The 200,435-nt window shown below is 70.8% G+C and carries 170 protein-coding genes, 17 tRNA genes, 1 other RNA gene, 5 pseudogenes and 1 riboswitch; of the genes and pseudogenes, 99 read left to right on the top strand and 94 right to left on the bottom strand.

Annotation, left to right across the window (positions count from 1 at the left end):
* Nucleotides 1-443: 443 nt before the first annotated feature.
* The 4 genes from ACZ6I3_RS18445 to ACZ6I3_RS18460 all read right to left on the bottom strand — a co-directional run bounded on the left by ACZ6I3_RS18445 (nucleotide 444) and on the right by ACZ6I3_RS18460 (nucleotide 4,290).
* Nucleotides 444-1,388, bottom strand: coding sequence for an aldo/keto reductase (locus ACZ6I3_RS18445; RefSeq protein WP_469415737.1), 945 nt, complete (start codon nucleotides 1,386-1,388; stop codon nucleotides 444-446).
* Between the two features lie 147 nt (nucleotides 1,389-1,535).
* Nucleotides 1,536-2,573 (bottom strand): M23 family metallopeptidase, encoded by a 1,038-nt coding sequence (locus tag ACZ6I3_RS18450; protein ID WP_469415738.1) that lies wholly within the window; start codon nucleotides 2,571-2,573, stop codon nucleotides 1,536-1,538.
* 11 nt (nucleotides 2,574-2,584) lie between these two features.
* Nucleotides 2,585-2,741, bottom strand: a riboswitch (cyclic di-AMP (ydaO/yuaA leader).
* 293 nt (nucleotides 2,742-3,034) lie between these two features.
* Nucleotides 3,035-3,108: transfer RNA gene (locus ACZ6I3_RS18455), tRNA-Met, on the bottom strand.
* A 54-nt stretch (nucleotides 3,109-3,162) separates the two neighbouring features.
* Nucleotides 3,163-4,290, bottom strand: coding sequence for a dihydrofolate reductase family protein (locus tag ACZ6I3_RS18460; RefSeq protein WP_469415739.1), 1,128 nt, complete (start codon nucleotides 4,288-4,290; stop codon nucleotides 3,163-3,165).
* A gap of 97 nt (nucleotides 4,291-4,387) precedes the next feature.
* On the opposite strand from ACZ6I3_RS18460, the gene ACZ6I3_RS18465 reads away from it, so the two are divergent.
* The 3 genes from ACZ6I3_RS18465 to ACZ6I3_RS18475 all read left to right on the top strand — a co-directional run bounded on the left by ACZ6I3_RS18465 (nucleotide 4,388) and on the right by ACZ6I3_RS18475 (nucleotide 6,335).
* Nucleotides 4,388-4,903, top strand: a complete 516-nt coding sequence (locus ACZ6I3_RS18465) for a MarR family winged helix-turn-helix transcriptional regulator (protein ID WP_469415740.1) — start codon at nucleotides 4,388-4,390, stop codon at nucleotides 4,901-4,903.
* 167 nt (nucleotides 4,904-5,070) lie between these two features.
* Complete coding sequence (locus tag ACZ6I3_RS18470) at nucleotides 5,071-5,712, top strand: GTP cyclohydrolase II (protein ID WP_469415742.1); 642 nt, start codon at nucleotides 5,071-5,073, stop codon at nucleotides 5,710-5,712.
* 116 nt (nucleotides 5,713-5,828) lie between these two features.
* Entirely contained in the window at nucleotides 5,829-6,335 is a 507-nt protein-coding gene (locus ACZ6I3_RS18475; RefSeq protein WP_469415744.1) for a MarR family winged helix-turn-helix transcriptional regulator, read from the top strand.
* 17 nt (nucleotides 6,336-6,352) lie between these two features.
* Here ACZ6I3_RS18475 and ACZ6I3_RS18480 read toward each other — a convergent pair whose 3' ends face one another.
* The 5 genes from ACZ6I3_RS18480 to ACZ6I3_RS18500 all read right to left on the bottom strand — a co-directional run bounded on the left by ACZ6I3_RS18480 (nucleotide 6,353) and on the right by ACZ6I3_RS18500 (nucleotide 10,526).
* Nucleotides 6,353-7,450: a SpoIIE family protein phosphatase gene (locus ACZ6I3_RS18480; RefSeq protein ID WP_469415746.1), complete on the bottom strand. Its 1,098-nt coding sequence runs from the start codon at nucleotides 7,448-7,450 to the stop codon at nucleotides 6,353-6,355.
* A complete protein-coding gene (locus ACZ6I3_RS18485) occupies nucleotides 7,450-7,893 on the bottom strand; it encodes an anti-sigma regulatory factor (protein WP_469415748.1) in 444 nt (147 codons plus the stop codon). Before ACZ6I3_RS18485 ends, ACZ6I3_RS18480 begins: the two co-directional genes overlap by 1 nt.
* Nucleotides 7,893-8,312 (bottom strand): STAS domain-containing protein, encoded by a 420-nt coding sequence (locus tag ACZ6I3_RS18490; RefSeq protein ID WP_469415749.1) that lies wholly within the window; start codon nucleotides 8,310-8,312, stop codon nucleotides 7,893-7,895. The genes ACZ6I3_RS18485 and ACZ6I3_RS18490 overlap by 1 nt, the downstream gene beginning before the upstream one ends.
* Complete coding sequence (locus ACZ6I3_RS18495) at nucleotides 8,309-9,226, bottom strand: STAS domain-containing protein (RefSeq protein ID WP_469415750.1); 918 nt, start codon at nucleotides 9,224-9,226, stop codon at nucleotides 8,309-8,311. The genes ACZ6I3_RS18490 and ACZ6I3_RS18495 overlap by 4 nt, the downstream gene beginning before the upstream one ends.
* A 139-nt stretch (nucleotides 9,227-9,365) precedes the next feature.
* The gene (locus ACZ6I3_RS18500) at nucleotides 9,366-10,526 is read right to left on the bottom strand and encodes a PP2C family protein-serine/threonine phosphatase (protein WP_469416018.1); all 1,161 of its coding nucleotides are present in this window, start codon (nucleotides 10,524-10,526) and stop codon (nucleotides 9,366-9,368) included.
* A 204-nt stretch (nucleotides 10,527-10,730) separates the two neighbouring features.
* On the opposite strand from ACZ6I3_RS18500, the gene ACZ6I3_RS18505 reads away from it, so the two are divergent.
* Together ACZ6I3_RS18505 and ACZ6I3_RS18510 are read left to right on the top strand one after the other, a co-directional pair.
* Nucleotides 10,731-11,183, top strand: a complete 453-nt coding sequence (locus ACZ6I3_RS18505) for a MarR family transcriptional regulator (RefSeq protein ID WP_469415752.1) — start codon at nucleotides 10,731-10,733, stop codon at nucleotides 11,181-11,183.
* A 205-nt stretch (nucleotides 11,184-11,388) separates the two neighbouring features.
* Nucleotides 11,389-12,249, top strand: coding sequence for an RNA polymerase sigma factor SigF (locus tag ACZ6I3_RS18510; RefSeq protein ID WP_469415753.1), 861 nt, complete (start codon nucleotides 11,389-11,391; stop codon nucleotides 12,247-12,249).
* Between the two features lie 59 nt (nucleotides 12,250-12,308).
* Here ACZ6I3_RS18510 and ACZ6I3_RS18515 read toward each other — a convergent pair.
* The 4 genes from ACZ6I3_RS18515 to ACZ6I3_RS18530 all read right to left on the bottom strand — a co-directional run bounded on the left by ACZ6I3_RS18515 (nucleotide 12,309) and on the right by ACZ6I3_RS18530 (nucleotide 15,944).
* Nucleotides 12,309-12,381 (bottom strand) — tRNA-Lys (locus ACZ6I3_RS18515).
* Between the two features lie 154 nt (nucleotides 12,382-12,535).
* Complete coding sequence (locus ACZ6I3_RS18520; protein ID WP_469415755.1) at nucleotides 12,536-14,650, bottom strand: DEAD/DEAH box helicase; 2,115 nt, start codon at nucleotides 14,648-14,650, stop codon at nucleotides 12,536-12,538.
* 325 nt (nucleotides 14,651-14,975) lie between these two features.
* Nucleotides 14,976-15,506: a hypothetical protein gene (locus ACZ6I3_RS18525; RefSeq protein ID WP_469415756.1), complete on the bottom strand. Its 531-nt coding sequence runs from the start codon at nucleotides 15,504-15,506 to the stop codon at nucleotides 14,976-14,978.
* A gap of 87 nt (nucleotides 15,507-15,593) precedes the next feature.
* The gene (locus ACZ6I3_RS18530; RefSeq protein WP_184593542.1) at nucleotides 15,594-15,944 is read right to left on the bottom strand and encodes a metallopeptidase family protein; all 351 of its coding nucleotides are present in this window, start codon (nucleotides 15,942-15,944) and stop codon (nucleotides 15,594-15,596) included.
* A gap of 83 nt (nucleotides 15,945-16,027) precedes the next feature.
* Here ACZ6I3_RS18530 and ACZ6I3_RS18535 point away from each other — a divergent pair, with 83 nt between their 5' ends.
* From ACZ6I3_RS18535 to ACZ6I3_RS18575, 9 genes are all read left to right on the top strand, one after another.
* Nucleotides 16,028-17,611, top strand: coding sequence for a metallophosphoesterase family protein (locus ACZ6I3_RS18535; RefSeq protein WP_469415758.1), 1,584 nt, complete (start codon nucleotides 16,028-16,030; stop codon nucleotides 17,609-17,611).
* Nucleotides 17,612-17,691: 80 nt separating this feature from the next.
* A tRNA-Glu gene (locus ACZ6I3_RS18540) sits at nucleotides 17,692-17,764 on the top strand.
* Nucleotides 17,765-17,807: 43 nt separating this feature from the next.
* A tRNA-Asp gene (locus ACZ6I3_RS18545) sits at nucleotides 17,808-17,882 on the top strand.
* Between the two features lie 27 nt (nucleotides 17,883-17,909).
* Nucleotides 17,910-17,986, top strand: a tRNA-Phe gene (locus ACZ6I3_RS18550).
* A 421-nt stretch (nucleotides 17,987-18,407) separates the two neighbouring features.
* Entirely contained in the window at nucleotides 18,408-19,316 is a 909-nt protein-coding gene (locus ACZ6I3_RS18555) for a DNA-processing protein DprA (RefSeq protein WP_469415759.1), read from the top strand.
* On the top strand, nucleotides 19,313-20,119 hold the full coding sequence (locus tag ACZ6I3_RS18560; RefSeq protein WP_469415760.1) for a hypothetical protein: 807 nt from the start codon (nucleotides 19,313-19,315) through the stop codon (nucleotides 20,117-20,119). Before ACZ6I3_RS18555 ends, ACZ6I3_RS18560 begins: the two co-directional genes overlap by 4 nt.
* A gap of 349 nt (nucleotides 20,120-20,468) precedes the next feature.
* Nucleotides 20,469-21,476 (top strand): hypothetical protein, encoded by a 1,008-nt coding sequence (locus tag ACZ6I3_RS18565; RefSeq protein ID WP_469415762.1) that lies wholly within the window; start codon nucleotides 20,469-20,471, stop codon nucleotides 21,474-21,476.
* A 352-nt stretch (nucleotides 21,477-21,828) separates the two neighbouring features.
* Nucleotides 21,829-21,903: transfer RNA gene (locus tag ACZ6I3_RS18570), tRNA-Asp, on the top strand.
* Nucleotides 21,904-21,927: 24 nt separating this feature from the next.
* Nucleotides 21,928-22,001, top strand: a tRNA-Phe gene (locus ACZ6I3_RS18575).
* A gap of 67 nt (nucleotides 22,002-22,068) precedes the next feature.
* On the opposite strand, the gene ACZ6I3_RS18580 is transcribed toward ACZ6I3_RS18575, so the two are convergent.
* Nucleotides 22,069-23,544 carry an FAD-dependent monooxygenase gene (locus ACZ6I3_RS18580; RefSeq protein WP_469415763.1) on the bottom strand — a complete coding sequence of 492 codons (1,476 nt, stop codon included), beginning with the start codon at nucleotides 23,542-23,544 and terminating at the stop codon, nucleotides 22,069-22,071.
* Nucleotides 23,545-23,714: 170 nt separating this feature from the next.
* Here ACZ6I3_RS18580 and hrpA point away from each other — a divergent pair, with 170 nt between their 5' ends.
* The 3 genes from hrpA to ACZ6I3_RS18595 all read left to right on the top strand — a co-directional run bounded on the left by hrpA (nucleotide 23,715) and on the right by ACZ6I3_RS18595 (nucleotide 28,283).
* The gene (hrpA, locus tag ACZ6I3_RS18585; protein ID WP_469415764.1) at nucleotides 23,715-27,683 is read left to right on the top strand and encodes an ATP-dependent RNA helicase HrpA; all 3,969 of its coding nucleotides are present in this window, start codon (nucleotides 23,715-23,717) and stop codon (nucleotides 27,681-27,683) included.
* 94 nt (nucleotides 27,684-27,777) lie between these two features.
* Nucleotides 27,778-27,852 (top strand) — tRNA-Asp (locus ACZ6I3_RS18590).
* A 221-nt stretch (nucleotides 27,853-28,073) separates the two neighbouring features.
* Nucleotides 28,074-28,283: a DUF6274 family protein gene (locus tag ACZ6I3_RS18595; RefSeq protein ID WP_469415765.1), complete on the top strand. Its 210-nt coding sequence runs from the start codon at nucleotides 28,074-28,076 to the stop codon at nucleotides 28,281-28,283.
* A gap of 380 nt (nucleotides 28,284-28,663) precedes the next feature.
* Here ACZ6I3_RS18595 and bldC read toward each other — a convergent pair whose 3' ends face one another.
* Together bldC and ACZ6I3_RS18605 are read right to left on the bottom strand one after the other, a co-directional pair.
* Nucleotides 28,664-28,870 (bottom strand): developmental transcriptional regulator BldC, encoded by a 207-nt coding sequence (gene bldC, locus ACZ6I3_RS18600; RefSeq protein ID WP_003949541.1) that lies wholly within the window; start codon nucleotides 28,868-28,870, stop codon nucleotides 28,664-28,666.
* A gap of 599 nt (nucleotides 28,871-29,469) precedes the next feature.
* Nucleotides 29,470-30,315, bottom strand: coding sequence for a DUF8083 family protein (locus ACZ6I3_RS18605; protein WP_469415767.1), 846 nt, complete (start codon nucleotides 30,313-30,315; stop codon nucleotides 29,470-29,472).
* A 223-nt stretch (nucleotides 30,316-30,538) separates the two neighbouring features.
* Between ACZ6I3_RS18605 and ACZ6I3_RS18610 the strand changes: the two genes are divergently transcribed.
* Both ACZ6I3_RS18610 and ACZ6I3_RS18615 read left to right on the top strand, forming a co-directional pair.
* Nucleotides 30,539-31,642 (top strand): Leu/Phe/Val dehydrogenase, encoded by a 1,104-nt coding sequence (locus tag ACZ6I3_RS18610; RefSeq protein WP_469415768.1) that lies wholly within the window; start codon nucleotides 30,539-30,541, stop codon nucleotides 31,640-31,642.
* 322 nt (nucleotides 31,643-31,964) lie between these two features.
* The gene (locus ACZ6I3_RS18615; protein WP_184593562.1) at nucleotides 31,965-32,219 is read left to right on the top strand and encodes a DUF3073 domain-containing protein; all 255 of its coding nucleotides are present in this window, start codon (nucleotides 31,965-31,967) and stop codon (nucleotides 32,217-32,219) included.
* 83 nt (nucleotides 32,220-32,302) lie between these two features.
* Here the strand turns inward: ACZ6I3_RS18615 and purM are convergent, their stop codons facing one another.
* From purM to purS, 7 genes are all read right to left on the bottom strand, one after another.
* Nucleotides 32,303-33,397: a phosphoribosylformylglycinamidine cyclo-ligase gene (gene purM, locus ACZ6I3_RS18620; protein WP_469415770.1), complete on the bottom strand. Its 1,095-nt coding sequence runs from the start codon at nucleotides 33,395-33,397 to the stop codon at nucleotides 32,303-32,305.
* A gap of 45 nt (nucleotides 33,398-33,442) precedes the next feature.
* Entirely contained in the window at nucleotides 33,443-34,972 is a 1,530-nt protein-coding gene (purF, locus tag ACZ6I3_RS18625) for an amidophosphoribosyltransferase (RefSeq protein WP_469415772.1), read from the bottom strand.
* Nucleotides 34,973-35,035: 63 nt separating this feature from the next.
* Entirely contained in the window at nucleotides 35,036-35,815 is a 780-nt protein-coding gene (locus tag ACZ6I3_RS18630; protein ID WP_469415773.1) for an META domain-containing protein, read from the bottom strand.
* Nucleotides 35,816-35,852: 37 nt separating this feature from the next.
* Nucleotides 35,853-36,650, bottom strand: a complete 798-nt coding sequence (locus ACZ6I3_RS18635; RefSeq protein WP_469415774.1) for a maleylpyruvate isomerase family mycothiol-dependent enzyme — start codon at nucleotides 36,648-36,650, stop codon at nucleotides 35,853-35,855.
* Between the two features lie 374 nt (nucleotides 36,651-37,024).
* Nucleotides 37,025-39,283: a phosphoribosylformylglycinamidine synthase subunit PurL gene (gene purL / locus ACZ6I3_RS18640; RefSeq protein WP_469415775.1), complete on the bottom strand. Its 2,259-nt coding sequence runs from the start codon at nucleotides 39,281-39,283 to the stop codon at nucleotides 37,025-37,027.
* Complete coding sequence (gene purQ, locus ACZ6I3_RS18645) at nucleotides 39,280-39,960, bottom strand: phosphoribosylformylglycinamidine synthase subunit PurQ (protein WP_184593580.1); 681 nt, start codon at nucleotides 39,958-39,960, stop codon at nucleotides 39,280-39,282. Before purQ ends, purL begins: the two co-directional genes overlap by 4 nt.
* A complete protein-coding gene (purS, locus tag ACZ6I3_RS18650) occupies nucleotides 39,957-40,220 on the bottom strand; it encodes a phosphoribosylformylglycinamidine synthase subunit PurS (protein WP_010045045.1) in 264 nt (87 codons plus the stop codon). Before purS ends, purQ begins: the two co-directional genes overlap by 4 nt.
* Nucleotides 40,221-40,496: 276 nt before the next feature.
* Between purS and ACZ6I3_RS18655 the strand changes: the two genes are divergently transcribed.
* The 8 genes from ACZ6I3_RS18655 to ACZ6I3_RS18690 all read left to right on the top strand — a co-directional run bounded on the left by ACZ6I3_RS18655 (nucleotide 40,497) and on the right by ACZ6I3_RS18690 (nucleotide 45,117).
* Nucleotides 40,497-40,814, top strand: a complete 318-nt coding sequence (locus tag ACZ6I3_RS18655; RefSeq protein WP_469415777.1) for a histone-like nucleoid-structuring protein Lsr2 — start codon at nucleotides 40,497-40,499, stop codon at nucleotides 40,812-40,814.
* A gap of 133 nt (nucleotides 40,815-40,947) precedes the next feature.
* A tRNA-Gly gene (locus ACZ6I3_RS18660) sits at nucleotides 40,948-41,019 on the top strand.
* An 81-nt stretch (nucleotides 41,020-41,100) separates the two neighbouring features.
* Nucleotides 41,101-41,173, top strand: a tRNA-Gly gene (locus ACZ6I3_RS18665).
* A gap of 130 nt (nucleotides 41,174-41,303) precedes the next feature.
* Entirely contained in the window at nucleotides 41,304-42,275 is a 972-nt protein-coding gene (locus ACZ6I3_RS18670; RefSeq protein WP_469415779.1) for an ABC transporter ATP-binding protein, read from the top strand.
* Complete coding sequence (locus ACZ6I3_RS18675) at nucleotides 42,272-43,087, top strand: ABC transporter permease (RefSeq protein ID WP_469415780.1); 816 nt, start codon at nucleotides 42,272-42,274, stop codon at nucleotides 43,085-43,087. The genes ACZ6I3_RS18670 and ACZ6I3_RS18675 overlap by 4 nt, the downstream gene beginning before the upstream one ends.
* A gap of 22 nt (nucleotides 43,088-43,109) precedes the next feature.
* Nucleotides 43,110-44,402 (top strand): sensor histidine kinase, encoded by a 1,293-nt coding sequence (locus tag ACZ6I3_RS18680; RefSeq protein WP_469415781.1) that lies wholly within the window; start codon nucleotides 43,110-43,112, stop codon nucleotides 44,400-44,402.
* Nucleotides 44,399-45,019 (top strand): response regulator, encoded by a 621-nt coding sequence (locus ACZ6I3_RS18685; protein ID WP_469415783.1) that lies wholly within the window; start codon nucleotides 44,399-44,401, stop codon nucleotides 45,017-45,019. Before ACZ6I3_RS18680 ends, ACZ6I3_RS18685 begins: the two co-directional genes overlap by 4 nt.
* 22 nt (nucleotides 45,020-45,041) lie before the next feature.
* Nucleotides 45,042-45,117 (top strand) — tRNA-Gly (locus tag ACZ6I3_RS18690).
* 41 nt (nucleotides 45,118-45,158) lie between these two features.
* On the opposite strand, the gene ACZ6I3_RS18695 is transcribed toward ACZ6I3_RS18690, so the two are convergent.
* The 6 genes from ACZ6I3_RS18695 to ffs all read right to left on the bottom strand — a co-directional run bounded on the left by ACZ6I3_RS18695 (nucleotide 45,159) and on the right by ffs (nucleotide 54,092).
* Entirely contained in the window at nucleotides 45,159-46,058 is a 900-nt protein-coding gene (locus tag ACZ6I3_RS18695; RefSeq protein WP_469415785.1) for a phosphoribosylaminoimidazolesuccinocarboxamide synthase, read from the bottom strand.
* A 68-nt stretch (nucleotides 46,059-46,126) separates the two neighbouring features.
* Nucleotides 46,127-47,602, bottom strand: a complete 1,476-nt coding sequence (locus ACZ6I3_RS18700) for a N,N-dimethylformamidase beta subunit family domain-containing protein (protein ID WP_469415786.1) — start codon at nucleotides 47,600-47,602, stop codon at nucleotides 46,127-46,129.
* Nucleotides 47,603-47,843: 241 nt separating this feature from the next.
* Entirely contained in the window at nucleotides 47,844-49,739 is a 1,896-nt protein-coding gene (locus ACZ6I3_RS18705; RefSeq protein WP_469416019.1) for a hypothetical protein, read from the bottom strand.
* A gap of 296 nt (nucleotides 49,740-50,035) precedes the next feature.
* Nucleotides 50,036-51,286: a phosphoribosylamine--glycine ligase gene (gene purD / locus ACZ6I3_RS18710; RefSeq protein ID WP_469415787.1), complete on the bottom strand. Its 1,251-nt coding sequence runs from the start codon at nucleotides 51,284-51,286 to the stop codon at nucleotides 50,036-50,038.
* Between the two features lie 166 nt (nucleotides 51,287-51,452).
* Nucleotides 51,453-53,948 carry a DNA polymerase III subunit gamma and tau gene (locus ACZ6I3_RS18715; RefSeq protein WP_469415789.1) on the bottom strand — a complete coding sequence of 832 codons (2,496 nt, stop codon included), beginning with the start codon at nucleotides 53,946-53,948 and terminating at the stop codon, nucleotides 51,453-51,455.
* 49 nt (nucleotides 53,949-53,997) lie between these two features.
* Nucleotides 53,998-54,092: signal recognition particle sRNA small type (ffs, locus tag ACZ6I3_RS18720), an RNA gene on the bottom strand.
* Nucleotides 54,093-54,165: 73 nt separating this feature from the next.
* Between ffs and ACZ6I3_RS18725 the strand changes: the two genes are divergently transcribed.
* Together ACZ6I3_RS18725 and ACZ6I3_RS18730 are read left to right on the top strand one after the other, a co-directional pair.
* A tRNA-Ser gene (locus ACZ6I3_RS18725) sits at nucleotides 54,166-54,253 on the top strand.
* Nucleotides 54,254-54,525: 272 nt separating this feature from the next.
* Nucleotides 54,526-55,461, top strand: coding sequence for a hypothetical protein (locus ACZ6I3_RS18730; protein WP_469415791.1), 936 nt, complete (start codon nucleotides 54,526-54,528; stop codon nucleotides 55,459-55,461).
* Nucleotides 55,462-55,502: 41 nt separating this feature from the next.
* Here the strand turns inward: ACZ6I3_RS18730 and ACZ6I3_RS18735 are convergent.
* Nucleotides 55,503-55,895, bottom strand: a pseudogene (locus tag ACZ6I3_RS18735) (NAD(P)/FAD-dependent oxidoreductase); the annotation flags it as partial.
* A 6-nt stretch (nucleotides 55,896-55,901) separates the two neighbouring features.
* Between ACZ6I3_RS18735 and ACZ6I3_RS18740 the strand changes: the two are divergent.
* Nucleotides 55,902-56,662 (top strand): annotated as a pseudogene (locus ACZ6I3_RS18740) (NAD(P)-binding domain-containing protein); the annotation flags it as partial.
* 1,411 nt (nucleotides 56,663-58,073) lie between these two features.
* On the opposite strand, the pseudogene ACZ6I3_RS18745 reads toward ACZ6I3_RS18740, so the two are convergent.
* Nucleotides 58,074-58,163, bottom strand: a pseudogene (locus tag ACZ6I3_RS18745) (transcriptional regulator); the annotation flags it as partial.
* A 443-nt stretch (nucleotides 58,164-58,606) separates the two neighbouring features.
* Here ACZ6I3_RS18745 and ACZ6I3_RS18750 point away from each other — a divergent pair.
* Both ACZ6I3_RS18750 and ACZ6I3_RS18755 read left to right on the top strand, forming a co-directional pair.
* Nucleotides 58,607-59,032, top strand: a complete 426-nt coding sequence (locus tag ACZ6I3_RS18750) for a hypothetical protein (protein ID WP_469415792.1) — start codon at nucleotides 58,607-58,609, stop codon at nucleotides 59,030-59,032.
* A 22-nt stretch (nucleotides 59,033-59,054) separates the two neighbouring features.
* The gene (locus ACZ6I3_RS18755) at nucleotides 59,055-59,549 is read left to right on the top strand and encodes a hypothetical protein (RefSeq protein ID WP_469415793.1); all 495 of its coding nucleotides are present in this window, start codon (nucleotides 59,055-59,057) and stop codon (nucleotides 59,547-59,549) included.
* Between the two features lie 92 nt (nucleotides 59,550-59,641).
* Here ACZ6I3_RS18755 and ACZ6I3_RS18760 read toward each other — a convergent pair whose 3' ends face one another.
* The 9 genes from ACZ6I3_RS18760 to ACZ6I3_RS18800 all read right to left on the bottom strand — a co-directional run bounded on the left by ACZ6I3_RS18760 (nucleotide 59,642) and on the right by ACZ6I3_RS18800 (nucleotide 72,930).
* Nucleotides 59,642-59,983, bottom strand: a complete 342-nt coding sequence (locus ACZ6I3_RS18760; RefSeq protein WP_469416021.1) for a restriction endonuclease — start codon at nucleotides 59,981-59,983, stop codon at nucleotides 59,642-59,644.
* Between the two features lie 297 nt (nucleotides 59,984-60,280).
* Entirely contained in the window at nucleotides 60,281-60,913 is a 633-nt protein-coding gene (locus ACZ6I3_RS18765) for a hypothetical protein (RefSeq protein ID WP_469415795.1), read from the bottom strand.
* 911 nt (nucleotides 60,914-61,824) lie between these two features.
* A complete protein-coding gene (locus ACZ6I3_RS18770; protein ID WP_469415797.1) occupies nucleotides 61,825-62,595 on the bottom strand; it encodes a hypothetical protein in 771 nt (256 codons plus the stop codon).
* Between the two features lie 799 nt (nucleotides 62,596-63,394).
* Nucleotides 63,395-65,017: a type 1 periplasmic-binding domain-containing protein gene (locus tag ACZ6I3_RS18775; protein WP_469415798.1), complete on the bottom strand. Its 1,623-nt coding sequence runs from the start codon at nucleotides 65,015-65,017 to the stop codon at nucleotides 63,395-63,397.
* 5 nt (nucleotides 65,018-65,022) lie between these two features.
* Nucleotides 65,023-67,233, bottom strand: coding sequence for a hypothetical protein (locus tag ACZ6I3_RS18780; protein WP_469415800.1), 2,211 nt, complete (start codon nucleotides 67,231-67,233; stop codon nucleotides 65,023-65,025).
* A gap of 127 nt (nucleotides 67,234-67,360) precedes the next feature.
* Nucleotides 67,361-69,250 (bottom strand): copper resistance CopC/CopD family protein, encoded by a 1,890-nt coding sequence (locus tag ACZ6I3_RS18785; protein ID WP_469415801.1) that lies wholly within the window; start codon nucleotides 69,248-69,250, stop codon nucleotides 67,361-67,363.
* 221 nt (nucleotides 69,251-69,471) lie between these two features.
* A complete protein-coding gene (locus tag ACZ6I3_RS18790) occupies nucleotides 69,472-69,939 on the bottom strand; it encodes a cupin domain-containing protein (RefSeq protein WP_469415803.1) in 468 nt (155 codons plus the stop codon).
* Nucleotides 69,936-70,571, bottom strand: coding sequence for a GNAT family N-acetyltransferase (locus ACZ6I3_RS18795; protein WP_469415805.1), 636 nt, complete (start codon nucleotides 70,569-70,571; stop codon nucleotides 69,936-69,938). The genes ACZ6I3_RS18790 and ACZ6I3_RS18795 overlap by 4 nt, the downstream gene beginning before the upstream one ends.
* Complete coding sequence (locus ACZ6I3_RS18800; RefSeq protein WP_469415806.1) at nucleotides 70,564-72,930, bottom strand: penicillin acylase family protein; 2,367 nt, start codon at nucleotides 72,928-72,930, stop codon at nucleotides 70,564-70,566. The genes ACZ6I3_RS18795 and ACZ6I3_RS18800 overlap by 8 nt, the downstream gene beginning before the upstream one ends.
* 78 nt (nucleotides 72,931-73,008) lie before the next feature.
* On the opposite strand from ACZ6I3_RS18800, the gene ACZ6I3_RS18805 reads away from it, so the two are divergent.
* The 4 genes from ACZ6I3_RS18805 (at nucleotide 73,009) to ACZ6I3_RS18820 (ending at nucleotide 75,554) form a co-directional block, all read left to right on the top strand.
* Nucleotides 73,009-73,731: a siderophore-interacting protein gene (locus ACZ6I3_RS18805; RefSeq protein ID WP_469416023.1), complete on the top strand. Its 723-nt coding sequence runs from the start codon at nucleotides 73,009-73,011 to the stop codon at nucleotides 73,729-73,731.
* Between the two features lie 45 nt (nucleotides 73,732-73,776).
* Nucleotides 73,777-74,370 (top strand): HhH-GPD-type base excision DNA repair protein, encoded by a 594-nt coding sequence (locus tag ACZ6I3_RS18810; RefSeq protein WP_468196765.1) that lies wholly within the window; start codon nucleotides 73,777-73,779, stop codon nucleotides 74,368-74,370.
* A 640-nt stretch (nucleotides 74,371-75,010) separates the two neighbouring features.
* The gene (locus tag ACZ6I3_RS18815; RefSeq protein ID WP_469415808.1) at nucleotides 75,011-75,352 is read left to right on the top strand and encodes a hypothetical protein; all 342 of its coding nucleotides are present in this window, start codon (nucleotides 75,011-75,013) and stop codon (nucleotides 75,350-75,352) included.
* 67 nt (nucleotides 75,353-75,419) lie between these two features.
* Complete coding sequence (locus ACZ6I3_RS18820) at nucleotides 75,420-75,554, top strand: hypothetical protein (protein WP_469415809.1); 135 nt, start codon at nucleotides 75,420-75,422, stop codon at nucleotides 75,552-75,554.
* 59 nt (nucleotides 75,555-75,613) lie between these two features.
* Here the strand turns inward: ACZ6I3_RS18820 and ACZ6I3_RS18825 are convergent, their stop codons facing one another.
* Nucleotides 75,614-77,224 carry a helicase HerA-like domain-containing protein gene (locus ACZ6I3_RS18825; RefSeq protein ID WP_469415810.1) on the bottom strand — a complete coding sequence of 537 codons (1,611 nt, stop codon included), beginning with the start codon at nucleotides 77,222-77,224 and terminating at the stop codon, nucleotides 75,614-75,616.
* Nucleotides 77,225-77,330: 106 nt separating this feature from the next.
* Here ACZ6I3_RS18825 and ACZ6I3_RS18830 point away from each other — a divergent pair, with 106 nt between their 5' ends.
* On the top strand, nucleotides 77,331-77,627 hold the full coding sequence (locus tag ACZ6I3_RS18830; protein ID WP_003999914.1) for a type II toxin-antitoxin system VapB family antitoxin: 297 nt from the start codon (nucleotides 77,331-77,333) through the stop codon (nucleotides 77,625-77,627).
* A gap of 157 nt (nucleotides 77,628-77,784) precedes the next feature.
* Nucleotides 77,785-78,402, top strand: a complete 618-nt coding sequence (locus ACZ6I3_RS18835; protein ID WP_469416025.1) for a LytR C-terminal domain-containing protein — start codon at nucleotides 77,785-77,787, stop codon at nucleotides 78,400-78,402.
* A 15-nt stretch (nucleotides 78,403-78,417) separates the two neighbouring features.
* On the opposite strand, the gene upp is transcribed toward ACZ6I3_RS18835, so the two are convergent.
* On the bottom strand, nucleotides 78,418-79,053 hold the full coding sequence (gene upp, locus ACZ6I3_RS18840; RefSeq protein ID WP_469415812.1) for a uracil phosphoribosyltransferase: 636 nt from the start codon (nucleotides 79,051-79,053) through the stop codon (nucleotides 78,418-78,420).
* A gap of 106 nt (nucleotides 79,054-79,159) precedes the next feature.
* On the opposite strand from upp, the gene ACZ6I3_RS18845 reads away from it, so the two are divergent.
* From ACZ6I3_RS18845 to ACZ6I3_RS18880, 8 genes are all read left to right on the top strand, one after another.
* Nucleotides 79,160-79,393: a hypothetical protein gene (locus ACZ6I3_RS18845; protein WP_469416027.1), complete on the top strand. Its 234-nt coding sequence runs from the start codon at nucleotides 79,160-79,162 to the stop codon at nucleotides 79,391-79,393.
* A gap of 604 nt (nucleotides 79,394-79,997) precedes the next feature.
* Nucleotides 79,998-80,534: a tRNA adenosine deaminase-associated protein gene (locus ACZ6I3_RS18850; protein WP_469415814.1), complete on the top strand. Its 537-nt coding sequence runs from the start codon at nucleotides 79,998-80,000 to the stop codon at nucleotides 80,532-80,534.
* Between the two features lie 56 nt (nucleotides 80,535-80,590).
* Nucleotides 80,591-81,022 carry a tRNA adenosine(34) deaminase TadA gene (tadA, locus tag ACZ6I3_RS18855; RefSeq protein ID WP_469415816.1) on the top strand — a complete coding sequence of 144 codons (432 nt, stop codon included), beginning with the start codon at nucleotides 80,591-80,593 and terminating at the stop codon, nucleotides 81,020-81,022.
* A 45-nt stretch (nucleotides 81,023-81,067) separates the two neighbouring features.
* Nucleotides 81,068-81,152: transfer RNA gene (locus ACZ6I3_RS18860), tRNA-Ser, on the top strand.
* 83 nt (nucleotides 81,153-81,235) lie between these two features.
* Nucleotides 81,236-81,412, top strand: coding sequence for a hypothetical protein (locus ACZ6I3_RS18865; protein WP_382833818.1), 177 nt, complete (start codon nucleotides 81,236-81,238; stop codon nucleotides 81,410-81,412).
* On the top strand, nucleotides 81,412-81,705 hold the full coding sequence (locus ACZ6I3_RS18870; protein ID WP_469415817.1) for a Dabb family protein: 294 nt from the start codon (nucleotides 81,412-81,414) through the stop codon (nucleotides 81,703-81,705). Before ACZ6I3_RS18865 ends, ACZ6I3_RS18870 begins: the two co-directional genes overlap by 1 nt.
* A gap of 154 nt (nucleotides 81,706-81,859) precedes the next feature.
* The gene (locus ACZ6I3_RS18875; protein WP_469415820.1) at nucleotides 81,860-82,750 is read left to right on the top strand and encodes an RNA polymerase sigma factor SigF; all 891 of its coding nucleotides are present in this window, start codon (nucleotides 81,860-81,862) and stop codon (nucleotides 82,748-82,750) included.
* A 268-nt stretch (nucleotides 82,751-83,018) separates the two neighbouring features.
* On the top strand, nucleotides 83,019-83,924 hold the full coding sequence (locus tag ACZ6I3_RS18880) for an RNA polymerase sigma factor SigF (RefSeq protein WP_382492514.1): 906 nt from the start codon (nucleotides 83,019-83,021) through the stop codon (nucleotides 83,922-83,924).
* 773 nt (nucleotides 83,925-84,697) lie between these two features.
* Here the strand turns inward: ACZ6I3_RS18880 and ACZ6I3_RS18885 are convergent.
* Nucleotides 84,698-84,898: a hypothetical protein gene (locus tag ACZ6I3_RS18885; RefSeq protein WP_184593622.1), complete on the bottom strand. Its 201-nt coding sequence runs from the start codon at nucleotides 84,896-84,898 to the stop codon at nucleotides 84,698-84,700.
* A gap of 215 nt (nucleotides 84,899-85,113) precedes the next feature.
* On the opposite strand from ACZ6I3_RS18885, the gene ACZ6I3_RS18890 reads away from it, so the two are divergent.
* From ACZ6I3_RS18890 to ACZ6I3_RS18900, 3 genes are all read left to right on the top strand, one after another.
* Complete coding sequence (locus tag ACZ6I3_RS18890; protein ID WP_382833805.1) at nucleotides 85,114-85,602, top strand: MarR family winged helix-turn-helix transcriptional regulator; 489 nt, start codon at nucleotides 85,114-85,116, stop codon at nucleotides 85,600-85,602.
* A 97-nt stretch (nucleotides 85,603-85,699) separates the two neighbouring features.
* Entirely contained in the window at nucleotides 85,700-88,177 is a 2,478-nt protein-coding gene (locus ACZ6I3_RS18895) for an MFS transporter (protein ID WP_469416028.1), read from the top strand.
* Nucleotides 88,178-88,267: 90 nt separating this feature from the next.
* Complete coding sequence (locus ACZ6I3_RS18900; RefSeq protein WP_469415822.1) at nucleotides 88,268-89,089, top strand: YceI family protein; 822 nt, start codon at nucleotides 88,268-88,270, stop codon at nucleotides 89,087-89,089.
* On the opposite strand, the gene ACZ6I3_RS18905 is transcribed toward ACZ6I3_RS18900, so the two are convergent.
* Nucleotides 89,072-89,782 carry a GAF and ANTAR domain-containing protein gene (locus ACZ6I3_RS18905; RefSeq protein WP_469415824.1) on the bottom strand — a complete coding sequence of 237 codons (711 nt, stop codon included), beginning with the start codon at nucleotides 89,780-89,782 and terminating at the stop codon, nucleotides 89,072-89,074. The two genes, ACZ6I3_RS18900 and ACZ6I3_RS18905, sit on opposite strands and share 18 nt — an antisense overlap.
* Before the next feature lie 57 nt (nucleotides 89,783-89,839).
* Nucleotides 89,840-90,562, bottom strand: a complete 723-nt coding sequence (locus ACZ6I3_RS18910) for an ANTAR domain-containing protein (protein ID WP_469415825.1) — start codon at nucleotides 90,560-90,562, stop codon at nucleotides 89,840-89,842.
* Between the two features lie 216 nt (nucleotides 90,563-90,778).
* On the opposite strand from ACZ6I3_RS18910, the gene ACZ6I3_RS18915 reads away from it, so the two are divergent.
* Together ACZ6I3_RS18915 and ACZ6I3_RS18920 are read left to right on the top strand one after the other, a co-directional pair.
* The gene (locus tag ACZ6I3_RS18915; RefSeq protein ID WP_469416030.1) at nucleotides 90,779-91,132 is read left to right on the top strand and encodes an STAS domain-containing protein; all 354 of its coding nucleotides are present in this window, start codon (nucleotides 90,779-90,781) and stop codon (nucleotides 91,130-91,132) included.
* Nucleotides 91,133-91,142: 10 nt separating this feature from the next.
* Nucleotides 91,143-91,613: a PPOX class F420-dependent oxidoreductase gene (locus tag ACZ6I3_RS18920; RefSeq protein WP_469415827.1), complete on the top strand. Its 471-nt coding sequence runs from the start codon at nucleotides 91,143-91,145 to the stop codon at nucleotides 91,611-91,613.
* Between the two features lie 25 nt (nucleotides 91,614-91,638).
* Here ACZ6I3_RS18920 and ACZ6I3_RS18925 read toward each other — a convergent pair whose 3' ends face one another.
* From ACZ6I3_RS18925 to ACZ6I3_RS18960, 8 genes are all read right to left on the bottom strand, one after another.
* The gene (locus ACZ6I3_RS18925; protein ID WP_469415829.1) at nucleotides 91,639-92,394 is read right to left on the bottom strand and encodes a TetR/AcrR family transcriptional regulator; all 756 of its coding nucleotides are present in this window, start codon (nucleotides 92,392-92,394) and stop codon (nucleotides 91,639-91,641) included.
* Between the two features lie 124 nt (nucleotides 92,395-92,518).
* Nucleotides 92,519-94,015 carry an MFS transporter gene (locus ACZ6I3_RS18930; RefSeq protein WP_469415830.1) on the bottom strand — a complete coding sequence of 499 codons (1,497 nt, stop codon included), beginning with the start codon at nucleotides 94,013-94,015 and terminating at the stop codon, nucleotides 92,519-92,521.
* 118 nt (nucleotides 94,016-94,133) lie between these two features.
* Nucleotides 94,134-96,323: an ArnT family glycosyltransferase gene (locus ACZ6I3_RS18935; RefSeq protein ID WP_469415832.1), complete on the bottom strand. Its 2,190-nt coding sequence runs from the start codon at nucleotides 96,321-96,323 to the stop codon at nucleotides 94,134-94,136.
* Nucleotides 96,320-97,753 carry a bifunctional glycosyltransferase family 2/GtrA family protein gene (locus ACZ6I3_RS18940; protein WP_469415833.1) on the bottom strand — a complete coding sequence of 478 codons (1,434 nt, stop codon included), beginning with the start codon at nucleotides 97,751-97,753 and terminating at the stop codon, nucleotides 96,320-96,322. Before ACZ6I3_RS18940 ends, ACZ6I3_RS18935 begins: the two co-directional genes overlap by 4 nt.
* Before the next feature lie 14 nt (nucleotides 97,754-97,767).
* The gene (locus ACZ6I3_RS18945) at nucleotides 97,768-99,663 is read right to left on the bottom strand and encodes an ATP-binding protein (protein WP_469415834.1); all 1,896 of its coding nucleotides are present in this window, start codon (nucleotides 99,661-99,663) and stop codon (nucleotides 97,768-97,770) included.
* Complete coding sequence (locus tag ACZ6I3_RS18950; RefSeq protein WP_469415836.1) at nucleotides 99,660-100,400, bottom strand: response regulator transcription factor; 741 nt, start codon at nucleotides 100,398-100,400, stop codon at nucleotides 99,660-99,662. Before ACZ6I3_RS18950 ends, ACZ6I3_RS18945 begins: the two co-directional genes overlap by 4 nt.
* A 197-nt stretch (nucleotides 100,401-100,597) precedes the next feature.
* Nucleotides 100,598-101,470: a DUF2797 domain-containing protein gene (locus ACZ6I3_RS18955; RefSeq protein ID WP_469415837.1), complete on the bottom strand. Its 873-nt coding sequence runs from the start codon at nucleotides 101,468-101,470 to the stop codon at nucleotides 100,598-100,600.
* Between the two features lie 93 nt (nucleotides 101,471-101,563).
* On the bottom strand, nucleotides 101,564-101,944 hold the full coding sequence (locus ACZ6I3_RS18960; protein ID WP_469415838.1) for an HGxxPAAW family protein: 381 nt from the start codon (nucleotides 101,942-101,944) through the stop codon (nucleotides 101,564-101,566).
* 98 nt (nucleotides 101,945-102,042) lie between these two features.
* Between ACZ6I3_RS18960 and ACZ6I3_RS18965 the strand changes: the two genes are divergently transcribed.
* The gene (locus ACZ6I3_RS18965; protein ID WP_469415839.1) at nucleotides 102,043-102,543 is read left to right on the top strand and encodes a MarR family winged helix-turn-helix transcriptional regulator; all 501 of its coding nucleotides are present in this window, start codon (nucleotides 102,043-102,045) and stop codon (nucleotides 102,541-102,543) included.
* Nucleotides 102,544-102,603: 60 nt separating this feature from the next.
* Here the strand turns inward: ACZ6I3_RS18965 and ACZ6I3_RS18970 are convergent, their stop codons facing one another.
* A complete protein-coding gene (locus ACZ6I3_RS18970) occupies nucleotides 102,604-102,870 on the bottom strand; it encodes a hypothetical protein (protein WP_469415841.1) in 267 nt (88 codons plus the stop codon).
* A 122-nt stretch (nucleotides 102,871-102,992) separates the two neighbouring features.
* On the opposite strand from ACZ6I3_RS18970, the gene ACZ6I3_RS18975 reads away from it, so the two are divergent.
* Complete coding sequence (locus ACZ6I3_RS18975; RefSeq protein WP_469415842.1) at nucleotides 102,993-103,181, top strand: hypothetical protein; 189 nt, start codon at nucleotides 102,993-102,995, stop codon at nucleotides 103,179-103,181.
* Nucleotides 103,182-103,186: 5 nt separating this feature from the next.
* Here ACZ6I3_RS18975 and ACZ6I3_RS18980 read toward each other — a convergent pair whose 3' ends face one another.
* A complete protein-coding gene (locus ACZ6I3_RS18980; RefSeq protein WP_469415843.1) occupies nucleotides 103,187-103,894 on the bottom strand; it encodes an alpha/beta fold hydrolase in 708 nt (235 codons plus the stop codon).
* Between the two features lie 150 nt (nucleotides 103,895-104,044).
* Between ACZ6I3_RS18980 and ACZ6I3_RS18985 the strand changes: the two genes are divergently transcribed.
* Complete coding sequence (locus tag ACZ6I3_RS18985) at nucleotides 104,045-104,614, top strand: TetR/AcrR family transcriptional regulator (RefSeq protein ID WP_469415844.1); 570 nt, start codon at nucleotides 104,045-104,047, stop codon at nucleotides 104,612-104,614.
* 387 nt (nucleotides 104,615-105,001) lie between these two features.
* Nucleotides 105,002-105,976 carry an SGNH/GDSL hydrolase family protein gene (locus tag ACZ6I3_RS18990; protein WP_469415845.1) on the top strand — a complete coding sequence of 325 codons (975 nt, stop codon included), beginning with the start codon at nucleotides 105,002-105,004 and terminating at the stop codon, nucleotides 105,974-105,976.
* Between the two features lie 349 nt (nucleotides 105,977-106,325).
* On the opposite strand, the gene ACZ6I3_RS18995 is transcribed toward ACZ6I3_RS18990, so the two are convergent.
* Nucleotides 106,326-109,670, bottom strand: coding sequence for a caspase, EACC1-associated type (locus tag ACZ6I3_RS18995; RefSeq protein WP_469415846.1), 3,345 nt, complete (start codon nucleotides 109,668-109,670; stop codon nucleotides 106,326-106,328).
* A complete protein-coding gene (locus tag ACZ6I3_RS19000) occupies nucleotides 109,670-110,023 on the bottom strand; it encodes an effector-associated constant component EACC1 (protein WP_469415847.1) in 354 nt (117 codons plus the stop codon). Before ACZ6I3_RS19000 ends, ACZ6I3_RS18995 begins: the two co-directional genes overlap by 1 nt.
* A 473-nt stretch (nucleotides 110,024-110,496) precedes the next feature.
* Here ACZ6I3_RS19000 and ACZ6I3_RS19005 point away from each other — a divergent pair, with 473 nt between their 5' ends.
* The 3 genes and pseudogenes from ACZ6I3_RS19005 to ACZ6I3_RS19015 all read left to right on the top strand — a co-directional run.
* Complete coding sequence (locus ACZ6I3_RS19005; RefSeq protein ID WP_469415848.1) at nucleotides 110,497-111,081, top strand: NUDIX hydrolase; 585 nt, start codon at nucleotides 110,497-110,499, stop codon at nucleotides 111,079-111,081.
* Nucleotides 111,082-111,526: 445 nt separating this feature from the next.
* Nucleotides 111,527-112,702: a hypothetical protein gene (locus ACZ6I3_RS19010; RefSeq protein ID WP_469415850.1), complete on the top strand. Its 1,176-nt coding sequence runs from the start codon at nucleotides 111,527-111,529 to the stop codon at nucleotides 112,700-112,702.
* Between the two features lie 38 nt (nucleotides 112,703-112,740).
* Nucleotides 112,741-113,141, top strand: a pseudogene (locus ACZ6I3_RS19015) (site-specific integrase); the annotation flags it as partial.
* Between the two features lie 81 nt (nucleotides 113,142-113,222).
* Here ACZ6I3_RS19015 and ACZ6I3_RS19020 read toward each other — a convergent pair.
* Nucleotides 113,223-113,295, bottom strand: a tRNA-Arg gene (locus tag ACZ6I3_RS19020).
* Nucleotides 113,296-113,479: 184 nt separating this feature from the next.
* Nucleotides 113,480-113,570 (bottom strand) — tRNA-Ser (locus ACZ6I3_RS19025).
* A 164-nt stretch (nucleotides 113,571-113,734) separates the two neighbouring features.
* On the opposite strand from ACZ6I3_RS19025, the gene ACZ6I3_RS19030 reads away from it, so the two are divergent.
* Nucleotides 113,735-114,283, top strand: a complete 549-nt coding sequence (locus ACZ6I3_RS19030; RefSeq protein WP_469415852.1) for an SSI family serine proteinase inhibitor — start codon at nucleotides 113,735-113,737, stop codon at nucleotides 114,281-114,283.
* A gap of 356 nt (nucleotides 114,284-114,639) precedes the next feature.
* The gene (locus tag ACZ6I3_RS19035) at nucleotides 114,640-119,280 is read left to right on the top strand and encodes a PAS domain-containing protein (RefSeq protein WP_469415854.1); all 4,641 of its coding nucleotides are present in this window, start codon (nucleotides 114,640-114,642) and stop codon (nucleotides 119,278-119,280) included.
* 46 nt (nucleotides 119,281-119,326) lie between these two features.
* Here ACZ6I3_RS19035 and ACZ6I3_RS19040 read toward each other — a convergent pair whose 3' ends face one another.
* Nucleotides 119,327-119,905: a TetR/AcrR family transcriptional regulator gene (locus tag ACZ6I3_RS19040; RefSeq protein WP_469415856.1), complete on the bottom strand. Its 579-nt coding sequence runs from the start codon at nucleotides 119,903-119,905 to the stop codon at nucleotides 119,327-119,329.
* 129 nt (nucleotides 119,906-120,034) lie between these two features.
* Between ACZ6I3_RS19040 and ACZ6I3_RS19045 the strand changes: the two genes are divergently transcribed.
* Both ACZ6I3_RS19045 and ACZ6I3_RS19050 read left to right on the top strand, forming a co-directional pair.
* Nucleotides 120,035-121,240, top strand: a complete 1,206-nt coding sequence (locus ACZ6I3_RS19045; protein ID WP_469415857.1) for an MFS transporter — start codon at nucleotides 120,035-120,037, stop codon at nucleotides 121,238-121,240.
* 282 nt (nucleotides 121,241-121,522) lie between these two features.
* The gene (locus tag ACZ6I3_RS19050; RefSeq protein ID WP_469415858.1) at nucleotides 121,523-122,527 is read left to right on the top strand and encodes a ketopantoate reductase family protein; all 1,005 of its coding nucleotides are present in this window, start codon (nucleotides 121,523-121,525) and stop codon (nucleotides 122,525-122,527) included.
* A 71-nt stretch (nucleotides 122,528-122,598) separates the two neighbouring features.
* Here ACZ6I3_RS19050 and ACZ6I3_RS19055 read toward each other — a convergent pair whose 3' ends face one another.
* The 6 genes from ACZ6I3_RS19055 to ACZ6I3_RS19080 all read right to left on the bottom strand — a co-directional run bounded on the left by ACZ6I3_RS19055 (nucleotide 122,599) and on the right by ACZ6I3_RS19080 (nucleotide 128,302).
* Nucleotides 122,599-124,257, bottom strand: a complete 1,659-nt coding sequence (locus tag ACZ6I3_RS19055) for a long-chain fatty acid--CoA ligase (RefSeq protein ID WP_469415859.1) — start codon at nucleotides 124,255-124,257, stop codon at nucleotides 122,599-122,601.
* 170 nt (nucleotides 124,258-124,427) lie between these two features.
* Nucleotides 124,428-124,988: a SigE family RNA polymerase sigma factor gene (locus tag ACZ6I3_RS19060; RefSeq protein ID WP_469415860.1), complete on the bottom strand. Its 561-nt coding sequence runs from the start codon at nucleotides 124,986-124,988 to the stop codon at nucleotides 124,428-124,430.
* Between the two features lie 96 nt (nucleotides 124,989-125,084).
* On the bottom strand, nucleotides 125,085-126,293 hold the full coding sequence (locus tag ACZ6I3_RS19065) for a lipid-transfer protein (protein ID WP_469415861.1): 1,209 nt from the start codon (nucleotides 126,291-126,293) through the stop codon (nucleotides 125,085-125,087).
* A gap of 136 nt (nucleotides 126,294-126,429) precedes the next feature.
* Complete coding sequence (locus ACZ6I3_RS19070; RefSeq protein ID WP_469415862.1) at nucleotides 126,430-126,849, bottom strand: MaoC family dehydratase; 420 nt, start codon at nucleotides 126,847-126,849, stop codon at nucleotides 126,430-126,432.
* Nucleotides 126,846-127,718 (bottom strand): bifunctional MaoC family dehydratase N-terminal/OB-fold nucleic acid binding domain-containing protein, encoded by an 873-nt coding sequence (locus tag ACZ6I3_RS19075; protein WP_469416031.1) that lies wholly within the window; start codon nucleotides 127,716-127,718, stop codon nucleotides 126,846-126,848. Before ACZ6I3_RS19075 ends, ACZ6I3_RS19070 begins: the two co-directional genes overlap by 4 nt.
* 257 nt (nucleotides 127,719-127,975) lie before the next feature.
* Nucleotides 127,976-128,302, bottom strand: coding sequence for a hypothetical protein (locus ACZ6I3_RS19080; protein ID WP_215120397.1), 327 nt, complete (start codon nucleotides 128,300-128,302; stop codon nucleotides 127,976-127,978).
* Between the two features lie 367 nt (nucleotides 128,303-128,669).
* Between ACZ6I3_RS19080 and ACZ6I3_RS19085 the strand changes: the two genes are divergently transcribed.
* From ACZ6I3_RS19085 to ACZ6I3_RS19095, 3 genes are read left to right on the top strand one after another with little or no spacing between them, the layout of a single operon-like run.
* Entirely contained in the window at nucleotides 128,670-129,536 is an 867-nt protein-coding gene (locus ACZ6I3_RS19085; protein ID WP_469415863.1) for a bifunctional DNA primase/polymerase, read from the top strand.
* A 34-nt stretch (nucleotides 129,537-129,570) separates the two neighbouring features.
* Nucleotides 129,571-130,077, top strand: a complete 507-nt coding sequence (locus tag ACZ6I3_RS19090) for a hypothetical protein (protein ID WP_469415865.1) — start codon at nucleotides 129,571-129,573, stop codon at nucleotides 130,075-130,077.
* A gap of 9 nt (nucleotides 130,078-130,086) precedes the next feature.
* Nucleotides 130,087-130,638, top strand: a complete 552-nt coding sequence (locus tag ACZ6I3_RS19095) for a DinB family protein (protein ID WP_469415867.1) — start codon at nucleotides 130,087-130,089, stop codon at nucleotides 130,636-130,638.
* Here the strand turns inward: ACZ6I3_RS19095 and ACZ6I3_RS19100 are convergent.
* Nucleotides 130,617-130,898, bottom strand: a pseudogene (locus tag ACZ6I3_RS19100) (GNAT family N-acetyltransferase); the annotation flags it as partial. The gene ACZ6I3_RS19095 and the pseudogene ACZ6I3_RS19100 overlap by 22 nt on opposite strands.
* A gap of 111 nt (nucleotides 130,899-131,009) precedes the next feature.
* Between ACZ6I3_RS19100 and ACZ6I3_RS19105 the strand changes: the two are divergent.
* Entirely contained in the window at nucleotides 131,010-131,582 is a 573-nt protein-coding gene (locus ACZ6I3_RS19105; protein ID WP_469415869.1) for a GNAT family N-acetyltransferase, read from the top strand.
* A 180-nt stretch (nucleotides 131,583-131,762) separates the two neighbouring features.
* On the opposite strand, the gene ACZ6I3_RS19110 is transcribed toward ACZ6I3_RS19105, so the two are convergent.
* Nucleotides 131,763-135,863 (bottom strand): nSTAND1 domain-containing NTPase, encoded by a 4,101-nt coding sequence (locus tag ACZ6I3_RS19110; protein WP_469415870.1) that lies wholly within the window; start codon nucleotides 135,861-135,863, stop codon nucleotides 131,763-131,765.
* Nucleotides 135,864-136,254: 391 nt separating this feature from the next.
* Between ACZ6I3_RS19110 and ACZ6I3_RS19115 the strand changes: the two genes are divergently transcribed.
* Entirely contained in the window at nucleotides 136,255-136,725 is a 471-nt protein-coding gene (locus ACZ6I3_RS19115; protein WP_469415872.1) for a hypothetical protein, read from the top strand.
* A 17-nt stretch (nucleotides 136,726-136,742) separates the two neighbouring features.
* Nucleotides 136,743-137,540, top strand: a complete 798-nt coding sequence (locus tag ACZ6I3_RS19120; RefSeq protein ID WP_469415874.1) for a PIG-L deacetylase family protein — start codon at nucleotides 136,743-136,745, stop codon at nucleotides 137,538-137,540.
* 78 nt (nucleotides 137,541-137,618) lie between these two features.
* Here ACZ6I3_RS19120 and ACZ6I3_RS19125 read toward each other — a convergent pair.
* Nucleotides 137,619-137,705 (bottom strand) — tRNA-Ser (locus ACZ6I3_RS19125).
* Nucleotides 137,706-137,768: 63 nt separating this feature from the next.
* Complete coding sequence (locus ACZ6I3_RS19130) at nucleotides 137,769-139,205, bottom strand: S1C family serine protease (RefSeq protein ID WP_469415876.1); 1,437 nt, start codon at nucleotides 139,203-139,205, stop codon at nucleotides 137,769-137,771.
* A gap of 288 nt (nucleotides 139,206-139,493) precedes the next feature.
* Between ACZ6I3_RS19130 and ACZ6I3_RS19135 the strand changes: the two genes are divergently transcribed.
* From ACZ6I3_RS19135 to ACZ6I3_RS19145, 3 genes are all read left to right on the top strand, one after another.
* The gene (locus ACZ6I3_RS19135; protein WP_469415878.1) at nucleotides 139,494-140,321 is read left to right on the top strand and encodes a glycerophosphodiester phosphodiesterase; all 828 of its coding nucleotides are present in this window, start codon (nucleotides 139,494-139,496) and stop codon (nucleotides 140,319-140,321) included.
* 153 nt (nucleotides 140,322-140,474) lie between these two features.
* Complete coding sequence (locus tag ACZ6I3_RS19140; protein ID WP_469415879.1) at nucleotides 140,475-141,113, top strand: ATP-binding protein; 639 nt, start codon at nucleotides 140,475-140,477, stop codon at nucleotides 141,111-141,113.
* Nucleotides 141,114-141,248: 135 nt separating this feature from the next.
* The gene (locus tag ACZ6I3_RS19145; protein ID WP_469415881.1) at nucleotides 141,249-142,214 is read left to right on the top strand and encodes a DUF5926 family protein; all 966 of its coding nucleotides are present in this window, start codon (nucleotides 141,249-141,251) and stop codon (nucleotides 142,212-142,214) included.
* Nucleotides 142,215-142,470: 256 nt separating this feature from the next.
* On the opposite strand, the gene ACZ6I3_RS19150 is transcribed toward ACZ6I3_RS19145, so the two are convergent.
* Entirely contained in the window at nucleotides 142,471-143,091 is a 621-nt protein-coding gene (locus tag ACZ6I3_RS19150; protein WP_469415883.1) for a hypothetical protein, read from the bottom strand.
* 55 nt (nucleotides 143,092-143,146) lie between these two features.
* The gene (locus ACZ6I3_RS19155; RefSeq protein WP_469415885.1) at nucleotides 143,147-143,812 is read right to left on the bottom strand and encodes a bifunctional DNA primase/polymerase; all 666 of its coding nucleotides are present in this window, start codon (nucleotides 143,810-143,812) and stop codon (nucleotides 143,147-143,149) included.
* 503 nt (nucleotides 143,813-144,315) lie between these two features.
* Here ACZ6I3_RS19155 and ACZ6I3_RS19160 point away from each other — a divergent pair.
* Both ACZ6I3_RS19160 and ACZ6I3_RS19165 read left to right on the top strand, forming a co-directional pair.
* Nucleotides 144,316-145,830, top strand: a complete 1,515-nt coding sequence (locus ACZ6I3_RS19160; RefSeq protein WP_469415886.1) for a PP2C family protein-serine/threonine phosphatase — start codon at nucleotides 144,316-144,318, stop codon at nucleotides 145,828-145,830.
* Nucleotides 145,831-145,906: 76 nt separating this feature from the next.
* Nucleotides 145,907-147,370 carry an aminopeptidase P family protein gene (locus tag ACZ6I3_RS19165; protein WP_469415888.1) on the top strand — a complete coding sequence of 488 codons (1,464 nt, stop codon included), beginning with the start codon at nucleotides 145,907-145,909 and terminating at the stop codon, nucleotides 147,368-147,370.
* On the opposite strand, the gene ACZ6I3_RS19170 is transcribed toward ACZ6I3_RS19165, so the two are convergent.
* Both ACZ6I3_RS19170 and ACZ6I3_RS19175 read right to left on the bottom strand, forming a co-directional pair.
* On the bottom strand, nucleotides 147,360-148,223 hold the full coding sequence (locus tag ACZ6I3_RS19170) for a triphosphoribosyl-dephospho-CoA synthase (protein WP_469415890.1): 864 nt from the start codon (nucleotides 148,221-148,223) through the stop codon (nucleotides 147,360-147,362). The genes ACZ6I3_RS19165 and ACZ6I3_RS19170 overlap by 11 nt on opposite strands.
* 9 nt (nucleotides 148,224-148,232) lie before the next feature.
* The gene (locus ACZ6I3_RS19175) at nucleotides 148,233-149,162 is read right to left on the bottom strand and encodes an intradiol ring-cleavage dioxygenase (RefSeq protein ID WP_469415892.1); all 930 of its coding nucleotides are present in this window, start codon (nucleotides 149,160-149,162) and stop codon (nucleotides 148,233-148,235) included.
* Nucleotides 149,163-149,345: 183 nt separating this feature from the next.
* Between ACZ6I3_RS19175 and ACZ6I3_RS19180 the strand changes: the two genes are divergently transcribed.
* Complete coding sequence (locus ACZ6I3_RS19180) at nucleotides 149,346-152,339, top strand: glycine--tRNA ligase (protein ID WP_469415893.1); 2,994 nt, start codon at nucleotides 149,346-149,348, stop codon at nucleotides 152,337-152,339.
* Nucleotides 152,340-152,420: 81 nt separating this feature from the next.
* Here ACZ6I3_RS19180 and ACZ6I3_RS19185 read toward each other — a convergent pair whose 3' ends face one another.
* Nucleotides 152,421-152,888 (bottom strand): ATP-binding protein, encoded by a 468-nt coding sequence (locus ACZ6I3_RS19185; protein WP_469415895.1) that lies wholly within the window; start codon nucleotides 152,886-152,888, stop codon nucleotides 152,421-152,423.
* A 244-nt stretch (nucleotides 152,889-153,132) separates the two neighbouring features.
* Here ACZ6I3_RS19185 and ACZ6I3_RS19190 point away from each other — a divergent pair, with 244 nt between their 5' ends.
* From ACZ6I3_RS19190 to ACZ6I3_RS19230, 9 genes are all read left to right on the top strand, one after another.
* The gene (locus tag ACZ6I3_RS19190) at nucleotides 153,133-153,948 is read left to right on the top strand and encodes a hypothetical protein (protein WP_469415896.1); all 816 of its coding nucleotides are present in this window, start codon (nucleotides 153,133-153,135) and stop codon (nucleotides 153,946-153,948) included.
* Between the two features lie 137 nt (nucleotides 153,949-154,085).
* Nucleotides 154,086-154,829, top strand: a complete 744-nt coding sequence (locus ACZ6I3_RS19195) for a YcnI family copper-binding membrane protein (RefSeq protein ID WP_469415898.1) — start codon at nucleotides 154,086-154,088, stop codon at nucleotides 154,827-154,829.
* Between the two features lie 94 nt (nucleotides 154,830-154,923).
* Complete coding sequence (locus tag ACZ6I3_RS19200) at nucleotides 154,924-155,577, top strand: SCO family protein (RefSeq protein ID WP_399022280.1); 654 nt, start codon at nucleotides 154,924-154,926, stop codon at nucleotides 155,575-155,577.
* Complete coding sequence (locus ACZ6I3_RS19205) at nucleotides 155,574-156,047, top strand: copper chaperone PCu(A)C (protein WP_469415899.1); 474 nt, start codon at nucleotides 155,574-155,576, stop codon at nucleotides 156,045-156,047. The genes ACZ6I3_RS19200 and ACZ6I3_RS19205 overlap by 4 nt, the downstream gene beginning before the upstream one ends.
* Before the next feature lie 13 nt (nucleotides 156,048-156,060).
* Nucleotides 156,061-158,106, top strand: a complete 2,046-nt coding sequence (locus tag ACZ6I3_RS19210) for a copper resistance CopC/CopD family protein (RefSeq protein WP_469415901.1) — start codon at nucleotides 156,061-156,063, stop codon at nucleotides 158,104-158,106.
* A 6-nt stretch (nucleotides 158,107-158,112) separates the two neighbouring features.
* Nucleotides 158,113-159,399, top strand: a complete 1,287-nt coding sequence (gene efeB, locus ACZ6I3_RS19215) for an iron uptake transporter deferrochelatase/peroxidase subunit (RefSeq protein WP_469415903.1) — start codon at nucleotides 158,113-158,115, stop codon at nucleotides 159,397-159,399.
* Between the two features lie 62 nt (nucleotides 159,400-159,461).
* A complete protein-coding gene (gene pheA, locus ACZ6I3_RS19220) occupies nucleotides 159,462-160,394 on the top strand; it encodes a prephenate dehydratase (RefSeq protein ID WP_469415905.1) in 933 nt (310 codons plus the stop codon).
* A gap of 517 nt (nucleotides 160,395-160,911) precedes the next feature.
* Complete coding sequence (serS, locus tag ACZ6I3_RS19225) at nucleotides 160,912-162,189, top strand: serine--tRNA ligase (RefSeq protein ID WP_469415906.1); 1,278 nt, start codon at nucleotides 160,912-160,914, stop codon at nucleotides 162,187-162,189.
* Nucleotides 162,186-163,004, top strand: a complete 819-nt coding sequence (locus ACZ6I3_RS19230; RefSeq protein WP_469415907.1) for an HAD family hydrolase — start codon at nucleotides 162,186-162,188, stop codon at nucleotides 163,002-163,004. The genes serS and ACZ6I3_RS19230 overlap by 4 nt, the downstream gene beginning before the upstream one ends.
* Before the next feature lie 37 nt (nucleotides 163,005-163,041).
* Here ACZ6I3_RS19230 and ACZ6I3_RS19235 read toward each other — a convergent pair.
* The 6 genes from ACZ6I3_RS19235 to ACZ6I3_RS19260 form a co-directional block, all read right to left on the bottom strand.
* A tRNA-OTHER gene (locus ACZ6I3_RS19235) sits at nucleotides 163,042-163,147 on the bottom strand.
* 268 nt (nucleotides 163,148-163,415) lie between these two features.
* Nucleotides 163,416-163,652 carry an SGM_3592 family protein gene (locus ACZ6I3_RS19240; RefSeq protein WP_469415909.1) on the bottom strand — a complete coding sequence of 79 codons (237 nt, stop codon included), beginning with the start codon at nucleotides 163,650-163,652 and terminating at the stop codon, nucleotides 163,416-163,418.
* Between the two features lie 102 nt (nucleotides 163,653-163,754).
* Nucleotides 163,755-164,474: an ABC transporter permease subunit gene (locus tag ACZ6I3_RS19245; protein ID WP_469415911.1), complete on the bottom strand. Its 720-nt coding sequence runs from the start codon at nucleotides 164,472-164,474 to the stop codon at nucleotides 163,755-163,757.
* Nucleotides 164,475-164,483: 9 nt separating this feature from the next.
* A complete protein-coding gene (locus tag ACZ6I3_RS19250; RefSeq protein WP_399022264.1) occupies nucleotides 164,484-165,395 on the bottom strand; it encodes an ABC transporter ATP-binding protein in 912 nt (303 codons plus the stop codon).
* The gene (locus ACZ6I3_RS19255) at nucleotides 165,392-166,309 is read right to left on the bottom strand and encodes an ABC transporter permease (protein ID WP_469415913.1); all 918 of its coding nucleotides are present in this window, start codon (nucleotides 166,307-166,309) and stop codon (nucleotides 165,392-165,394) included. The genes ACZ6I3_RS19250 and ACZ6I3_RS19255 overlap by 4 nt, the downstream gene beginning before the upstream one ends.
* A complete protein-coding gene (locus ACZ6I3_RS19260) occupies nucleotides 166,299-167,267 on the bottom strand; it encodes an ABC transporter ATP-binding protein (protein WP_469416033.1) in 969 nt (322 codons plus the stop codon). Before ACZ6I3_RS19260 ends, ACZ6I3_RS19255 begins: the two co-directional genes overlap by 11 nt.
* 168 nt (nucleotides 167,268-167,435) lie before the next feature.
* Between ACZ6I3_RS19260 and ACZ6I3_RS19265 the strand changes: the two genes are divergently transcribed.
* The 4 genes from ACZ6I3_RS19265 to ACZ6I3_RS19280 all read left to right on the top strand — a co-directional run bounded on the left by ACZ6I3_RS19265 (nucleotide 167,436) and on the right by ACZ6I3_RS19280 (nucleotide 171,855).
* A complete protein-coding gene (locus ACZ6I3_RS19265; protein ID WP_469415914.1) occupies nucleotides 167,436-169,193 on the top strand; it encodes an SDR family oxidoreductase in 1,758 nt (585 codons plus the stop codon).
* A 152-nt stretch (nucleotides 169,194-169,345) separates the two neighbouring features.
* Nucleotides 169,346-169,894 (top strand): RNA 2'-phosphotransferase, encoded by a 549-nt coding sequence (locus ACZ6I3_RS19270; RefSeq protein WP_469415916.1) that lies wholly within the window; start codon nucleotides 169,346-169,348, stop codon nucleotides 169,892-169,894.
* Between the two features lie 83 nt (nucleotides 169,895-169,977).
* On the top strand, nucleotides 169,978-170,880 hold the full coding sequence (locus tag ACZ6I3_RS19275) for an LLM class flavin-dependent oxidoreductase (RefSeq protein ID WP_469415918.1): 903 nt from the start codon (nucleotides 169,978-169,980) through the stop codon (nucleotides 170,878-170,880).
* 105 nt (nucleotides 170,881-170,985) lie between these two features.
* Entirely contained in the window at nucleotides 170,986-171,855 is an 870-nt protein-coding gene (locus ACZ6I3_RS19280; RefSeq protein ID WP_469415919.1) for an HAD hydrolase family protein, read from the top strand.
* A gap of 38 nt (nucleotides 171,856-171,893) precedes the next feature.
* Here ACZ6I3_RS19280 and ACZ6I3_RS19285 read toward each other — a convergent pair whose 3' ends face one another.
* The 5 genes from ACZ6I3_RS19285 to hisC form a co-directional block, all read right to left on the bottom strand.
* Nucleotides 171,894-172,946 (bottom strand): M23 family metallopeptidase, encoded by a 1,053-nt coding sequence (locus ACZ6I3_RS19285; protein ID WP_469415921.1) that lies wholly within the window; start codon nucleotides 172,944-172,946, stop codon nucleotides 171,894-171,896.
* A 121-nt stretch (nucleotides 172,947-173,067) separates the two neighbouring features.
* On the bottom strand, nucleotides 173,068-176,556 hold the full coding sequence (gene cydD / locus ACZ6I3_RS19290; protein ID WP_469415923.1) for a thiol reductant ABC exporter subunit CydD: 3,489 nt from the start codon (nucleotides 176,554-176,556) through the stop codon (nucleotides 173,068-173,070).
* A 12-nt stretch (nucleotides 176,557-176,568) separates the two neighbouring features.
* On the bottom strand, nucleotides 176,569-177,573 hold the full coding sequence (gene cydB / locus ACZ6I3_RS19295; RefSeq protein ID WP_469415924.1) for a cytochrome d ubiquinol oxidase subunit II: 1,005 nt from the start codon (nucleotides 177,571-177,573) through the stop codon (nucleotides 176,569-176,571).
* Between the two features lie 20 nt (nucleotides 177,574-177,593).
* A complete protein-coding gene (locus ACZ6I3_RS19300) occupies nucleotides 177,594-179,102 on the bottom strand; it encodes a cytochrome ubiquinol oxidase subunit I (protein ID WP_469415926.1) in 1,509 nt (502 codons plus the stop codon).
* Between the two features lie 222 nt (nucleotides 179,103-179,324).
* Nucleotides 179,325-180,404, bottom strand: a complete 1,080-nt coding sequence (gene hisC / locus ACZ6I3_RS19305) for a histidinol-phosphate transaminase (protein ID WP_469415927.1) — start codon at nucleotides 180,402-180,404, stop codon at nucleotides 179,325-179,327.
* Nucleotides 180,405-180,835: 431 nt separating this feature from the next.
* On the opposite strand from hisC, the gene ACZ6I3_RS19310 reads away from it, so the two are divergent.
* From ACZ6I3_RS19310 to ACZ6I3_RS19320, 3 genes are all read left to right on the top strand, one after another.
* Nucleotides 180,836-181,948, top strand: coding sequence for a LacI family DNA-binding transcriptional regulator (locus ACZ6I3_RS19310; RefSeq protein ID WP_193479117.1), 1,113 nt, complete (start codon nucleotides 180,836-180,838; stop codon nucleotides 181,946-181,948).
* Nucleotides 181,949-182,256: 308 nt separating this feature from the next.
* Complete coding sequence (locus ACZ6I3_RS19315) at nucleotides 182,257-183,348, top strand: metallophosphoesterase family protein (RefSeq protein WP_469415929.1); 1,092 nt, start codon at nucleotides 182,257-182,259, stop codon at nucleotides 183,346-183,348.
* Between the two features lie 183 nt (nucleotides 183,349-183,531).
* Complete coding sequence (locus tag ACZ6I3_RS19320; RefSeq protein ID WP_469415931.1) at nucleotides 183,532-184,398, top strand: hypothetical protein; 867 nt, start codon at nucleotides 183,532-183,534, stop codon at nucleotides 184,396-184,398.
* A 74-nt stretch (nucleotides 184,399-184,472) separates the two neighbouring features.
* Here ACZ6I3_RS19320 and thiC read toward each other — a convergent pair whose 3' ends face one another.
* Nucleotides 184,473-186,257 carry a phosphomethylpyrimidine synthase ThiC gene (thiC, locus tag ACZ6I3_RS19325; RefSeq protein ID WP_469415932.1) on the bottom strand — a complete coding sequence of 595 codons (1,785 nt, stop codon included), beginning with the start codon at nucleotides 186,255-186,257 and terminating at the stop codon, nucleotides 184,473-184,475.
* Between the two features lie 254 nt (nucleotides 186,258-186,511).
* On the opposite strand from thiC, the gene ACZ6I3_RS19330 reads away from it, so the two are divergent.
* A complete protein-coding gene (locus ACZ6I3_RS19330; RefSeq protein WP_469415933.1) occupies nucleotides 186,512-188,161 on the top strand; it encodes a YibE/F family protein in 1,650 nt (549 codons plus the stop codon).
* Nucleotides 188,162-188,264: 103 nt separating this feature from the next.
* Here the strand turns inward: ACZ6I3_RS19330 and ACZ6I3_RS19335 are convergent, their stop codons facing one another.
* The 4 genes from ACZ6I3_RS19335 to ACZ6I3_RS19350 form a co-directional block, all read right to left on the bottom strand.
* Nucleotides 188,265-188,699 carry an SsgA family sporulation/cell division regulator gene (locus tag ACZ6I3_RS19335; RefSeq protein ID WP_193479121.1) on the bottom strand — a complete coding sequence of 145 codons (435 nt, stop codon included), beginning with the start codon at nucleotides 188,697-188,699 and terminating at the stop codon, nucleotides 188,265-188,267.
* A 98-nt stretch (nucleotides 188,700-188,797) separates the two neighbouring features.
* Nucleotides 188,798-189,664: an IclR family transcriptional regulator gene (locus ACZ6I3_RS19340; protein ID WP_469415935.1), complete on the bottom strand. Its 867-nt coding sequence runs from the start codon at nucleotides 189,662-189,664 to the stop codon at nucleotides 188,798-188,800.
* A 204-nt stretch (nucleotides 189,665-189,868) separates the two neighbouring features.
* Nucleotides 189,869-190,081, bottom strand: coding sequence for a DUF5326 family protein (locus ACZ6I3_RS19345; protein ID WP_020271174.1), 213 nt, complete (start codon nucleotides 190,079-190,081; stop codon nucleotides 189,869-189,871).
* A 156-nt stretch (nucleotides 190,082-190,237) separates the two neighbouring features.
* On the bottom strand, nucleotides 190,238-190,555 hold the full coding sequence (locus ACZ6I3_RS19350) for a cupin domain-containing protein (RefSeq protein ID WP_184593813.1): 318 nt from the start codon (nucleotides 190,553-190,555) through the stop codon (nucleotides 190,238-190,240).
* A 60-nt stretch (nucleotides 190,556-190,615) separates the two neighbouring features.
* Between ACZ6I3_RS19350 and ACZ6I3_RS19355 the strand changes: the two genes are divergently transcribed.
* The 5 genes from ACZ6I3_RS19355 (at nucleotide 190,616) to ACZ6I3_RS19375 (ending at nucleotide 194,367) form a co-directional block, all read left to right on the top strand.
* Nucleotides 190,616-190,993: a phage holin family protein gene (locus ACZ6I3_RS19355; RefSeq protein WP_184593815.1), complete on the top strand. Its 378-nt coding sequence runs from the start codon at nucleotides 190,616-190,618 to the stop codon at nucleotides 190,991-190,993.
* Nucleotides 190,994-190,999: 6 nt separating this feature from the next.
* Nucleotides 191,000-191,491 carry a low molecular weight protein-tyrosine-phosphatase gene (locus ACZ6I3_RS19360; RefSeq protein WP_469415937.1) on the top strand — a complete coding sequence of 164 codons (492 nt, stop codon included), beginning with the start codon at nucleotides 191,000-191,002 and terminating at the stop codon, nucleotides 191,489-191,491.
* Nucleotides 191,488-192,693, top strand: coding sequence for a cystathionine gamma-lyase (locus ACZ6I3_RS19365; RefSeq protein ID WP_469415939.1), 1,206 nt, complete (start codon nucleotides 191,488-191,490; stop codon nucleotides 192,691-192,693). The genes ACZ6I3_RS19360 and ACZ6I3_RS19365 overlap by 4 nt, the downstream gene beginning before the upstream one ends.
* Nucleotides 192,694-192,891: 198 nt before the next feature.
* Nucleotides 192,892-193,797, top strand: a complete 906-nt coding sequence (locus tag ACZ6I3_RS19370; RefSeq protein ID WP_469415940.1) for a LysR family transcriptional regulator — start codon at nucleotides 192,892-192,894, stop codon at nucleotides 193,795-193,797.
* Nucleotides 193,798-193,884: 87 nt separating this feature from the next.
* Nucleotides 193,885-194,367, top strand: a complete 483-nt coding sequence (locus ACZ6I3_RS19375; RefSeq protein ID WP_189727213.1) for an NUDIX domain-containing protein — start codon at nucleotides 193,885-193,887, stop codon at nucleotides 194,365-194,367.
* A 12-nt stretch (nucleotides 194,368-194,379) separates the two neighbouring features.
* Here ACZ6I3_RS19375 and ACZ6I3_RS19380 read toward each other — a convergent pair whose 3' ends face one another.
* Nucleotides 194,380-195,981 (bottom strand): globin domain-containing protein, encoded by a 1,602-nt coding sequence (locus tag ACZ6I3_RS19380; protein WP_469415941.1) that lies wholly within the window; start codon nucleotides 195,979-195,981, stop codon nucleotides 194,380-194,382.
* A 553-nt stretch (nucleotides 195,982-196,534) separates the two neighbouring features.
* On the opposite strand from ACZ6I3_RS19380, the gene ACZ6I3_RS19385 reads away from it, so the two are divergent.
* On the top strand, nucleotides 196,535-197,401 hold the full coding sequence (locus tag ACZ6I3_RS19385; protein WP_469415942.1) for a GNAT family N-acetyltransferase: 867 nt from the start codon (nucleotides 196,535-196,537) through the stop codon (nucleotides 197,399-197,401).
* Between the two features lie 102 nt (nucleotides 197,402-197,503).
* Here the strand turns inward: ACZ6I3_RS19385 and ACZ6I3_RS19390 are convergent, their stop codons facing one another.
* Complete coding sequence (locus tag ACZ6I3_RS19390) at nucleotides 197,504-197,926, bottom strand: GlcG/HbpS family heme-binding protein (protein ID WP_469415944.1); 423 nt, start codon at nucleotides 197,924-197,926, stop codon at nucleotides 197,504-197,506.
* A gap of 68 nt (nucleotides 197,927-197,994) precedes the next feature.
* Nucleotides 197,995-199,203, bottom strand: coding sequence for an MFS transporter (locus tag ACZ6I3_RS19395; protein ID WP_469415946.1), 1,209 nt, complete (start codon nucleotides 199,201-199,203; stop codon nucleotides 197,995-197,997).
* Nucleotides 199,204-199,345: 142 nt separating this feature from the next.
* On the opposite strand from ACZ6I3_RS19395, the gene ACZ6I3_RS19400 reads away from it, so the two are divergent.
* Both ACZ6I3_RS19400 and ACZ6I3_RS19405 read left to right on the top strand, forming a co-directional pair.
* Complete coding sequence (locus tag ACZ6I3_RS19400) at nucleotides 199,346-199,810, top strand: MarR family winged helix-turn-helix transcriptional regulator (protein WP_469415947.1); 465 nt, start codon at nucleotides 199,346-199,348, stop codon at nucleotides 199,808-199,810.
* 60 nt (nucleotides 199,811-199,870) lie between these two features.
* Entirely contained in the window at nucleotides 199,871-200,323 is a 453-nt protein-coding gene (locus ACZ6I3_RS19405) for a GNAT family N-acetyltransferase (protein WP_469415948.1), read from the top strand.
* Nucleotides 200,324-200,435: the final 112 nt, after the last annotated feature.

The following is a 200,435-nucleotide window of genomic DNA, read 5'->3' on the forward strand; positions in this document are numbered from 1 at the left end:
CCGCCACCAGCCCGGTGTGGCTGTGAGCCGGCCCGGCGCCGGTCGGCCACTGGCCCGGGGCCGGGCGCCCCGGCCGAAGCCCCACAGCACAGACCGGTCTCGGCGGCGCGTGCCGATTGCGGTCCGCCCGCAGCCGTCGGCAACGAATGCCGGGCCGCCACCAGCCCGGTGTGGCTGTGAGCCGGCCCGGCGCCGGTCGGCCACTGGCCCGGGGCCGGGCGCCCCGGCCGAAGCCCCACAGCACAGACCGCTCACGGCAGCGCCTGCCGACTGCCGTCAGGCCCGCAGCCGTCGGCGACGAAAGCCGGGTCGGGCGCCGGTCCCGGGCCGGGCGCCCCGGCCGAGGCCCCACCGCGCAGGCCCTGGCCCGTCGCGGCGGTGCGTGCCGGGGCGCTGCGCACCTGGTGGTGGTTCAGACGGGGAGCGTGCTCACCGGGGACCGCTCATGCCGACGCCTCCGTGAGGCGGGCGGTCTCCGCCTCGGTCAGGGTGAGGTCGCCGACCCCGACCAGTGCCGGCAGCTGCTCCACCGTGCGGGCGGACGCGATCGGCGCCGCCACCGTCGGCTGCGCGGCGAGCCAGGCCAGGGCGACCGTGGCGACGGGGACGTCGTGGGCCGCGGCGATCTCGTCGAGGGCGGCGAGGACCCGGCGGCCCCGCTCGGTCTCCAGGTGCTTGGCGGCGCCGCCGGCCCGTGCGCTGTCGACGGTCGTACCGGGCCGGTACTTGCCCGTGAGGAAGCCGGACGCGAGGGCGTAGTACGGGACGGCCGCCAGGCCGGAGCGCTCGGCGAGGTCCTGGAGCTCGCCCTCGTAGGTGTCGCGGGAGACCAGGTTGTAGTGGGGCTGGAGGGCGACATACCGGGCGAGGCCCTCGCGGTCGGAGAACTCCAGGGAGGCCCGCAGCCGCTCCGCCGAGATGTTGGAGGCGGCTATGTGCCGCACCTTCCCGGCCTTCACCAGCTCGTCGAGCGCCCCGATGATCTCCTCCACCGGCACGTCGGGCTGGTCGAAGTGGGTGTAGTAGAGGTCGATGTAGTCGGTGCGCAGGCGGCGCAGCGAGGCGTCGGCGGCGGCCTTGATGTTGGCGGCGGACAGGCCCTGGAACTCGGGGTGCTGGCTGACCTTCGTGGCGACGACGACATCGGCACGGTTGCCGCGCGCCTCGAGCCACTTGCCGAGGACGGTCTCGGACTCGCCGCCCTGGTTGCCGTCGACCCACGCGGAGTAGACGTCCGCGGTGTCGACGAAGTTGCCGCCGACGGCGGTGTACGCGTCGAGCACGGCGAACGACTGCGCCTCGTCGGCGGTCCAGCCGAAGACGTTGCCACCGAGGGCGAGCGGGAAGATTTCGAGGCCGGAGGAGCCGAGCTTGCGAAGAGAAGTCATGCTCCTCGTCAACAGCCGTGCTGGAACGGCTCATTCCGGAGCGGACGCAAAGGTCCTGTAAACACCCCCGCGCACACCGAAAACCGGCAGCCCTGACGTCGGGGGGTCGTCGTCAGGGCTGCCGGTGCTTCGACTGGCTTGTGCCGCTTACGGGTTCAGTCCCTTGCCCCGCAGCCACGCCGTCGGGTCGATCCCGCTGCTGGAGCCGCCGGAGTGCACCTCGAGGTGCAGGTGGGCGCCGGTGACGTTGCCGGTGGCACCGACACGGCCGATGACATCGCCCGTGCTGACCTTCTGGCCGACGCTGACGCCGATGGAGGACTGGTGCGCGTACCAGATCTCCGTGCCGTCATCGAGGGTGAGGACCGTCTTGTAGCCGTACGAGCCGTTCCAGCCCGCCTCGGTGATGGTGCCGCTGTGCACCGCCTTGATCGGCGTGCCCGTGGGGGCGGCGAAGTCGAGACCCGTGTGGTAGCCGGAGGACCAGTAGGCGCCGGCCTGGCCGAAGGTCGAGGTGAGCGTGTACGAGGAGGTCGGCAGCGTGAACTGCTTGGCCAGGGCGGCGAGCCGCTCGGCCTCGGCCTTCTTCTCGGCCGCCTCCTCCGCCTTCTTCTTGGCCTCGGCGGCCTTGGCCTTGGCTTCTTCCTTCGCCTTGGCCACGGCTTCCGCGGCCGCCTTCTCGGCGGCGTCGGCGGCGTCCTGCGCTGCCTTGGTGTCGATCTGGTCCTGCTGGTACTCGACCTGGGCCATGATCCGGGCGCGCAGCGCCTCGCCGGCGCCGGAGGAGTTCTCCTCGGTGTCCGCGTCCGCCGTGGCGGTGCCGAGACCGCTGAGCGGAGTCGAGGAACCCGCGGAGGTGTCGTCGTCCGAGATGAGGGAACCCACCGAGGGCAGGTCCGGCACGGAGATGGAGACCGGCGGCTTGCCGGTCTGGGCGCTGGCCATGCCGCCCGCGCCGACGGCGGCTATGACGCCGACGCCCAGGACGGTGGAGCTGCGGGCGAGACCTCCGCCGCGCTGCTTGGTGACGCGGTGCCGGCCACGGACGGGACGGATGGATTCCTCGGTGGGGTTCCACTCCTGGAACGGGCCCTCGTCGGTGCGCTGACCGCCGTAGCCGAAAGTCTCGGTGTCGCGCTGGTTCCGCGCGAACGGGGCCGCGGGGGCAGGCCGGTTGGACGCCACGTGGGCGTACTCCTTTCCTTCCTTCTCGCCTACCGGGTTAGCTGACGGGTTCGGAGCAGGAAGGTCTCCTACGCGCGTATACCGACCGTGCTTCCACGGCGGTTTACGCCCGATTCACCCCAAGTGGTGGTTCCCCGGTTCCCTTTCGGGATTCGGCGCGTGCGCACGGAGCCGCCTTCTGTGACGGCTGGGACGACCGCGCTGCGTTATCGAACGTTAATAGACCCGGGGAGTGGATTCCAGCGATTCCACTTGATCATTAACCTTTTTCGTGCGGACTTACCTGCCATGACCGGCTTAAATCGGGCGAGTTGACCGCTCCGTAAGTGACTACGGGGTATTGACGACGTGTCAGTTGCTATGCGGAGCGGCGCGCTTCACTCACTGGCAGTAACGGGGGTGCGCGAACCGGAAAACACCGAGGGCCGGAACCCTTTCGGATTCCGGCCCTCGGCCTTCAGTAGCGGGGACAGGATTTGAACCTGCGACCTCTGGGTTATGAGCCCAGCGAGCTACCGAGCTGCTCCACCCCGCGTCGTTGTGATTCCAGTGTACGCCATCCGCGGGACCACTCGTGACCACCCGCCCGCTACAGCAGATGGCGGTTGGGGGCCTTGGCCCGCCGCTCGTGTTCCGGGAGGACGACGACCTCCGCGCCACCGGCCGCCAGAACCCCGCTGCCGTCGGCGTCCCGGACGAAGGTGTCCGGCTCCCGCCAGGCGGTGACCACGCGGCGGACGCCCGCGTCGAGGACCAGCCGGGCACAGGGTGCGGGGCGGGAGGCACGGCGGGCGCAGGGCTCCAGGCTGCTGTACACCGTTGCGGTGGCGAGGCGCGGGTCGGACGGGTCGAGCTTCGCCAGGGCCGCCTCCTCGGCGTGCGCGAGAGGGTCGCCGCCCTCGCGGGAGTGGCCGCGGGCCAGTTCCGTGCCGTCGGCCGCGACCACCACCGCGCCCACGCTGAACGCCGTGTCCGACGGCGGGCAGAGGTCCGCCAGTTCGCAGGCGAGGGCCAGCCAGTGATGGTCGGCCGCGGTGGCGAGGGGGCCGGTGCCCGGGGCGGTGGGTTCATAGCGCATGAGGACCACGTCCTCGATCCGCCGTGTCTCCAGCAGCCGGAGCCGGCCGCCCTGGTAGCCGCCGGGCCCGAAGAGGCGGGGGGCCTTCGGATCGCCGACGAAGAGCGGGGCGAGGACCAGCTGGAGTTCGTCGGCGAGGCCCTGGGTGAGGAGCTGGGTGTGAATCAGGCCACCTCCCTCGACCATGAGCCGTCGCACACCCCGCACGTCATGCAGGTGGGTGAGGAGCCGCCGCCAGTCGAGGTCGGTGCCGAGGGGGACCACGTCGGTGGCGAGGCCGAGGGCCCGGGCCCGCTCGGCGCCCTGGTCGGTCGTGTAGAGGACCTTCTCGCCGCCGGTGTGCCAGAAGTGGGCCTCCGGGTCGAGTTCGCCGGTACCGCTGACGGTGACCTTGAGGGGGTATTCCGGTCGGCCTGCAGCCGTGCGGGCGGCGCGGCGCTCTTCCGAGTTGACCAGCAGGCGCGGGTTGTCGGCGCGGATGGTGCCGGCGCCGACCAGGATCGCGTCGACGGACGCCCGGACCTCGTCGACCCGGTCGAAGTCGGCCGGGCCGGACAGCAGCAGGCGTTCGGGCCCGGTGTCGTCCAGGTAGCCGTCGAGGGAGACGGCGGCGGACAGCAGGACGTACGGGTGAGGCATCGACGCTCCCCGGTCGGGTGGGACGGCGGACCGGGGAGACCTGAGGCCTGGCCCGCCGGGTCTTGGTTCAAGTTTGAAACAAACCTACACTGGCGGCATGACGACTCGCTGGCTCACCCCCGAGGAGCAACGCGCCTGGCGCGCGTACATCGCCTCCTCGCTGCTCCTGGAGGACGCGATCGACCGGCAGCTCCAGCAGGACGCCGGCATGCCGCACCTTTACTACTCCATCCTGTCCGTCCTGTCGGAGTCCCCCGAACAGCGCCTGCGCATGACCGATCTCGCCGAGCGGCTGAAGATCACGCGCAGCCGCCTGACGTACGCGGTGACGCGGCTGGAGAAGGACGGCATGCTGCGGCGCGAGGCCTGCCGGTACGACAAGCGGGGCAGCATCGCCGCACTGACCGAGGCGGGGTTCGCCGTACTGGAGCGTGCGGCGCCCGGGCATGTCGAGACCGTGCGGAGCTTCGTGTTCGACCGGCTCAGCGAGGAGCAGGTGGCGCAGCTGGAGGAGATCTCCGCGGCGATCGCGCAGGGGCTCCAGGAGGACGGGGCACGTTCGACGTCGGACGACGTGCCGTGGCGGCGGAGGTCCTCAACGGCCTGTTCGTGAGGCGGCTCCCAGTGACCCCGTAGCGCACTTGAGTGAGGCACGTCACAGGAGACCGAACCTCGTTGCTTCAAATTTAAAGCAAGGGTAGTGTTCCGAACCGTGGATCTGCTTCAAATCTGAAGCAGACGGCTGTGCAGCCGAACAGGAACGGAACCCGGAGGCCCCGCATGCCCGACACCCCCGCCGCCCTCGCCACCCCGCGCTCCCGCGTCCGGGTGCCGCTTCGCTTCCACGACGGCTACCAGGTCGACGCCGAACTCGTCACCTTCCACGGGCTGACCGACCAGCAGGAACACGTGGCCGTCGTCCTGGGCGAGCCGGGCCCGGTCCCGCTGGTGCGACTGCACTCCGAGTGCCTGACCGGGGACGTGTTCGGCTCGGCCCGCTGCGACTGCGGTCCGCAGCTGCGCGAGGCGGTCGAGCGCATAGCCGACCGCGGCGGCGTGCTCCTCTACCTCCGCCAGGAGGGCCGGGGCATCGGCCTCTACAACAAGCTCGACGCGTACGCCCTCCAGGACGAGGGCCTCGACACGTACGAGGCGAACGCGGCGCTCGGGCTGCCGGAGGACGCCCGCGACTACACGGCGGCGGCCCAGATGCTGAAGGCCCTGGGCATCGAGGAACTGGACCTGCTCTCCAACAACCCCGACAAGGCGGACCAGTTGCGCACCCTGGGCGTCGACGTCCGCGACCGGGTCCCCACGGGCGTCTTCACCACCGCGCACAACGTCCGCTACCTGCGCGCCAAGGTCCTCCAGACCCAGCACACGCTGCCGCTGGCCGCGCTGACGGAACTCAGCGCCGGCTGAACGAGGTCCGGCCGGGACGGCGCTGAACGGGGCTGCTTGTCCCTCGGCTCATCGGGTACAGCCTTTGAGAGAGGGTGATCTCCGCAGGACCCGGAGCTTATGGAAAGTGACGTTTCGTGACCGATCTCGGTGCCCCCGGCGACCCCCGGGCGAGGGGACCGGGCGACGGCCCGGAGGCCGTCGCGTCACAGGTCGCCGATGCCGTGGACAGTCTGACGGCCCTGTGGTCGGTGGCCGCCCAGGAGGCGTCCCTGCGCCTGTCCCCGCATCAGCTGCGCGCGCTGCGCACCGTGGAGGCGGCAGCCGGCCTGAATGTCACGGCCCTGGCGGACGAGCTGGACATCGGCCTCCCCACGGCCAGCCGGCTCTGCGACCGGCTCGCGGCGGCCGGCCTGCTGGAACGGGCCCCGCACCCGGGCACCCGCCGCGAGGTACAGCTGTGGCTCACCCCGCACGGCAGGCACGTCCTGAAGGATGTCGCAGGCCGCCGGACCGAGGCCCTGGCCACGGCGCTGGCGGCGATGGAACCGGCGGAACGGGCGGCGCTGAGCCGGGGGTTGCTGGGTTTTCTGGCGGCACGGGACGCGGTCGTACCGCACCCTGACGGAACTGACGGCCAGTGAGGGCGGCGGAAGGCGACTCAGACCCCTGAGCCGGACCGGCCACCGGCACCGGCACCCAGCACCGCCACACACGTATCGTCCCGCACCGGCAGCGCCGCGCTCCCGGCGTCCCGCAGCACCGCCACGGCCACCACCGCCGGGTCGCAGTCGAGGAGGACGCGGTCGTCGGGCGGCGTCCAGCGACCGGGCAGACCGTCACTGTGCAGGACGAGCAGGCTGTCCTCCTGCCACGGAACGCGCTGCACGGGCACGGACGCCGGGGCCTGCGCGCCCACGATGCCGGGGTGGGACAGCAGCGGCTTCCAGGTGCCGTCGGTGCGCAGCCGGCCACCGACGTTGCCGACCCCGGCGAAGCTCAACTGCCCGGACGAGAGATCGAGTTGGGCCACGGCGACGGCCGCGCCCCGGGTGGGCCGCAGGGTCCTGCCCAGGTGCCGCAGGATCTCGGCGGGCGGCAGATGGGCCACCCCGCGCAGTTCGGCCACGGCGGCGCCGGACGCCTCGGCGGCCTTGGGCCCGTGGCCGAGCCCGTCGGCGAGCAGCAGGGTCACGCGGTCACCGTCGTACACCCGGCTCCACGCGTCGCCGGAGTGCTCGGCCCGGCCGAGGGGGACGTTGACGCCGCCCACGCGCGGGCCCGGCAGGTGCCGCGACCCCTGCCCCCCCTTGACGGCCCGCTCATGGCCGATGCGGGCCACGGCCACGGTGCCCCGGCCGGGAGCGCTGTGCAGGTCGAAGTCGTTCGCTATGCGCCGGCACGTGCCGAGTCCGGCGCCCAGGGAGGACGCGGTGGAGTAGCCGTCGCGCATCGCCGCCGCGATGTCCGGGATGCCGGGACCGTGATCGAGCGAGACGAGCTGCACGGACGTCTCCGGGGCGCCGTCGCCGCCGCGCTCGCCTCGCTCGCCGCGCTCGCCTCGCTCGACGAGGTTGATGACGACGCGCCCGCCGTCGGCGTGCCGCAGCAGGTTGGTCGCCAGCTCCGTCGCCACCAGCGCGGCGGTCGCGGTACGGGGCGCGGGAAGCCCGGCCCGGGCACTGGCCTCCTCGGCCGCCACCCGGACGTCCCGCACCCGGGTCGAGTCGTCCACCGGCACGTCCCACACCCTGCTCATCAGGGCCCCGGCCGGGACGGCGGTACGGCGGTGGCCCAGGCGGTGACGGTGACGGTGGTCCCCTCGCCGGGCCGGCTGTCCACCTCGAACTCGTGGACCAGCCGCTTGGACCCGCTCATGCCGAGACCGAGGCCGCCGCCGCTGGTGTAGCCGTCGGTCATCGCCTGGTCGAGGTCTCGGATGCCGGGCCCGGTGTCGACGAAGGCCAGCCGCAGTCCGCTCGACGCCGCGACGCCCAGCGGGGTGATCTCCACATGACCGCCCCCGCCGTGGACGAGGGTGTTGCGGGCCAGTTCGCTGGCCGCCGTGACGAGCTTGGTCTGCTGCACCAGCCCGAAACCGAGCTCGGCGGCCGCCTGCCGGACCTGCTGCCGTACCCAGGCCAGATCGGCGTCCGAGCCGATCGGCAGGCTCGTCGGCGCGGCATGGCGGGAGGCCTGCATCAGGGACTCCCCTCACTGTGAGGCTCACCGGCGGCGAGCAGCTCCATCGCGCGTTCGACGTCCAGGGCCGTACGCAGCCCCGGCAGGGTGAGCCCCAGTTCGACCAGGGTGATCGCCACCGCCGGGCGCATCCCGGCCAGCACCGTACGGGCGGCCAGCAGTCCGGCTCCGGCGGCGATCTCGGCGAGGACCCGCCCCAGGAAGGAGTCGACCATGTCGACGCCCGAGATGTCGATGACCACCCCGGTCACCCGCGAGTGCGCGATCCGGCCCGTGATGTCCTGCTGGAGCTGCTCGGCCATCCCGTCGTGCAGCTCTCCCTGGAGGGTGACCAGCAGGGTGTCGCCCAGCTGGAGGACCGGCACCGTGAAGGCGTGTCCCCCCGCCGGTCCGGGCACCGCCGGCCCGAACCCGCTCACCGTACGCCCGTGTCTGCCGCCGGGCCGGCCGACCGGAGCGGCGCGATCTCGACGCCCTGGCGGCTGAGCGCGTAGGCCAGCGCGTCCTCCAGGCTCGAGCGCGTGAGCACCGTGCCGAGGTCGATGCCCAGGTGGACGATGGTCTGCGCGATCGCGGGCCGGATTCCGGAGACGATGCACTCGGCGCCCATCAGCCGGGCCGCCGCCACCGTCTTCATCAGATGCTGGGCGACCAGCGAGTCGACCGTGGGCACGCCGGTGATGTCCAGGATGGCGAACCGGGCGCGCTCGGCGACGATCGCGTCCAGCAGGCTCTCCATGACGACCTGGCTGCGCGCGCTGTCCAGCGTGCCGATCAGCGGCACGGCGACGGTGCTCTCCCAGAGTTTGATCACCGGGGTGGACGCTTCGAGCAGCTGCTCGCGCTGCCGTGCGATCAGTTCCTCGCCCGCGCTGACCAGAGTCTCCATCACGACCAGGCGCAGCGTGCCCATGAGCACCGTCAGGGCCAGCACGGCTTCCTGGGCCTCTGGGGCGTACGGGTCCGGGAACTCGGCGCGCAGCAGTTCGGTCACCGGTTCGCGCAGGGCGGCCACCTCGGTGGCGACTCCGTCCGGGTCGAGCCCCGTACGGGCGCGGGAGGCCGCCATCCGGCCCAACTGGTCGCGCACCGGCTCGAATCCGGGCGCCCGGATGTCCTCCGTCCGCCCGGCGGCCGCCACCGCCGCCAGCGCGGCGGCCACGGACCTGCCCGCCTCCACGGCCTCGTCCCGTGAGACGGTGAAGACCGTGCGGAACAGCGCGGCGTCCGCCCAGCGTTGGGCGACCTGCTCCCGGCGCCGTTCGAGGAAGGCGCTCACCTGGTAATGGACCGGCTCCTGTTCCGCGTTCCGTTCCGACTCCGACACTTGCATCGCTCCCTTGCACGGGCCGGACCGAGGCCGCGCTACGGCGCCTCAGCCTTTACTTGCCGTATGACAAACATTAGTGCCGGCGGTGGGCATCATCAAACAACTGCCCGCCGTCGCCCCCGACCTGCGCCTTCCCCGTCCCTCATCGCCCACGCCAGTCCAGACACACCACCAGGGCGTCGTCGTCGGCAACGGGCCTGCCGCGATGGCCGTTCAGTTCGCGCAGGACGGCCCGGGGCACATCGGCGGCGGGGAGCAGCCGGGTCGACTGGATCGCCCGGGCCAGGGCGATGTCGCCGTACGCCTCTCCGCCCGGGGAGGCGACGTCGTACACCCCGTCGCTGACGAAGACGAGCCGGTCGCCGGGCTCGGCCCGGAACTCCTGGGCCACGTAGTCGGTCTCCTCGAACATGCCGAGCGGCAACTGGGCGTCGAAGTCCACCTTCTCCACCGCACCCCGGCGCAGCCGCAGCAGCCGCGGGGACCCTGCGTCCACCGCCCGGACCCGCCCGGTGGCCAGGTCGAAGTCGAGCATGAGCACGGACAGGTAGCAGCGGCCCCGGTAGTGCGCGTACACCGCCTGGTCGGCCAGGGCGGCCTGGTCGGCGAGGGGGAGACCGGCCCGGCGCGCGTTGCGCAGGGCGTTGATCGCCAGGTTCGTCAGCAGGGAGGCCTCGATGCCCTCGCCCATGCCGTTGGTGACGTAGAGGCTGAGCCGGTCGGCCGTGGCGGACCAGTCGAAGTTGTCGCCGAAGATCGCGTACGCCGGTTCCAGCTGCGCGCCCAGCTCGTACTCGGGGCGGGAGCAGGAGCGGCCCGGCAGCAGCTGCCACTGCATCTCGGCGGCCAGGGTGAGGCGGTCCCGGCGGCGTGCCTGGAGGTACAGGTCGGTGTCCCGCTCGGCCACGACGACCTCGTGCCCCAGCACCTGGGCGATCTCCGCCAGTTCGCCGAGGCAGCCGTCGGCGTGCTCGCCGCCCGGCAGGACGACGGTCAGCACACCGAGCCGGTCGCCGCGCACGGTGACGGGCAGATGCGCGCGTACGACGTCACTCGACGGGGCTTCCACATACGGTTCCTGCGCCCCGAAGGCCCGCCCCGCCGGGCTGTTGTGCACGGACACCGGCTGGAGGGTGTGCGGCAGCACCGACACCGGCTGAAGCACCGTCAGTCCGTAGTCGGCCAGGAAAAGCTCGACGGAGTCCGCCGCGTACTGATCGGTCAGTACGCGACGGACCGCGTCCAGCAGCTGATGGGGTGCCGCCGTGCGCAGGGCGCGCTCGGCGGCCACGAATCTGTTCACGATCGTCGTCACGAGGGTCGACACACCAATCCTTGGTCTGAATGCGGTCTGCATGCGGTCCGAACGCGGTGGGCGGCGGTGACCCCGACCGGGGTCACCCCTGGCTCCCCGCGCGCCTAGTACGCTGACGGCCACCCCGGTGCCTGCGAGAGTGTGACTGTGACTTCCCTCCGACCCCGCCCTGAGCCACCAGAGGTCGCACGTGTGACCTCCACGGCCGCGGAGTTGCTGGAAGTCCTCTGGGGCCGGGCCTCGACGGCACCCGCCTCCGCCTCCCAGTTGCGCGTGCTGCTCATCCTCGAACACCACGAGGGCATCAACCTGCGCACGCTCGCCGACTCCCTGGCCTCCACACCGCCCTCGACGAGCCGGCTGTGCGACCGGCTGCAGGCGACCGGGTTCGTCGAGCGCGTGGTGAGTCCGGTGGACCGGCGCGAGGTACGCCTGCGGCTCAGCGGCCGGGGCCGTACGTTCCTCGCCGATCTGCGCGTACGACGGGAGCAGGCGCTGCGCGAGGTGCTCGACCAGATGCCCGCGGCCAAGCGGGTCGCGCTGCTGCAGGGTCTCGAGGCGTTCTGCGACGTGGCGGCCGCCCGCATACACGACGACTCCGACGCCCTCGCCGACTCCCGCCCGCCCGGCACCCGGACCGCCTGAACACCTCCCCACCACGCCGCCCCACCCTCCTGTCCGTACCGTCACAGCACCTTTACGGCTACCCCGACACCGCTCCGACCTGCGCAGACTGTGGTCTACGTCTCGATCGGGCATATGCGGGGCATGAGCCGGGCGACTGCGGGTAGCGGCGCTGGAGGTGGCCTGTCGGGGGATGGGAGCGGGCCGGGACTACGAGGGAGGGCCTGTGACGGCGACCACGCGCATCGACACGACGACGGATTCCGGCATCGAGACCAGTGAGGTGCTGCCCCGGATCGCCGAGCCGCAGAAGCTCGCCCCACAGGACGCGCGCGGGCTGACCGGACAGTTCCTGGAGCGGCTCGCCGTACTGGAGGAGGGCACTCCCGAATACCAGTACGCGCGCAACACGCTCATCGAGATGAACACGTCGCTGGTGCGGTTCGCGGCCCGCCGGTTCCGCGGCAGCGGCCAGGCGATGGAGGACGTCGTCCAGGTCGGCATCATCGGGCTGATCAAGGCGATCGACCGCTTCGAGGTCTCCCGCGAGGTGCAGTTCACCAGCTTCGCCGTGCCCTACATCGTCGGCGAGATCAAGCGGTTCTTCCGCGACACGTCCTGGGCCGTGCATGTGCCGCGCCGGCTGCAGGAGGCTCGTACGGAACTCGCCAAGGCCACCGAGGAACTGGCCTCCCGCCTCGGCCGCGCGCCCCGGGTCGCCGAACTCGCGGCCCTGATGAACATCACCGAGGAGCAGGTCGTCGAGGCCCAAGTCGCGGCGAACGGCTACCTTTCCTCGTCCCTCGACGCGACGGTCGGCGGCGACGCGGACGAAAGCGACGCGACGCTCTCGGAGTTCATCGGCGAGGAGGACCCGGCCCTCGAACTGGTCGAGGACTTCCACGCCCTCGCTCCCCTGCTCGCCGAACTCGACGAACGCCAGCGCCTCATCCTCCACCTGCGCTTCGTCGAAGAACTCACCCAGGCCGACATCGGCGCCCGCCTCGGCATCTCCCAGATGCACGTCTCCCGCCTCATCTCCCGGACGGTGGCACGGCTGCGGGCGGGCATGCTGACGACGGGCTGAGATGCCCCGAGAACGACTCGAGCCCCAGTTCAGAGACTCTCTGAACTGGGGCTCTTCGGTAGGCCCTGTGGGACTCGAACCCACAACCAATGGATTAAAAGTCCACTGCTCTGCCAATTGAGCTAAGGGCCCGGGTGATGTTGCCCCCACGAGCATAGCCGGACGACGGCGCGTCTCCGATCGGGTATCGGATCGTGCCGGTCACCCACCACCGTAGTGGACCGAAAGCAGAGCGCCGTGGTCCGCCCGTCGGGGCGGGGGCCACGGCGCTCCACACGGCTAGGCGTCAGCCGTTGCGCTTCCAGCGCGGCTTGTCCTCGCGGCGGCCGAAGGAGCCGCCGCCGCGGTGGTCGTCACGACGGCCGTTCGGGCGGTCGTGCCCACCGGAGCGGTAGCCCGGGCTACCGCCCGGACGGTCGTCCCGGCGGTCCCGGTTGAAGGGACGGTCGCTGCCACGGTGCCCACCGCGCTCGTCGCGGCGGAAGCCCGGACGGTCGCCGCCACGGTCACGGTCGCGGTTGAAGCCACCCCGGTCGTCACGACGCTCGAACGAACGGCCACCACGGTCACCACCGCGGTCACGGTCGAACGAACGGCCACCGCGGTCGCCACCACGGTCACGGTCCCGGTTGAAGCCACCCCGGTCGTCACGACGCTCGAACGAACGGCCACCACGGTCACCACCGCGGTCACGGTCAAAGGAACGCCCACCACGGTCGCCACCACGGTCACGATCCCGGTTGAAGCCACCCCGGTCATCACGACGCTCGAACGAACGGCCACCACGGTCACCACCGCGGTCACGGTCGAACGAACGCCCACCACGGTCGCCACCACGGTCACGGTCCCGGTTGAAGCCACCCCGGTCGTCACGACGCTCCCGGCGCTCGTACGACGGGGAGGACTCGGCACGCTCCGTACGCTCGACGTCCTGCGCGGTCGGCTGCTCCGGCACTGACACCTCGGCAACCGCCGGGGCGTCCGCGGACTCGCCGGCGACCACGGCCGCGGGCTCCTCGCCGCGCTCACGAGCGACCCGCGCGAGCAGCCGGTCGGACTCCTCACGCAGCTCGTTCGCACGCCGCTGCGCCCGCTCCAGCTCCTTGGTGAGCTGCGCGACCTCACGCTCGGCCTGCTGCGCGGAGTTGCCCACGGACTCGGCCTGGACCTCGGTCATCGACCGGGCACCGGTGATCTCGGCGACCTCCGTGTCGAAGGCCGCGCCGCCCTGGATGATGTGACGCCCGGCGTCGACGCCCGCGTCCTCCATCAGCCGGAAGATCTGACGCCGCTGGTGCGGCAGGGACAGGGACACGACCGTGCCCGTACGCCCCGCACGCGCCGTACGGCCCGCACGGTGCAGGTAGTCCTTGTGGTCCCCGGCCGGGTCCACGTTCAGCACCAGGTCGATGCCGTCGACGTGGATACCGCGGGCGGCCACGTCGGTCGCGACGAGCGCGTTGACGTAGCCCTTCTTGAAGTCCTCGAGCACGCGGGTACGCGCGCCCTGCGTCATACCGCCGTGCAGCGCGTCGGCCTTCACACCGGAGTCGCAGAGCTGCTCGGCGATACGGTCGGCGCCCAGCTGGGTGCGGACGAAGATGATCGTGCGGCCCTTGCGGGAGGCGATCGCGGCGGTGACCGGTGCCTTGTCCTTGGGCTTCACGATGAGGATGTGGTGCGACATGGTCGTGACGTTGCCCTGGGCGCTGTCGACCTCGTGCGTGACCGGGTCGGTCAGGTAGCGCTTGACCAGCGTGGAGATCTCGTTCTCCATCGTGGCCGAGAAGAGCATGCGCTGGCCGCCCGCCGGAACCTGGTCGAGCAGCTCGGTGACCTCGGGCAGGAAGCCCAGGTCGGACATCTGGTCGGCCTCGTCGAGAACGGCGATCTGCACGTTCTCCAGCGAGCAGGCGCCGCGGTTGATGATGTCGCGCAGCCGGCCCGGGGTGGCGACCAGGATGTCGACGCCCCGCTCCAGGGCGTAGATCTGGTTGCCCATCGACGTACCGCCGCAGACGACCTTCATCTTCAGCCCCATGACGTCGCCGTAGGGCTGGAGCGCGTCGGCGACCTGCATGGCGAGCTCACGCGTCGGCGTGAGGATGACGGCACGCGGCTTGTGCTTCTCGGTGCGGCCGCCGGCGAGCGTCGCCAGGGTCGGCAGACCGAAGGAGAGGGTCTTGCCGGAGCCGGTGCGGCCACGGCCGAGGATGTCCTTGCCGGCCAGGGCGTCCGGAATGGTCGCGGCCTGGATGGGGAAGGGGGTGGTCACGCCGTTCTGTGCGAGCTTGCGCACGACGCCCTCGGGCAGACCGAGGTCGGCGAAGGTCACTTCGGGGGTGGTGTCGGCTGCCTCGTTCTCGGGCACGACGACGTGATCAGTACTGGCGATGGACATGCGAATGCGAAACCTTCCGGAGTCTCGATCGGCACGCGCCCGTCAACTCCGTGATTCGCGATTCGCAATACGACCGCCTCAATGCGGTCCACCACGGCAAGGGAGAGTACGCGCCACACGGCGCGCTCTGTAGTGGCGCCGGGCAAGAATGGGATCAAACGATCTGCCACCATACGCACTCCGGGCCCCGCAAGGCAAACCGGACTCCGTAGGAGACAGCAGGGACGCTCTCTGTAGGCCAGTGGCCCGGAGAACCTCCCGTCGGCTGTCAACCGAACACCCCCAGAGTATGTTCCCGCCGCGACGAGGTTCACAGCGGGGGGGGCTACGCCGGTGCCCCCGCCTCGGGTGCCGGCTCCCGCTGGGCGAGCTGCGGCCCCGGCGGCTCGGGCGTCGGCTCCGGCGAGGTCGTCGGCTCCTGCGAGGCCGGCGGCTCGGGCGGTGTCGGCGTGGGCTCCGGTTCGGCCGTCCGGGTGGGAGTGGCCGGCGCCGGCGGCTTCGGCGTCGGCTTGGCCGGCTGCCCCGGCTTGGCGCCTCCCGGCGCGGGCGCGCTCACCGCGGCGGACGGCGAAGCCTCGGCAGACGCCGACTCCCGGGGCTTGCCGCGCTCGCCCTTCGCGCCCTTCTTCCCCTTGCCGCGCCCGTGCTTGCCGTCGGCCGCCGCCGCGCCGACGCCGGAGCCGCCGCCCGGCCCCGCCGACCCGCCGTCGGGCGCCTCCCCCGCGCGCTGCCCCGCGGAATGCGAGGGCTTGGCGCTCCCGCCCGCGCCGTCTTCGCCGACGCTCATGCAGCCGGCGGCGGCGGCGACGGCCACGACCGTGGCGGCCAGGCGGACGGGTACGTACAAGGGGCGCACGGGGCCACCTCCGGGAAGGGTGATGGAGTCAACACCCTCAACTCCCGCCGCCCGCAAGAGGACACGCGCCCCGCGTTCACATCACGCTCAGCCGTAGCCCAGGGCGTGAAGGCGCTCGTCGTCGATGCCGAAGTGGTGGGCGATCTCGTGCACCACGGTGACCTCCGTCTCCGCGACGACGTCCTCCCGTGACTCGCACATCCGCAGGGTCGGGTTCCGGTAGATCGTGATCCGGTCGGGCAGCACACCGGCGTACCACTCCCCCCGGTCGGTCAGCGGAGTCCCCTCGTAGAGCCCGAGCAGCTCGGGATCGTCCGCGGGCGGTTCGTCCTCGACGAACACCGCGACGTTGTCCATCAGTCGCGTCAGCTCCGGCGGGATCCGGTCGAGCGCCTCGGCGACCAGTTCCTCGAACTCCTCGCGCGTCATCTCCAGCACAGGCCCATTGTCGGCCACGACCCGGCCGTACGAGAGCCATCCGGCGTCGCATATCCGCCCCGGGACTTGGGCATACGGGATCAATGGCCCGCGTCCCCGCCGCAGTCCGGAGTGTCCTGAACCCGATCCGCAAGCCCCCGCGCGCTCTGGCCCGCCGCTATCGCTCCCGCCAGGCGCCCACCACGATCGAGCTCGTAAGGCAGCCGCACCCGTGGGCCCGCGCGGTCGGACTCGTCGCCGTCGTCCTCCTCGGCGCCTGGCTGGGGCTGCTGGTCGTGGGCAACGTCCGGGTCCCGGTCGGCCCGATGAACACCACCATGACTTTGCGCCCCTCCTTCACCGGCGGCACCAAGATCAACGTCTCGCCGCTGGGCGCCCTGGCGCTGGACAGCCACAACGCCCCCGTCCGCCTCGACGTGAACGTCGACCAGCTCGACCCTGATCGCTCCCAGGCCTTGGTCGACCACCCCGAACGGCTCTCCGGCCTCCAGGACGAGGTCGCCGAGGACGTCGGCCGCGGCACCCTCGACCTGGCCGTCCGATCGAGCGTCGCCGTCGTCGCGGGCGCCACCGCCCTCGGCCTCGCGGTCTACCGCCGCCCCCGCCGCGCCCTGGCCGCCGGCGGCCTCGCCCTCACCCTCCTCGCCGCCTCGGGCGGCACGGCCTACGCCACCTGGCGCCCCGACTCGGTCCTGGAACCCAAGTTCTCCGGCCTGCTCACCTCGGCCCCCTCCCTGGTCGGCAACGCGCGCAGCATCGTCACCGAATTCGACGTCTACCAGAAGGAATTGGCCCGCCTGGTCACCAACGTGACCAAGCTCTACGACGCCACCTCGACGCTCCCGGCCTACGCGCCCGACCCCTCCACCATCCGGGTCCTGCACGTCTCCGACATCCACCTCAACCCGGCGAGCTGGAAGATCATCGCCTCGCTCGTGGAGCAGTACAAGGTGGACGTGATCGTCGACTCGGGCGACACCATGGACCACGGAACGGCGGCCGAGAACGGCTTCCTGGACCCCATCGAGGACCTCGGCGCCCCCTACGTCTGGGTCCGCGGCAACCACGACTCGATGCTCACCCAGCAGTATCTGAAGGACCTGAAGAACGTCCATGTCCTGGACAACGGCCGGGCGAAGACGATCAAGGGCCTGCGGTTCGCGGGCATCGGCGATCCGCAGTACACGCCGGACCGCTCGAAGCAGATCGGCGCCGCCCAGTCCCAGGAGCTGGCGGGCGCCCGGCTGGCCACGGCCCTGCGCGACCAGCGCACGGCCGGCACCCCGGTGGACGTCGCCGTCGCCCACGAACCGGCGGCGGCCCGCGAGGTCGACGGTGCGGTCCCCCTCGTCCTGGCCGGTCACCTCCACCACGACGAGACGGAGGTCATGAAGTACGGCACCCGACTGCGCATCGAGGGCTCCACCGGCGGCAGCGGCCTGCGCGCCATCGAGGGCAAGCATCCGGACCCCATCGAGGCGTCGATCCTGTACTTCGACCGGGACTCGCGCCTGCTCCAGGCCTGGGACGAGATCGAACTGGGCGGCCTCGGCCTCACGACGGCCGAGGTCAGCCGCCATCTGCCGGAGGAGAACCAGCCCGGCGCGAACCCGTCACCGAGCCCCTCGAACACCCCCACGGAGGGCACCCCGTCCGCCTCCCCCTAAACCGTTTTGGCGATAGGTCCCGGCATCCCATATGCTTCTCACGTCCCCGACGCGCTGAGAAGCGCGCAGGCGGGCCGATAGCCCTCATCGTCTAGCGGCCTAGGACGCCGCCCTTTCAAGGCGGTAGCACGGGTTCGAATCCCGTTGGGGGCACGCAAAACCTTACGTACACGGATTCGTTCGCATACGTAAATATGGTCCTGTGGAGCAGTTTGGAGTGCTCGCCACCCTGTCAAGGTGGAGGCCGCGGGTTCAAATCCCGTCAGGACCGCTTGCAGATCACCTTGGTGAACTGCGTGGCTGGGTAGCTCAGTTGGTACGAGCGATCGCCTGAAAAGCGATAGGTCGCCGGTTCGATCCCGGCCCCAGCCACCAGAGTGAGATCGTCCCGGGCAGCATTCCGTCCGGGACGTTTTCGTTGTGTGCCTCAGCAAAAAATGACCTGATAGCAATTCGGCCCTAGAGACTTCCGGTGCTGACACGTCAGCGCCGTCTGCCGTGGTTCCGGGCTGCCGAACCACTCCCGCTCCCGCGCAGAACCCGTGCTCCTCCAGAGCGCGACACATGCCGACCCGTCAGGCACACAGCAGGGTGACAGTGCACGCGGTACAAGGATCCCCTAGGCGCCCGGCCAGGCCACATGCCTCCTTGGCCTCACCGGATGAACACTTCGGTTCTGGGGTGATCGGTGGGTGACCGGCTGATCGTCACGTCCCACCGCATCCCGGCTGGGTGTCTCGGGCCGACCGAGCGATAGGCCGTGGCGTTATCACTGGCGGGCAGTATCGTCGTGGGTATGCAGGAGCGCTGGGGGGATGAGCGGGCGGCGATGGTCGTGCTGCTCCGGCGAGCCCGCACGGAGAAGCAGGAGCGGGAGACCGTGGCGCAGGTGATGGACGCCGGCAGCGCCTGGCGGCTTCTGAGCGAGGAACAGCCTTCACTGTTCGGCGGCACCGCTGACGAGGATTTGCCTGCTGCCCGTGCCGAGCTGGAACGCTGGGCGGCGCAAGGCATCGGGGTGCACGTGCTGACCGAGCCGGACTACCCGCACCAGCTGAGCAGCGCCTTTGATGCACCCGGGCTGGTCTTCACCCGCGGTGCAGTACGGCCTGACGATGCAGGGGTGGCGGTGGTCGGCTCGCGCAGCGCCTCGCCGCAGGCCCTCGCTGATGCTGCCGTCATCGCGCGCGGCCTTGTCGCGCGGGGTTTGAGCGTGGTGTCCGGGCTTGCGTCGGGGATCGACACGGCGGCGACGGTGGCTGCGCTGGAGGCAGGCGGTCGGGCGGTCGGTGTGATTGGCACCGGCGTCTACCACGCCTATCCGCCGGAGAATCTCGCCCTGCACCGCCAGGTCGTCTCCTCAGGTCTGGTGCTCTCCCCGTTCTGGCCGGGCACCCCGCCGTCCAAGACGACCTTTCCGCGTCGGAACGGCACGATGTCGGCGTACTGCCTGGCCACGGTGATCGTGGCGGCTGGTCCGCGGAGCGGCACCCGTATTCAGGCTCGCAAGGCCGTCGAGCACGGCCGTCCGGTGATCTTGCTGCGCTCCGTCCTCGACGGGAACGACTGGGCGCGTGAGCTGCTCGACCGCCCGGACGTCCATGTCGCTGACGATGTGGACGGCGTTCTGGGCCTGCTGGACGACATCGTGCGCCGTCCCCTGGACGTCGACCGTCTGCTGCGGGATCTCGTCGATCTGCCGTGACAACCGATCCGAGGGGTGGGCAGGGTGCGCGCGCCACCGAGATCATCTCCCGCACCCGGTTCGTCGATCACTTTCTGGCCCCGGTCCGATCCGGCCGCGGCATCTGCGAGGTGTGCGCCGAACCCCAAGCGGGCGGTGGCCTGCGGTGCGCCACCTGCTCGGCCCACAGCCGACAAGCAGCGGCGCTCAGGACGCAGGCGGCGGACCGCGTCGTCTTCGCCGCGTACTCGGTCGCGGGCCGCCAGTCCGACTGGGACATGCACCGCTACAAGGCCGCTTCGCCCGGTCCGACGAATCCGTCGTGGATGCGGGTGGCAGGGTTGGCCGCGCATTTCGGTCTGATGCACCGTGCTTGCCTGGACGCCGGGCACCTGGGTCCGATCGACGCTTTCGCGGCGGTGCCCTCGCTCAGTGGCCGGCCGTCGCCGCACCCGATTGAAGCCCTCGTGAGCTATTTACTGCCGGGTGTCCCTGCCGTCCCGCTGTCTGCGTCGACTGTGGAGCGGGGAGATCGTGATCAGCGGAGGGCGTTCCGGCCCGACTACTTCGCCGTGAGCCACGGCGGCGTGGTCCGTGGTTGTCATGTCGTGCTCTTCGACGACACCTGGGTGACTGGCAGCCACTTCCAATCCGCCGCAGCGGCTCTGCGACAGGCCGGCGCACTGCACGTGACGGGGCTGGTCCTCGCTCGCCGCCTGCGTCCGGAATGGGGTGCGAACGAAGCCTTCATCACCGAGCATCTCGCCCGTCCGTACGACGTCACGGTTTGCCCGGTAGGTGAGCACGTGGCGCAGGAGGGATGACGCACATCGTCTTCGCGGGGTGCACGTACGCCATCGGCGTTGAGGACCGGCTCAGGTCCGGAAAAGGCTCTTTCGGTCCGAGAGAACGCTGGTTCGAGAGCCTTCTTGCCGCGCACACGTGCACGCAGGATGGACTCTGCGGATTCGGTGAGGTGCTGCCTCAGGGATTGTCGCGGGTGGCGTGGTGTGGATAACCTGCCCGGGAGCAAGGAGTTCGGGATAGGACCTGAACCACCGCTGATCTCTTCGAGGCATGGAGCGTCGGAACGCGCCCTCGCCACCGCCTCTTTCCGTGTTCGCTTCCGTTGCCGCCGGGATGCCAGCGCTCCGGCGGCCGAAAGGCGTCTGCATGACTATCTACTGTCAACACACGAATCGCGGGAAGACGCAGATCCTGGCGGTCTACCAGCGTGAGGACGACGCTGTGTCGTCCACCGTGACGAGCCTGGGCTCTGCAGGGCTTGCGGCACCGATCGTCGACGCGCTCAATCGGATCTCCGCCCTTGCCACAGTCCCCCTGGGCCTCTTTGACGAGCGAGGTAGGCGAGCGGCTCGATATCCCACCGATCATCTGGCGGCGCTCACCGACCGGGCGGCGCGTGCTGAGCTCCTTAGCGGAGCGCACAGTCTCTGGTACGAGTGGGTCTGCTGGGACCTTCACCAGGCACTGGCCGACCTGGACGATGCGATCGCGGCCGTACCCGCACCGATCCGGAACGCGATCGAGGCGGAGCTGGAGACAGAGGAACGTGAGCTGCGGGATGCGCTCGCCGAGTACTCGGAGGCAGTCCCTGTGCCTGAACAGAACCAGCGTTCCTGGGATTCCGGATTCCCGTTCGTTCCGTACAACGGCGGTATGCACCTCCTGACGCGTGAAGCGCGGAAGGAATTGGACCGTCTTGAGGAAGGCGTCACCCCCGAGAAGCGGGAGGCGGCTGTTTCGGACTTGCGACTGCTGGTCACCGCCTTCGACCAGTGGTCGGCCGCGCAGGTGGACGACGGTATGTTCTCGCTTGAGTACCCCGAGATCTTTGCCGAACCGTACGACGCGGATCACCACTTTCTGACGGTCTCCGCACCGGATCTCAGTGATGAGGGCATGGACGCCTGGCACGTCGATGTGTGCCGGTGGGTGCCCGATGATCCTGAGGAGAATGGGGGTGAGGAGTACAGCAGTGCCACCGGTGAACACCTCCTCAGGTGCGTGCTGCCCGCGCCTCCGACTGCCGAAGAGGTAACCGGGTTGCTGTCCAGGGTCTCTGCGGAGCCGGGAGTACTCAAGGAATGGGCTCAGACGGCTGTGGGGAGCCCGCTGGAGGGGACGACCTTGGTCGTCACCTCATGCCCGGCCGAATGAGTCTTGGAGCAGTCCGCGCGGGGGCAGCCTTCGCTGTGTCAGCTGGGCAGTGTCGTTGAGGGCGGCCGACGGGCGGACCTACACCCGGGACCTGTACAAGCTGCCCCGCCCTGAACCGGAGAACAGCCCCGCCTGACCTGCTTGCATTGCGCGTGCAATTGCGCCGATGCCCGTGCTGGCATGTCAGCACGGGCATCGGGGTCGAGCCGGACCAAGCCGGATTCAGAGAGATGGAAACGGGGGTGTTCATCCCGGTTCTGCTGCAGAATCGCAGGTCAGGAGGATAACGACTTCGGGTTCGAATCCCGTTGGGGGCACGCACCACCCTGTGCGACACTGTCGTACGACGCTTGGTCCTGTGGAGCAGTTTGGAGTGCTCGCCACCCTGTCAAGGTGGAGGCCGCGGGTTCAAATCCCGTCAGGACCGCTGAGGTTTCACGTGAAACCTCGTGGCTGGGTAGCTCAGTTGGTACGAGCGTCCGCCTGAAAAGCGGAAGGTCGCCGGTTCGACCCCGGCCCCAGCCACCGCAGCCCGTTCAGGGCATGAGCCCCTCTCCGTAGTGATCGGAGAGGGGCTCAGTCATGTTGTGGTTCACGTCGATGCCGCGTCCTGCCGAGGGCCGAGCCATGTGGTCAGGGCAGTCAGCAGCGCGTCGTGGTCGTGGTCGTCCGCGGCCCAGGCTATGTAGCCGTCCGGGCGGACCAGCAGGACGGCCGGGGCCTTGGAACCGGCGGCCGGGGCGACGGTGATCGTCCGGTCCTCCCAGCCCGTCACCTCGGGGAACCGGCTGACGAGCACGAAACGGCAGGCGCGCAGGGCCTCGTACAGCCGCGTCGCGGAGCCGGTGCCGGTGCTCTGGGCGAGTTCCAGGTCGGGAGCGCGGCGGCCGGTGCTGGGGTGGGTGCCGGAGGGGGCCGGGTAGGAGATGGCGATACCCGTCGCCTTGGCCGCCAGGCGGTCGGCGACCGGAGGGATCGCGGCGGCGGCGCGCGAGAGCAGGTTCATGGCGGTGCTCGGCACGGGCGAATGGATCAGCGCCAGCCGCATCATCCTGCCGCTGTCCCGGATCACTTCCCGGCCGATCGGGTGCCGCTCGGCCTGATACCCGTCGAGCAGTCCCTCCGGCGCCCAGCCACGCACGACCGCCGCCAGCCGCCAGGCGAGATTGGCGGCGTCCTGCAGACCGGTGTTCATGCCCTGCCCGCCCGCCGGAGAGTGCACATGCGCGGCGTCGCCCGCGAGCAGTACCCGCCCGAGCCGGTACCGCGGCACCTGGCGCTCGTCGGTCTGGAACCGGGACAGCCAGCGCGGATCGTGCATGCCGTAGTCGGTCCCGAGGGCCTTGCGGGTGATGGTCCGCACCTCCTCCAGATCGAGAGGAGCCTCGACCGGCTGCTGCCTGTCGCGGTCCCAGGCGACGACCCGGTGCCAGCCGTCGCCCAGCGGGGAGACGAAGGCGATCCCCTCGCGGACCGCGTTCGCCACCGGCATCGCCTGCGGCACGGTCAGCCGGACGTCGGCGAGCATCACCGAGCGCAGGGCGGCCCGGCCGGGGAACGGGAACCCCAGTGCCCGGCGCACGACGCTGTTCATGCCGTCAGCGCCGACCAGGTAAGCGGCACGCCGCGCCCCCGAGGTGCCGTCGGCCCGGCGCACGGTCACGGTCACACCGTCGGCGTCCTGCTCGACGCCGGTGACCTCCGCCCCGGCCACCACCTCGGCACCGAGCGACTCGGCACGTTTCGCCAGCACCGCCTCGGTCGCGTACTGCGGGGTCAGCAGCATGTAGGGGAATCTGCTCGGCAGCCGCCTCAGATCGAGCTGCGCGTCCCCGATCATCTGGAGCTTGCCGATCCGGACACCGCCGGCGACGAGTTCGTCGGCGATGCCCCGGGCGTCCAGCAGTTCGAGCGTCCGGGCGTGGACCGCGAAGGCGCGGGTCAGTCGCGACCTCTCGGTGCGGCGCTCGAGCACGGTGACGGAGACACCCACCGCGGCGAGGTCTCCGGCGAGCATCAGACCGGTGGGACCGGCACCCACGATCAGGACTTCGGTGGCTTCGGGCATGGGACGGGAGGCCCTCCTCGTGAGCGGCTGCCGTACGACCTCACCGCCATGCAATCGCCGCCCGAACGAGAAACGGTCAAACCTCACTCCGTGCCGCGGGGAGCGGACCGCGGGCCGCTGGACAAAACCGTTCGCCACGGATTTCCCGGGGATGAGATCCTGGATCCCGTATGTCTACGCACTCCGCCCCCGCCCTCGGCGCCCTCGCCCCCCGCCTGACCGAGCTGTCCCTGCGCGACGCGCACCGGCTCGGCCGCAGGCTCGAAGGTGCGCGCAAGATCCGTAAGCCGGAGGCCCAGGCCGCCGTGCTCGCCGAGATCGAGGCGGAGGTCGCCAAGGCCGAGGAGCGGATGGCCGGGCGGCGCGCCCGCGTGCCCGAGGTCACGTATCCCGAGCAGCTGCCGGTCAGCCAGAAGAAGGACACGATCGCCGACGCCATCCGCGACCACCAGGTCGTGATCGTCGCCGGTGAGACCGGTTCCGGGAAGACCACGCAGATCCCGAAGATCTGCATGGAGCTCGGGCGGGGCGTACGCGGCATGATCGGGCACACCCAGCCCCGTCGTATCGCCGCCCGCACCGTCGCCGAGCGGGTGGCGGACGAGCTGGACACCCCGCTCGGCGAGGCCGTCGGCTGGAAGGTCCGGTTCACCGACCAGGTCGACCCGGAGGCCACCTTCGTCAAGCTGATGACGGACGGCATCCTGCTCGCCGAGATCCAGACCGACCGCGAGCTGCGCGCCTACGACACGATCATCATCGACGAGGCCCACGAGCGGTCCCTCAACATCGACTTCCTGCTGGGCTATCTCGCCCAGCTGCTGCCGAAGCGCCCCGACCTCAAGGTCGTCATCACCTCGGCCACCATTGACCCCGAGCGCTTCTCCCGGCACTTCGGCGACGCCCCGATCATCGAGGTCAGCGGCCGTACGTACCCCGTGGAGGTGCGCTACCGGCCGCTCCTCGAAGAGGACTCCGACGACGCCGACCGCGACCAGATCACCGCGATCACCGACGCCGTGGAGGAGCTCCAGAAGGAGGGCAAGGGCGACATCCTCGTCTTCCTCTCCGGCGAGCGGGAGATCCGGGACACGGCCGACGCGCTCACGAAGAAGCAGTACAGATTCACCGAGATCCTGCCTCTCTACGCCCGGCTGTCGCACGCGGAGCAGCACCGTGTCTTCCAGCCGCACACCGGACGCAGGATCGTGCTGGCGACCAACGTCGCCGAGACCTCCCTCACCGTCCCGGGCATCAAGTACGTCATCGACCCGGGCTTCGCGCGGATCTCCCGCTACAGCCACCGCACCAAGGTCCAGCGCCTGCCCATCGAGCCGGTCTCCCAGGCCAGCGCCAACCAGCGCAAGGGCCGCTGCGGCCGTACGTCCGACGGCATCTGCATCCGCCTCTACGGCGAGGACGACTTCGAGGCCCGCCCGGAGTTCACGGACGCGGAGATCCTCCGTACGAACCTCGCCTCCGTCATCCTGCAGATGACCGCGGCCGGCCTCGGCGACATCGAGAAGTTCCCCTTCATCGACCCGCCGGACCACCGCAACATCCGCGACGGCGTGCAGCTCCTCCAGGAGCTCGGCGCCTTCGACCCGGCCCAGAAGGACATCCGCAAGCGGCTCACAGAGACCGGCCGCAAGCTCGCCCAGCTGCCGGTCGACCCGCGGCTGGCCCGCATGGTGCTGGAAGCCGACCGGAACGGCTGTGTCCGCGAGGTCATGGTCATAGCCGCCGCACTGTCCATCCAGGATCCGCGCGAGCGGCCCGCCGACAAACAGGCGCAGGCCGACCAGCAGCACGCCCGCTTCAAGGACGAGACCAGCGACTTCCTGGCCTATCTCAACCTCTGGCGCCACATCCGCGAGCAGCAGAAGGAGCGGGGCTCGTCCTCCTTCCGCCGGATGTGCAAGCAGGAGTACCTCAACTTCCTTCGCATCCGCGAATGGCAGGACATCTACAGCCAGTTGCGCACGGTCGCGAAGCAGATGGGCATCCACCTCAACGAGGAGGACGCCCCGGACGACCGCATCCATGTCTCCCTCCTCGCGGGCCTGCTCTCCCACGTCGGCATGAAGGACGTGAAGGAGACCGGCGGCGAGGGCGGGAGAAGCACGGGCAAGAACGAGTACCTGGGCGCCCGCAACGCCAAGTTCGCCGTCTTCCCCGGCTCGGCCCTCTTCAAGAAGCCCCCGCGCTTCGTGATGTCCGCCGAACTCGTCGAGACGTCCCGCCTCTGGGCCCGCGTCAACGCGAAGATCGAGCCCGAGTGGGTCGAACCTCTCGCCGCCCACCTCCTCAAGCGCACCTACAGCGAGCCGCACTGGGAGAAGGACCAGGCCGCGGTGATGGCGTACGAGAAGGTCACGCTGTACGGCGTACCGATCGTGGCGCAGCGGAAGGTCAACTACGGCCGGATCGACCCGGAGGCCAGCCGCGAGCTGTTCATCCGGAACGCGCTCGTCGAGGGCGACTGGCGCACGCACCACAAGTTCTTCTCGGACAACCGCCGGCTCCTCACCGAGGTGGAGGAGCTGGAGCACCGGGCCCGGCGCCGGGACATCCTCGTCGACGACGAGACGCTGTTCGACTTCTACGACCAGAAGATCCCCGAACACGTCGTCTCCGGCGCCCACTTCGACTCCTGGTGGAAGCACAAGCGGCACGAGCAGTCCGACTTCCTCGACTTCGAGCGCGAGATGCTCATCAACGAGAAGGCGAGCGAGGTCAGCAAGGCGGACTACCCGGACTCCTGGCGCCAGGGGAACCTCAAGTTCCGGGTGACCTACCAGTTCGAGCCGGGCGCAGACGCCGACGGCGTGACCGTCCACATCCCGCTCCAGGTCCTCAACCAGGTCACGGACGAGGGCTTCGACTGGCAGATCCCGGGCCTGCGCGAGGAGGTCGTGACGGAGCTGATCCGGTCCCTGCCGAAGCCGATCCGCCGCCACTACGTCCCCGCGCCGAACCACGCGCAGGCGTTCCTGGACACCGCCGTCCCGCTCCAGGAACCCCTCACGACGACGATGGCCCGCGAGCTGCGGCGCAAGGTCGGCGTGCCCTTCGAGGCGGACGACTTCGACTGGGCCAAGGTCCCCGACCACCTCAAGGTCACGTTCCGGATCGTCGACGAGCGGCGTCGCAAGCTGGCGGAGGACAAGGACCTGGAGGCGCTGAAGCTGCAGTTGCGGCCGAAGGCCCGCAAGGCCCTCTCCCAGGCCGCGGCGGCCACCGCGGAACGCCAGGGCGGCGAGTCCCTGGAGCGCAAGGGCCTCACCGACTGGACCATCGGCACGCTCACCCGCGTCTTTGAGACCCGGCGGGCCGGCCAGCCGGTGAAGGCGTATCCCGCGCTGGTCGACGACGGCGACACGGTCTCCGTGCGCCTCTTCGACACGGAGGCGGAGCAGGCGCAGGCCATGTGGAAGGGCACGCGCCGCCTGATCCTGCGCAACATCCCGGTGAACCCGGCGAAGTTCGCCTCCGAGAAGCTGACGAACGCGCAGAAGCTGGCGCTGTCCGCGAACCCGCACGGCTCCATCCAGGGCCTGTTCGACGACTGCGCGATGGCGGCCGCCGACAAGCTGATCGGGGACTTCGGCGGGCCGGCGTGGGACGAGGAGTCGTACCGGAAGCTGTACGACAAGGTCCGCGCGGAGATCGTCGACACCACGGTCCGTACGGTGGGCCAGGTGCAGCAGGTCCTGGCCGCCTGGCAGGCCTGCGAGCGCCGCCTGAAGGGCGTACGCAGCCCCGCGCTGCTGCCGAACCTCCAGGACGTACGGGGGCAACTGGACGCCCTCGTGAAGCCGGGCTTCGTGACGGAGGCGGGGCTGCGGCGCCAGCCGGACCTGATGCGCTATCTGGTGGCGGTGGACCGGCGGCTGCAGCAGATGCCGGCGAACGTCCAGCGGGACACGACGCGGATGCAGAAGGTCCACGAGATGCAGGACGAGTACGCCTGGCTGCTGGAGCAGATGCCGCAGGGCCGGCCGGTGCCGTCGTCGGTCCTGGACATCCGCTGGATGATCGAGGAGCTCCGGGTCAGCTACTTCGCCCATGCGCTGGGCACGGCGTACCCCGTCTCCGACAAGCGGATCGTCAAGGCGATCGACGCGGCTGTCCCGTAATCGCCCGTGCGCGTGGGGTGAGTTCGCGTACGGGCCCACCCCTCCTGTACAGTCTCTTCTCGCAGCGCAACGCACAAATAGCGCCGCGAAACCTGGTCCTGTGGAGCAGTTTGGAGTGCTCGCCACCCTGTCAAGGTGGAGGCCGCGGGTTCAAATCCCGTCAGGACCGCAGTGAAGTGAGCAGGGCTCGCATCCCGCAAGGGACGCGAGCCCTTTCTCATACGCGTCAAGGCCGCGGGGACAAGCCCGGATCTTCGGATCCGGGCTCTTTTGTGTGTCCTGACCTCCGTAGGAGCCTCCAGGGCTCCCCCGCGCCGTCTTGACGGCCCCTCATTCGCTCGGTACCCAGAAACCAGGGCCGTTCCCCGTGCGGCCCTCTGGAGGTGGCGTATGGCGGCATCGGTCAGGCACGAGACGCGGGCCCTGCTCCGCGCGCACCTGTCGGCCGCATCGTCGTACCGGCACCTCACGCGGCACTGCCCGATCTGCCACCGGCTGCTGCGGCTGGCGATGGAGTCCGCTCCGGGCCGGCCTCAACACCCGTCCGAGCGCGGGGCGCTGGAGCCGAAGACTCCACTACCGCACGCGCGTCAGGGCTAACAAGCCGATTGGTATGTGACGGGTGTCACCGCATGAGTTTTGGAAAGTGCGGTACTTACACCCCACCTACAACAGGTCAATTTAATATGTGCAATTGCACCCTGCCCGGGGCGCCGCGCGCAGGAGATCCGACACCCCTCCTCAGACTCCGACAAGGCCGCTCACAGCAGGCCCGGAAGACCGACGGTCGGCGCACAAAAAAGATCGCGCTGGACCCGGCGGAGTCCAACGCGATCTACGACGCACCCTGTTACATGCCTGCGAAGCTCTGACTGGCTTGGGCGTGGAGCCTGTTGGGGCAGGACCCGCGTCGCTTGGAGCTAGGGTTCCGGACGCCGCGGCCAGTGGGGGACCAGCCGGTTTGTCCGGTATTCAATTGTTCAGGCCTCGCTGCGCTGCTGCGGAATGCCCGCGAGCAGAGCGCGGACCTCAGCCTCGCGGTAGCGCCGATGCCCGCCGAGCGTGCGGATCGACGTGAGCTTGCCGGCCTTCGCCCACCGCGTGACCGTCTTCGGGTCCACACGGAACATGGTGGCGACCTCAGCCGGGGTCAGCAGCGGCTCGGCATCAGGGGTGCGAGCGGTCATGAGCGGCCTCCTCGGGAGAACCGAACCTTCTCGGTTCTTTCCTCTAAATTCTGCACCTTGACCCGCGTTGCCCGAAATGGCGGACGCGAGTCGAGTCGGTTATAGGACGAACGGCTTGTCCTCGGCACTACAACTACACCATCCGTCCAGCCTCGTCGGCCAAACCGATGGAATTGCCCCTCCAGGTGTTCATCAGCGACGGAAGCCGATGGACCATGCCATAGCGGACAGTCACGCCGCTGTGACGATCAGTCACAGCGGCGATCAGGAGTCACGAGACCCCCCAAAGCGTGTAATGCTGAGATTCCGCCCATAGTGCAGCACTACGGGACGGAAGGAGCCCCCCGGACTCCTTGTCCTATTTTGGCATGAGGAGGGGCAAGGGGCGCAAGAGCCCCGTACGTGTAGTCCGTCACGCTTGGCCCACTTGAGAGGTACGCCCGGATCGGGTTCTACGTCCCTTGTTGACGAAGCTTCAGGGAACGCACAGTCCGCTTCAGGAACTCGATGCGAGAGGACAAAACCTCAAATCGGGCGGTTCGTCAAACGTCAGTTCGTGATCGACCGCGAGCCGTCCGTAGGGATCACAAGGTCAGAGGTCAGTTGGCCGACCGCAGATCCCGCACGGAACGCCACCGCTCCACCAGCCGCCCGTACGCCGCCCCCGCGGCCGTCCCGTCGCCCCGGCGCAGCGCGGCGATCCCCTCGGCCACGTCCGCCGCCGAGTGGTCGTCCTCCAGCGCCCCGGCCGGCACGGCGTGCACCAGCCCGCCGTAGTCCAGCTCCACGAGCGAGCGCGGGTGGAACTCCTCCAGCCAGCGTCCGACGTCCACCAGTCCGTCGATCAGCGGCCCCTCGTCCATGGCCTCCTTCAGGGCCCGCAGGCCCCGGGCCACGCGCCGCCGGGCCTGGACCATCGGCGTGCGGTAGCGCAGCACGGGCGGGCTGTCGACGCTGTCGCCCTTGTCGTACTCGCGCTCCTCGTCGGAGACCAGCACGAACCAGTTGATCGGCACCTGCCAGGTCGCCGTACGGATCCACGGCCGGGCGTCCGGGTTGATCGCGAGCCAGCGCTCGTAGTCCTGGGTGGCCTGGTTCCGCAGGAAGGGCGGCAGGACCACGTCCAGGACGGGCTGCGGGAGCTCCTCGGAGAGCTCGTCCAGGGCCTGCCAGCCGCGCAGCCGGGTGCGCCAGGGGCAGACGCAGACGACGCCGTCGACATCGAGGACGAAGGCGTCCTCGCTCTCGTGCACCGGCACCGGGACCGGCGGGGTGGGCGCCAAGTCGGCCAGGGCTCGACGGAGTTCGTCCTGGTACGAAGGGCGGTCCGTCCGGCGCGCGTAGCGGGCCCAGTGGCTGCGCTCCGGCTCGGCGAAGGCGGCCAGCGGTTCGTACACGCGCAGATAGGTCGCGTAGGGGACGATCACCGAGGACACCTTGGGCACGCCTGCTCCCTCCCCCGCGCTCCGTCGCGAAAACCTGCCGAACCCACTCACGAACGCACGGGAAGACTATGCAAATCGTCGCACGGGCGTACTCCGCACGGAGGGGATCCTGTGCACGGTGCCGCCGACGGGCGCACCAGGCCCTAATCTCATGCTCAACAGCTTCCGCCACCCACACGGGAGCCCAGCCCCACCCGCCGCAACTTACTCAGGAGTCACCACAGTGACCGACGTAGCCGGCGCGCCTGCTGATGTACTGCACACCCTGTTCCACTCGGACCAGGGGGGTCATGAGCAAGTCGTGCTCTGCCAGGACCGCGCGAGCGGCCTCAAGGCCGTCATCGCCCTCCACTCCACCGCCCTGGGCCCCGCGCTCGGCGGTACGCGCTTCTACCCGTACGCGACCGAGGCGGACGCCGTCGCCGACGCGCTCAACCTCGCGCGCGGGATGTCGTACAAGAACGCCATGGCCGGTCTCGACCACGGCGGCGGCAAGGCCGTGATCATCGGCGACCCGGAGCGGATCAAGAGCGAGGAGCTGCTCCTCGCCTACGGCCGCTTCGTGGCCTCCCTCGGCGGCCGCTACGTCACCGCCTGCGACGTCGGTACGTATGTCGCCGACATGGACGTCGTGGCCCGCGAGTGCCGCTGGACCACCGGCCGCTCCCCCGAGAACGGCGGCGCCGGGGACTCCTCCGTCCTCACCGCCTACGGCGTCTACCAGGGCATGCGCGCCTCCGCCCAGCACCTGTGGGGCGACCCCACGCTGCGCGCGAGGCGGGTCGGCATCGCCGGCGTCGGCAAGGTCGGCCACCACCTGGTGGAGCACCTGGTGAAGGAGGGCGCCGAGGTCTTCGTCACGGACGTGCGCGAGGACGCCGTGCGGCGGATCACCGAGCGGCACCGGGACGTGATCGCCGTCAAGGACACCGCCGAGCTGATCCGGGTCGACGGGCTGGGCATCTACGCCCCCTGCGCGCTGGGCGGCGCCCTGAACGACGACACCGTGCCCGTGCTCACCGCCGAGGTGGTCTGCGGCGCGGCCAACAACCAGCTCGCCCACCCGGGTGTGGAGAAGGACCTCGCCGACCGCGGGATCCTCTACGCGCCGGACTACGTGGTGAACGCCGGCGGTGTCATCCAGGTGGCCGACGAGCTGCACGGCTTCGACTTCGAGCGGTGCAAGGCGCAGGCGGCGAAGATCTACGACACGACGCTGGCCATATTCGCACGTGCGAAGGAGGACGGCATTCCGCCGGCCGCCGCGGCCGACCGGATCGCCGAGCAGCGGATGCACGACGCGGCCATGGCGCGCCGGGCGCGCTGAACCGGAGACGGCTACGGGACTGACCCGGGAGGGTCTCGTACGTTTGGCCGGTACCCGTCGGTGGGCAGTTAGAGAGAACTCTCACTTCTACCGGCGGGTCGACCGCCGATAAGTGGTTAAAATCGCGGTTGACCAGCGAGGACGGGGCGCCTCGAGGGTCCTGGGCGCGGGCACGTCATGCGGGCGACGTACCGTATGGGCGCGGGCTCAGGTACCGTGGAAGCCCTACGGACACGGTCTCTCTGCGGAGAGTCCGTGCCGGACCATGAACGCGTGTCAAGACTCTGGGGCCGTCGAGCCCCGTCGTTGAGGGGGTCGAGCCATGGGGCGCGGCCGGGCCAAGGCCAAGCAGACGAAGGTCGCCCGCCAGCTGAAGTACAACAGCGGTGGGACTGACCTCTCACGCCTGGCCGAGGAGCTGGGTGCATCGCCTTCACATCCGCAGCCGCCTAACGGCGAGCCGGTGGTCGAGGACGATGATCAGGATGAGGACCTGTACGCACGGTACGCCGACCTCTATGAGGACGACGACGAAGATGAGGACGACCAGTCCTCACAACACCGTCGCGGCGCTTGACCCTGCACTGAACACTCACCCGGTCGGTGACTCCGGTCACCGGCCGGGTTCTGTGCTGCCCGCAGGGTCATGACCCCCGTGCCTCAGCTCGCGTAGTCACCGATCAGGGCGGCGCCGGTGGTGTGCTCGCCCCGGTCCGTGATCTCCCCTGCCACCCAGGCGTCCACGCCGCGGTCGGCCAGGGTCGTCAGGGCCACGTCCGTGGACTCCTGCGGCACGATCGCGATCATGCCCACGCCCATGTTCAGGGTCTTCTCCAGCTCCAGGCGCTCGACCTGACCCGTCCGGCCGACGAGGTCGAAGATCGGGGCCGGGGCCCAGGTGGAGCGGTCGACGATCGCGTGCAGGCCGTCCGGGATCACCCGGGCGAGGTTCGCCGCGAGTCCGCCGCCGGTGATGTGGCTGAAGGCGTGCACCTCGGTGGTGCGCATCAGGGCCAGGCAGTCCAGCGAGTAGATCTTCGTCGGCTCCAGCAGCTCCTCTCCGAGGGTGCGGCCGAGCTCGTCGATGTGGGTGTCCAGGGCGAGGCCCGCCTGGTTCAGCAGGACGTGGCGGACGAGGGAGTACCCGTTCGAGTGAAGACCGGAGGACGCCATGGCGATCACCGCGTCACCCGTACGGATACGATCCGCGCCGAGCAGCCGGTCGGCCTCCACGACACCCGTACCGGCGCCGGCGACGTCGAAGTCGTCCTCGCCCAGCAGGCCCGGGTGCTCGGCGGTCTCACCGCCGACCAGGGCGCAGCCGGCCAGCACACAGCCCTCGGCGATGCCCTTGACGATGGCGGCGACGCGCTCGGGGTGGACCTTGCCGACGCAGATGTAGTCGGTCATGAACAGCGGCTCGGCGCCGCAGACCACGATGTCGTCCATGACCATGGCGACCAGGTCGTGGCCGATGCTGTCGTAGACGCCCAGCTGGCGGGCGATGTCGACCTTGGTGCCGACGCCGTCCGTGGCGGAGGCCAGCAGGGGACGCTCGTAGTTCTTCAGGGCGGAGGCGTCGAAGAGGCCGGCGAAGCCGCCGAGGCCGCCGAGGACCTCGGGGCGCTGCGCCTTCTTCACCCACTCCTTCATGAGTTCTACGGCGCGGTCGCCCGCTTCGATGTCGACACCTGCTGTTTTGTAGGAAGCAGTGGCGGAGCTGGCGCCGCCCTCGGCGATGGGTGTCTCAGACATGGCTGATGAGAACCTTCGTGTCGTACGGCAGGTGTGACGAGCCGGCTACGGGCGGCGGATCGCGTCGGCGGCGGCCGTGGCGGCCGGGCCGGCGGCCAGCTCGGTCTCGAGGAGCTGCTTGCCGAGCAGCTCGGGGTCCGGCAGGTCCATCGGGTACTCGCCGTCGAAGCAGGCGCGGCACAGGTTCGGCTTGGCGATGGTGGTCGCCTCGATCATGCCGTCGATGGAGATGTACGCCAGGGAGTCGGCGCCCATCGAGGTGCCGATCTCGTCGACCGTCATGCCGTTGGCGATGAGCTCGGCGCGGGTGGCGAAGTCGATGCCGAAGAAGCAGGGCCACTTCACGGGCGGCGAGGAGATCCGGATGTGGACCTCGGCGGCGCCCGCCTCGCGGAGCATGCGGACCAGGGCCCGCTGGGTGTTGCCGCGCACGATCGAGTCGTCGACGACGACCAGGCGCTTGCCCTTGATGACTTCCTTGAGGGGATTCAGCTTCAGCCGGATGCCGAGTTGGCGGATGGTCTGTGAGGGCTGGATGAAGGTGCGGCCGACGTAGGCGTTCTTCACCAGGCCCGAGCCGAAGGGGATGCCGGACGCCTCCGCGTAGCCGATGGCGGCGGGGGTGCCGGATTCCGGGGTCGCTATGACGAGGTCGGCGTCGGCCGGGGCTTCCTTGGCGAGCTTGCGGCCCATCTCCACCCGGGAGAGGTAGACGTTCCGGCCGGCGATGTCCGTGTCCGGGCGGGCCAGATACACGTACTCGAAGACACAGCCCTTGGGCTTCGCTTCCGCGAATCGGGAGGAACGCAGGCCGTTCTCGTCGATGGCGACGAACTCGCCCGGCTCGATCTCGCGGACGTAGCTGGCGCCGCAGATGTCGAGGGCCGCGGACTCGGAGGCCACGACCCAGCCGCGCTCCAGGCGGCCGAGGACCAGCGGGCGGATGCCCTGCGGGTCGCGGCCCGCGTACAGCGTGTGCTCGTCCATGAAGACGAGGGAAAAGGCGCCCTTGACCTGCGGGAGGACGCGATGGGCCGCGTCCTCGATGGTCAGCGGCTTGCCGTCCTCGTCGACCTGGGCCGCGAGGAGCGCGGTGAGCAGGTCGGTGTCGTTGGTCGCCGCGACGCGCGGGGTGCGGCCGCCCTCCTGCTTGGGCAGGTCGGCGACCATCTCGGCGAGCTGGGCGGTGTTGACCAGGTTGCCGTTGTGGCCGAGCGCGATGGAGCCGTGCCCGGTGGCACGGAACGTCGGCTGGGCGTTCTCCCACACGGAGGCACCGGTGGTCGAGTAGCGGGCGTGTCCGACCGCGATGTGTCCCTGGAGCGAGCCGAGGGAGGTTTCGTCGAAGACCTGGGAGACCAGGCCCATGTCCTTGAAGACAAGGATCTGAGAGCCGTTGCTGACCGCGATTCCCGCGGATTCCTGGCCTCGATGCTGGAGGGCGTAGAGCCCGAAGTACGTGAGCTTGGCGACCTCTTCGCCCGGAGCCCAGACACCGAAGACGCCACAAGCGTCCTGGGGGCCCTTCTCACCGGGGAGCAGGTCGTGGTTGAGTCGTCCGTCACCACGTGGCACGCCACCGAGTGTAGGCGAGGTCGACCACTGGTCCGAATTGGGGATTCCGGACTTTTTGGTGGATCACTGTTCGGCGACGGCCCGCACACTCGTACCGTTTTCGCTGGTCAGCGTAAGAGTCTGGTGATCGACTCCGTACTTCAGCTTCCCGTCGAAAAGACGGAGCAGGGTCTTCTCGCCGGTCATGAGTGAGTCTTCGCACATCATTCGGGTCGTGGCCGGAGGGCCCAGGGTGATATGGCCGTCGCGCACGGTGGCCTTGGCGTTCACCTTGTTGCAGCCGAGGCTTCCGGAGACGGTGCCCTTCTTCTCGTCGAAGGTGAGGTGGGCGCGGCCGTCGGCTGCCTCCGGGGTCGTGACGGTCCACTTGGTGCCGCTCAGCTCGGCGTCCTTGGCCTTGGTGAGACGGACGGTGTCGCCCTTGTCGGTGGTGAGGGTGAGGCGGTCGCCGTCCACCTTCGCCTCGAACTCCTGGTCGGAGAGGGTGCGCGCGAGGGCCGTCTCGAAGGCCATGGGCTTGTTCTCGCAGGCCATCTCCGTGGCCCTGGTCTTGCTGAGCCGGACGCGGTCACCGTCGACGGTGGCGTCGGCGCCGAAGTTGTTGCAGCCGAGGCTGCCCTCGGCCCGGCCCTTGTCGATGGTCATGTGGGCGCCGGTGGGTGCCTTCTGGGTCTTTCCGTCCGCGGTGACGCTGTCCACGCTCCACCGCATGCCGGTCACCGCCGGCTTGTCGGCACCGACCGAACCGCTGCCGCTGTCCACCTTCTCGCTGCCGCAGGCCGCCATGAGCGGGACGAGCATGGCGGCGGCCGTCAGGGTCATGCGCTGCTTCTGCTTGTCCATGCCACTTCGACGGGGCAACCGGGGGGATCGGTTCCCCTCAGCTCATCACGGGCAGGTACGCGTCCAGGTCGGCCCGCTCGCCGCTCGCGCTGACGTGGGCGTCCTGGAGCGCCTGCTTCCAGGTCAGCCGCCCGGTCGCCAGCCGGATCCAGGTCAGCGGGTCCGTCTCGACGACGTTGGGCGGGGTGCCCCGGGTGTGTCTGGGGCCCTCCACGCACTGCACGACCGCATACGGCGGCACCCGCACCTCCGTCGAGCCGCCGGGCGCCTTCGCGGCGAGCGCGTCGGCGAGCAGCCGGGTGCAGGCGGCCAGGGCCTGGCGGTCGTAGGGGATGTCCAGGCCGGGGACGGCGGCGTTGAGGTCGTCGGTGTGGACGACGAGTTCGACGGTGCGCGTGACGACGTAGTCGGCCAGGGGCAGGGCGCCCGCGCTGGTGGGGAGCAGCCGGCCGGCGGGGTGTGCGTCGAGGTGCGTGGTGAAGCGGTGCTCGGCGTCGGCGAGGTGGGTGTCGAGGTCCGGGTGCTCCTCGGCGAGGCGGCGGGCGGTGTCGGCGATGGCGGGGGCGTCGTCGGCTATGGCGAACGGCCAGTCGAGCAGCCGGCCGTCCTGCCGTACGGGCTCGGGCTCCCCGAGCAGCCGGTCCACGGCGTCCAGAGCCATGGCGCAGTGCGCGGCCAGCTCGCGCACGGTCCAGTCGCCGAGGCGGGTGGGCAGGGCCAGTCGGTCGGGTCCGAGGGTGGCCACCGCCCGGCGTATGTTCCCGAACTGGGCGAGCACGGCGGCTCGGGTCTTGGCGGGGTCGTACGCGCGGGGGCGCTTCGTGGCCGGGGGCATGGGGGTCAGCCTAGGCGGGGGCTGTGACAGCCGGGGGTGCGTCGACGGTCTGACCGTTGGCGGGGCCAGGTGCGGGGGGGAGGGACGCCCCGTGCTCCGTCCGGGTCGGGGCCGTCCATCAGCTGGAGGTGGGGGTGCGGCTCGGAGTCCTCGATGCGTCGGGCGAGGGGCCAAAGCCAGCGAAAGGCGGGGCGGGAGCCCGGGCCGGGCTCGGCGAGGAAGTCGATGACGTACGTCGTGACGGTGACGACGTGAGCGAACGAACCGGCATGTCTGACGCCGGCCGCACCGCGCGACGAGCCCCTGCTTCCCCGGCAGACGCCTGTGCCCCGCCGAGCAGGACCTCGGCGGGGCACAGGCACGACTGCCTCGGGTCAGGCCAGCAGGGCCGGGATCGTCGCCTCGTGTGTCTCGCGCAGCTCGGCCAGGGAGAGCGCGAACTCGCCCTGGACGTCCACCGAGTCGCCGTCGACGACACCGATGCGGGTGACCGGGAGGCCCCGCGCCCCGCACATGTCGTTGAAGCGGAGCTCCTCGGAGCGCGGCACGGCCACGACCGCGCGGCCCGCCGACTCGGAGAAGAGGAACGTGAAGGCGTCCAGACCGTCCGGGACGATCAGGCGGGCGCCCTTGCCGCCCAGCAGCGCCGACTCGACGACCGCCAGGATCAGACCGCCGTCGGACAGGTCGTGCGCCGAGTCGATCATGCCGTCGCGGGAGGCGGCGATCAGGATCTCGGCCAGGAGCCGCTCGCGCTCCAGGTCGACCTTCGGGGGCAGACCGCCGAGGTGGTCGTGCACGACCTGGGACCAGGCCGAGCCGCCGAACTCCTCACGCGTGTCGCCGAGGAGGTAGAGCAGCTGCCCCTCCTCCTGGAAGGCGACCGGCGTGCGGCGGGCCACGTCGTCGATCACGCCGAGGACCGCGACCACGGGGGTCGGGTGGATGGCGGCCTCGCCCGTCTGGTTGTAGAGGGAGACGTTGCCGCCGGTCACCGGGGTGCCCAGCTGCTGGCAGGCGTCCGCCAGACCGCGCACGGCCTCCGCGAACTGCCACATCACCGCCGGGTCCTCGGGCGAGCCGAAGTTCAGGCAGTCGGAGACGGCGAGCGGCTTCGCGCCGGTGGTGGCGACGTTGCGGTACGCCTCCGCCAGGGCCAGCTGGGCGCCGTGGTACGGGTCGAGCTTGGCGTACCGGCCGTTGCCGTCCGTGGCGATCGCGACGCCGAGGCCCGACTCCTCGTCGATCCGGATCATGCCGGAGTCCTCGGGCTGGGCGAGGACCGTGTTGCCCTGCACGAAGTGGTCGTACTGCGAGGTGATCCAGGACTTGGAGGCCTGGTTCGGGGAGCCGACCAGCTTCAGGACCTGGTCCTTCAGCTCCTCCGAGGTCTCCGGCCGGGGCAGCTTGTTCGCGTCGTCCGCCTGGAGCGTGTCCTGCCAGGACGGGCGGGCGTACGGGCGCTCGTAGACCGGGCCCTCGTGCGCGACCGTGCGGGGGTCGACGTCGACGATCTTTCCGCCGTGCCAGTAGATCTCCAGGCGGTCGCCGTCGGTCACCTCACCGATGACGGTGGCGATGACGTCCCACTTCTCGCAGATCTCCAGGAAGCGGTCGACCTTCCCGGGCTCGACGACCGCGCACATGCGCTCCTGCGACTCGCTCATGAGGATTTCCTCGGGCGAGAGCGTGGAGTCGCGGAGCGGGACGTCGTCCAGCGTCACACGCATGCCGCCGGAGCCATTGGAGGCCAGCTCGGACGTGGCGCACGACAGGCCCGCCGCGCCCAGGTCCTGGATACCGACGACCAGCTTCTCGGCGAACGCCTCCAGGGTGCACTCGATGAGGAGCTTCTCCTGGAAGGGGTCGCCGACCTGGACGGCCGGGCGCTTCGACGGCTTGGCGTCGTCGAAGGTCTCGGAGGCCAGGATCGAGGCGCCGCCGATGCCGTCACCGCCGGTGCGGGCCCCGTAGAGGATGACCTTGTTGCCCGCGCCGGAGGCCTTCGCGAGGTGGATGTCCTCGTGTCGCATCACACCGATGGCACCGGCGTTGACCAGCGGGTTTCCCTGGTAGCAGGAGTCGAAGACGACCTCGCCGCCGATGTTGGGCAGACCCAGGCAGTTGCCGTAGCCGCCGATGCCGGCGACGACACCCGGCAGCACGCGCTTGGTGTCGGGGTGGTCGGCCGCGCCGAAGCGCAGCGGGTCGACGACGGCGACGGGCCGCGCACCCATGGCGATGATGTCGCGGACGATGCCGCCGACACCCGTGGCCGCGCCCTGGTAGGGCTCCACGTACGACGGGTGGTTGTGCGACTCGACCTTGAAGGTGACCGCGTAGCCCTGGCCGACGTCCACGACACCGGCGTTCTCGCCGATGCCGACGAGGAGGGCGTCCGACTGGGGCGCCTTCTCGCCGAACTGGCGCAGGTGCACCTTCGACGACTTGTACGAGCAGTGCTCGGACCACATGACGGAGTACATGGCGAGCTCGGCACCGGTGGGCCGGCGGCCGAGGATCTCCACGACCCGCTCGTACTCGTCCTTCTTCAGACCGAGTTCGGCCCAGGGCAGCTCGACGTCGGGGGTCTCGGCCGCGTGCTCGACCGTGTCCAGAGGCGTCCGGCTCATGCGTTGACCAGCTTCTTGAGGATCGAGGTGAAGAACGGCAGGCCGTCGGTACGACCGGTACCGATCAGCTGCTCGACGGCGTGCTCGGGGTGCGGCATGAGGCCGACCACGTTTCCGGCCGCGTTGCTGACGCCGGCGATGTCCCGCTGCGAGCCGTTGGGGTTGAAGTCCAGGTAGCGGAAGGCGACGCGGCCCTCGGCCTCCAGCTGGTCGAGCGTGTACGCGTCGGCCACGTACTGCCCGTCGTTGTTCTTCAGCGGGATGTGGATCTCCTGGCCGGCCGTGTAGTCGGTGGTCCAGGAGGTCTCGGCGTTCTCCACGCGCAGCTTCTGGTCACGGCAGATGAAGTGCAGGTGGTCGTTGCGCAGCATCGTGCCCGGCAGCAGATGGGCCTCGGTGAGGATCTGGAAGCCGTTGCAGATGCCCAGCACCGGCAGACCGGCCTTCGCCTGCTCCAGCAGGGGCTCCATCACCGGCGAGAAACGGGCGATGGCCCCGGCGCGCAGATAGTCGCCGTAGGAGAAACCACCGCACAACACCACGGCGTCGACCTGCTTGAGGTCCTTGTCCTTGTGCCACAGGGCGACCGGCTCGGCGCCCGCGACCCGGATCGCGCGCTGCGTGTCCCGGTCGTCCAGACTGCCGGGAAAAGTGACCACGCCAATACGAGCGGTCACTTCACGGCCTCCGCGACTTCCTCGACCCGGACGGTGAAGTCCTCGATCACGGTGTTCGCGAGGAAGGACTCCGCAAGATCGTGAATGCGGGCGAGGGCGGCCTCGTCGACCGGCCCGTCAACTTCCAGTTCGAAACGCTTTCCCTGGCGGACGTCCGAGATCCCCTCGAAACCCAGCCGCGGCAGTGCGCGCTGCACCGCCTGGCCCTGGGGGTCGAGGATCTCCGGCTTGAGCATGACGTCGACTACGACGCGTGCCACGTGCACTCCCGGTGGTGTGGTGCTGAGCAGGTTCCTGCAGTGGTTTCAGACTACCTGCACAAAATTTCTACGCGCGTCGACTTGTAGGAAGCTACGTGACGGTCATCACGATCCGGCATCGTCGGGGCCCCACACGAAAATTTCCGGGAAAGATTCCGGTCGTCACCCGAAACCTATTGCGTTCGGACACGCGGAAGGATTTAGTCGGGCTTCACAATGCATTGCACGGCACTGTACAAATGAATTGGCAAGTGCCGCAGGAAGGGACCGATATTCGTGGCGCAGAAGGTCGTGGTCACTCTCTTTGACGACATCGACGGCTCGGAAGCGGCGGAAACGATCGCTTTCGGACTGGACGGCAAGTCGTACGAGATCGACCTGAACGAAGGCAATGCCGACGAACTGCGGAAGGCGCTCGCGCCTTACGTGGAAGCCGGCCGCAAGCGGTCCCGCTCGGGCAAGGCGTACCGGCAGACGGAGGTCGCCCCCGACCCCTCGGCCGTGCGGGCCTGGGCCCAGTCCAACAAGATGGAGGTCCCCGCGCGCGGGCGCATCCCCAAGAAGGTCTACGAGGCGTTCACCGCCGCGCAGTGACGGCCCGGTGAGCGCCGCCCGACGGCCGGCATCCGCCCCTCGCGCCAACCGACTTGCGCAGCACCCGGGCTGATCAGTTAGAGTCTGGAGCACGCCGAGGGGCGAGGCCGAAAGGCCCAGCTCACGGAAACATGCGGGTGTAGTTCAGTAGTAGAACATCCCCCTTCCAGGGGGAAGGCGCAGTGTGCGATTCCTGTCACCCGCTCTGCATCGTCGTACCGACCACTCCTGTGGATCAGGTAGGCTGGTGCCCGCACCGATCGGTGAGAGCCGGTCGGGGGCAATTGCGGACGTAGCTCAGCTGGTAGAGCGCAACCTTGCCAAGGTTGAGGTCGCGAGTTCGAACCTCGTCGTCCGCTCGGGAATGAGACCCCGGTCCATCAGGACCGGGGTCTTTTCGTGCGCATCGCGGGCCCGTCTGACATTTGTCATGCCGAGTGATGACAGCGCGCACTGCTGCCGGGCCCGCCGGGGCGGAACGCTGAAGGCATGGAAAACAACGGACACGAACACGTGATTGAGGTCACTGACCTGCGGCGTGTGTACGGGGGCGGGTTCGAGGCGGTACGCGGAATCAGCTTTTCCGTACGACGCGGGGAGATCTTCGCGCTGCTGGGCACCAACGGCGCGGGCAAGACGTCGACCGTCGAACTGCTGGAGGGACTCGCGGCGCCGGCGGACGGCCGCGTGCGGGTCCTCGGGCACGATCCGTACACCGACCGGGCCCTCGTCCGGCCCCGCACCGGCGTGATGCTCCAGGAAGGCGGCTTCCCGTCCGAGCTGACCGTCGCGGAGACCGCGCGGATGTGGGCGGGGTGCGTGAGCGGGGCCCGCCCGCCTGCGGAGGTCCTCGCGCTGGTCGGACTGGAGTCGAAGACCGGCGTCCGGGTCAAGCAGTTGTCCGGCGGGCAGCGGCGCCGCCTGGATCTGGCGCTCGCCCTGCTCGGCCACCCCGAGGTGCTCTTCCTGGACGAGCCGACCACCGGACTGGACGTCGAAGGCCGCCGGGAGACGTGGGAGTTGGTGAGCGCACTGCGCGACGGCGGCACGACGGTGCTGCTGACCACGCACTACCTGGAAGAGGCCGAGAACCTCGCCGACCGGCTGGCGATCATGCATGAGGGCCGCGTCGCCATCACCGGGACCCCGGCCGAGGTGACCGCTTCGGAGCCGTCCCGCATCTCCTTCGAGCTGCCCGACGGCTACTTCGTGGGCGATCTGCCGCCGCTCGGGGAGCTGGGCGTCACCGGGCACGAGACCGACGGCCGGATCGTCCGGCTCCGCACCCATGAACTGCAGCGCGCGGCCACCGGGCTGCTGCTGTGGGCCGAGCGGGCCCGGGTGGAACTGCGCCGCCTGGACGTGCGGTCGGCCTCCCTGGAGGAGGCGTTCCTCGGGATCGCAAAGGACGCCTCCGCGAGGCGGGCCCCGGCAACGACGACCAAGGAGTACGCGGCATGAGCGCCACCCGCACGACACCCCGCCCGGCGCTCGACCCCGAGACCGCGGCCACCACGCCGATGAGCCGCATGACGGCGCTCGCCCGCGCCGAGCTGACCCTGCTCGGGCGGAACAGGGGCGCGCTCGTCGCCGCGCTGTTCGTGCCGCTGGTGATGCCGGTCAGCGTGCGGTCGGCGGCCCAGGAGATGGACCTCGCGGGGGCGGGGCTGAACGCCGGCACCCTGGTGCTGCCCGCCGCGGTCGGCTTCTCCCTGCTGTTCGCCGTCTACTCGGTGCTCGTCGGCGTCTTCGTCGTCCGGCGTGAGGAACTCGTCCTCAAGCGACTGCGCACCGGTGAGCTGCGGGACACCGAGATCCTGGCCGGCTCCGCCATGCCCGCCGCCGTCACCGCGCTCGCGCAGTGCCTGCTGCTCGCGGCGGGCTGCACCGTGCTGCTGGACATGTCCGCGCCGTCCGCGCCCCATCTGGCCGTCGTGGGCCTGCTGTTGGGGATCGTGCTGTGCGCCGCCCTCGCCGCGGTCACCGCCGGTTTCACCCGGACCGGCGAGAGCGCCCAGGTCACGCCCATGCCGCTGCTGGTCGTCTCGATGATGGGCTCGGGCATGTTCTTCCCGCTGGAACTGCTGCCGGACCGGCTGGCCTCCCTGTGCGAGCTGCTGCCGCTGACGCCCGTCGTCACCCTGGTGCGCGGCGGCTGGACCGGCGACCTGTCGGCGTACGAGGCGCTGGGCGACGTGGCGACGGCGGTGGCCTGGATCCTCGTGTCGGTGTTTGCTGTACGGCGGTGGTTCCGCTGGGAACCGCGGCGCTGACCGGAGGGGGAGGGACGGGCTGATGCGCGGGCCGGGCAGGTGGTGGCGGCGGAAGACCACGCCGGAGAAGGTCGAGACGTACACGCGGTGGTCCTTCCAGTCCTTCGCGGTGACGGAGTTCGTCATGGTGGGGCTCCTGGCCCTCCCGATGGGAGCGTGGCTCGGGGCCGGGATGCTGCTCATGGCCGGTGCGCATGCCGCGGTCTGCTGCGTCACCGTGGCGCGGGCGCTGGACTGGACGCGCGGCAGGCGGCCGCAGCCCGTCCGGCTGCTGTGGACGCTGGCCGCCGTGACCGCCGCGGTCTGCGCCGTCGTGATCGGCATCGCCGACCACGGGCCGGGCGGCGAGAGCGTGGACACCGCCGCGGGCGGGGCCCTCGGCGTCGTCGGCATCATCGGTGTCGGCACCATCGCCCTCGGCGTCCGCGAGCGGCGGCAGGTGTTCGCGATCGTCGTGGGCTTCGCGACGGTCTCCTCGCTCGTCGCCCTCACCCGGGGCACCTCGCTGGGCGAATCGCTCTTCACGGCGGTGATCGCGCTGTTCGCCGGCGGGATCCTCGCCTTCACCGCCGTCGTCTCCGTGTGGCTGCTCAACATCGTCTACGAACTCGACGAGGCCCGCGAGACCCGCGCCCGGCTCGCCGTCGCCGAGGAGCGGCTCAGGTTCGGGCGTGATCTGCACGACGTCATGGGGCGCAACCTCGCGGTGATCGCGCTCAAGAGCGAACTGGCCGTGCAGCTGGCCCAGCGGGGGCGGCCGGAGGCGGTGGCTCAGATGGTCGAGGTGCAGCGGCTCGCGCACGAGTCGCAGCGGGAGGTGCGGGCGGTCGTCCGTGGCTACCGGGAGGCCGACCTCGGGTCGGAACTCGCCGGGGCGCAGGGGGTGCTGGCCGCGGCCGGAATCGACTGCGCGGTCACCGGACCGGTCCCGGTGGGGCTGCCGTCCGGGGCGCAGTCCGCACTGGGGTGGGTCGTACGGGAGGCGGCGACGAATGTCTTGCGGCACGGGGACGCGCGGCGGTGTGCGGTGCGGCTGCGGGAGGCGGAGGGGTGGATGGTGCTGTCCGTGGAGAACGACGGGGTCGCCGAGGCCGGCAACAGGGATTCCGGATCATCGGGATCGTCCGGTTCCGGGCTCGCCGGATTGCGGGAGCGGCTGGCGGAGATCGGCGGGACGCTGGAGGCCGGGCCCGTGGGGAAGGGATTGTTCCGGCTGACGGCGGAGATTCCGCTGACGCCGGTGCCCGGCCGCGCGTCCGCACCCACCGTGAGCTCGGTGAACTCGGTGAACTCGGTGAGTGAGGTCATGCCATGACGGCCGTGGAGCCCGTGCGGCTGCTGCTCGCCGACGACGAGCACCTCATCCGCGGGGCGCTCGCCGCGCTGCTGTCGTTGGAGGACGACATCATGGTCGTCGCCGAGGCGGCCACCGGGCCGGAGGCGCTGGCGATGGCCCGGGCGCATGAGCCCGACGTCGCGGTGCTGGATCTCCAGATGCCCGGCGCCGACGGTGTGAAGGTCGCCACATCGCTGCGCTCCGAACTGCCCGGCTGCAGGGTGCTCATCGTCACCAGCCACGGGCGGCCCGGGCATCTGAAGCGGGCGCTGGAGGCCGGGGTGCGGGGGTTCGTGCCGAAGACCGTGAGCGCGCAGCGGCTCGCGGAACTCATTCGTACCGTGCACGCCGGCAACCGTTACGTCGACCCGGAGTTGGCCGCCGACGCGATCGCCGCCGGGGACTCGCCGCTGACCGCGCGGGAGGCGGAGGTGCTGGAACTCGCCGCCGACGGGGCGCCCGTGGCGGAGATCGCCGAGCGGGCCGCGCTGTCGCAGGGGACCGTACGGAACTACCTGTCGTCGGCGGTGTCGAAGCTCGGGGCGGAGAACCGGCATGCGGCGGTGCGTCTCGCACGGGAGCGAGGTTGGGTATAGTGGTTCCCGCGCCACGGCGCATGCGAACGTAGCTCAGTTGGTAGAGCGCAACCTTGCCAAGGTTGAGGTCGCGAGTTCGAACCTCGTCGTTCGCTCCAGCGAGAAGCCCCCCGGTTCCGGCCGGGGGGCTTCTGTGTGTTCAGGACCAGGTCAGGCCCGTCAGGCGCTCGTACGCCTCCACGTACTTGGCGCGGGTGGCGTCGACGACCTGCTGCGGCAGCGCCGGCGGGGGCTGCTCGCTCTTGCGGTCCCAGCCGGACTCCGCCGAGGTCAGCCAGTCGCGGACGAACTGCTTGTCGTACGACGGCTGCGCGCGGCCCGGCTGCCACTGGTCGGCCGGCCAGAAACGGGAGGAGTCCGCGGTGAGGACCTCGTCCGCGAGGACCAGGTCGTCGCCGTCGAAGCCGAACTCGAACTTCGTGTCCGCGAGGATGATGCCCCGCTCCCGGGCGATGTCCCGGCCCCGGGCGTAGACGGCGAGGGTCGCCTGGCGCAGTCGGGCCGCGGTTTCCGCGCCGACCTGGCGGGCGACCTCCTCGTAGGAGACGTTCTCGTCGTGCTCGCCGACGGCGGCCTTGGTGGCCGGGGTGAAGATCGGCGCGGGCAGTTCGCTGCCGTCGACCAAGCCCTCGGGGAGGGCGAGGCCGCAGACCGTGCGGGACTCCTTGTACTCGACCAGGCCCGAGCCGGTGAGGTAACCGCGGGCCACGCACTCCACGGGAACCATCTGCAGCGACTTGCAGACCAGCGTGCGGCCCGCCCAGTCGGCGGGGGCGCCGGCGGGCAGTTCGGTGCTCAGGACGTGGTTCGGGACCAGGTCGGCGAGCTGGTCGAACCACCACAGGGAGAGCTGGGTGAGGACCCGGCCCTTGTCGGGGATCTCGGTCGGCAGCACCCAGTCGTAGGCGGAGATGCGGTCGCTGGCGACCATCACGAGGTCGCCCGCCTCGTTCTGGTACAGCTCGCGCACCTTGCCGGTGTGCAGATGTACCAGACCCGGGACCTGGAGCGGCTCGGGCTTTTCTACGAATCCGGACACGGTGCCTCCCCGTGGTTCTGTCCTATGGCTTGATTCTCCCGTATTCACGGGCGATCACGGACAGTGGGTCAGTCGCGTTTGCAGATGCGGTCCAGAAGATTCGCGGTGGCGCGCTGGACGCGGGGGTCGACGTGGTCCGGGCGGTCCAGGGCCGGGGTCCAGGCGAACGTTCCGGATGCGAAGACCCAGGCGCCGGAGGGGGCGCGGTAGAGGGACGTCTCCTGGTGGCGCCGAGCGCCGTCCTTGTCGGTGTACGGGGAGTGCGCGAGCAGGATGCGCTCCTCGTGCTCGGGCAGCGGGGTGCGCGGGAAGTAGCGGTCGGCCTCGCCCGCCACCAGGTCGGCGATCTCGTCGCCCTCGTGCGCGCCGGACGCCTCCCACAGCCAGTGATCGGCGTTGCGCACGATCAAGGGCTGCGGCTCGGGGACGTGCCCCGCGTACTGGATGCCGATGAGCTGCTGCTCCGCCCGGTCGATCTCCCGCCACAGCACCGGCTTGCCCGGGCCCCTGCGTTTGCGGCAGGTCAGCAGGCGGTCGGGGACGCCGGACGGGGAGGGGCCCAGTTCCACCTGCCAGTACATGGAGTTGGCGGAGAGGAAGACGAGCGAGGTGCCGGCGTCGCGGGCGAGCTCCACACTGCCGCGCATGGCGGCCGACCAGTACTCGTCGTGGCCCGGGAAGACCAGGCCGCGGTAGTGGGTGGGGTCGACGCGGCCCGCGTGCAGGTCGCTCGCCGTGGCGTAGGCGATGTCGTAGCCGTAGCGCTCGGCCCAGCGGATGAAGTCGTAGGCGTGGCCGACGTGCAGGGGGAGGCCCGCGCCCGCGTACGGACGGTCGAAGGAGACCGTCGTGGCGGCCTCCGACTCGCCCAGCAGCCGGCCCTCCTCGTCCCAGGCGTGGTAGAGGCTGGCGCCGGTACGGCCGTCCTCCGGGTAGAGGTTGTACGCCTGCCAGGTGATGTCGGGCAGGACGAGGAGCAGGTCGGCGGGCTGGTCGTGGCGGACCGTGAACGGGACGTGGGAGCGGTAGCCGCCGGCGGTGGTGAGGACGGCGACGTAAGCGCCGATGTTCCAGTACGACGGGACCTGGAGCCGCCAGGACAGCCACCAGTGGTGGCACGAGACCGTACGGTCCGCGGTGAGCGGCGCGGGCTGCACGATGCCGGACAGCCGCGGGCTGGTCGTGATCTTGGCGGCGCCGTCACCGCCGTAGTGGCCGATGCGGTAGATGTCGACGCCGAACTCCTGGGGCGGGTCGACGGTGATGTGGAAGTCGATGGCGTCGCCGGGCGCGACCGCGCCGGTGGAGGTGAAGCCCTTGATCTGGCGGTGGACGTCGTCGGCCGCGCGGGGGCCGTTGGAGCGGGTGGACTTCCTCGGGGCGTGGGGTGCGTCCTGGTCCACGTACCAGGGGACGACCTGGCCGGTGTCGTCGAAGTACGTCACGGTGCCGCGCAGCCAGGGAACGGGGCCCTGTCCGAAGGGGTCCGTCACGGCGTGCGCCAGCGCTCCCGACTCCCAGCGGCGGATCTGCTCCGAAGCCATGGCTGCTTCCCCTCCCCATCGCCCCCGTGGTGGTGCGTCCTGGTGTGATGCGTGTGATGCGTGTGGTCTGTGCGGTGAGTGCGGTGAGTTCGTCCCCGTGTGATGTCGTCGCGCTTATGTGCTTGTCGTATGTCGTCAGCCCTTGCCATGTGCGCGAACGGTCCAAGCACATCACATAACGCGCGCACTTCGTCACTGTTCGTTTCGAATTGGCCAGAAGTGGAAGCGGGTGCTCCGGCGGTCAGACGAGCCGGACCGGCTTCTCCGGACGTATCCCCAGCTCGGCCAGCCAGGCGCGCAAGGGGGTGGGGTCGCCCTCCTCGATCAGGGTGAGGATCTTGGGCGCGAGATCGGCGGTGCGCTCGCCGTTGTGGAGGAGCGTGGGGCCGTCCAGCCAGTCCAGGCCGGGCGTCGCGCCGGCGGTGTCCATCGCGGCACAGCAGATCATCGCCGTGAGGTGGTCGGCGAGCAGTTCACGGGCCGTGCGCGGGGGCTGGAGGGGGAAGAGGGGGAGGGCTCGGTCGTCCCAGAGGGCGAGGGGGTCCGGGGTGGCCGGGGAGCCGGGGGCCGGTGAGGCGGCGGTCGACGGGCGGGGCGCCGCGGCGGCCTCTTCGCGGGCCAGTTCGGCGCTGAGGCGGGCGGCGAGGTTCGCGCTGCGGGGGGTGGCGCCGGAGAGGTCTTCTTCGTCGTCGTCGGGCGGAGGGGGTGGTTCCGGGCTTCTGGCGGGGAAGGGCGCTTCGCCGGACGGGTCGGTGCTTCTGTGGGTGGGAGACGCGTCGCCGGACGGGTCCGTGCCCGTGTGGGTGAGCGACGCGTCGCCGAGCGGGCCCGTGCTTCTGTACGGCAGGGCTGCCTCGCCGGTCGGGTCCGTGAGGTGGTCCAGGACGCGGGACAGGGTCGGGCTGCCGGTGGCGGGGGCCGCGGGGCCGGTGGCGGGGCGGACGCCCATCGCGTCCAGGACGCGGTGGAGCCGGGCCGCGTCGATGCGCCACTTGCGGTCCACGACCTCCTCCGGATACTCGCTCCAGTCCACCGGCGACCAGTCGGGCCCGGGTTCGGCGGGGCCACCGTGGAAGAGGCGGGCGGCGAGGAGGGAGGCGGACTCGTCGACCGCGCCCGGCTCCTCGAGAAGATCGCAGGCGGGCCGCTCCCCGAGACGGGACGCGAAGCCCTCGGCCAGGCGGTCGCGCCGGGACAGCTCCGTGAGCGCCGCCACCACGCCGGCGTCCAGCCGGGACGGCCAGCGGCCCATCCGCCAGGCGGGCAGGGCGACGCGGGTCAGCAGCCGGTCCCAGCCCGCGTACGCCAGGCCCACCTGCTCCTGGGCGACGATCCGCAGCCCGTAATCCACAGCCTGTGCACGCTCCGCCGCCGCGGCCGCCACGCCCCGCTCCAGCTCGGCGGCATGGAGGCGGCAGCTGCGCAGCAGCAGCCGGGCCACCCAGCCGACGCCGGCCAGTACGGCTCGCGACACCGGGTCGCGGCGGGGCGCCGAGGTCACCGCCACCGCGGCGTCGAGGCCCCGGACGAAACGCCGGGCCGCGGCTATGTCCGGGTGGGCGGAGGGGCCCGTACCGGCGACGACCGGGGCGAGGACCGCGCGCAGCTCGCCGACCCGCATCCACCACAGGAAGGGAGAGCCGATGACCAGGACCGGCGCGACGGGGTGACGGCGGTGCGCGTGCTTCCCCGCACCCGCTATGTCGTCGTGCTCCTCGGCCGGAGGCGGTCCGTGGGCCGGGTGCGTGCGGTCCTCCAGCCAGCTGTCGCAGTCCGGCGTGAGCGCTATCGCGGAGGGGGCGGGGACCTCGAGGCGGTCGGCCAGGTCGCGCACCATCCGGTACAGGTCGGGAGCCGCCTCCTCGGCGACCGGGACGGTCGGGCTCATGGCCGGACGGGCCCGGGCGACGACCAGGGCGATCCCGGCGGCCGCGAGCAGCACGAGGACGGCGACCGGTGTCACGGCCCAGCGGGCGGCGTCCCAGCCGGGACCGACGAGACGGCCGGAGAGAGCCCCCGCGAGCAGGATCACGGCGACGGCCGCGGGCAGCAGGGCGACGGCCAGCGCACGGCTGCGGATGCGCAGCACGGCGAGTGCCCGTGCCCGCGCGACCTGCGCGCCTGCCTCCACACCCATTCCGGTCACGACCGACCTCACCCCCTCCCCGTTGACCTGACGCTTTCCTTGCTCACTCCCCCACTGTGGCACCCGCCACTGACATCGCAATGCCGGTGGGCCAAGTGCCGGAACGCTTGCGCCGCACCCTAGTTGGGGCTCAGCGCCCCGTCAGCCGGATAGGGCATCGGTCACTCGATGGAATGGCTCAGGGGAGAGGTGGATGACGGAAAGCAAGGGTCAGGCCCTTACCTACCGAAAACTTCAGGCCCCGGATCCTGAGACGGATTCGGGGCCTGTGGGGTTCATCGGCGGTGTTACGCGTCTGCCGCCTTCGCGGCGATGTCCGTGCGGTGCTGGGAGCCGTCGAGGCGGACCCGGCCGACGGCCTTGTAGGCGCGGTCGCGGGCCTCGGCGAGGTCCTTGCCGGTGGCCGTGACGGACAGGACGCGGCCGCCCGCGCTGACGATCGCGTCCCCGTCGCTCTTGGTGCCGGCGTGCAGGACGTACGCGTGCGGAGCGTCCTGGGCGGCGACCTCGTCGAGGCCGGTGATCGGGTCGCCGGTGCGCGGGGTGCCCGGGTAGTTGTGCGAGGCGACGACCACGGTCACGGCCGCGTCGTCGCTCCAGCGCAGCGGCTCCAGGTGGGCGAGGTTGCCGGTGGCGGCGGCCATCAGGAGGCCGGCCAGCGGCGTCTTCAGACGAGCCAGGACGACCTGGGTCTCCGGGTCTCCGAAGCGGGCGTTGAACTCGATCACGCGGACACCGCGGGAGGTGATCGCGAGACCGGCGTAGAGCAGACCGGAGAACGGCGTGCCGCGGCGCTTCATCTCGTCCACGGTCGGCTGCAGGACCGTCTGCAGCACCTCGTCGACCAGCTTCGGGTCGGCCCACGGCAGCGGGGAGTACGCCCCCATGCCGCCCGTGTTCGGCCCCTCGTCGCCGTCCAGCGCGCGCTTGAAGTCCTGGGCGGGCTGCAGCGGCACGACCGTCTCGCCGTCGGTGACGGCGAACAGGGAGACCTCGGGGCCGTCGAGGAACTCCTCGATGACCACGCGCTCGCAGGCCGCGGCGTGGACCCGGGCGGCTTCGAGGTCGTCGGTGACGACGACGCCCTTGCCGGCGGCGAGCCCGTCGTCCTTGACGACGTACGGAGCACCGAAGGCGTCGAGGGCGGTGTCGACCTCGTCCGCCGTGGTGCAGACGTACGAGCGTGCCGTGGGCACCTCGGCCGCCGCCATGACGTCCTTCGCGAAGGCCTTGGAGCCCTCGAGCTGCGCGGCCGGGCCGGACGGGCCGAAGACCGGGATACCCGCCTCGCGCACGGCGTCGGCGACACCGGCGACCAGCGGCGCCTCCGGCCCGACGACCACGAGTTCCGCGCCGAGCCGGGTGGCCAGCGCGGTCACGGCGGCGCCGTCCAGGGCGTCGACCTGGTGCAGCTCGGCGACCTCGGCGATGCCGGCGTTGCCGGGAGCGCAGTGCAGCGCGGTGACGTCGGGGTCGAGGGACAGGGAGTGGCACAGGGCGTGTTCGCGGGCGCCGGTGCCGATGACGAGGACCTTCACGGGGGTCAGCCTAACGGGAAGCGCCGGGTTTCCTTTGTGCGGGCTTCCGAAGGGGGTGGGGGTGTTGGGTTGGAGGTTCCTCCGAAGAGGGGTTGCTGACCGGGCGGCTGGGGCTCGTTCGGCCGGGCTGGAGCTCCTTCGGCCGGGCTGGGGCTCGTTCGGCCGGCTAGTGCTCGTTCGTGAACTCGTCCACCACCGTTGCCCCCAGCTCCCGGACGATCAGGTCCTGCCCGGAGAGGGCCGACTCGTCGAGGTCGGGGTCGTCGTCCTCGGGGATGTCGTCCTCGACGGACACGGAGCGCGGCTTCGGGGCGGAGGGCTGGGGTGCGGGGGCGGACGCCGCGGGGGCGGAGGTGGGGGCTGGAGAGGGCGCGCCCGACTGCTGGGCGGGGGTGGACGGGGCGGTCGACTGGGACGGGGCGGGGCGCTGGGCGGTTGCCGTACCGCCGCTGCCGCCGCTGCCGCCTCCGGCGTTGTAGCCGCCACCGCCGGAGCTGTAGCTGCCGCCGCCGTAGCCACCGGGTGCGCCGCCGGGGCCGGCGTTGCCTCCTCCGAAGCCGGACGGGCCTCCCGGGGCCGGGGGCGCGGAGCCGCCGGAGGGGTCGACGACCGCCTCGATCTTCCACTGGACGTTGAACTGCTCGCCCAGCGCCTGCCGCAGCACGTCCTCGCTGCCGCTGCTCAGGAAGTTGTCCCGAGCACCCGCGTTGACGAAGCCGAGCTGGAGGGTCGTGCCGTCGAAGCCGGCCACCTGGGCGTTCTGGCTGAGCAGGATCCAGGTGAAGCGCCGACGGTTCTTGACGGCCTCCAGGATGTTCGGCCAGAGCATGCGGGGGTCGAGACCGCCGCCTGCCGGGGCAGGGGCGGGGGCGGGGGCGGCCGGAGCGGAGGCCGAGGGCGAGGGCGCCGGCGGGGTGCTGGGGGCGGGGGCGCTCGGCGCGGGCGTGTTCGCCGCCGAGGCACTCCCTGCCGAGGGGCCTGACGCCCCCGGGGCGGACGTGGGCCAGCCGCCGGGGCGACGGCCGCCGCTGCCCGCGGAGGCGGCGGTGGGCCAGGCGCCGGGGGCCGGGGCCGCCGGGGCGGATGCGGGTCCAGGTGCGGGCGTCGTGGGTGCCGGGGGTGCCTGGGATGGCTCGGGAGGCCGGGGCGGCTCGGCGTGCCCGCCGGCGGCGGGGCCGGTGGCCGCTGGGCCGGTGGCGGCCGGGGGCTGCTCGGCGGAGGCACCGGGGGAGCCCGGGGTGCCGGGAGCGTCGGGGGTGTACCCGGCCGCAGCCGCCGTATCACCGCCGCCGCTGCCGCCCGTGTTGCCGCTGCCGCCGCTGCCGCCGCTGTTCCCGTTCCCCGGTGCTCCGGAAGCCCGTACGGCCGCGCGGGCCGCGGCCGGACCGCCACCGGGCGGAACCGGAGGAGCGGCCGCAGCCGCTGGAGCCGCCGCTCCCCCATGCCCCTCGGGCCCGGGCGCGTAGCCCATGGCGGGCATGCCGGCGGGCCCCGCGGAGAAGTTCACGCCGCGCTCGATGCGGTCCAGGCGGGCCATGACGGACCGGTCGTCGCCGTAGGCGGCGGGGAGCAGGACGCGGGCGCAGATCAGTTCGAGCTGGAGACGGGGCGAGTTGGCGCCGCGCATCTCGGTCAGTCCCTCGTTGACGAGGTCGGCGGCCCGGCTCAGCTCGGCGGGGCCGAAGGTGCCGGCCTGGGCCTGCATGCGCTCGACGACATCGGCGGGGGCGTCGATGAGGCCCTTCTCCGCCGCGTCCGGAACGGCGGCGAGGATCACCAGGTCACGCAGCCGCTCCAGCAGGTCGGCGACGAACCGACGGGGGTCGTTCCCGCCCTCGATCACATGGTCGACGACCTCGAAGGCCGCGGCCCCGTCGCCGGTGGCGAAGGACTCGACCACGGAGTCGAGGAGGGAGCCGTCGGTGTACCCGAGCAGGGCGGTCGCCATGGCATACGTCACACCGTCCGCCGTGGCACCGGCGAGGAGCTGGTCCATGACGGACATGGAGTCACGCACGGAACCGGCACCGGCCCGCACGACAAGCGGGAGCACACCGTCGTCGACCGGGATGGTCTCCTTCTGGCACACCTCGTCGAGGTAGTCCCGCAGGGTCCCGGGCGGGACGAGCCGGAAGGGATAGTGATGGGTCCGCGAGCGGATCGTCCCGATGACCTTCTCGGGCTCGGTGGTCGCGAAGATGAACTTGAGGTGCTCCGGCGGCTCCTCGACGACCTTCAGCAGCGCGTTGAAGCCGGCCGACGTGACCATGTGGGCCTCGTCGATGATGTAGATCTTGTACCGGCTGCGCGCGGGTCCGAAGAAGGCCTTTTCGCGCAGGTCACGGGCGTCGTCCACGCCACCGTGCGACGCGGCGTCGATCTCGATGACGTCGATGGAACCGGGGCCGTTGCGCGCGAGGTCCTGACACGACTGGCACTCACCGCACGGGGTGGGCGTCGGCCCCTGCTCGCAGTTCAGACACCGCGCCAGGATCCGCGCGCTGGTCGTCTTGCCACACCCGCGCGGCCCGCTGAACAGGTACGCGTGGTTGACCCGGTTGTTGCGCAGCGCCTGCTGCAACGGGTCGGTGACGTGCTGCTGCCCGATGACCTCGGCGAAGGTCTCCGGGCGATAGCGGCGGTACAGAGCGAGAGACGACACGCATACGAGGTTATAGGCGCCCACTGACATCGGGTCCCGCCCCGGGAACGCAGACGCCCCCCACGCACCCGCCAGAGCCAACCTACCCTTGCTGCCTTCCGGCCCTGGGGGAGTTCAGTCAGATAGCGCCGCGTGAGGGGCTGCGCCAAGGTTACCTGATGTCAGGGGCAGGGAACGAGTTCGCGAGCACTCCTCCCAGTCATGTAATGTCTTCGACGGAGGATTCGCCTAGAGGCCTAGGGCGCACGCTTGGAAAGCGTGTTGGGGGCAACCCCTCACGAGTTCGAATCTCGTATCCTCCGCCAGTGCCTCACCGGGCACGATGTCGAAGGGCCCCACCGTTCGCGGTGGGGCCCTTCGTCGTGCGTGGTCTCAGTTTTGGTCTCAGTTGCAGTGATCGGACTGGGGCGGACCTCGGCGAACTGCCCCGTTGAGCACCGGGACCACGAGCGGCATGACAGCTTCGCGATACGGGACTGGTAATTGCCCGGCATGTGCAGCCAGGCTGGGAACCGTGTGGCTGTCAGTGCCACCGTTTACGCTCACCGGTACTGCCGCCTCGTGCAAGGGAGCACTTGTGGTCATTGACTTCGCTGAGCTGCACGAATCGCTTGTGGAGTGGGTCTCTGACCGCACGGCCGCTGATCCGATGGCAGCAGTGTCGATCATCGAGTTCGGTGCGACGCACGGCCTCGACGATCGGCAGACGTTCCGGCTCCTGCAGTACTGCAAGAGCCTCGGGCTGCTGGACGATCACTTCTCCTCGTTCGGTGATCCTGCCGCCAATCTCACACCGAGTGGCATCCAGTGGGTGAGCGAGCTTAAGCGTCGGCGGGCCGACCCAGCGGCCCGGGTCGCCGCCGCCCGCGAAGGGCTACTGGTCTGGTTGTGGCACCGGAGGCACGAGGGCGCGACCATGCCGACCGTCGCGGACGTGCTGAGTGCCCCACAGTCGCTCTTCGAGGGTGAGCGACTCACCCCTCACGAGGTCGACCGGGCCGCCGGCCACCTCCAGTCCCGAGGGCTGATCAACGGCCACATGCTCGCGAGTGGGGACGGGCCCGTCCAAGCGGAGATCACCGCTGAGGGAGAAGACTGCGTGGAGAACTACCAGGGCGACATCAGTGCCTACGAGCGCCGCAACAGTGGCGGGCACACCACCTTCAACATCGGATCGAACACGGGCAACATTGCGGCCAACAGTCGCGACTTCACGTTGACCGCGACCACGAACAGCGGTGTCAATCTGGCGGACGTCGTCATGCTGGCCCGTGCGCTCCGGCAGGCCGCTCCAATGCTCGACCTTCCAGAAGATGACATCGCCGAGTTCACCCAACTGGCGAACCGCATCGAGGAGGAAGCCAGTAGCGACAATCCGGATCCGGGACGCCTCCGCCGGTGGGGTGCCTCCGTCGTGGCGATCCTGAACTCCCCCGTCGTAAGCGGCGCGCTCGGCAGCGTGCTCGCCGCATACACGGGGACCGTACTTCCAGGGCTGCCTGCTGGCGGTTGAGTTCAAGCTGAGCACCCCGGGCGGCCGACACCGCGCTGGGCCTATGCCGTGACCGACATCGTTTCCGGCGCCGATGCCGCATCGTGGCCAAGGGCCGCGAGGTATCGCTCGGCATCGAGGGCCGCCGCGCACGCACTGGCAGCGGCGGTGATGGCCTGGCGGTAGGTGTGGTCGACGACGCCGCCGACGGCGAAGACGCCGGGGATGTTCGTGCGGGTGAAGGGCGAGGCGACCTTGAGGTAGCCCTCCTCGTCCAGGTCCAGCTGGCCCTTGAACAGCTCGGTACGCGGGTCGTTGCCGATGGCGATGAACAGGCCGGTGACGTCCAGGTCGCGGGTCTTGCCGGTGAAGACCTCACGCAAGACGACGCCGGCGAGCGTCCCGTTGCTTGCCTTGATCTCCGCGATCTCGCTGTCGAACGCGAAGGAGATCTTGGGCCCGTACGAGTGCTCGGCGTGCACCGGACGGCGGGTTCCTGCGTGTGGAGACGGACTCGGGCACCTGGCGGGCTCGCGCCGTGATCAGTGCGACCGGCACCTGGTGGCGCCCCTTCCTCCCAGCCGTGCCCGACCTCACGGACTTCGGCAGCCGGCAACTGCACACCGTCGACTACCGGCGGCCACAGGACTTCGCAGACCGCCGGGTGATCGTGGTCGGCGGCGGCAACTCCGGCGCCCAGATCGCAGCTGACCTCGCCTACGACACCGAGCTGACCTTGGTCACCCAGCGCCCGCCGCGCTTCCTAGCCGACGGCATCGACGGCCGCGCCCTGTTCGACGCGGCCACCGCCCGCCGCCGCGCGCTCGACCAGAGGCGTACGGACACCGGTGGCGTCGCCTCGCTCGGGGACATCGTCGCTGTCCCACCCATCCGTGAGGCACGCGACCGTGGTCTGCTCAAGGCAAGCCCGATGTTCACCCGCCTCGTCCCCGACGGAGTCGAATGGGCTGATGGCACCCGCGCCGAGGCCGACGCGATCATCTGGTGCACCGGCTTCCGCCCCGCCCCCTCCTATCTCGCACCGCTGCAGCTCCGCGGCCGACGCGGCCACATCGCCACCGCTGGCACCCGGGCCATGGACGAACTGCGACTGCACCTGCTCGGCTACGGCGACTGGACCGGACCCGCCTCGGCCACCCTCATCGGCGTCGGCCGGACGGCCCGCGACGCCGCCCAGCGGATCCACGACCTCCTGAGCTGAAGGCCGAAGAACGAAAACCCGGCGCGCTGAGGCCCGGCTGGGGCGTCTAATGAGCGTTTGTGACAGAACAGCCCTCATCTGCCCTGCGGCGCTTCGTGGAAGACGACGACCCCAGCGGTCTCACCCTCATCGTGGACACGCCCCAGGGAACGCATTTGCGCCGCATCCCGCCCGCCCTGCCCCTGCCGTCTCATATCGATCACGGAGCTGGTGCGGAAGCGGCAGTCCACACCGCCGCGGCCACCTGGGGCATGCCCGACTTCGTGTTCAAGCAGACAGCGCACGCGACCAAGGGCTCGGGCCAGCGGGAGCTGGGCGACCGGCTGCTCCTTTCCGGCAGTCGCGGCGCGGTCATCCAGGTCAAGGCACGCACCATCACACCCAAGCCGGCCGCTCAGGAAGCGAGCTGGATCCAAAAGGTGGCTGCCAAGGCGATGAGCCAGGCCAAAGGCACCGTCCGCCAACTGCGCATGGTGCCCGCCGACATGGTCAACGGCCGCGGCCGGACACTGAGCGTCGACGGCGGCTCCTATGAGTGGATCGCGGTATTCCTGCTGGACCACCCGCAGGTTCCGGAGGACACCGAGGCCACCTGGCAGCCGATCGGCATGCCCGCTATCGCGCTGACCCGCCGCGACTGGGACTTCCTCTTCGACCAGCTGCGCTCCACCACAGCCGTCCTCGACTACCTGTTCCGCGCTGCCGCTGAACCTGCGATTCCGCTGGGGCAGGAACCGGTGCGCTACTACGAGTTCGCCGCCGCTGACGCCACCGAACCACCAGCCGACATCAACACCGAGCTGGTAGGACCCGGCGGCACGCTGTTCTCTACGCCGCAACTCCCGCAGGCCCCGGCAGGCACAGACGGCACCAACGCCCACCTGATGCTCCGCATCATGCTCGAGGACATAGCCCTCACCTCGCTGAGTGACAAGCTCACCGAAGCCAACCGGTTCACGATCCTCTCCGACCTCGATCGACTGCCCGTCCCGGCCCGCACCGAATGGGGCCACCTGCTGCTGGACATGCTGCAGGATGTGCCGCAGGTCCCCGACGAGCACTGCAAGTGGCGCTTTCGGCGCATGCTCAACGAAGACGGCACCCGCCAGCTCGTCGTGGGCGCCGCAACCCGCTTCGACCCCGTCATCCGGGCCAGCTTCTCCGCCCACATACAGCTGCGACACCACGAAGTGACCTCGCGCACCGGCCGAACGGAGGAATCGTCCACCCTGGGCGTACTGCTCACCCCGCGCCGCGACGGGAAACGCCCCTGGGACACCAGCACAGTGCGAGTTCACGGCGATCTCGAACTGTCCGAGGAAGAACTGCGGGTCTACAGCACGGCATGGAACCGCGCCCTCGAAGACGGCACGGTCAGCGTCATCGACCCCACGACACCCCCTCCCCGGGATCAGGCCACGACTGGCAAGGTCAGCAGCTTGCCCATCGCAGCCAGCACGGACGGCTCAACCCGGTAGTAGACCCACGTACCGCGCCGCTTAAGGCGATCGACGCCTACATCGGCTGGGCCGTATGGCACCGCAAGCACGCCCTGGACCCATCTCACCGGCCCGACGTCATCATCGACAACAGCTGGCCCGAGATGGCCTGGCACCGCTGGACCAGCTGGAATGCCGGTGATCCCCGATGGCACACACAGGTGCTCGACACCACGGACCGGCCCGTCACCGAATCTGTGGACCAGGTCGAGCAATGGATCATCGAGCAACGCCACGCCCACCATACTGGCCAGCTCCCCCTGAGCCACGGTTGGGCTTCGTGATCCGCCCGAACTGTTCGGTCCAGTGATTCTGTACGCCCCGGAGGCCGGCGTTCCCGCACCCATTCCGTTGACGAGGCGTCACCTTCAACAGCATTAGTCGCACAGTCGGATGGGATTCCGTCTACGTTCGCACCTCTCCCGCCCAGGCGAAGTTACTCCGCGTGAGACAGCCCTTGATCGAAAGGCAGAGGTACGCAGTGACGTTCCAGTCCAAGGTGTCCCCGGAGAAGCGCGCGGAACTGGCGGATCTCGTTATCGCCGGGACCAAGACCGTGCTGGAGCTGAGCATCGATTACGAGGTCCCGCGCAGGACCGTGAACGGTTGGGTGCACAAGCGTAAGCAACAGCTCGGTATCCCCGGATCCACCCATGGAGGAGACCGCACCCTCCCGCCTGCAGCCCTACGCCGCGTCGCAAAGGAGAAAGAGGGGCGGGTCGCGGCGGAAAGTCGCGCGGAGTCCTATCGAAGCGAGCTGGAGGACACCAAGACACAACTCGAGCGGCTGGTAGAGACACTCAACGGGATGCAGATCACCTTGGAGTACTACATGGGACAGAGGCCACTCGCCGGAGCCGCCGCTCAGTAAGTCCTGACAGGTTCTTCCCCTCATGGGCACCCACCGTCACGACGGAAACCACATCGCGACCGAACTGGAGACCCTCTGTAAAGGCATGGGGCTCCTCGTCGCAGAAACAGACGACCGGACTCAAGCCGTCGGCGTGCTGATCTCGTCAGCCGGCACAAGGGCCGCATCACTGGAGTGGTTCGTCTCCACTACTGCACGCTCAGCCGCGGCACGCGAACAGACCGAAGGACTGGCTGACGGACGGGCCGGCCTCCTGCACCGCAGCACACGTGCCTACGTGCACCACGCACTCACCGGCATCCTCCAGGAACTGGGCTATTCCGTCGCCCATACGACCTCCGGCCTGCGTATCGAGGGCCTACCCGGCGCCTCAGCCGGTGCGGAGACCGCCGGCACCCTCGCGGACTTCCACCGTGGAAGCCTCGACAGCCTGGATGGAGCACGCGACCGCAAGACACGCGCCGAAGATGGCGAGGATGGTGACGACGGCCTGGCCGGCGTACCCGCCCGCGTGTAACCGCGCCGCCGTCGACAAGCGATGTCGGCACAACCAGAGGTCACGCTGCAAAATGTCCTGCAAGATCCGGCCTCGCGCACCCGCGAGGCTGGTCATCTCCCGTATGCCCGCTTCCAGCGCGCCCGGTGCTGTGAGTCCCCCTGGCCGCGGCCGTTCACCTCGCTCAGGGACAGCAGGGAGGCTCCGTTGTTCCACAAGCCGAGGTGGTCGCGGTGCACCGCGGGGATGCCGTGCTGCACTGCGAACCGCTCGGAGGGACGGCTGAAGCGCGTGGTCGTCACGAACACCGCCCGGTCGGCCCCGAAGTGCACCTTGGCACCCAGCAGATCGCGTAACTCGCGGCTCAGCTGAACTGTGCACAGGTGAGCGTGTCCACCTGGGGAAACAGGGGGTCGATGACACAGCTCGGTCCACTGTTCGGGTGGGAGAGGGATCGCAGCCGGATGCGGACCGTGTGTGGCGAAGCCTCAGGGGCGACACTCCCCGGCTCGCGCGGCGGCCGCCGCCTCCAGCAGGGTCCAGCCATCGACTTCCAGCAGCCGCCGCTCCCCCGGTTGCCACCCACAGGCCAGCGCCACGTTGAGCAGGGCCCGGACAGTGCCCTGCTCGTGGAGGTTCAGGTCAGCGCCCTGGCAGGGCAGAATTGCGCTACCTTGTGGTACGGACTGCAGCCGTTCGCCCTCAGTGCGAATGAGGGCGAACGGCTGCAGATCTTACTGAGGTCTGATGCCTCAGGTGGCCTTACCGAAGCAGAACCACACCGTGCCAGCGCCGAGTCCCCCGGCAGCGGTGATGCAGGGCACGCACGCCGCCCCGGCTGTTCCCACACACACGCCCGCGCACGCAGTCGCGATCAGCGCGAGAGTCCAGGACGCCACTCCCGCGGCGGAGAGGCAGTTGTTGAACTTTGACCAGCTGAAGCCCATGGTGCTGATCGGAGGCTGGGATCCCACACTCGGGAGGTCGGCAGCCTTGATGATCTTGTCGGCAACCAGAGAGCCGTTGCGCCAGACCTGCGCGTGACCGGTCTTGTCGTCGTGGGTGAGCTGCATCTCCAGCGTGTTGTCCACTTTGCCAGAGGAGTCGAAGACGACGTTCAGGCTGGCACCGACGACTTGGTCGCTGACGGGCACAGCGACCTGAGTCTTTCCGTCCTTGAACGCGTAGACGGTGGCGCGTTCGAACGCCAGGGACGAGCCCGCCTTCAGATGTGCGGATATCTCCTTGCCGTCCAGCGCAGTCTGGACGCGGCTCACCCACGTCTGCGCCCGCTCGCCCTCCAGAAGGGAGGACTGGTCCCTCAGCTTCTGGACATTGTCGACGAGTGCGGAAGCCTCGGGAGACAAACCGTTGTTGGTCGACACGGAAGCAGACGCTGCAGGGGCGTAGGCGTTGCTCTGAGCGGCGGTTGTGCCGATCAGGGCCACGCCAGCGAGAGCCGCGATGGCTAAACGGCATGAAAGTCTCATGGAATCCTTCTTCCTAGGTGACTGCCCGATGCAGCCAGCACGAGTGATGCAGACGCGTCAGGCGTTAGCGACGGCCAAGGACCACGAACAGAACAAGCAGGGAACTCGCGGCCGCCGCCGCCCAGGGGCTAGGGCCGCCATCCCACGTCGCTACGGTTGCCGCCAATGTCAGCACCACATTGAAGGCGGCAACTCCGACAGCAACGTCAGGAGTTCGCTTGTCACTCATTACATGTCCTAACCGGCTATGCGCCACGTGAACGCGATCATGGAGGACCATAGCACCATGTACATGCAAACTGATTAGGTCCATTCAGCATGGCTGAAATTGATTGCTGTCCAACATTCGTGCTCGAGCACTGCACTTGGCTTTTCGCTTGGCCCATGGCTGAAACCGCTTGCTACGCAGCAGTCGTTACTGCCTGCCTGAAGATGGCTTGCCGTTTGCCCTCGGCAGGGCCCGGTACTCGGAGCTGACCGTTTCGGGTCTCCTGGACGGAGGCCGACTCTGCGATGGTCGAGCGTCGGCGGGCAACCGTCCCCCGTCTACGCCCAGCCACGATCGAAACCCTCCCCACAGGTCCGTGTACGGCAATCTGGGCAGCCCGAGGCAGCGCGAGAAGGGCGCAAGTCGGCCATGGCTGGATCGGACTGCCGCGAGAGGTCACGCAATCCCAGCGACGGCGACCCGCGAGCGTGGCCCTCTCACCTTGAGCCGCGACGGTTCCGGTCACTGGATCTCTCGTAAGCAACTGCACGCAGCGGCTTCGGCTCACCTGATCCCCAGTCAGGCACCCCCGCGGCGACTATGCCCCGAAGACGCGAGCAACCTCACGATCGAATTCCGCACACTCGCGCAGATATGGATCAATATCGGCCCGGTACTTAAGAGCGATTCGGTCGAATACCCACTTGTCGAGCTCGCCAGCCTTACGAGCATACGCGTCAACCACATCAACGATGACAACCGCATCACCCTGACCAGCGATCCAGGCGCGCAGTTCACCGCTCCAGCGACTCCACGCGAGCAGGGGTTCAGCAGGCAAAGTAAAGGTGATCTCGAAGGACTCCGGCCCGAAGGTCTGCCCACTCTGCGCTACAGGGAGTTGAGCATGGGTGATGTAATTGCGCAGCCCTTTCAAGAATTTAGCCTCCAGGTCATTCTGAAACATGGAGGCGACCTTGCTGCGGTATTCATTCATCAGCGCCGAGTCATCTTGGAAGTGCTCCTCCATGAAACAGCGCTGCTGATCGACCCGGGTGCTCATCGCCATCAGCACGTTGTGCAGTAGCCGCTCAGCCTCGGAAAGTAGCTGGTCGTGCGCGTCGGGATTGCGCACGTCGAGGATCGGACCAGATACCACCGGGTTCTGCAGTTCGGCGACCAGGGACTTGTACTGCGCGATGTTGCCCTGAAACACGTACCCTATGCGCTTGACTCGGTCTCCGAGCGCGATGGCACGACAGCCTGGCGAGGCATTGAGCCGCTTCTGCCAATCCAGCAGGGAAGGTCGCCCGGCTGCCTTCGGAGCCGTCTGCTCGTCGGCAGGATCGGGCTGAACACCAGTCTCGGTCACGCCGCATGACGTTACCGGGCCCGTAGGCACGACGCAGACGGATTTCAGCCCAGACCGGACCTGCCGCGAACTCGGGCCTGGCCGCCTCCGACGTCAACAACAGCGACTCCTTCCGCTCTTTTCGGTGGTCATCAGGCTGATCAACTCCGTAGGACATTGATGCGCCATGACATTCACCACGTGACCGACACGCCCCCGCACGCGCCAGATGGTCCCGGCCCGTCGCCGAAGCAAGCAACCGGGCCAGCGAGGTCGTCGGCGACAGGCATTGGCCGGGTGCGGTTTCCTCTCATGCGCTGGGTACTCGCGCCTCGGACGACCTGGCAGGCCCGTCGGCTGACGGTCGAGTTTGGGCCAGGCATGGACGCTCGCACTGCCTGGGTGTTGGCGCGGCTGGCACGGCATCCGGAGGAGCACGTATACGCGATGCGGCTCCTGAACGATGAGGAGAACGCCGGCGGATCTCCGTGAGAGGGCTCGTTGCCAACGCGGCCCTCACACTGCAGGGACCGTCATTGAGCAGGGGCAACGTGGCCATCTCTGGTCTCATTTTCGGTCTCATTCACCCCCGTCCGGAGCCGTTCGAACCGCCTCCTATCACCTGCTCCGCCGCAGTTCAGGACGCCCTCGTCTCGCCCCGGACACCCAGACGAACATTTGGAAAGCGTGTTGGGGGCAACCCCTCACGAGTTCGAATCTCGTATCCTCCGCCAGTGCCTCACCGGGCACGAAGTCGAAGGGCCCCACTGTTCGCAGTGGGGCCCTTCGACGTTGTCTGGCCCGGCCGGTCGGCTTTGGATCAAGGTGTCGTGCTCGGGATCACGCAGTTCTTCGGCTGTGGTGTGCCCGTCGGCCAGCCCAGGCCGACGAACTTCAGGGTGCCCTCGCCTTTTCGGCCCGGGTCGAGTTCGACGATGGCGGCCGGTTTGTCGTAGGCGTTGCCGCCGGTGGTGAGGCAGATCAGGCCGCTGGTGGCATGGACCCGGTGGCGGGACTGGAGGAGGGACCATTGGCGGCCCACGTCCTCGCGGGTGGGGGCGGTGGTCTCGGGGGCGCCTCGTTGGGCCTGGTGGAGGGCCTTGCCGATGGTGAGGAGGCCGTCGTGGACGAGCATCGTGCGGGAGTCGTCCAGGTTCGGGGTGGAGCCCAGAGCGATGCCTTCGCGCTGGGTGGCCTTGATCTGGTTTCTCAGGGTGTCCAGGGCCGCCTGGGGTTCGGTGAGGTACTGGGGGAGGTCCTGGGCGGACGGCTTCTTGTGGTGGGTCGCCGTGTAGTTCCTCGTCCATTTCGCCAGTTCCGTGGTCCAGGCGTCGGGGTGTGCGGGGGCCGCGTACTGCACCGTCACCTTCGCCCTGCCGTCGTCGCCGCGCAGCCGGGCCCAGTCCTTCTCCGTCATGGCCTGGCGCAGCGATGCCGCGTCGGAGCCGCTGACGATCGTGTAGTGGCGGTTCTCGCAGCCCACCTGGGCGAGTTTGAGGGCGAAGATGCGCAGGTGGAGCGTGCGGCCCGCGAAGTAGATCGTGTCGGCCTCGGAGTCGCAGATGTTGTTGGCCGTCTGCGTGAACTGGTTGCCGGTCGAGCCCGGATCGTCGATGGACGGGGACTCGAAGGACATCGCGGCGGGGCCGGCCGGTCCCTCCTCCTTGATCCTGCTGAACGCCCTGGCCAGCGACTCGTTGTAGCCGTCGGGGCGTTTGTCGTAGACCAGGACGGTCCTGAGGTTCCGGCGGCCGCGCTCGCCGTTGAAGTTGGCCAGGGCCTGGGCCGCGTCGTTGTTGGTGGGGAGGATGCGGGCCAGGCCGGGGAACTTCAGGGCGGCCATGCCGTCCGGCCGGTCCTCGTTCGCGATTCTGTCGCCGCTGATTCTGGCCGCGAGGACCGGGATCTGGTTCTCCGTCAGGCGCTTCACCGCCGCCTCCGTGGCGGCGAGGCTCAGGTTGAAGCCGGTGACGGCGCGCAGCCGGTCCTCCGGGGAGGCGGCCATCCGCAGCAGGGTGTCGACGACCTTCGACTGATGGCCGTAGGCCTGCCCCGGGTTGGCCAGGACCAGGCGGATCCTGGGAGGTTCGCCCTCGCCCTCGTTGGCCTGCCGCTGGCCCAGGTACGCGCCCTGGAGGTCACTGCGCATCTGCCGGCGCAGGGCCTCGCGGTCCGACTGGAGCGGCAGCATCATCGCCACCGTGACATGCGGCTGGTCCGCGATCCGCTGGTTCTCGCGGGCGATGGCCCGGGCCACGTCCGCGATCTCCGGGGTGCCGAAGTCGTAGCCCTCGCCGTTGACGCCGACGCACTCGCCCTCGATCCGCTCGACGCCGTCGGCGCAGGTGTCCGGCCTGCCGAGGAGGGCGGTGGTGAGGGCCACGCCTGCCACGATCGCCCCTACGAGCAGCACCGAGTAGAGGATCTTCCGCCATCTGGGCATGCCCGTTATCTCCTTCGCCGGAGCTGTTCGGTGCAGGTGCAGCGCAGCAGGGGCTGTTCGTTCTCCGCGAGGCCGCTCCAGTCCGTCGCCGTCCTGCTGAGGCGGCCCGCGCCCTCGAAGTCCATGATCGAGAGCAGGTCCAGCAGCTTGACCAGCGTGCGGGCGGTCTCCTTGCCGGTGGGTCTGGTGCGCTCCTCGCACAGCCACACCGCGTGCAGCAGCTGGTCGACCGTGCGGCGCAGGGGCGGGCCGTCCGCCCCCACCAAGCCCTGGGCTCGCTCGCGTCGGGCGTCCGCCCCGCCCGGGTAGGGGGCCTGGGCGATCTCCAGGAGATCCGCGCACCAGGCGCCGGGGCGGCCGGGGAGGGTGGCGGCGAGGTGGCTGACCACGTCGTCCGCGCCGCCCGACACCAGGTGGTGGTTCATCCGGTGTGCGGTGAGCGACCGGAAGGCCCCACCGCCCCCATCGCCCCCGTCGCCCCCGCCGCCCTCGTCGCCATGGGCGTCCTGCCGCTCCCCCGCCGCGCGTTCCGCGTAGTGGTCGCGCAGCAGATGGTGGTCGGCGTACCAGGCGGCGCCGCCGGGGCGCAGTCCGTAGAGCCGGTGCACCAGCAGCTGGCGGAGGCCGAAGTCGCCGATGAAGTGGCGTTCGCAGGTGGGCCATCCGGTGTCGGTGAGGAGCTGGGACACGTGATGGGCGGTCAGGTGGTGGACGTGGCCCGACTGGTGGTGGCGGAGCAGGACGTCCGCGCACTCCGTGTCGTGGGCCACCGACAGGTGGGAGAGGAGGTCGAGCCACTGGGCGCGGTGCTCGGTGGGGAGCCGTACGGGTAACTGGTCCAGGATCAGTTCGCGGAGCAGGACCTCCGCGACCGGGCGTTCGGGGGTGTCGTCGCCGGGGAGCCGCAGCGGGGCGTCCAGGATGTCGCGGTCGTTGGCGTCCGCCGGCATGCGGAAGGCCGCGGCTGCGGCGGAGAGGCGGATCACCGTGTGCGGGCGGCCGCCGCTCAGCCGGGCCACGGCCGCGTCGATACGGCGGCGGTTCGTGCCGCCCTCCGGCTCGGCGCGCTGCTGTCTTCGTACGGTTTCGCGGCGGAGCTGGTCGCCGGTGAGCAGGGGCATCCGCAGCAGGATCACGCCGTCGGCCAGGGGTGCCCGGTCCGCGGCCCCGTCCGTACGCCGGGACCAGGCGGGCGGGGCGCCGTCGGCCGGACGGTACTCCGCCGGGGGCGCCACCTCCTCGGACGGCAGGCCGCCGTGCAGGAAGGCGCCGCCGTCCGTACGGCGTGCCGTGCCCACGATCACCACGCGGTCGCGCTGCCCGCCCCGGCGGTCGGTGAGTACGGCCCGCAGCAGCCGCTCGCCGAGGGGCGACTCGGCGTGGTCCAGCAGCATCGCCGGGCGGCCGACCCGGCGGAGCCAGCCGGAGGGCGAGGCGTACGCCGCCTCCAGGTCCTCGCGCAGGGCCCGGAACAGGAAGCCCTCAGCGACCTCCCGTGACTCGCCGCCGGCGCGGAAGTCGGCGGCGAGGATGCGCAGCCCGATCCGGGGCTGGCCGGCCGCCCCCGGATAGGCGCCGTAGAGCCGCTCCAGTTCCGCCCTGCCCCGGGGGCCCAGTCGCTGGAAGACGGCGTCCAGCAGGGCGTTGCTCACGGCCGCCGAGTACGGGTCGAGCGCCTGCCCGTACAGGGTCATCAGCAGGTTCCGGATGGCGCCGCGCAGCACGCCCCGCCAGAAGTCGCCGGTGCCCAGGCCCCGCAGGCGCTGCTTCTGGGCCAGGCCCTCGTAGCGTTCCGCCTCCGTGGCGACCGCCTCGGGCGTGCCCTCCGTGACGCCGGTCGCGATCATGGCTAGGCCCGGGAAGAGCCGCGGGAAGGCGAACGAGCCGCCCGTGCCCTGCCAGGTGCAGAGCCTCCGGGCGACCTCGACCAGTGCCTCGGTCGTGGCCGAGCGGGCGCCGGGCTCCGGGTCCGCGCGGTCCGCGTACACCGGTGAGGCGCAGTCCAGGTGGATCACCGGCGCCTTGGCGGCGAAGCGGTCCCGTACGGCGCGCAGCAGGCGGCCCTTGCCCATGCCCGGGCCGCCGGTGAGCAGGACGACGGGGAGGTCGGGGCCGTACAGCAGGTCCCGGCCGGCCCCGGACGGCGTCCGTCCGAGCAGCCGCGCGAAGAAGCCCTCCTCGCCGAGGAGTTTCTCGAAGCCCAGTTCTTCACACACGGACCCCCCATGGAGTGCCTGCCCGCCCGGAGGCGGGTGACCCGTGACCGATGTGCCAGAAAAGATTCAGTGGAACACGGAACCTCTGGCCGGACAACGGGGGCTGCACGGGAAGGAGTTGGTGAGTCTAGGACTTGATCCGCACCTGCTTCGACACGGTCACCTGGTCGACGTCCGACACCCGCACGGTCGTCTTCATCGTCCAGGTCCCGGGGAGGGGCAGGTTGAGGGAGTTGGTGCTCCAGTAGCCGACGTCTTTCAGTTCGGCGTCGATCGGGCCGACCTTCCGGGAGGGCAGGGTGAAGGTGATGCGGACCTCAGGGACGAGGATCAGGCCCTTGTCGGAGCCGTAGACCACGGCCTGCACGCCGTTCTCGCCGACGCGGGCCGGGTCCAGGGTGACCTGCACCGTGCCGCGGCCGGTCACGGAGTCCGTGCCCGTGTCGTAGGGCACCATGACCAGGGTCGTGGGCGGCAGCGAGCCTGCCGGGGCCTGCTGCGCGGCCTCGGCCTGGGCGCGGCCCGGCAGCGTGGTGGTGAGCAGGGTCGTGATCAGCAGCACCACGGCGGCGACGGCGACCTCGATGAGGACGGAGCGGCGCAGGCCGCGCCGGATCCCGTCCCGGTCTCCGGGGTCGGGGGCCGGCGGCTCCGGTGTCTCTGGCGTCTCCGGCTGCTCCGGCTCCTCGGCGTCCGGTGTCCCGGGCTTTCCGGTCGCCTCCGGTGGCGGCGGGGCGCCGACCGGCTGGGCGACCCGTTCGCGTACGGCCACCGCAGGGGCGGTCGCCGTCTCGGTCACCGTCGCGGTCGCCGGGGCCGCGATACGGGCCGTCCAGCGGCGTGAGTACCCGGCCGCCAGCACCAGCGCGGTCACCGCGACCAGTTTCGCGAGCAGCAGCCGGCCGTACGGCGTGCCGCTCAGCGCGGAGACGGAGCCGAGCCCGCGCCAGGACTGGTACACGCCGGTGACGACCAGGACCATCACCGAGGCGAAGGCGATACGGGAGAAGCGGGGCACGACCTCCGTCAGGTCCTCGCCGGACGAGCGGCGCAGGGTCAGGAGCAGTGCCACGAGGCCGCCCAGCCAGACCCCGGTCGCCAGCAGGTGCAGCACGGACGACGTCATCGCCAGCGGCACCTGGATCCCGGCGGAGGCGTGCTCGGCCGCCGCCCAGGTCAGGCCCAGTCCGACGGCCAGGGCCGTGCCCGCAGCCAGCGCCACCGGCTCCCGGTGGTCATGGCGGTCATGGCTGTCATGGCGGTCATGGCTGTCCCGGCCGTCCAGGCGCCTGGAGAGCCACACCAGGAAGACGGCGGTCAGCAGGAGAACGGCCAGCCGGGCGAGCAGGGCCAGGCCCGGGCGGCTCGCCACGGTACGGCCGAGGGCGGAGGCGTCGAACGCCGCCGCCGGGCCCGAGCCCGCCTCGTACGGGGCGCGCAGCAGGAGCAGGACGACCGTCGAGCCCAGCAGCGTCCACCAGGCCGTGACCAGCGGCCCCCGCAGCGGGGACCTGTTCGCGGGACGGCACAGCAGTGCGAACGCCGCCGCTCCGACGAGCAGCGCGGCGGCGAGGTAGGCGAGGTAGCGGGCGGCGTCGTAGAGGCCGCCGGTCAGCGGGTCCTCGTCCGGGCCGGTGTCGATCTGCGTGGACGTGGCGGACCGTTTGCCGACGGAGAAGGTGAAGGCGCCGGAGACCGGGTGGCTGTCGGCGGACACCACCCGCCAGGCCACCGTGTAGGTGCCCTGGGCGAGCTTCCCGGGCAGTCCGACCCGGGCCGTTTTGGAGCGGCCGTCCGCGTGCGTGGCCTCGCCGGTGTGGACGCGGCGCTGGTCGGGGCCGAAGACCCGGAAGGAGTCGTCGAGCAGGCCTACGGATTCGGTGAAGGTCAGGGTGACACTGCGGGGGGCTTGCTTGACGACGGATCCATCGTCAGGGGTGGTGGTGCGGAGGGCCGCGTGGGCCGAGGCGGGGGCTCCGCTGAGGAAGAGCAGGACCAGCACGGTGCCGAGCAGCACCAGGGCTTGGATTCGCCGGGGGCGTCCGACATTGCGATCCTCGTTCCGCCGTGGGTCCACGTGGTTCTCCGGGGTCGGGCTGTACGGCTTCCGGATACGTACGGATGAGAAGGGTGTAACGCTCATCGGGGTGGTTGGCGTGTGTAGTGCGGCGGCCGCGGGCGGGTGGGACTTGTTCGCGCCCACGCGGCGGAGCCGCAAATCGACACAGCCCAGCGCCCCTATGTACGTGACAGTTCCGCGATCCGATCAGCCTCTGTCGGGAAACGCGCCGTCAGCTCCCGCTCATCCCCGTGTTCATAGCCCTCGAACGTGAAGCCGGGCGCCATCGTGCAGCCGAACAGGGTCCACTCCCCCTGAGACCTCCCGCCCATCCACGTACCTGCCGGGACCGTGAACTGCACGTGCTGGCCGCCGAGGACATCCGGCCCCAGCACCACCGTCCGCGTGCTCCCGTCGGGGGCGAGCAGGAGGAGCTCCAGGGGATCGCCGAGGTAGTAGTGCCAGACCTCGTCGGTCGGGAGGCGGTGGAGGGCGGAGAAGGCGGCCGCTGTCAGGAGCGCGACGATCGCCGTGCCCTCGGGGCGGCCGTCGGGGCGTTCGGGGCCGGCCCAGGTCTGGCGGAACAGTCCGCCCTCACGGGGGATCGGTTCCAGGCCGTAGTGCGCGATGAGGTCCTCGGGCGTCACGCGGGGAAGAGTACTTCCCGGTCGAGGAAGGCGAGCTGTGCCTTCTTCTCCGGCAGGAACACGTCGGGCAGGTCGATCTCGGGCAGGACGACGACCGGCCCCGCCGTGAAACCCAGTTTCAGGAAACGCGCGACGGCCTTCTCGTTGCGGACGTCCGGGTCGACGACGACCCGCCGCCGGTCCAGGCCCAGCAGGACGTATCCGGCGATGGACGCCACCAGCCGGGCCGTCCAGCCGGAGCGTTTGCCGCCCGGGCCGGCGGGGGCGAGGAGCAGGTGGACGCCGATGTCGCCGGGGCGGACGTCGTAGCACTCGCTGACGCGGTCGGCCTCGGGCTCGTAGGTCTGGAGGAGGGCGACCGGCTCGCCGTCGCGGACGACGAGGTAGGCGTAGTGGGTGGGGAGGGTGTCCAGGTGGGCGTAGGTCTCCGCCACCTGGCGCTCGGTGAGGTCGTTCATGCCCCAGAAGGCGGCCCGGTCCTCGTTCACCCAGCGGTGGATCACTGCGGCGTCGGATTCCGGGTCCAGCGGCAGGACGCGGACGGTGCCGAAGCCGTCGGTCGCCTGCTCGTGGACGGCCGTGCGGGAGGCGTACGGGGTGTACTGGGCGTACTGGGTGTACGGATCAGACATCGGTTTCCTTCTTCAGCGAGGTCCAGTCGGTGACGACCGGGACGAGGTCTCCGGCGAGCCACAGGGAGAGCTGGTCGCGGTGGTGGGGCGAACCGGGGACGCCCGAGGCGCCGAGCGGGACCACCCAGCGGCTGTCGTCGCGCCGGGCCAGGTCCCAGATGTAGCGGGCCGCCGGGCCGCGGGCGGCGCGGTCGGTGAGGCCGGGTACGCCCGAGGTGCACAGCACGCAGTCGTGGTCGCCGGACAGCGCCGGTTCGTCGTACGGCGTCTCGGGGTGCAGCGGGCGCCAGGGGGTGAGCCGGTGGGTGTCGCCCCAGACACCGGCCGGGGGCCGCTCGGCGACCTCCTCGATCGCCGCTCGGACGGCCGCCGGGCGGTCGATTCCGTACAGGTCCTCGGCCCGCAGCAGGTGTTCGAAGGCGAAGCCGACGCGCGGGACCAGGGCCAGCCAGGGCTGGAACACCTCCGGGTACGCCGGTGGTACGGCGAGCGCGGCGAAGGCCGGGTGTGCCGCCAGCTGTCGTACGACCGCTCCGCGCACCGCCGCGTAGAGGGCCGCGTCGGCGCTGCCGGCGTCCATGCGGCGGTCCCAGGAGAGGAGGCGGTCGCGAAGGGCGGAGGCCTCGGGGGTGAGGCCGTCGAGGGCTCGGAGGCGGTCCAGCAGGGGGCCGGCCGAGGCGAGGTGGGTGTCCGTGTGGATCGCGGGCATGTCGGCGGCGGACCAGCGCTCCTTGCGGGAGAGCAGCTCGGCGATGCGGCCGGAGCGGTGCGGCGGGGCGAACTCGACGCCGAGGGATTCGGCAGGGCCGCGCTGGTTGGCCATGACGGCGACGCCGTCGGTGAGCCCGGCGCGGGGCGTCTCGTGCCGGCCGTGCCACTCGTGGCCGGGTTCCCAGGCGGGCACCAGGCGTACGCGGTTGGACTCGGCGCGCAGCGGCACCCACCCGGCCACGCGGTGCAGGACACCGCCCTCGGTGTCGGCCGCCTGGACGACGTTGACCGGCTCGGCCCAGCGGTCGAAGGCCTGGTCGACGTCGGCGACGCGGCGGGCCCGCAGCAGCGGCAGCAGGGCACCGAAGCCGAGGTCGCCGGTGACGCGGGGCGGGTAGCGCAGGCTGATCGCCACGGGCGGGCTGACGGGGGCGGTGGGATTGGCAGGGTCGGCGGGGTCGGCGGGATCGGCAGGGCCGGCGGGCTCGGCGGGCTCAGCGGGCTCAGCAGGATCGGCGGGCTCAGCAGGATCGGCGGGGCCGCCTGGATACGCCGGGTTCACCGGGTCCACCGGGACAGCCGGGTCCACCGGGGCAGCCGTACCCGCCGTACTCACCGAGCCCGGCGAGCCACCGCCCGGCCGCGGCGGGCCTGCCGGGTCGCCCGGCGCCGCCGAACCCACCGGCCCGCCCTCGTACGGCGAGTCCGCGGGATCGCCGTCGATCCCGTCGGGCCCCCCGATGACCACCGGGCCGCGGTCGGTCTCGATCACCTCGACCTCGACCGGCTCCTCGCCCGCCACCTCGATGGTCTCCGTGTGCCGGGCGGCCCGGTGCCAGACCCCGTCCGGGCCGAGGGCCTCCACCCCGGCCCCGGTGCGCCGGAGCCGCTCCCGGTAGAGGTCCTGGTAGTCGGACATGGCGTTGGTGATCGCCCAGGCGACGGAGCCGGTGTGTCCGAAGTGGGCGATGCCGGGGACACCGGGGACGGCGAGGCCGACGACGTCGAACTCGGGGCAGGACAGGTGGATCTGCTGGTAGACGCCCGGGTCCTCGATCCAGCGGTGGGGGTCGCCGGCGATGACCGCCTGCCCGGTGACGGTCCGCTCCCCGCTCACCAGCCAGCCGTTGGAGCCGGAGGTGCCGGGGCCGTCGGTGGCGAACAGGCCGATGGCGTCCTCGTCCAGGTGGGAGAGGGCCTGCTCGCGCCAGAGCTTGGCAGGGAACCCGGCGAAGAGGATGTGGGTGGCGAGCCAGACGCCGAGCGGGGTCCAGGGGTGCCAGGGGCCGGGGGTGAGGCCGGTGCGGGCGAACTCGGGGGCGGACCCGGCTCCCTCCGGCAGCCCCGCGTTGACCCCGTCGACGTACGCCCGCACCCACCGGGCCGTCTCCGGGTCCTGTCTCTCCAGCTCCTCGAAGCAGCGTCTGGCCGTGTCGTCGAGTCTGGCCCGTCTGGCGAACCGGTCCCAGGCCAGGGCGCTCTCGCCGAGGAAGGACGCCGAGGTGCCCTGGGCCCGGTGCCGCTCGACCTCCAGCTGCCAGGCGCGGTCGCGTGCGGTGACGCGGCCCTGCGCGTGGGCGAGTTCGGCCGCGCTGCCGGCGCGCAGATGCGGAATGCCCCAGGCATCACGGTAGATCTCGGTGGCCACGCTGTGCTCCCTCAGCTCTTTAGGTTAGGCTTGCCTAAGTTGATCGTGGCGGAATAGTACGTGAAGGGTGAAGAAGCGATGGGGCAGGGGCGGGGTTGGGAAGGCGCGGTCCTCAAGCTGCTGCGCGCGAAGGATTTCGTGTTCACGGTGACCGGCGCGCGGGACGTCACCCCGGACTACCGGCGGCTCTCCTTCACCGACGGCGGTCTGCTGGCGGCGACCGGTGTCCATCCGACCATGTGGGTCCGGCTGTGGTTCGACAACGCGGGCAAGCCCCACCAGCGGGCCTACACCCTGGTCGACCCGGACCCGGAGGCCGGCACCTTCAGCCTGGAGTTCGCCCTGCACGAGGGGTGCGCCAGCGACTGGGCCAGGACGGCCGAGCCGGGCGACACGGTCGAGGCGACCGTCCAGGGCACCGGCTTCGAACACCCGAGCCCGGCGCCCTCGCACGTCTTCGCCGTCGGCGACCCGGCCTCGCTGCCGGCCATCAACTCCCTGCTGGACGCACTGGGTTCCGCCCCGGCCACCGTCTGGTTCGAGGGCGGCGGCGAGGACCTGCCGTTCCGTACCGACCCGGCCCGGCACGAGCTGCGCCATGTACCGCGCCAGGACTCCGGCGCCCAGCTCGTCGACCGGGTGAAGACGGACCTGCCCGGGCTGCTCCAGGGCACCTCCGACCCGTACGTCTGGATCGCCTGCGACACGGCGACGACCCGGGCCCTGGCGGCGTACGTACGCAAGGAACTGGGCCTGCCCAAGCAGCGGGTGCACGCGCTGGGGTACTGGCGCCCGTCCTAGCGGGCTGGGGACGCGGCCGGGCCCGGACCGGGGGATGATCGGGGCATGGACGTCACCCTTCACCTCGCCCAGGACCCCGAGGCCGACGCGTTGCTCGGCCGCAGTCCGCTCGCCGCACTGGTCGGGATGCTGCTGGACCAGCAGGTTCCGATGGAGTGGGCGTTCAAGGGTCCGGCGACGATCGCCCAGCGGCTCGGCACGGACGACCTGGACGCGCACGAGATCGCGGCGCACGAACCCGAGGCCTTCGCGGCGCTGCTCTCGCAGAAGCCGGCGGTGCACCGCTACCCGGGCTCCATGGCCAAGCGGATCCAGCAGCTCTGCCAGTACCTCGTCGAGCACTACGACGGTGACGCCGAGGCCGTCTGGAAGGACGTCGGCACCGGCAAGGAGCTGCTCAAGCGGCTGGCCGGGCTGCCGGGCTTCGGCAAGCAGAAGGCCCAGATCTTCCTCGCCCTGCTCGGCAAGCAGCTCGGGGTGCGGCCGGACGGGTGGCGGGAGGCCGCGGGCGCGTACGGCGAGCCGCAGTCCTTCCGTTCCGTCGCCGACATCACCGGCCCCGAGTCGCTGGTCAAGGTACGGGCACACAAGCAGGAGATGAAGGCAGCGGCCAAGGCGGCGAAGGCCGCGGGCCAGTAGCAGCCCACCGGCCGCCTCCCGGGCCGCCCTGGGTGGCAGCCGCCACGCCCGCCCTGCCAGGCAGGCATCAGCCTCCCGGCCGCCTCGACAAGCAGGCGCCAGCCTCCCGGCCCATCCCGGGCGCCAGACGTCAGGCCCCCGGCCAACACCCAGGCCTCAACCTCCTGGCTCGCCCCGACAGGCAGGCGTCGGCCTCCTGGCTCGTCCCGGCAGGCAGGCGTCGGCCTCCTGGCCCATCCCGGGCGGCAGACGTCAGGCCCCAGGCCGCCCCAACACTCAGGCGTCAACCTCCCGGCTCGTCCCGAGTGGCAGACGTCAGGCCCCGGCCCGCCCCGGCAAGCAGGCCCCAACTTCCCGGCACGCCCCGACAGGCAGGCGCCAGGCTCCCGGCCCACCCCGGCAAGCAGGCATCAGCCTCCCGGCCCCCCCTCGGCAAGCAGGCCTCAACCTCGCGGCCCACCCCGAGTGACAGGCGCCAGACCCCGGCCCACCCCAACACCCAGGCCCCAACCTTCCAGCCCACCCCGACACGCAGGCGTCAGCCTCCCGGCCCACCCCAGGTGGCGGGCCCCTCCGGCCCGGGCCGAGGATGGATCATGCCTCACGGTCACACCCCACCCGCGACGGGGAACGACCTCCCGTGACCCCCGCCGCACCGCAGCCGGTCCCCCGCTGCACCCGCCGGAAGGCGTGGCCGCGGGTGCTCGTCCTGCTGCTCGCCCTGCTCCTGCCGGGCGCGCACGCCGAGGCGTACACGGGGCCGACGGCCACCGTCTCCGGGGAAGGCACGGCCGTCGAGTGCGATGTCCTCGACACCGCCCTGCGCCCGCCTGCCCGGGGCACCCGCCGCACCGCCGTCCCGCTGCGCCCCGCCCCACTCCCGGCCCCCGGGCCCGCGTACACCGCACAGCGCCCCCTGCCCGTGCCGCCGAGCCCGACGCCCGACCCTCGCCCCCTCCGCTCCGAAGTCCTGCGCTGCTGACCGGACCGGCCACCGGTCCCCCAGCCCCGCACGGAACAGGAACCACGAGGAACGACGAGGAACAGCCATGCTTCAAGACCCGTACGCGGTCCTGCGCGCCCTGCTGCGCGCGGAGGCCGTCCGCAACGCTCCCAAGCCGCCCCGGCCCAAGCCGGACTCCCGGGAGCCACAGCGGCCTCCGAAGGAACACGAACGCGACTGACCGGCCCGGGGCGGCGGAGGCGGAGGCGGAGGCGGAGGCGGAGGCGGGCGAACGCCGAGCTAGCGCCTCCGCCGCCCCGAACGCCGAGCCGTCCCGAACAGCGACCGCGTGATCTCCCGCCCGATCTGCGTCCCGACCGACCGGGCCAGGGACTTGAACACCCCGCTGCCGACCACCTGCTCCACGGCGGACGGCCGTTCCTCCGCACGTTCCTCCACCGGAGCGGTGGCGTCCCGCATCTCGTCCGGCCCCTTCGCCCCACGGCCGCGCCGGTCGTCCGTCAGCCGTTCGTACGCCGACTCCCGGTCCACGGCCCGGGCGTACCGCTCGTACAGCGGCGACCGCTCCACCGCCCGGTCCAGTGCCTCCTGCCCGACCGGGCCCATCAGGGACTCGGGCGCCCGCAGCCGGGTCGCGGCGACCGGCGTCGGGGCGCCCTTCTCGCTCAGCACGGTCACCACCGCCTCGCCCGTCCCCAGGCCGGTCAGCACCTCTTCGAGGTCGTAGGGCGACTTCGGGAAGGTCTTCACCGTGGCGTTCAGGGCCTTCTGGTCGTCGGGGGTGAAGGCACGCAACGCGTGCTGGACGCGGTTGCCGAGCTGCGCGAGGACATCGGCGGGTACGTCCTTCGGGGTCTGCGTCACGAAGAAGACGCCGACCCCTTTCGAGCGAATCAGACGCACGGTCTGCGTGATCGACTCCAGGAACGCCTCGGAGGCGTCGTCGAAGAGCAGATGCGCCTCGTCGAGGAAGAAGACCAGCCGGGGCTTGTCGGCGTCGCCGAGCTCGGGCAGGTCGTGGAAGAGGTCGGCCAGCAACCACATCAGGAAGGTCGAGAACAACTGCGGCCGGTCCTGTACGGCGTTCAGCTCCAGGACGGAGACGATGCCGCGCCCGTCCTCACCCGTCCGGAGCAACTCGGCCGTGTCGAACTCCGGCTCCCCGAAGAAGCCGGACGCGCCCTGCGCCTCGAAGGCCGTCAGGGACCGCAGGATCACCCCGGCCGTGGCGGCCGACAAACCGCCGACCGTCTTCAGCTCCTGGCGGCCCTCGTCCGAGGTCAGGAAGGTCACGACCGCCCTGAGGTCCTTGAGGTCGATCAGCTCCAGGCCCTTGCCGTCGGCGTAGTGGAAGATCAGGGCGAGGGACTGCTCCTGCGTCCGGTTCAGCCGCAGCACCTTGGACAGCAGCACCGGGCCGAAGCCGGTGACCGTGGCCCGGACGGGGACACCGCGCCCGATGCCGCCGAGGGCGTAGTACTCGGCCGGGAACCCCGTCGCCTTCCACTGCTGGTGGACGTCCTTGGCCCGGCCCTCGACCCGGGCGTCCGGGCGGCCCGGCGCCGCGATCCCGGAGAGGTCGCCCTTGATGTCGGCCAGGAAGACGGGCACCCCCTGGGCGGACAGCTGCTCGGCGATCAGCTGGAGCGTCTTGGTCTTGCCGGTGCCGGTGGCGCCCGCGACCAGGCCGTGGCGGTTGAGCATCGCCAACGGCACCCGGATCTGCGCGTCCGGCAGACACGCCCCGTCCCACAGCAGGGCGCCCAGCTGCAGTGCGGGTCCGGAGAAGGCGTAGCCGGAGGCGATCTTCAGGGCCTCCTGGGGGAGGGCGGCGGCGCGCTCCGACACTTCCGGAGCCGGGGCCGACGGCATGGTCTCGCGGTCCGGCATATTCACGCCCCTGTTCCCGTTTCGTACCGCCTTGTGGGGTTTTTTTCAGCGTCGCACTACGGCGCCATGGCTGCGCCCGGAACGTCTTGCCCGGTAGGCTTTCCGTGTGATCTTCAAGCGCATCGGAAACGGCCGGCCGTACCCCGACCACGGCCGGGAAAGCACCCGGCAGTGGGCGGACGTCGCGCCGCGCCCGGTCCGCCTCGATCAGCTCGTGACGACCAAGGGGCAGCTGGACCTGGAGACCCTCCTCGCCGAGGACTCGACGTTCTACGGCGACCTCTTCGCGCACGTCGTGAAGTGGCAGGGCGATCTGTACCTGGAGGACGGCCTGCACCGCGCGGTGCGGGCGGCACTCCAGCAGCGCCAGGTGCTGCACGCGCGCGTGCTCGAACTGGACTGACCCCCGCCGGTGACGGGTCGGCCCCTTCGGACCCGTCCAATCCGTATGGTCCGTCCGGTCCTTCTGGTCCGTCTGGCCGATGTCGAATGATCATCTAGTAGGCATCGTCGCCCAGGCGCACTACGCTGCGCTCATGAGCATGCTGACTCCCCCCGGCATGGGCGGCAAGTACCGCATCACGGGCAACAAGTACCCCCGGATGCGGGGACCCCGGCGGCGCGGGCGGCTTGTCGTCGTGGTCGTCGCCTCCGTCGCCGTGCTCGGCGTGGGCGGCTGGGGCACTCTGCAGCTCATCGATGTCTTCACCGGCGGCGGCAGAAAGGCTTCGGCAGCCGGCAACGGCACGGACTGCGCCCCCCGGACCAAGGCGAGCGCCTCGCCCGCCGCCAAGGCGCTGCCCGAGCCGCGCACGATCACGGTCAACGTCTTCAACGCCACCACCCGCGGCGGCCTGGCGAAGAAGACCGCCGACGAGCTGAAGAAGCGCGGCTTCAAGATCGGCGACGTGGGCAACGCGACCAAGCAGTACGACAAGAAGGTCAAGGGAACCGGCGTGCTGCTGGGCCCCGCATCGGCCCTCGGCACGTCGCTGCCCGTGCTCGGCACCCAGCTCCCCGACGCCGAACGGCGTACCGAGGCGGCCCGTAAGGGTGCCGTGGTCGATCTCGTCATCGGCGACGGCTTCAAGGAACTGGCGAAGAGGCCCGCGGCCGACCGGGCCCTGGCCGAGCTGGCCAGGCCCGAGCCGGCTGCCAAGCCGAAGAAGGGCTGCTGAGGGGCTCGGAGGTGCTTACTCCGCCGCGCCGTACATCCGGTCGCCCGCGTCGCCGAGGCCCGGCACGATGTAGCCGTGCTCGTTCAGGCGCTCGTCGACCGAGGCGGTCACGACCGTCACCGGGGTGCCGGCCAGCTCGCGCTCCATGATCTCGACGCCCTCCGGGGCGGCCAGCAGCACCACGGCGGTCACATCGTCGGCACCGCGCTTGATCAGCTCCCGGATCGCCGCGACCAGCGTGCCGCCGGTGGCGAGCATCGGGTCCAGTACGTACACCTGGCGCCCCGACAGGTCCTCCGGCATCCGCGTCGCGTACGTGGAGGCCTCGAGCGTCTCCTCGTTGCGGATCATGCCGAGGAAGCCGACCTCGGCGGTCGGCAGCAGCCGGACCATGCCGTCCAGCATGCCGAGCCCGGCCCGCAGGATCGGCACGACCAGGGGGCGGGGGTGGGAGAGCTTGACGCCCGTGGTCGTGGCCACCGGCGTCCGGATGTCGACCTGCTCGGTGCGCACGTCGCGCGTGGCCTCGTAGGCGAGCAGGGTGACCAGCTCGTCGGAGAGACGGCGGAAGGTCGCGGAGTCGGTGCGCTGGTCGCGCAGCGTGGTGAGCTTGTGGGCGACCAGTGGGTGGTCGACGACGTGGAGACGCATGTCCACAACAGTAGCCGGGCCGGGTGAGCCGGGTCGCACGGCGTTGTCGGCGTCAATCGCCCGTCCGGGGGAAGGCGGGGAAGGACGAACTGGGGTGATGAGCCAGATGCCCGACCGGGATTTCCGAGAAGATCTGTCGCCGCGCGCATGGCCCGGGGCGGACCCGGCGGCCGACCGGACGACCGAGCCGGACGTGTCCTCCGCCGAGCGCCGCCGACGCCGCGCCCGCTTCCTGCGCGACCTCGCCGAGGCCCGCGAACTGCGCGACCGAGTCCAGCCCCGCCGCGCCAAGACGGCCCGCCTGCGACACGCCATGCGCATGCGCACGTTCCGCTGGTAACACCGCCCCACGTACCCGCCCCCACCGGCGGGCCCCGCCGCACGCCGTCCGACCGTGGGACCCGGACGGGTCCGGCGGTGCCGCCGGACCCCGTCCGGGTCGGCGTTCGCCGGTGGCACACGGAGGGGCCCGCCGTAGGGACTGCACGGGCACGCCCGCAGGAGCCCGACGGGCCCGTCGTGGCCGATCATCCAGTGAGCCCCAGCCCCCTCCGCCCGCGAAACGCGCACGCGTTCCACCGGCAGGACCGGCACACGTTCCGGCGGTAGGGCCCGGGCGGGTCAGCCGCCGGAGGCCCGCGCGTCCGACCGTGGGACTTTCGCCGGTAGGAAACGGGTGAGGAAACCGTTGGAGAAGATCACGAACCGCGCGGATATTGTCGCGGTGACCGTGCGTGGAGTGGGGGAAAGCCGCGTACGATCCGCAGGTGGCGGCAACGAGCGTGCGATGAAAACTGCCGGACACAGGGTGCCGAAGACGTCCCCTGAACGCCTTGTTTCTGCCACGATTCCGAGTGGGCGGGGCTCGGACGAGCACTCCCCGCCCTCAACCTCCGCCGGGGGGACCTCCAACCGGCACGCCTCTGACCAGTGGGAGAGTCACGGTGTACTTCGCCGCACTGCTCGCGCGCACCGAAGACGGGTGGAAAGCGAGCGACACAGAGCTCGACGATGTGGAAACCCTGTCGGATCTGGCCGACCTGGCCCGTGAATCCTCCCCCGACGAGGACACGGTGCTCGTGCTGATCGAGCAGGAGGACGCCTGGTTCGGCGTCGTCCGCGTGGACGGCGAGGACGACCCTCGTATCTACGTCTCGGACGCCGCCGCCGCTGCCCGCAGCAGCTACGGCGAGATCCTGCTCACCGACGAACTGCTCGGCCGAGACCCGGACGACGGGGACGACCTCGACGCCCTCGACCTCGACGGCACCGAGGACGGTGAACCCGACGAGGACGAGGCCGACGGCGGCGACGGGGCCACCGGAGCGGCGGACGCCGTGCCGCACGGCCCGGTCGGCGACCCCCAGATCCTCGACGACCTCGGCGTCAGCGAGAAGGAGCTGCGCCTGATGTCGACGGAGGCCGTCACCGAGATCGCCGAGTCCCTGGGCGCCTCGGAGACCCTGGAGGCCGTCCGCTGACCGGTCCCGTCGGCCCTGGACCGCCGGATCCGGTACGTGACCCCTGGCGGCCCGCGATGCGACTCGCCCTGGACGAGGCCGCCGAGGCCGTCCGGGGCGGGGACGTCCCCGTCGGCGCCGTCGTACTGGCCCCGGACGGCGCGACCGTGCTCGCGGCCGGGCACAACGAACGCGAGGCCGGCGGCGACCCGACGGCCCACGCGGAGGTCCTCGCCATCCGCCGCGCCGCCGCCGAACTCGGCCGGTGGCGGCTCACCGGCTGCACCCTCGTGGTGACGCTGGAGCCCTGCACGATGTGCGCGGGCGCCATCCAGCAGTCCCGCGTCGACCGTCTCGTCTACGGCGCCCGTGACGAGAAGGCCGGCGCGGCCGGTTCCCTCTGGGATCTGGTCCGCGACCGGCGGCTCAACCACCGGCCCGAGGTGATCGAGGGCGTGCTCGCCGGGGAGTGCGCCCAGCTGCTGAGCGACTTCTTCCGGGACCGCTGAATACCGATTTCGGAGCACGCCGACCCTTGCTGTAAGGTCTCCCTCGGTAGCGTGTCCGAGCGGCCGAAGGAGCTCGCCTCGAAAGCGAGTGTGGCGCAAGTCACCGAGGGTTCAAATCCCTCCGCTACCGCTTGAGAAGGGCCCCGTCTGATGACGGGGCCCTTCGTGCGATCATGTGCGCTGCACGGGACACCAGTGACAGGGGAGGCCGCGATGGCGGTGAACGCGAAGAAGGTCGCCGTCTACGTCGTCGTGGTTTTCGGGCTGTACGTGATCATCACGGATCCACAGAAGGCCGCCGACTTCGTCCTGATAGGTTTCCAGGGCGTATCGGACGCCGCCAGTGCCCTCGGCGACTTCGCCACCTGGGTCGCCAACGGAGGAAAGTGATGATCCGCCACCTGGTCCTCTTCAAGCTCAACGAGGGCGTCGAGCGCGACGACCCGCGCGTCGTGAAGGGCGTCGAGGCCTTCCGCCCGCTCGACGGCGCGATCCCCGAGATCCGCTTCTGGGAGCTCGGCTGGAACGTCAGCGACCGCCCCATCGCCCACGACTTCGCCATCAACTCGGCCTTCGACGACGCGGACGCGCTGCGCCGGTACGTGGAGCATCCCGACCACCAGGCGGGTGTCGCGCTGTGGCGCGAGTTCGCCACGTGGGTGATCGCGGACTACGAGTTCTGACGCCCGCGACCCGAACGACTTCGAGCCCCCCGTCGCTTCGACGGGGGGCTCTTCCGTTGCTCGATCGCGTATACGCGGTAATTCATCCCTCAACACGTAGTTATGGGGTGCTTGCACACAGTGCGCATGTGTTGTGATGCTATGACCGCTTTTGATGGAGCGGTTGACGGACGGGTTGACGGATGACGAGGTGGAGTTGACCGTGCTGGCCAGTACTGCGCCTCAGGCACCCTCCTCGGAAGCCTCACCTGAAGCCACCCCTGAAGCCACCCCCCAGCGGAGCCGTGGCGCCGACACCCGCGCCCTCACGCAGGTCCTCTTCGGTCAGCTCAAGGAGCTACAGCCGGGCACGCCGGAGCACGACCGGGTGCGCGGGGCGCTCATCGAGGCCAACCTCCCGCTCGTGCGCTACGCGGCCGCCCGCTTCCGCTCCCGCAACGAGCCGATGGAGGACGTCGTCCAGGTCGGCACCATCGGGCTCATCAACGCCATCGACCGCTTCGACCCGGACCGGGGCGTGCAGTTCCCGACGTTCGCGATGCCGACGGTCGTCGGCGAGATCAAGCGGTACTTCCGCGACAACGTCCGTACGGTCCACGTACCGCGCCGGCTGCACGAGCTGTGGGTGCAGGTCAACAGCGCGACCGAGGACCTGACCACCTCCTTCGGGCGCACGCCGACGACCTCGGAGATCGCCGAGCGGCTGCGCATCACCGAGGACGAGGTGCTGTCCTGCATCGAGGCCGGGCGGTCGTATCACGCGACCTCGCTGGAGGCCGCGCAGGAGGGCGACGGGCTGCCGGGGCTGCTGGACCGGCTCGGCTACGAGGATCCCGCGCTGGACGGTGTGGAGCACCGGGATCTCGTACGGCATCTGCTCGTACAACTGCCCGAAAGAGAGCAGCGGATTCTGCTGCTGCGGTACTACAGCAATCTCACGCAGTCTCAGATCAGCGCGGAACTCGGCGTCTCGCAGATGCATGTCTCGCGGCTACTCGCGCGTAGCTTCCAACGGTTGCGGTCTGCGAACAGGATCGACGCGTAACCGCAAACAGGAGCGAGAGGTCACCGGAGCGAGGGAATCGCTCATCAGGGCCGTTCCCGGTAGTTGAGGGCCGAAAGACCGTCAGACCCCTTGTTTGCAGGGCTTATTCGCGTCTCAGATGTCGACATGTCACTACAGCGTGTTGCCGACATGTGACATTCTGCGGGAAGCGCGTTTGCCGGGGCTTCGGTTCCGGTATTCAGGTGAAGGCTGCGTTCCTCAGACGGGAGCGTTCGCCGCGACCGTCCCGCGACCCAAAGGGGGTGGCATGTCCGCAGAACAGGGCAGCTCGAAGGTGCTCACGCTCGCGGAGAGCGAGACAGCTCCCCATGCTCTCGACTCACTCGGCCCCATCGATGATGCTCCGGCCGTCCTGGCGGCCGAGCCCGCCCCGGTGATTCCTACCGCGGGCGCCATCGACACCCGCACCCTGTCCCGCTCCCTGTTCCTGCGGCTGGCCGCGCTCGACGAGGACAGCCCCGAGCGTGCGTATGTCCGTGACACTCTGATCGAGCTCAACCTGCCGCTGGTGCGGTACGCAGCGGCGCGGTTCCGGTCGCGGAACGAGCCGATGGAGGACATCGTCCAGGTCGGCACGATCGGGCTGATCAAGGCGATCGACCGGTTCGACTGCGAACGCGGGGTGGAGTTCCCGACGTTCGCGATGCCGACGGTGGTCGGGGAGATCAAGCGGTTCTTCCGCGACACGTCGTGGTCGGTGCGGGTGCCGCGGCGCCTGCAGGAGCTGCGGCTCGCGCTGACCAAGGCCAGTGACGAGCTCTCGCAGAAGCTGGACCGGTCTCCCACGGTCACCGAACTCGCGGCCGTGCTCGGGGTGTCCGAGGAGGACGTCGTCGACGGGCTGGCGGTGGGGAACGCGTACACGGCGTCCTCGCTGGACTCGCCGGCGCCGGAGGACGACGGCGGCGAGGGGTCGCTGGCGGACCGGCTGGGGTACGAGGACACCGCGCTGGAGGGCGTGGAGTACCGCGAGTCCCTGAAGCCGCTGCTGGCCAAGCTGCCGCCTCGTGAGCGGCGGATCATCATGCTGCGGTTCTTCGCGAACATGACCCAGTCGCAGATCGGCGAGGAGGTCGGCATCTCGCAGATGCACGTCTCCCGCCTGCTGACGCGGACGCTGGCGCAGCTGCGGGAAGGCCTGATCTCGGACTGACGCCCCGGGCGGCCCCACGGCCCTCGCCGTGGCGCCGCCCACGGTCGGCCGTGCGGCGCCTTCCACCTTCGCCGCAAGCCCGCCCGGGGCTTCGTCGCCTGACTCCGCGACTTCGCCGTGGAACGCGGACTCCGTCGTGGAGCCGCCTACGGCCCGCCGTGCGGCACCTCCAGCTTCCCCGCGAGCCCGCATGAGGACTTCGTTCGCCTGGGCTCTGCGGCATCGTCGTGGAACGCGGCGACCTAGTCGTGATACCGCCTGCGACTCGCCGTGCGGCACCTCCAGCTTCCCCGCGAACCCGCCCGGGGCATCACCGTGGAACGCGGACTCCGTCGTGGAGCCGCCTACGGTTCGCCGTGGACGCCCCCGGCTTCATCGCGAACCCGCCTGAGGCATCGTCGCCTGGCTATGCGGCATCGTTAGCGTGGCGACTTCGTCGTGCGCCGCCTGCGGCTCGCCGTGGGGCGCCTGCGGCTTCGTCGCGAGCCCGCCTGCGGCATCGTCGTAGGGCGCCTGTCGCTTCGTCGTGGGTCGGGGCCGCGTCGGGGGGTGTCCGTCCTCGGAACGTCGCGATGGGGTGTCACGCCGACTGGCTGTTCGTTGACGCGACAACCGCTGCGGGCGGACACCCCCCGACACGTCCCCTTCTCGCCGTACGCGGGTGCGGGCATGTCTCGGCTGAGGCCGCTGCGGGCAGGCGTGTCTCCCCCAGTGCCTCAAAGGCCTGGAGTTGCCCGCAGGGCGGCACGGGTTGGGTGGTGGGGGAGGGCGCCTTACGCCAGTGCCAGCCAAGCCACCGCCGCGACCACCGCTACGGCGGCGACGACGCCGAGGATGAGGCCGATGCGCGGGCCGCCGCCGGCGGACGTCGCCGCGGCCTGCCGCCCCTGCGGCGCCTCGTCGACGAACGCGCGGAACATCTGGGTGTTGCCGGCAGGGTCGTGATTGCCCTGGGGGGCCTGGTTGTTAGCCATGGCCCGAGACCCTAGCGAAAACGCCGGGGCTCCCCAAGTGGGGGTTGGTCTTCCGTTTGCCCCCGCCTGACCCGTACCGCCAGGCTCGCCACCTGCACATTTACTGTCGCAATACTTGCCTTTGCCAAGTTTTGATGCCGCATTCACCTTCTTTATTTGCCTGTAGCAACCAACAGCTTCTATGGTTGCCCTAAGCAACGAAAGCGGGAGGTGTCATGGCCGAGAGGGCGCAGTACGAAGAGCTGGTCCGCCAGTTCAGTGCCTTCGGTGCCGTGAAGCGGGAGCTCGGCCGGATCATGCCGGCCGAATGCCCCGGCGGGTCGGCAGCCGTTCTGACCCTGCTGGGCCGCCACGGCGACATGCGCATGAGCAAGCTCGCCGAGCTGCTCGCGGTGGACATGTCGGTCACCAGCCGCCATGTCGCGCACGTCGTGGACCGGGGCTGGATCGAACGCTCCCCCGACCCCGCGGACAAACGCTCACGCATCCTGCGCCTCACCCCCGCGGGCGACGCACAGCTCGACGAGCTGTCCCGGCGGACCACCGAGGTGCTGGAAGAGCGCCTGAGCGACTGGTCCGACGAGGACGTCCGCCGGCTCACGCAGCTGATGGCACGGCTGCGGGAGAGCTTCGACTGCCGGCCCGCGCCCCGGGCGGCACCACCCGCTGTCGCACAGACCACCCGTACACCCGCAAGCACGTAAGAAAAGGAAGCCCATGGCAACGACCACACCAGCCGGTGTGCGGGCTCATGCCAAGCACGGGGGAGGCTCGCACAGTCCCTCCGGCGACGGCGCACCGATGACGCACCGGCAGATCATGGAGGCCCTCACCGGCCTCCTGCTCGGCATGTTCGTCGCGATCCTGTCGTCGACGATCGTCTCCAACGCCCTGCCCCGGATCATCGGCGACCTCGGTGGCGGCCAGAGCGCCTACACCTGGGTCGTGACCGCGTCCCTGCTGACGATGACCGCGTCCACCCCGCTGTGGGGCAAGCTCGCCGACCTGTTCTCCAAGAAGCTGCTGATCCAGGTCGCCCTGGTCGTCTTCGTGCTGGGGTCGGCGGCGGCGGGCATGTCGCAGAACCCCGGCATGCTCATCGCGTTCCGCGCGGTCCAGGGCATCGGCATGGGCGGTCTGTCCGCGCTGGCCCAGATCATCATGGCGGCGATGATCTCGCCGCGTGAGCGCGGCCGGTACAACGGCTACCTGGGTGCCACGTTCGCCACCGCCATGGTCGGCGGGCCGCTGGTCGGCGGTGTCATCACCGACACCGACTGGCTCGGCTGGCGCTGGTGCTTCTACGTCGGCGTGCCCTTCGCCGTGATCGCCCTGATCGTGCTGCAGAAGACCCTGCACCTGCCCGTGGTGAAGCGGAAGGTCAAGGTCGACTGGGCCGGCGCCTTCTTCATCAGCGCGGCCGTCTGCCTGCTGCTGGTCTGGGTGACCTTCGCCGGTGACAAGTACGACTGGCTGTCCTGGCAGACGTACGCGATGGTCGGCGGTTCGGTCGTGCTGCTGGCGGTGTTCGTGCTCGTCGAGGCGAAGGCCAGTGAGCCGATCATTCCGCTGCGGCTGTTCCGCAACCGGACCATCACGCTGGCCTCCGTCGCCTCCCTGTTCGTCGGTGTCGCGATGTTCTCGGGGACCGTGTTCTTCAGCCAGTACTTCCAGCTGGCGCGGGACAAGTCGCCGACGATGTCCGGGGTCATGACCATTCCGATGATCGCGGGGCTTTTCGTCTCCTCTACCGTCTCCGGGCAGGTCATCACCCGCACCGGGCGCTGGAAGGGGTGGCTGGTCGCCGGTGGTGTGCTGGTGACCGCGGGCCTCGGCCTGCTGAGCACGATCCGGTACGACACCGAGTACTGGCACATCGCGATCTTCATGGCGCTGCTGGGTCTCGGCATCGGCATGATGATGCAGAACCTGGTGCTCTGCACGCAGAACCAGGTGGAGCCGGGCGACCTGGGTGCCGCCAGCTCCACGGTGACCTTCTTCCGGTCCCTGGGCGGTGCCGTGGGCGTCTCGGCGCTGGGCGCGGTCCTGGGCAACAAGATCACCGACTACGTCAAGGACGGCCTCGCCGACCTCGGCCCCAAGGGCGCGGCCCTCGGCCACGCCGGCACGGGCGGGGGCGGCATCCCCGACCTCGACGCGATGCCCGCGCCGCTGCGCACCGTCGTGGAGAGCGCCTACGGCCACGGTGTCGCGGACGTGTTCCTGTACTCGGCCCCGATGGCGCTGCTCGCCCTGCTGGTGGCGCTGTTCATCAAGGAGGTCCCGTTGAAGACGAAGGGCGCGCTGGCGCAGGCCGCCGAGCCGGAGGCGGCTGCGGAGGCCCCGGCTTCCGGCGAGGCCTCGGCTTCCGCCGCGGTGAAGGCCGTGCCGAGCTGGGCCGTGGACGGGACCGAGGCTGGCGACGGGGTCGACGGAGTCGACGGGAGCGGGACCGAGGGCACGCAGCGGCTCGCCGCCGTCGCCGCCGCGGTCCGGCCGGGGGACTCGGGCGGCGTCACCGGCGTTCCCGTACGGGGGTTCGTCCGCGGCGCCGAGTCCGCGCCCGTGCCGCAGGCCGCCGTCACGCTGATCTCGCTGGCCGGGCGTCAGCTGGGCCGGTCCGTGGCGCAGGCCGACGGCTCGTACGCGGTGGACGCCCCGGGCTCCGGTTCGTACGTCCTGATCGCCTCCGCCGACGGCTTCCAGCCGCAGGCGTCCACGGTCGTGGTGAACGGCGAGCCGGTCGCCTACGACATCCTGCTCAGCGGCACCAGCGGGCTGACCGGTCTGGTGCGGGCCGCCGAGAACGGGCTGCCGGTGAAGGACGCGATGGTCATCGTGACGGATGTGCGCGGGGACCTGCTGGCCACCGGGACCACCGGTGAGCAGGGCGACTTCACCTTCGCCGAGCTGGTGCCGGGGGCGGTGACCGTCGCGGTGAACGCCGCCGGGTACCGGCCGCGTGCCCTGCCCGTCGAGGTGGGCGGCACCGGGGTCACCCGGGTCGAGATAGATCTGGACTCGGGCGCTCGCGTCCAGGGCGTCGTGCGGGCTCCGCACGGGCCGCTGGCCGATGCCCGGGTGACGCTGGTCGACCAGGCGGGCAATGTCGTCGGCTCGGCCACGACCGGCACGGACGGGGCGTACGCCTTCACCGACCTGGACGGCGGCGAGTACACCGTCATCGCCACGGGCTACCCGCCGGTGGCCACCGCCCTGACGGTCACGGGCGCCGGCGCCGAGGGCCACGACATCGAACTCGCCCACCCCGGCGAGTAGCGACGACCCCGGCCCGTGACAGGTGGGCGCGCTCCGAGCGGAGGTGCGCCCCCTGTCGCGGGCCGGTTTCTTTGATGAGGAGTAGCTGAGATGGGACTGACCGCGAGGATCCGTACCCGGGACGGTTGGGCCGTGTCGCACGCGGTCGTCACGGTGGCGGACATGAGGGGCGCGCAGGTGCTGCGGGCCGAGGCCGACGCGGAGGGCGCCGTACGGGACGCGACACCGCTGGAGGCAGGGGCGTACACCGTCATCGTCACGGCTGTGGGCTACGCGCCCGCGGCCTCCAGTGTGATCGTGACCGCGAGCGGGCGGGCCGAGGTCGGCTCGGTGACGCTGGCGCGGCAGGGCGGCACCGAACTGCCGCCGCCCGGCCCGTGGACCGTCGACCCGGTGCACTCCAGCGTCGCCGCCGTGGCCCAGCACCTGGGCATCTCCAGCGTGCACGGCCGGTTCACGGAGTTCTCCGGCTCGATCGAGATCGCCCCGGACGACGTCACCAAGTCCCGTGTGGAGGCGGTGATCCGGGCCGCGTCCGTCGACACCGGCAACGGCATGCGCGACGGGCACCTGAAGTCGCCGGACTTCCTCGACGTCGAGCGGTTCCCCGAGATCACCTACCGGTCGACCGGGCTGACGGCGGCCGGTTCCGACCGGTGGACCGTGCACGGGGAGCTGGGCATGCACGGTGTCGTACGGCCCGTGGATCTCGACCTGGCCTACCTCGGCACGGGCCCGGACCCGTGGGGCGGCACCCGCGCGGCGTTCCGCGCCACGACCGAACTGCACCGCGAGGACTTCGCGATGAACTACAACCAGGTCCTCCAGGCGGGCATCGCCGCCATCGGCACGACGCTCAAGGTGGAGCTGGACATCCAGGCCGTGCAGGGCGAGTCACTTCCGGCTGTCTGAGGCCGGGCCGGACGGCCGGGACACTCTCGCCACCAACTGGTCGCACAGGTCGCGGAGTTTGACGTTCCGGTCCTGCGACACCCGGCGCAGCCGCTCCAGCGCGATACGCGCGTCGATCCGCTCCCGGGCCATGAGGATGCCGATCGCCTGGTCGATGACGCTGCGGGAGAGCAGCGCGGTGCGCACGTCGGCCGCCGACTGGCGCCCCCGTTCGATCCGCAGCGCCACGTCGATCGCGTCCCCGGTCCGGGCCGCGAAGGCGCGGGCCGCCTCCCGGTCCGCGCCCAGCGCCCCGGGCCGCTCGCCGTAGAAGTTGAGCGCCGCGCCCGTCTCGCCCTCGATGGCGATGGGCACGGCCAGCACACATCGGACGCCCACGGACAGGGCGTACCGCGTGTACGAGGGCCAGCGGGACTCCGCCGTCAGATCGGCGCTGTACTGCTCGGCGCCGGTCTCGGCGGCCTCGACGCAGGGGCCCGAACCGTTCTCGTACTGGCGCAGGTCCAGGCCGCTGGGCAGACCGTCGCTGCCGGCCAGGGTGAGCAGCCGCCCGGCCCGGCGCACCGTGATACTGCACGCGACGGCGCCCGGCACCGCTCGCACCGCACGGTCGGTCAGATCGTGCAGCAGGGTGTCGAGACCGCTGCTGCGCACCATCGCCTGGTCCAGCGTGTCGGACGTCTCGGAACTCATGACCGTACGTGTATCCCGTCGGCTCGCGCCCACGCCCCCGACGTAACCGGGCTCACGTCAGGTGCCGTTGTGCGTGCCGACGATGCGGCGGGCGATGTCGCGGAGTTTCACGTTCTCCCGCTGGGAGGCCCGCACCAGGCTCTCGAAGGCCGCGGCCGCGTCGATGCCCTGGCGCTCCATGAGGATGCCGGTGGCCTGGCCGATCAGGTCCCGGGTGTGCATGGCCTCGGTGAGCTGCTCGCGCACGGTCGCGGAGTCCAGGGCGATGGAGACGTGCGCGGTGAACAGCCGGCCGATGCGCGTCGCGTCCTCGTCGAAGACGCCCGGCTTGCGCGCGTAGGCCGTGAGCACGGTCAGCCGGCGGCGGTCGGCGCGCAGCCGCAGCGACAGCGCCGAGCGCAGGCCCAGGGCCGACAGCACGTCCCAGCCGTCGTCCGCGTCGCTGTCCTCGGTCCGCGCCACCGGGCTGTTCCACAACCGCTCCCAGTGCCCGTGCGGTTCGCGGCCGGTGTGCCGGGCCTCGGCGGAGCGCACGACCTCGTCGGTCCAGGCGAGCGTACGGAGCCGGCTGCCGCGCTCGAGCACGGAGACGCCTGCGTGCTCGGCCCCGGGCATGAGGTGCACGGCCAGCCGGACGGCCGTGCGCAGGGTGTTGTGGGGGGTGAGCGTCTCGTGCAGCTGCTGAGACGCCACCGTCAGGGCATCGGCCAGCTCGGAGCCAACCGGAAAACGGGGCAAATCAGGAAAGTCGGACGCAGCCACCACGAACCTCTTCGGCATGCACGGCCATGGCCGTGCGCAGGAGAGCTCCGCAGCACATTCCCGACTGCGAGCACAGGACGGACAGCACTCTAGCTGCTCGGTTGCGTCCAGGTGACGTCCGGCCGACGGCCGCGACAGGCGCTTCCGCAGCCGCGCCCCGGCGTGGTGGAATGGGCCCAGGGGTCAGGAAGCGGCCTTACCGGAATCCGGACGAACGTCTGCCAGGTGAGTGCTGTGACTTTCATCCCGAATCCCACCGAACCGCGGGACCTGCCCGGCCGTGTCTACCTCACGATGCCCGCGGAGATCGACTTCTGCAACGCCGCGGAGCTGCTCCCGATCGTCATGTCCGCGGCCCGGGACCGTGGCGACCGGCTGGAACTGCTCGTCCTCGACCTCTCCTGCACGTCCTTCATGGACTCCCAGGGCGTCCGCCTCATCAACGACATCCGCCACCGGCTGCGCCCCGGGGCCCGGGTACGTCTGGTGGCCCGGCCCGACGGCGTCACGAGCAGCGTCCTGGAGCTGACCGGACTGCGCCGCGACGTCCCCGTGTACGACAACCTCGCGGAGGCCATGGCGTCGTAGGCTGCCGCCCATGGCACCGAACATCGCGACGAACACCCGTGTCTCCCTCGACGAGTTGCTCGACTTCGTACGGCCCCGGCACCACGCGATCCTGCTGACCCGGCGGTCCGACGACGGCCCCCAGGGCTCGCCGCTGACCTGCGGTGTCGACGACTCCGGCCGGATCGTGGTCTCCACGTACCCGGAGCGGGCCAAGACCCGCAACGCCAAGCGGGACCCGCGCGTGAGCCTGATCGTCCTGAGCGACGACTGGAACGGCCCGTGGGTACAGGTCGACGGCACCGCCGAGGTCGTCGACACCCCCGACTCCATCGAACCGCTCGTGGAGTACTACCGGAACATCGCCGGTGAGCACCCCGACTGGGACGAGTACCGCGCGGCCATGGTCAAGCAGGGCAAGTCGATCATCCGGATCACGCCGGAGCGGTGGGGGCCGGTGGCGACGGGCGGGTTCCCGGCGCGGCTGGTGGAAGGGGAGTAGGGCAGGCCCTGGCCCCGACGGCGGCTCAGGAGCGGGCGACGATCGTCTCGATGCCGGCGATCAGCAGTTCCAGCGCGAACTCGAAGTCCCGCTCCAGCATCTCCGCCACCGTGTCGCCGCCGCGGGCCGCCATCATCTCCTGGGAGTCGCGGATGAGGTCGGCGGCCTGCGGGGACTCGGTCGCCGTGCTCATGGCGTCCTGGAAGTACTCGTCCAGGGTCATGCCCGCGGCCGCGGCCCGGGTGGAGAGATGGCCCTCGAGCGTGCCGTACCCGTAGACGAACTGGAAGACCGCCGAGATGGTGCTCGTCAGCCGGTTCGCGGGCAGCCCGGTCCTGCGGACAACGCGCTGCACAGCCCTTGAGTACGCCAGGTTGTGGGGACCGATGTTGAGGTAGGTGCCGACCAGTTGCGACACCCAGGGGTGGCGCACCAGCAGCCCGCGGTACTCCCGGGCGAGGGCACGCACCTGGTCGCGCCAGTCCTCGTCGACTTCCGCCTCGGGCAGCCGCACCTCGCCCATGGCCTCGTCCAGGGTGAGTTCGAGGAGGTCGTCCTTGGTGTCGACGTACCAGTAGACGGACATCGCGGTGACGTTCAGCTCGCCGGCCAGCCGCCGCATCGAGAACCTGGCCAGCCCCTCGGCGTCGAGCAGCCGCACGGTGACCTCGATGATGCGCGCCCGGTCGAGCCCCGAGGGCTGTCCCCCGCCGCGCCGCCGATGCGCCTTGCCGTCCAGCCACACACTGCTCCGCGCGGCTTCGTCGGCTGCTTTCGCCATGGCGCACCTTCCTCGACTTGCTGATGCCGATCATGCTAGGCGCCCCGTCCTTGCCTGGGGCGCGGGGCGGTGTCGATCTGCGGCTCCGCCGCGCACCCGCAAGACCACCGCACGCCCCGAGCTCCTACGCGGACTCTGCCCGCTCGGCCCGCCGCAGCAACGCCGCCGCGACCAAACCACCCAGCAGAACGGCCACCGCCCCCACCAGCTGACTGCTCTCCAGGCCGGAGGCGAACGCGTCGGAGATCCGGGCCTTCTCCTCCGCCGAGTCCGCCGACGCCAGCGCCGCGGGCAACGACGCCGCGGACACGGCGACCAGGGACGCGAACCGCGAGTTGAGCACCGCGCCCAGCACGGCGACCCCCAACCCGTTGCCGAACTCCGCGAGCGTCCCGTTGATCCCCGCTCCCACTCCCGCCTTCTCGGGCGGAATCGCACTCATGATCGCGTTGGCCATGGCCGGCATGGACAGCGCCACACCCGCGCCCATGACGATCAGACCGAGCAGCATCCCGCCGTACCCGTGCCCGCCGAACAGCGCGATCGCCGCCAGCCCCGCGGACACCAGGGTCATACCGAGCGCGATGGCCGCCGGCGTACCGGCCTTGAGCACCAGCTTCGCCCCGAGCCCGGTGAAGTTGAGCACGACGACGGTCAGCGCCAGCGGCGCGGTCCGCAGCCCGGCGTCCAGCGGCTCGTAGCCGAGGACGAACTGGAGGTGCTGCGTGAGCAGGAACAGCGACCCCGTCATGCCGAACGCCACGAGGATCGTGCCCGCGACCGCGCCCACGAACTTCTGGTTGCGGAAGAAGTGCATGTCGAGCATGGGGTTGTCGATGCGCAGCTCCCACATGACGAACAGGCCGAGTACGGCCAGGCCGAGCAGCGCGGAGACCAGCACCTGGCCGGACGTCCAGCCGTGCTCGGGCCCGGTGATGATCGCGTACACGCACGACGTCATGCCGATGGTCGACAGCACCGCGCCGACCAGGTCGGGCCGGTCGCCCTCCTTGTGCTTGGACTCCGGGACGAGCGCGGCGACCGCGATCAGGCCGAGCACGGCGACCGGGATGTTGATCAGGAAGATGGCGCCCCACCAGAAGTGGTTCAGCATCACACCGCCGATCAGCGGCCCGGCCGCGAACCCGAGTGAACTGACCGTCGACCACAGCGCGATGGCCTTCACCCGCTCCTTGTCGTCGAAGATCTGCACGACGACGGCGAGGATCGTGGTCATCAGCAGCGCGCCGCCGACGCCCATGCCCGCACGGGCCGCGATCAGCTGTCCCGGGCTCTGGGAGAGGCCGGCGGCCAGCGAGCCGACGCCGAATATCGCCAGGCCCGACATCAGCAGCCGCTTGCGGCCGTAGCGGTCGGCGGCGTTGCCCGCGGTGAGCAGCAGGCCGGACTGGACCAGCGCGTACGCGTTCATCATCCACTGGACGTCGGCGGTCGTGGCGTCCATCTCGCGGGTGAGCGAGGGGATCGCCACGTTCAGGATCGTGTTGTCGAGCAGCACGGTGAGCTGCGCGAGGCAGATGACACCGAGGATCAGCCAGCGCTGAGGGTGGCCGCCGGAAACCGTCTGGGGTGGGGCCTGTTCCTGGGGGGACGTCGTCATGCTGTACACCGTAGAACAGTTCCCATACGGTGTACAACGCGATTACGGCTGGGTGCGGCGAAGGGCGGTGGTTCTCGGCCACCGCCCTTCGTCCTGCCGCGCCGTACTCAGGTGACTGTCAGCCGCTCGCCTTCTGTGTGAGGTCGTAGAAGGTGGACGAACCGACCGTGACCTTCTTGAACGTGGACTCGACCCAGGAGGTGATCTGGGAGGACGTGCCGTCGCTGCTGCCGCCCATGCCGCCGCCGCTGCCCGAGCTGATGAAGTAGTGGATCTTTCCGTCCGCCACGTACTGCTTGAACTGGGCCAGCGTCGGGGACGGGTCCGTGCCGTTGAAGCCGCCGATGGCCATCACCGGGTCTCCGGTGGAGAGCTGGTAACTCGCCGCGTTCTGGGCGCCGATGGCCGCCGCAGCCCAGGTGTAGTCGTCCGCGTTCTTCTCCAGGAGCGCCTTGGCCTCGGAGCTGACGCTGGCGCCGTTGAGCAGGCCGCCCATGCCGCCACCGCCCATGCCTCCCATGCCGCCCGTACGGCCGTCGCCGTTCTGCCTGCCCTGCTGGTTCTGCTGGTTCTGGCCGCCGCCGGGGAAGCCGTTGCCGTTGTCGGGCGGCTGGCCCTGGCCTTGGCCTTGGCCCTGCTGACCCTGTTGGTTCTGGCCCTGCTGGTTCTGGCCCCCGCCGGGGAAGCCGCCGCCGCCCGGGCCACCGCCCATGCCGCCGCCACCGCCGGGGCCGCCACGGCCGCCCGAGACCGCCGGGCCCGCGGTGACGATCGAGCCGGAGTGTCCCTCGTTCAGCGTGGTGAGGGTGTACGCCGCCGGACCGGCCAGCGCGGCGACGAGGCCGAGCCCCGCGGCGCCCAGGGCCAGTCGACGGCCCAGCCGGCCGGCGAAGACCAAGCCGAGGGCCGCGGTCAGACCGCCGACCAGGACGAGCCACTTCAGCCAGGGCAGGTAGTCGGAGGAGCGGTTGAGCAGGACGTATCCCCAGGCCGCGGTGGCCGTCATCGCGGCCGCCAGGGTCAGCGACGCCCAGGCCTTGTCGCGCTTCTCCCAGAGCAGCGCCGCGCCCATGCCGATCAGCGGGGCGATGTAGGGGGCGAGGGCCACGGTGTAGTACTCGTGGAAGATGCCCTGCATATAGCTGAAGACCACCATGGTGATCAGCAGCGAGCCGCCCCACACCAGGAACGCACCGCGGGTCGCGGAGGTCCGGCGGGCCTTGCGCGTGGCCACCAGGCCGGCGACGAGGAGGATCAGCGCGGCCGGGATCAGCCAGGAGATCTGGCCGCCGATGGAGGAGCTGAACATCCGGTCCCAGCCGGTCTCGCCCCAGGCCCCGCCGCCGTTGCCGCCCCCGCCGCCGCCACCGACGCTGCCGGTCTCGTCGCCGTTGAGGCGGCCCAGGCCGTTGTAGCCGAAGGTCAGTTCAAGGAAGCTGTTGTTCTGCGAGCCGCCGATGTACGGGCGGGACGACGCGGGCCACAGCTCGACGATCGCGACCCACCAGCCGCCGGAGACGACGATCGCGGCCAGGCCCGCCGCGAGCTGACCGATCCGCTTCTTCACCGTCACCGGCGCGCAGACGCCGTAGACGAGGGCGAGCGGCGGCAGGATCAGGAAGGCCTGGAGGGTCTTGGCGAGGAAGGCGAAGCCGATCGCGGCACCGGCCCACAGCAGCCACTTCGTCCGGCCGTCCTCCAGGCCCCGGATGACGAAGTAGCAGGCGGCGGCCATCAGCAGCGCCAGCATCGCGTCGGGGTTGTTGAAGCGGAACATCAGCGCGGCGACGGGGGTGAGCGCGAGCACCGCGCCCGCGATCAGACCGGCCGCGGGGCTGAACCGGCGGCGCACCGCCGCGTACAGGACCGCGACCGTGCCGACGCCCATGAGGACCTCGGGGACGAGGATCGCCCAGGAGCTGAGTCCGAAGAGCCGTACCGCCAGGGCCATCGGCCACAGCGCGGCCGGGGGCTTGTCGACGGTGATGGCGTTGGCCGCGTCCAGCGAGCCGAAGAAGAACGCCTTCCAGGACTGGCTGCCGGCCTGGACGGCCGCCGAGTAGAAGGAGTTGGCGTAGCCGGAGGCGCTCAGGTTGTAGAGGTAGAGCGCGGTGGTCACGAGGAGCAGGCCGAGGAAGGCCGGGCGGGCCCAGCGGGGGTCCTCGGGGCGGCCGTGCCAGAGCCGTTGCGCGAAGGGCCGCCTGGGGTCACCGGGGGCCGGTTCGGTGGGCGCGGGTGCCGGGGGGCGGGTCCAGGTGTCAGGACTCGTGTCTCTGCCGGCGGTCTGCTGGTCGTAGTGGATCGTCATCGGGAGTCCCTCGGGTCGGTGTCGTGCGGGCGCACCGGCTGGAGCTGCATGGTGGCGTCCCTCCCCCACTGGGCGGTGGCGACGGTGTCGTGCGCGTACTGGGGGGTGCGCTGGGGGAGCGGGCCGTAGTCGCCGTACTGCACGGTCGGGTAGGACGGGGTGTGCGAGACGGCCACCACCGGGTCGCCGTCGCGCCGGTCCGGGAACACCCACGCCCGGAAGAGCAGGAAACGCAGCACGGTCGCCGCGAGGTTGGCGGCGATGAGCACCGCCAGTTCGGTGGAGTGCGCGGGCTCGGACGTGGCCGCGTTGAGCGCCGCGAGTGAGCCGCTGGTCAGGGCGAGTCCGATGCCGAAGACGACCAGGCCCTGCGCCTGGTGCCGTACGGCCCCGCCGCGTCCGCGCACCCCGAAGGTGAGCCGCCGGTTGGCCGCCGTGTTGGCGATCGCCGAGACCAGCAGGGCGAGCGCGTTGGCGAACTGCGACCCCGTGAAGACGCGGAAGCCGCTGTAGAGCAGCAGGTAGAAGAGGGTGGACAGGGCGCCGACCACGCAGAACCCGACGAGCTGGCGGGCCAGGCCCTTCGGTACGTCCTTGATCTCGCGGTCGCGCGGGTCGTCCCCGAACGGCCGGGCGATGCGGTCCAGCGGCAGCGAGCCGGTGGCCAGGGCCCTGCCGATCCGCCACACGCCCTTGAGGTCGTCGGTCGCGGTCTTGACGATGTGCACGGTCGAGTCGGGGTCGTCGACCCAGTCGACCGGCACCTCGTGGATACGGAGCCCGGCGCGCTCGGCGAGCACCAGCATCTCGGTGTCGAAGAACCAGCCGGTGTCCTCGACGAGCGGCAGCAGCACCTGCGCCACGTCCCGGCGGATCGCCTTGAACCCGCACTGGGCGTCCGAGAAGCGGGCCTGGAGCGAGCCGCGCAGGATGAGGTTGTACGCCCGGCTGATGAACTCCCGCTTGGGGCCGCGCACCACGCGCGAGCTACGGGCGAGCCGGGAGCCGATCGCGAGGTCCGAGTGGCCGGAGATCAGCGGCGCCACCAGCGGGAGCAGGGCGTTGAGGTCGGTGGACAGGTCCACGTCCATGTACGCCAGCACCGGGGCGTCGGAGGCCGACCAGACGGCCCGCAGCGCCCGGCCGCGGCCCTTCTGCTCCAGCCGGGAGAGGGTGACCTCGGGAAGCTCCGCCGCCAGCCGCGCCGCCACCTGCGGGGTGGTGTCCGTGGAGGCGTTGTCCGCGATCGTGATGCGGAACGCGTACGGGAACGTCCTGACGAGGTGCTCGTGGAGTCTGCGGACGCACGGCTGGAGGTCCTTCTCCTCGTTGTAGACGGGGATCACTACGTCCAGGACAGGCGTACCGGCTGGTGCGGCCGGGAGGTGCTCCCGCGCCGGCAGGGTGCCGGGAGAAGAATCGGTTCGCATGGAACCGACTTTCGTCAGGCGCCCTGTTGTACCGATGTGGTGACGCTGTGGCGTGCCTGTGAGTGCTGTTGCCAGCTCATTTCCGGCTGCGGCTGGGCCGGGATCGCGGGCAGGTGCACCGTGAAGACGGTCCGCCCGGGCACGCTGTCGACGGTCACGGCACCGCTGTGCGCGGTCGCCACGGCCTGCACGATGGCGAGGCCGAGACCGGTCGATCCGGTGCTGCGGGAACGCGCGGAGTCGCCGCGCGCGAACCGTTCGAAGACATGCGGCAGCAACTCGGCGGGAATCCCCTGCCCGTTGTCCTCCACGTCCACGCACAGCCAGGGCCCGCGTCGCTGCACGCGGGCGGTGACGGTCGTGCCCGGTGGCGTGTGATTACGGGCGTTGCCGAGCAGGTTGACGAGGACCTGTTGCAGCCGGGCCGCGTCCGCCGACACGAGCGCGGGCTCGTCGGGCAGGTCGAGACGCCAGTTGTGGTCCTGGCCGGCGGCACGGGCGTCACTGATGGTGTCCACGACGAGCGGTACGAGGTCGGTCTGCTCGAACTGCAGCGGCCGCCCGGCGTCCAGGCGCGCGAGCAGCAGCAGATCCTCGACGAGCAGCGTCATCCGCCCGGCCTCGGACTCGATCCGCCCGAGCGCGTGCCGGGTGTCGGGCCCGACGTCCTCTCTTCCGCGCCTGGTCAGCTCCGCGTATCCGCGGATGGAGGCGAGGGGGGTGCGCAGCTCGTGGCTGGCGTCGGCGACGAACTGCCGGACCCTTGTCTCGCTCTGCTGCCGTGCGTGCAGCGCCCCGTGGACGTGGTCGAGCATCCGGTTGAGCGCGGCGCCGACCTGTCCGACCTCGGTGTGCGGGTCGGTCTCGGGGTCGGGGACACGCTCGCTGAGGTTCACCTCGCCCGTGTGCAGGGGGAGTTCGGAGACGCGGGTGGCGGTGGCCGCGACCCTTCGGAGAGGGCGGGTGGCCACGCCGATGAGCACGGAACCGGCGATGGCGGCGGCGACCAGTCCGGCGCCGGTGACGCTGACCTCGACGAGGATGAGGGTGTTGATGGTGGTGGTGACGGATTCGGTGGGCAGGGCGACGTAGTAGCTGCCGCTGCCGTCGACTTCGGTGACGTACTGCACGCGGTACTCGCCGAGGTCGGGGATGTCGATGGTGTACATGCCGTGCGTCTTCGGCACCTCGGCGAGGGCGGCCTGCTGCTCGTCGCTGAGCTCGACGGGCAGGTTCCGCTGGAAGGGGCCGTTGTCGTTGGAGGTCTCCTTGGCGAAGACCGCCTGGGTGACACTGCCGTCGGCACCGACCTCGGCGGCGACGGTGTCCGGCTGCGCGGGGCCCTCGGCGAAGCCGGTGATCCTGTCCTTCGATCCGACGTACTGCTGTTCCGCGCTCTGCCCGGTCCCGGAGTCCCCGGTCCCGCTGTTTCCGGTGCCGGAGTTCCCGTTCTCGGAGTCCCCCGTCCCGGAGTTCCCCGTCCCGGAGTTCCCGTTCTCGGAGTTCCCGGTCCCGGAGTCCTCGGTCCCGCTGTTCCCCGTCCCGGACTCCCCGGCCTCGGAGTTCCCCGTCCCGGAGTTCCCGTTCTCGGACTCCCCGGTCCCGGAGTTCCCCGTCCCGGAGTTCCCGTTCTCGGACTCCCCGGCCCCGTCCTGCCCGTCTCCGTCCTTCCCGCCCCCGGGTTTCATGGGGCCCGACAGCCGCTTGCCGGCGTCCTCGACCTTCGCGTCCAGCTGCTCGTACAGATGCGACCTGAGCGCGAGGGTCGTCACGGTCCCGATCACCGCGCACACCACGGCGATCAGCACCACGGACGCGACGACGAGCCGCGTCCGCAGAGTGCGCGGCTTGCCCGCTCGCGCCTGCTTGCCCGCTCTCTGCTGCGTACGCGTCCGTCGTCGCCCGCTCATGACGCCGCGGGCTTGATCAGGTAACCGGCACCACGCCGGGTGTGGATCATCGGCTCGCGCCCGGCGTCGATCTTCCGCCGCAGATACGAGATGTACAGCTCGACGACATTGGCCTGCCCGCCGAAGTCGTACGACCACACGCGGTCGAGGATCTGCGCCTTGCTGAGCACGCGCCGCGGATTGCGCATCAGGAACCGCAGCAGCTCGAACTCGGTCGCGGTCAGGTGGATGTTCTCGCTGGCCCGGGTCACCTCGTGGCTGTCCTCGTCGAGGGTGAGGTCGCCGACGACCAGCGTGGAGTCGGAGCGCCGGTCGGCCGCACCGGACCGCCGTATCAGCCCGCGCAGCCGCGCGACGACCTCTTCGAGGCTGAACGGCTTGGTGACGTAGTCGTCGCCACCGGCCGTGAGCCCGGCGATCCGGTCCTCGACGGCGTCCTTGGCGGTCAGGAAGAGCACGGGCACGTCCGGCAGCTCCCGCCGCAGCCGCCCGAGAACCGCCAGCCCGTCCATGTCGGGCAGCATCATGTCGAGCACGACGGCGTCGGGCCGGAAGTCGCGCGCGGTCTGGACAGCGCCCTGGCCGTCCCCCGCGCTCCGGATCTGCCAGCCCTCATAGCGAAGGGCCATGGAGAGCAGTTCGGTGATCGACAGCTCGTCGTCCACCACAAGCACGCGGACGGGGCTCCCGTCCGGCCTGAGCAGTTCGGTGCGCCCGTGGGGCGAGGTCGTGGTCATGTGAACACGATGTCGGGGACCCCTGAGAGCACCCTTTCGACAACCTGTGAATTCCCTGAGAAACGCACAGGCGGTTCTCAGGCAACGCCTGGGGAACGCCTGGGAATGCCGGGATCCGGCGGGGTGCGGGCGGTGGGGGCCGCTGTGCGGGGTGCGGGGGAAGCTGTGGGTCCGCTGGGCGGATCACGAGGGACTGATCAGAACAACCCCTCCTGCACCCCCGCTTCCTCCTTGAACTCCCGCACTGGAACGGTCAGTTCCGCGCCTCCGTCGGGCACCAGCTCCCACCCGGTCATCAACCGCGTATCGAGCACCACGACCCCACCCCCGGTGGCCAGATGCAGATCGGGCCCGGCGGCAGCCACCAGCTTCCCGCTCACGACCCCACCGGCGACCAGCTCGCTCACGCCCCCGACGGCACCGGGCAACCCGGCGAGCCCGAACACCTCGACATGATCGACAACCCGCGGCGGCTCCCGCACCAGCGACTCCGGCCACCCGTCGAGCACCACCGCCCGCGCGTGCAACTCGGCGACCTCACCGGCCCGATCGGCCGCCGCCTGCGGCAACGCGGCCCGCACGGCCCGCTTCTCGGCGTATGGAATCCGGTCGGGCACCCCCAGCGCGGCCCGCAGCAGCTCCTCGGTACGCCGCGCGGCCATGAGCGGCCCGGCACCCAGCCAGCTGAAGCAGACGGCACCCTGCTCCAGCAGCCGGGCCGATCCCCGCTCCACCGCCGTGATCCCGACCTTGACCATGCCGGGCCCGAACCACGCCAGATATACGTGATACGGCCGCGGGTCGTCCGCGATCGTGTCGGCGGCCACGGAGTGCGCCCGGTCCAGCCGCGCACACTCCTCGCACCGCGCCCCCGTACTCCGCCCCGGCACGGCCACCCGCGCCGGACACGCATGCCCCCGAGCCCCCACACACGTCCGCACGCCCCCCTCCGCGACCCCGAAGGCCACGCGTTTCCCCCAGGTCAGCGCACTGCGCCGCCCGCCGTCCCACACCAGCACGGGACCGTCCGCCGACCATCGCAGCCCCGAGCACTTCCATGCCTGTGCCATCTCTGCCGAGACTAGAGGGCACCACTGACAACGGCACCGCGGCGCCGGGCCGGGACGCTCAACGAGGGCGGCGGCGAACCGGCGAGCGGGGCTTCACCTGGCGGAATCAGCCCCGGCGGCAGCAGCCTCCGGCTCCCCACCCGCCCGTACGGACACCGCGCGGCCCTCCACCGGACGTCGCCGCCCGGCCAGCCGGCACCCCAGGCACTCGTCGTGCCCACCCCGCGCCGACGAGTCCCGCGCCCGCCAGGCCCACTCCTCCCGGGGCCGGAGGCCGGGCCCCTTCCCCCACCCGGACAGGTGCAGCGCCCAGGTGACGAGCAGAGCCACGACCCCGATGGCTATCCCGCCGGCGATCAGCAGGCCCGAGACCAAGACCACCCCGGCACCCGCCACACCGGCCGCGACGCTCCCGATGGCGCAGCCGACCCATCCCGCGAACGTGTGCCCGTGGTCATACTGATGTGCGCTCACGCGCTGCCCCCTCATCACATGGACCCGGGGGAGCCCCCGAACCCCCTACCACCATGACGTTCAGGGCCCAAAACTCTCACGGACTAAGGGAATTGGGAATGCGAGCCAAGCCGCGTCCGGCCGCCACGCCGGAGCAGGCGCTGTCGGCGATGGACCACCTCATCGCGACCCACCTGGTCGGACAGCACATGATCGCCCAGCAGGTCGGCATGAACGTGACCGACCTCACCTGCTTCGCCTACGTGATGGAGGCCGGCGAAAACCTCCTCACCGCAGGCGACTTGGCGGCCCGCGTCCACGTCACGACCGGCGCGGTCACCGGCATCCTCAACCGCCTGGAACGCGCCGGCTACATCACCCGCCGCCCCGACCCGACCGACCGCCGCCGCATCCGCGTAGCCGCCCGCCCCGACGCGGTCGCCCGCGTCCTCGAGGTCTACGAGCCGTACAACGCCCGCCTCACGAAACTCATGGCGGACTACTCCCCTGCCGAAGTCGCCCTCCTCAACGACTGGTTCATCCGCGCGAGCACCCTGGCGGCGGACTACCTGGAGGAACACTGCCGCCCCGACCGACCGGGGACCGGCCGAGCCAGGTAGCGCCCGAGGACCAGGTAGCGCCTGAGGACATCGCCCCGTCTCCGACGACGCGAAGTACGCCTACCGAGGCCGTCGTGAGTGCCGGTTCGAGCGTCGGCGCACGGTGAAGACGCAGGCGAGCATGCCGAGCCCCCAGGCGATCAGGAGGGCTCCCCACAGCGGCATGGTCACGACGGGCACGAGAAGGCGGATCTCGACACTCGAGCGGTTCTCGAAGATGAAGATCAGAGCGACCGCGGTGATCAGCACGAACGGTGCGAAGCGGCGGACGCCGGGTCGGGAAAGGAACGGCGTGTGCGCCTTGTGATCTGGGCTGGTCTGGGCCATGGGGTGCCTCTCCCTCACGTTGCCCCTGGCTCCAGCGTCCGCTTTCGGCCCCCGGCGCGCCACCGCACGGCCGCCCCGCCTGAGAGGATGTCGCGGACCATCTCGCGAAATGGGGGGCGTGCATGCTCCTGCTCATCCTGTCGGTCGTCGTCCTGCTCGTCATCGGCGGCTGCGCCTGCGTCTTCTGGGCGGCCCGGGGCGACGCCCCACGCTGGGCACGTGGTGTGGCCAGGGCGACGCTGCTCGGCAGCGAACTGGCCCGCAGCGCGAACCGGAATTCCCGCTCACGGCAGAGCGGTGGGGACGACTAGCGGGATCAGCGGGTGGACTTGGCGGCCTCGATGATGAGGTCGGCCACGGCGCCGGGCTGGGAGATGGACACAGCGTGGGACGCCTCCACGCGCACCACCCGCGACCCCGCACGCTCGGCCATGAAGTCCTGCGCCTGGACGGGGATCGCGTTGTCCCGCGTCGCGATCAGCGCCCACGAGGGCAGGGTGCGCCAGGCCGGCTCACCGGCCAGCTCGGCCGTCAGGGCCTTCTGGCGAACCGGCCGCTGGGTGACCGCCAGGAGGTCCGTGGTCGCCGCGGGCAGGTCACCGGCGATGACGTCCTGGAAGTGTCCGGGCTGAATCCGCAGCTCCGGCTCGCCGTCATGCTCGGTCACGGTGGTGGTCTCCGGTCCCATCCTGGCGCCGGGGAAGCGGGCGGCGTTCTCGAGCGCGCTCTCACCCTCGTCGGGCTGGAACGCGGCGACGTAGACAAGGGCGTCGACGTTGGACGCCTCGCGGGCGGCCCGGGTGATCACGGCACCGGCGTAGGAGTGGCCCACCAGGACGACCGGACCTTCCACGGCGCTGGTGACGGTGGCGACGTACCGGGCATCGGACTCGAGGCCCCGCAGCGGGTTCGCCGCGGCGACAGCGGAGTAGCCCTGCTCCTGGAGCTTGGCGATGACGTCCTTCCACATGGTGGAGTCGCCGAAGGCGCCGTGGACCAGAACGATCGTGGGGGTGGTGCTCATGGCTGTTTGGCCTCTCAGCTAGGGAGAACGATCGGTCTTTCTACAAGAAAGACTAGTCGTTCTCCCTCAAGGCTGCAATGTGATGGGTAGAGGGGGGACCGCAGGCCGACCGTCGTCCAGAACGACTGGTCTTTCTCTACGATGGGGTGCATGACGACCGCCTCGGAGCTCCACCCCAAGGACCGGCTGCTGCACACCGCGTCCCGGCTGTTCTACGCAGAGGGAATCCACGCCGTCGGCGTGGAACGCCTCATCACCGAGGCCCAGGTCACGCGCGCCACCTTCTACCGCCACTTCCCCAGCAAGGACGACCTGGTCTCCGCCTACCTCACAGCCACCGCCGAGGGGATCCGGAACGCGGTCGGGAACGAGCGGGCCGGCAAGTCACCGCACGAGGCGATCCGCGCGGTCATGGCCGTGCTCGGCGACGCGACCCTCGAAGACGGCTTCCGCGGCTGCCAGTTCCTCAACGCCGCCGCCGAATACCCCGACCGCACCCACCCGGTCCGCGCGGTGATCGACGACCAGCGCACATGGCTGTTCGAGGTACTCCGCGACCTCTCCGCCGACCTGGACCACCCCGACCCCGACCACGCGGCACGCGTACTCGTCCTCCTGCACGACGGCGCGTTCCAAGCGGCGGAACTCGACGACGCGACTGTCATCCGCGAAACGCTGCGCCGCGCCGTCGACGAGGTCTTCCCCCACCACGACGTCTGACCGGGGCGCCGACTCGCGCCGAGGCCCTGCCCGCCCCCCTCCCACGCGCGCACCAGGAGGACCGGCCGGTCGATCGATCGAGTCGACACTCAGCCGCTGGCGGCCCTGCGGAGCACGAACAAGACAGCCGACGTGGACGACGTCGCCGACCACGGCCCCGTCAGCGACCGAAAACCTGTCACCACCACTCACCCACCGAGCCGGGTCCGCCTGGCGGCAGTCGTACGCGGTCAGGATGTCAACCCCATCCGTTCAGAACGCTCCTGCCTCACCCCCCGCCCACCCCCAGACCCCACAGATCGTGACTGTCCGCATTGGATCTAGTGCCCTACGTAATACCACTCATACGGTCAAGTTTGCCGCCAAAACCGCATCCCTGGAGGATTCGTGGCAAGCTTCCGTACTCGTCTGGGCCTGCTCGGCTCGGCCGCGGCTCTCGCCGCAGGCGCCCTCGTCCCCGCGCAACTCGCCGGAGCGCAACCCGCCGCCGCGGCGGCCCATCAGTGGGTCGCCCTGGGCGACTCCTACACCGCCGGGGTCATCCCGGCCGCGGGCGACACCTTCGAGGTCCCCCGCGACGGCTGCGAGCGCACCGACCAGTCCTACCCCCAGGTCATCGACCGCGACCTCGGCTCGCTCTTCGACCTGACCAACGTCAGCTGCGGCGCCGCCACGATCGAGAACGTCACCTTCAGGGCGCAGGAGCCGATCGGCCGTCACCTGCCGCCCTTCTCCGAGGACCCGGACTACCCGTTCCCCGCCGTGCCTCCCCAATCCGCGGCCGTGGGCCCCGGCACCGACGTCATCACCGTCGGCGCGGGCGGCAACACCCTCGACTTCGCCGGCATCCTCTTCCAGTGCCTCCAGCTGGGCGGGGGCAGCGGCGGCGTGGGCACCCCGTGCAAGGACGACCTCGCCGACGACATCCCCAGCCGCCTGAACAAGGTGAGCGGCGACTACGACGAGATGCTCGAAGTCCTCCACGAACGCGCCCCACACGCGAAGATCCTGGCCGTCGGCTACCCCACGGTCATCCCGGAGGACACCTCCAAGTGCCAGTACAACAACCTGGAACAGTTCGGCCCGATCACCCAGGGCGACCTGGACTGGCTGCGCCAAGACGTCCTTGAGCCCCTCAACAAGGTCATCGACCAGTCGGCCACCGCGCACGACTCCGCCCGCTTCGTCGACCTCTACGACTCCACCCGACGGCACAGCGCCTGCGACACCGGCAAGTGGGTGGAAGGCGTCTTCACCCGCGTCCCCGACCAGCCGGCGTTCGTACACCCCAATGCCCGCGGCCACCGCAACGCCGCGGACCACGTCACGGCGGCGATGCTGGAAGCGATCGGCGTGAGCTGAAAACTCGGAGGCCCTGTGGATCACTCCACAGGGCCTCTGAACCGATGTGCACTCGGCAGGATCCGAACCTGCGACCTTCTGATCCGTAGGATCGGGCGGTGAGCCCTGCCCCCTGCCGAAAGCCTCTGGCCTCGATCGCCCAGGTTGGCGGACGAGTGCGAGCGTGTTCCGTCGTTGCCGTCAGAACTGCCGTCAAATTGCAGCTTCATCCCATCGTTGAGCATCCATCCCCGTCCCGGTGCCCAGCACAGCCGCTCAAGCCCCAAGCCACTCCACCGACGGTGAGCCAAGCGCGACAGGTGCAGCACTGCGGTACGGCATCTGCCACAGACGCAATTCCCACGGTGCTCTACTGCGATTCTGCTCCGCAGAGTTCGTCGATAGCATGTTGGCAGAGAGCGACCCTCTTGGTGATGCCAAGCTCGGCATAGAGACTCCTCGCTCTGCGAAGTTCGTCCGTGGCTTCCTCATAGCGGCCCTGCATACGATGGATCTCGCCGAGGCCCAGCGTGGCGTCGGCCTGGCCGCCGCGACTGCCGAGGGCCCGGTAAATGGCCAAGGCCTCTTGGAACGCGGCGGTCGCTTCCTCATACCAGCCCCGCACCTGGTGGACCTCGCCGAGACTCTTGGTGGCGTCGGCCTGGCCGCTGCGGTCCCCGAGTGCCCGGTAGGTAGTCAATGCCTCTTGGAACGCGGCGGTCGCTTCCTCATACCGGCCCTGCATGCGATGGATCTCGCCGAGGCCCAGCGTGACGTTGGCCTGGCCGCCGCGACTGCCGAGGGCCCGATAGATGGCCAAGGCCTCTTGGAACGCGGCGGTCGCTTCCTCATACCGGCCCTGCATGCGATGGATCTCGCCGAGGCCCAGCGTGGTGCCGGCCTGGCCAAGGTGGTCACCGAGGGCCCGGTAGATGGTCAGGGCCTCTTGAAAGGCGGTGCTGGCTTCCTCATACCGACCCTGCACCTGGTGGACCTCTCCGAGGCCCAGCGTGGTGCCGGCCTGGCCGCTGCGATTGCCGAGGGCCCGGTAGGTGGCCAAGGCCTCTTGAAAGGCGGTGCTGGCTTCCTCATACCGGCCCTGCATGTGGTGGATTTCTCCGAGGCCCTGTGTAGCGTCGGCCTGGCCGCTGCGGTCACCGAGGGCCCGGTAGGTAGTCAATGCCTCTTGGAACGCGGTGCTGGCTTCCTCATGCCGGCCCTGCATGTGATGGATCTCGCCGAGGCCCAGCGTGGTGCCGGCCTGGCCGCTGCGATTGCCGAGGGCCCGGTAGATGGTCAAGGCCTCTTGGAACGCGGTGGTCGCTTCCTCATACCGGCCCTGCACCTGGTGGACCTCGCCGAGGCTCTTGGTGGCGTCGGCCTGGCCGAGGTGGTCACCATGGGCCTGGTAGGTAGTCAAGGCCTCTTGAAAAGCGGCGGTGGCTTCCTCATACCGGTCCTGCATGCGGTGGATCTCGCCGAGGCCCTGTGTGGCGTCGGCCTGGCCGAGGTGGTCACCATGGGCCTGGTAGGTAGTCAAGGCCTCTTGAAAAGCGGCGGTGGCTTCCTCATGCCGGCCCTGCATGCGGTGGATCTCGCCGAGGCTCCCCGTGGCGACGGCGTGGTGGAGGGAGTCGGAAGAGGTGGTGCATAGGATCTCTTGGAAGAGCTCCTGAGCCTCGATGTATCGATCATCCTGGTAAAGCGATGTGCCGACGGCTTGTAAAAATTCGGCCGCTTGCGGCCAGTTGTCGGTGCTGGAGGCGCGCGCAGCGGCTTGAAGTTCCTGTGCATGTGCATCGAGCCACTGACGCGCGCTGCGCACCTCTTGATCATTGTGGTGCGCGCTAATGCGCAGGACGTCCCGGGCTTGTGTGAGCCCGATCTTTAGGTAGTGATAAAGCCGTTGCCTGCTGGTATGTTCCTCGCCCTGGGCAGAGTGAAGTGCGGCCGTTTGGCGAGCGTAGCCGAGGCTACTGTCGTGAAGGCCAAAGCGGTTATTCTGGCGGATCAGGAGCTGTTCGATCTCGGCGAGCCGCACCTCGATCTCGTATTCCGGTCGTTGAGTCATGACCGCAAGGGAATCAGGAGCGAAGTCGGGTCCGGGGTGCCAGGCGCACTGGTGGATCAGGTTGCGCAGGTCTGCGTCGAGGGCTATGTAGGCGCTCGTGAAGGCGGCACGCTCCGCAGCGTCAAGGCTAGGGAAAGCGGCGTAGCGCTCCGGACCGGCCAGCGAGGCGAGGATGGCGGTAGGGGAAGCGCCGCGCAACAGGCGGGTGCCGACCGGCCCCAGAGCAAGGGGACTGCCGCTAATTCGGTCAGCAATCTGGTCGAGACTCTCAGTGTCCTGAGGCACGCCCATCTTGTGCCAGACGGTGATGCAGTGAACGGCTGGCAGAGGGCGCAGTTCACGTCGCCAGTGGACGCCGAGCTCCGGCAGTTCGGAGCGGCTGGAGATCAGAACCGCGCTTGGCGACCCGGCGGAGGGCAGCAGCGGGGCCAACTGCTTTGCATCACGGGCGTTGTCCAGCAGCAGCAGTACTGCATGCTGCTTGAGGAAGAGGCGCCAGGTTTCGGCCCGTGCGCTCAGATCTTCCGGAATAAGGTCAGGGCCGTAACCCATGTGGTGAAGTTGCTCGGCAATGACCATGTGTGGGTCACGAGGCTGTTCGTTAGGTGTCCAGCCCCGTAAGTCGACCTCCAGGCAGCCACCAGGGAAGTTCGGGGCAATGCGGGCGGCCGCAGCCCGTAGCAGCTCGCTCTTCCCTTGGCCGCCGCGTCCATGAACGAGGCACACCGCAGCCGGCTGCATGGCCGCGCTTCCCAGTGCCTCAAGCTCGCCTTGACGACCGGTGAAATACGGCGTGGCCGCGTAGGCGGTGTGCACGGCTACCTGCAGGGTGCTGGCAGGAGGTTCTAAGGATGGGGTTGGTTTGGAGGCTGCCGGTGGGGTGTAGGCCTGGTTGGTTGCAAGAGGGATCCGGTGACCGTCATCCCGGGTACTCATCCGCGGGATCGGCACCCGGTCACCGCCTAACGTGCGTCCATGCAATCGCCCGCGCATTGCCCCGTAGACGTCGGCCATGGTCAACACAGCGAGGTCTTCGCCACGTCTGCCATCGGTAAGTTCCCCGGAAAGACCGTCCCGTAGGAGAAGTGTCAGCTCGCGTGTGAATACGCTGCCGTCGGGTAGACACAACGACCGCTCGGTCTCGGCGGACGAGGTGAGCACACAAGCGCCCTCAATCTCGAAGTCCGCAGCGGCCCGACTGCGTTCCTGTCCGTCCATAGGCAGGGCAGCTCCGCTAAAACAGCAGTCGACGATCACGACGCGGTGCCGGGCCTGGGAGCCAGCCACGATCGCCCGTATCTCATCGTAGGCAACTGAGTGGTGCGGGCGGTCCGGGCGGGACGCTTCGGTTCCCAGTAACAGAGTGCGACCGTCACGACCAAAGTGACCATGACCGGCGTAGTACACGAGCAAAAGACCACGCGCGTGATCCGCAGCGTCCTGCACGGCGTCCAGCAGGACCGTCGGTGTGCTGTTAGCGGGCACCGCCACACAGTGCTGGCCAGCAAACCCACCTGTGTCTCTTGCGATCAGCGAGTTCCGTAGAGCGGGCACGTTGTGCCGGACACCGTCCAATGCCGGCAAGTGTTTATAGGCATGGACGCCGAACAACACTGCACGGGAAGCGGCCTGATCAAGCTTCACTAGGATGACCGCGGGCCCGCACCGTCATCGTTTAGACGTCGTAGCAGCTCCGCAAGTTCCTCTGCGGAGAGGTGCCCGATATCCATCTTGCTGTCGCCGTGTACCAGCGTCCTTGCACCGCTGGCCCCGCCCCTCGGCCGAGTAGTGCGCCAGGTTGCATAGGCCACGGCAAAATTCGCGATATTGGTCGCGTTGCCAAGAAGCACATCAAGTGCCTCCAGCACGCTCATCGTCGGGCCGTCACCGGTCACTGCTTCAACGGGCAGCGTGGCTGTACCGGGATCACGGCCCAGCCACGAACGAAGATCCGTCAGCGCCCGTTCGTCACCCTCTGCCAACACCTGAATGTGCATGACCCCGCCCCCGATGCAAGATGCTTCTTCACGCTGTACCCAGGATAGTGGCAGCGTGACTCTCAGGAGCCGGTTCTCAAGAACGCTCGTACATCACTGACTGCGAGCGACACGCATGTCGTACAACCTCGCCTTGGCTGCCAGCGGGTATCGCTGGCCCCACCTTTGACCAGGCCTGACCGCTGTGTCGTGCCAGTCCGTGCGAAGAAAACAGAGGGGCCGGTCGACTGTTCACTAAGTGGTAATACCGCTCAGTCGCGGGTCAGCAGCGTTCTGCTCTCCAAATGCCCTTGGCTTCCAAGCCGAGGTCTCGGTTCGCCGTCGCCCTAGAGTTCCTCCACCTAACGCTCGGGCCTGGCCGGAGGCAAGATCTTCGTGGCGCATATTGTCAGCATGACGCGAAAAGAGGGGAACGTGCACCCTCCTCCAGATCGGTCTGAGATCCTGGACACCGATCGAGAGGGGCCACAGGTATGGAGTGGAAGACCCACGGTGAGCGTCAGGTCTACACGAACCAGTGGGTGAATCTGTGTCTGGTCGACGTCCAACAGCCTGACGGACGCAGGTGGGAGTACCACGTCGTCCGCCTCCGGCACCTGGCCGTTGCCGCTGTGGTCAACGATCGCCAAGAGGTGCTGATGATGTGGCGACACCGCTTCATCACGACCTCGTGGGCCTGGGAACTGCCCATGGGCCTGGTCGAGGACGGCGAGACCCCGGAGGAAGCGGCGGCCCGCGAAGTCTTGGAGGAGACCGGCTGGCGCCCCGGCCCCATCAAGCCCCTGATCTACGCCGAGCCGGCGAACGGCATCACCGACTCGCAGCACCACGTCTTCCGTATCGACGGCGCCACCTACGCAGGGCCGCCCACTGAGAAGAACGAATCCGACCGCATCGAGTGGATCCCCCTCTCAGAGATCCGCGGGATGATAGACCGCCGCGAGATCGTGAGCAGCGGGTCACTCGTGGGCCTGCTCTACCTGCTCATGGACGAACCGGCTGCTACTCATGAGGCTCCATGCCCATCCGCGGTCGTCCGTAGGCGATCACAACTCTGACGTTGGAAGTCGACCTCTTCGTCCCGAAGCAACTCGGGATACTCGCTGGGCTTGGGCTGCGGTGCCTGTCACCTGTGCTGATAGTCCGCGGGCCGTCGCCTACTCGTGGTGACTCGGAGATCTGTCGCGCAAGCTCCTCGACGACCTGCGGCACAACTCGTTGGGCGCCCTCGGCTTGCAGAGCTTCAACGAGAGCCTGGTGCACTTCCGCATACGGCCGTCCGGCGTGCGCGGCGCGAGTGCGATCGACCGCCCGCTCGATCTTGGCGAGGTGGGCCGCAACGATAGGCATGGACTTGTCGTATTCGCTCGGGTCGTTGGCCACGTGTCCAGCCGATCAGCGCGGAGCGGCTGGGGTCAAGGCCCGTCAAGGCCCGGGCGATCATCAGGTTGTGAAGCTCGCTTGACCCTAGGGGTGTCAGATGCTGCTGGCAGCATCACCGCCATGACCGACATACGCAGGACCCCGCCAAGGCCACTCGACGTCACTGCGCTCTTCCCTCAACTGGCCCCACTGGCACGCACGGCGACCCGGCTGCATCCCCGTCCCGGGTTGCCCTCGCCGCTCGACAGCTCGATCGGCGGGCCGCTGCTGTGGCCCGCGGACGAGCCGTGGCCGTACTGCGAGGGCTCGCACCAGTGGCACAGATCGGAGAAGCCCCACTCGCCGGACGACGTCCGGGAGCGGCGACGCATCGGGGCGCAGGCGAAGCACCGGCCCGTCGACGATGTCGGCCGGACCGTGTTCACGCCCGAGGAGCAGGCGACCCTGGAGCGGATCAAGGCCGGCCGCCCGCACCCTGAGGGCCCGGTCGCCCTGCTGCCGCTGGCCCAGCTGTACGCGCGCGACATCCCCGACCTGCGCCCGCCCGGCGGGGACGGGGCTGATCTGCTCCAGGTGCTGTGGTGCCCCTGCGACCATCCCCCGGACAAGTTCATGCCCAGGACCGTGCTGTTCTGGCGCCGTGCCGCCGAGGTCACGGACGTCCTCGTCACGCCCCCGCAGCCGTCCGCCGTTCAGTTCGACGAGTACGTGCCCGAGCCGTGCCTGCTCGCACCGGAGCAGATCACCGAGTACCCGCACTTCATGGAGTTGAGTGACGAACTGCAGGCGCAACTCCAGGACTGGAGCCGCTGGGAGGCGGCCGGCACCGCTGTGGACAGCTCCCTCATGGACCACCCGTCGGAGTTCTACGAGGACCACTTGTCCGTCGCGCCCGGTTGGAAGGTCGGCGGCTGGGCCTCTTGGGGCCCCACCGATCCCCAACCCCGGGGCTGCCCCGCTTGCGGTACCGAGGCGGACCCGTTGCTGACCATCGCCACCTTCGAATGGGACGACAACAGCCGCGGCTGGGTAGAGAACGAGGATCGGCCGCGCGTCAGCCCGTCGTTCACCGCACCCGACCCGGAGCACCAGAGGCTGATCGACGCCTTCCGGGCCAAGGGCCTGGACCTACAGGAACGCGGCCGTGTCCCGCGGTCCGTGAGCGAAATCGTCCCGCAGCCTCCTGACCTCGTCCCGAGGCAGCCGACCGAGGTCCAGATCGCCAGCGGCTACCGGCAGCAGCTCTACCGCTGCCCGGTGTCCGCGGAGCACCCCCACATCGAGCTGATGCAGTAGTTGCGGATGCGGACAGGTCCCGCTCCAGGGATTCCGGGGAGCCGTGGTCCGTGATCGAAGCGGGGCGCTTCCTCGCCGACTCCCTGGCCCGTGAGGACCAGCTGCTCGCGGGGCCTGGGTGCTGGTCCCCAGCCTGGGGCTGCGCCGTGGCGAGATCCTCGGGATCACCTGGAAGTCCATCGACTTCGAGACGGGGGAACTGTACGGAGTTCTGCCTCAAGGCTCTGCGGATGCGCCGGGCCCAGCAGACCGGGGACCGGAAAGCGGCCGGTGATCTCTGGCAGGACACGCGCGGCCTGGTCTTGAGGTGGCGCAGCGCATCCTCCGGCACTCGCAGATCGCCATGACGATGGAGGTCTACGCGGAAGCGAGCGAGGAAGAGGTGCGGGCCGCGCTCGGCAAGCTGTCCGCTGCGATGGGCGGTGCCGAGACCGGCTGACATCAGCCGTTGCTGTACTTCGCCGCTGTACGCCCCTGAAACGCAAGAGGCCCCGGATCTCTCCGGGGCCTCTCACCTGTGTGCACTCGGCAGGATTCGAACCTGCAACCTTCTGATCCGTAGTCAGATGCTCTATCCGTTAAGCTACGAGTGCTTGTTCTGTTTTATCGCCGCTCTCGGGCCTTCCGGCTCGCTCGCGGCGACAGGAAGAACATTACATGACTGCCGCCGCCATGTGAAATCCGTTTGCCATACCCCTTGTGAGCTGGGGAAACGGCTGTTCCGGCCGGTATGACAGCGAAGCCCCGGTCGGGTGACCGGGGCTTCGTGATCAGGTGCGGAGGCGGAGGGATTTGAACCCTCGATGGGCTTTAAGACCCAAACCGCATTAGCAGTGCGGCGCCATAGACCGGACTAGGCGACGCCTCCACGCACATCCTCCCGCGCGAGCGCGAGTCGGTGCTTGCCGATGATGACACAGTCGAGCGCCGCGTCACCAATCGCCCCCCACGGTACTAGGCAGGAAGGTCGCAGGGCAAAAGCCTTGTCGGGCTGTCGCGCAACGTCCCGGGGCACGCCGCGTTAGTCAGGGCATGTCGACTGTCATTTCCCGGGCCACCGCCCGAACCGCGCCCCGGACCACCCCCCGTAGTACCGGTCTGCGGCGCCTCGCTCTCGGTGCCGCCGCCTCCGTCGCCGCCCTCGGGGCACTGGCCGCGGTGTCCCCGGCCGCGTACGGCCAGGCCGGGCTCGGCGACGGCAAGAGCCAGAGCAAGAGCAAGAGCAAGAACCAGAGCAAGGAACGGGATCACCTCACCGTCACCGTGCGGAACGCGGGGGGCGGGGCCGACGGGACCTTCGAGCTGTACTGCGGGCCCGCCGGCGGCAGCCATCCCGACCCGGGTGGCGCGTGTGCCGCCCTGGAGCGGGACACGCGGTGGGGACAGGAGGCCTTCGCTCCCGCCCCGAAGGGCGGCTTCTGCACCATGCAGTACGGCGGGCCCGCCACCGCGCACGTCACCGGGACCTGGGCCGGGCGCCCCGTCGACGCCACGTACGACCGCCGCGACGGCTGCCAGATCTCCCGCTGGGACCGGCTCGTGCCGCTCCTGCCAGACATGAGGGCCGGGCAGGGCGCCTGAGGCGCGCCGCCTCCCGGTATCGGCTCTCCCTCCATAGACCCGCCCCGTTTTCACCCTCCGCATCTCGTCCGGATTTCGACCTTCCCCGTCCTCCCTCTCGCCGGTCCGGCCAAAAGGTACAGAACCACCTCCGTCGTAAAGGTCCCGCGAAGGTCTCGCGACGTCGTCGCAGGAGGGCGGGCGTTTGGCGGTTACTCGGTCGTCAGTTCGGGGTCACTTGCTCGTGCGACCTCGCTCTCATCCGGCGTCGCGAGCGCAACCGCAGCCCTTAGACTCCCTCGCGTGACACGCTGCGGGACGGTTGGCAAGATGGCCCGAGCGGTCGGCAAGGTGCGGTAACAGGGAGGAAGCGTCTCGTGAGCAGCAGGCCATCCCGAGGCGCTGCTCGCCTCGCAGCCATACTGGATGCGCTCCCCGACGCGTTGGTGCTGGTCAATGCCAACGGGACGGTCGTCAACGCCAACACCATCGCCCTGGAGGCCTTCGAGACTCCGGGCACCGCTCTGGTGGGGCGCGGGCTGCTCGATCTGCTGCCGCAGTTCGACTCCAAGCTCATCCCCGGCTCCATGCGACGGCCGGAACACCTCGATCCGCAGGGCCGGACCAAGCCCACGCGCATGATCGCGCGCAGGACGGACGGGACCGAGTTCCCCGTCGAGGTCACCAGTGCGAATCTGGAGAACGGGCAGCAGGCCTACGACGGGTACGGGTACAGCGGTGACGAGCTGCTCATGCTCGTCGTGAGGGACCTGACCGGGACCGTCGACACCGAGGCCGAGCTCGCGCGGTCGCAGCGGCAGACCGAGATGATCCTGCGGGCCGCGTCCGAAGGGGTCGTCGGGACCGACACCGACGGGCGGATCGTGCTCGTCAACCCGGCCGCCGCCCAGATCCTGGGCTTCCGGGCCAGCGACCTCGGCGGACGCGAACTGCACGAACTCGTGCTGCACTCGCGTGCCGACGGGTCGGACTTCCCGTACGAGGAGTCGCCGCTCGCCGACACCCTGCGCTCCGGGCGCAAGCACCGGGTGCGCGGGCAGGTCCTCTACGCCAAGGACGGCGGCAAGGTGCCCGTCGATCTGACGACCGCGCCCGTGCGGGACGGCGACCAGCTCGTCGGCGCCGTGCTGACCTTCACCGACCGGCGGCCGTACGACGCCGTCGTCGAGGAGAAGGAAGCGGCCGAGAAGCGTCATGAGGAAGAGCTGGAGAAGGCTGCCGAGGAGCACGCCTCCGAGCTGACCGCGCTGCGCCAGCGGCACGTCACCGAGCTGGAGGAGCTGAACGAGCGGCACGCCGAGGAACTCGGCGCGAACGAGGACCGGTACGCCGCGCTCGGGGAGCGGGAGAAGGACCGGTACGAGGCGCTCGCCGCCCGGCACGAGCAGTTGCTGACCCTGCTCGGGCGGTCGCTGCGCGGGCCGCTGGAGGAACTGCGCCGCGAGCTGGCCGCGCTGGCGTCCGACGACGCCGGGCAGCTGTGGCCCGAGGCCAACCAGGTGCTGCACCACCTGTCCGCCGGCTATTCGCGGATCACGACGCTCATCGACAACGTCCTCGGCTACCAGCGGCTCGACACGGGCAGCGAGAACATCACCCGCACCAAGGTGATGCTCGACGCCGTCGTCGCCGCCGGGGTCGACGGGGCCGTCGAGCTCATCGGGCCCGGGCGGGTGCAGTTCGCCGTGCACGCGCCGCCCATCGAGGCCGAGGTCGATCCCCGGCTGCTCGCCACCGCCCTCGCACATCTGGTCGCGGACGTGGCCGGCGTCGACGCGACCGGCAACACGCCCCTGTCGGCGGGCGGTTATCTGGACAACACCGTCGTGGTGGCGGCGGCGCAGCGCGGCGAAGTCGTACGCATCGAGGTGCGCGGGCCGTACGCAGGTGGCGACACCGTGCACGAGCCGATCGTGCGGGGCATCGTCCGGGCTCACGGCGGTGTGCTGCAGACGCATGACGTGCCGGGGATGAGCGGGAGCGCGTACGTCCTCGAAGTGCCGATCGGGGGCGGGGCCGGGGCCGTTGCCGCGGATGCCGCCGCCGAGGCGGTCGACGAGGGCCTCCCCGGGGCCTCGGGTGAGCAGACCTCCGGTGGGGGGCGGCGCCGGGCGCGGCGCGCCACCACCGATGCCTTCCTGGACGGGGATGTTCCGGCCGAGGGCGAAGAGGCCGACGGTTCGGGTGGTTCCGGCGGTTCCGGTGCTGCCGGTGGTGCCACCGGGCGGCGCAGGAGGCGGGGCGCCGGGGAACCGGCCGCTCTTCCGGCGCAGGCCTCCGGTGAGGGCGCCGGGTCGGGCGGTACCGGGCGCCGGCGCGGGCGTCCGGCGGAGGGCGCCGCCAGGGAGGCCCTCGCCATCGAGGCCGTCGGAAGTGCCGTCCAGGGTGTCGCCGAAGGGGCCGTCGTCACGGCCGCCGAGCATGCGGCCGGGACCGCCGCCTCGGGTACGGGGCTGGGCGGGACCGTTCCGCCGCAGGGCGTGCCCGAGGCTTCCGGACGGCGGGCCCGGCGCGAACCCGGGGAGCAGCGCGCGCTGCCGCCGGCGCTGCCCGCGCCGTCCGCTGACGCCGGCTCCGGTTCGGACGGTGCGGCGCAGGGACAGGACCAGCAGCCGACCGGGCGCCGTCGGCGCGCGCTGGCCGCCGCCAACGAGCGGGCGGCCGCGCAGCAGGCCGCGGGGCCGCGTCCGGTGTTCGCCCTGCCGCCGGCCGAGGCCGATCAGACGGCACCGGACGAACCGGCCCACCAAGGCGTTCCGGCCGCACAGGGAGTTCCGGCCGGACAGGGCGCTCCAGCCGGGCAGGGCGTCCCGGCCGGACAGGCCCAGCAGGCCGGACAGGCCCAGCAGGCCGGACAGGCCGACCAGGGGCAGGAGGCCGTGGCGGTTGCCGCGGCGGCCCCCTCCGGTGACGGGGTGGCCGACTCCGGTGACGGGGTGGCCGAGGAGGGGCGGCACGACGCCGTACCGCACGACCAGTCCGCCGATCACACCCCGCCGCAGCCGCATCCCACGAGTGCGCCGACGGGCCGTCGGCGGCGGGCCGTGGTGCCGCAGCAGGGCGCGGCGGGCGCCGACCAGGCTGCTGCCGTACCGCCCGGTTCCGTACCGCCCGGTTCCGTACCGCCCGGTTCCGTGCCTGCGGGGCCCGGGCAGGGGGTTCCCGCGCAGGGCGCGCCCGTCCAGGTCGGGGCCGCCGCTGCCCAGGTCGCGCCGGGTGCGGCCGTGCCGCCGCAGGGCAACGCCGTTCAGGCGCAGGGCAACGCGACAGCCCAAGGAAACGCCCCGCAGGGCGTGTCCGTTCCCGCGCAGGGCGGGCTCGGGCACAGTGTGCGGGCGGCCCTCCCGGGGCAGGCGCCTCAGCTCCCGGCCCAGGGTGCGCAGCCCCTGCCGCAGCAGGGCGTCGCCCCACCGGCGCAGCAGCCCTCCGCCGGGCAGCCGCTCCCCGCCGAGGCCGCACCGGGGCAGGGAACACCGGCCCAAGGCACTCCCGCCCAGGGGACCCCGGCTCAGGGCGGCATCCCCGCCCCCCAGCCCTGGCCCGCCGCCGACGACGACAGCACGGGGGCAGGTTTCGCCCTGCCGACGAACGGCACGCCTCCTCAGGCTCCGCAGCCGAAGACTCCGGCCCCGAACAGCCCGGCCCCGGGGGCCCCGTTGCCGCCGGAGGGCGCGGCGCAGGCGCAGCGGGCGGCTCAGCCGTTGCCCGCGGAGGCCTCGGCGCCCGTCGATCCGAACTCGACGCAGGGGCGGGCGATCAGCGTGCGGACGCTGGGGCAGGGCGTGCCGTTCAACCGGCAGGCGGCCCAGGTCCAGCAGCCCGCGGCCATGTCCGTCCCCCTGCCGACGGCGACGCCTCCCCCGCACCAGCCGGGCGGATCGGGCCGGCGCCGCAAGCTCGGCACGCCGCCCGACCCGGCCACGCGCAGCGACCAGGCCACACGTACGGAACTGGCGTCCCGTCCGGAGCAGGGGCAGCGCCCCGAGCAGGCAGCGCGTCCGGAGCAGGCCGCGCGCCCGCATCCGACGACCGATCCGACGCCCCCGCCGGTCGCCCAGGTGCCCGCCCCGGCGTCGGCGCCCGCTCCGGCGCAGCCGTCCCTCGCCGGTCAGTCGCGGCTCTCGCAGCTGACCGAGGGCGGCGGGCGGTCGTACGCCATAGGCGCCCCCGACGAGAACGCCGCCGAGGGGCCCGAGCCGCTGGACGGGCCCGGGGGTGCCGTCGAGGTGGCCGATCCGCCGCGGCCGCAGCCGATGGACGACGAGCTGCCGCCGGAGCCGCTGGACAACCCGCGGCGGCTGCTGGTGTGGCCCGCGCCGGACGTCAGCACCCAGCAGGCGCTGAGCGACCGCGGCTACCGGCCGGTGATCGTGAACTCGCGCGAGGAGGTCAACGCGCAGATCGCGGCGTTCCCCGCCGCGCTGTTCGTCGACCCGCTGACCGGGCCGATCACCCGTACGGCACTCCAGTCGCTGCGCCAGGCCGCCGTGGCCGCCGAGGTGCCCGTGCTGGTGACGGCCGGGCTCGGACAGGCCTCGCGGGACGCGGCCTACGGTGCCGATCCGGCCGTGCTGCTGAAGGCGCTGGCGCCGCGCGACAGTGAGCAGCACCCGCCGCGGGTGCTGCTGATCGAGGAGCACGCGGAGATCGCGCTGGCGCTGACGGCGACGCTGGAGCGGCGCGGGATGCAGGTCGCGCGGGCCGCGAGCGACGCGGACGCGGTGACGCTGGCGAGCGACTTCCGGCCGAACCTGGTCGTGATGGACCTGATGCAGGTGCACGGGCGGCAGGCCGGGTTCGCCGGGATCATCGACTGGCTGCGCGCGAACGGGCAGCTGAACCGCACCCCGCTCGTCGTCTACACGGCCGCCGTCGACCAGGCCGACCTGCCGCGGCTGGCCTCCGGGGAGACGGTGCTGTTCCTCGCGGAGCGGTCCACCAGCGGCGAGGTGCAGACCCGGATCGTCGAGCTGCTGAGCAGGATCGGGACCAACTGAGCCAGGAGGCCGACCCGGCCAGCCGATCCTGGTTCGGGGGTTCGGCCTACCGGGCCGTCAGCCTGCGTGCCGCCTCCTTGACCGACGCGCGCAGGCGGTCCCTGGAATCCTCCCCGTCGCCGACCAGGATGCGCCGCATCTGCGGGACGACGGCGCTCCAGTTGGCCAGGGCGGTCAGCAGGAACAGCAGGTCGGACGCGGGGACGGCGTCCGTGATGACGCCCCGGTCCTGGCCGTCCTGGAGGACGGCGACCTTGCGGACGTAGTGCTCCTGGCGGGCGGACTCGTGAGGCAGTTCGGCGCTGCCGTACTCCAGGCCCTCCCAGAAGAGCAGGCGCAGCAGCTCCGGGTGGGCGGCGTGGTAGTCCATGACGCGGTCGACCCAGCTCTCGATGTCGTCCGGGACGACGGGGACGTCCTCGGCGAGGTGGAGCATCTTCTTCTCCAGGACGATCGCGAACAGCTCCGCCTTGTTGCCGAAGTAGGCGTAGATCAGCTGCTTGTTGGCCTTCGCCTCGGCGGCGATGCGGTCGATGCGGGCGCCGGCGATGCCGTGCCGGGCGAACTCGGCGACCGCCGCCTCGAAGATCCGGGCCTTGGTGGCCTCGGGGTCCCTTGGTGCCATGGGGGAGAGGGTAGCGCGCCGAGTAACCAACTGTTTGGTTGACAGGGAATCGGAGGGCGGCTCACACTGTTGCCCCGTTATCCAACCAACCAGTTAGTTGCTAGAGCCGACTCCAAGGAGTCCCCCTCAATGCCGTCAGCGACCACCACCACGTCCCGCAGGGCCGTCCAAGCCCCGCCGCGGGAGGCGCGTACGCCCGCCCCCGGCCTCTTCCTCACCCTGATCGCCGTGTGCAGCGCGGTCACCGCCGCCAACATCTACCTCGCCGCACCGCTGCTCTCGCTCATGGCCGACGACTTCGGCTCGGCCCCCTCGGCCGTCGCCTGGATCGCCTCGGTCGCCCAGCTCGGTTACGCGGTCGGCCTGCTGTTCTTCGCCCCGCTCGGCGACAGCGCGAACCGGCGCCGGCTGGTCGCGGGGCTGACGGTCGTCACCGCCGTCGCGCTGAGTGCCAGTGCGGCCGCCCCGGGGGTCACCGCCCTCGCGGTCGCCATGTTCGTCGCCTCGGCCGCGACCGTCATCCCCCAGCTGCTCGTCCCGCTGGTCGCCGAACGCGCCCCCGCCGACCGGCGTGCCCGGCATGTCGCGGCCGTCATCGCGGGTCTGTTCACCGGCATCGTCGGGGCCCGGGTCCTGGGCGGTCTTGCCGGGCAGGCCTTCGGCTGGCGCTGGGTGTTCGCGGGCGCGGCCCTGCTCACCCTCGTCCTGGGGCTCGCGACCGCGTTCGTCCTGCCGTCGCGGCGGCGGCGGGCAGGCCCGCTGTTCGCCGGGCTCGCCGCGCTGCCGTCAGTGCTGCGGAACTCGCCCGACCTGTGGCGGGCCTGCCTGCGACAGGCCGGGATGTTCGGTGCGTGGAGCGCGCTGTGGACCGCGCTCTCCCTGCTGCTGACCGGGCCCGAGTACGGGCTGTCCCCCGCGACCGCCGGGCTCTTCGGGCTCTTCGGGCTGACGGCGAGTGCGGTGGCTCCGCTGGCGGGCGGGTTCGTGGACCGGTTCGGCGCGGCGCGTGTCGTGCGGTCCGCGTATCTGCTCGCGGCCGTGTCGGTGCCGCTGTTCTGGCTGGGCGGGCAGGCTCTGGCCGCGCTGTTCGCCGCCGCGATCGCGATCCACGCGGCGCTGGTCGCCTCCCATGTCGCCAACCAGACCCTCGCCCTGACCTCCACGTCCGCCCCGGCCACCGCCAACACCGCCTATGTGGTCGCCGGCTTCGCGGGCGGCGCCACCGCGTCGGCTCTCGGCGGGGCCGCCTTCAGCCACTTCGGCTGGGGCGGGGTGTGCGCGGTGGCGGGGGTGTGGCTGGTGCTGGGGTGGGGGCTGACGTCGGTGCGGCGGTGAGGTGATGCGGTCGGGCGACGTGGCCATGGCTTGCTCAGGTCGTTCCGTGCGTGGTCGGGAAATCGGGTCAGGGCTCTGTTCGTAGACGGCCGGCCGGTCATGCGTGACGCGGTATGTCAGCCAAGTCACCGGCCAGCCTCGGTGGTTGGTGGCAGGCTGTGCCCTGTTGGGCGGGAAGCGGCGGCGTCGGGGCGCGTCCGCCCGGGGGTGCGAGGACTCGTCGTCGGTGGTGCGAGGACGCGTCGTCGCGGTCGCCACGGAAGCCAAGAGCCAGGGAGCGGAATGCGCTACATCATCATCGGGGCCGGAGCGGTCGGCGGTTCGATCGGGGGGCGGCTGCACGAAAGCGGCCGGTCGGTCGTTCTGGTCGCCCGCGGCGCGCACTTCGACGCGCTGCGCGACAGCGGGCTGCGGCTCACGGTCCCCACCGGCACGCTCACCCTCGACGTGCCCGTCGTGTCACGGCCCGAGGACGTCGAACTGCGTGCGGACGACGTGCTCGTCCTCGCCGTCAAGACCCAGGACAGCGTGGCCGCCCTGGACGCCTGGGCCGGTCGGCCGGTGGCGGGCGGCGGTACGGCGGGCGAGCGCCTGCCCCTGGTGTGCGCCCAGAACGGCGTGGAGAACGAGCGCCTGGCCCTGCGCCGCTTCCACGAGGTGTACGGCATGTGCGTCGTCCTGCCCAGCACCCATCTGAATCCGGGCGAGGTCGTCGCGCCCTGCGGCCCGTACACCGGTGCCCTGGTCCTCGGCCGGTACGGGACGGGCACCGGCGACACCGCCCAACGGATCGCGGACGACCTGGAGAAGGCCTGCTTCCTGGCTCCGGTGGTGACGGACGTGATGCGCTGGAAGTACGGCAAACTCCTCGGCAACCTCGCCAACGTGGTCGAGGCCGTGTGCGGCTCCGCCTCGGACGCCGCCGTGCGGGACCTGGTCGCCCGGGCGAAGGCCGAAGGGGCCGCGGCCCTCGACGCGGCGGGCATCGCCTGTGCGGGCGGGGCCGAGATCACCGAACTGCGCAGCGGGACGGTCGACCCGCAGCCGATCGCCGGCGAGACCGCTCGTGGCTCGACCTGGCAGAGCCTGGCGCGGGGCGCGGGATCGATCGAGACGGACTACCTCAACGGGGAGATCGTGCTGCTCGGACGGGAGCACGGGGTGCCCACTCCGGTGAACGCGGCGCTGCAGCATGCCGCCCGGGAGAGTGTGTCCCAGGGCCGTGAGCCGGGCGGCCTGACCGCCGGGGAGCTGAGCGGGCGCATCGCCGAGGACGTCACCGGCTGACGGGTGGCGAAGGGAATGGCGTGCGGGAGCCCCCTGGCGGTGGCCAGGGGGCTCCGGGGTGTTCTGCGGGGTCAGCCGAGCTGGGTGATGTCCAGGTCGCCTTCCGCGTACTGCCTGCGCAGTACCTTCTTGTCGAACTTGCCGACGCTCGTCTTCGGGACCGCCTCGATGACCGTCCAGCGCTCCGGGAGCTGCCACTTGGCGATGTGGCCCTCGTCGGCGAGGAAGGCGCGCAGGGTCTCGAAGGTGGCGGTGGAGCCCTCCTTGAGGACGACCGTGGCCAGGGGGCGCTCGCCCCACTTGTCGTCGGGGACGGCGACGACGGCCGCCTCGGCGACGTCCGGGTGGGCCATGAGCGCGTTCTCCAGCTCCACCGACGAGATCCACTCGCCGCCGGACTTGATGACGTCCTTGGCGCGGTCGGTCAGGGTGAGGTAGCCGTCGGGGGAGATGGTCCCGACGTCGCCCGTCTTGAGCCAGCCGTCCTCGCTGAACTTGTCGGCGGGGCGGAGCGGGTCGGCGTCCGGGCCGTTGTAGTAGGCCCCGGCGATCCAGGGGCCGCGTACCTCCAGCTCGCCGGCCGACTCGCCGTCCCAGGGGAGGCGTTCGCCGCCGGGGCCGGTCAGGCGGCCCTCGACGCCGGCCGGGAAACGGCCCTGGGTGAGACGGTAGGCGAGCTCCTCCGCCGTGCCGACCGCACTGGCCGGGGGACGGGCGATCGTGCCGAGCGGGGACGTCTCCGTCATGCCCCAGGCGTGGCAGACCCGCATGCCCAGCTTGTCGAAGGCCTCCATGAGCGACGGCGGACACGCCGCGCCGCCGATGGTGACCTGGCCGAGGGAGGAGACGTCACGCGGGTTCGCGGTCAGCTCGGCGAGCAGGCCCTGCCAGATGGTGGGGACGGCGGCCGCGTGGGTGGGCTTCTCGCTCTCGATCATCGCGGCGAGCGGGGCCGGCTGGAGGAAGCGGTCCGGCATCAGCATGTTCACGCCGGTCATGAACGTGGCGTGGGGCAGGCCCCAGGCGTTCACGTGGAACTGCGGGACCACGACCAGCGAGGTGTCCCCGTCGGTCAGGCCCATCGACTGGGCCATGTTGACCTGCATGGAGTGCAGATAGATGGAGCGGTGGCTGTAGACCACGCCCTTGGGGTCGCCGGTGGTGCCGGAGGTGTAGCACATGGCGGCGGCCTGGCGTTCGTCCAGCTCGGGCCAGTCGTACGACGTCGGCTTCCCGGCGATCAGGTCCTCGTACTCGTGGACACGGGCGGTGGCGTCCGCGAGGAGGGAGCGGTCACCCGGGCCGGTGACGACCACGTGCTCGACCGTCTTCAGGTGCGGGAGCAGCGGGGCGAGCAGGGGGAGCAGCGAACCGTTGGCGATGATCACGCGGTCGGCGGCGTGGTGGACGATCCAGGCCAGCTGCTCGGGCGGGAGGCGGAGGTTCAGGGTGTGCAGGACCGCGCCCATGGACGGGATCGCGAAGTAGGCCTCCACATGCTCCGCGTTGTTCCAGGCCAGGGTCGCGACGCGCTCGTCGCCGGTGACGCCGAGGTCATCCCGGAGCGCGTGGGCCAGCTGGGCGGAGCGGGCGCCGATCTCCGCGAAGGAGCGGCGGTGCGGCTCGTCCTCACCGGTCCAGGTGGTCACCTGCGATGTCCCGTGGATCGTGGACCCGTGGGTCAGGATCCTGGAGATCAACAGCGGTACGTCCTGCATCGTGCTCAGCACGGGCGTCCTCCCGGGGCGACATTGCCTACGCGGTGGTAAGGGTTGCGCTGATTCTGCGCACATACCGCGTGGTATGTCACTAGGACCGGGCGATCGATCACATCACGCCAAGCGGACGGAGGGGTTCAGCGGCGGCCGAGGCGGCGTGCGAGCGGCCTGCGAGGCGGGGCTCACTGACGGACAAGCCCCAGCTCAGCGTCCTCGCGGAGCTTTCCCAGCGCGCGCGAGACGGCCGACTTCACCGTGCCCACCGAGACGCCGAGCACTTCGGCCGTCTGGACCTCGCTCAGGTCCTCGTAGTACCTGAGGACGACCATCGCCCGCTGCCGGGCGGGCAGCCGCATGATCGCCCGCCACATCGCGTCGCGCAGCGCCTGCTGCTCGGCCGGGTCGTCGCTGCCGGTCAGCGGCTCCGGCTCGGGCATCTCGTCGCAGGCGAACTCGTCGACCTTGCGCTTGCGCCACTGCGACGTCCGCGTGTTCAGCAGCGCCCGGCGCACATAGCCGTCGAGGGCGCGGTGGTCCTCGATACGCTCCCAGGCCACGTACGTCTTGGTGAGCGCGGTCTGCAACAGGTCCTCCGCGTCGCTCGGGTTGCCGGTGAGCGAGCGGGCGGTACGCAGCAGCACCGGCTGGCGGGCCCTGACGTACGACGAGAACGACGGGTACGGAAGGGTCTGCGCCGCTGGTGCAGCGGCCTTCGACGCGCTGGTGCAGACGATTGTGGTCATGGCTCAACGCTATGAGCGGGCCAGGTCGAGCGGATCGGCCGCAGGTCCCGAAGCGAAGTCCCCCTCAGGTTGTAGTGGTAGGGCCTGCTGCACCTCCTACAGGTGGAGCGGCGGGACCGGGGTACTGCGGGTTGTCCCCTGCGGGTCGGCGGTGAGGACGAGTCCCGACGTGGGCACGCCCGTCCCCGCCGTCACCAGGACCCGTTCCGCTCCGAGGATCCGGTTCACCGCCGTGCCCCTGATCTGCCGGACGGCCTCCGCGATCCCGTTCATCCCGTGCAGGTACGCCTCCCCCAACTGTCCCCCGTGTGTGTTGAGCGGCAGGCGCTTCTCGGCCACGAAGTCCGAGGCCTCGCCGGGACCGCAGAAGCCGAACTCCTCCAGCTGCGTCAGCACGAACGGCGTGAAGTGGTCGTAGAGGATCCCCACGTCGATGTCGGCCGGTGCGAGTCCGGAGGTCCGCCACAGCTGCCGGGCCACCACCGCCGTCTCGGGCAGGCCGGTCAGGTCGTCGCGGTAGAAGCTGGTCATCTGCTCCTGCGCGCGTCCCGCGCCCTGGGCGGCCGCCGCGATCACGGCGGGCGGGCGGGGCAGGTCGCGGGCCCGCTCCACGGAGGTGACGACGAGGGCCTGTCCGCCGTCGGTCTCCTGGCAGCAGTCCAGCAGCCGCAGCGGCTCGACGATCCAGCGGGACGCGGCGTGGTCGGCCAGGGTGATGGGCCGGCCGTGGAAGTACGCCGCCGGGTTGGTCGCCGCGTACGCGCGGTCGGTCACGGCCACGTGCCCGAACACCTCCGGCTTCAGCCCGTAGGTGTGGAGGTAGCGCTGGGCCGCCATCGCCACCCAGGAGGCCGGGGTGAGCAGGCCGAACGGCAGCGACCAGCCGAGCGCCGCGCCCTCGGCCGACGGCTCCCGGTGCCGGACCCCGGAGCCGAAGCGGCGGCCCGAGCGCTCGTTGAATGCCCGGTAGCAGACGACCACATCCGCCACGCCCGCGGCGATCGCGAGGGCCGCCTGCTGGACGGTGGCGCAGGCCGCGCCGCCGCCGTAGTGGATCCGGGAGAAGAAGGAGAGTTCGCCGATGCCGGCCGCCTGGGCCACGGTGATCTCGGGGCTGGTGTCCATGGTGAAGGTGACCATGCCGTCGACGTCGGCGGCGGTGAGTCCGGCGTCGGCCAAGGCCGCCCGTACCGCCTCCACGGCAAGCCGCAGCTCGCTGCGGCCCGAGTCCTTGGAGAACTCGGTGGCCCCGATCCCGGCGATGGCCGCACGGCCGCCGAGGGTGTCGTGCCGACGGGGACTCATGACGGGCCTCCTGGGGGCATTGCCGGGCCTCCTCGGCCCACGCCGGGCCGGGCACGTGGGGTCCCGCGGGCGGCTGGGGCGGCTGGGGCGGCCGAGGAAACGCGGCACACGGCGGTCGCCGAGACGGTGTCGTCGGTCATGGTGGTCCGGTGGGAGCCGTCGCCGGCCCGGCTCCCGGGGGAACCGTGACCGTCACCGTGCCGGTGACGTGCTTGCCGATGCCGTTCGCGCCGACGACCCGGACCGTCACCAGGTCGCCGTCGACCTCCTCGACCGTGCCCGTCAGCACCATCGTGTCACCGGGGTGGTTGGGCGCGCCGAGCCGGATGGCCACCCGGCGCAGCACGGCCCCCGGCCCGAAGTGGTCCGTGATGTACCGGCCGACCAGGCCGTTGGTCGTCAGGATGTTCATGAAGATGTCGGGGGAGCCCTTCTCCCGGGCCAGATCCGGGTCGTGGTGCACGTCCTGGTAGTCGCGGGAGGCGATCGCCCCGGCGACGATCAGGGTGCGGGTGACCGGGATCTCCAGGGGCGGGACGCGGTCGCCGACGTTCATTCCGCGACCCCCTGGAAGACGGGCAGCACCAGCTCCTCGTCGTAGCGCCGGAACTCGAGCCGCACCGGCATGCCGATCCGCACCTTGTCGTACGGCACTCCCACCACGTTGCTGACGATCCGCACGCCCTCCGCGAGCTCGATCAGCCCGACCGCGTAGGGAGGCTCGAAGGCCGGGAAGGGCGGGTGGTGCATGACGACGTACGAATAGACCGTGCCCGCGCCGCTCGCCTCCACGGTGTCCCAGTCCGGGCAGCCGCAGCTGTTGCAGCCCGGCAGCCAGGGGAAACGCAGGTCGCCGCAGCCGGTGCAGCGCTGGATGAGCAGTTCGTGGCGGGCCACGCCCTCCCAGAAGCCGGCGTTGTCGCGGTTGATCACGGGGCGCGGCCGGGGTTCGTTCGGGCGCGGCGGCCTGCGCGCGGGGGCGTACTTGAGGATGCGGAAGCGGTGGGTGCCGACGAGTTCGCCGCCGACCCGGACGTCCGTACGGGTCGTGACGAAGTGCCCCGCCCCCAGCTTGGTGGTCTTCAGGTCAGAGACCGACTCGATCACCGAGTCGAAGGTGATCTCGTCGCCGGGGCGCAGGGGGCGCGGATACTCCTGCTCGCAGTCGGTGGCGACGACGGCGTGGTAGCCCGACTCGTCGAGCAGGCGGAGCAGTTCGTCGTAGGCCGCCGTGCGTTCCGGGCGGCGGGAGAGGCCTGCCATGGTCCACGCCTGGAGCATGGTGGGGGGAGCGATGGCGTCCGGGCCGGTGTAGGCGGGGTCGGTGTCGCCCATGGCCTCGCACCAGTGCCTGATCATCGGCTCGTTGACGGGGTCCCGGCCGACCCCGGTGGCGGCGGCCGGGCGGCCCTCGTAGGCCTTCAGGCGCGCCTCGAGCTCCCCGGACTTCTCCGGCTTCTTCTCGGACCCCTCGGACTCCTCGGACTCCTCGTGGACCTCCGGCTCACCGTTCACGATTTCTGACTGTCCGTCAGATACGCGGCGGCGTCAAGGCATCGCACCCCACGGACGCGAAAACGCCTGCGCGGCGGCACCGAAGTGCCGCCGCTCAGACGCTTGTCACCCCACGAAGCACACCCACACGGACGGCGGGCCGATGCCGGTACACCGGCCCGCTCAGCTCACCACCACAGCGGGGTGAAGCTGACGGCGGTGTTGTCGTTGCCCTGGTTGACCGCCGTGAAGGCGGAGCCGTTGACCTGCGCGGTGTTGCTCTGGTTCGAGGCGCCCTCGCCGACGGCCTGCTGGTTCGTGGTGGACGAGGTGCCGAAGTTGTCACCACCGACGCCGCTGCCGAGGACACCCGCCTCGGCCTCCGTGACGGACGCGATCGATCCGTTGTCCGCGAAGGAGCCGTTGTCCGCCGTCGCGATGCCGGTGAAGAGGGCGGCCGCGAGCGGAAGGGCGGAGACGGCGGCGATGACGCGGGCGGTACGGATGCTTGCCATGTTGTTGTCCCTCCAAGGACTTCAGAGACTCAGAGACTTCAGAACCCAGGACTGCGTGAAGAAGTACTGCTGCTTCCAGGGAAGTTGGCCGACCGCCCTGGTCCGTTGCTCGACGTCGCGAGTCCAGAGTTGCCCACCGAATCCCCGGCGAACCACACCGGAAGCCCCTATTCGCACTCAAGCGTGATGACATGTCGATAAACCCCTTTGCGTCACTTCAGTACCGGACCGGGGTGGAAGGGATGGTTCGGACCCTGGTGCCACAAGGGGCGAAGCGTTCCAGCACTTTTCGCACCCAGGCCTCCACCCCGGCGCGTCGCCCCCGCTCCCTCTTTCCTTTTTCGAACGTACGTACGAAACTAGAAGCATGGCCACCACCGACCGGCAGGCCACGACGCTGGCCCTCGCACACGCCCTGTCAGCCGCCGAACGCGGACTGGCCGTCATCCCCCTGTCCCGCACCAAGCTCCCGGCGCTGCGCTCCCCGCACCGCGACGACCCCGCCCCCTCCCCCTGCCACGGCGCGTGCGGCCGCCTCGGACACGGCGTGTACGACGCCTCCAGCGACCCGGCCCGCATCCGCGAACTGTTCGCCGCGGCGCCCTGGGCGACCGGCTACGGCATCGCCTGCGGCCTGCCCCCGCACCAGCTCATCGGCATCGACCTGGACGTGAAGACCGGCACGGACTCCTCGGCGTCCCTGCGCGAGCTGGCCCTGCGGCATCTGTTCACCATCCCCCCGACGGTGGTCGTCCTGACCCCGTCCGGCGGGCGTCACCTCTGGCTGAGCGGCCCGCCCGACGTGGTGGTCCCGAACTCGGCGGGCCGTCTCGCCCCCGGCATCGACATCCGGGGCGCCGGCGGCTACCTCGTCGGCCCCGGCTCCCGCACGGACCAGGGGGCGTACGCGGCGGCTCCCGGGACCGCGCACCTGGCGCCCGCCCCGTGCCCGCGCTCCCTGCTGCGGCTGCTGCTCCCGCAGCCGCGCGCCCAGCACCCCACACCCCCGTCGGCCGGCGGGCACGGCCAGGGCCTGGTCCAGTTCGTCCTCGCCGCGCACGAGGGGCAGCGCAACACCCGGCTGTTCTGGGCGGCCTGCCGGGCGTACGAGGACGGCATCGGCCCGGCGCTCGTGGATCCCCTGGTCGAAGCGGCCCTCCACACCGGCCTGTCCGAGCGTGAGGCCCGGACGACGATCGCTTCGGCGGCCCGGATGACGGGGCACCGGCCATGAGCAGGGCCTTGTCCACCAGCACCGAAAGACCTCCATGCACCAGCACGCCCGACCGCCGGCCATGGCGCTCGCCCGCCTCGTTCTCGCCTCCGGCCGCTCGGTGGACCTCGCCGAGCTGCGGTTCTCGTCGACGTACGGCGATCTGCTCTCGACGTACGGCGACCCGCGCTCGACATACGGCGACCCGCCGGCGGGCTATCCCTGCAAACCGGTCAACGACCTGCGGATCCGCGAGCTGCTGCGCGCCGCCGAGCGGTCCCACCCCGGCACGCCCGTCCACCTCGTCCCGCCCCCGCGCGAGCGTCCCGACCAGTACGCGGGCGGCCTCGGTCCCGTCGAGGTGCTGCCCGCGGTGGCCTGCCTCGGCACGTTCCACTCCACCGCCCTCGACCCGGCCCACGACCCGGTCCTGTACCGCTCGCGCCTGGCCGTCCTCTGGTTCCAGCCGGCCCCGCGTCTGCCGTCGGGCTGCGACATGGAGCGGGCGCTGCGGGAGATCGACTGGACGGGGCTGGCGCGGGACGGCCGGGCGCCTGCGTAGGGTCGTGCGATGAGCGCTTCCCCTACGGAACTGCCGCGCTGGCAGTTCGAGTTGACCTGGTCGCTGTTCGAGTACCACCTGGAGCGGCTGGAGCCCGGGGACTTCCTCTGGGAGCCCGTACCCCTCTGCTGGACGATGCGCAGGGCCCCCGACGGCACCTGGGTACCGGACTGGGCGGACACCGAGTCCGACCCCGTGCCCGTCCCGACGATCGCCTGGGTGACCTGGCACATCGGCTGGTGGTGGAGCGTCACCCTGGACCACGCGCAGGGCCGTCCGCCCCGCGACCGCACGGACATCGCCTGGCCCGGCGAGGGTGCCCCGACCGTCGAGTGGCTGCGCGACCTGCGCGCTCAGTGGCTGGCGGTCCTGGACGGCCTCACCGACAGCGACCTGGACGCCACCGCCTCGTTCCCGTCGCAGGGCGACCCCCAGTACACCGTCGCGCACATGGTGGCCTGGGTGAACGCCGAGCTGATGAAGAACGCGAGCGAGATCGGCCAGCTGCGGCTGCTGCGAGCGGCATCGGCCTCGGCGGCTCAGTCCGCTGTGCAGCGGTGAACCGTCGACTCCCGGGCCTGGAAGCCGAGTCGCTCGTAGAGCCGGTTCGCCGCGGCGCGGTCCGGGCGGGAGGTGAGGTCGACGGTGCGGGCCCCGGCCCGGCGGGCGAGGCGCAGGGCCTCCTCGATGAGCAGGCCCGCGATGCCCTGCCCGCGCGCCGAGTCGTCGACGACCACGTCCTCGACGCGCCCCCGCAGCCCGGACGGCAGCGGCAGCAGCGTCACGGTGCCGGCCCTGGCCACGAGCACGGTGTTCGCGTCACGGCGGCAACCGCCCGAAGGCGTGCACGAGTTCCTCCCTCGGCTCCCCGATGATCATCAACAGGAAGGAACCGAGCAGCGAAGCCGCCGAGGCCGTGCCATCGTGGTGCCATGAGCATCGACGTCCGCCCGGCCACGGATTTCGACGACGTCCGTGCCGTGCTCGGGCCGAAGTCGCCGGGGGCGAATGTCTGCTGGTGTCTGAGCTACCGGATCCCCTCCAAGCTCAACAAGGAACTGCGCGGCCCGGCCCGGGGTGACTACGTGGCGGAGCTGTGCCGTGCGGAACCGCCCCCGGGCGTGCTCGCCTACGAGGGTGACGAACCCGTCGGCTGGGCCGCCGTCGCACCGCGCTCGGACACCGCCTTCGCCCGCAACCGCAAGATCCCGCACGTCGACGACCTGCCCGTCTGGTCGCTGTGGTGCGTCCGGGTCCGCCCCGGCCACCGCAAGCAGGGCATCTCGCACGCGCTCATCGCCGGCGCGGTCGACTTCGCCCGCGCCCAGGGCGCACCGGCGATCGAGGCGTACCCCCTCGACAACGGCGACGCCAGGGTCGACCTGACGATGGCCTACGCCGGACTGAGGAAGAACTTCGAACGAGCCGGCTTCACCTACGCGGCCCCCACCACCTCGGTCCTGGCCGGCCATCCCCGCGTCCTGATGCGCCTCGACCTGCGCTGAGCGCACCGGCATGCGAATGCCCGACCGCTGGCGACGGGGGATGCACCAGCGGTCGGGCTATGGCCAAGGGTAACAAGCGCTTGCGCGAGAGGCGCCGACCGCCCGCCAGGAAACGTCAGGTTGTGACTCGTATCACTCAACTGCCGTACAACTACGCACTGTTGCCGTACCGCGGTCTCGTCAGCCCGCGCACGGCCCGTCGTAGGAGAGCCGGGGCAGGTACTCGCGCCAGGTGGCCGGCGTCAGAACGCCCCGGGTCATCGAGCAGATGCGGCGTACGGCCTCCTCGGTGTCCAGGTTCCAGAGCCGGATGCTGTCGGCGCCGCTCGACACCCCGAGCATATGGCTGTTCGGGCTGAACGCCAGGAAGTTGCCGGTCTTGGCGTTGGGGCCCATCGACTGGCCGATCGCGGTGGCCCCGGAGGGGTCGGAGACGTTCCACAGCCGGACGGTGCTGTCGTTGCCGCCGCTGGCCAGGGTGTGCCCGCTCCGGCTGAACGTCAGTGACACGACCGCTTCCTTGTGGCCCGTCAGACGCGCCTGCTCGGCGGCCTCGGCGGGGTCCTCGATGTCCCAGAGGCGGACCGAGTTGTCGTCGCCGGCGCTGGCCAGGGTGCGGCCGTCGGGGCTGTAGGCGAGGGCGTTGACGGCTCCGAGATGGCCCCTGAGAGGCGCGCGGAGCGGGGTCGGCCGGCCGGGGCCGGCCGCGTTCCACAGCCTGATCGTGCCGTCCGCGCTGCCGCTGGCGAGCGTACGGCCGTCCGGGCTGAAGACGAGGGCGTTGACGTACCCCTTGTGACCGGTGAGGGGCGCGCCGAGCGGGCGGGGACGGGACGGGTCGCGGACGTTCCACAGCTGGACGGTGCGGTCGTCGGAGGGGGTCGCCAGGACCTGCCCGTCCGGACTGAACGCCACCGGGTCGGCGAGACGGGTGCGCAGGGGAATGGAGGACCCGTGCGGAACAGGGCGTCGAGGTTCGTCGACGTTCCACAGCTGCAAGGCCAGGCTGCCCGTCACCACCGCGAGGGTACGGCCGTCCGGGGAGAACTCCAGGGTCCGTACGCCGCCCTCCGGCCGGAACGATTCGCCCACCCGCACGGGCCTGCCCGGCGTCCGTACGTCCCACAGCCGCACCCGCCCGTCGAGCGCCGCCGTCGCGAGCACCCGCCCGTCCGGGCGGAACGCTCCGGTCCGGCCGATCATGTCCGACGTCGGCAGCGACCACAGGCGGACCTTGTTGTCGCCCGCCCCGGTGGCGAGGGTGCGCCCGTCGGGGCTGAAGCCGAGCGCGTACATCTCGCCGCTGCTGCCCGCCAGGGGCCCGCCGACCTGCGACGGGTACTCCGGATCACCGACCTTCCACAGGCTCGCGGTGCTGTCCGCGCTGGCGGCGGCGAGCATGTTCCCGTCGGGGCTGAAGGCCACGGACCACACCGCCCCGGTATGGCCGGTGAGCGGCGTACCGATCGGTGCCGGGCGACGCGGATCGGCCGTGTTCCACAGCCGTACGGTGTTGTCCGAGCTGCCGCTGGCGAGCGTACGGCCGTCCGGGCTGAAGGCCACGGAGTGCACGGTGGCGGTGTGACCGGTGAGCTGCTCCCCCGCCTCCTCCGGGCGCTGGGGGTCGGTCACGTCCCACAGCTCGATCGCCCCGTCGTCGCCACCGGCGGCCAGCGTCCTGCCGTCCGGGCTGAACGCCACCGAGCGCACAGCGGCCTCGTGCCCGGTCAGGGGCTTGCCCAGTGCCCGCGGCCGGCGCGGATCGGCCACGTCCCACAGCCGGACGGTGCGATCGTCGCCCACGGAGGCGAGGGTGCGCCCGTCCGGGCTGAAGGCGACCAGGTAGATCGTGCTGTCATGGCCGGTCAGCGGCGTGCCGAGCCGCTCGGGCCGGCCGGGGTCCGTCACGTCCCACAGCCGGATCGTGCCGTCGTCGGACGCGCTGGCGAGGGTACGGCCGTCCGGGCTGAAGACCGCGCTGCTCACCCAGCTCGTGTGGCCGGTGAGAGGCTCGCCCAGGGGCTTCGGACGCTTCGGGTCGGCCACGTCCCACAGCCGTACGGTCCGGTCGTAGCTGGCCGTGGCAAGGGTCCGCCCGTCCGGGCTGAACGTCGTGAGGTAGACGGCGCCCGTGTGGCCGACCAGCGGCGTGGCCAGCGGGGCGTTCACGATGGACATCAGGCGGCTGTTCGCGCCCTTGTCGTCCGGCCGCAGCCGGTGGGCCACCAGATCGAGCTGCGCGGACAGCGACGGATCCGTGTACTGGACGCGGTCGGCCTGGGCGAGCACCTGCTCGAACACGGCCTCGTCCCGCTGCTTCGAGGCGATGAAGGCCGACCCCACGGCCAGCATCGCCAGGACGACCAGCGTCGCCACCGCGCCCCGGCTGATCCAGATGATGCGCCGGCGCAGCCTGACCGAGGCGGCCAGGAACTCCACCGCGCTCCGGGTCAGGAACGTGTCCCCGGCGGATTTCGCCCAGCCGTGGGCCTGTTCCAGCCGGGAGCCCCGGTAGAGCAGGGACGTGTCGCGGTCCGATTCCTCCCAGGCCCGGCCGTCCTCCTCCAGGCGCTGGCGCAGCAGATTGCCCTGCCGGTCGTCGTCGATCCAGTCGCGCAGGCGCGGCCAGGCGTGCAGCAGCGCCTCGTGGGTGATCTCCACGGTCTCCGCGTCGAGGGTCACCAGCCGGGCGCGGACCAGCGCCTCCAGGGACTCCTCGGTCTTGCCCGGGTCGGCCGACTCCTCCGCCAGCTTCCGCCGGGTCCCCCGTCTGCGGGTGGCCTGGGTGTCCTCGCCGAGGCGGACCAGCCGGAGCAGGAGCAGCCGCGCCGCCGTGCGCGCCGCGGGGTCCAGGCCGGACCAGGCCCGTTCGGCGGTCGCCGCGACGGCGCCCTGGATGCCGCCGGCCGCGCGGTAGCCGGCCAGCGTCAGCCGGCCGGCCTTTCTGCGCTGCCAGGTGGCGAGCAGGGCGTGCGAGAGGAGCGGGAGCACGCCCGCGTCGTGTGCACCGCGCGGGCCGTCGGCGCTGACCTCCCGGACGATCAGCTCCGCCAGGCCCGGTTCCAGCTCCAGCCCGACGGCCTTGGCCGGGCCGGTCACCGCCTCGCGCAGCTCCGCGGTGGTCAGCGGCCCGAGCACCATGTGCCGGTGCTGGAGCGCGTCGGCCAGTTCGGGATATCTGAGGCACCGCTCGTAGAAGTCGGCGCGTATGCCCAGGACCACCACCGCCGGGGCCGGTTCGCCCCGTCCGGCGGGTGAGCACACGGCGTGCAGGATCTCGATGAAGGTGCGCCGGTCCGCCTCGTCGGGGCAGAGTGTGAACGTCTCCTCGAACTGGTCCACTATGACGACCGGACGCGCACCGGAGGGTGCCTCGCGCCGCGCCCAGGCGGCGACGGCGGCACGGACGGCGTCCGCGGTGGGGGGAGCGCCGGGTTCCGCCGGTCCCTCGTGCTCCACGGCTGAGCCGCCGGCCCCCTCGGCCCTCGCTCCCGGTTCCTGTTCCTGTTCCGTGGCGGACGGGACGTCGGACTGCCCTGCCCCGGGTATGAGGACGGGCGCCAGTTCGGGGATGCACCGGGCCAGTTCCGTCAGCGGGTCACCGCCCGGGACGAGTTGCGCGACCTTCCGCGCCCGGCCGTGCTCCGCACCGTCGTCGCCGCTCGGCGCGCCGTCCCGCAGGGCGGGCACCAGACCGGCGTTCAGCAACGAGGACTTCCCCGCTCCCGACGCGCCCACGAGCATGACCAGGCCGCCCGCCTCCGCCACGGACCCGAGCTGCGCGACGAGCGCGTCCGTGCTCCGCTCCCGGCCGAAGAACCAACGCGCGTCCTCCCGGCGGTAACAGGCCAGCCCGCGGTACGGGCTCACCCCGCCGGGCGCGGGCGGGGCCTCGGCCGAAGGCCCTTCCTGTGCCGGGGACGCCTCGGGGCGCTCGGCGACCGGGTCGGCCACCGCCCGTTCCCACAGCCGCTGCCACTGGCCAAGGTCGTACAGGCCCGGGGACACCGGCGTGGGCCGCGAGCGTCGCGCCTCGGGGATCAGTACGTGCAACACGGCCGCGAGAGCGGCGAACTGGGCCGGTACGTTCCTGGCCCGCCGCCAGTCGCTGATGCGCTGGGCGGACACCCGCACGGGCCGCCCGCGTTCGTCGACCCGCTGGAGCCGGACGACCGCTTCGGACACACGCTTGAGGGGAGGGTTCCCGGCTTCCTTGTAGAGCAGCGCGAGGCGTTCCGCGAAGGCGGTGCGTGCCCCCGAGTCGGAACTCAAGGTCTCCACTCCTTACTTGTCACACCTGGACGTCCGGACCGGAAAACTCACTCTATACGGCTGACCTGCGGTAATGCCGTCCGTCCGGCACCGGAATCTCCTCTTCAGCAGCCTGAACTGGCAGGATCCGGACGCAGCAACGCACCATTCCGGACAGCTTCAGCCCGCTTCCGTCGACTTGCGTCGGCTTCCGTCGGCTTCCGTCCGCTTGCGTTCGCTCGCGTCCGCGCCGGACGACTGCGGCTCCACCGTTCGGCACCGGTCCCCACGAGGGGAGGGACCGGTGCCGGACGCCGTGGTCGCCGTCCGACCCTGGATAACTGACGAACCGTCAGTTATGGTCGGCGCCTGCCGTACCGCTTCCGGAGCGACGTACCAGCGACGTACAGGGGTGAGCGCGATGGAGACACGTCCCGAGAGCCCGGAGCCGCAGGGCGATCCGCGCTGGGTGGCGATGCTCTACCGGCCGGCCGGGAAGTCCTGGCGGGCCGTGGCGGAGTCACCCCACCGCCCGCCTGTGCTGTACGCGCTCGGCGAGATGACCCAGACCATGCGCGCCCGTGGCGACGAGGTGACCGTCGCGCTCTGGGGACCGAGGGACGGCGCGTGGCAGCTGTTCGACCCACCGCTCAAGCAGGCGGCCTCACCTCGGCCGACGAGCCCGGAAGCGGAGCCCCCCGGCGAACCGACCGTGCACGCGGAGCGGATGACCGGCCGCCGCCACCAGGTCCTCATGGCCGGGCTGAGCAAGGCGGGCCTCTACGACCTCACCCCCGAGGACGACACGACCGTCCAGGCCCTCGTCGAACGGCTCGACGAGCCCGCCGTACGCCGCGTCGCCCACTGGCTCGCCACCGCCGGCACCCGCTAGCCGGGCCGGTTCGGCCGATGCCGTCACCGTCACCCTCACCCTCACCGTCACCGTCACCGTCACCGAGCCTGCTCGCGGTCTTCGCCCACCCCGACGACGAGTCCCTGGTGGCGGGCGGCGTCCTCGCCCGTTCCGCGTCCGCGGGCGCTCGTACGACGGTCGTCACCGCGACCTGGGCGACGGACACCCCACGCGCCACGGAACTGGCCGAGGCATGCCACATCCTCGGCGCCGGCCGGCCACGCATGCTCGGCCACGCCGACTCACGCGTGCCGCACTCGGCCCCCGGCAGACCGCGCTGGTGCGACGCCCCGCTCGACGAGGCGGTGGGCGAACTGGTCGCACAGATCCGTGACGTCCGCCCGGAGATCGTCGTCACACACGACGCCTACGGCGGCCTGACCGGGCACGAGGACCATGTACACACCCACCGCGTGACCCTGCTCGCGGTCCACGCCGCCAGCCTCGAACGCCTCTACCCCGGCGCCGGCGAGCCCTGGCAGCCGAGCGCCCTGTACCTGGCCACGCACCCGCACTCCGCCGTCCGGGCCTGGGGCGGGCACCTGGCCCCCACGGGCAAGACGATGCACACCGTCCCCGACGACCGGATCACCGCGACCGTCGACGTCACCCCCTGGCTGGAGCAGAAAACCGCCGCCGTCCTGGCCCACCGCACGGAGGTGACACGAGGAGCCGCCCCGTCCCTGATCGCCGCCCTCCCGGCCCTCGACCGGGAACGGCTGCTCGGCACCGAGTGGTACATCCGCCACAACCCGACGTGCACGACACCGCCACACACGGAACTCCGGCCCTGAGGGCCTCCACGACGAACACACGAGAGGGGCTGCCGAGCACGCTCGGCAGCCCCTCTCCCACAACAGCTATGACCTGCGCGGAGGCGGTGGGATTTGAACCCACGGTGACATCGCTGCCACGACGGTTTTCAAGACCGTTCCCTTCGGCCGCTCGGGCACGCCTCCCCGCGCCGGCCGTGATCGGCGGCGCGGGGACAAGGGTAACGGGTCGGTGCCCGCGGGTGGGTGTCAGCTGTCGCCGGTGCGCGAGCCCAGGGTGACGTCGACGGTCTGCTGCTTGCCGCCGCGCTCGTAGGTGATCGTGACCTTGTCGCCGGGCTTGTGGGTCCAGATCTCGCCGATCAGGGTGGGGCCGGAGTCGATCACCCGGTCGTCGAGCTTGGTGATGACGTCGCCGGGCTTGAGGCCCGCCTTGGCGGCCGGGCCGCCGGGCTCGACCGGTGCCGCGCCGCCCGCGCCCTGGTCGGTGATCTGCGCGCCGCTCGAGCTGTCGTCCAGGGAGACGGACGCGCCGATCTTCGCGTACACCGGCTTGCCGGTCTTGATCAGCTCCTGGGCGACGTACTCGGCCTGGTTGATCGGGATGGCGAAGCCCAGGCCGATCGAGCCGGACTGGCCGGTGCCGAAGCCGCCGTTGCCGGTGGACTGGATCGCGGAGTTGATGCCGATGACGTTGCCCTGCGCGTCGAGCAGCGGGCCGCCGGAGTTGCCCGGGTTGATCGAGGCGTCGGTCTGCAGGGCGCTCATGTACGACGCCTGGCTGCCGCTGCCGTCGCTGGAGGCGACCGGGCGGTTCTTGGCGCTGATGATGCCCGTCGTCACCGTGTCGGACAGACCGAAGGGGGCGCCGATCGCGATGGTCGCGTCGCCGACGGCCACCTTCTCCGAGTCGCCGAGGGTGAGTGGCTTCAGGTCGGAGGGGGCGTTCTTGAGCTTGATGACCGCCACGTCGTAGCCCTGCGCGTGGCCGACCACCTCGGCGTCGTACTTCTTGCCGCTCGGGAAGGTCGCGGTGAGCTTGCCGCCGTCCACCGCGCCCGCCACCACGTGGTTGTTGGTGACGATGTGGCCCTGCTTGTCGAAGACGAAGCCCGTGCCGGTGCCGCCCTCGCCGCTGTTGCTCTCGGCCTCGATCGTGACCGTGCTCGGCAGCGCCTTGGCGGTCACGCCCGCGACCGTGCCCGGGTCGCGCTTGACGTCGCCGCCGCTGGTGGAGGCGGAGACCGTCGTGGAGCCGGAGTTCTCGTCGTTGTTCCTCGCCAGGGTGTAGCCGAGGCCGCCGCCCAGACCGCCCGCGACCAGCGCGGCCGCGAGGATCGCGACGACCAGGCCACCGCGGCCGGGCTTCGGCGCCGGCTGCTGGTAGGAGGAACCCCAGCCGCCCGCTCCGTAACCGGCACCGCCGTCGCCGTACGACGATCCGGCACCACCGTCGCCGTACGACGGAGTGGCCGGCGGCGGGGGCGGGGGCCAGGAGGGGTCGGGGGCGGAGGAGGAACCGCCGGGATACCCGGCGGCACCGGAAGCGCCCTCTCCATGAGCGGGCTGCCCCTGGGCGTCCTGCCCGTACCGCCCCTGGGGCGCCGGAGCAGCGGGAGCATCCACCGGCACGGGGGGTGCGGACGGGGCGGGGGGTACCGCGGTGCCCTCGTTCTCGGTGCTCACAGCTTCTCTCCTCGATCCACGGCTGCTTTTCCTGGGTCGCACTCGGTCTCGCCTTTTCACGCTGGCGACGGTCCGGCGCGATACAGCTGTGCTTGTCCCTTTGTATGCCGTCAGCTTTTCCCACGGGACGTCAGAGCACCATAAGCGGTGGCTGTGGGTCCGCGGCCATTCTTTATATAGGTCATTACCGGTGAAAAGGATGCAATCCCAACACCTCCGTACGGGCCTGTGAATCCGTCGGGTCCGTACGACCGGACGCGTACCCGGACTCGGTGGCACCATGACGCGGTGACCCACGCACGGCAGCATGTGATTCAAGTCGTCGCCCACCGCGGAGCCTCCGAGGACGCCCCGGAGCACACCCTGGCCGCGTACACCAAGGCGATCGAGGACGGCGCGGACGCCCTCGAGTGCGATGTGCGCCTCACCGCCGACGGCCACCTGGTGTGTGTGCACGACCGCCGGATCAACCGTACGTCCAACGGCCGCGGCGCGGTCTCCGCCCTGGAGCTCGCCGACCTCGCCGCCCTGGACTTCGGCTCGTGGAAGACGCGCGAGGCCTGGAAGGGGCGCGACGAGGAACCCGACTGGGAGCACCCCCCGGAGGACCGCGAGGCCACCTCCGTACTCACCCTGGAGCGGCTGCTCGGACTCGTCGCCGACGCCGGGCGCCGGGTGGAACTGGCCATCGAGACCAAGCACCCCACGCGCTGGGCGGGACAGGTCGAGGAGCGGCTGCTGGCCCTGCTGAAGCGCTTCGGCCTCGACGCCCCGGCCACCGCCGAGGAGTCCCGGGTGCGGGTGATGAGCTTCTCGGCCCGCTCGCTGCACCGGGTGCGGGCCGCCTCCCCGACCCTGCCGACGGTCTATCTGACGCAGTTCGTCTCGCCCCGGCTGCGCGACGGGCGGCTGCCCCTGGGCGTGGGGATCGCCGGCCCCTCGATCCGGATCGTGCGCAACCACCCCGTCTATGTGGAGCGCCTGAAGCGGGCCGGCCACCAGGTGCACGTGTGGACCGTGAACGAGCCGGAGGACGTGGATCTCTGCATCGACCTCGGTATCGACGCCATCATCACCAACCGTCCGCGCGCCGTGCTGGACCGCCTCGGCCGCTGAGGCCGGCCGCACAAGTCGCACCAGACCCACGCACACCCCTTGACCTCACGCCTTGACGGGCGGGATCCTCCCGTCTCGGCCACACCGACGAAAACAAGCCACTCGATTACGGGGAGTGCACCGGCGCGTTCGGTCCGTATTCGATCGTGGTGAATGCGTCACAGGACGTTGATTGGCCGGTTTCCGGTACAGGCCAATGGGGCATCCACACCGTGGCGTGGGGCGAAGGAGGTCTCGGGGGTGGCGTTGGTGGTGGCACAGGAGGTGCCCACGTCGTCGAGCATGGCCGTACCCCATGGCCCTGCGGGCGTGGGGAAAGCAAGGCACCGTATGCGTTCACAGTTGCGCAGCGGTGGCGTAGCGGATTCGGTCATCGACGACGCCGTACTGATCCTTTCCGAACTTTTGAGCAACGCGTGCAAACACGGCAGGCCACTCGGCGACGCCCTGTCCGGTGACGGCGACGTCCTCGCCGCGTGGCGTGTGGACCCGGCCGGCCGGCTCATCGTCGAGGTCACGGACGGCGGCGGCCCGACCCGCCCCGCCCCGGCGACCCCGTCGGTCACGGCACACGGCGGCCGCGGGCTGAACATCATCACCGCGCTGGCCGACGACTGGGGTGTCCGCGACGACATCGGCGGCGAGGTCACGGTGTGGGTCATCGTCCACGACGACGTGTACGACCCGGACGCCGGCCACCGCCGCGACGACTTCGTGACGCGCGTCGCCGCCCCGGCGGTGTCCCAGATACCCGGGCTCGACTTCGCGGACGCCTTCGACGACATGGACTGAACACTGGACCGAGTGCGGGGACTGAGCGCCCGTACGCCGCGCTGGATCGAGTGTTGTCCACAGGATCCCGTCGCCCGAGGCCCGAACGGCTAGGCTCGCGACCGTACGAGACGAGCCGTAACCGGGAGACCATCGATGGCCAAGAAGCGACCCCAGACGAAGGCCAAGCGCCCGCAGATCACGGACGGCGAGGTCCCGGTCGTAGGCGCCCGCGAGCCCTGCCCCTGCGGCAGCGGCCGCCGCTACAAGGCCTGTCACGGCCGGGCCGCCTCCCACGCCGCGACCGAGCTGGTGCACCGCCCCTTCGAGGGCCTGCCCGGCGAGTGCGACTGGGTGGCCCTGCGCGAGCTGGTCCCGGCGGCCACGGTCGAACTGCCCCTCAAGGACGGCCTGCCCGAGGGCGTCCCCGCGGTCACGCTGGCCACGGTCCTGCCGATGGCCTGGCCCGCCCTGCGCCGTGACGACGGCTCGGTCCTGCTCGGCCTGCAGAACGACACCTCGTCCGGCGACATCAGCCGCGACCTCGCCGACACCCTCCAGCGCGCCCTGGAGGCCCAGCCCGGCACGCCCGTGCAGGGCCGCCGCGCCCCGGCCGACGGTCCGCGGCTGCAGGATCTGCTCGACCCGGAGGGCACCTTCGCGCCAGAAGTGCACAGCGGCTTCGAGTTCTGGGTCCCGGACACGGAGAACGCCACGCCGGAGGTGACCGCCTCCCTGGAGCGGGCCAACGCCGCGGCCATCCCGACCGTCAAGCTCCAGAGCGTGGACGCCGCCTACTGGTGCGAGACGCCGGAGAAGAACCATCTGCGGTGGGTCATGCCGCACGCCGAGGAGCAGCTTCTGGACGCTCTCGCGCGGCTGCACGCCGCGGGCCGCTCCAGCCTCGGCGAGGGCACCCGCCTGGTGGGCTCCTTCCGCGCTCACGGGCTCACGGTGCCGGTGTGGGACCTGCCGAGCGGGGTCACGGCCGAGGACGTGGAGAAGCCGGCGGCGGAGTTCGCCGAGCGCCTCGCCACCGCCCTGGCCACGGAAGCGCCGCTCACCCCGGACGAGCGCCGCGCCCGCGGCGGCCTCACCAACCGGCAGGTCACGCTCAGCTGACGTTCGCCGAAGGGTCCGGCCGGCCGCCGCCCCGGCCGGCCGGACCCGCGCGCCTCGGGACAGGTGACTGCCCTCACAACTCCCGCTGGAGACAAGCCAGTCGGTGACTGGAAAGGGCGAGACCGAATTTGCGAACGGCCGATCTCTTGTTACCGTTCCTGTAGCCCGGTTGCTGGTGCATCCCCCGTCGCCAGCAACCGGGTCTTTTCGTTCGTGTCTTTCGTCCGAGCGACCGTTCACCGAGCGCGGCCGCTCGTCAACTGCCCGTCCACGCGGGTGAGTTGCTTCCCGAGCGCAGCAGCAGCGGCCCCAGTCCCGCCCGCCGGGCGAACTCCGCGACCGCCGTGTACGCCGCCAGATTCCCCCGCACCGGCTCCCGGGGCGTCTCGCACGTCCGCGGTTCGTCCTCGGCGCTCACCGCACACGTCATCCGCACGGTCCGGGCACCGGGTTCCATCAGGGTCAGTACGGCGTCCAGCGCCTCGCCGGTCGCGTTGCGGTAGTAGGTCCGCGCCCAGGTACGCGCACCCTGCGTCACGACACAGGTCTGCGCCTCGATGCCGTCGGGGGAGGAGACTTCGGGACCGCAGCGCACGGCGGTCGCCAGGCCCTGGCCGAGCGTGGGCAGGGTGGGAACGGCGTCGGGCGCGCTCTTCGGCATCCCGAGCGCCTTGTCGTCGGCGCCCGGGGAGGGACGTGCCTCGTCCTGTTCCGTTTGCCGATCCGTACGCCGATCCGGATGCCGATCGGAATGTACGGATCCCGCGGACGCCACCGCCAGCGGCAGTGCGACCGCACATACCGCCACGACACCCGCGAGGGCGAGCAGTCTGGTCTTTCGGGGGTCCCGGGAGCGCCCCCGGGCATGACGCGGCATGAACCCGGAACTTAACGCCCCGGGGCCGACGCCGGGCCCGGCGCGCCCGACGCTCCTAGAACTCGGGCGCGCTCACACCCGTACGAGTGAGGGCTTCGACCACGGCGTCCACCACGGCCTCGACATCGGGCACCCACGGAGAGGCGGAGCCGGGCAGCGGCGCCCGCTCCCAGCGGATCTCGCCCTGGCCCGTCCCGGACGGCGGCAGGGCCAGATAGCCGCCCTCACTGTGGAAGCGGAGGGAGCCGGGCACGAAGTCCTTGGCGTAGAGCAGTTCGCCGAGCTGCTCCATGGAGTACGGCTTCACGAGGATCGCCCAGCGGGCGGGGGAGGCGACGACCGGGCCGAGCCGCATGCCCATCCGGTCGAGCGCCTCCAGGGCGCGGGCGGCCGGCAGGGCGGGCAGCGACACCGCGCAGGGTGCCTTGCCGCCGGTGGCCAGCACGATCGGCGCCGTGGGCCGATTGCCCCACCACCAGCGGACCATGCGTCCATCGGTGGTGGCCGCGAGGAGGCCGGGGTCGAAGGGGTGCGCGCCGGGCACCGTGCACTCGGGGTCGGGGCATCCGCAGCGGCCCTTCCCCTGCGGGTCCGCCGCCACGCCCGGGAGTACGGGCCACTGCCATTCCGTCGCGTAGGTCAGGGCCGAGCCGATCGGCTCAGGCGTCCCGTCACCGCGCTTGGACAGGAGCCTGCGTCGCCTTCCGAGGATCTCGCGCATGAGCGCTCGTTCCTTTCCGTTGCACGCCTGGCAACACCGTGGTCCACATCACAACATGTGTCGATCACTTCACTGTGCGTACCTGTTGGCGCATCACACCCCTGCCATGAGCAGGGGGAACCCCTATGGGTCGAGCCTTGGCTGCCTCCGCGGCCGTCCCGCCCATACTGCGTGTACCAAAAGCACGGGCGTGGCGTAGGGGTGGCGAAGTATGGCGTTTGCCGTCGCGCGTATTTCTCTCCGCCTCCGCCACGGGAGGATGGGGCACGGTCGTCGGTGGATAGGACGCCCGGGTCCGTCGCCAGGTTCCGGGTGATTCCCAACCACCCCTGGCCTTCACCGAGTACGTACCCATCACGACCGTCGTGACGCTCCGTCGAGCAAGCCCAGTCGACCGCAATAAGCCGTCCACTGCGGCAGTTTTAAGCCAACTTTGCATTTCGGCAAGAGGAAGGGGAGTTACTCCCTCGGGGCTCACGGACACCAGGAATCCCGGCAGGACAATGCTGGACATCTCCTCACGAGTGCGTGTACATGTGGAGACACTGCTGGCGGCGCAGAATGACATGGGGGTTTGCGATGCTTTTGAGCAGTACGCGCCGGTCGGAAGGCCGGAGACCATGAACGCCCCGCACCCTCCGAAAGTGGCCGGAATCGATTCAACGGTTCCGGCACCCGCACACACTGTCGCGCCCAGCGCGCCGGGTACCTCCCCGACTGTCCCCGCAAACCCGCCGGCCCCACCCGGCGCGGTGCTGCAGGACCGTCTCGCCGGCTGGGTCTCCGACCTCACCACCCTCCACGAACTGACCGAGCGCCTGGCCCGTACGGCCACGCTCGACGAGGCGCTCCAGGAAGTGCTGCGGGCCGGCGCCGCCCTCGTGGGCGCCCGGCGCGGACTCGTCGTACTGGAACCCGGCGACGGCCTCGGCCCGGACACCACCATCGGCCTGGGTCTGGCCCGTGCCGACCTCGGCCACATCGAGACCGTGCCGCGCAGTTCCCTGTCCTACGGCCGGATCCTCGACGGGCTGCCGGGCGGCGAGGACGGCATCGCCGAGCCCGACCTGTTCGCCGCGGAGGGGCTCGACCCCCGCCACCGCGAGGTCGCGGCCCGTCTCGGCTACGCCGCCAGCTACGCCCTGCCCTTGTCCACCGGGACCGCGGCCCGCCTCGGTGCCGCCGTCTGGCTCTACGACGAACCCGCCGAGCCGGACGAGCACCGGCGCCACCTCGTGGGCCTGTACGCCAAGTACGCCGCCGAACACCTCGCCCGGCTCCTCGAGCTGGAGCGCACGCGCACGGCCATGGCGACGATGTCGGACGAACTGCTCCCCACGCGGCTGCCGCGGGTGCCCGGTGTCCAGCTCGCCGCCCGGCACCGCACCGGCCCGCGCGGCGGCGGCGACTGGTACGACGCGCTGCCGCTGCCCGACGCCGCCCTCGGTCTCGCCGTCGGCTCCGTCACCGGGTCGGGGCCCAGCGCGGTCGCCGCGATGGGCCGGCTGCGGGCTTCCCTGCGCGCGTACGCCGTGATGGAGGGGGAGGATCCGGTCGCGGTCCTGTCCGACCTGGAGCTGCTGCTGCGGCTGACCGAGCCGGCCCGCTCGGCCACCGCGCTGTTCGGCTACTGCGAACCGGCCGCCCGCAAGATCACGCTGGCCGGCGCCGGGCACAGCCCGCCCCTGCTCGTCGGAGAGCGCCGCACGGAGTTCGTGGAGACGTCGGTCTCCGCCCCGCTCGGCATGCTCGCCTGCTGGGAGGCGCCGAGCGTGGAGATCCTCGCCGAGCGTGGAGAGACGGTTCTGCTGTACACCGACGGGCTGCTGCACCGCACCGGCGAGGCCACCGACCGTGCCTTCGCCCGGCTGCACGCGGCGGCGGCCGGGGTGCCGCGGGCGCTGCGCTGCGACCCGGGCGCGATCGCCGACCACGTCCTGCGGAGCGTGCTGCCGGACGGGCTGGACGCGGCGGAGGGCGCGGAGGACGTCGTGCTGCTGGCGGTGCGGTTCGAGTAACGCTCCTCGTCATCGCCCTGAGGCCTCTTCCGCGCCGCCGTACAGTGGAGGACGGTCCAGTGCCGTATCGAGGAGGATGACCGTGGCGGAGGAGCTCACACCGGCGACCCCGGACGAGAGCGAAGAGCCGATCAAGCAGCGGAAGAACGGACTGTACCCCGGCGTGTCCGACGAGCTTGCCGAGAACATGAAGAGCGGCTGGGCCGACACCGAGCTGCGTGACCTCCGGCCCGTCGCCCAGGCCGCCGAGACCGCCGCCCGCCGGGCCGCGCTGTCCGCGCGCTTCCCGGGCGAGCGACTGGTGATCCCCGCGGGCAACCTGAAGACCCGCTCGAACGACACCGAGTACGCCTTCCGCGCCTCCGTCGAGTACGCCTACCTCACCGGCAACCAGACGGAGGACGGCGTCCTCGTCCTGGAGCCCAAGGACGAGGGCCACGAGGCGACGATCTACCTCCTGCCGCGTTCCGACCGGGAGAACGGCGAGTTCTGGCTGGACGGCCAGGGCGAGCTGTGGGTCGGCCGCCGCCACTCCCTCACCGAGGCGGAGCAGCTGTACGGCATCCCCGCCTCCGATGTGCGCGAGCTGGCCGGGGCGCTGGGCGAGGCCACCGGTCCGGTGCGGGCCGTACGCGGGTACGACGCGGGCATCGAGGCCGCGCTGACCGACAAGGTCACCGCCGAGCGCGACGAGGAGCTGCGGGTCTTCCTCTCCGAGGCGCGGCTGGTCAAGGACGACTTCGAGGTCGGCGAGCTGCAGAAGGCGGTCGACTCGACCGTGCGCGGCTTCGAGGACGTGGTGAAGGTCCTCGACAAGGCCGAGGCGACCTCCGAGCGGTACATCGAGGGCACGTTCTTCCTCCGCGCGCGCGTGGAGGGCAACGACGTCGGCTACGGCACGATCGCCGCGGCCGGGCCGCACGCCTGCACGCTGCACTGGGTGCGCAACGACGGGCCCGTGCGGTCGGGCGATCTGCTGCTGCTCGACGCCGGTGTGGAGACGCACACGTACTACACGGCGGATGTGACGCGCACCCTGCCGGTGAACGGGCGGTTCAGCGCGCTCCAGAAGAAGATCTACGACGCGGTGTACGAGGCTCAGGAGGCCGGCATCGCGGCCGTGCAGCCGGGCGCGAAGTACCGGGACTTCCACGATGCCGCGCAGCGGGTGCTGACGGAGAAGCTGGTCGAGTGGGGGCTCGTCGAGGGGCCGGTGGAGCGGGTCCTGGAGCTGGGGCTGCAGCGGCGGTGGACGCTGCACGGCACGGGCCACATGCTCGGGATGGACGTGCACGACTGCGCTGCCGCGCGGACCGAGACGTATGTCGACGGTGTGCTGGAGCCGGGGATGTGTCTGACCGTCGAGCCCGGGTTGTACTTCCAGGCCGACGATCTGACCGTGCCGGAGGAGTACCGGGGTATCGGGGTGCGGATCGAGGACGACATCCTCGTGACCGAGGGTGGGAACCGGAACCTGAGTGCGGCGTTGCCCCGGCGGTCGGACGAGGTTGAGGCGTGGATGGCCTCCGTCAAGGGCTGAGTTTCGGGTGCGGGTGGGTGGGGGCTGGTCGCGCAGTTCCCCGCGCCCCTAGGGAATCCAGGAACAGCGTGCCTGTAAGCAGAGGGGCGCTGCCCCTGGGGATCCAGCCGCGCGTCTGAAGGTCTGTGTCCAGGGCTGACAGCGCCGCTGTCCCCGGTTCCGTGGTGATACCGCCCGCCTCCAGCACGCCGCGCGCTCCCGCCTGGACATGGCGCAGGCCCATCGGGCCCGCCGTGTGGAGGAGCTCGGTGTCCTGGAGAGTGGACATCACCGTGAGCAGGGCGTTCAGGCGGGCCTCGGGCTCGGTCGCGCCCTGCGCGCGGGACGTGGTGAGGGCGGTCAGGGCGCGGCGGACGTGCGGGAAGCCGGCCCTGGCTTCGCCCCTCGCGCCGGCCGCGCCGTACTTGGCCGACACCGTGGAGCCGCGTGAGGGGCGGCGCGGGGCCCGGCGGTCCGGGTGGGCGGCCAGTCGCTTGGCCAGGGTCGTCGTGTCGGACGGTCGCGCACCCGGGTTCAGTGCCGCCGCCGCGACCAGCAGGCCGAGTGTCCACAGGGCGCCCCGGTGGCCGCCGCCCGTCAGACCCACGGTGTGTTCGGTGGAGCGGCCGATCGCGCCCAGTTCCGCGCGGAGCCGGGCGCTGGGCTCGCCCGTGCGGCGGGCCGCGGCTGCCATCGCCGTGAGGCCGGGCAGCAGCGCCCTGGCCGACCAGCGCAGGGCGCTGTGGTCCCGGCGGGTGACCCGGGCGGTCAGATCGCGCGGGTCGGGCAGGCCCGGCTTGGGGGCCAGGGCCAGTTGGCCGACCAGCGCATCGACGGCGGCCTGCGCGAGCGCCTCGTCCTCACGGCTGTTCATCGCCGTACCTCAGGAGGAGGAGGGGGAGGACGAGGGGTCGGGGGCGCCCGTCGGCGGTTCGCCCGTGGGGGCGCCGCTCGGGGGTGTGCCGCCTCCGCCTCCGCCGCTGCCCGCGCCGGTGTTCTCGGCGTCGGGGTCGATGCCCAGGGTGAGGAAGCCCTTGTAGCCCTTGGACGGGTCCTTCTTGTGCACCGCTTTGAGCGTGAGCAGGCCGCTGGACGCGCCGCCGCCGTCGTAGACCATGTCGTCGGCGAGCTTGGTGTAGCTGCCGCTGTGCTTGCTGTACGGCTCCAGGGCGAAGATCGACTCGGCGATCTCGTCGTCGAAGAACAGCTGGCCGGTGAAGTTGACCTTGCCGCCCTCGTAGGTGCCGTCCTCTTTCGCACCGCCGGTGTGGACCTTGAGGTGGATGTGGCAGGTGCGCGGGGTGTACCAGCCCGGCACGATCGTCTCGAACTTGACGACCCCGTTGGCGTTGGCGACCTGGTAGCCGCGCAGGTAGGTCTTGTCGTTCGCGGTGGAGCCGTCCTCGCTCTCGGCGGGGGCCGAGCCGCCGGGGTTGGCGGTGGTGTAGCCGGAGTAGTAGCCCCAGGCGTCGCAGTGCCAGATCTCCACGGCCGCGCCGGGGACCGGGGTGCAGCCGTCGGTGGCGTCCACGACGGTCAGGCGCAGGGTCAGGGGGACGCCGCTCTTGCCCTCGGTGATGTTCTTGCGGACCAGCGCGCCGTCGAGGTAGTACGGCCCCTCCGTGACGCTCGACATCAGCTCCATGCAGGTGCCGGAGCTCGCGGAGGAGCCGGCCGTCGCCGTGGTCGCCGCCGTGGTCGTGGACGTCGTCGTGTCCGCGAAGGCCGACTGGTAGCCGGCCGCGGCCAGGCCGCCCGCGACCGCGAGGGCGCGGCGCCGGGTGAGGGTGGTGTTCTTGTGGTTTCCCGTCATGAACAGGGAAGTTAGGGACAGCACCCGTCAGGTTCGTGAGGCTGGGCTGAGAGCCCGCTGTGAATCGACCGGAGGCATCCGGCCAACGGGGTCGTGAGTCAAAAAACAGCAGGTCAGCGGTAGTTGGCGTATGAGATCATGGCCGACCTTGCCGGGCCGACTCGGGGAACAGGCGATTCGATCATGAAGAACGTCCAGACGGCGCTGACCATGCAGGACGCCGTCCTCACCCTGCAGAAGTACTGGAGCGACAACGGCTGCATGATCACGCAGCCGTTGAACACCGAGGTCGGAGCCGGTACGGCCAACCCGGCCACGGCGCTGCGCGTGCTCGGTCCCGAGCCCTGGAGCGTGGCCTACGTCGAGCCGAGCGTGCGGCCGGACGACTCGCGCTACGGCGAGAACCCCAACCGGCTCCAGACGCACACCCAGTTCCAGGTCATCCTCAAGCCCGACCCCGGCAACCCTCAGGAGCTGTATCTGGGCAGCCTGAGGGCGCTCGGCGTCGACCTCGGCGCGCACGACGTGCGGTTCGTCGAGGACAACTGGGCCTCACCCGCGCTCGGCGCCTGGGGGCTGGGCTGGGAGGTCTGGCTGGACGGCATGGAGATCACCCAGTTCACCTACTTCCAGCAGGTCGGCGGTGTCGCCCTGGATCCGGTGTCGGTGGAGATCACGTACGGCCTCGAACGCATCCTGATGAACCTTCAGGGCGTGGCCCACTTCAAGGACATCGTCTACGCGCCGGGCATCACGTACGGCGAGGTGTTCGGCCAGAACGAGTACGAGATGAGCCGCTACTACCTCGACGACGCCGACCTCGACACCAACCACCGGCTCTTCGAGGCGTACGCGGCCGAGGCCCGGCGCCTGCTCGACCTGGAGCTGCCGGTTCCGGCGTACCTGTACGTGCTCAAGTGCAGCCACACCTTCAACGTGCTCGACGCGCGCGGCGCCATCAGCACCACCGAGCGGGCCAAGGCGTTCTCGCTGATGCGTGGTCTGACGCACGAGACGGCGAAGTTGTGGGAGCGGCGGCGGGCCGCGCTGGAGTACCCGCTCGGCGTGGCGGCCGCACCGGCCCCGGCCGAGCGGCCCGCGCTGCCCAAGGTTCCCGGCGTCGAGACGCTGCTGTTCGAGATCGGCGTGGAGGAGCTGCCGTACGCCGATGTGCCCGCCACCACCGAGGCGGTGCGCGAGTCGGTCACCGCCAAGCTGGCCGACACCCGGCTGGGGCACGGCGCGATCACCGTGATGGCCACCCCGCGCCGGATCGTGATCACCGTCGACGGTGTGCAGCCGCGCGAGCGGGACACGATGCGGACCGTGCGCGGGCCGAAGGTCGCCGCCGCCTTCAAGGACGGCGCTCCCACCCCGGCTTTGCAGGGCTTCGCCCGCAGCCAGGGCGCCGAACCGACGGACGTGCGGATCGTCGACGTCAACGGGGTCGAGTACGTGGCACTCACCCGTCACGAGGAGGGGCGCTCGGCCGTCGAGGTACTCAGCGACCTGCTGGCCGAGGTCGTGTCCGGGCTGCGTGCCGGGCGCAACATGCGCTGGAGCGACCCGGGGCTCTCGTTCTCGCGTCCCGTGCGCTGGCTGCTCGCCCTGCTGGGGCGCACTCCCCTGCCCGTGGTGGTCTCCTCCCTCTCCGCGGGCGACACGACGCGGGTGCAGCGCCAGGCCCCCTATCCGGAGGTCCGGGTGACTGCCGCCGAGGGCTACCCGCACTTCCTGCACATGCACGGCATCCTGCTCGACCGGGATTCCCGGCGCGGCGCGGTGGTCCGCGGTGCCGTGGAGGCGGCGGCCGAGGTCGGCGGGCGGATCGACGTGGAGGGCCAGGCCGGCCTGATCGACGAGATCACCGACATCCTGGAGTTCCCCTACGCCGTGCGGGGGTCGTTCGACGAGCGCTATCTCGAACTGCCCGCGAGCGTCCTGACCACCGTGATGCGCAAGCACCAGCGCTATCTGCCGGTGCTGGACGGCGAGCGCCTCATGCCGCACTTCGTCACCTTCGCCAACGCCCTGTGCGACGACGACGTGGTGCGGGCGGGCAACGAGGCGGTGCTGCGGGCCCGTTACGAGGACGCCGCGTTCTTCTGGCGGGCGGACCTGAAGGTGCCGCCGGCGGAGTTCCGGAGCCGGCTGGACAAGCTGACCTTCGAGGACCGGCTCGGTACGGTCGCCGACCGCGCCGAGCGCCTCGCCGTCCTCTCCCTCGATCTTGCCGCGCGGGCCGGGCTGGCCCAGGAGGCGGTGGACGTCGTCCGGCGCGCCGGTGCGCTGGCGAAGTTCGACCTGGCGTCCCAGATGGTGATCGAGTTCTCGGGACTGGCCGGGGTGATGGCAGAGGAGTACGCCCGCCGGGCCGGCGAGTCCGCGGAGGTCGCCCGGGCCCTCGCCGAGATGGAGTTGCCGCGCTCCGCCGGCGGTGCCCTTCCCGCCGGGGAGGCGGGTGCCGTGCTGTCGCTCGCCGACCGGTTCGACCTGGTGACGGGCATGTTCATCATCGGGGCCGCACCGACCGGGAGTTCCGATCCGTACGGGGTGCGCCGGGCCGCGATCGGGCTGCTCAACGTGCTGCGGAGCCTGCCCGCCGTGGCCGGGATCCGGGTGCGCGACGGCCTGCGCGCGGCGGCCGTACGGTACGCCGCGCAGGGCGTCGAGGTGCCCGCCGAGCGGGTCGCCGAGGCAGCCGAACTGATCACCCGGCGCTATGAGCAGCAGCTCACGGACGCCGGGCACGAACACCGGCTCGTCCAAGCCGTCCTGGTGTGGGCCGACCGGCCCGCCCACGGCGACCGGACGCTGGCCACGCTGGAGCGGCACATCGGCACGGAGGCGTTCGAGGCACTCGCCGCCGCGTTCCAGCGGGTCGTGCGCATCCTCCCCGAGGGCGGCGTCGAGGCGGCGGACCTGTCCCTGCTGACCGCGCCCGCCGAACTGCGCCTCGCCGAGAGCGCCGAGGCCGTACGCCAGGCGCTGCAGGGCCGTGAGGACGACCTCGGGGCGCTGATCGAGGTCGCCGGGCCGCTGGTCGAGGCGATCAGCGCCTTCTTCGACGAGGTACTGGTGATGGACCCCGACCCGGCGGTCCGTGCGGCCCGGCTGGCGCTGCTCACGCAGGTGGCGGGGCTGGCGCGGACGACGTTGGACTGGGGTGCGCTGTAGGGGCGGACGGCAGCAGACGTTCAGCGGGACGTTTCACGTGAAACACGGCGGTGGTGTTTCACGTGAAACACCACCGCAGGGTCAGACCGCCATCAGCGGCGCGGCACCCTCGCGCCACTTGAGGACCTTGTCGAAGCTCACCACGGCCCCGCCCCGGCCCGGCTTGTTGCCGATGTGAACATGGTCGGCGAGCTCCTCGATGAGGCAGAGTCCTCTGCCGTCCTCCGCGTCGGAGTGCGCGGGCCGGATCGGCGGGCGGGACCGGGAGACGGAGGACACGGGGAAACCCGGGCCCGCGTCGGCGACCTCGATCCGGCACTTCTCACCGTCGAGGTAGGCCGTGACCCGGTACGCCTCCGACCCAGGGCCGCGCGCCATGTCCCCGCCGTGCTCCACGGCGTTCGCGCAGGCCTCACTGAGGGCCACGGAGAGGTCGTAGGAGATGTCGGGGTCGACGCCCGCGGACTCCATCGTGCCGATGAACAGGCGCCTGGCGAGGGGCACGCTGGCAGCTTCGCGCCGCAGATGGAGTGACCACCAGATGCTCATGCTCCAGCCTCCTGGCTGCGGCTCGACATACCGTTACGTATTGCCCCCAGCCCCCGCATGTAAGCGTGAAGTTGACGTGATGCCGCCCATACGGCGGATGCGCACTGATCCTGATCGGTGTATGCGGGAGCGAACACCGGCGCAAGTAGGGGCGGGCGGGGCCAGAGGGTGACGTTCCGGTCGTACGGCATCTTGCGGACCTGCCGCACGGGGCCCGCGGGGCCAGTGCGATGATGAGCCCGCCATGACTGCCCCCCACGCGCGCGTGACGCGCTCCGGACACCCGTTCCGGATCCTGCGGGCCGCGGTGTTCGCCGCGGTCTGCGTCGTGCTGGCCGGGGCAGGTCACGCGCTGGCGTCGTGCGAGGGCATTCCGCTGTGGACGCTGGGCGCCGGGTTCCTCGGGGTGGCCGCGGTGGCGGCCCCGCTCGCGGGACGCGTGCGCTCGCTGCCGGGCATCGCGGCACTGCTCGCGGTCGGCCAGACGGTGCTGCACACGCTCTTCGGCCTGGGCCAGCACGGTACGGCCGCGGCCACCACGTCCTCGGTGCCGGCGGGCACGAGCGACGCCGCGCTGGTCCAGCAGGCCGCGCGGCTCCTGTGCGGCACCACGGCGGCGGCTATCAGCCCGGCGCAGGCCCACAAGATCCTCACCGACGCCCGGCTCCAGCCGACGGGCGGCGCCCACGCGCATGTGGCCACGGACGCCGCACCGGCCTCGCTGTGGCCGTCCCTGCCGATGCTGCTCGGCCATGTCCTCGCGGCGGTCGCCGCCGGCTGGCTGCTGCGCCACGGCGACCTGGCGCTGCTGCGGCTCACCGAACTGTCGGCGCAGGGCGTCACCGAAGGGGCGCTCGTGCGCTCCCTGCGGGCAGCGTTCGCGCTGGTGCGCGCCCTGCGTGCCGGCCTCCCGGGAGCGCCGGAGGCACGTCTGTGCCCCGCGCCCGCCGTGCGGCCCGTGCCGGAGACGCCGTGCACCACCGCACTGCAGCACACGGTGATCCGGCGCGGCCCGCCCGCCGCCACGGCTCCCGCATCCGCACTCGCCCTCGCCGCCTGACGCGACCGCCACTCCGCTTCTTTCGGATCTTTCGGATTCTTTCGGATTCGAGGAGGGGCCGCCGTCGTGCGGCACGCGCGTGTGCGTGTATCCCTCTTCCTCATCCCGACCCGACTCACAGCGGAGTGCTCCCTTCCATGAAGGTTTCCCGTATCGCCGCGGCCGGTGCCGCCGCCGGTGTCACCGTTCTCGCCCTGTCCGCCCCCGCCTTCGCGCACGTCACCGTGCAGCCCGAAGGGGAGGCCGCCAAGGGCGGCTACGCGGTCGTGGACTTCAAGGTCCCGAACGAGCGCGACGACGCCTCGACCACCAAGCTCGAGGTCAACTTCCCCACCGACCACCCGCTGGCCTCCGTCATGCCGGAGCCGGTGCCCGGCTGGGACGTCAAGGTCACCAAGTCCAAGCTGGACAAGCCGCTGGAGATGCACGGCGAGAAGATCTCCGAGGCCGTCACCAAGGTCACCTGGACCGCCGACGGCGACGGCATCAAGGCCGGCTTCTTCCAGAAGTTCCCGGTCTCCATCGGCACCCTGCCCGAGGACGCCGACGAACTCGTCTTCAAGGCCCTGCAGACGTACTCCAACAAGGAGGTCGTCCGCTGGATCGAGGTGCCGCAGGAGGGCAAGGAGGAGCCCGACAACCCGGCCCCGGTGCTGGAGCTGTCCGCCGCCTCCGAGGACGGGCACCACGGCTCGTCGGGCGACAAGGCCTCCGACTCCGAGGAGACCGAGAAGGCCTCCGCCAAGACCGCCGCCGCCGACACCCACTCCTCCGACGGCACCGACACCACCGCCCGCGTCCTGGGCATCGTCGGCATCGTGGTCGGCGCGGCGGGCGTCGCCTACGGCGTGCTCGCCGGGCGTCGGCGCTCCAACGCCTGACGCTGCTTCCGTTGCACGGCGCGCACCGGGTCCTCGCCCCTCGGGCGGGGGCACTCCGGTGCGCGCCGGGTCACCGACATCTGGGATTCCTTTCATGCGCACCAAGACCTTCGCCGCGGCCGCTCTGCTCGCCGCCGCCTCTCTGACCCTGACCGCCTGCGGCAGCGGCGGCGACAGCGACAAGCCCGTCGCCGTGGTGTCGGAGGAGGCCGGCACCGAGAAGGCCGCCACCGTCCTCGACAAGCCGTTCGAGAAGCCGGACCTGGTCCTCACCGACACGCAGGGCAAGAAGTACGACCTCCGCAAGGAGACCGAGGGCAAGCCCACCCTGATCTACTTCGGCTACACCCACTGCCCCGACGTGTGCCCGTCGACCATGAGCAACATCGCCGTGGCCAAGAAGCAGCTGCCCAAGGCCGAACAGGACGACCTGCGCGTCGTGTTCGTCACCACCGACCCGGACCGCGACAACCCGGCCGAGCTCGGCAAGTGGCTCAAGGGCATCGACCCCCAGTTCATCGGCCTCACCGGCGACTTCGCGACCATCCAGGCAGGCGCCCGCACCCTCGGCATCTCCCTCGACGCGCCGCGGAAGGACAAGAACGGCAAGATCATCTCCGAGCACGGCACCCAGGTCATCGCGTTCTCGCCGAAGACCGACGGCGGCTATGTGCTCTACGGCGAGGACGCCACCGTCGACGACTACACCAAGGACCTCCCCGAGATCGTCAAGGGAGCGAACCCGTGAGGCGTGCGATCGGCCCGGCGGCCCTCGTCCTGACCGGGACGCTGGCCCTGGCGGGCTGCGGCGGCTCGGACTCCGGCAGTGACTCCGCGGACGGGAAGGCGGAACTCTCCGTGGGCTCCGCGTACATGCCGCAGCCGGTCTCCGACGAGATGGCGGCGGGCTTCTTCACCGTCACCAACAAGGGCGGTGCCGCCGACGAGCTGACCTCGGTCACGAGCGATGTCGCCGGGCAGGTCACCGTGCACGAGACCGTCGGCGGAGCCATGCGGGAGGTCAAGGACCTGAAGGTCCCCGCCCACGGCGAACTGGTGCTGAAGAGCGGCGGCGACCACCTGATGTTCGAGCAGCTGAAGCGCAAGCCGAAGGAAGGCCAGACGGTCACCGTCGAGCTGCGCTTCGCCGGCTCCGGCCCCGTCAAGGTCGAGATGCCGGTGAAGCCGGCGACCTACCAACCGAAGACCGGACACTGAGGGAGGGACCCCTGTGACACAGACCATCGCCCCCCGCGTCCGGAACCTGGTGCTGCTGCTCCTGGCCGCGGCCTGCGCACTCCTCGCGGGAGCCGGGCCGGCCTCCGCGCACGCCGCGGTGACCGGCAGCGACCCCGGGCAGGGGGCGGTGGTCCAGGAGGCCCCGGCCCGGATCTCGCTCACCTTCTCCGAGCAGGTCGCGCTGTCCGACGACTCACTGCGCGTCCTCGACCCCGACGGCAAGCGCGTCGACACGGCCGAGCCGTCCAACGTGAGCGGAACGACGTATGCCGTGGGGCTGAAGCCGGGCCTGCCCGACGGCACGTACACGGTGGCCTACCAGGTCGTCTCCGCCGACAGCCACCCCGTCGCCGGCGCCTACACCTTCTCCATCGGCGCCCCCTCCAAGACCTCCGCGACGGTCTCCCAGCAGGCGACCGACGACGGAGTCGTCGGCTGGCTGTACGGCACCGGGCGGTATGTGTCGTACGCCGGGTTCATCGTGATGGCCGGCGGCGCCGCCTTCGTCCTCGCCTGCTGGCGACGCGGCTCCGGGGTACGGCCGGTGCAGCGGTTCGTCGTCTCCGGGTGGCTCGCGCTCACCGCCGCCACCCTCGCCCTGCTCCTGCTGCGCGGCTCCTACACCGGCTCCGGGAAGGTCGCCGACGTCTTCGACCTGTCCCTGCTCGGGCAGGTGCTGGAGACCAAGACCGGCGCGGCCCTGGTGTCCCGGCTGCTGCTGCTCGCCGCGGCGGCACTGTTCATCTCCGTGCTGTTCGGGGCGTACGACAAGCGCGAGGACGCCCAGGAGAAGCGCGACCTGACCTTCGGTCTCGCCGTCGGCGGCGTCGTCGTGGCGGCCGGGCTCGCCGCGAGCTGGGCCATGTCCGAGCACGCCTCGGTCGGGCTCCAGGCGGGCATCTCCATGCCGGTCGACGTCGTCCATCTGCTGGCGGTCGCCGCGTGGCTCGGAGGACTGGGCGCGCTCCTGGTCGCCCTGTACCGGGCCCCCGCCGACGCGCCCGTCGACGCGACGGCCGTACGCCGCTTCTCCCGTGTCGCCTTCGGCAGCGTGCTCGCGCTGATCGCGACCGGGACGTACCAGTCCTGGCGCCAGCTCGGCTCCTGGTCGGCCTTCACCGACACCCGGTACGGGCAGCTCCTCCTGGCCAAGATCGCCCTCGTGGTCGTGCTGGTCGGCGTCGCCTGGATCTCACGGCGCTGGACGGGGCGGCTGGCGGAGGCCGTACCGGCACCGGCGGAGCGGGAGATGGCGCGCGTCGGTGCGGGGGCGGATGCCTCCGGCGACCCAGACGCCGAGGCCTCCGGCGATGACCGGACCGGCACGAGCACCGGCCATGACGCCGACGAGCAGCGTGACCCCGAGCCCGACAACCCGGGGCCCGACAACCCGGGGCCCGCCGACACGGAGCCCGCCGACGCCGAGCCCGACGACAACGAGCCCGCCGACGCCGAGCGCGCCGCGCAGCTCGCCCGGCAGCGGGCCGCTCGGGACACCGCCCGGCAGAAGCAACTGCGGGACGCCGACCCCAACCGATTCGGCCTGCGCCGCTCCGTGCTGGCCGAGGCCGGCATCGCGGTCGTCCTGCTCGCCGTCACCACCGTGCTGACGCAGACCGAGCCGGGCCGTACGGAGCAGGACGCCAAGGCGGCCGCCTCGTCCTCCGCGTCCGCCTCCGCCGACGCCGGAGCATCCGGGGCGCTGACCCTGAACATGCCGTTCGACACCGGCGGCGAGGACGGCAAGGGCATCGTCACCGTCGACCTCGACCCGGCGCGCGTGGGCGACAACGAGATGCACGTCTACGTGGAGCGGCCCAACGGCCGGGCCTTCGACATCCCCGAGGTGAAGGTCGACTTCACCCTGAAAGCCAAGGACATCGGGCCCCTGCCCGTCGCCCCCGACCACCTGGCTACCGGACACTGGTCGGCGAACGGAGTGCAGATCCCCATGGCCGGCGACTGGCAGGTCGACGTCACCGTGCGGACCTCCGACATCGACGAGGTGACCGTCTCCAAGAACGCGCAGATCGGCTGAACGACCATGGTTGACCAGTCCATTCCGGAGGCCCGCACTCCCGGCACCGCCCCGGGGGAGACCGAAGCGGCCTCCGCCGGCGGCATCTCACGGCGCCGGATGCTCGGCACCGCCGGTGCCACCGGGCTCGTGCTCGGTACGGCGGGCGCGGCCGGGGGATACGCCGCCGCACCCTCCGAGGCCGCCGCGCCCCTCACCTCGCTCGGCACCGACCGGGCGATGTTTCACGGGAAACATCAGCCCGGCATCACCGAAGCCCTCCAGGCCCGCGGTCACGTCGTCGCCTTCGACCTGGCGGCGGGCGCCGGCCGCAAGGAGGCCGCCGCCCTGCTGCGCCGCTGGTCGGAGACGGCGCGGCGGCTGATGGCGGGCGAGCCGAGCGGGCCCGACGACACCGACGTGGCCCGGGACGCCGGGCCCTCGTCGCTGACGATCACCTTCGGCTTCGGCCACAGCTTCTTCGCCAGGACCGGCCTGGAGAAGCAGCGCCCGGCCTCCCTCGACCCCCTGCCCGAGTTCTCCTCCGACCACCTCGACAAGAACCGCAGCAACGGCGACCTGTGGGTGCAGATCGGCGCCAACGACTCCCTGGTCGCCTTCCACGCCCTGCGCGCGATCCAGAAGGACACCGGCTCGGCTGCCCGCATCCGCTGGCAGATGAACGGCTTCAACCGCTCGCCGGGCGCCACCTCCCACCCCATGACGGCCCGCAACCTCATGGGCCAGATCGACGGCACCCGCAACCCGAAGCCGGCCGAGTCCGACTTCGACCAGCGGATCTTCGTGCCGGACAAGGGCGACCCGGCCTGGATGGCGAACGGCTCCTACGCCGTCGTACGACGGATCCGCATGCTCCTCGACGACTGGGAGAAGCTCTCCGGGAAAGCGCAGGAGGATGTGATCGGGCGCCGCAAGTCCGACGGGTCGGCACTCTCCGGGGGCACCGAGAAGACCGCGATGGACCTGGAGAAGACGGACGCCAAGGGCAACCTGGTCGTCCCGATCAACGCCCACGCCCGAATCACCCGGCCCGACCAGAACGGCGGCGCGGCGATGCTCCGCCGCCCGTTCTCCTTCCACGACGGCATCGACACCGACGGAGTGCCCGACGCGGGTCTGCTCTTCATCTGCTGGCAGGCCGATCCGCTGCGCGGCTTCGTGCCGGTGCAGCGCAAGCTCGACCGCGGCGACGCCCTGTCGCAGTACATCCGGCACGAGTCGAGCGGGCTGTTCGCGGTGCCGGGCGGGGCCGCGGAGGGCGAGTACGTGGGGCAGAAGTTGCTGGAGGGGTGAGAGTTCGCCTCTGGGCGCTCTTGTGGGGGATGTCGATTCCACGAGCCCATTAGGGTGAGGTCATGCCAGCGAGCTATGCGTATCTCGGCCCTGAGGGCACCTTCACCGAAGTCGCCCTGCGCACGCTTCCCGAGACCGCCACCCGGGAACTCACCCCGTACGTCTCCGTCCAGTCCGCGCTCGACGCCGTACGAACCGGCGAGGCCGAGGCCGCGTTCGTGCCGATCGAGAACTCCGTCGAGGGCGGCATCACCACCACCCTCGACGAGCTGGTCGCCGGCGCCCCGCTGATGATCTACCGCGAGGTGCTGCTGTCGATCACCTTCGCGCTGCTCGTCCGCCCGGGCACGAAGCTGTCGGACATCAAGACGGTCTCCGCCCACCCGGCCGCCCAGCCGCAGGTGCGCAACTGGCTGAAGAAGCACCTCCCGGACGCGCACTGGGAGTCGGCCGCCTCGAACGCGGACGCCGCCCGGCTGGTCCAGGAGGGCCAGTACGACGCCGCCTTCGCGGGCGAGTTCGCGGCCGCCCGCTACGGCCTCGAGGCCCTGGAGACGGGGATCCACGACGCCGAGAACGCCCAGACACGGTTCGTGCTGGTCGGCCGGCCCGCCCGGCCCGCGGCGCCGACCGGCGCGGACAAGACGTCCATCGTGTTGTGGCAGCGCGACGACCACCCCGGCGGTCTGCGCGACCTGCTGGGCGAGTTCGCCACGCGCGGCATCAACCTGATGCTGCTCCAGTCCCGGCCCACCGGCGCGGGCATCGGCAACTACTGCTTCTGCATCGACGCCGAGGGCCATATCTCCGACCGCCGGATGGCCGATGCCCTGAAGGGCCTGAAGCGGATCTGCCTCCAGGTGCGCTACCTCGGCTCCTATCCGCGTGCGGACATGGCGCCCGGGGATGTCCAGCCGCCACGGCTCGGGACGTCGGACGAGGAGTTCGTGGAGGCGGCGGACTGGGTGGCGCGCTGCCAGGACGGCCGGTTCTAGACCGGTCGTACCTGGTGATTTTCGTTATCCACAGGAGTTATCCACAGGTCCGCTTCTCGACCTGGGGACAAGTCGACAACGCAACGCGATTCAGTCGACAAATCGCCCTACAGGGCCCGGATGGGGCCATCAGCAGGCAGGTCGCCCTTCGTCTACCGTTTTCCCTTGCGTAACTCTTCAGGGGGACCCAATTGCACTCGAAAGTGAGGACAGGGCAGGTTTCCGTCGGGAATTCCGAGGGATGCCCAGCCTCCCGGAGTGATCAATTCCGAAGTCCACAGATCTTCCACACAGCCTGTGGATAACTCTTCGGCAGGCGTGGATCCCTGTGGACAACCAAGCCCCAAGTCCCGTTCCGCACAAGGAAATCGAGTCAATGCCACACCCCGCAGATGGCTCGTTCCGGCGAGAGGGGCGTTTTTATTGACACTCAGAGCAATTCACCCATAACGGTACGTAAAGAGCGACCTCAATAGTGAGTCGTGGGAGGTCATCGCGCACCGGTAGCCTTGGGCGCGTGATTGACCTTCGCCTGCTCCGTGAGGACCCCGACCGTGTGCGCGCCTCCCAGCGCGCCCGTGGAGAGGACGTCGCGCTCGTCGACGCCCTCCTGTCTGCCGACGAGCGGCGCAGGTCGTCCGGCGTCCGCTTCGACGAGCTGCGCGCCGAGCAGAAGGCGCTCGGCAAGCTCATCCCCAAGGCGGCCGGGGACGAGAAGGCCGAGCTGCTGAAGAAGGCGGGCCAGCTCTCCGCCGACGTCAAGGCCGCCGACGCGGACCGCGACGCGGCCGACACCGAGACCCAGGAGCTGCTCCAGAGGCTCGGCAACCTCGTCCACCCGGACGTGCCCGTGGGCGGCGAGGAGGACTTCGTCACCCTGGAGACGCACGGCACGATCCGCGACTTCGGCGCCGAGGGCTTCGAGCCCAAGGACCACCTGGAGCTCGGCCAGATCCTCGGCGCGATCGACGTCGAGCGCGGCGCCAAGGTCTCCGGCTCGCGCTTCTACTTCCTGACGGGCGTGGGCGCGCTCCTGGAGCTCGCCCTGGTGAACGCGGCGATGGCCCAGGCCACCGCGGCCGGTTTCACCCCGATGCTCACCCCGGCCCTGGTCCGCTCCCAGTCCATGGCGGGCACGGGCTTCCTCGGCCAGGCCGCCCAGGACGTCTACCACCTCGCCGACGACGACCTCTACCTGGTCGGCACGTCCGAGGTGGCGCTGGCGGCGTACCACATGGACGAGATCCTCGACGCCGACCGCCTCCCCCTGCGCTACGCGGGCTTCTCGCCCTGCTTCCGCCGCGAGGCCGGTTCGCACGGCAAGGACACCCGGGGCATCTTCCGCGTGCACCAGTTCGACAAGGTCGAGATGTTCTCCTACGTCGCCCCGGAGGACTCGCAGGCCGAGCACCAGCGGCTGCTGGAGTGGGAGAAGCAGTGGCTGACCTCCCTGGAGCTGCCCTACCGCGTGATCGACGTGGCCAGCGCCGACCTCGGCTCCTCGGCCGCCCGCAAGTTCGACTGCGAGGCGTGGATCCCGACCCAGGGCAAGTACCGCGAGCTGACCTCGACCTCGGACTGCACCGAGTTCCAGTCCCGCCGGCTGTCGATCCGCGTCCGTGACGGCAAGCAGGTCAAGCCGCTGGCCACGCTCAACGGCACCCTGTGCGCCGTACCGCGCACGATCGTCGCGATCCTGGAGAACCACCAGCAGCCCGACGGCTCGGTGCGCGTGCCCGAGGTGCTGCGCCCGTACCTGGGCGGCCGGGAGGTCCTGGAGCCGGTGTCCAAGTGAGCGACACGGCCCCATCGGGCGGCTTCCCCTACAAGCTGATCGCCACCGACCTCGACGGAACGCTGCTGCGCTCCGACGAGTCGGTGTCGCCCCGCACCCGTGACGCGCTCGCGGCGGCCACCGCCGCGGGCGCTGCGCACATCGTCGTCACCGGCCGCGCGGTCCCGTGGACCCGGCACATCCTCGACGACCTGGGCTACCAGGGGCTTGCCGTCTGCGGCCAGGGCGCGCAGGTGTACGACGCCGGCGCCCACCGGCTGCTGACGTCGGTGACGCTGGACCGGCAGCTGGCCGGGGTGGCGCTGGCCAAGATCGAGGCGGAGGTCGGCCCGCTGTACCTGGCTGCGAGCCGCGACGGCCTCGACGGCGAGGTCCTGGTGGGCCCCGGCTACGCGGTCCAGGGCACCCTCCCCGCGACCCCCTTCACGGACGCGTCGGACCTGTGGACCGCGCCCCTGAACAAGATGTACATCCAGCACCCGACGCTGTCGGACGACGAGCTGTGCGAGGTGGCCACGCGCACCGCCGGCGGTTTCGTCACCGTCGTCATGGCGGGCGAGGGCATCGTCGAACTCCTCCCCCTGGGCCTGTCCAAGGCGACCGGCCTGTCCCTGGCGGCCCGCCGGCTCAAGGTGAAGGCGGCCGACACGATCGCCTTCGGCGACATGCCCAACGACATACCGATGTTCGCCTGGTCCTCCTACGGTGTCGCCATGGCGGACGCCCACGAGGAGCTGAAGGCCGTGGCGGACGAGGTGACGTCCTCGAACGAGGAGGACGGGATCGCGGTCGTGCTGGAGCGGTTGCTGGGCTGAACGCCGGGCCTGTCGTCCGGTGCTCGGTGATGCTGGGCGGAGGATGCACGGATCGAACGTGCGCGGGCTCTCGCAGCCCGACCGCGACTCGCTTCTGCTCGAACGCAGCGCGAGCCAGTGCCTTACCACTCGGCCAATCCTCCGGGTGGGCGGCCCACGCGAGTGCGATTCGCGTGCTCGAAGCGGCCGCCCCGGGCAGCTCCCCGCAGGGGGCGAGTTCCACGGAGTGAGGTAGCGACTACTCCGGAGCCCGCCGCGGGCTGCCCTGAAGGGAGCTGGACGTACTGCCGTGCATGGGCATCGTCCCGCTCCTCTCCCAGAACTCGGCGCCGGACTTCCTTGCCCGGCGGGGTGAACACAACCACTCTGCCCGCCGGGCGAATTGGACGCCACCGATTAAATCGCCCGGCCTCAGCGCCTGCGCCACCGGCGCCGCCGGACCTTGCTGAAGAACCAGCCGGCGGGCGGCTCGTCGGAGCGCCAGGGCTGCGGTTCCGGCTCCTCACGGCGCCAGCGCTCGGCGAGCATCCGGGCCCGGGCGGACGGCTCGGAGGTCTCGGCGGAGCGTATGAAGTCGTCGTCCAGGACGAGGTCGTCCCAGGCGTCGTCCTGACCGCCGTCCTCGTGCTGAGCCCTCTCGCCCGCCATCCCCGTCTCCTCCCGGCCGTCCAACTCCCGTGTGGTTGCCCTACATCCCGTTTGCCCAGTGTGCCCCGACAGAGGTGAAGCCCCCGTCAAGGCCCGGGCCCGTCACTCCTCGCCGGCGAGGGTCAGCGAGCGCAGCTTCTGACCGGCGTACCAGGTGGCGAGCACCGTGACGCCGACCAGCAGCACCGTCGCCGTGGTCAGGCCGACGTCCGAGGTCACCAGGTTCCCGCCGGACACCTTCTGGGCCACGGCCAGCGACCACTGCTGGACGCTCAGCGTGCGGGCGCCCGGCACCAGGGAGCCGAACAGGGCCTCCCAGACCAGCGCGTAGACGAGACCGAACACCACCGCGTGCCGGGAGACCGTGCCGAGCAGCAGGAACATCGCCGCGTACGCGATGGACGCGACCAGCGCCGCCACCGTGTAGGCCACGGCGATCTGCTGGCCGTTGCCGTTCAGGATCAAGCCCGCGATGAGCGTCGGCACCGCGGAGAACACCATCGTCACGGCGACGGCGACGATCAGCTTGGTGAAGATGATGGTCGGCCGTTTGATCGGCTTGGACAGCAGGTACACCACCGAGCCGTCGTCGATCTCCGGGCCGATCGCGCCGGTTCCGGCGATGACGCCGATGAGCGGCACCATCGTGGCGAGGGCGAGACCGCCCAGCAGGTCGGAGGCCGTCTGGTCGTCAGCACCGGTGAGAGCGCGCACCGCCACGGCGATGACGATCAGCAGCAGGGGCAGGGCACCGAGGATGAGGGCCCGGCGCCGGCCGAGCAGGGCCCGGTAGGTGAGCCGGGCGACTGTGGGGTCATACATCAGGGCCTCCTACGCCGCGACCAGGTACGAGAAGACGGACTCGAGGGACTCGTCGGACGGCGAGACCGTGAGCAGGCGGATGCCGTGCTCGCGCGCCACACGCGGCAGCAGAGCCGTGAAGCGGCCGAAGTCGACGGCCTGGACGCGCAGCGCGCCCTCGGCGTGGTCGACCTCGATCCCGGACGTCGACGGGTCGGCGATCAGCGCGGCCGCGAGGGCGCGGTCGTCGCTGGAACGCACCAGGTAGCGGTGCGGCCGGTCGGTCATCAGGCGCCGGATCTTGCGGAAGTCACCGCTGGCGGCGTGCCGGCCGGCGACGACGACCTCGATGTGCCAGGCGAGTTGCTCGACCTCTTCGAGGATGTGGGACGAGAACAGCACCGTGCGGCCCTCGTCGCCCATGCGGCGCAGCAGGTCCATCAGCTGCATGCGCTGGCGCGGGTCCATGCCGTTGAAGGGTTCGTCCAGCAGGAGCAGGGACGGGTCGTGGACCAGGGCGGAGGCCATCTTCACGCGCTGGCGCATGCCCTTGGAGTACGTCTGGATCTTGCGGTCCTGCGCGTACTCCATCTCGACCGTGGCCAGCGCCTTCTGGGCCGCCTTGGCGCCCAGGCCGTGCAGCTCGGCGTTGGCCAGCACGAACTCCTTCCCGGTGAGGAAGTCGTACATCGCCTCGCGCTCGGGGACGACGCCGATGTGCCGGTAGATCTGCTCGTTGCGCCACACGGGCTGCCCGTCGAGGGTGACCGTGCCGGTGGAGGGGGCCAGGAAGCCGCCCATCATGTTGATGAGGGTGGACTTTCCGGCGCCGTTGGGGCCGAGGAGGCCCGTGACGCCGGGGCCGATGGTCATGGTGATGTCGTTGACGGCGACCACGTTGCCGAACCAGCGGGAGACGTGGTCGATGGAGAGCGTGGTCACAGTCCCACCTTCTTGTAGCGGCGCATCAGGAGGCCGTAGCTCGCCGCGATCAGGCCCAGGGCGACGAGGACGAAGACGGCGCCCTCGGCGTTGCTCGGGCCCACCCCGCCGGGGAAGGCGGAGGTCGCGCCCAGGAACGCGGACTGCACCCCGTCGACGAGCGTGATCGGCGAGAACAGCCCGATCAACGGCACGGCGTCGCTGCTGCCCTGGACGTCGGCGATGGCCTGCAGGGTGGAGACCGCGCCGTAGGTGATGGTCAGCACGGCGATCACGGCCGCGATGCCGAAGCCGCGGCGCGGTGTGAAGGACGCGATGACCAGGCCGATTCCGGCGAAGAGCAGGGAGAGCAGTGCCACGGAGACGAGTCCCTGTGCGAATCCCTTGGTCTGGTCGGCGAAGTCGAGCTCGGCCAGCAGCGCGCCCACGTAGAGCACGAGCAGGGGAGCCGCCGTGAGGACGAACAGCGCCGAGGCCAGCGCCGCGAACTTGGCGCGGACGTAGTCGGCGGTCTCGATGGGCCGCGAGAAGTACAGCGGCACGGTCTTGAAGCGCAGGTCCCGCGAGACGGACTGGGGTGCCTGCGAGGCGACGTACAGGCTGATGACCGCCTGCATGACGATCGCGTAGCGCGTGTAGCCCACGGGCAGGGCGGTGGCCTTGGTGGCGACCGCGACGGCGACCATGATGGCCGCGGGCACGCACATCACCACGAACAGCAGCATCGGCAGCACCTTGGACTTCACCGAGCGGCCGAGGCCGTAGGAGCCGCGCAGGGACTGCGAGTACAGGGAGCGGCGGGCGTAGGCGCGGCCCAGGCGGGGGCCGTCGTAGCTGCGGTAGCCGATGTTGTGGATGCGGGTCTGGTCACCCGGTGCCGGGGCGGATGTCCCCGTGGAGTGTTCAACCGCCATGGCCGACGGCCTCCTTCCGCTGCTCGCGCTCGTCGCTGTCCGTGAAGACCTCGGAGATGTGGTGCCGGCGCTGCTCCATGCGCACCAGGCCGAGTCCGAGGTCGGCGATCACGTCCCGGACCAGGTCGTACGTCTCCTCGCCCTGGGCGGTGAGCAGCAGGACGTGGCCGGCTCCGGGCAGGCCGCTGCCGTCCTCGACGCTCATCCCGCGCGCGTGCAGCGCGTCGCGTACCGCGCGGGTGCCGTCCGGGTGCTCGTCGGTGTCGGTGACCTCGATCGCGAGGGTCGTGGTGGTCTGGGTGAAGTCCGTGGTGGAGCTGGAGCGCAGGAGCTTGCCGCCGTCGATGACGACGACGTGGTCGCAGGTGCGCTCCAGTTCGCCCAGCAGGTGCGAGGTGACCAGGACGGAGATGCCGAAGTCGGTGTGGATCCGGCGGATCAGGCCGAGCATCTCGTCGCGGCCGACCGGGTCGAGGCCGTTGGTCGGCTCGTCCAGGAAGACCAGCTGCGGGTCGTGCACCAGGGCCTGGGCGAGCTTGACGCGCTGTTTCATGCCGGTCGAGTAGCCGCCGATGGGGCGGTAGCGCTCCTCGTACAGGCCGACATGGCGCAGGGTGTCGGCCGTGCGCTCGCGCGCCGCGGTGGGCGGCAGGCCGGACATGCGCGCCATGTGGACGACGAACTCGGTGGCCGAGACGTCCGGTGGCAGGCAGTCGTGCTCGGGCATGTAGCCGACCCGCTCGCGGATGTCGGCGCCCTTGGTGGCGACATCGAGGCCGAGCACGTCGGCGCGGCCCTCGGTGGCGGGGGACAGACCCAGCAGGATCTTGATCAGTGTGGACTTGCCGGCTCCGTTGGCTCCGACGAGTCCGGTCACACCGGGCCCGACGTCCACGGAGAGCCGGTCAAGCGCGGTCACCCTCGGGAACCGCTTGCTCAGGCTTTCGGTCGCGATCACAGTCACCCCTCGAAGGTAGGGCCCGTGAGCGTGGCGGGCGTCACTCCGTGGAGCTGTATTCGGGTCAGCCCTGAGTATTACGGGCCCCTAGGGGGCCTGGTTCTCCAGAGTTACCACGACCGGGAAGGCGCTATTGACGATTTCTCTAACAAGTGCCAGATTCGCCGGATGACGTTGCTCACGGGCGCGCGGGAGCGCTGGGTACGGACCGGCGAAGTCGAGCTGTGCGTGGCCGAGCTGGGCGATCCACGTCGCCCGACGGTCGTCCTCGTGCACGGCTACCCCGACAGCAAGGAAGTGTGGTCCGAGGTCGCCGCGCGTCTCGCCGGGCAATTCCACGTGGTGGCGTACGACGTCCGCGGCCACGGCCGTTCGACGGCGCCGCGGCCGCTGCGGGGCGGATTCACTCTGGAGAAGCTGACGGACGACTTCCTGGCCGTCGCGGACGCGGTCAGCCCGGACCGGGCCGTGCACCTGGTCGGGCATGACTGGGGCTCGGTGCAGGCCTGGGAGTTCACCACCGTCGGGCGCACCGAGGGCCGCGTCGCCTCCTTCACCTCGATGTCCGGTCCGTCCCTGGACCACTTCGGACACTGGATCAACCGGCGTGTGAAGCGGCCCACCCCGCGCCGGGTCGGCCAGCTCCTCGGGCAGGGCGCGAAGTCCTGGTACGTGTACCTGCTGCACACGCCCGTGCTGCCCGAGCTGGCCTGGCGCGGCCCGCTCGGCAAGCGCTGGCCGAAGGTCCTGGAGCGGGTCGAGAAGGTGCCGCGCGGCGGCTACCCGACCTCGTCCCTGCCGTCGGACGCGGCGCACGGCGCCTGGCTGTACCGGGACAACGTGCGGCCCCGGCTGCGCAGGCCGCGCCCGGACGCGCACGCCCACGCGCCCGTGCAGCTCATCACGCCCCTGGCGGACAGGTTCCTGTCGGAGCGGCTCCACGACGAGCTGGAGCAGTGGGTTCCGCGGCTGACCCGCAGGACGCTCCCGGCGGGGCACTGGATCCCGCGCACCCGTCCGGATCAGCTCGCCTCGTGGATCGGGGATTTCGTGACGTCCGTCGAGGACGGCCGGTCCCCGGCGGCGGCGAGCGGAAGGCATGCCGAGCGGTTCGCCGGGCAGCTCGTGCTGGTCACCGGGGCGGGCAGCGGCATCGGGCGGGCGACGGCGCTCGCGTTCGCGGAGGCGGGCGCGCGCGTGGTGGCCGTCGACCGGGACGCGGAGGCGGCGGCCCGCACCGCCGAGTCGTCCCGTGTCATGGGCGCCGCGGTGGCCTGGGCGGAGACGGCCGACGTCTCCGACGAGCAGGCCATGGAGAAGCTCGCCGAGAAGGTCACCCTTGAGTACGGGGTGGTGGACGTCCTGGTGAACAACGCCGGGATCGGGCTGTCCGGGTCCTTCTTCGACACCACGCCGGAGGACTGGAAGAAGGTCCTCGACGTCAATCTGTGGGGCGTGATCCACGGCTGCCGGCTCTTCGGCCTGCGGATGGCCGAGCGCGGGCAGGGCGGCCACATCGTCAACGTGGCCTCCGCGGCGGCGTTCCAGCCGTCCCGGGCCCTGCCCGCCTACAGCACCTCCAAGGCGGCCGTGCTGATGCTCAGCGAGTGCCTGCGGGCGGAACTCGCCGGGCGGGGGATCGGCGTGACGGCAGTCTGTCCGGGCATCGTCAACACCGCCATCACGTCGACGGCGCACTTCGCGGGGGTCGACGCCCAGGAGGAGACGCGGCTCCAGCAGCGCGCCGCCCGTCTGTACGGGCTGCGGAACTATCCGCCGGAGAAGGTGGCCGCCGCGATCCTGCGGGCGGTGGTGCGTGACGAGGCGGTGGTTCCGGTCACGCCGGAGGCACGGGGCGCGCGGGTGCTGTCGCGGCTGGCGCCGGGGGTGTTGCGGCGGATCGCGCGGCTGAAGCCGCCGATGTGAAAGGCTGCTCGGCAGGCCCAAGGCCCTTGTTTTGAGGGCCTGTTGTCCACAGAATCGCCAATTCCCCTGTGGATAACCACACTTGGCTGTGGATCAAACCTCGGAAGCAATACTCGATCGCGTGATTCCCGTCTCTCCCGCACTCTGGTGGGATGGACGAAAGACGCACCGTCAAGGTGTCGAAGTACCTCTCGAAGCATCTGCGCCACCAGCCGGAGCAGATCGGGCTGGCGCTCGACGAGGGCGGCTGGGTGGAGATCGACACGCTGATCGCCGCGGCCGCCGCGCACGGTTTCCGGTTCACCCGCGACGAACTGGACCATGTCGTCATCACCAACGACAAGCGCCGTTTCGCCGTCGAGGGCACCCGGATCCGCGCCAGCCAGGGCCACAGCGTCGAGGTCGACCTCGGGCTGCCGCCGGCGACCCCGCCCGCGCACCTCTACCACGGCACCGTCGCCCGCCACCTCGACGCGATCCGGGTCGAGGGGCTCAGGCCGATGAACCGGCACGACGTACATCTCTCACCCGACCGTGAGACGGCGACCCACGTCGGTGCCCGCCGGGGCCGGCCGCTCGTGCTGACGGTGGACACGGCCGCCATGCACCGCGACGGCCATGTCTTCCGCGTGAGCGCGAACGGCGTGTGGCTGACCGAGGCCGTACCGCCGCGCTATCTCCGCTTCCCCGCACCCCACTGACCTGCTGAGCGTGGCCGGCCGCCGACGGTGACGTGTTTCACGTGAAACACGGGCCACCGCAGGGCTCCCTTAGGCTCCTTGCCATGAGTCTGCGTCTGAGCACCGTGATCCTCCCGTACCGCCGCTGGAACGAAGGCGGCCGTACGGCCTGGACGCGCGCCGAGCAGCTCGGCTTCCACACCGCGTACACCTACGACCATCTGTCCTGGCGCAGCTTCCGGGACGGCCCGTGGTTCGGTGCCGTGCCGACCCTCACCGCCGCCGCGGCCGTCACCGAGCGGCTTCGGCTCGGCACGCTGGTGACCTCGCCGAACTTCCGGCATCCGGTGACCCTCGCCAAGGAGCTGATCTCCCTGGACGACATCTCCGGCGGGCGGGTCACCCTGGGCATCGGCGCGGGCGGCTCCGGTTTCGACGCCACCGCGCTCGGCCAGGACCCGTGGACCCCGCGCGAGCGTGCCGACCGGTTCGCCGAGTTCGTCCCGCTGCTCGACCGGCTGCTCACCGAGGACACGGTGTCGTACGAGGGCGACTTCTACTCGGCTCACGAGGCGCGGAACATCCCTGGCTGTGTGCAGCGCCCCCGGCTGCCGTTCGCGGTCGCCGCGACCGGTCCGCGCGGGATGCGGCTCACCGCCCGGTACGGCCAGGCCTGGGTGACCACCGGCGACCCCAAGCTGTACGAGAACGGCACCCCCGAGCAGTCGATCCAGGCCCTGCGCGGGCAGGCCGAGAAGCTGGCCGACACCTGCGCCGAGGTCGGCCGGGACATGACCGGCCTCGACCGGGTCCTGCTGACCGGGTTCACGCCGGACCGCACCGGCCCGCTCCAGTCTCTGGACGCCTTCGTCGACTTCGCCGGCCGGCACGCGGAACTGGGCTTCACGGAGCTGGTGATCCACTGGCCCATCCCGGACTCGCCCTTCGCTGCGGACGAGAAGGTCTTCGAGCAGATCGCCATGGAGGCGCCGGCGCAGCTGCGCTGAGGCCTCTGGGGGCGGCTTCCTCGGGAAAGCCCTGGTGAGAGCGGCATCCACTCACCTGTGCGGAGCCCCGCACGCCCGTGCGGGCATCTGCGGGACAATGACCCGGTGACCTCAGCGACCCGACAGCCCGATACCGCGGCCGAGACCCTCCCGCCGCGGCTGATCGCCACCGACCTCGACGGCACCCTGCTGCGCGACGACAAGTCGGTGTCCCCCCGCACGGTGGCCGCGCTGGCCGCCGCCGAGGAGGCGGGCATCGAGGTCTTCTTCGTCACCGGCCGCCCGGCCCGCTGGATGGACGTCGTCAGCGACCACGTGCACGGCCACGGACTGGCGATCTGCGGCAACGGCGCCGCCGTGGTCGACCTGCACGGCGGCCCCGGCGCCCACAAGTTCGTGAAGGTCCGGGAGCTGGAGCGGGAGAACGCCCTGGACGCCGTACGGCTGCTGCGCGACGCGGCGCCGGGCACGGTGTACGCGGTGGAGCAGACCTACGGCTTCTACCAGGAGCCGGCGTACCCGAAGCTGCACATGGAGATCCCCGACAGCCTCGCCCCGGCGGAGGAACTGCTGGGCCCGGACCACCGGGCGGCCGGGGAGCCGGTGCTGAAGATCCTGGCCTACCACCCGGACATCGACCCCGACGCCTTCCTGACCCTGGCCCGGCTCGCCATCGGCGACCGTGCCGGTGTGACCCGCTCCAGCCCCAGCGCCCTGCTGGAGATCAGCGGTCCCGAGGTGTCCAAGGCCAGCACGCTCGCCCTGTGCTGCGCCGAGCGCGGTATCTCGCACGAGGAGGTCGTCGCCTTCGGCGACATGCCGAACGACGTCGAGATGCTGACCTGGGCCGGCCGGTCGTACGCGATGGGCAACGCCCACCCGGACGTGATCGCCGCGGCCTCGGGACGGACGGTCGCGAACAACGAGGACGGGGTCGCGGTCGTGATCGAGCAGTTGGTGGCCGAGCGGGTGTAGGTGCCGCCCGCTCTTCCTGGAGCGGTCGAGCCGCTCCGTCAGAGCGCCACCCCCCGCGCCTCCAGCCACGACACCGGGTTCACCGCCGAGCCCATCTCCGGTGTGACCCGGGTCTCGAAGTGCAGGTGCGGTCCGGTGGAGTTGCCGGTGGTCCCCGACTGGCCGATCCACTGGCCGGGGCTGACGTGCTCCCCCTGGTCGACCGCGACGGACGCGAGATGGGCGTACTGCGTGTAGTAGCCGCCCGCGTGCTTCAGCACGATCTCGATGCCGAAAGGCCCGCCGCAGGACACCGTCACCACCCGGCCCGTCCCCACGGACCGCACCGGCGTGCCGATCGGCACCGCGAAGTCCTGCCCGGTGTGCCGGCTCGACCACCGCGCCCCGCCGCTGCCGTAGGACGCGGACAGCTCGTACGTCTCCACGGGCGCGACCCACGCACTCGTGAACCCGGTCTCCGGCTGGTCGAGCCGGACGGCCCCACGGCACGCCCCGGCGGCGACCGAGGCGTCGGCCTGCCCCTGGAGCTGCGAGCGGGCCTCCTCGAGCTTCTGCTCGATACCGGCCTTCAGGTCGGCCAGTCGGACGTTCCGCTTCTCCAGCGCCTCCCACTCGGCGGCGGCCTTGGCCTCGTCCGCGGTGAGCCGTGCCTCGGCCCGGCGGCTCTTGGAGATCGCGTTGTTCACGGCGAGATTCGTCTGTGAGAACGCGTGCTGACCTCGCATCAGGTCGTCGGGACTGTCGGCGAGAATCATCTGCGCGGCCACCGGCAGACCACCGCTGCCCCGGTACTGGGCACGGGCGATGCGGCCCAGGTCCTCGTTCAGGCCCGCGATGTGCCGCCGCTGAGTGTCCAGGAGAGCCTCCGCCCGCTGTGCCTTGGCCCGCTGCTCGTCGGCCTCCTTGCGACCGGCCTCGTACAGCTGCGTCGCCACCGCCGCGTCCTCGTACAGCCGCGCCACCGCGGCGCTGATGCCCGTGTCCCCGCCGCCCCCGGGCTCCTTGTCCGCCGCCGTCGGCCGGGCCGCGAGGGCCGCCAGCGCGCACAGCAGCACCGGAACGAGCAGGCGATAGCGGCGATATGAGCGCATGTCAGCGATCCTCGCCCAGCCTCGCGGGCCCGGTCCTGTTCACGTCGTACGGCTGGGGGACCGGCTGCTCCGAATGGATCAGTGCGCGCGGCCCCGGCCCGGTGCGGGGTGCTCCAGGCGGCTACCGCGCTCCCGCAAGCTCCTCCGACGCCGCCTCCCGCTCCGCCATCTCCCGCAACGGCCCGTCCGCGGCCACCAGCTCCGGGTACGACCCCCGCTGCACCACCCGTCCCTGATCCAGCACGAGCACCTCGTCGACCGCTTCCAGGCCCGCCAGCCGGTGGGTGATGAGCAGTGTCGTACGGCCCTCGGTCGCGGCCAGCAGATCGGCGGTGAGCGCGTCCGCCGTCGGCAGGTCGAGGTGCTCGGCGGGCTCGTCGAGCACCAGGACGGGGAAGTCGGCGAGCAGCGCGCGGGCCAAGGCCAGCCGCTGCCGCTGCCCTCCGGACAGCCGCGCCCCGTGCTCGCCGACGAGCGTGTCGAGCCCGTCGGGCAGGCCGCCTGCCCAGTCCAGCAGCCGGGCCCGGCCGAGCGCGGCACGCAGCTCGTCCTCGGTGGCGTCCTTCCTGGCGAGCAGCAGGTTCTCGCGCAGCGAGCTGTCGAAGAGGTGCGCGTCCTGCGCGCACAGCCCGACGAGCTTCCGTACGTCGTCACTGTGCAGGGCGTAAGCGTCCACGCCCGCCAGCGTGTACGCACCCGCACGCGCGTCCAGGAACCGCAGCAGCAGCTGCGCCAGCGTCGTCTTGCCGGAGCCGGACGGTCCGACCACGGCGACCCGACGGCCCTCCTCGAGAGTGAGGTCGAGCCCGGCGAGCGCGTCCCGGTCCTGCCCCTCATACCGCGCGGTCAGCCCCTTGACGGCCACCGGGAACGGCGACGCGGGCGCCTGCCGGGGACGCTCCGGCTCCCCCACGGGCGCCGGGGCGTCCAGCACCTCGTACACCCGCTCGGCGCTCCGGCGCACCCGCTGCCGGTACTGCACGGCGAGCGGCAGCCCGAGCACGGCCTCGAAGGCGGCCAGCGGGGTGAGGACGACGACGGCCATGGTCACGCCGTCCAGCCGCCCCGCCGCGACCGCCTGAGCCCCGACCAGGGCGGCGGCCGTGACGGTCAGGCCGGAGATCAGCGCGGTGAGCCCGTCGCCGAGGGCCGTGGCGGTGGCGGCGCGCGAGGCGATCCGGGTGAGCGCCCCGTCGGCCTCACGTGCCCGGGCGGTCCGCGCGGGCAGGGCCCCGGCGACGGTCAGCTCCGCGGTGCCGGTGAGCAGATCGGCCACCCGCGTCGCCAGTACGCCGCGGGCGGGGGCCAGCCGGTGCTCGGCCCGCCGCGCCACGGCACCGGTGATCAGCGGCACAGCCACGCCCGCCGCCAGCAGCCCGGCCGCGAGCACGGCCCCGGCCTCGGGCAGCAGCCACGCCGTGAAGCCGACGGACGCGGCCGACACCACGACGGCCGCCCCGGCCGGCAGCAGCCACCGCAGCCAGTAGTCCTGCAGCGCGTCCACATCCGCGACGAGCCGGGAGAGCAGATCACCCCGGCGGGTCCGGCGCAGCCCGGCAGGAGCCAGCCGCTCCAGCCGGCGGAACACCGCGACCCTGGTGTCCGCCAGCATCCGCAGCACAGCGTCGTGCGAGACCAGCCGCTCGGCGTACCGGAACACGGCCCGCCCGATCCCGAAGGCCCGCGTCGCCGTCACGGCCATCATCAGATAGAGCACGGGCGGCTGCTGCGAGGCCCGCGAGATCAGCCACCCGGAGGTGGCCATGAGCCCCACGGCGCTCCCGAGCGCGAGGCTGCCGAGCAGCAGGGCGAGTCCCAGCCGCCCGCGCCGGGCACCGGACATGGCGCGAACGCGCGTGAGGACGTTGCCCGAGGCCGATTCCCCGTTGGGCTCGGCCGCATCGACCGGGGCGGGCGGCTCGCCCTCGACGGAACCCGGCTCGGGGACCGAGGCCGGCGCGACCGGCGCGGCGGTCGTCTCGGGCTCGGCCAGGCGCACCACCCGGTCCGCCACCCCCAGCAACGCCGGCCGGTGCACCACCAGCAGCACCGTCCGCCCGGCCGCCAGCCGCCGTACCGCGGCCACGACCTCGGCCTCGGTGGCCCCGTCCAGCGCGGCCGTCGGCTCGTCGAGCAGCAGCACGGGCCGGTCCGCGAGGAACGCCCGGGCCAGCGCGAGCCGCTGCCGCTGCCCCGCCGACAGCCCGGCCCCGTCCTCGCCGAGCACGCTCTCCGCGCCCTGAGGCAGGGCGTCCACGAACTCCAGCGCCCCGGCGTCCCGCAGCGCCCGCCGTACGGCGTCGTCGTCGGCGTCGGGCCGTGCCAGCCGTACGTTCTCGGCGATCGTCCCGGCGTACAGATGCGGTCGCTGCGGCACCCACGCGATCCGGGAGTGCCACTGCTCGAGGTCGGCATCGGCCAGGTCGGCTCCCCCGGCCCGCACCCGCCCCTCGGCAGGCCGCACGAAACCCAGCGCCGCACTGAGCAGCGTCGACTTTCCGGATCCGCTCGGCCCGACGAGGGCGACCGTCTCCCCGGGCTCGACGGTGAAGGACACGTCCGACACGGCGTCCGCCGAGCGCCCCGGGTACCGGACCGTCACGCCTTCGAACGCCAGCGCACCCACGGACACGGCCTCGGACCCGGACGCCGGCACGGGCGTCTCCAGGACCTCGAAGATCTCCTCGGCCGCGGCGAGCCCCTCCGCCGCCGCGTGGTACTGCGCCCCGACCTGCCGCAACGGCAGATACGCCTCCGGTGCCAGGATCAGGATGACCAGGCCGATGTACAGGTCCATCTCTCCGTGCACCAGCCGCATGCCGATCGTGACGGCGACCAGCGCCACCGAGATCGTCGCGAGCAGCTCCAGCGCGAAGGAGGAGATGAAGGCGATCCGCAGCGTCCGCATGGTCGCCCGCCGGTACTCGCCGGTGATCCGCCGGATCGACTCGGCCTGAGCCTTGGCACGGCCGAAGACCTTCAGCGTCGGCAGCCCCGCGACGACGTCCAGGAAGTGCCCGGACAGCCGGGACAGCAGCCGCCACTGACGGTCCATCCGGGACTGGGTGGCCCAGCCGATCAGGACCATGAAGACCGGGATGAGCGGCAGGGTGCCCACGATGATGGCCGCGGAGACCCAGTCCTCGGTGACGATCCGCGCCAGCACCGCCACCGGCACGACCACCGCGAGACCCAACTGCGGCAGATATCGCGAGAAGTAGTCGTCGAGGGCGTCGACGCCCCGGGTGGCCAGGGCGACCAGCGAACCGGTCCGCTGCCCGCTCAGCCACCCGGGTCCCAACCGCACGGAGCGCTCCAGCAGCCGCCCCCGCAGCTCGGACTTCACCGCCGCGCTCGCCCGGTGCGCGGCGAGCTCGGTGAGCCAGCCGACCAGCGCCCGGCCCACCGCGGCGGCAGCCAGCAGGAGCAGGGGAGTGCCGAGTTCGGACACCGGCATGCGGTGCTGGAAGGCCCCGACCACCACCTCGGCGATGAGCATCGCCTGCGCGATGACCAACCCCGCCCCGACGGCACCCAGGGCGACGACCGCCCCCAGGAAGTCCCGGGTGGCACGGGCGTACCGGAGCAGACGCGGATCGATTGGTTTCACGTGAAACACACCTCAGTGCGCGGTCTCGGCGATGTGCTGCGTACCGATCCGCTTGCGGAACACCCAGTACGTCCAGCCCTGGTAGAGCAGGACGATCGGGGTGGCGATCCCGGCACACCAGGTCATGATCTTCAGTGTGTACGGGCTGGACGAGGCGTTGGTGACCGTCAGGCTCCACTCCGGGTTCAGCGTCGACGGCATGACGTTCGGGAAGAGCGTCAGGAAGAGCATCGCCACCGTGGCCACGATGGTGAGTCCCGACAGGGCGAACGCCCAGCCCTCACGCCCGGCCCGTGCCGCGACCAGCGCCACGAGAAGGGACGCGACGGCCACGACCACCGCGACGAGCGACGCCGTGTCGCCGCGGTCGGCCTGCGTCCACAGCAGGAAGGCGAGAGCCAGCAGGGCGGTCACCAGTCCGACGCGCAGCGCCAGCTTCCGTGCCCGCTCCCGGATGTCCCCGACGGTCTTGAGGCCGACGAACACCGTCCCGTGGAACGTGAACAGGGCCAGCGTGACCAGACCGCCCAGCAGCGCGTACGGGTTGAGCAGGTCCAGGACGTCGCCGGCGTAGTTGAAGTCCTGGTCGATCTTCACGCCCCGCACGATGTTGCCGAAGGCCACACCCCACAGGAACGCGGGGAGCAGCGAGGTCCAGAAGATCGCCGTCTCCCAGTTGCGCTGCCAGCTCTCCTCGGGCCGCTTGACGCGGTACTCGAAGGCCACACCCCGGACGATCAGGCAGACCAGGATGAGCAGCAGGGGCAGATAGAAGCCGGAGAAGAGCGTCGCGTACCACTCGGGGAAGGCGGCGAAGGTGGCACCGCCCGCGGAGAGCAGCCAGACCTCGTTGCCGTCCCAGACGGGCCCGATGGTGTTGATCAGCACCCGCTTCTCGGGCCGGTCGCGGGCGAGCAGCTTCGTGAGCACACCGACCCCGAAGTCGAAGCCCTCCAGGAAGAAGTAGCCGGTCCACAGGACGGCGATCAGGACGAACCAGACGTCGTGCAGTTCCATGACTGTGCAGCTCCCTCGGCCTAGTACGAGAAGGCCATCGGCTTGTCGGCGTCTCGGGAGTCGCCGCCGATCTTCGTGGGCGGGTTGAGGTCGGCCTCGGTGAGCTCGGGCGGGCCCGCCTTGACGTACTTGACCAGCAGCTTGACCTCGATGACGGCGAGGATCGCGTACAGCGTGGTGAAGACGACCATCGAGGTGATGACCTCGGCCTGGGAGACACCGGGGGAGACCGCGTCACGCGTCTGGAACAGGCCGTAGACGACCCAGGGCTGGCGGCCCATCTCGGTGAAGATCCAGCCCCAGGAGCTGGCGATCAGCGGGAAGCCCAGGGTGAGGATCGCCATGCGCCAGTACCACTTGGTGAGGGTCGGGCCGAGCGCCTTGTTCGGCAGGAGCACGAGATGCGGCACCTCGTCCTCGCCCACCCTCAGGTGCTGTGGCAGCAGGAACTTCTTCCGGGTCAGCCACAGCCCGGCCAGACCGATGGCGAACGACGTCATACCGAAGCCGATCATCCAGCGGAAGCCCCAGTAGGCGACCGGGATGTTGGGCCGGTAGTCGCCGGGGCCGTACTTCTCCTGCTCGGCCTTGTTGACGTCGTTGATGCCGGGGACGTACGAGGTGAAGTCGTCCTTGGCGAGGAAGGACAGCAGGCCGGGGATCTCGATGGCGACCTTGTTGTGTCCCTTGTCGACGTCGCCGACGGCGAAGATCGAGAAGGGCGCGGGCTTCTCGCCGTCCCAGAGTGCCTCGGCCGCGGCCATCTTCATCGGCTGCTGCTCGTACATGATCTTGCCGAGGACATCGCCGCTGATCGCGGTGAGCATGCCGCCGATGACGACGGTGACCAGGCCCAGCCGCAGCGAGGTCTTCATCACGGGGACGTGCTTCTTGCGGACCAGGTGGAAGGCGGCGATGCCGACCATGAAGGCGCCGCCGGTCAGGAAGGCCGCGGTGAGCGTGTGGAAGACCTGGGCGAGCGCGGTGTTCTGGGTCAGCACCAGCCAGAAGTCGGTGAGCTCGGCGCGCCCCTTCGCCTCGTTGATCCGGTAGCCGACCGGGTGCTGCATCCAGGAGTTGGCCGCGAGGATGAAGTACGCCGACAGGATCGTGCCGATCGAGACCATCCATATGCAGGCCAGGTGGATCTTCTTGGGCAGCTTGTCCCAGCCGAAGATCCACAGGCCGATGAAGGTGGACTCGAAGAAGAAGGCGATCAGCGCCTCGAAGGCGAGTGGCGCACCGAAGACGTCACCGACGAAGCGCGAGTAGTCGGACCAGTTCATGCCGAACTGGAACTCCTGCACGATGCCGGTGACCACACCCATCGCGATGTTGATCAGGAAGAGCTTGCCCCAGAACTTCGTCGCCCGGAGGTACTTCTCCTTCTCCGTCCGCACCCAGGCGGTCTGCAGTCCGGCCGTGAGGGCGGCCAGCGAGATCGTCAGGGGGACGAACAGAAAGTGGTAGACGGTGGTGATGCCGAACTGCCATCGCGCCAGGGTCTCCGGCGCCAGAGCCAGGTCCACGTCGCCGCTCCTTACATACGCTTGTGAAAGCGTTCACATTCACAAGCCATTATGCAGCACGGCCTTTCGAGTCCCAAAGGGGGCCCCTCCTGGCGGCACCAAAGGGCCCCTCCTGGCCCACTCCGCACCTCACCGCGGCGGCCGTTTCACGTGAAACGGCCGCCCGGCAGGTCGTAGAGCCGCCTGACCCAAGGGCTGACTCAAAGCCTGGCTCACGGAGCACTACAGCTCCTTACGGAACCCCTCCGCCACCTTCAGGAAGATGTCGTTCGCCTCGGTCTCCCCGACCGTGACCCGCACGCCCTCACCCGGGAACGGCCGGATCACCACACCCGCCTGCTCACACGCCTGCGCGAAGGCGACCGTGCGCTCCCCCAGCCGCAGCCACACGAAGTTGGCCTGGGTCTCGGGCACCGTCCAGCCCTGGGCGCGCAGCCCGTCGACCACGCGCGTGCGCTCACACACCAGCGAACCGACCCGGCCGAACAGTTCGTCCTCGGCACGCATGGAGGCGATCGCCGCCTCCTGCGCGAGCTGGCTCACCCCGAACGGCACCGCCGTCTTGCGCAGCGCAGCCGCCACCGGCTCATGGGCGATGGCGAACCCGACGCGCAGACCGGCCAGGCCGTACGCCTTGGAGAAGGTCCGCAGGACGCAGACATTGGGCCGGTCGCGGTAGAGCTCGACACCGTCCGGCACCTCGGGGTCGCGGATGAACTCGCGGTAGGCCTCGTCGAGCACCACCAGCACGTCTCCGGGCACCCGGTCGAGGAAGCGCTCCAGCTCCGCCCGCCGCACGACGGTGCCGGTCGGGTTGTTGGGGTTGCAGACGAAGATCAGCCGGGTCCGGTCGGTGATCGCGTCGGCCATCGCGTCGAGATCGTGCACGTCACCGGCGTTCAGCGGCACCTGGACCGCTGTCGCCCCGCTGATCTGCGTGATGATCGGGTACGCCTCGAAGGACCGCCAGGCGTAGATCACCTCGTCGCCGGGGCCGGAGGTGGCCTGGATCAGCTGCTGGGCCACACCGACCGACCCGGTGCCGGTGGCCAGGTGGGAGAGGGGCACGCCGAACCGCTCGGACAGCTCGTTCATCAGCGCCGTACAGGCCATGTCCGGGTAGCGGTTGAAGTTGCCGGCCGCCGCCGTCACGGTCTCCATCACGCCGGGCAGCGGCGGGTACGGGTTCTCGTTGGAGGACAGCTTGTAGGCCACCGGCCCGCCTGCCGCGGCGGGCTTGCCCGGCTTGTAGGTGGGGATTCCCTCCAGCTCGCCGCGCAGCTTGGGGCTCGTCTCGCTCACCGCAGTCCTCCTCGCGAAGACCGGCGGCCCATGACCGCCGCCGACATCCAATACTCCTCACCTTATGAGGATTCGGCGCCGCTGCGTACACCCGCGGCGGAGCGGTGAACGCCGGACTCCCCCGTCCCACCGGCATCAGGGGCATCGCCGCACGAAGGCGTACGAAACCGGGGGCGCGCCCTACATATATCTACGCGCCGGTGGTGTACGCCGTGGCGCGCATCCCCCGTGAAGGTGAGTTGAGACCTCTTCGCAACCTCGCCCCCTTGGCAGGCTTGTGCGGGCCGACAAGCCACGTACTGGCATGGGGGCGCTTAACTCCCTTGGTTTCCAAGGTAATTGAGGGTTAATGATCATGCAGAAACGTGCCTGTCAACGTATGCATATGCGTCCGCACTACCCCACCGCATGAGCCCTACTATCGGCTCGCCATGACAGCAGCAGGGAAGCACCAGGTGAGCCGCGCGGAAACCTCACGTCGAGGCAGTCGGCCGGGTCGGGCGGGTATCAGAGACGTGGCCGCCGCCGCCGGAGTCTCCATCACGACCGTCTCCGACGCCCTCAACGGCAAGGGCAGGCTCCCGGACGCCACCCGGCGCCATGTCCGCGAGGTCGCCGACCGGCTGGGCTACCGGCCCTCGGCCGCCGCCCGGACACTCCGTACCGGCAAGTCGGGACTCATCGGCCTGACCGTGACGACGTACGGGGATGAACCTTTCACCTTCACGGAGTTCGCGTACTTCGCCGAGATGGCGCGAGCCGCCACCTCCGCCGCGCTCGCCCGCGGCTACGCCCTCGTCATCCTGCCCGCGACCTCCCGCCACGACGTGTGGTCGAACGTCGCCCTGGACGGCACGGTCGTCATCGACCCCTCCGACCAGGACCCGGTCGTCAGCGAACTCGTCCGGCAGGGTCTGCCGGTCGTCTCCGACGGCCGCCCGGCCGGCTCCCTGCCGGTCACGGCCTGGGTCGACAACGACCACGAGGCCGCCGTCCTCGGCATCCTCGACCACCTGGCCGACGCCGGCGCCCGCCGCATCGGCCTGCTGACCGGCACGACGACGGACACGTACACCCACCTGTCGACCACCGCGTACCTGCGCTGGTGCGAGCGCGTCGGCCAGGATCCGGTGTACGAGGCCTATCCGGCGCACGATCCGTGCGCGGGCGCCGTCGCCGCCGACCGGCTCCTCGCCCGCCCCGACCGGCCCGACGCGGTCTACGGGCTGTTCGACCCGAACGGCACCGACCTGCTCGCCGCCGCCCGCCGCTACGGCCTGCGCGTACCGGACGACCTGCTGCTGGTCTGCTGCAGCGAGTCCACCGTCTACGCCAACACCGAGCCCCCCGTCACCACGCTCTCCCTGAAGCCGCGCCGCATCGGCACGGCGGTGGTGCAGCTCCTCATCGACGCCATCGAGGGAGTGGAATCCGACCGCCCGGTCGAGCAGGTGATACCGACGGAGCTGATCGTGCGCACCTCGTCCCAGCGACGCCCGCCGCGCACGACGGTCAGCCCGCCGCGATCCCCCGAAGGGGCGTAGTTCCGGTCTCCGGGTACCCCCGGGTCCGGTACCTCGGACCCGGGCCGGGGAAAGTCCCGTCCCCGGGGAGAAACAGGGCCGGTCCCCCGCAGAGAAGGGATCGTTCTCGCGAAGAGAAGGAAAGCGAGGACGGTCACACGGTGGTCAAAGCCCGGCCCAATCGGGGCGAAAGCCGCGGTGAACTGGACTCTTGCTCTGATTCACCACCCCTGGGTCATCACATGGCGCGATCCGCATTCCTATGATGGGCCCACGACACCGGCGGGCCGCTACGACCAGGCAGTCCGCTGCGGTGCAGATGCGGCTTGATGGTGGAGGGGTCGATGACTCAGGGGGCCGGTCAGGGACCCGAGGTGGAGCGCACGGCGACGTTGCGCGACTTCCGGGTGCCCGCGTACGTCCACGAGACCGGTCCGTACGTCCAGAGCGCGAGCCCCGGCGAGGTCGCTCCGCCGCCCGAGGAGACCTATCCCGAGGGATACACGCCGACCCAGCGCGACCTTCCCGTGGTCAACCGGGGTGACACTGTCCAGGTGACCGTCGACCCGGAAACCGCCGCGGCCCCGCCCCCGAACACCGGACAGGGCCCGCTGTACGTCGTGGGCGACGTACACGGCTATCTCGACCAGCTGGTGGCCGCTCTGCAGGAGAAGGGCCTCCTCGACGCCGACGGCCGCTGGTGCGCGGGCACCGCGCGGCTGTGGTTCCTCGGCGACTTCACCGACCGCGGCCCGGACGGCATCGGCGTCATCGACCTGGTGATGCGGCTGTCCGCGGAGGCCGCGGCGGCCGGCGGCTACTGCAAGGCGCTCATGGGCAACCACGAGCTGCTGCTGCTCGGCGCCAAGCGGTTCGGCGACACCCCCGTCAACTCCGGCGCGGGCACCGCCACCTTCCAGGCGGCCTGGCTGCTCAACGGCGGCCAGAAGACCGACATGGACCGCCTCCAGGACCACCACCTGCAGTGGATGGCCCGTCTCGACGCCGTCGAGGAGGTCGACGGTCATCTGCTCGTCCACTCCGACACCACCGCCTACCTCGACTACGGCCGCTCCATCGAAGAGGTCAACGACACCGTCCGCGAGACGATCACGCGCAACGACGCGGACGAGGTCTGGGACCTGTTCCGCAAGTTCACCAAGCGGTTCTCCTTCCGCGACGAGGGCGGCGCGGACGCCGTGCGCTCCCTGCTCGATACGTACGGGGGCACCCGCATCGTTCACGGGCACAGCCCGATTCCGTATCTGCTGGGCGAGGTCGGCTCCGAGGAGGACGAGGACAGCGACGACCCGGTGATCGAGGGTCCGCACGTCTACGCCGACGGACTCGCCATCGCGATGGACGGCGGCGTGACCATGGCCGGAAAGCTGCTGGTCCAGCAACTGCCGCTGGATACGTGAACGTTCACCGGGCAGGCGTTTCCCGTCATGGGACCGGACGGGTGAAGGGCCAATTTCGGTAAACCCCCTGTCACCGCCTACCTCCACGGCTCTACCATCGGCTTATCCGTAGCAGGCTCCCCTCCGTTTCTGCCCGACGGCTCGTCAGCATGCCGAGCCCCAAGCCCTACGGAGCATCGGGGGATGCACATGAACAGCGTTCCGCAGCACCTGCTGAGCGAGGACCGCCAGGAATACGAGCGGATCCTCGATGAGGTGCTGCGCTCCGCACCACACCGTCCGGAACTGACCGCTGTCGGACAGCGGCTGAACTCGGAACAACTGCGCACCATGGCGCTGAACGCCACCGCACTCATCACGGCGGCCGCGTCGACCGAATACCAGCACTACGTCAAGGTCCGTGAGGAACTGCGCCAGCCGGCGTCTTCCAGCCCGGCGGCCGTGCGCGAGTCCGGCTCTTCCGAGTCGGGCACGGGCCCGGCGGGGCTGGCCGCCGCCATGGGAGAGGTCGCCGAGACCGCCGGCGCGGGCGCCGTCGCCGTCGTCGCCGTCCTCGCACCCGTCCTGGCCGGAACCGCCGCCGCGATCTTCCTGCTCGTCGGCTACATCCTGCAGATGCTCGACCCCCAGCAGGCGTTCGCCCGGACCATGCTCACCACGGGCTGGGTGTTCGGCGCCGTGACCGCGGTGGCGATCCTGGTCGCCGCGGTGGGACTGCTGCTCACCGCCCTGCGCAACAAGCCGACGGCCGAAGGCGGTCCGTACGGCGAACTGCAGGGGGAGGTGGCCCTGGCCAGGGACGCCTGGCACGAGGCCCTGCTGGAGCGGGGCATCCTGCCCTTCCTGCGCGAGGCACTCGTCAGCCCGGACACGGCCGCCGCGCTGCACCACACCTCCCCGTCCACTCCGATCAGCCGCATCCCGCACCTCGGCTACGACCGCCCGGGATTCACCAGCCCGGACGAGGGCCACCGCGGCTCGCGGCCGAGCTACAGCAGCCCGGACTACACCAGCCCGGACTACGGAGGACCGGAACACCAGCCGGAGTAGCCGGGACCCGCAGGCCAAGGGCCAGGGACCATGTGTCCCCAGCCCTCGGCCCTCGCGGCCTGTGTGCGTCCGGATCAGTCCGCGATCGGCAGATACACCCGGTTCCCGCTCGCCGCGAACTCCTTCGACTTCTGTGCCATGCCCTCCTCGATCTCGGTCCGTGTGCCGCCGTGTTCACGGCGGATGTCCTGCGAGATCTTCATGCTGCAGAACTTGGGACCGCACATCGAGCAGAAGTGAGCCGTCTTGGCGGGCTCCGCCGGCAGGGTCTCGTCGTGGAACTCCCGTGCCGTGTCCGGGTCGAGGGCCAGGTTGAACTGGTCCTCCCACCGGAACTCGAAGCGGGCGTCGGACAGCGCGTCGTCCCATTCCTGGGCACCCGGATGTCCCTTGGCGACGTCGGCCGCATGGGCGGCGATCTTGTAGGTGATGACGCCGGTCTTGACGTCGTCACGGTTCGGCAGGCCCAAGTGCTCCTTGGGTGTGACGTAGCACAGCATGGCCGTGCCCCACCAGGCGATCATCGCGGCACCGATGCCGGAGGTGATGTGGTCGTACGCCGGCGCGACGTCCGTGGTCAGCGGGCCGAGCGTATAGAACGGAGCTTCATCGCAGATCTCCTGCTGAAGGTCGATGTTCTCCTTGATCTTGTGCATCGGGACGTGGCCCGGGCCTTCGATCATGGTCTGTACGTTGAAACGCTTCGCGATCCGGTTGAGTTCCCCGAGGGTGCGCAGTTCCGCGAACTGCGCCTCGTCGTTGGCGTCCGCGATGGACCCGGGCCGCAGGCCGTCGCCGAGCGAGTACGTGACGTCGTACGCGGCGAGGATCTCGCAGAGCTCCTCGAAGTTCTCGTACAGGAACGACTCCCGGTGATGCGCGAGGCACCAGGCGGCCATGATCGAGCCGCCGCGGGAGACGATGCCCGTCTTGCGGTTGGCCGTCAGCGGCACATAGGCCAGGCGCACGCCCGCGTGGACCGTCATGTAGTCCACGCCCTGCTCGGCCTGTTCGATGACCGTGTCCTTGTAGACCTCCCAGGTCAGATCCTCGGCCCGGCCGTCGACCTTCTCCAGGGCCTGGTAGAGCGGCACGGTGCCGATGGGGACGGGGGAGTTGCGCAGCACCCACTCACGCGTGGTGTGGATGTTGCGTCCGGTGGAGAGGTCCATGACCGTGTCGGCGCCCCAGCGGGTCGCCCAGGTCATCTTCTCGACCTCCTCCTCGATGGAGGACGTCACCGCCGAGTTGCCGATGTTGGCGTTGACCTTCACCAGGAACCTCTTGCCGATGATCATCGGCTCGATCTCCGGGTGGTTGACGTTGGCCGGCAGTACGGCCCGGCCCGCGGCGATCTCGTCGCGGACCACCTCGGGCGAGACGTTCTCCCGGATGGCCACGTACTCCATCTCGGGCGTGATCTCGCCGCGGCGGGCGTACGCGAGCTGCGTGACCGCCTCGCCGTCCCGGCTGCGACGCGGCTGGCGCGGGCGGCCGGGGAAGACGGCGTCGAGGTTGCGGAGGCCGCCGCGGGGCGAGGTGTGCTTGATGCCGTCGTCCTCGGGACGGACGGGACGGCCCGCGTACTCCTCGGTGTCTCCGCGGCTGATGATCCAGTTCTCGCGCAGCGGCGGCAGGCCCCTGCGGACGTCGGTGTCGACGAGTGGATCGGTGTACGGGCCCGACGTGTCGTACAGCGTGACCGCCTGGCCGTTGGTGAGATGCACCTGACGAACCGGCACGCGCAGGTCGGGGCGGGTGCCCTCGACGTACGCCTTGTGCCAGCCGATGGACTTCCCGGCCTCCTGGGACTGTGCGTCCGGAACGGAGGCAGGCGTGCGTGCGTCCTTGTCGGTCATGAGACCTACTCCCTACGCCGGCATTACCCGGTAACAGGTTCGGCGGTCGACGCAGCGGTTTCCGTCTGCCGACGTTCCGTGTGAAACATCACTCGACTTCGGTGATGTTTCATGTGAAACATCGCTGGGACGGAGGTCAGCGCCCTCTCAGCCCGGTGCTCCGAGCTCCCGCGTGTACAAAAGGTGCCTCCACGCTAGCGGCAATTCTGGCGCGGTGAACAGAGGGCCCCCCTCGTTCTTGCGATGATCGGTCGGTGACCACGACGCAGCGTCCCCCTTACCCACCGCCCGAGCCGCCTCGCGGATCCGGCGCCGGAAACGGCAACGGCCGGGGAGACGGCCACGGTTTCGCCCCCGGGGCCGGGTATGGGCCCGGGGCAGGTTACGGGCCGGGCGCCGAGGCCGGTGGTGAGCGTGGTTCAGGCTCTGCCGGGGGATACGGGCCGGGCAACGGCCAGGGGGGAGGCTCAGCCGGTGGGCAGGGAGCCGGTCCCGGCGACGGGCAGGGTCCGGGGTCGGGAGGCGGGCACGGGCGCGGTTCCGGAAGCGGCGGAGGCGACGGCCACGGGCATGGCCCCGGTCCCGCGCCGGGTGGCGGACACGGGCACTCGCACAGTCACAGCCACGGTCCGGCCACGCCCGTCTCCATGCATCTGCGCAAGATCATCGCGGCGATCCTGATCCCGTTCGGTGCGGCCGTGCTGGTCGGTCTCGTCGTGCTGTGGCCGGGCGGCGCCCCCTCGCACGAGCGCACCGGCGTCGGCTTCGACCGGCAGACCGAACAAGCCTCGGTCACCAAGGTCGTGGAGATCAGCTGCAAGGAGGCCGGCGCCTCGGGAGTCCCGCCGACCGGCGACACCTCCACCGCCGAGGGCTCCTCCGCGGAGCAGCAGGAGAAGGGCACCTGCAAGCGGGCGACGATCCGGGTCGACAGCGGCAAGGACAAGGGCCGCACCTTCACCGAGATCATCCAGCCGGACCAGTCCCGCCAGCTGCACGAGGGCCAGAAGGTCGTGGTCGCCTACGAGCCCTCCGCGCCGAAGGACCTGCAGTACTCGGTCACCGACGTCAACCGCCGTCTGCCCTTGGCCCTGCTGGCCGGCATCTTCGCGGTCGCCGTCGTGGTCGTCGGGCGGCTGCGGGGGGTCATGGCCCTCATCGCACTGGCCATCAGCTTCCTGGTGCTGACCTTCTTCATCCTGCCCGCGATCCTGCAGGGATCGAACCCGCTGATCGTGGCGGTGGTGGGCGCGAGCGCCATCATGCTCATCGCCCTGTACATGTGTCACGGACTGTCGGCACGGACCTCCGTGGCGGTGCTCGGCACGCTCATCTCCCTGCTGCTGATCGGTCTCCTCGGCTCGGTGTTCATCGACTGGGCCGCGCTCACCGGCAATACCGACGACAACACCGGTCTGATCCACGGCCTCTACCCGACGATCGACATGAGCGGTCTGCTGCTCGCCGGCGTCATCATCGGTTCGCTCGGTGTTCTGGACGACGTGACGGTCACACAGACCTCGGCGGTCTGGGAGCTGCACGAGGCCAATCCCTCGATGGGCTGGCGCGGGCTCTACCGCGCGGGCATCCGGATCGGCCGCGACCACATCGCCTCGGTCGTCAACACGCTCGTCCTCGCCTACGCGGGTGCCGCCCTGCCGCTGCTGCTGCTGTTCTCCATCGCGCAGAGCGGTGTGGGGACGGTCGCCAACAGCGAGCTGGTCGCGGAGGAGATCGTGCGCACGCTGGTCGGTTCGATCGGCCTGGTCGCCTCGGTGCCGGTCACCACCGTTCTGGCCGCGCTCGTGGTCTCGGCCGACCGCACCGGGGAGGAGCACGCCGTGGAAGCCTCGGCGGTCCCGGCCCCGGCACGTGGGGGGAGGGGTCGGCGGCGTAAGCGCTGACGTCTCTGAGCCAGACGTCCCAGCGCCACAACGCCGAAGCGTTCCCGCACGGCCCGGCGGCATCCGGTGAAGCGTTACTCCACCGTGCCGCCCGAGGGGTGTCTCACCCGGCGCCCTGTTCCGCCAGGATGCGGTCCAGTGCCTCGTCGAGGTGGGCGTCGAAGTCGGCGAGCGAGCCTTCCTGGCCCAGCGGCACCAGCTTGTCGGTGCGGTCGAGGAAGGCGACGAGCGGTGCCGTGGAGGACCGGAACAACGCCTGGTCGCTGCCCACCTGAAGGCGGATCAGCACCTCGCCCAGCGTGTCCGGTTCGACGGGGGTGACCCGCACATCGCCCTCGCCGCACGGCCGGCCGACGCCGTCGATCAGCAACTCCCGGCCGAAAGCCCACGTCACCGGGGCGTCACCGGGCAGGTGGAACGTCAGCCGGACGGCATAGGGATCACCGGTCTCATAGCGCAGCTCCACCGGAATGCGGAAGGAGAGCTCCTCGGACACGAGGAAGCTCATCATGACCTCTGCTTGTACGGACTCGCGCATCGCTAACCCCGTCATTCGCCGTGACTGGCCGGGAACGAACCTCTGACACTTGATGGAATCTTGCTGAACGTACACAGCAGATCACAAGGAGTGAGTTTTCACATACTGATAGAGAGCGCCAGCGACCCGAGTCGCCGCCCGATCTCGCTCTGCAACTGCCGGGCCGCGGGCAGCAGCCGGTCCTCCTGGTGGGCGGGCAGGGAGATGGCCATCGTCGCGGCCGTCGTGCCCAGCGTGAGCGGGATCGCCGCGCAGACCGCGCCCAGGGCGTACTCCTGACGCTCGGTCACGGGTTCCATCCGCCGCATCCGCTCCAGACGCCGGAGCAGGCTGTGGTCGTCCCGCACGGTGTACGGCGTGAGGGGCTGCACCGGGTAGCGGTCGAGGTGGTCGCGGCGGGCCTCCCCGTCCAGTTGGGACAGCAGGCACTGCCCGATGGCGTGCGCGTGCCCGGTCTCCCGGAAGTCGGCCCACTCCTCGACCGCCGGGGTGCCCGGGGTCTGGGAGACGCACATGACCTCGATCTCGCCCTCGCGGTACGCCGCGTAGTAGACGGGTACGCCGAGCAGGTCTCGCCACTGCGCGAGCGTGTCGACCACCGTGCTGCGACGTTTCTGCCGCGCCCCGCTGCTGCTCAGCCGCTCGGCGGCCTCGCCGAGGAAGAACAGGCCCTTGTCCCGGCGCAGATAGCCCTCGTGTACGAGGGTGCGCAGCAGGTGGTAGGTCGTGGGCAGCGCCAGCCCGGTCTCGCGGGCCAGTTGCTTGGCGGGGGCGCCGTAGACGTGCCCGGCGACGGTTTCCAGCAGGCGCATGGCGCGCTGTACGGATCCGATGAGGGTCGCCGGAGGCGGGGGTACGGCGGGGGGTGGCGGTGTGGTGGGAGGCGGTGATGCGGAGGGTGCCGCCGAGCGCGGTTGCGCGGGAACGCCGCGCAGGTGGGCCGGTGCGGTGTCAGCCGGGGCCAAGGGTCACTCCCGAAGCGCGAGGGGCCGACCCGTGCGGAGGGACACGGGTGGGGGTGTATGCCGCTCGCGGGGATGTCCCCGCGTCGAGCCGGACTCTATTCGCCTGCCACCGCACGCAGACGGCCCGGCCGGGAAACTTCCCCCGCCCGAGGGAACGGGTGATTCCCAGCGTTTCCCGCTACCCCCACCGGTTTCCCACCGGTCTCACCAGTCGCTGCGCGACGAGGAGCTCGACGTGAACTTCCGTACGACGTAGATCAGTCCGCCGACCAGCGCCACGAAGACCAGCACCTTGAAGAGCAGGCCGATGACGAACCCGACCACACTGGCGATCAGCCCGCCGAACACGACCAGGGCGATGACCGGCACCGCGATCCACTTCACCCACCACGGCAGTCCCGTGAAGATCTCTCGCATCGCCCTCGTCCTTGTCTCTCCACCCGTTCGAGTGCCGGGTCCTGTCGGTCTCCTGATGTTCTGCACTCGATGCTAGGTCCCGGAGGGGGGCGGGCGGGGGCTTCGCACCCCTTGTCCTCCCCTGACCGAACCCCTAGGGAACCCCGAGGCGTTCCGTCAGCTCTCGGGCGGAGAGAACACCACCAGCACCCTGAGGTCCTCGGTGATGTGGTGGAACTTGTGGGCGACGCCCGCCGGCACGTAGACCACGCTGCCACGTGCCACCTGGGTCGTCTCCAGGCCGACGGTGATCGCGGCACGGCCGCTCACAACGAAGTAGACCTCGTCCTGATTGTGCGGCTTCTGTGGATCCTGTTCGCCCGCGTCCAGGGCGTACAGACCGACCGACATGTTCTGCGCCCGCAGAAACTGCAGGTAGGCGCCCTCGTTGGCGGCGCGCTCCGCCTCCAGTTCGTCCAGCCGGAATGCCTTCATCGCCGAGTCCGCCCCTGCCTCTAGTGCCCGTGCCCGATCAGGTCTGCCACGATCAGACACATGATGAATTTCGTAGTCAAGACGATCGCCAACGCCGGTGCCCTGGCGGTCGCCGTATGGCTGCTCGACAAGATCACCCTGACCGGTGACAGCACGGGCAAGAAGATCGGCACCCTGATAATCGTCGCGCTGATCTTCGGCCTGGTGAACTTCCTGGTCAAGCCGCTCGTCAAGCTGCTCAGCCTCCCGCTGCTGATATTGACGCTCGGCCTGTTCACCCTGGTCGTCAACGCGCTGATGCTGCTGCTCACCTCGTGGCTCGCCGACCAGTTCGACCTGAGCTTCCAGGTGGACGGATTCTGGACGGCCGTCCTGGGCGGCCTGATCATCTCTGTCGTCTCCTGGGCCCTGAACGTCGTCCTTCCCGACGGGGACTGAGCGCGTATGACATACCGAGTCTGCTTCGTCTGCACGGGCAACATCTGCCGTTCCCCGATGGCCGAGGTCATCTTCCGGGCCCGCGTGGCGGAGGCCGGACTCGACGGCCTGGTCGAGGTCGACAGCGCCGGCACGGGCGGCTGGCACGAGGGCGACGGCGCCGACCCGCGCACGGTGGCCGTCCTGGAGGAGAACGGCTACGACACCGGCCACACGGCCCGGCAGTTCCAGCCGTCGTGGTTCTCCCGCCTCGACCTGGTCATCGCCCTCGACTCCGGCCACCTGAGCGCCCTGCGCCGCCTCGCGCCCACGGAAGAGGACGCGCGGAAGGTGCGACTGCTCCGCTCGTACGACCCCGCCGCCGGCGACGACCTCGACGTACCGGACCCCTACTACGGGGGCGCGGACGGTTTCGAGGAGTGCCTTGAGATGGTGGAGGCGGCGAGCACCGGGCTGCTTGCCGCAGTGCGTGCGGACGTGGAGGGACGAGTGGCATGAGTGAATCCGCGACGGGTGACCAGGGCGGACCGACGGGCGGGACGGCCCGGGCGTCGAGCGACGCGGCCCCGGTCGCCGCCGACGCCGGTGACGGCACGCGGGCGGTGCGGGCCGGGCTGCCCGAGGCGGTCAAGTACGAGCCCACGCTGCCCGGACCGGTGTTCGCCGCCCACTTCCATCTGCCGGGCGACCCGACCGGTCCGTACACCTACGGCCGTGACGAGAACCCGACCTGGACACTGCTGGAGCGCGCCGTCGGCGAGCTGGAGGCGCCCGGCCGGGACGATGCCGAGACGCTCGTCTTCGCATCGGGCATGGCCGCGACCTCGGCGGTGCTCTTCTCCCAGCTGCGGGCCGGCGATGTGTGCGTCCTGCCCGACGACGGTTATCAGGCACTGCCCCTGGTCCGCGCCCAGCTGGAGACCTACGGCATCGAGGTGCGCACCGCGCCGACCCGCGGCGACGCCCAGCTAGAAGTCCTGGACGGCGCGAAGCTGCTGTGGATCGAGACGCCGTCGAACCCCGGGCTCGACGTGTGCGACATCAGGCGGCTCGCCGAGGCGGCCCACGCGCGTGGTGCCCTGGTGGCCGTCGACAACACCCTCGCGACACCGCTCGGCCAGCGCCCGCTGGAGCTCGGCGCCGACTTCGCGGTGGCCAGCGGCACCAAGCAGCTCACGGGGCACGGCGACATCCTCCTGGGCTATGTCGTCGGCCGGGACGCCGAGGCCATGGCCGCGGTACGGCGCTGGCGCAAGATCGTCGGAGCGATTCCCGGACCCATGGAGGCCTGGCTCGCACACCGTTCGATCGCGACGCTGCAGCTGCGGGTCGACCGGCAGAGCACGACCGCCCTGGCGGTCGCCGAAGCGCTGCGCGAGCGTCCTGAGGTGACCGGACTGCGCTATCCCGGGCTCCCCGACGACCCCGCGCACAAGATCGCGGCTCAGCAGATGCGGCGCTACGGGTGCGTGGTGTCGTTCACCCTGCCCACGCGCGAGCGGGCCGACCGTTTCCTCGACGCGCTGCGGCTCGTGGACGACGCGACGAGCTTCGGGGGAGTACGGTCCACGGCCGAACGACGCGGCCGCTGGGGCGGCGACGCGGTCCCGGAGGGCTTCATCCGCCTGTCGGTCGGCGCCGAGGATCCGCAGGACCTGGTGGCGGACGTGCTGCGCGCGCTGGACACGTCGACGGGCTGACCATCCCCCACGGACGGTCCGAGCCTCCCCCCTCGTGGCTCGGACCGTCCTCCGGTTCCGCGCGCAAGAACCGCGCGACCAAGGCTAGTTGACTCTCTGTCAGTGTCCAATCACAGTAGCGACAGAGACCTATCGACTTATTTATAGTTGAGCGCGGCCGGAGGGCCAGGAACGGGGCCGAAGAGGGGAGAGCGTGCGGTGGATCTGGCCTTGCTGCGGACCTTCGTGACCGTGCACCGGGCCGGCTCGTTCACCCGCGCCGCCGCCCTGCTCGGCCTCTCCCAGCCCGCCGTCACCTCGCAGATACGGACGCTGGAGCGGCAGCTGGGCCGCCCCCTGTTCCTGCGGCAGGCCCGCGGCGTGACCCCGACGAGCATCGGCGACGAACTCGCCCACAAGGCCGCACCGCATCTCGACGCCCTGGTGGAGATAACGGAGACCGGCCTCGACGACGACTCCTCCTTACGGACGCTGCACCTCGCCGGACCGCCGGAGTTCACCGCCGAGCGGGCCCTGCCCGCGCTCACGGAGCTGATCGGCGAGGACGGTCAGGGCTTCGCCCTGCGCGCCTCCTTCGGGAATGCCGAGGAAACGCTGGAAGGGCTGTCCGCCGGGCATCACGATCTGGCCATCAGCACGGCCCAGCCGAGGGGCGCCCTGCTCACGGCGACTGCGCTCTGCGACGAGGAGCACGTCCTGGTCGCCGCCCCGCGCTGGGCCGCACAGCTCGGCGCCGGGCAGCCGGACCGCAAGCCGGAACCGTCCCTGGAGCAGGTGCCCGTGGTGGAGGTGCACGAGTCCCTGCCCTTCGTCTCCCGTTACTGGGCCTCGGTCTTCGACTCGCGCCCGGCCGCCCCCGGCACGGTCATCGTTCCCGACCTGCGCGCGGTCCTGGCGTGTGCGGTCGCGGGGGCGGGCCTGGCGGTGCTTCCGCGCTATCTGTGCGCGGCCGCGCTGGAGCGGGGTGACGTCGTCGCCCTGCACGAGCCGGCGGTGCCGCCGCTGCGGACCTACTTCCTGGTGGTCCGCACCGGGACGCTCGCGATGCCCCATATAGCGCGTGCTCACGAGTGGTTGCAGCGCGCCTCGGCCGACTGGTGCTGAGGCGCCGGGGCCGTGTCTCACTCTGAGGGCTCGGCCCGTGACGGTTCGCGATGTTTCACGTGGAACCAGCCGGGCCACATTTCACACATGACCGTCCGACCCGTGGTCAAGCGCACCGCCCGTGCCGTTCTGCTGGACGGTGACGACCTGATCTTGATCAAGCGCACCAAGCCGGGCATGGATCCCTACTGGCTGACTCCCGGCGGCGGGGTCGAGCCCGATGACTCGACCGTCGTCGACGCCCTGCACCGAGAGGTGTACGAGGAACTCGGCGCCAAGATCACCGACGTGGTGCCCTGTTTCGTGGACACCGTGGAGCACATCGGGGAGGACGGCGGCGCGACCGGTGTGAAGGTGCAGCACTTCTTCGTCTGCCACCTGGAGTCCATGGACCCGTCCCTCCGCCACGGCCCCGAGGTGGACGAACCCGTCGGCGAGTACGAGATCGTGCGCGTGCCTTTCACCCGCGTCGGGATCGCCTCCGTCCATCTGGTGCCACTGGCGCTGCGGCACTACCTGGACGGCAACATCGAGGGCGTGCGGGCCATGCACTCCCCCGACCTGGGCTGACACGGGCAGCGGTCAAGGCCCGGCCGCGACCAGTTCCTCCACGGAGTCGTGCCGTATGCGGTCCGACGGGATGCCGACGTCCCTGAGGGCGTCGACACCGCTGCGGATCATCCCGGGCGGGCCGGAGAGATACGCGTCGAACTCGTCCCAGGGCCCGTAGGCGCGGATCGCGTCCGGCAGCTGCTGGTGCGCCTGCTGGTCGATGATCGCGCGGACCGCGAGCCAGGGATGGCTCTGCTGGAGGCGGAGCATGGTGTCGATGTCGTACAGGTCGTGATCGGTGCGGGCCCCGTAGAAGACCTCGACCGACCGGCGGTCCCCGTGTTCGGCGACGTCTTCGACGAGTGCCTTGATGGGTGCGATGCCCGTGCCACCGCCCACGCAGAGCAGACCGCTCTCGGTGGTGTGGTCGATGGTCATGGCGCCGGCGGGCGGGCCGAGCCGGATGATGTCACCGGGGCGGGCACGGTGCACCAGGGCGTTGGAGACCCAGCCCGCCGGGACAGCCTTCACGTGGAACGACAGCAGGCCGTCGGAGCGGGGCGCCGCGGCGAAGGAGTAGTGCCGCCAGATCCGGGGCCACCAGGGCGTCTCCACGCTCGTGTACTGCCCGGCGAGGAAGGGGTACGGCTGGTCGGGCCGGACGGTGATGACCGCGACGTCCGGAGTTCTGAGATCGTGCGTGACGACCTCGGCGTACCACCAGGCCGGGGCACGCAGTTCGTCCTTGGCCGCCGCGTCGATCATCACCTGCGAGATGGTGGTGTACGCCCGGACCCAGGCCGCTTCCATCTCCTCGTTCCAGACCCCGGCGGCGTACTTGCTCAGCGCGCCGATGAGGCATTCGCCGACGGCCGGGTAGTGCTCGGCCCGCGTTCCGTACTTCCGGTGGCCCCGGCCGAGGTTCTGCAGATAGTCGACGAGAACCTCGGTGTTGTCGATGTGCTCGGCGGCCGTGAGCAGCGCCTTGAGCAGCCGGTCCCGCTGGGTGTCCATCGCGGCCGGGAACAGCGGCCGAAGGTCCGGATAGCGGACGAAGAGCAGGGCGTAGAAGTACGACGTGACCTTCTCGGCCACGGGTGCGGCCTCGGCCATCGCGCGGCGGATGAGGATGGCGTCCGGGGACGCTTCCCCGGCCGGGGCGGAGGCGGCTTGGCCCGCGTCCGACACGGGGGCGGGCCGCTGGACGGGGACCCGCAGCTCGTCGGGGCCGGTCGCGGGGGGAGCGGTGGAGGCGAAGGGCGCCGGTGTGAGCGTCGTGGGCGCGGGGCCTGCTGACGAGGCCGCTGCGACGCCTGCGGCCGCGGGAGAAGAGGCGTGCTGGGCCGCCATGGGGGCGGGCGTGGACATCGCTTCCGAGGGCTCATGCCGCTGCGCCGGCCCACCGGCGCTCGCACCGCCGGTCGTCGAAGCGGGCGGCACCGCCGTGCCGTCGGCGGGAGTCTCCGGACCGGCCGTCGGCCTGCCCACGGGGCGTATCGCGGCCGGGCGACGCGCCTCCGGCGTACCGGATTCGCCGTCCGGCGTCGTCGTCGGCTTCTTGCGGGGCGTGAACCAGCCGCCTCCGCCGCCGGAAGTGCCGTTGTCGGCCGACGTGGTGGTCGGAGCGTCCATGGTGTGCCTCGCCTCGAGCATCTTTCGGTCGGTCTGCGCACTTCCCTGTCGGAAGGTGCCTGCTTTCCCCCGTGGACGGTCTGCGTTCCCATCCATGTCGTGGCCAATGCGGCCACATTCAACCCGTATTTCGGCTCCGTACGGACAAGTAGGCAAGAGTGTGACATTGCCCGCAGTGCCCTCACCCGAGCTTCCCACTCGTCTGGACGGCCCGGTCGCGTAACCGAAAACGCGGGTCTTCGATCTCTCCGTCCCATTAGGCTGCATTGCCCTGCGCTCGGCCCGCACGGAACGGGTCACCCGCCCCGAATGCGAACCGGAGTCGACCCTACCGGCCACCGCCGTGCACACAAGTCCCCCCTTCCCTCGTCACGAATGAGGGCACCGCGCGAAACATCAGCACCGCCAACTACTGGACGCCACGACCGTGTTTCACGTGAAACGTCCGGCGTCTGACCGCTCTCTGTGCAGACGGCTACAACTGGCCAAAAGCTCGTATGGGTCCGGGGAAAGCGGTGGACGTCAGGGGCCCCTGTCGGACAGCCTGACCTGCGTGCCGACTCCTTCCCTTGCCTCCCTGCCCATCCGCCGTCTGACGCTCCGCGATCTCACCGCCTGCGCCGACTTGTCTCAGGACCGGGGGTGGGCGCGGGAGGAGCACAAGTGGGGCTTCCTCCTCACAGCCGGAAAGGGCTACGGCATCGATGACCCCGACGGCGGTCTCGCCAGCGCCTGCGTCGTCACCGAGTACGGACCGCACGAGCACCCCGCCCTCGCGGCGATCGGCATGGTCCTGGTCGCCGAACGGCATGCGCGACAGGGCGTGGGACGCCGGCTGATGCGCCATGTCGTCGCAGCGATGGGCCCCACTCCCCTCACCCTGCACGCGACCCCGAACGGCCGCCCCCTCTACGAGGAACTGGGCTTCAAGGTCACCGGGCGGGTGGAGATGGTGTCCGGGCACTTCACCCCCGGCGGACCGGAGCCCGAGGTCGCCACCCGTGCCGCGACCGCCGAGGACCTCGCCGCCATCCTCCGGCTCGACGAGCAGGTGTTCGGGGCCGACCGCACGCACATCGTCACGCGACTTCCCGCCTTCGCCGACCAGTTGCGCGTGGCCGAGGAAGGCGGGCGGATCATCGGGTACACGGCCGCCTGGCCCAACATGGACACCCACGTCGTCGGCCCGCTCATCGCCCGCGACACGGCGGTCGCGCAGGCGCTCATCGCCTCACTCGCGGCCCACACCGACCGCCGCCTGCGCACCGATATCGACGTGCGGCACGAAGAGCTCCTCGCGTGGGCGAAGGAGCGCGGCCTGGCGTCCATCGCCTTCAACTCGGTGATGGCGTACGGGATCACCGAGCTGCCCGGAGACTGGACCCGCCGGTTCGCGCCGGTCACGGTCGCGGCGGGCTGAGGAGCCCCGGATACGCGGGCTGAAGGGCTGAAGGCCCCCGGACACGACGACGCCGGCTCCCCGGGGATGGGGGAGCCGGCGTCGTCGCGTTGCGGGGCCGGGTCAGGCGAGGGTCTCCACGGCGCTCGTGGCGAAGGCGTGGTCCTGCTCCGGGGCGCCACCGCCGACGCCGATCGCGCCGATCAGACGACCGTCACGGTGCACCGGCACGCCGCCCGCGATGAACAGCAGCGGCCGGTCGAGCGCGGTCGGCAGCGTGTGGAAGGGGCCTCCGGGCTGCACGGCGTCGACGAGGTCGGCGGTGGGCGCGTTCAGCTGGAGAGCCGTATAGGCCTTGCGGGTGCTGGTCTCACCGGAGATCAGCACGGCTCGGTCGTCGCGCCGGAAGGCGAGCAGATGGCCGCCTGCGTCCAGGATGGTGACGCTGACGGTCACACCTGCGGCCTCGGCGGCACGACGGGCAGCGGTGACGAGGGCGTCGGCGTCCTGGGTGGTCAGCGGGGCGACAGCTGTGGTGGTGGTCATGAGGGGGTTCTCCTGAGGACTTGCGTGTGGGTTCTGGTCTGGCTCCGGGACGGAGTCGGCCCGGTCGCTCACTGGTGGACGGCGGTCCGCCGCTCGGCCGGCGCGGCTCCGGTGATGACGGTGCTGGGGGCACCGGCACGGCGCTCCAGAGCCGCCGAGAGGAAGGCCAGGAGCAGGGCGCCCGCGGCCAGGGCGGCGCCGACCCAGTTGGGGGCGGTGTAGCCGAGGCCCGCCGCGATCACGAGGCCGCCGAGCCACGCGGAGAGGGCGTTGCCGAGGTTGAAGGCGCCGATGTTCACGGCGGACGCCAGGGTCGGCGCGCCGTGCGCCTGGTCCAGGACCCGCTTCTGGAGCGGCGGGACGGTCGCGAAGCCCAGGGCGCCGATCAGCGCGATCGTGACGGCCGACAGCAGCTTGTCGTGCGCGGTGAGGGTGAACAGCGCGAGGACGACGGCCAGGGCACCGAGGGAGACATACAGCATGGGCATCAGGGCGCGGTCGGCGAACTTGCCGCCGACGAGGTTGCCGCCGACCATGCCGAGGCCGAAGAGGACCAGCAGCCAGGTGACGGAGCCGTCGGCGAAGCCGGTGACGTGGGTCATCATCGGCGCGATGTAGGTGATGGCCGCGAAGACACCACCGAAGCCGAGGACGGTCATCGCCATCGCGAGCAGCACCTGCACGTTCTTGAAGGCGGCCAGTTCGTGCTTCAGCTGCACGCCCTCCGGCTTGGGCATGTCGGGAACGAGCCGGGCGATGCCGGCCAGCCCGATGACACCGAGGGCGGCGACGACGGCGAAGGTCACGCGCCAGCCGACGGACTGTCCGACGAGCGTGCCCAGCGGGACGCCGACGACGTTGGCGACGGTCAGCCCGGTGAACATCATCGAGATGGCTCCGGCCTTCTTGTCCGGGGCGACCAGTTCGGCCGCGACGACCGCGCCGATACCGAAGAAGGCGCCATGGGCCAGCGAGGCCACGATCCGGCCGATCAGCATGACGGCGAAGGCAGGGGCGAGGGCCGAGAGCAGGTTGCCGACGATGAACAGGCCCATCAGCACCATCAGCATCCGCTTGCGGGAGACCTTGGTGCCGAGAACGGTCATCAGCGGGGCGCCGAACATGACACCGAGGGCGTAGCCGGTCACCAGGTACCCGGCGGTGGGGATGGAGACCCCGTAGTCGCCCGCGACCTGGGGCAGCAAGCCCATGATCACGAATTCCGTCGTTCCGATCCCGAAGGCCCCGATCGCGAGGGCCAGAAGCGCGAGAGGCATGGAGGGGTTACCTTCCCAGAAGATTGCAGGAGCGCTTTGCGTGCGTCCACAATAGTTGCACACGCGGGCTATGAGCAAGCGCCGTCAATTGCGACGCTGCTCTATCCTGGGTGTCAGCCGCTCCGGGACGGAGGAAACGCCAATGACAGCGACGGACCCCGCGCTCACCGCGCTCGCCCAGGGCTGGTGCGCCCTTTCCCTGCTGCACGGGAGGATCGAGGGCCACATCGAGCGCGCCCTGCAGGCCAAGCACGACCTGAGCGCGCGCGAGTACTCCCTGCTGGACGTGCTCAGCAGGCAGCACGACGGGGACGGAGGCCATCTGCAGATGAAGCAGGTCGCCGACGCGGTCGTGCTCAGCCAGAGCGCCACCACCCGTCTGGTCACCCGCCTTGAGGACCGCGGACTCCTGGAGCGCTATCTGTGCCCCACCGACCGACGGGGCATCTACACGAACGTCACCGAGGCGGGCCTCGGGTTGCTGGAAGCCGCGCGGCCGACCAATGACGCCGCCCTGCGTGAGGCGCTGGACGAGGCGGCGAAGAACCCCGAGCTGGCCCCGCTGGTTCGCGTGGTCGAGACGCTGAAGGCTCCGGTGCCCGCCTAGGCCGCTTCCGCGCCGGCCTGCTCCGCGTAGGGTGCGTCCATCTCTGCGTAGGGTGCGTCCATGGGAAATCCTGAGATACGTGCCGCCGTCACCGACGACGTCCCGGCGATCGTCGCCATGCTCGCGGACGACCCCCTGGGCGCACAGCGCGAGTCGCCGGACGATCTCACCCCGTACCTGACCGCGCTGGAGCGGCTCAGCGCCGACCCGAACCAGCGTCTGATCGTGGCGGTCCGGGAAGGCCGGGTCGTCGGCACGCTCCAGCTCACGATCATTCCCGGACTGTCCCGACGCGGTGCGACCAGGTCGCTCATCGAAGGCGTACGCATCCACGCCGATGAGCGCGGCAGCGGCTTGGGAACACACCTCATCGAGTGGGCGATCGGCGAATCCCGGGACTCGGGCTGCCAGTTGGTCCAGCTGACCTCCGACACATCGCGCACCGACGCCCACCGCTTCTACGAGCGGCTCGGCTTCACGGCCTCCCACACGGGCTTCAAGCTCCCGCTGTGACCGGCGTGCGAGGGGGGGGGGGGGTGTGGGGGGGGGAGAAAAGCCCCCCCCGCACCCACCCCCCCCCCCCCCCCCCCCCCCCCCCCCCCCCCCCCCCCCCCCCCCCCCCGTC

Source organism: Streptomyces sp. NPDC041940 (assembly GCF_055589465.1).

Coding starts and splice junctions, on each gene's coding strand:
- ACZ6I3_RS19150 (WP_469415883.1), bottom strand. CDS start 143,091: ATGCCGCGTCATGCCCGGGGGCGCTCCCGGGACCCCCGAAAGACCAGA.
- ACZ6I3_RS18580 (WP_469415763.1), bottom strand. CDS start 23,544: ATGCCCGAAGCCACCGAAGTCCTGATCGTGGGTGCCGGTCCCACCGGT.
- ACZ6I3_RS19315 (WP_469415929.1), top strand. CDS start 182,257: ATGGTGGAGGGGTCGATGACTCAGGGGGCCGGTCAGGGACCCGAGGTG.
- ACZ6I3_RS18885 (WP_184593622.1), bottom strand. CDS start 84,898: ATGGCTAACAACCAGGCCCCCCAGGGCAATCACGACCCTGCCGGCAAC.
- ACZ6I3_RS19145 (WP_469415881.1), top strand. CDS start 141,249: ATGGCCAAGAAGCGACCCCAGACGAAGGCCAAGCGCCCGCAGATCACG.
- ACZ6I3_RS18880 (WP_382492514.1), top strand. CDS start 83,019: ATGTCCGCAGAACAGGGCAGCTCGAAGGTGCTCACGCTCGCGGAGAGC.
- ACZ6I3_RS19360 (WP_469415937.1), top strand. CDS start 191,000: ATGACATACCGAGTCTGCTTCGTCTGCACGGGCAACATCTGCCGTTCC.
- purL (WP_469415775.1), bottom strand. CDS start 39,283: ATGAGCCGGACGCCTCTGGACACGGTCGAGCACGCGGCCGAGACCCCC.
- ACZ6I3_RS19270 (WP_469415916.1), top strand. CDS start 169,346: ATGGACGAAAGACGCACCGTCAAGGTGTCGAAGTACCTCTCGAAGCAT.
- ACZ6I3_RS19165 (WP_469415888.1), top strand. CDS start 145,907: ATGACCGTGGCGGAGGAGCTCACACCGGCGACCCCGGACGAGAGCGAA.
- ACZ6I3_RS18565 (WP_469415762.1), top strand. CDS start 20,469: ATGACTATCTACTGTCAACACACGAATCGCGGGAAGACGCAGATCCTG.
- ACZ6I3_RS19180 (WP_469415893.1), top strand. CDS start 149,346: ATGAAGAACGTCCAGACGGCGCTGACCATGCAGGACGCCGTCCTCACC.
- ACZ6I3_RS19185 (WP_469415895.1), bottom strand. CDS start 152,888: ATGAGCATCTGGTGGTCACTCCATCTGCGGCGCGAAGCTGCCAGCGTG.
- ACZ6I3_RS18900 (WP_469415822.1), top strand. CDS start 88,268: ATGGGACTGACCGCGAGGATCCGTACCCGGGACGGTTGGGCCGTGTCG.
- ACZ6I3_RS18975 (WP_469415842.1), top strand. CDS start 102,993: ATGCTCCTGCTCATCCTGTCGGTCGTCGTCCTGCTCGTCATCGGCGGC.
- ACZ6I3_RS19310 (WP_193479117.1), top strand. CDS start 180,836: ATGACAGCAGCAGGGAAGCACCAGGTGAGCCGCGCGGAAACCTCACGT.
- ACZ6I3_RS18950 (WP_469415836.1), bottom strand. CDS start 100,400: ATGACCACGACCTCGCCCCACGGGCGCACCGAACTGCTCAGGCCGGAC.
- ACZ6I3_RS18920 (WP_469415827.1), top strand. CDS start 91,143: ATGGCACCGAACATCGCGACGAACACCCGTGTCTCCCTCGACGAGTTG.
- ACZ6I3_RS19365 (WP_469415939.1), top strand. CDS start 191,488: ATGAGTGAATCCGCGACGGGTGACCAGGGCGGACCGACGGGCGGGACG.
- ACZ6I3_RS18485 (WP_469415748.1), bottom strand. CDS start 7,893: ATGCAGGCCTCCCGCCATGCCGCGCCGACGAGCCTGCCGATCGGCTCG.
- ACZ6I3_RS18480 (WP_469415746.1), bottom strand. CDS start 7,450: ATGAGCAGGGTGTGGGACGTGCCGGTGGACGACTCGACCCGGGTGCGG.
- ACZ6I3_RS18495 (WP_469415750.1), bottom strand. CDS start 9,226: ATGCAAGTGTCGGAGTCGGAACGGAACGCGGAACAGGAGCCGGTCCAT.
- ACZ6I3_RS18680 (WP_469415781.1), top strand. CDS start 43,110: ATGCGCGGGCCGGGCAGGTGGTGGCGGCGGAAGACCACGCCGGAGAAG.
- ACZ6I3_RS19010 (WP_469415850.1), top strand. CDS start 111,527: ATGACCGACATACGCAGGACCCCGCCAAGGCCACTCGACGTCACTGCG.
- ACZ6I3_RS18685 (WP_469415783.1), top strand. CDS start 44,399: ATGACGGCCGTGGAGCCCGTGCGGCTGCTGCTCGCCGACGACGAGCAC.
- hrpA (WP_469415764.1), top strand. CDS start 23,715: ATGTCTACGCACTCCGCCCCCGCCCTCGGCGCCCTCGCCCCCCGCCTG.
- ACZ6I3_RS18445 (WP_469415737.1), bottom strand. CDS start 1,388: ATGACTTCTCTTCGCAAGCTCGGCTCCTCCGGCCTCGAAATCTTCCCG.
- upp (WP_469415812.1), bottom strand. CDS start 79,053: ATGCGTCTCCACGTCGTCGACCACCCACTGGTCGCCCACAAGCTCACC.
- ACZ6I3_RS19395 (WP_469415946.1), bottom strand. CDS start 199,203: ATGCCTCTCGCGCTTCTGGCCCTCGCGATCGGGGCCTTCGGGATCGGA.
- ACZ6I3_RS18845 (WP_469416027.1), top strand. CDS start 79,160: ATGCCCGACCGGGATTTCCGAGAAGATCTGTCGCCGCGCGCATGGCCC.
- ACZ6I3_RS19375 (WP_189727213.1), top strand. CDS start 193,885: ATGACCGTCCGACCCGTGGTCAAGCGCACCGCCCGTGCCGTTCTGCTG.
- ACZ6I3_RS18675 (WP_469415780.1), top strand. CDS start 42,272: ATGAGCGCCACCCGCACGACACCCCGCCCGGCGCTCGACCCCGAGACC.
- ACZ6I3_RS19350 (WP_184593813.1), bottom strand. CDS start 190,555: ATGAAGGCATTCCGGCTGGACGAACTGGAGGCGGAGCGCGCCGCCAAC.
- ACZ6I3_RS18825 (WP_469415810.1), bottom strand. CDS start 77,224: ATGCCGGACCGCGAGACCATGCCGTCGGCCCCGGCTCCGGAAGTGTCG.
- ACZ6I3_RS18795 (WP_469415805.1), bottom strand. CDS start 70,571: ATGTCTGATCCGTACACCCAGTACGCCCAGTACACCCCGTACGCCTCC.
- efeB (WP_469415903.1), top strand. CDS start 158,113: ATGGTTGACCAGTCCATTCCGGAGGCCCGCACTCCCGGCACCGCCCCG.
- ACZ6I3_RS19195 (WP_469415898.1), top strand. CDS start 154,086: ATGAAGGTTTCCCGTATCGCCGCGGCCGGTGCCGCCGCCGGTGTCACC.
- ACZ6I3_RS19065 (WP_469415861.1), bottom strand. CDS start 126,293: ATGAGTCCCCGTCGGCACGACACCCTCGGCGGCCGTGCGGCCATCGCC.
- ACZ6I3_RS19140 (WP_469415879.1), top strand. CDS start 140,475: ATGCGTCACAGGACGTTGATTGGCCGGTTTCCGGTACAGGCCAATGGG.
- ACZ6I3_RS19095 (WP_469415867.1), top strand. CDS start 130,087: ATGAGCGCTTCCCCTACGGAACTGCCGCGCTGGCAGTTCGAGTTGACC.
- ACZ6I3_RS19050 (WP_469415858.1), top strand. CDS start 121,523: ATGCGCTACATCATCATCGGGGCCGGAGCGGTCGGCGGTTCGATCGGG.
- ACZ6I3_RS18910 (WP_469415825.1), bottom strand. CDS start 90,562: ATGCCGAAGAGGTTCGTGGTGGCTGCGTCCGACTTTCCTGATTTGCCC.
- ACZ6I3_RS19355 (WP_184593815.1), top strand. CDS start 190,616: ATGATGAATTTCGTAGTCAAGACGATCGCCAACGCCGGTGCCCTGGCG.
- ACZ6I3_RS19105 (WP_469415869.1), top strand. CDS start 131,010: ATGAGCATCGACGTCCGCCCGGCCACGGATTTCGACGACGTCCGTGCC.
- bldC (WP_003949541.1), bottom strand. CDS start 28,870: ATGACCGCTCGCACCCCTGATGCCGAGCCGCTGCTGACCCCGGCTGAG.
- ACZ6I3_RS18820 (WP_469415809.1), top strand. CDS start 75,420: ATGCTTCAAGACCCGTACGCGGTCCTGCGCGCCCTGCTGCGCGCGGAG.
- ACZ6I3_RS19285 (WP_469415921.1), bottom strand. CDS start 172,946: ATGCGCTCATATCGCCGCTATCGCCTGCTCGTTCCGGTGCTGCTGTGC.
- ACZ6I3_RS19335 (WP_193479121.1), bottom strand. CDS start 188,699: ATGCGCGAGTCCGTACAAGCAGAGGTCATGATGAGCTTCCTCGTGTCC.
- ACZ6I3_RS18895 (WP_469416028.1), top strand. CDS start 85,700: ATGACGCACCGGCAGATCATGGAGGCCCTCACCGGCCTCCTGCTCGGC.
- ACZ6I3_RS18835 (WP_469416025.1), top strand. CDS start 77,785: ATGGGCGGCAAGTACCGCATCACGGGCAACAAGTACCCCCGGATGCGG.
- ACZ6I3_RS18630 (WP_469415773.1), bottom strand. CDS start 35,815: ATGGACAAGCAGAAGCAGCGCATGACCCTGACGGCCGCCGCCATGCTC.
- ACZ6I3_RS18555 (WP_469415759.1), top strand. CDS start 18,408: ATGCAGGAGCGCTGGGGGGATGAGCGGGCGGCGATGGTCGTGCTGCTC.
- ACZ6I3_RS18670 (WP_469415779.1), top strand. CDS start 41,304: ATGGAAAACAACGGACACGAACACGTGATTGAGGTCACTGACCTGCGG.
- ACZ6I3_RS18700 (WP_469415786.1), bottom strand. CDS start 47,602: ATGGCTTCGGAGCAGATCCGCCGCTGGGAGTCGGGAGCGCTGGCGCAC.
- ACZ6I3_RS19240 (WP_469415909.1), bottom strand. CDS start 163,652: ATGGCGGGCGAGAGGGCTCAGCACGAGGACGGCGGTCAGGACGACGCC.
- ACZ6I3_RS19390 (WP_469415944.1), bottom strand. CDS start 197,926: ATGACCACCACCACAGCTGTCGCCCCGCTGACCACCCAGGACGCCGAC.
- ACZ6I3_RS18980 (WP_469415843.1), bottom strand. CDS start 103,894: ATGAGCACCACCCCCACGATCGTTCTGGTCCACGGCGCCTTCGGCGAC.
- ACZ6I3_RS18870 (WP_469415817.1), top strand. CDS start 81,412: ATGATCCGCCACCTGGTCCTCTTCAAGCTCAACGAGGGCGTCGAGCGC.
- ACZ6I3_RS19160 (WP_469415886.1), top strand. CDS start 144,316: ATGCTGGACATCTCCTCACGAGTGCGTGTACATGTGGAGACACTGCTG.
- ACZ6I3_RS18935 (WP_469415832.1), bottom strand. CDS start 96,323: ATGACGATCCACTACGACCAGCAGACCGCCGGCAGAGACACGAGTCCT.
- ACZ6I3_RS18930 (WP_469415830.1), bottom strand. CDS start 94,015: ATGACGACGTCCCCCCAGGAACAGGCCCCACCCCAGACGGTTTCCGGC.
- ACZ6I3_RS18875 (WP_469415820.1), top strand. CDS start 81,860: ATGGAGCGGTTGACGGACGGGTTGACGGATGACGAGGTGGAGTTGACC.
- ACZ6I3_RS19085 (WP_469415863.1), top strand. CDS start 128,670: ATGGCCACCACCGACCGGCAGGCCACGACGCTGGCCCTCGCACACGCC.
- ACZ6I3_RS18890 (WP_382833805.1), top strand. CDS start 85,114: ATGGCCGAGAGGGCGCAGTACGAAGAGCTGGTCCGCCAGTTCAGTGCC.
- ACZ6I3_RS19045 (WP_469415857.1), top strand. CDS start 120,035: ATGCCGTCAGCGACCACCACCACGTCCCGCAGGGCCGTCCAAGCCCCG.
- pheA (WP_469415905.1), top strand. CDS start 159,462: ATGCCAGCGAGCTATGCGTATCTCGGCCCTGAGGGCACCTTCACCGAA.
- ACZ6I3_RS19080 (WP_215120397.1), bottom strand. CDS start 128,302: ATGGCAAGCATCCGTACCGCCCGCGTCATCGCCGCCGTCTCCGCCCTT.
- ACZ6I3_RS19190 (WP_469415896.1), top strand. CDS start 153,133: ATGACTGCCCCCCACGCGCGCGTGACGCGCTCCGGACACCCGTTCCGG.
- ACZ6I3_RS18810 (WP_468196765.1), top strand. CDS start 73,777: ATGGACGTCACCCTTCACCTCGCCCAGGACCCCGAGGCCGACGCGTTG.
- ACZ6I3_RS18705 (WP_469416019.1), bottom strand. CDS start 49,739: ATGGGTGTGGAGGCAGGCGCGCAGGTCGCGCGGGCACGGGCACTCGCC.
- ACZ6I3_RS18595 (WP_469415765.1), top strand. CDS start 28,074: ATGGCGGCATCGGTCAGGCACGAGACGCGGGCCCTGCTCCGCGCGCAC.
- ACZ6I3_RS18925 (WP_469415829.1), bottom strand. CDS start 92,394: ATGGCGAAAGCAGCCGACGAAGCCGCGCGGAGCAGTGTGTGGCTGGAC.
- ACZ6I3_RS19275 (WP_469415918.1), top strand. CDS start 169,978: ATGAGTCTGCGTCTGAGCACCGTGATCCTCCCGTACCGCCGCTGGAAC.
- ACZ6I3_RS18970 (WP_469415841.1), bottom strand. CDS start 102,870: ATGGCCCAGACCAGCCCAGATCACAAGGCGCACACGCCGTTCCTTTCC.
- ACZ6I3_RS18955 (WP_469415837.1), bottom strand. CDS start 101,470: ATGGCACAGGCATGGAAGTGCTCGGGGCTGCGATGGTCGGCGGACGGT.
- ACZ6I3_RS19070 (WP_469415862.1), bottom strand. CDS start 126,849: ATGAACGTCGGCGACCGCGTCCCGCCCCTGGAGATCCCGGTCACCCGC.
- ACZ6I3_RS18755 (WP_469415793.1), top strand. CDS start 59,055: ATGGGCACCCACCGTCACGACGGAAACCACATCGCGACCGAACTGGAG.
- ACZ6I3_RS18965 (WP_469415839.1), top strand. CDS start 102,043: ATGCGAGCCAAGCCGCGTCCGGCCGCCACGCCGGAGCAGGCGCTGTCG.
- ACZ6I3_RS18775 (WP_469415798.1), bottom strand. CDS start 65,017: ATGCCCAGATGGCGGAAGATCCTCTACTCGGTGCTGCTCGTAGGGGCG.
- purM (WP_469415770.1), bottom strand. CDS start 33,397: ATGTCTGAGACACCCATCGCCGAGGGCGGCGCCAGCTCCGCCACTGCT.
- ACZ6I3_RS19000 (WP_469415847.1), bottom strand. CDS start 110,023: ATGCACATTCAGGTGTTGGCAGAGGGTGACGAACGGGCGCTGACGGAT.
- ACZ6I3_RS18460 (WP_469415739.1), bottom strand. CDS start 4,290: ATGCCTCACCCGTACGTCCTGCTGTCCGCCGCCGTCTCCCTCGACGGC.
- ACZ6I3_RS19115 (WP_469415872.1), top strand. CDS start 136,255: ATGGAGACACGTCCCGAGAGCCCGGAGCCGCAGGGCGATCCGCGCTGG.
- ACZ6I3_RS19040 (WP_469415856.1), bottom strand. CDS start 119,905: ATGGCACCAAGGGACCCCGAGGCCACCAAGGCCCGGATCTTCGAGGCG.
- tadA (WP_469415816.1), top strand. CDS start 80,591: ATGCGACTCGCCCTGGACGAGGCCGCCGAGGCCGTCCGGGGCGGGGAC.
- ACZ6I3_RS19380 (WP_469415941.1), bottom strand. CDS start 195,981: ATGGACGCTCCGACCACCACGTCGGCCGACAACGGCACTTCCGGCGGC.
- ACZ6I3_RS18940 (WP_469415833.1), bottom strand. CDS start 97,753: ATGCGAACCGATTCTTCTCCCGGCACCCTGCCGGCGCGGGAGCACCTC.
- ACZ6I3_RS19405 (WP_469415948.1), top strand. CDS start 199,871: ATGGGAAATCCTGAGATACGTGCCGCCGTCACCGACGACGTCCCGGCG.
- ACZ6I3_RS18465 (WP_469415740.1), top strand. CDS start 4,388: ATGACGACTCGCTGGCTCACCCCCGAGGAGCAACGCGCCTGGCGCGCG.
- ACZ6I3_RS18805 (WP_469416023.1), top strand. CDS start 73,009: ATGGGGCAGGGGCGGGGTTGGGAAGGCGCGGTCCTCAAGCTGCTGCGC.
- ACZ6I3_RS18535 (WP_469415758.1), top strand. CDS start 16,028: ATGGCCCGCGTCCCCGCCGCAGTCCGGAGTGTCCTGAACCCGATCCGC.
- ACZ6I3_RS18945 (WP_469415834.1), bottom strand. CDS start 99,663: ATGAGCGGGCGACGACGGACGCGTACGCAGCAGAGAGCGGGCAAGCAG.
- ACZ6I3_RS18985 (WP_469415844.1), top strand. CDS start 104,045: ATGACGACCGCCTCGGAGCTCCACCCCAAGGACCGGCTGCTGCACACC.
- ACZ6I3_RS19200 (WP_399022280.1), top strand. CDS start 154,924: ATGCGCACCAAGACCTTCGCCGCGGCCGCTCTGCTCGCCGCCGCCTCT.
- ACZ6I3_RS19245 (WP_469415911.1), bottom strand. CDS start 164,474: ATGTATGACCCCACAGTCGCCCGGCTCACCTACCGGGCCCTGCTCGGC.
- cydB (WP_469415924.1), bottom strand. CDS start 177,573: ATGGAACTGCACGACGTCTGGTTCGTCCTGATCGCCGTCCTGTGGACC.
- ACZ6I3_RS18635 (WP_469415774.1), bottom strand. CDS start 36,650: ATGCCCCCGGCCACGAAGCGCCCCCGCGCGTACGACCCCGCCAAGACC.
- ACZ6I3_RS19120 (WP_469415874.1), top strand. CDS start 136,743: ATGCCGTCACCGTCACCCTCACCCTCACCGTCACCGTCACCGTCACCG.
- ACZ6I3_RS18520 (WP_469415755.1), bottom strand. CDS start 14,650: ATGTCCATCGCCAGTACTGATCACGTCGTCGTGCCCGAGAACGAGGCA.
- ACZ6I3_RS19060 (WP_469415860.1), bottom strand. CDS start 124,988: ATGACCACAATCGTCTGCACCAGCGCGTCGAAGGCCGCTGCACCAGCG.
- ACZ6I3_RS18865 (WP_382833818.1), top strand. CDS start 81,236: ATGGCGGTGAACGCGAAGAAGGTCGCCGTCTACGTCGTCGTGGTTTTC.
- ACZ6I3_RS19320 (WP_469415931.1), top strand. CDS start 183,532: ATGCACATGAACAGCGTTCCGCAGCACCTGCTGAGCGAGGACCGCCAG.
- ACZ6I3_RS19400 (WP_469415947.1), top strand. CDS start 199,346: ATGACAGCGACGGACCCCGCGCTCACCGCGCTCGCCCAGGGCTGGTGC.
- ACZ6I3_RS18905 (WP_469415824.1), bottom strand. CDS start 89,782: ATGAGTTCCGAGACGTCCGACACGCTGGACCAGGCGATGGTGCGCAGC.
- ACZ6I3_RS19170 (WP_469415890.1), bottom strand. CDS start 148,223: ATGAACAGCCGTGAGGACGAGGCGCTCGCGCAGGCCGCCGTCGATGCG.
- ACZ6I3_RS18470 (WP_469415742.1), top strand. CDS start 5,071: ATGCCCGACACCCCCGCCGCCCTCGCCACCCCGCGCTCCCGCGTCCGG.
- ACZ6I3_RS19090 (WP_469415865.1), top strand. CDS start 129,571: ATGCACCAGCACGCCCGACCGCCGGCCATGGCGCTCGCCCGCCTCGTT.
- ACZ6I3_RS19175 (WP_469415892.1), bottom strand. CDS start 149,162: ATGACGGGAAACCACAAGAACACCACCCTCACCCGGCGCCGCGCCCTC.
- ACZ6I3_RS19005 (WP_469415848.1), top strand. CDS start 110,497: ATGGAGTGGAAGACCCACGGTGAGCGTCAGGTCTACACGAACCAGTGG.
- ACZ6I3_RS19255 (WP_469415913.1), bottom strand. CDS start 166,309: ATGGCGGTTGAACACTCCACGGGGACATCCGCCCCGGCACCGGGTGAC.
- ACZ6I3_RS19345 (WP_020271174.1), bottom strand. CDS start 190,081: ATGCGAGAGATCTTCACGGGACTGCCGTGGTGGGTGAAGTGGATCGCG.
- ACZ6I3_RS19155 (WP_469415885.1), bottom strand. CDS start 143,812: ATGCGCGAGATCCTCGGAAGGCGACGCAGGCTCCTGTCCAAGCGCGGT.
- ACZ6I3_RS19265 (WP_469415914.1), top strand. CDS start 167,436: ATGACGTTGCTCACGGGCGCGCGGGAGCGCTGGGTACGGACCGGCGAA.
- ACZ6I3_RS19030 (WP_469415852.1), top strand. CDS start 113,735: ATGTCGACTGTCATTTCCCGGGCCACCGCCCGAACCGCGCCCCGGACC.
- thiC (WP_469415932.1), bottom strand. CDS start 186,257: ATGACCGACAAGGACGCACGCACGCCTGCCTCCGTTCCGGACGCACAG.
- ACZ6I3_RS18615 (WP_184593562.1), top strand. CDS start 31,965: ATGGGGCGCGGCCGGGCCAAGGCCAAGCAGACGAAGGTCGCCCGCCAG.